Annotated in this window: 229 protein-coding genes, 3 tRNA genes and 1 riboswitch (1 of these 233 running past the window's edge); of the genes, 109 read left to right on the forward strand and 123 right to left on the reverse strand. The window is 57.8% G+C overall.

Going from position 1 to position 223,062, the window contains the following annotated elements; genetic code table 11:
* The 3 genes in view from rnr to dapE are tightly spaced (at most 47 nt apart) and all read right to left on the reverse strand, a layout consistent with a single transcriptional unit that may run on beyond the window.
* On the reverse strand, positions 1-453 hold the start of the coding sequence (gene rnr, locus ACXADZ_RS15875) for a ribonuclease R (RefSeq protein WP_475197791.1). Its footprint begins 1,806 nt before the window's first position; only the first 453 of its 2,259 coding nucleotides appear in the window; it begins with the start codon at positions 451-453; its stop codon lies off the left edge, out of view.
* A gap of 47 nt (positions 454-500) precedes the next feature.
* Positions 501-1,076, reverse strand: a complete 576-nt coding sequence (locus ACXADZ_RS15880; RefSeq protein ID WP_171670315.1) for a TIGR04282 family arsenosugar biosynthesis glycosyltransferase — start codon at positions 1,074-1,076, stop codon at positions 501-503.
* A 3-nt stretch (positions 1,077-1,079) separates the two neighbouring features.
* Positions 1,080-2,219 carry a succinyl-diaminopimelate desuccinylase gene (gene dapE / locus ACXADZ_RS15885; RefSeq protein WP_475197796.1) on the reverse strand — a complete coding sequence of 380 codons (1,140 nt, stop codon included), beginning with the start codon at positions 2,217-2,219 and terminating at the stop codon, positions 1,080-1,082.
* Between the two features lie 210 nt (positions 2,220-2,429).
* Here dapE and ACXADZ_RS15890 point away from each other — a divergent pair, with 210 nt between their 5' ends.
* Positions 2,430-3,488, forward strand: a complete 1,059-nt coding sequence (locus tag ACXADZ_RS15890) for a transporter substrate-binding domain-containing protein (RefSeq protein WP_171095742.1) — start codon at positions 2,430-2,432, stop codon at positions 3,486-3,488.
* Here ACXADZ_RS15890 and ACXADZ_RS15895 read toward each other — a convergent pair.
* A complete protein-coding gene (locus ACXADZ_RS15895; protein WP_253284805.1) occupies positions 3,485-3,841 on the reverse strand; it encodes a hypothetical protein in 357 nt (118 codons plus the stop codon). The two genes, ACXADZ_RS15890 and ACXADZ_RS15895, sit on opposite strands and share 4 nt — an antisense overlap.
* Before the next feature lie 104 nt (positions 3,842-3,945).
* On the opposite strand from ACXADZ_RS15895, the gene ACXADZ_RS15900 reads away from it, so the two are divergent.
* Positions 3,946-4,281 carry a cupin domain-containing protein gene (locus tag ACXADZ_RS15900; protein ID WP_171648341.1) on the forward strand — a complete coding sequence of 112 codons (336 nt, stop codon included), beginning with the start codon at positions 3,946-3,948 and terminating at the stop codon, positions 4,279-4,281.
* Positions 4,282-4,338: 57 nt separating this feature from the next.
* Here ACXADZ_RS15900 and dapD read toward each other — a convergent pair whose 3' ends face one another.
* From dapD to ACXADZ_RS15915, 3 genes are all read right to left on the reverse strand, one after another.
* On the reverse strand, positions 4,339-5,166 hold the full coding sequence (gene dapD, locus ACXADZ_RS15905) for a 2,3,4,5-tetrahydropyridine-2,6-dicarboxylate N-succinyltransferase (protein WP_171105853.1): 828 nt from the start codon (positions 5,164-5,166) through the stop codon (positions 4,339-4,341).
* A gap of 108 nt (positions 5,167-5,274) precedes the next feature.
* Positions 5,275-5,874 carry a GntR family transcriptional regulator gene (locus ACXADZ_RS15910; protein ID WP_171188556.1) on the reverse strand — a complete coding sequence of 200 codons (600 nt, stop codon included), beginning with the start codon at positions 5,872-5,874 and terminating at the stop codon, positions 5,275-5,277.
* A 44-nt stretch (positions 5,875-5,918) separates the two neighbouring features.
* On the reverse strand, positions 5,919-6,830 hold the full coding sequence (locus ACXADZ_RS15915) for a threonine/serine dehydratase (protein WP_475197802.1): 912 nt from the start codon (positions 6,828-6,830) through the stop codon (positions 5,919-5,921).
* A 79-nt stretch (positions 6,831-6,909) separates the two neighbouring features.
* On the opposite strand from ACXADZ_RS15915, the gene ACXADZ_RS15920 reads away from it, so the two are divergent.
* Entirely contained in the window at positions 6,910-7,752 is an 843-nt protein-coding gene (locus tag ACXADZ_RS15920; protein WP_171095729.1) for an LOG family protein, read from the forward strand.
* Between the two features lie 3 nt (positions 7,753-7,755).
* Entirely contained in the window at positions 7,756-8,853 is a 1,098-nt protein-coding gene (locus ACXADZ_RS15925; RefSeq protein ID WP_475197804.1) for a cystathionine gamma-lyase, read from the forward strand.
* On the opposite strand, the gene ACXADZ_RS15930 is transcribed toward ACXADZ_RS15925, so the two are convergent.
* A complete protein-coding gene (locus ACXADZ_RS15930; protein WP_171670300.1) occupies positions 8,854-9,237 on the reverse strand; it encodes a hypothetical protein in 384 nt (127 codons plus the stop codon).
* Between the two features lie 160 nt (positions 9,238-9,397).
* Between ACXADZ_RS15930 and ACXADZ_RS15935 the strand changes: the two genes are divergently transcribed.
* From ACXADZ_RS15935 to ACXADZ_RS15945, 3 genes are all read left to right on the forward strand, one after another.
* Positions 9,398-10,318 (forward strand): DnaJ C-terminal domain-containing protein, encoded by a 921-nt coding sequence (locus ACXADZ_RS15935; protein ID WP_475197806.1) that lies wholly within the window; start codon positions 9,398-9,400, stop codon positions 10,316-10,318.
* Complete coding sequence (locus ACXADZ_RS15940) at positions 10,315-10,653, forward strand: hypothetical protein (RefSeq protein ID WP_152459322.1); 339 nt, start codon at positions 10,315-10,317, stop codon at positions 10,651-10,653. Before ACXADZ_RS15935 ends, ACXADZ_RS15940 begins: the two co-directional genes overlap by 4 nt.
* Positions 10,654-10,716: 63 nt before the next feature.
* Positions 10,717-12,375 carry a U32 family peptidase gene (locus tag ACXADZ_RS15945; protein ID WP_475197808.1) on the forward strand — a complete coding sequence of 553 codons (1,659 nt, stop codon included), beginning with the start codon at positions 10,717-10,719 and terminating at the stop codon, positions 12,373-12,375.
* 6 nt (positions 12,376-12,381) lie between these two features.
* Here the strand turns inward: ACXADZ_RS15945 and ACXADZ_RS15950 are convergent, their stop codons facing one another.
* From ACXADZ_RS15950 to ACXADZ_RS15965, 4 genes are all read right to left on the reverse strand, one after another.
* Positions 12,382-12,999 (reverse strand): cytochrome P460 family protein, encoded by a 618-nt coding sequence (locus tag ACXADZ_RS15950; protein WP_475197810.1) that lies wholly within the window; start codon positions 12,997-12,999, stop codon positions 12,382-12,384.
* Between the two features lie 286 nt (positions 13,000-13,285).
* The gene (rlmN, locus tag ACXADZ_RS15955) at positions 13,286-14,473 is read right to left on the reverse strand and encodes a dual-specificity RNA methyltransferase RlmN (protein WP_171095715.1); all 1,188 of its coding nucleotides are present in this window, start codon (positions 14,471-14,473) and stop codon (positions 13,286-13,288) included.
* 175 nt (positions 14,474-14,648) lie between these two features.
* Positions 14,649-14,816: a hypothetical protein gene (locus tag ACXADZ_RS15960; RefSeq protein ID WP_475197813.1), complete on the reverse strand. Its 168-nt coding sequence runs from the start codon at positions 14,814-14,816 to the stop codon at positions 14,649-14,651.
* Positions 14,817-14,983: 167 nt separating this feature from the next.
* Positions 14,984-15,520: an invasion associated locus B family protein gene (locus ACXADZ_RS15965; RefSeq protein ID WP_171095712.1), complete on the reverse strand. Its 537-nt coding sequence runs from the start codon at positions 15,518-15,520 to the stop codon at positions 14,984-14,986.
* Positions 15,521-15,698: 178 nt separating this feature from the next.
* Between ACXADZ_RS15965 and ACXADZ_RS15970 the strand changes: the two genes are divergently transcribed.
* Positions 15,699-16,697: an asparaginase gene (locus tag ACXADZ_RS15970; protein WP_475197815.1), complete on the forward strand. Its 999-nt coding sequence runs from the start codon at positions 15,699-15,701 to the stop codon at positions 16,695-16,697.
* 5 nt (positions 16,698-16,702) lie between these two features.
* Here ACXADZ_RS15970 and ACXADZ_RS15975 read toward each other — a convergent pair whose 3' ends face one another.
* The 11 genes from ACXADZ_RS15975 to ACXADZ_RS16025 all read right to left on the reverse strand — a co-directional run bounded on the left by ACXADZ_RS15975 (position 16,703) and on the right by ACXADZ_RS16025 (position 28,533).
* Positions 16,703-17,023 (reverse strand): YciI family protein, encoded by a 321-nt coding sequence (locus ACXADZ_RS15975; RefSeq protein ID WP_171095708.1) that lies wholly within the window; start codon positions 17,021-17,023, stop codon positions 16,703-16,705.
* Between the two features lie 22 nt (positions 17,024-17,045).
* Entirely contained in the window at positions 17,046-17,474 is a 429-nt protein-coding gene (locus tag ACXADZ_RS15980) for an SRPBCC family protein (protein WP_475197817.1), read from the reverse strand.
* Positions 17,462-17,791, reverse strand: coding sequence for an ArsR/SmtB family transcription factor (locus tag ACXADZ_RS15985; RefSeq protein ID WP_475197819.1), 330 nt, complete (start codon positions 17,789-17,791; stop codon positions 17,462-17,464). Before ACXADZ_RS15985 ends, ACXADZ_RS15980 begins: the two co-directional genes overlap by 13 nt.
* A gap of 21 nt (positions 17,792-17,812) precedes the next feature.
* Complete coding sequence (serB, locus tag ACXADZ_RS15990) at positions 17,813-18,712, reverse strand: phosphoserine phosphatase SerB (protein ID WP_475197821.1); 900 nt, start codon at positions 18,710-18,712, stop codon at positions 17,813-17,815.
* Between the two features lie 35 nt (positions 18,713-18,747).
* Positions 18,748-19,476 (reverse strand): metallophosphoesterase family protein, encoded by a 729-nt coding sequence (locus ACXADZ_RS15995; protein ID WP_475197825.1) that lies wholly within the window; start codon positions 19,474-19,476, stop codon positions 18,748-18,750.
* 121 nt (positions 19,477-19,597) lie between these two features.
* Positions 19,598-21,193, reverse strand: a complete 1,596-nt coding sequence (serA, locus tag ACXADZ_RS16000) for a phosphoglycerate dehydrogenase (protein ID WP_171095699.1) — start codon at positions 21,191-21,193, stop codon at positions 19,598-19,600.
* Positions 21,194-21,251: 58 nt separating this feature from the next.
* A complete protein-coding gene (locus tag ACXADZ_RS16005) occupies positions 21,252-22,406 on the reverse strand; it encodes a phosphoserine transaminase (RefSeq protein ID WP_475197827.1) in 1,155 nt (384 codons plus the stop codon).
* A 198-nt stretch (positions 22,407-22,604) separates the two neighbouring features.
* The gene (gene gcvP / locus ACXADZ_RS16010) at positions 22,605-25,460 is read right to left on the reverse strand and encodes an aminomethyl-transferring glycine dehydrogenase (RefSeq protein ID WP_475197829.1); all 2,856 of its coding nucleotides are present in this window, start codon (positions 25,458-25,460) and stop codon (positions 22,605-22,607) included.
* A 114-nt stretch (positions 25,461-25,574) separates the two neighbouring features.
* The gene (gene gcvH, locus ACXADZ_RS16015) at positions 25,575-25,940 is read right to left on the reverse strand and encodes a glycine cleavage system protein GcvH (RefSeq protein WP_171096793.1); all 366 of its coding nucleotides are present in this window, start codon (positions 25,938-25,940) and stop codon (positions 25,575-25,577) included.
* 18 nt (positions 25,941-25,958) lie between these two features.
* On the reverse strand, positions 25,959-27,053 hold the full coding sequence (gcvT, locus tag ACXADZ_RS16020) for a glycine cleavage system aminomethyltransferase GcvT (RefSeq protein ID WP_475197831.1): 1,095 nt from the start codon (positions 27,051-27,053) through the stop codon (positions 25,959-25,961).
* Between the two features lie 292 nt (positions 27,054-27,345).
* The gene (locus ACXADZ_RS16025; RefSeq protein WP_475197835.1) at positions 27,346-28,533 is read right to left on the reverse strand and encodes a Zn-dependent hydrolase; all 1,188 of its coding nucleotides are present in this window, start codon (positions 28,531-28,533) and stop codon (positions 27,346-27,348) included.
* Positions 28,534-28,668: 135 nt separating this feature from the next.
* Here ACXADZ_RS16025 and ACXADZ_RS16030 point away from each other — a divergent pair, with 135 nt between their 5' ends.
* The 4 genes from ACXADZ_RS16030 to ACXADZ_RS16045 are packed head-to-tail and all read left to right on the forward strand — an operon-like array spanning position 28,669 to position 32,168.
* Positions 28,669-29,319 (forward strand): histidine phosphatase family protein, encoded by a 651-nt coding sequence (locus ACXADZ_RS16030; protein WP_475197837.1) that lies wholly within the window; start codon positions 28,669-28,671, stop codon positions 29,317-29,319.
* A gap of 18 nt (positions 29,320-29,337) precedes the next feature.
* Positions 29,338-29,952, forward strand: coding sequence for a glutathione S-transferase family protein (locus ACXADZ_RS16035; RefSeq protein WP_171670572.1), 615 nt, complete (start codon positions 29,338-29,340; stop codon positions 29,950-29,952).
* Positions 29,953-29,966: 14 nt separating this feature from the next.
* A complete protein-coding gene (locus ACXADZ_RS16040) occupies positions 29,967-31,022 on the forward strand; it encodes a saccharopine dehydrogenase (RefSeq protein ID WP_475197840.1) in 1,056 nt (351 codons plus the stop codon).
* Positions 31,023-31,025: 3 nt separating this feature from the next.
* The gene (locus tag ACXADZ_RS16045; protein WP_475197843.1) at positions 31,026-32,168 is read left to right on the forward strand and encodes a saccharopine dehydrogenase family protein; all 1,143 of its coding nucleotides are present in this window, start codon (positions 31,026-31,028) and stop codon (positions 32,166-32,168) included.
* 84 nt (positions 32,169-32,252) lie between these two features.
* Here ACXADZ_RS16045 and ACXADZ_RS16050 read toward each other — a convergent pair whose 3' ends face one another.
* The 4 genes from ACXADZ_RS16050 to ACXADZ_RS16065 form a co-directional block, all read right to left on the reverse strand.
* Positions 32,253-32,456, reverse strand: a complete 204-nt coding sequence (locus ACXADZ_RS16050; protein WP_171093325.1) for a DUF1127 domain-containing protein — start codon at positions 32,454-32,456, stop codon at positions 32,253-32,255.
* 57 nt (positions 32,457-32,513) lie between these two features.
* Entirely contained in the window at positions 32,514-32,741 is a 228-nt protein-coding gene (locus ACXADZ_RS16055) for a DUF1127 domain-containing protein (protein WP_171093323.1), read from the reverse strand.
* A 239-nt stretch (positions 32,742-32,980) separates the two neighbouring features.
* The gene (locus ACXADZ_RS16060) at positions 32,981-33,298 is read right to left on the reverse strand and encodes a DUF3775 domain-containing protein (RefSeq protein ID WP_171093320.1); all 318 of its coding nucleotides are present in this window, start codon (positions 33,296-33,298) and stop codon (positions 32,981-32,983) included.
* 85 nt (positions 33,299-33,383) lie between these two features.
* Entirely contained in the window at positions 33,384-34,157 is a 774-nt protein-coding gene (locus ACXADZ_RS16065) for a DUF1365 domain-containing protein (RefSeq protein ID WP_475197845.1), read from the reverse strand.
* A 146-nt stretch (positions 34,158-34,303) separates the two neighbouring features.
* Between ACXADZ_RS16065 and ACXADZ_RS16070 the strand changes: the two genes are divergently transcribed.
* From ACXADZ_RS16070 to ACXADZ_RS16080, 3 genes are read left to right on the forward strand one after another with little or no spacing between them, the layout of a single operon-like run.
* The gene (locus ACXADZ_RS16070; RefSeq protein ID WP_171670578.1) at positions 34,304-34,960 is read left to right on the forward strand and encodes a sigma-70 family RNA polymerase sigma factor; all 657 of its coding nucleotides are present in this window, start codon (positions 34,304-34,306) and stop codon (positions 34,958-34,960) included.
* 10 nt (positions 34,961-34,970) lie between these two features.
* The gene (locus ACXADZ_RS16075; RefSeq protein WP_475197846.1) at positions 34,971-35,621 is read left to right on the forward strand and encodes a ChrR family anti-sigma-E factor; all 651 of its coding nucleotides are present in this window, start codon (positions 34,971-34,973) and stop codon (positions 35,619-35,621) included.
* Positions 35,622-35,666: 45 nt separating this feature from the next.
* Positions 35,667-36,071: a hypothetical protein gene (locus tag ACXADZ_RS16080; RefSeq protein WP_475197848.1), complete on the forward strand. Its 405-nt coding sequence runs from the start codon at positions 35,667-35,669 to the stop codon at positions 36,069-36,071.
* Positions 36,072-36,074: 3 nt separating this feature from the next.
* On the opposite strand, the gene ACXADZ_RS16085 is transcribed toward ACXADZ_RS16080, so the two are convergent.
* The 6 genes from ACXADZ_RS16085 to ACXADZ_RS16110 all read right to left on the reverse strand — a co-directional run bounded on the left by ACXADZ_RS16085 (position 36,075) and on the right by ACXADZ_RS16110 (position 43,382).
* Entirely contained in the window at positions 36,075-37,304 is a 1,230-nt protein-coding gene (locus tag ACXADZ_RS16085; RefSeq protein ID WP_475197850.1) for a DNA recombination protein RmuC, read from the reverse strand.
* A gap of 57 nt (positions 37,305-37,361) precedes the next feature.
* Positions 37,362-39,224 (reverse strand): DNA mismatch repair endonuclease MutL, encoded by a 1,863-nt coding sequence (mutL, locus tag ACXADZ_RS16090; protein WP_475197852.1) that lies wholly within the window; start codon positions 39,222-39,224, stop codon positions 37,362-37,364.
* 262 nt (positions 39,225-39,486) lie between these two features.
* Positions 39,487-40,416: a metal ABC transporter permease gene (locus tag ACXADZ_RS16095; protein ID WP_475197854.1), complete on the reverse strand. Its 930-nt coding sequence runs from the start codon at positions 40,414-40,416 to the stop codon at positions 39,487-39,489.
* A complete protein-coding gene (locus ACXADZ_RS16100) occupies positions 40,413-41,618 on the reverse strand; it encodes a metal ABC transporter permease (protein ID WP_475197856.1) in 1,206 nt (401 codons plus the stop codon). Before ACXADZ_RS16100 ends, ACXADZ_RS16095 begins: the two co-directional genes overlap by 4 nt.
* 3 nt (positions 41,619-41,621) lie before the next feature.
* Positions 41,622-42,425 carry a metal ABC transporter ATP-binding protein gene (locus ACXADZ_RS16105; protein WP_475197858.1) on the reverse strand — a complete coding sequence of 268 codons (804 nt, stop codon included), beginning with the start codon at positions 42,423-42,425 and terminating at the stop codon, positions 41,622-41,624.
* Between the two features lie 3 nt (positions 42,426-42,428).
* Entirely contained in the window at positions 42,429-43,382 is a 954-nt protein-coding gene (locus ACXADZ_RS16110; RefSeq protein WP_475197860.1) for a metal ABC transporter solute-binding protein, Zn/Mn family, read from the reverse strand.
* Positions 43,383-43,582: 200 nt separating this feature from the next.
* On the opposite strand from ACXADZ_RS16110, the gene deoC reads away from it, so the two are divergent.
* Genes deoC through ACXADZ_RS16125 form a run of 3 tightly spaced genes read left to right on the forward strand, consistent with a single transcriptional unit; the run spans position 43,583 to position 47,796 of the window.
* Positions 43,583-44,581, forward strand: coding sequence for a deoxyribose-phosphate aldolase (deoC, locus tag ACXADZ_RS16115; protein ID WP_475197863.1), 999 nt, complete (start codon positions 43,583-43,585; stop codon positions 44,579-44,581).
* A gap of 47 nt (positions 44,582-44,628) precedes the next feature.
* The gene (locus tag ACXADZ_RS16120; protein ID WP_475197867.1) at positions 44,629-46,962 is read left to right on the forward strand and encodes an aldehyde dehydrogenase family protein; all 2,334 of its coding nucleotides are present in this window, start codon (positions 44,629-44,631) and stop codon (positions 46,960-46,962) included.
* Between the two features lie 24 nt (positions 46,963-46,986).
* Positions 46,987-47,796 carry an SDR family oxidoreductase gene (locus ACXADZ_RS16125; protein ID WP_475197870.1) on the forward strand — a complete coding sequence of 270 codons (810 nt, stop codon included), beginning with the start codon at positions 46,987-46,989 and terminating at the stop codon, positions 47,794-47,796.
* Positions 47,797-47,815: 19 nt separating this feature from the next.
* Here ACXADZ_RS16125 and ACXADZ_RS16130 read toward each other — a convergent pair whose 3' ends face one another.
* The 7 genes from ACXADZ_RS16130 to ACXADZ_RS16160 form a co-directional block, all read right to left on the reverse strand.
* Positions 47,816-49,126, reverse strand: a complete 1,311-nt coding sequence (locus ACXADZ_RS16130; RefSeq protein WP_475197872.1) for a M16 family metallopeptidase — start codon at positions 49,124-49,126, stop codon at positions 47,816-47,818.
* Entirely contained in the window at positions 49,123-50,463 is a 1,341-nt protein-coding gene (locus ACXADZ_RS16135; protein ID WP_475197874.1) for a M16 family metallopeptidase, read from the reverse strand. Before ACXADZ_RS16135 ends, ACXADZ_RS16130 begins: the two co-directional genes overlap by 4 nt.
* Before the next feature lie 81 nt (positions 50,464-50,544).
* Entirely contained in the window at positions 50,545-51,060 is a 516-nt protein-coding gene (locus tag ACXADZ_RS16140; protein ID WP_171093288.1) for a DUF3035 domain-containing protein, read from the reverse strand.
* Positions 51,061-51,110: 50 nt separating this feature from the next.
* Entirely contained in the window at positions 51,111-51,587 is a 477-nt protein-coding gene (gene lspA, locus ACXADZ_RS16145; RefSeq protein WP_475197879.1) for a signal peptidase II, read from the reverse strand.
* On the reverse strand, positions 51,587-53,176 hold the full coding sequence (purH, locus tag ACXADZ_RS16150; RefSeq protein ID WP_475197882.1) for a bifunctional phosphoribosylaminoimidazolecarboxamide formyltransferase/IMP cyclohydrolase: 1,590 nt from the start codon (positions 53,174-53,176) through the stop codon (positions 51,587-51,589). The genes lspA and purH overlap by 1 nt, the downstream gene beginning before the upstream one ends.
* A 22-nt stretch (positions 53,177-53,198) precedes the next feature.
* Positions 53,199-54,938, reverse strand: coding sequence for a heparinase II/III family protein (locus tag ACXADZ_RS16155; RefSeq protein ID WP_475197885.1), 1,740 nt, complete (start codon positions 54,936-54,938; stop codon positions 53,199-53,201).
* Positions 54,939-55,028: 90 nt separating this feature from the next.
* Entirely contained in the window at positions 55,029-56,288 is a 1,260-nt protein-coding gene (locus tag ACXADZ_RS16160; protein ID WP_475197887.1) for an RsmB/NOP family class I SAM-dependent RNA methyltransferase, read from the reverse strand.
* An 88-nt stretch (positions 56,289-56,376) separates the two neighbouring features.
* Here ACXADZ_RS16160 and ACXADZ_RS16165 point away from each other — a divergent pair, with 88 nt between their 5' ends.
* Positions 56,377-56,559: a DUF1674 domain-containing protein gene (locus ACXADZ_RS16165; RefSeq protein ID WP_171093279.1), complete on the forward strand. Its 183-nt coding sequence runs from the start codon at positions 56,377-56,379 to the stop codon at positions 56,557-56,559.
* Between the two features lie 4 nt (positions 56,560-56,563).
* Here ACXADZ_RS16165 and ACXADZ_RS16170 read toward each other — a convergent pair whose 3' ends face one another.
* Entirely contained in the window at positions 56,564-57,418 is an 855-nt protein-coding gene (locus ACXADZ_RS16170) for a LysR family transcriptional regulator (protein WP_475197890.1), read from the reverse strand.
* A gap of 100 nt (positions 57,419-57,518) precedes the next feature.
* Between ACXADZ_RS16170 and tmpA the strand changes: the two genes are divergently transcribed.
* The 3 genes from tmpA to ACXADZ_RS16185 are packed head-to-tail and all read left to right on the forward strand — an operon-like array spanning position 57,519 to position 59,907.
* The gene (tmpA, locus tag ACXADZ_RS16175; RefSeq protein WP_475197891.1) at positions 57,519-58,655 is read left to right on the forward strand and encodes a 2-trimethylaminoethylphosphonate dioxygenase; all 1,137 of its coding nucleotides are present in this window, start codon (positions 57,519-57,521) and stop codon (positions 58,653-58,655) included.
* Positions 58,652-59,242, forward strand: coding sequence for a (R)-1-hydroxy-2-trimethylaminoethylphosphonate oxygenase (gene tmpB / locus ACXADZ_RS16180; RefSeq protein WP_475197894.1), 591 nt, complete (start codon positions 58,652-58,654; stop codon positions 59,240-59,242). The genes tmpA and tmpB overlap by 4 nt, the downstream gene beginning before the upstream one ends.
* Positions 59,239-59,907, forward strand: coding sequence for an ureidoglycolate lyase (locus ACXADZ_RS16185; protein WP_475197895.1), 669 nt, complete (start codon positions 59,239-59,241; stop codon positions 59,905-59,907). Before tmpB ends, ACXADZ_RS16185 begins: the two co-directional genes overlap by 4 nt.
* Here the strand turns inward: ACXADZ_RS16185 and ACXADZ_RS16190 are convergent.
* Together ACXADZ_RS16190 and dapB are read right to left on the reverse strand one after the other, a co-directional pair.
* Positions 59,894-60,577, reverse strand: coding sequence for a DUF2306 domain-containing protein (locus tag ACXADZ_RS16190; protein ID WP_475197897.1), 684 nt, complete (start codon positions 60,575-60,577; stop codon positions 59,894-59,896). The two genes, ACXADZ_RS16185 and ACXADZ_RS16190, sit on opposite strands and share 14 nt — an antisense overlap.
* A gap of 39 nt (positions 60,578-60,616) precedes the next feature.
* A complete protein-coding gene (dapB, locus tag ACXADZ_RS16195; RefSeq protein ID WP_475197900.1) occupies positions 60,617-61,426 on the reverse strand; it encodes a 4-hydroxy-tetrahydrodipicolinate reductase in 810 nt (269 codons plus the stop codon).
* A gap of 91 nt (positions 61,427-61,517) precedes the next feature.
* Between dapB and rbfA the strand changes: the two genes are divergently transcribed.
* The 6 genes from rbfA (at position 61,518) to rpsO (ending at position 65,659) form a co-directional block, all read left to right on the forward strand.
* Positions 61,518-61,913 (forward strand): 30S ribosome-binding factor RbfA, encoded by a 396-nt coding sequence (gene rbfA, locus ACXADZ_RS16200; RefSeq protein ID WP_171093264.1) that lies wholly within the window; start codon positions 61,518-61,520, stop codon positions 61,911-61,913.
* Positions 61,910-62,653 carry a phosphodiester glycosidase family protein gene (locus ACXADZ_RS16205; RefSeq protein ID WP_475197904.1) on the forward strand — a complete coding sequence of 248 codons (744 nt, stop codon included), beginning with the start codon at positions 61,910-61,912 and terminating at the stop codon, positions 62,651-62,653. The genes rbfA and ACXADZ_RS16205 overlap by 4 nt, the downstream gene beginning before the upstream one ends.
* A 54-nt stretch (positions 62,654-62,707) precedes the next feature.
* The gene (gene truB, locus ACXADZ_RS16210) at positions 62,708-63,613 is read left to right on the forward strand and encodes a tRNA pseudouridine(55) synthase TruB (RefSeq protein WP_475197906.1); all 906 of its coding nucleotides are present in this window, start codon (positions 62,708-62,710) and stop codon (positions 63,611-63,613) included.
* A gap of 21 nt (positions 63,614-63,634) precedes the next feature.
* Positions 63,635-64,138 carry a DUF1643 domain-containing protein gene (locus tag ACXADZ_RS16215; protein ID WP_475197909.1) on the forward strand — a complete coding sequence of 168 codons (504 nt, stop codon included), beginning with the start codon at positions 63,635-63,637 and terminating at the stop codon, positions 64,136-64,138.
* A 94-nt stretch (positions 64,139-64,232) separates the two neighbouring features.
* Positions 64,233-65,246, forward strand: coding sequence for a calcium-binding protein (locus ACXADZ_RS16220; RefSeq protein ID WP_475197912.1), 1,014 nt, complete (start codon positions 64,233-64,235; stop codon positions 65,244-65,246).
* 143 nt (positions 65,247-65,389) lie between these two features.
* On the forward strand, positions 65,390-65,659 hold the full coding sequence (rpsO, locus tag ACXADZ_RS16225) for a 30S ribosomal protein S15 (RefSeq protein ID WP_170329634.1): 270 nt from the start codon (positions 65,390-65,392) through the stop codon (positions 65,657-65,659).
* Positions 65,660-65,749: 90 nt separating this feature from the next.
* On the opposite strand, the gene ACXADZ_RS16230 is transcribed toward rpsO, so the two are convergent.
* A complete protein-coding gene (locus tag ACXADZ_RS16230) occupies positions 65,750-66,127 on the reverse strand; it encodes a winged helix-turn-helix transcriptional regulator (RefSeq protein ID WP_171093255.1) in 378 nt (125 codons plus the stop codon).
* Positions 66,128-66,308: 181 nt separating this feature from the next.
* Here ACXADZ_RS16230 and ACXADZ_RS16235 point away from each other — a divergent pair, with 181 nt between their 5' ends.
* Positions 66,309-67,079 carry a nuclear transport factor 2 family protein gene (locus ACXADZ_RS16235; RefSeq protein WP_475197917.1) on the forward strand — a complete coding sequence of 257 codons (771 nt, stop codon included), beginning with the start codon at positions 66,309-66,311 and terminating at the stop codon, positions 67,077-67,079.
* Positions 67,080-67,139: 60 nt separating this feature from the next.
* On the opposite strand, the gene ACXADZ_RS16240 is transcribed toward ACXADZ_RS16235, so the two are convergent.
* Positions 67,140-68,741 carry a BCCT family transporter gene (locus ACXADZ_RS16240; RefSeq protein WP_475197918.1) on the reverse strand — a complete coding sequence of 534 codons (1,602 nt, stop codon included), beginning with the start codon at positions 68,739-68,741 and terminating at the stop codon, positions 67,140-67,142.
* A gap of 332 nt (positions 68,742-69,073) precedes the next feature.
* Here ACXADZ_RS16240 and ACXADZ_RS16245 point away from each other — a divergent pair, with 332 nt between their 5' ends.
* From ACXADZ_RS16245 to ACXADZ_RS16255, 3 genes are all read left to right on the forward strand, one after another.
* The gene (locus tag ACXADZ_RS16245; protein ID WP_171670636.1) at positions 69,074-69,958 is read left to right on the forward strand and encodes a hypothetical protein; all 885 of its coding nucleotides are present in this window, start codon (positions 69,074-69,076) and stop codon (positions 69,956-69,958) included.
* Positions 69,959-70,152: 194 nt separating this feature from the next.
* The gene (gene pnp / locus ACXADZ_RS16250; RefSeq protein WP_171093248.1) at positions 70,153-72,300 is read left to right on the forward strand and encodes a polyribonucleotide nucleotidyltransferase; all 2,148 of its coding nucleotides are present in this window, start codon (positions 70,153-70,155) and stop codon (positions 72,298-72,300) included.
* A gap of 177 nt (positions 72,301-72,477) precedes the next feature.
* Positions 72,478-73,482 (forward strand): Hint domain-containing protein, encoded by a 1,005-nt coding sequence (locus ACXADZ_RS16255; protein WP_171184323.1) that lies wholly within the window; start codon positions 72,478-72,480, stop codon positions 73,480-73,482.
* 6 nt (positions 73,483-73,488) lie between these two features.
* Here ACXADZ_RS16255 and ACXADZ_RS16260 read toward each other — a convergent pair whose 3' ends face one another.
* Positions 73,489-74,124, reverse strand: coding sequence for a DUF1326 domain-containing protein (locus ACXADZ_RS16260; RefSeq protein ID WP_171184325.1), 636 nt, complete (start codon positions 74,122-74,124; stop codon positions 73,489-73,491).
* 255 nt (positions 74,125-74,379) lie between these two features.
* Between ACXADZ_RS16260 and ACXADZ_RS16265 the strand changes: the two genes are divergently transcribed.
* Positions 74,380-75,069 carry an outer membrane protein gene (locus tag ACXADZ_RS16265; protein WP_475197926.1) on the forward strand — a complete coding sequence of 230 codons (690 nt, stop codon included), beginning with the start codon at positions 74,380-74,382 and terminating at the stop codon, positions 75,067-75,069.
* A gap of 221 nt (positions 75,070-75,290) precedes the next feature.
* On the opposite strand, the gene ACXADZ_RS16270 is transcribed toward ACXADZ_RS16265, so the two are convergent.
* Positions 75,291-75,941: a peroxiredoxin gene (locus tag ACXADZ_RS16270; protein ID WP_171093240.1), complete on the reverse strand. Its 651-nt coding sequence runs from the start codon at positions 75,939-75,941 to the stop codon at positions 75,291-75,293.
* A gap of 214 nt (positions 75,942-76,155) precedes the next feature.
* Between ACXADZ_RS16270 and ACXADZ_RS16275 the strand changes: the two genes are divergently transcribed.
* Complete coding sequence (locus ACXADZ_RS16275; RefSeq protein WP_475197928.1) at positions 76,156-77,595, forward strand: aldehyde dehydrogenase family protein; 1,440 nt, start codon at positions 76,156-76,158, stop codon at positions 77,593-77,595.
* A 59-nt stretch (positions 77,596-77,654) separates the two neighbouring features.
* Here the strand turns inward: ACXADZ_RS16275 and ACXADZ_RS16280 are convergent, their stop codons facing one another.
* Together ACXADZ_RS16280 and ACXADZ_RS16285 are read right to left on the reverse strand one after the other, a co-directional pair.
* A complete protein-coding gene (locus ACXADZ_RS16280) occupies positions 77,655-78,260 on the reverse strand; it encodes a glyoxalase superfamily protein (protein WP_475197929.1) in 606 nt (201 codons plus the stop codon).
* A 7-nt stretch (positions 78,261-78,267) separates the two neighbouring features.
* Positions 78,268-79,119, reverse strand: coding sequence for a bifunctional helix-turn-helix domain-containing protein/methylated-DNA--[protein]-cysteine S-methyltransferase (locus ACXADZ_RS16285; RefSeq protein WP_475197931.1), 852 nt, complete (start codon positions 79,117-79,119; stop codon positions 78,268-78,270).
* Between the two features lie 139 nt (positions 79,120-79,258).
* Here ACXADZ_RS16285 and ACXADZ_RS16290 point away from each other — a divergent pair, with 139 nt between their 5' ends.
* From ACXADZ_RS16290 to ACXADZ_RS16300, 3 genes are read left to right on the forward strand one after another with little or no spacing between them, the layout of a single operon-like run.
* Positions 79,259-80,146 carry a serine hydrolase domain-containing protein gene (locus ACXADZ_RS16290; RefSeq protein ID WP_475197933.1) on the forward strand — a complete coding sequence of 296 codons (888 nt, stop codon included), beginning with the start codon at positions 79,259-79,261 and terminating at the stop codon, positions 80,144-80,146.
* 57 nt (positions 80,147-80,203) lie between these two features.
* Complete coding sequence (nth, locus tag ACXADZ_RS16295) at positions 80,204-80,848, forward strand: endonuclease III (protein ID WP_171093231.1); 645 nt, start codon at positions 80,204-80,206, stop codon at positions 80,846-80,848.
* The gene (locus ACXADZ_RS16300) at positions 80,845-81,834 is read left to right on the forward strand and encodes an adenosine kinase (protein ID WP_171093229.1); all 990 of its coding nucleotides are present in this window, start codon (positions 80,845-80,847) and stop codon (positions 81,832-81,834) included. Before nth ends, ACXADZ_RS16300 begins: the two co-directional genes overlap by 4 nt.
* A gap of 62 nt (positions 81,835-81,896) precedes the next feature.
* Here the strand turns inward: ACXADZ_RS16300 and trhA are convergent, their stop codons facing one another.
* Both trhA and ACXADZ_RS16310 read right to left on the reverse strand, forming a co-directional pair.
* Positions 81,897-82,538 (reverse strand): PAQR family membrane homeostasis protein TrhA, encoded by a 642-nt coding sequence (trhA, locus tag ACXADZ_RS16305; RefSeq protein WP_475197936.1) that lies wholly within the window; start codon positions 82,536-82,538, stop codon positions 81,897-81,899.
* A 66-nt stretch (positions 82,539-82,604) separates the two neighbouring features.
* A complete protein-coding gene (locus ACXADZ_RS16310) occupies positions 82,605-83,099 on the reverse strand; it encodes an RNA pyrophosphohydrolase (RefSeq protein WP_475197937.1) in 495 nt (164 codons plus the stop codon).
* Positions 83,100-83,236: 137 nt separating this feature from the next.
* Between ACXADZ_RS16310 and ACXADZ_RS16315 the strand changes: the two genes are divergently transcribed.
* Positions 83,237-85,264 carry an FAD-dependent oxidoreductase gene (locus ACXADZ_RS16315; protein WP_475197939.1) on the forward strand — a complete coding sequence of 676 codons (2,028 nt, stop codon included), beginning with the start codon at positions 83,237-83,239 and terminating at the stop codon, positions 85,262-85,264.
* Between the two features lie 6 nt (positions 85,265-85,270).
* On the opposite strand, the gene ACXADZ_RS16320 is transcribed toward ACXADZ_RS16315, so the two are convergent.
* Entirely contained in the window at positions 85,271-85,879 is a 609-nt protein-coding gene (locus ACXADZ_RS16320) for a LysE family translocator (RefSeq protein ID WP_475197940.1), read from the reverse strand.
* Between the two features lie 67 nt (positions 85,880-85,946).
* Positions 85,947-86,387 (reverse strand): DUF4399 domain-containing protein, encoded by a 441-nt coding sequence (locus ACXADZ_RS16325; protein WP_171184345.1) that lies wholly within the window; start codon positions 86,385-86,387, stop codon positions 85,947-85,949.
* A 227-nt stretch (positions 86,388-86,614) separates the two neighbouring features.
* Between ACXADZ_RS16325 and ACXADZ_RS16330 the strand changes: the two genes are divergently transcribed.
* Entirely contained in the window at positions 86,615-87,520 is a 906-nt protein-coding gene (locus ACXADZ_RS16330; RefSeq protein ID WP_171178259.1) for a LysR family transcriptional regulator, read from the forward strand.
* Between the two features lie 78 nt (positions 87,521-87,598).
* Here the strand turns inward: ACXADZ_RS16330 and ACXADZ_RS16335 are convergent, their stop codons facing one another.
* From ACXADZ_RS16335 to ACXADZ_RS16350, 4 genes are read right to left on the reverse strand one after another with little or no spacing between them, the layout of a single operon-like run.
* Positions 87,599-88,501: an OmpA family protein gene (locus tag ACXADZ_RS16335; protein WP_171093215.1), complete on the reverse strand. Its 903-nt coding sequence runs from the start codon at positions 88,499-88,501 to the stop codon at positions 87,599-87,601.
* Positions 88,498-89,055: a peroxidase-related enzyme gene (locus tag ACXADZ_RS16340; protein WP_475198588.1), complete on the reverse strand. Its 558-nt coding sequence runs from the start codon at positions 89,053-89,055 to the stop codon at positions 88,498-88,500. The genes ACXADZ_RS16335 and ACXADZ_RS16340 overlap by 4 nt, the downstream gene beginning before the upstream one ends.
* Positions 89,056-89,085: 30 nt before the next feature.
* Positions 89,086-89,796, reverse strand: a complete 711-nt coding sequence (locus tag ACXADZ_RS16345; RefSeq protein ID WP_475197944.1) for a GNAT family N-acetyltransferase — start codon at positions 89,794-89,796, stop codon at positions 89,086-89,088.
* Entirely contained in the window at positions 89,793-90,515 is a 723-nt protein-coding gene (locus ACXADZ_RS16350) for a competence/damage-inducible protein A (RefSeq protein WP_475197948.1), read from the reverse strand. Before ACXADZ_RS16350 ends, ACXADZ_RS16345 begins: the two co-directional genes overlap by 4 nt.
* A 50-nt stretch (positions 90,516-90,565) precedes the next feature.
* On the opposite strand from ACXADZ_RS16350, the gene sfsA reads away from it, so the two are divergent.
* From sfsA to map, 4 genes are all read left to right on the forward strand, one after another.
* Positions 90,566-91,276 carry a DNA/RNA nuclease SfsA gene (sfsA, locus tag ACXADZ_RS16355; RefSeq protein WP_475197951.1) on the forward strand — a complete coding sequence of 237 codons (711 nt, stop codon included), beginning with the start codon at positions 90,566-90,568 and terminating at the stop codon, positions 91,274-91,276.
* Between the two features lie 112 nt (positions 91,277-91,388).
* Positions 91,389-91,682 (forward strand): putative quinol monooxygenase, encoded by a 294-nt coding sequence (locus ACXADZ_RS16360; RefSeq protein WP_475197953.1) that lies wholly within the window; start codon positions 91,389-91,391, stop codon positions 91,680-91,682.
* Positions 91,683-91,723: 41 nt separating this feature from the next.
* Positions 91,724-92,182 (forward strand): GFA family protein, encoded by a 459-nt coding sequence (locus ACXADZ_RS16365; protein ID WP_475197955.1) that lies wholly within the window; start codon positions 91,724-91,726, stop codon positions 92,180-92,182.
* A gap of 229 nt (positions 92,183-92,411) precedes the next feature.
* Positions 92,412-93,224 carry a type I methionyl aminopeptidase gene (map, locus tag ACXADZ_RS16370; protein WP_171093205.1) on the forward strand — a complete coding sequence of 271 codons (813 nt, stop codon included), beginning with the start codon at positions 92,412-92,414 and terminating at the stop codon, positions 93,222-93,224.
* Here the strand turns inward: map and ACXADZ_RS16375 are convergent.
* The 4 genes from ACXADZ_RS16375 to ACXADZ_RS16390 are packed head-to-tail and all read right to left on the reverse strand — an operon-like array spanning position 93,212 to position 95,816.
* Positions 93,212-93,391, reverse strand: coding sequence for a hypothetical protein (locus ACXADZ_RS16375; RefSeq protein WP_171670665.1), 180 nt, complete (start codon positions 93,389-93,391; stop codon positions 93,212-93,214). The genes map and ACXADZ_RS16375 overlap by 13 nt on opposite strands.
* 19 nt (positions 93,392-93,410) lie before the next feature.
* Positions 93,411-94,052 (reverse strand): HAD family hydrolase, encoded by a 642-nt coding sequence (locus tag ACXADZ_RS16380; protein ID WP_475197957.1) that lies wholly within the window; start codon positions 94,050-94,052, stop codon positions 93,411-93,413.
* Entirely contained in the window at positions 94,045-94,608 is a 564-nt protein-coding gene (gene rsmD / locus ACXADZ_RS16385; RefSeq protein WP_475197959.1) for a 16S rRNA (guanine(966)-N(2))-methyltransferase RsmD, read from the reverse strand. The genes ACXADZ_RS16380 and rsmD overlap by 8 nt, the downstream gene beginning before the upstream one ends.
* The gene (locus ACXADZ_RS16390; RefSeq protein ID WP_475197960.1) at positions 94,605-95,816 is read right to left on the reverse strand and encodes an NAD(P)/FAD-dependent oxidoreductase; all 1,212 of its coding nucleotides are present in this window, start codon (positions 95,814-95,816) and stop codon (positions 94,605-94,607) included. Before ACXADZ_RS16390 ends, rsmD begins: the two co-directional genes overlap by 4 nt.
* Positions 95,817-95,915: 99 nt before the next feature.
* Between ACXADZ_RS16390 and ACXADZ_RS16395 the strand changes: the two genes are divergently transcribed.
* The 4 genes from ACXADZ_RS16395 to ACXADZ_RS16410 all read left to right on the forward strand — a co-directional run bounded on the left by ACXADZ_RS16395 (position 95,916) and on the right by ACXADZ_RS16410 (position 97,439).
* Positions 95,916-96,401, forward strand: a complete 486-nt coding sequence (locus ACXADZ_RS16395; protein ID WP_171670676.1) for a peroxiredoxin — start codon at positions 95,916-95,918, stop codon at positions 96,399-96,401.
* Between the two features lie 101 nt (positions 96,402-96,502).
* Entirely contained in the window at positions 96,503-96,748 is a 246-nt protein-coding gene (locus ACXADZ_RS16400) for a glycine zipper 2TM domain-containing protein (RefSeq protein WP_171093193.1), read from the forward strand.
* 10 nt (positions 96,749-96,758) lie between these two features.
* Complete coding sequence (locus ACXADZ_RS16405) at positions 96,759-97,106, forward strand: EF-hand domain-containing protein (RefSeq protein WP_171093191.1); 348 nt, start codon at positions 96,759-96,761, stop codon at positions 97,104-97,106.
* A 24-nt stretch (positions 97,107-97,130) separates the two neighbouring features.
* Complete coding sequence (locus ACXADZ_RS16410; RefSeq protein WP_171093188.1) at positions 97,131-97,439, forward strand: hypothetical protein; 309 nt, start codon at positions 97,131-97,133, stop codon at positions 97,437-97,439.
* Here ACXADZ_RS16410 and ACXADZ_RS16415 read toward each other — a convergent pair.
* The 4 genes from ACXADZ_RS16415 to ACXADZ_RS16430 are packed head-to-tail and all read right to left on the reverse strand — an operon-like array spanning position 97,436 to position 100,181.
* Positions 97,436-97,729 carry a 4a-hydroxytetrahydrobiopterin dehydratase gene (locus ACXADZ_RS16415; protein ID WP_171093186.1) on the reverse strand — a complete coding sequence of 98 codons (294 nt, stop codon included), beginning with the start codon at positions 97,727-97,729 and terminating at the stop codon, positions 97,436-97,438. The genes ACXADZ_RS16410 and ACXADZ_RS16415 overlap by 4 nt on opposite strands.
* Positions 97,726-98,913, reverse strand: coding sequence for a GNAT family N-acetyltransferase (locus tag ACXADZ_RS16420; RefSeq protein ID WP_171093185.1), 1,188 nt, complete (start codon positions 98,911-98,913; stop codon positions 97,726-97,728). The genes ACXADZ_RS16415 and ACXADZ_RS16420 overlap by 4 nt, the downstream gene beginning before the upstream one ends.
* 45 nt (positions 98,914-98,958) lie before the next feature.
* The gene (locus ACXADZ_RS16425; protein ID WP_171670682.1) at positions 98,959-99,729 is read right to left on the reverse strand and encodes a glycerophosphodiester phosphodiesterase family protein; all 771 of its coding nucleotides are present in this window, start codon (positions 99,727-99,729) and stop codon (positions 98,959-98,961) included.
* Complete coding sequence (locus ACXADZ_RS16430; RefSeq protein WP_171093181.1) at positions 99,726-100,181, reverse strand: RidA family protein; 456 nt, start codon at positions 100,179-100,181, stop codon at positions 99,726-99,728. Before ACXADZ_RS16430 ends, ACXADZ_RS16425 begins: the two co-directional genes overlap by 4 nt.
* A 290-nt stretch (positions 100,182-100,471) precedes the next feature.
* Between ACXADZ_RS16430 and ACXADZ_RS16435 the strand changes: the two genes are divergently transcribed.
* Together ACXADZ_RS16435 and ACXADZ_RS16440 are read left to right on the forward strand one after the other, a co-directional pair.
* Positions 100,472-101,287 carry an MlaA family lipoprotein gene (locus ACXADZ_RS16435; RefSeq protein ID WP_475197970.1) on the forward strand — a complete coding sequence of 272 codons (816 nt, stop codon included), beginning with the start codon at positions 100,472-100,474 and terminating at the stop codon, positions 101,285-101,287.
* The gene (locus ACXADZ_RS16440) at positions 101,277-101,876 is read left to right on the forward strand and encodes an MlaC/ttg2D family ABC transporter substrate-binding protein (RefSeq protein WP_171184372.1); all 600 of its coding nucleotides are present in this window, start codon (positions 101,277-101,279) and stop codon (positions 101,874-101,876) included. Before ACXADZ_RS16435 ends, ACXADZ_RS16440 begins: the two co-directional genes overlap by 11 nt.
* 93 nt (positions 101,877-101,969) lie before the next feature.
* Here the strand turns inward: ACXADZ_RS16440 and fliP are convergent, their stop codons facing one another.
* Genes fliP through fliF form a run of 4 tightly spaced genes read right to left on the reverse strand, consistent with a single transcriptional unit; the run spans position 101,970 to position 105,157 of the window.
* On the reverse strand, positions 101,970-102,698 hold the full coding sequence (gene fliP, locus ACXADZ_RS16445; protein ID WP_475197972.1) for a flagellar type III secretion system pore protein FliP: 729 nt from the start codon (positions 102,696-102,698) through the stop codon (positions 101,970-101,972).
* The gene (locus ACXADZ_RS16450; protein ID WP_475197975.1) at positions 102,698-102,985 is read right to left on the reverse strand and encodes a FliM/FliN family flagellar motor switch protein; all 288 of its coding nucleotides are present in this window, start codon (positions 102,983-102,985) and stop codon (positions 102,698-102,700) included. Before ACXADZ_RS16450 ends, fliP begins: the two co-directional genes overlap by 1 nt.
* Positions 102,978-103,574 (reverse strand): ABC transporter ATP-binding protein, encoded by a 597-nt coding sequence (locus ACXADZ_RS16455; protein ID WP_475197978.1) that lies wholly within the window; start codon positions 103,572-103,574, stop codon positions 102,978-102,980. Before ACXADZ_RS16455 ends, ACXADZ_RS16450 begins: the two co-directional genes overlap by 8 nt.
* Positions 103,574-105,157: a flagellar basal-body MS-ring/collar protein FliF gene (fliF, locus tag ACXADZ_RS16460; protein WP_475197981.1), complete on the reverse strand. Its 1,584-nt coding sequence runs from the start codon at positions 105,155-105,157 to the stop codon at positions 103,574-103,576. The genes ACXADZ_RS16455 and fliF overlap by 1 nt, the downstream gene beginning before the upstream one ends.
* A 118-nt stretch (positions 105,158-105,275) precedes the next feature.
* On the opposite strand from fliF, the gene ACXADZ_RS16465 reads away from it, so the two are divergent.
* The 5 genes from ACXADZ_RS16465 to ACXADZ_RS16485 are packed head-to-tail and all read left to right on the forward strand — an operon-like array spanning position 105,276 to position 109,901.
* A complete protein-coding gene (locus ACXADZ_RS16465; protein WP_475197983.1) occupies positions 105,276-105,773 on the forward strand; it encodes a flagellar basal body-associated FliL family protein in 498 nt (165 codons plus the stop codon).
* 9 nt (positions 105,774-105,782) lie between these two features.
* Positions 105,783-106,268, forward strand: a complete 486-nt coding sequence (locus ACXADZ_RS16470; RefSeq protein WP_475197985.1) for a hypothetical protein — start codon at positions 105,783-105,785, stop codon at positions 106,266-106,268.
* Positions 106,265-106,849 carry a MotE family protein gene (locus tag ACXADZ_RS16475; RefSeq protein ID WP_475197988.1) on the forward strand — a complete coding sequence of 195 codons (585 nt, stop codon included), beginning with the start codon at positions 106,265-106,267 and terminating at the stop codon, positions 106,847-106,849. The genes ACXADZ_RS16470 and ACXADZ_RS16475 overlap by 4 nt, the downstream gene beginning before the upstream one ends.
* 47 nt (positions 106,850-106,896) lie before the next feature.
* Positions 106,897-107,766 carry a flagellar motor stator protein MotA gene (motA, locus tag ACXADZ_RS16480; RefSeq protein ID WP_171093164.1) on the forward strand — a complete coding sequence of 290 codons (870 nt, stop codon included), beginning with the start codon at positions 106,897-106,899 and terminating at the stop codon, positions 107,764-107,766.
* The gene (locus ACXADZ_RS16485) at positions 107,763-109,901 is read left to right on the forward strand and encodes a hypothetical protein (protein WP_475197991.1); all 2,139 of its coding nucleotides are present in this window, start codon (positions 107,763-107,765) and stop codon (positions 109,899-109,901) included. The genes motA and ACXADZ_RS16485 overlap by 4 nt, the downstream gene beginning before the upstream one ends.
* Positions 109,902-110,122: 221 nt before the next feature.
* Here the strand turns inward: ACXADZ_RS16485 and betB are convergent, their stop codons facing one another.
* Positions 110,123-111,577, reverse strand: coding sequence for a betaine-aldehyde dehydrogenase (gene betB, locus ACXADZ_RS16490; protein ID WP_475197993.1), 1,455 nt, complete (start codon positions 111,575-111,577; stop codon positions 110,123-110,125).
* Between the two features lie 186 nt (positions 111,578-111,763).
* On the opposite strand from betB, the gene ACXADZ_RS16495 reads away from it, so the two are divergent.
* Positions 111,764-112,093: a hypothetical protein gene (locus ACXADZ_RS16495; RefSeq protein ID WP_171093159.1), complete on the forward strand. Its 330-nt coding sequence runs from the start codon at positions 111,764-111,766 to the stop codon at positions 112,091-112,093.
* Positions 112,094-112,096: 3 nt separating this feature from the next.
* Here the strand turns inward: ACXADZ_RS16495 and ACXADZ_RS16500 are convergent, their stop codons facing one another.
* The gene (locus ACXADZ_RS16500; protein ID WP_171093157.1) at positions 112,097-112,609 is read right to left on the reverse strand and encodes a potassium channel family protein; all 513 of its coding nucleotides are present in this window, start codon (positions 112,607-112,609) and stop codon (positions 112,097-112,099) included.
* A gap of 65 nt (positions 112,610-112,674) precedes the next feature.
* Positions 112,675-113,580 carry an oxygen-dependent tRNA uridine(34) hydroxylase TrhO gene (trhO, locus tag ACXADZ_RS16505; protein WP_475197994.1) on the reverse strand — a complete coding sequence of 302 codons (906 nt, stop codon included), beginning with the start codon at positions 113,578-113,580 and terminating at the stop codon, positions 112,675-112,677.
* 96 nt (positions 113,581-113,676) lie between these two features.
* Between trhO and pncA the strand changes: the two genes are divergently transcribed.
* Positions 113,677-114,270 carry a bifunctional nicotinamidase/pyrazinamidase gene (gene pncA / locus ACXADZ_RS16510; protein ID WP_475197996.1) on the forward strand — a complete coding sequence of 198 codons (594 nt, stop codon included), beginning with the start codon at positions 113,677-113,679 and terminating at the stop codon, positions 114,268-114,270.
* Here pncA and ACXADZ_RS16515 read toward each other — a convergent pair.
* Positions 114,267-114,797: a hypothetical protein gene (locus tag ACXADZ_RS16515; RefSeq protein ID WP_171093151.1), complete on the reverse strand. Its 531-nt coding sequence runs from the start codon at positions 114,795-114,797 to the stop codon at positions 114,267-114,269. The genes pncA and ACXADZ_RS16515 overlap by 4 nt on opposite strands.
* A gap of 164 nt (positions 114,798-114,961) precedes the next feature.
* Between ACXADZ_RS16515 and pncB the strand changes: the two genes are divergently transcribed.
* Positions 114,962-116,254, forward strand: a complete 1,293-nt coding sequence (gene pncB, locus ACXADZ_RS16520) for a nicotinate phosphoribosyltransferase (protein WP_475198000.1) — start codon at positions 114,962-114,964, stop codon at positions 116,252-116,254.
* Here pncB and ACXADZ_RS16525 read toward each other — a convergent pair.
* From ACXADZ_RS16525 to ACXADZ_RS16550, 6 genes are all read right to left on the reverse strand, one after another.
* Positions 116,251-117,702, reverse strand: coding sequence for an aldehyde dehydrogenase family protein (locus tag ACXADZ_RS16525; protein ID WP_475198002.1), 1,452 nt, complete (start codon positions 117,700-117,702; stop codon positions 116,251-116,253). The two genes, pncB and ACXADZ_RS16525, sit on opposite strands and share 4 nt — an antisense overlap.
* 33 nt (positions 117,703-117,735) lie before the next feature.
* On the reverse strand, positions 117,736-119,334 hold the full coding sequence (locus ACXADZ_RS16530; protein ID WP_475198005.1) for an ABC transporter ATP-binding protein: 1,599 nt from the start codon (positions 119,332-119,334) through the stop codon (positions 117,736-117,738).
* Positions 119,331-120,146, reverse strand: coding sequence for an ABC transporter permease (locus ACXADZ_RS16535; RefSeq protein WP_475198007.1), 816 nt, complete (start codon positions 120,144-120,146; stop codon positions 119,331-119,333). Before ACXADZ_RS16535 ends, ACXADZ_RS16530 begins: the two co-directional genes overlap by 4 nt.
* Positions 120,143-121,090 (reverse strand): ABC transporter permease, encoded by a 948-nt coding sequence (locus ACXADZ_RS16540; protein ID WP_475198011.1) that lies wholly within the window; start codon positions 121,088-121,090, stop codon positions 120,143-120,145. Before ACXADZ_RS16540 ends, ACXADZ_RS16535 begins: the two co-directional genes overlap by 4 nt.
* A 40-nt stretch (positions 121,091-121,130) precedes the next feature.
* Positions 121,131-122,129: a ligand-gated ion channel gene (locus ACXADZ_RS16545; RefSeq protein WP_475198012.1), complete on the reverse strand. Its 999-nt coding sequence runs from the start codon at positions 122,127-122,129 to the stop codon at positions 121,131-121,133.
* Between the two features lie 134 nt (positions 122,130-122,263).
* A complete protein-coding gene (locus ACXADZ_RS16550) occupies positions 122,264-123,751 on the reverse strand; it encodes an ABC transporter substrate-binding protein (RefSeq protein WP_475198015.1) in 1,488 nt (495 codons plus the stop codon).
* Positions 123,752-123,921: 170 nt separating this feature from the next.
* On the opposite strand from ACXADZ_RS16550, the gene panB reads away from it, so the two are divergent.
* From panB to ACXADZ_RS16570, 4 genes are all read left to right on the forward strand, one after another.
* Entirely contained in the window at positions 123,922-124,761 is an 840-nt protein-coding gene (panB, locus tag ACXADZ_RS16555) for a 3-methyl-2-oxobutanoate hydroxymethyltransferase (protein WP_171184409.1), read from the forward strand.
* Entirely contained in the window at positions 124,758-125,609 is an 852-nt protein-coding gene (gene panC / locus ACXADZ_RS16560) for a pantoate--beta-alanine ligase (protein ID WP_475198016.1), read from the forward strand. The genes panB and panC overlap by 4 nt, the downstream gene beginning before the upstream one ends.
* 69 nt (positions 125,610-125,678) lie before the next feature.
* Positions 125,679-127,157: a glycerol kinase GlpK gene (gene glpK / locus ACXADZ_RS16565; protein ID WP_475198020.1), complete on the forward strand. Its 1,479-nt coding sequence runs from the start codon at positions 125,679-125,681 to the stop codon at positions 127,155-127,157.
* A gap of 78 nt (positions 127,158-127,235) precedes the next feature.
* On the forward strand, positions 127,236-127,805 hold the full coding sequence (locus ACXADZ_RS16570) for a carboxymuconolactone decarboxylase family protein (RefSeq protein WP_475198021.1): 570 nt from the start codon (positions 127,236-127,238) through the stop codon (positions 127,803-127,805).
* An 83-nt stretch (positions 127,806-127,888) separates the two neighbouring features.
* Here ACXADZ_RS16570 and smpB read toward each other — a convergent pair whose 3' ends face one another.
* From smpB to ACXADZ_RS16620, 10 genes are all read right to left on the reverse strand, one after another.
* Positions 127,889-128,365, reverse strand: coding sequence for an SsrA-binding protein SmpB (smpB, locus tag ACXADZ_RS16575; protein WP_171093124.1), 477 nt, complete (start codon positions 128,363-128,365; stop codon positions 127,889-127,891).
* Between the two features lie 58 nt (positions 128,366-128,423).
* Positions 128,424-128,966 carry an isopentenyl-diphosphate Delta-isomerase gene (gene idi, locus ACXADZ_RS16580; RefSeq protein WP_171093122.1) on the reverse strand — a complete coding sequence of 181 codons (543 nt, stop codon included), beginning with the start codon at positions 128,964-128,966 and terminating at the stop codon, positions 128,424-128,426.
* A 198-nt stretch (positions 128,967-129,164) separates the two neighbouring features.
* Positions 129,165-129,578, reverse strand: coding sequence for a c-type cytochrome (locus ACXADZ_RS16585; protein ID WP_171093120.1), 414 nt, complete (start codon positions 129,576-129,578; stop codon positions 129,165-129,167).
* 113 nt (positions 129,579-129,691) lie between these two features.
* Entirely contained in the window at positions 129,692-130,708 is a 1,017-nt protein-coding gene (locus ACXADZ_RS16590) for a P1 family peptidase (protein WP_475198026.1), read from the reverse strand.
* An 81-nt stretch (positions 130,709-130,789) separates the two neighbouring features.
* Entirely contained in the window at positions 130,790-131,536 is a 747-nt protein-coding gene (locus ACXADZ_RS16595; protein WP_475198028.1) for an SDR family oxidoreductase, read from the reverse strand.
* Positions 131,537-131,593: 57 nt separating this feature from the next.
* The gene (arfB, locus tag ACXADZ_RS16600; RefSeq protein ID WP_475198029.1) at positions 131,594-132,013 is read right to left on the reverse strand and encodes an alternative ribosome rescue aminoacyl-tRNA hydrolase ArfB; all 420 of its coding nucleotides are present in this window, start codon (positions 132,011-132,013) and stop codon (positions 131,594-131,596) included.
* 264 nt (positions 132,014-132,277) lie between these two features.
* Positions 132,278-132,925, reverse strand: a complete 648-nt coding sequence (locus ACXADZ_RS16605) for a queuosine precursor transporter (RefSeq protein ID WP_475198031.1) — start codon at positions 132,923-132,925, stop codon at positions 132,278-132,280.
* Between the two features lie 91 nt (positions 132,926-133,016).
* Positions 133,017-133,901: an esterase-like activity of phytase family protein gene (locus ACXADZ_RS16610; protein WP_475198033.1), complete on the reverse strand. Its 885-nt coding sequence runs from the start codon at positions 133,899-133,901 to the stop codon at positions 133,017-133,019.
* The gene (gene mepA, locus ACXADZ_RS16615) at positions 133,874-134,737 is read right to left on the reverse strand and encodes a penicillin-insensitive murein endopeptidase (protein WP_475198035.1); all 864 of its coding nucleotides are present in this window, start codon (positions 134,735-134,737) and stop codon (positions 133,874-133,876) included. The genes ACXADZ_RS16610 and mepA overlap by 28 nt, the downstream gene beginning before the upstream one ends.
* Positions 134,734-136,101 (reverse strand): MFS transporter, encoded by a 1,368-nt coding sequence (locus ACXADZ_RS16620; RefSeq protein ID WP_475198038.1) that lies wholly within the window; start codon positions 136,099-136,101, stop codon positions 134,734-134,736. Before ACXADZ_RS16620 ends, mepA begins: the two co-directional genes overlap by 4 nt.
* Before the next feature lie 129 nt (positions 136,102-136,230).
* Here ACXADZ_RS16620 and ACXADZ_RS16625 point away from each other — a divergent pair, with 129 nt between their 5' ends.
* From ACXADZ_RS16625 to yaaA, 3 genes are all read left to right on the forward strand, one after another.
* On the forward strand, positions 136,231-136,518 hold the full coding sequence (locus ACXADZ_RS16625; RefSeq protein WP_171093104.1) for a YggT family protein: 288 nt from the start codon (positions 136,231-136,233) through the stop codon (positions 136,516-136,518).
* Positions 136,519-136,596: 78 nt separating this feature from the next.
* On the forward strand, positions 136,597-138,636 hold the full coding sequence (gene recQ, locus ACXADZ_RS16630; protein ID WP_475198042.1) for a DNA helicase RecQ: 2,040 nt from the start codon (positions 136,597-136,599) through the stop codon (positions 138,634-138,636).
* Between the two features lie 133 nt (positions 138,637-138,769).
* Positions 138,770-139,540, forward strand: coding sequence for a peroxide stress protein YaaA (yaaA, locus tag ACXADZ_RS16635; RefSeq protein ID WP_171670750.1), 771 nt, complete (start codon positions 138,770-138,772; stop codon positions 139,538-139,540).
* Between the two features lie 84 nt (positions 139,541-139,624).
* On the opposite strand, the gene ACXADZ_RS16640 is transcribed toward yaaA, so the two are convergent.
* Positions 139,625-141,883, reverse strand: coding sequence for a response regulator (locus ACXADZ_RS16640; RefSeq protein WP_475198044.1), 2,259 nt, complete (start codon positions 141,881-141,883; stop codon positions 139,625-139,627).
* 116 nt (positions 141,884-141,999) lie between these two features.
* Here ACXADZ_RS16640 and ACXADZ_RS16645 point away from each other — a divergent pair, with 116 nt between their 5' ends.
* Both ACXADZ_RS16645 and pbpC read left to right on the forward strand, forming a co-directional pair.
* Positions 142,000-147,426, forward strand: a complete 5,427-nt coding sequence (locus ACXADZ_RS16645) for an alpha-2-macroglobulin family protein (protein WP_475198046.1) — start codon at positions 142,000-142,002, stop codon at positions 147,424-147,426.
* A gap of 36 nt (positions 147,427-147,462) precedes the next feature.
* Positions 147,463-149,499 carry a penicillin-binding protein 1C gene (gene pbpC / locus ACXADZ_RS16650; protein WP_475198047.1) on the forward strand — a complete coding sequence of 679 codons (2,037 nt, stop codon included), beginning with the start codon at positions 147,463-147,465 and terminating at the stop codon, positions 149,497-149,499.
* On the opposite strand, the gene ACXADZ_RS16655 is transcribed toward pbpC, so the two are convergent.
* Genes ACXADZ_RS16655 through ACXADZ_RS16670 form a run of 4 tightly spaced genes read right to left on the reverse strand, consistent with a single transcriptional unit; the run spans position 149,496 to position 156,173 of the window.
* Positions 149,496-151,538, reverse strand: coding sequence for a hypothetical protein (locus ACXADZ_RS16655; RefSeq protein ID WP_475198049.1), 2,043 nt, complete (start codon positions 151,536-151,538; stop codon positions 149,496-149,498). The two genes, pbpC and ACXADZ_RS16655, sit on opposite strands and share 4 nt — an antisense overlap.
* Positions 151,535-154,297 carry a DUF4159 domain-containing protein gene (locus ACXADZ_RS16660; protein ID WP_475198051.1) on the reverse strand — a complete coding sequence of 921 codons (2,763 nt, stop codon included), beginning with the start codon at positions 154,295-154,297 and terminating at the stop codon, positions 151,535-151,537. The genes ACXADZ_RS16655 and ACXADZ_RS16660 overlap by 4 nt, the downstream gene beginning before the upstream one ends.
* The gene (locus ACXADZ_RS16665) at positions 154,294-155,169 is read right to left on the reverse strand and encodes a DUF58 domain-containing protein (protein ID WP_475198052.1); all 876 of its coding nucleotides are present in this window, start codon (positions 155,167-155,169) and stop codon (positions 154,294-154,296) included. The genes ACXADZ_RS16660 and ACXADZ_RS16665 overlap by 4 nt, the downstream gene beginning before the upstream one ends.
* Positions 155,166-156,173, reverse strand: coding sequence for an AAA family ATPase (locus ACXADZ_RS16670; protein ID WP_475198054.1), 1,008 nt, complete (start codon positions 156,171-156,173; stop codon positions 155,166-155,168). The genes ACXADZ_RS16665 and ACXADZ_RS16670 overlap by 4 nt, the downstream gene beginning before the upstream one ends.
* Before the next feature lie 64 nt (positions 156,174-156,237).
* Here ACXADZ_RS16670 and ACXADZ_RS16675 point away from each other — a divergent pair, with 64 nt between their 5' ends.
* A complete protein-coding gene (locus tag ACXADZ_RS16675) occupies positions 156,238-156,813 on the forward strand; it encodes a DUF1285 domain-containing protein (protein ID WP_475198055.1) in 576 nt (191 codons plus the stop codon).
* Here the strand turns inward: ACXADZ_RS16675 and ACXADZ_RS16680 are convergent.
* Positions 156,796-157,752, reverse strand: coding sequence for a DMT family transporter (locus tag ACXADZ_RS16680; RefSeq protein WP_475198057.1), 957 nt, complete (start codon positions 157,750-157,752; stop codon positions 156,796-156,798). The genes ACXADZ_RS16675 and ACXADZ_RS16680 overlap by 18 nt on opposite strands.
* Before the next feature lie 178 nt (positions 157,753-157,930).
* Between ACXADZ_RS16680 and ACXADZ_RS16685 the strand changes: the two genes are divergently transcribed.
* Together ACXADZ_RS16685 and ACXADZ_RS16690 are read left to right on the forward strand one after the other, a co-directional pair.
* On the forward strand, positions 157,931-158,686 hold the full coding sequence (locus ACXADZ_RS16685) for a hydroxypyruvate isomerase family protein (RefSeq protein ID WP_475198060.1): 756 nt from the start codon (positions 157,931-157,933) through the stop codon (positions 158,684-158,686).
* A 62-nt stretch (positions 158,687-158,748) separates the two neighbouring features.
* The gene (locus ACXADZ_RS16690; protein WP_475198062.1) at positions 158,749-158,979 is read left to right on the forward strand and encodes a DUF2798 domain-containing protein; all 231 of its coding nucleotides are present in this window, start codon (positions 158,749-158,751) and stop codon (positions 158,977-158,979) included.
* Positions 158,980-159,021: 42 nt separating this feature from the next.
* Here the strand turns inward: ACXADZ_RS16690 and polA are convergent, their stop codons facing one another.
* The 3 genes from polA to ACXADZ_RS16705 form a co-directional block, all read right to left on the reverse strand.
* Complete coding sequence (polA, locus tag ACXADZ_RS16695) at positions 159,022-161,820, reverse strand: DNA polymerase I (protein WP_475198064.1); 2,799 nt, start codon at positions 161,818-161,820, stop codon at positions 159,022-159,024.
* A gap of 70 nt (positions 161,821-161,890) precedes the next feature.
* Positions 161,891-162,361 (reverse strand): hypothetical protein, encoded by a 471-nt coding sequence (locus ACXADZ_RS16700; RefSeq protein ID WP_475198066.1) that lies wholly within the window; start codon positions 162,359-162,361, stop codon positions 161,891-161,893.
* Positions 162,362-162,443: 82 nt separating this feature from the next.
* A complete protein-coding gene (locus ACXADZ_RS16705) occupies positions 162,444-162,620 on the reverse strand; it encodes a zinc-finger domain-containing protein (RefSeq protein ID WP_170533977.1) in 177 nt (58 codons plus the stop codon).
* 87 nt (positions 162,621-162,707) lie between these two features.
* Here ACXADZ_RS16705 and ACXADZ_RS16710 point away from each other — a divergent pair, with 87 nt between their 5' ends.
* Positions 162,708-163,697 (forward strand): ABC transporter ATP-binding protein, encoded by a 990-nt coding sequence (locus tag ACXADZ_RS16710; RefSeq protein WP_475198593.1) that lies wholly within the window; start codon positions 162,708-162,710, stop codon positions 163,695-163,697.
* Here ACXADZ_RS16710 and ACXADZ_RS16715 read toward each other — a convergent pair.
* Positions 163,694-164,158: a DUF1203 domain-containing protein gene (locus tag ACXADZ_RS16715; protein WP_171093074.1), complete on the reverse strand. Its 465-nt coding sequence runs from the start codon at positions 164,156-164,158 to the stop codon at positions 163,694-163,696. The two genes, ACXADZ_RS16710 and ACXADZ_RS16715, sit on opposite strands and share 4 nt — an antisense overlap.
* 109 nt (positions 164,159-164,267) lie before the next feature.
* On the opposite strand from ACXADZ_RS16715, the gene ACXADZ_RS16720 reads away from it, so the two are divergent.
* From ACXADZ_RS16720 to ACXADZ_RS16730, 3 genes are all read left to right on the forward strand, one after another.
* Positions 164,268-167,186: an error-prone DNA polymerase gene (locus ACXADZ_RS16720; protein ID WP_475198070.1), complete on the forward strand. Its 2,919-nt coding sequence runs from the start codon at positions 164,268-164,270 to the stop codon at positions 167,184-167,186.
* A 48-nt stretch (positions 167,187-167,234) separates the two neighbouring features.
* Positions 167,235-167,648, forward strand: a complete 414-nt coding sequence (locus ACXADZ_RS16725; RefSeq protein WP_475198075.1) for a group III truncated hemoglobin — start codon at positions 167,235-167,237, stop codon at positions 167,646-167,648.
* 143 nt (positions 167,649-167,791) lie between these two features.
* The gene (locus tag ACXADZ_RS16730) at positions 167,792-168,730 is read left to right on the forward strand and encodes a DMT family transporter (RefSeq protein WP_171093069.1); all 939 of its coding nucleotides are present in this window, start codon (positions 167,792-167,794) and stop codon (positions 168,728-168,730) included.
* Between the two features lie 39 nt (positions 168,731-168,769).
* Here the strand turns inward: ACXADZ_RS16730 and ACXADZ_RS16735 are convergent, their stop codons facing one another.
* A complete protein-coding gene (locus ACXADZ_RS16735) occupies positions 168,770-169,474 on the reverse strand; it encodes an NYN domain-containing protein (RefSeq protein WP_475198596.1) in 705 nt (234 codons plus the stop codon).
* A gap of 108 nt (positions 169,475-169,582) precedes the next feature.
* Positions 169,583-170,695 (reverse strand): S-(hydroxymethyl)glutathione dehydrogenase/class III alcohol dehydrogenase, encoded by a 1,113-nt coding sequence (locus tag ACXADZ_RS16740; RefSeq protein ID WP_475198077.1) that lies wholly within the window; start codon positions 170,693-170,695, stop codon positions 169,583-169,585.
* 129 nt (positions 170,696-170,824) lie between these two features.
* On the opposite strand from ACXADZ_RS16740, the gene ACXADZ_RS16745 reads away from it, so the two are divergent.
* Positions 170,825-171,112 (forward strand): I78 family peptidase inhibitor, encoded by a 288-nt coding sequence (locus ACXADZ_RS16745; protein WP_171093065.1) that lies wholly within the window; start codon positions 170,825-170,827, stop codon positions 171,110-171,112.
* 60 nt (positions 171,113-171,172) lie between these two features.
* A complete protein-coding gene (locus tag ACXADZ_RS16750; RefSeq protein ID WP_475198080.1) occupies positions 171,173-172,825 on the forward strand; it encodes a DUF6504 family protein in 1,653 nt (550 codons plus the stop codon).
* Positions 172,826-172,828: 3 nt separating this feature from the next.
* On the opposite strand, the gene ACXADZ_RS16755 is transcribed toward ACXADZ_RS16750, so the two are convergent.
* Positions 172,829-173,554, reverse strand: coding sequence for an SDR family NAD(P)-dependent oxidoreductase (locus ACXADZ_RS16755; protein ID WP_475198082.1), 726 nt, complete (start codon positions 173,552-173,554; stop codon positions 172,829-172,831).
* A 192-nt stretch (positions 173,555-173,746) separates the two neighbouring features.
* Between ACXADZ_RS16755 and ACXADZ_RS16760 the strand changes: the two genes are divergently transcribed.
* From ACXADZ_RS16760 to ACXADZ_RS16780, 5 genes are read left to right on the forward strand one after another with little or no spacing between them, the layout of a single operon-like run.
* Positions 173,747-175,078: an NAD(P)/FAD-dependent oxidoreductase gene (locus ACXADZ_RS16760; protein ID WP_475198085.1), complete on the forward strand. Its 1,332-nt coding sequence runs from the start codon at positions 173,747-173,749 to the stop codon at positions 175,076-175,078.
* Positions 175,032-175,577 (forward strand): hypothetical protein, encoded by a 546-nt coding sequence (locus ACXADZ_RS16765; protein WP_475198087.1) that lies wholly within the window; start codon positions 175,032-175,034, stop codon positions 175,575-175,577. The genes ACXADZ_RS16760 and ACXADZ_RS16765 overlap by 47 nt, the downstream gene beginning before the upstream one ends.
* A complete protein-coding gene (locus ACXADZ_RS16770) occupies positions 175,577-176,800 on the forward strand; it encodes an MFS transporter (protein WP_475198088.1) in 1,224 nt (407 codons plus the stop codon). The genes ACXADZ_RS16765 and ACXADZ_RS16770 overlap by 1 nt, the downstream gene beginning before the upstream one ends.
* Positions 176,797-177,414 (forward strand): DUF3833 domain-containing protein, encoded by a 618-nt coding sequence (locus tag ACXADZ_RS16775; RefSeq protein ID WP_475198090.1) that lies wholly within the window; start codon positions 176,797-176,799, stop codon positions 177,412-177,414. The genes ACXADZ_RS16770 and ACXADZ_RS16775 overlap by 4 nt, the downstream gene beginning before the upstream one ends.
* The gene (locus ACXADZ_RS16780; RefSeq protein ID WP_475198092.1) at positions 177,411-177,953 is read left to right on the forward strand and encodes a DUF3833 family protein; all 543 of its coding nucleotides are present in this window, start codon (positions 177,411-177,413) and stop codon (positions 177,951-177,953) included. Before ACXADZ_RS16775 ends, ACXADZ_RS16780 begins: the two co-directional genes overlap by 4 nt.
* 27 nt (positions 177,954-177,980) lie before the next feature.
* Here the strand turns inward: ACXADZ_RS16780 and ACXADZ_RS16785 are convergent, their stop codons facing one another.
* Positions 177,981-178,205 carry a hypothetical protein gene (locus ACXADZ_RS16785; protein WP_171093050.1) on the reverse strand — a complete coding sequence of 75 codons (225 nt, stop codon included), beginning with the start codon at positions 178,203-178,205 and terminating at the stop codon, positions 177,981-177,983.
* Between the two features lie 372 nt (positions 178,206-178,577).
* On the opposite strand from ACXADZ_RS16785, the gene ACXADZ_RS16790 reads away from it, so the two are divergent.
* Entirely contained in the window at positions 178,578-179,978 is a 1,401-nt protein-coding gene (locus tag ACXADZ_RS16790; protein ID WP_475198094.1) for a hypothetical protein, read from the forward strand.
* A 217-nt stretch (positions 179,979-180,195) separates the two neighbouring features.
* Here the strand turns inward: ACXADZ_RS16790 and ACXADZ_RS16795 are convergent.
* Positions 180,196-180,271, reverse strand: a tRNA-Lys gene (locus ACXADZ_RS16795).
* Between the two features lie 220 nt (positions 180,272-180,491).
* On the opposite strand from ACXADZ_RS16795, the gene dapF reads away from it, so the two are divergent.
* Both dapF and mtaB read left to right on the forward strand, forming a co-directional pair.
* Positions 180,492-181,325 carry a diaminopimelate epimerase gene (gene dapF, locus ACXADZ_RS16800; protein ID WP_475198096.1) on the forward strand — a complete coding sequence of 278 codons (834 nt, stop codon included), beginning with the start codon at positions 180,492-180,494 and terminating at the stop codon, positions 181,323-181,325.
* Positions 181,322-182,578 (forward strand): tRNA (N(6)-L-threonylcarbamoyladenosine(37)-C(2))-methylthiotransferase MtaB, encoded by a 1,257-nt coding sequence (mtaB, locus tag ACXADZ_RS16805; protein WP_475198098.1) that lies wholly within the window; start codon positions 181,322-181,324, stop codon positions 182,576-182,578. The genes dapF and mtaB overlap by 4 nt, the downstream gene beginning before the upstream one ends.
* Positions 182,579-182,722: 144 nt before the next feature.
* Here mtaB and ACXADZ_RS16810 read toward each other — a convergent pair whose 3' ends face one another.
* The 3 genes from ACXADZ_RS16810 to petA are packed head-to-tail and all read right to left on the reverse strand — an operon-like array spanning position 182,723 to position 185,463.
* Positions 182,723-183,514, reverse strand: coding sequence for a cytochrome c1 (locus ACXADZ_RS16810; protein WP_171093042.1), 792 nt, complete (start codon positions 183,512-183,514; stop codon positions 182,723-182,725).
* An 18-nt stretch (positions 183,515-183,532) separates the two neighbouring features.
* Positions 183,533-184,864 carry a cytochrome b gene (gene petB, locus ACXADZ_RS16815; protein WP_171093028.1) on the reverse strand — a complete coding sequence of 444 codons (1,332 nt, stop codon included), beginning with the start codon at positions 184,862-184,864 and terminating at the stop codon, positions 183,533-183,535.
* Between the two features lie 14 nt (positions 184,865-184,878).
* Positions 184,879-185,463, reverse strand: coding sequence for a ubiquinol-cytochrome c reductase iron-sulfur subunit (petA, locus tag ACXADZ_RS16820; RefSeq protein ID WP_171093027.1), 585 nt, complete (start codon positions 185,461-185,463; stop codon positions 184,879-184,881).
* Positions 185,464-185,927: 464 nt separating this feature from the next.
* Here petA and ACXADZ_RS16825 point away from each other — a divergent pair, with 464 nt between their 5' ends.
* Positions 185,928-186,371, forward strand: coding sequence for a c-type cytochrome (locus tag ACXADZ_RS16825; protein ID WP_171093025.1), 444 nt, complete (start codon positions 185,928-185,930; stop codon positions 186,369-186,371).
* Between the two features lie 22 nt (positions 186,372-186,393).
* Here the strand turns inward: ACXADZ_RS16825 and ACXADZ_RS16830 are convergent, their stop codons facing one another.
* Both ACXADZ_RS16830 and ACXADZ_RS16835 read right to left on the reverse strand, forming a co-directional pair.
* On the reverse strand, positions 186,394-187,002 hold the full coding sequence (locus tag ACXADZ_RS16830; protein ID WP_475198102.1) for a glutathione S-transferase: 609 nt from the start codon (positions 187,000-187,002) through the stop codon (positions 186,394-186,396).
* 70 nt (positions 187,003-187,072) lie between these two features.
* A complete protein-coding gene (locus ACXADZ_RS16835) occupies positions 187,073-187,687 on the reverse strand; it encodes an FMN-binding negative transcriptional regulator (protein WP_475198104.1) in 615 nt (204 codons plus the stop codon).
* A gap of 54 nt (positions 187,688-187,741) precedes the next feature.
* Positions 187,742-187,942: riboswitch (FMN riboswitch) on the forward strand.
* A 71-nt stretch (positions 187,943-188,013) separates the two neighbouring features.
* Between ACXADZ_RS16835 and ACXADZ_RS16840 the strand changes: the two genes are divergently transcribed.
* The 5 genes from ACXADZ_RS16840 (at position 188,014) to cobO (ending at position 191,963) form a co-directional block, all read left to right on the forward strand.
* On the forward strand, positions 188,014-188,454 hold the full coding sequence (locus ACXADZ_RS16840) for a 6,7-dimethyl-8-ribityllumazine synthase (RefSeq protein ID WP_475198107.1): 441 nt from the start codon (positions 188,014-188,016) through the stop codon (positions 188,452-188,454).
* 125 nt (positions 188,455-188,579) lie between these two features.
* Positions 188,580-189,680, forward strand: a complete 1,101-nt coding sequence (aroC, locus tag ACXADZ_RS16845) for a chorismate synthase (protein ID WP_475198109.1) — start codon at positions 188,580-188,582, stop codon at positions 189,678-189,680.
* A complete protein-coding gene (locus tag ACXADZ_RS16850) occupies positions 189,664-190,326 on the forward strand; it encodes an HD domain-containing protein (protein ID WP_475198110.1) in 663 nt (220 codons plus the stop codon). The genes aroC and ACXADZ_RS16850 overlap by 17 nt, the downstream gene beginning before the upstream one ends.
* A gap of 45 nt (positions 190,327-190,371) precedes the next feature.
* Complete coding sequence (locus ACXADZ_RS16855) at positions 190,372-191,307, forward strand: DMT family transporter (RefSeq protein WP_171093012.1); 936 nt, start codon at positions 190,372-190,374, stop codon at positions 191,305-191,307.
* A 56-nt stretch (positions 191,308-191,363) separates the two neighbouring features.
* Positions 191,364-191,963, forward strand: a complete 600-nt coding sequence (gene cobO / locus ACXADZ_RS16860; RefSeq protein ID WP_171670224.1) for a cob(I)yrinic acid a,c-diamide adenosyltransferase — start codon at positions 191,364-191,366, stop codon at positions 191,961-191,963.
* Positions 191,964-191,998: 35 nt separating this feature from the next.
* On the opposite strand, the gene ACXADZ_RS16865 is transcribed toward cobO, so the two are convergent.
* The 5 genes from ACXADZ_RS16865 to ACXADZ_RS16885 all read right to left on the reverse strand — a co-directional run bounded on the left by ACXADZ_RS16865 (position 191,999) and on the right by ACXADZ_RS16885 (position 196,534).
* Positions 191,999-192,217: a hypothetical protein gene (locus ACXADZ_RS16865; protein WP_171670221.1), complete on the reverse strand. Its 219-nt coding sequence runs from the start codon at positions 192,215-192,217 to the stop codon at positions 191,999-192,001.
* Positions 192,218-192,425: 208 nt separating this feature from the next.
* Complete coding sequence (locus ACXADZ_RS16870; protein ID WP_475198112.1) at positions 192,426-193,994, reverse strand: alkaline phosphatase D family protein; 1,569 nt, start codon at positions 193,992-193,994, stop codon at positions 192,426-192,428.
* A gap of 137 nt (positions 193,995-194,131) precedes the next feature.
* On the reverse strand, positions 194,132-194,497 hold the full coding sequence (locus tag ACXADZ_RS16875) for an SPW repeat domain-containing protein (RefSeq protein WP_475198115.1): 366 nt from the start codon (positions 194,495-194,497) through the stop codon (positions 194,132-194,134).
* Between the two features lie 111 nt (positions 194,498-194,608).
* The gene (locus ACXADZ_RS16880) at positions 194,609-195,559 is read right to left on the reverse strand and encodes an AraC family transcriptional regulator (protein WP_475198116.1); all 951 of its coding nucleotides are present in this window, start codon (positions 195,557-195,559) and stop codon (positions 194,609-194,611) included.
* 108 nt (positions 195,560-195,667) lie between these two features.
* Complete coding sequence (locus ACXADZ_RS16885) at positions 195,668-196,534, reverse strand: branched-chain amino acid aminotransferase (RefSeq protein ID WP_475198118.1); 867 nt, start codon at positions 196,532-196,534, stop codon at positions 195,668-195,670.
* A gap of 159 nt (positions 196,535-196,693) precedes the next feature.
* Between ACXADZ_RS16885 and ACXADZ_RS16890 the strand changes: the two genes are divergently transcribed.
* The 6 genes from ACXADZ_RS16890 to dxs all read left to right on the forward strand — a co-directional run bounded on the left by ACXADZ_RS16890 (position 196,694) and on the right by dxs (position 201,951).
* Positions 196,694-197,206, forward strand: a complete 513-nt coding sequence (locus ACXADZ_RS16890; protein WP_171670213.1) for a MarR family winged helix-turn-helix transcriptional regulator — start codon at positions 196,694-196,696, stop codon at positions 197,204-197,206.
* Complete coding sequence (locus ACXADZ_RS16895) at positions 197,203-197,904, forward strand: response regulator (RefSeq protein WP_475198122.1); 702 nt, start codon at positions 197,203-197,205, stop codon at positions 197,902-197,904. Before ACXADZ_RS16890 ends, ACXADZ_RS16895 begins: the two co-directional genes overlap by 4 nt.
* 69 nt (positions 197,905-197,973) lie before the next feature.
* On the forward strand, positions 197,974-198,900 hold the full coding sequence (locus ACXADZ_RS16900) for a histone deacetylase family protein (RefSeq protein WP_475198124.1): 927 nt from the start codon (positions 197,974-197,976) through the stop codon (positions 198,898-198,900).
* Positions 198,897-199,139 (forward strand): exodeoxyribonuclease VII small subunit, encoded by a 243-nt coding sequence (locus ACXADZ_RS16905; protein ID WP_171092993.1) that lies wholly within the window; start codon positions 198,897-198,899, stop codon positions 199,137-199,139. The genes ACXADZ_RS16900 and ACXADZ_RS16905 overlap by 4 nt, the downstream gene beginning before the upstream one ends.
* On the forward strand, positions 199,140-200,006 hold the full coding sequence (locus ACXADZ_RS16910) for a polyprenyl synthetase family protein (protein WP_475198126.1): 867 nt from the start codon (positions 199,140-199,142) through the stop codon (positions 200,004-200,006).
* 16 nt (positions 200,007-200,022) lie between these two features.
* Entirely contained in the window at positions 200,023-201,951 is a 1,929-nt protein-coding gene (gene dxs / locus ACXADZ_RS16915) for a 1-deoxy-D-xylulose-5-phosphate synthase (RefSeq protein ID WP_475198128.1), read from the forward strand.
* A 257-nt stretch (positions 201,952-202,208) separates the two neighbouring features.
* On the opposite strand, the gene ACXADZ_RS16920 is transcribed toward dxs, so the two are convergent.
* Entirely contained in the window at positions 202,209-203,024 is an 816-nt protein-coding gene (locus ACXADZ_RS16920; RefSeq protein ID WP_475198130.1) for a DUF2189 domain-containing protein, read from the reverse strand.
* A 569-nt stretch (positions 203,025-203,593) separates the two neighbouring features.
* On the opposite strand from ACXADZ_RS16920, the gene ACXADZ_RS16925 reads away from it, so the two are divergent.
* A complete protein-coding gene (locus ACXADZ_RS16925; RefSeq protein ID WP_475198131.1) occupies positions 203,594-203,779 on the forward strand; it encodes a hypothetical protein in 186 nt (61 codons plus the stop codon).
* 129 nt (positions 203,780-203,908) lie between these two features.
* Entirely contained in the window at positions 203,909-204,667 is a 759-nt protein-coding gene (locus ACXADZ_RS16930) for a sulfotransferase family 2 domain-containing protein (RefSeq protein WP_475198132.1), read from the forward strand.
* Positions 204,668-204,750: 83 nt separating this feature from the next.
* Here ACXADZ_RS16930 and ACXADZ_RS16935 read toward each other — a convergent pair whose 3' ends face one another.
* Together ACXADZ_RS16935 and ACXADZ_RS16940 are read right to left on the reverse strand one after the other, a co-directional pair.
* Positions 204,751-204,894, reverse strand: a complete 144-nt coding sequence (locus ACXADZ_RS16935) for a hypothetical protein (protein ID WP_475198134.1) — start codon at positions 204,892-204,894, stop codon at positions 204,751-204,753.
* Between the two features lie 341 nt (positions 204,895-205,235).
* Positions 205,236-205,311, reverse strand: a tRNA-Thr gene (locus ACXADZ_RS16940).
* 224 nt (positions 205,312-205,535) lie between these two features.
* Here ACXADZ_RS16940 and ACXADZ_RS16945 point away from each other — a divergent pair.
* The 3 genes from ACXADZ_RS16945 to arsJ are packed head-to-tail and all read left to right on the forward strand — an operon-like array spanning position 205,536 to position 208,626.
* Positions 205,536-206,369, forward strand: a complete 834-nt coding sequence (locus ACXADZ_RS16945) for an arsenate reductase/protein-tyrosine-phosphatase family protein (RefSeq protein ID WP_475198136.1) — start codon at positions 205,536-205,538, stop codon at positions 206,367-206,369.
* On the forward strand, positions 206,366-207,364 hold the full coding sequence (locus ACXADZ_RS16950) for an ArsJ-associated glyceraldehyde-3-phosphate dehydrogenase (protein ID WP_475198139.1): 999 nt from the start codon (positions 206,366-206,368) through the stop codon (positions 207,362-207,364). The genes ACXADZ_RS16945 and ACXADZ_RS16950 overlap by 4 nt, the downstream gene beginning before the upstream one ends.
* Positions 207,361-208,626 carry an organoarsenical effux MFS transporter ArsJ gene (gene arsJ / locus ACXADZ_RS16955; protein WP_475198141.1) on the forward strand — a complete coding sequence of 422 codons (1,266 nt, stop codon included), beginning with the start codon at positions 207,361-207,363 and terminating at the stop codon, positions 208,624-208,626. The genes ACXADZ_RS16950 and arsJ overlap by 4 nt, the downstream gene beginning before the upstream one ends.
* A gap of 189 nt (positions 208,627-208,815) precedes the next feature.
* Here arsJ and ACXADZ_RS16960 read toward each other — a convergent pair whose 3' ends face one another.
* Together ACXADZ_RS16960 and ACXADZ_RS16965 are read right to left on the reverse strand one after the other, a co-directional pair.
* Positions 208,816-209,703: a helix-turn-helix domain-containing protein gene (locus ACXADZ_RS16960; RefSeq protein WP_475198142.1), complete on the reverse strand. Its 888-nt coding sequence runs from the start codon at positions 209,701-209,703 to the stop codon at positions 208,816-208,818.
* Positions 209,704-209,835: 132 nt separating this feature from the next.
* Positions 209,836-209,912: transfer RNA gene (locus ACXADZ_RS16965), tRNA-Arg, on the reverse strand.
* A gap of 115 nt (positions 209,913-210,027) precedes the next feature.
* On the opposite strand from ACXADZ_RS16965, the gene ACXADZ_RS16970 reads away from it, so the two are divergent.
* Both ACXADZ_RS16970 and ACXADZ_RS16975 read left to right on the forward strand, forming a co-directional pair.
* A complete protein-coding gene (locus tag ACXADZ_RS16970; protein ID WP_171092978.1) occupies positions 210,028-211,053 on the forward strand; it encodes a LacI family DNA-binding transcriptional regulator in 1,026 nt (341 codons plus the stop codon).
* On the forward strand, positions 211,050-212,270 hold the full coding sequence (locus ACXADZ_RS16975) for a winged helix-turn-helix domain-containing protein (RefSeq protein ID WP_475198144.1): 1,221 nt from the start codon (positions 211,050-211,052) through the stop codon (positions 212,268-212,270). The genes ACXADZ_RS16970 and ACXADZ_RS16975 overlap by 4 nt, the downstream gene beginning before the upstream one ends.
* Before the next feature lie 3 nt (positions 212,271-212,273).
* On the opposite strand, the gene ACXADZ_RS16980 is transcribed toward ACXADZ_RS16975, so the two are convergent.
* Positions 212,274-212,972, reverse strand: coding sequence for a fumarylacetoacetate hydrolase family protein (locus ACXADZ_RS16980; RefSeq protein WP_475198147.1), 699 nt, complete (start codon positions 212,970-212,972; stop codon positions 212,274-212,276).
* Positions 212,973-213,552: 580 nt separating this feature from the next.
* Positions 213,553-213,987 (reverse strand): homoprotocatechuate degradation operon regulator HpaR, encoded by a 435-nt coding sequence (gene hpaR / locus ACXADZ_RS16985; protein ID WP_171184541.1) that lies wholly within the window; start codon positions 213,985-213,987, stop codon positions 213,553-213,555.
* 219 nt (positions 213,988-214,206) lie between these two features.
* Between hpaR and ACXADZ_RS16990 the strand changes: the two genes are divergently transcribed.
* Entirely contained in the window at positions 214,207-214,977 is a 771-nt protein-coding gene (locus ACXADZ_RS16990; RefSeq protein ID WP_475198151.1) for an HpcH/HpaI aldolase family protein, read from the forward strand.
* Positions 214,978-214,981: 4 nt separating this feature from the next.
* Here ACXADZ_RS16990 and ACXADZ_RS16995 read toward each other — a convergent pair whose 3' ends face one another.
* Positions 214,982-216,124 (reverse strand): DUF3095 domain-containing protein, encoded by a 1,143-nt coding sequence (locus tag ACXADZ_RS16995; RefSeq protein ID WP_171184545.1) that lies wholly within the window; start codon positions 216,122-216,124, stop codon positions 214,982-214,984.
* A gap of 139 nt (positions 216,125-216,263) precedes the next feature.
* Here ACXADZ_RS16995 and ACXADZ_RS17000 point away from each other — a divergent pair, with 139 nt between their 5' ends.
* The 3 genes from ACXADZ_RS17000 to ACXADZ_RS17010 all read left to right on the forward strand — a co-directional run bounded on the left by ACXADZ_RS17000 (position 216,264) and on the right by ACXADZ_RS17010 (position 219,615).
* Complete coding sequence (locus tag ACXADZ_RS17000; RefSeq protein ID WP_475198155.1) at positions 216,264-217,436, forward strand: MFS transporter; 1,173 nt, start codon at positions 216,264-216,266, stop codon at positions 217,434-217,436.
* A gap of 21 nt (positions 217,437-217,457) precedes the next feature.
* Positions 217,458-218,489: a glycosyltransferase family 4 protein gene (locus tag ACXADZ_RS17005; RefSeq protein WP_475198158.1), complete on the forward strand. Its 1,032-nt coding sequence runs from the start codon at positions 217,458-217,460 to the stop codon at positions 218,487-218,489.
* 103 nt (positions 218,490-218,592) lie between these two features.
* A complete protein-coding gene (locus ACXADZ_RS17010) occupies positions 218,593-219,615 on the forward strand; it encodes an aspartate-semialdehyde dehydrogenase (RefSeq protein WP_171184551.1) in 1,023 nt (340 codons plus the stop codon).
* 150 nt (positions 219,616-219,765) lie between these two features.
* On the opposite strand, the gene ACXADZ_RS17015 is transcribed toward ACXADZ_RS17010, so the two are convergent.
* Positions 219,766-220,644 carry a LysR substrate-binding domain-containing protein gene (locus ACXADZ_RS17015; protein WP_475198160.1) on the reverse strand — a complete coding sequence of 293 codons (879 nt, stop codon included), beginning with the start codon at positions 220,642-220,644 and terminating at the stop codon, positions 219,766-219,768.
* 117 nt (positions 220,645-220,761) lie between these two features.
* On the opposite strand from ACXADZ_RS17015, the gene ACXADZ_RS17020 reads away from it, so the two are divergent.
* From ACXADZ_RS17020 to ACXADZ_RS17030, 3 genes are all read left to right on the forward strand, one after another.
* The gene (locus tag ACXADZ_RS17020) at positions 220,762-221,511 is read left to right on the forward strand and encodes an SDR family oxidoreductase (protein WP_475198161.1); all 750 of its coding nucleotides are present in this window, start codon (positions 220,762-220,764) and stop codon (positions 221,509-221,511) included.
* A 17-nt stretch (positions 221,512-221,528) separates the two neighbouring features.
* Positions 221,529-221,933, forward strand: a complete 405-nt coding sequence (locus ACXADZ_RS17025; RefSeq protein WP_475198163.1) for an ectoine synthase — start codon at positions 221,529-221,531, stop codon at positions 221,931-221,933.
* Between the two features lie 178 nt (positions 221,934-222,111).
* Positions 222,112-223,029 carry an endonuclease/exonuclease/phosphatase family protein gene (locus ACXADZ_RS17030; RefSeq protein WP_475198165.1) on the forward strand — a complete coding sequence of 306 codons (918 nt, stop codon included), beginning with the start codon at positions 222,112-222,114 and terminating at the stop codon, positions 223,027-223,029.
* Positions 223,030-223,062: the final 33 nt, after the last annotated feature.

Genomic DNA, 223,062 nt, shown 5'->3' on the forward strand with positions numbered 1-223,062 from the left:
CTTGCGGAAGATACCGACGATCTTGCGCGGGTTGGTCCCGATGCGGCGGATCAGGCGGGCCTCGTAATTGTGATCTTCTTCATGCACCACAGTCAGGCGGGCCAGAATTCGGTCGCCTTCACCCAACGCCGGATCGCTGGCGCGGGTGATCAGCAGAACGATGGGCTCGACACCTTCGCCATGCCATTCCAGAGGACGCGCGAACAGGTCACCATCCTCATTCGGGGCCTTCACCTGCAACACACTGACCGGCGGCAGGCGATCCGGGTCACGATAGCTGCGCTTGCGCTTTTCCAGATGCCCTTCTGCCTCAAGCTCTTTGAGAATGCGCTTGAGATCGATCCGATCCGCGCCCTTGATGCCAAAGGCTTTGGCGATATCGCGTTTCGACGTCAGGGTTGGGTTCGCCGAGATCCAGTCAAGGACCTCCTGCTTGGTGGGGATGCGAGTCATATCTTCGGCCTATCACGCGTTTGCGACCGCGTCATGATCAAAAAACTTCAGGCTTTCAGATCGGCCACCGTATCCACGTCGCGCAGGTGATCCAGCAACGAGACCCGCGTGCCGGGAACCGTGGCCAACGTGTCCGACAAAGCGTGTTCCGTCGACCAGCGCACATTGCGAAACAAACCCGTCGGCAGAGCAGCGTAACGTTGCGCGCCGACCAGCCAGTAACCGCCATCCGGTGCAGGGCCAAACACCATTTGAGACCGCCCTAGCGCATCAAAAGCACCGGCAATATGCTTGCGCGTAATCCCCGGAATATCGGCACCGATCAGGCAAACCGGGCCTTTGGGCATGCCCCGCAGCATGCGACCCATTCGGTGTCCAAGATCACCACGCCCCTGTCCCGCGCGCGGCAGGTCAGCTGGCCAGATACGGCTGGTCAGACCCTCGGCATCTGGCGCCACGGCAAGGACGATTTGCCAACGCGGATCGCGCAGCCGACGGATCAAAGACCGGGTCTGATGCCGGAACCACCAGGCCGCACCAACCATGCCGATATCACGCCCCAGCCGCGTTTTCACACGACCCGGACGCGGCTCTTTCACCATGATCACCAACGTGCGCTGCATGGCTCAGGCAAAATAGTCCTTCAGGATACGCGTATAGATCGCCTTGAGCTGTTCGATCTGGGCCACTTCAACGCATTCATCCACCTGGTGCATGGTGCGCCCGACCAGCCCAAACTCGACAACGGGACAGTGGTTTTTGACGAAACGCGCATCCGATGTGCCCCCTGTTGTCGACAACTCGGGCGTGACACCGGTTTCCGCTTCGACCGCTTTGGCCACTAGATCAGACAGTGGCCCCGGCGGGGTCAGAAAGCTTTCGCCGGAAATCTTGATTTTCACGTCCACCTCAACGCCGTACTTGGCAGCCACCTGATCGGCCTCTGATCGCAACCAATCGCTTAGGTTTGCACCGGAATGCAGATCGTTGAAACGGATATTCACCGCGCCGCTGCACCGGGCTGGGATCACGTTGGTGGCAGCGTTCCCGGTGTCGATCGTAACAACTGCCAATGTAGAGGCGTCGAAGTGGTCCGTGCCCTGATCCAGCTCGTGACTTGCCAGCCGATCCATCAGCCGCGCAATCGCAGGTAAAGGGTTCTTGGCCCGATGCGGATAGGCCGAATGCCCCTGAACGCCGGTGATCTGAAACCATGCCGTCATCGAGCCGCGACGGCCGATCTTCATCATCTCGCCCATCGTGTTCGGGCATGTGGGCTCACCTACCAGACAGACCGACATGCGCTCATCCGCGCTGTTCATGTAGTCGAGCAAGGCGGTGGTGCCGTCCAGCGCATCACCTTCTTCATCACCCGTGATGGTCAGGATGATGGCCCCGTCCGGCGGCGTGTCGCGCACGAAATCCACCGCCGCAGCGGCAAAGGCCGCAACGGCTGATTTCATATCGGTAGTGCCGCGCCCGTACATCACACCATCCCGCACCTCGGCCCCGAAAGGCGGCATCGTCCAGGCCGCTTCGTCGCCTGTCGGAACAACATCGGTATGGCCGTTGAACCCAAAGCTGCGCGCATGGCCTTTCTGGCCCCACCGAGCGAACAGGTTACTGATGCCCCCACGGTCGACGCGCGTGCATTCAAAGCCCGCATCCGACAGAACCGACCCAAGCAATTCAAGCGCTCCACCCTCTTCAGGTGTGACCGATGGGCAACGGATCAGGTCGGCTGTCAATTGAACGGGGTCGGTCATGCAGGGGCCTCAGAAACTACGTCTTTTGCGGGTTCGCGCACAGATTCAACGAATTGGCCGGTTTTCCAACCCCAATCGACAAAAAAATCGATCACCTGAATGCAAAGGTGTCAAAGCGACACCCCAACCCCTTATGACAATTTACCCAGCGACCACCTTGCCGTGCGCCGCACAATCGCGTTACAGGGCCGCGAAACAGGTGAATTGAATATGAAGCGCGCTTTATACGCTCTGATCTGCCTGACTTTCGCCGTCATCGCACAGCAGAGCCTGGCACAGTCCCTTTCTGTCACAACCGTGACCCGCCCTCCGTTTTCCTATGTCGAAGACGGGGCCGAAACGGGTTTCTCGATGGACTTGCTGGCTGCACTGGCTGAGTCCCTGAATTGGGATTACACCGTCAACCGCGTGGATGCCTTTGCAGACATGCTGGGCGCTGTGCAGGATGGGTCTGCTGACCTTGCCATCGCCAATATCTCGATCACGGCGATGCGTGAAACGCAAATGGATTTCAGCCAGCCGATCTTTGAGGCCGGGCTGCAGATCATGGTGCCGTCAGACGCAGTGCGCCAGCCTTCCTTGGTACAGGCACTGCTGTCCAAAGAACTCTTCATCGCTATCGGTCTGGCCTTTGCCATTCTCCTTGGCGGCGGCATGTTGATGTGGAGCTTTGAGCGCCGCGCCCAACCCTATTTTGACCGCAAACTGAACGAAGCCTGGTTTCCATCGTTCTGGTGGGCGCTGAACCTGGTTGTGAATGGCGGCTTCGAGGAACGTATGCCCCGTACCCCGTTTGGGCGAATGTTGGGGGTTGTGCTGGTTGTATCGTCATTGTTCATCGTATCGGTCTTTACCGCACGCATCACGTCGGTCATGACGGTGGACGCGATTACCGGTAGTGTGAACTCGGTTAACGATCTCTACGGTAAAAATGTCGGCACCATTTCCAACTCGACCGCGGCAAGTTTTCTAAACCGGCGTGAGATCGAATTCACCGGCTATCCTGGACTGGAGCAGATGCTGGACGCTTTCAAGGCCGAGGAACTTGACGCCGTCGTGTTTGACGCGCCTGTCCTGTCCTATTTCGCCTCGCATGAGGGGCGGCGGATCGCGTCTATGACGGGTGGCATCTTCCTGCGCGAAAACTATGGCATCGCCTTTCCGACAGGCTCGCCGCTGGTCGAGGATGTCAATCAGGCCCTGCTGGCACTGCGCGAAGACGGAACCTATGACGAAATTTATCGCAAATGGTTCGGGATGCGGAACTAGGCTTCTGCCTCGTCTCCAAAAAACGGCGTCATCTGCGCAACGATTACAGCATTTTCGTCCAGCGCGCGCTGCATTAGGGCACGTTCGTCCGGTTCGATATCGTGACCCTGCGCCTCGCGTTCGGCTAGTGTGCCATACCCGGTGACGTCCAACGGTGCCGTGTCGGCCTGCTTCAGTATCGCTACAGTTTCGCGAACGGCCTCGGCCTCGTCTACGCCACTGGCATAGCAGATCAACGCCGCGCCGGTCGCCCCTTCGGGCAGCCCGTCACCATCCTTGCGGCCGATCTGGACCAGAAGAGTATAAACTTGCTGGCGCGAAGGTTTCTTTTGCTTTTCCATGCGCAGGGCCATAGCTGCGTGCCCGCCGACGGTCAAGAAGCCCGGAATTGCAGACGGGCAATCTGGCGTCCATAGTACCGGTAAACAGCCGAACCATGACAACACAGGACAATTTCATGACCTATCCCGATTTCATCACAGCCTTTCCCAGCCTTGATGTCCCGTTCCCGGAAGACGTAGTTCAAACCGCCGTGATACGGTCGGATGCAGGATTGGTCGCGTTTTTCACGTTTCTCAAGGACTTCGAACTGCCTGCACATTCCCACAAAGCCCAATGGGGAACGGTAATTGAAGGTGAAGTTGAACTGACTATCGGTGCAGAGACCAAAACATACCGTCCGGGCGACAGTTATTCGATCCCGTCGGGGGTCGAACATGGCGGTAAGATCAAGGCGGGTACTCGGGTGATCGACGTTTTTGAAGAACCGGACCGCTATCCGATCAAAGTCTGAATCACAAAAAAAGGGCTGCTGCAAAAGCGACAGCCCTTCATTGATGTTTTGGCGGTTTTAGTCGCGCAGCAGCTCGTTGATGCCTGTTTTTGAGCGGGTCTTTTCATCCACCCGCTTCACGATCACGGCGCAGTACAGGCTGATGTTATTCTTCGAAGGCATCGAACCGGCAACGACCACCGAATAGGGCGGCACTTCGCCATAGGTGACTTCACCAGTTTCACGGTCGACGATCTTGGTGGATTTGCCGATGAACACGCCCATGCCCAGAACCGAACCTTCGCGGACGATGCAACCTTCGACCACTTCCGAACGTGCACCGATAAAGCAGTTGTCCTCGATGATGGTCGGGCCAGCTTGCATCGGTTCCAGCACGCCGCCAATGCCGACACCACCGGACAGATGAACGTTTTTGCCGATCTGAGCGCAGGATCCGACCGTGGCCCATGTATCAACCATGGTGCCTTCGTCGACATAAGCGCCCAGGTTCACAAAAGACGGCATCAGAACAGCGCCAGGTGCGATATAAGCAGACTTGCGGACAACGCAGTTCGGAACGGCGCGGAACCCGGCTGCTTGCCATTGGCTTGCGTCCCAACCGGCGAACTTGCTGTCCACCTTGTCCCACCAGCCGCCAGCCTGCGGACCACCGGACTGAATTTCCATATCCTTAATGCGGAAGCCCAACAGAACCGCTTTCTTGGCCCACTGGTTCACATGCCAGTCGCCATTTTCAAGCTTTTCCGCAACGCGCAGCGACCCGCTGTCCAGCGCGTTCAGCGTATCCTCGATCGCTTCACGCTGTTCGCCGGTGGTGGCGGGCGTGATTGTGTCGCGCGCCTCCCAGGCGGCTTCGATGGCGGCTTCCAGTTGCGCGTTGGACATGGGGCGTCTCCCTACAGAATCTGTTCGTGTCGGTTTGGCCTATACGCAAGTGGAACCCATGGCGCAATGCGACGAACACGGGTCATTTTGCGTCTGAAAGGTCTGGAATCAGCTGGCGCGGCGGATATGGCGGGTCAGGATACCTTTTGCAGTGCTCAGGTCCTTGCGCTTGAGGGCCTGAACAAGTGCCGCGTGATCCTTGTCCACCTGTTGCACCCATTTTGACCGCCAATGCGCAAACAGATGACGGGCGCTTGCGATGTGCAGATCGTCGATGGCGTGTAAAAGCCGGGGCAAGCCGCACGGCGTCAAAATGGCGCGATGGAAGGCTCGGTTCAAGGCTTCCCATTGCGGCATCGTCTGCGCCTCATCACAGGCGATGCGTGCGTGATCGATCTTGTCCAACGCGACCGGAGACATGTTCTGCACCGATTGCTGCAACGCAAGGGTTTCCAGCGCCACGCGCATTTCGATCACCTCACGCACTTCTGCCGGGTCCAGCGCGGTGACACGCATCCCGCGGCGAGGCTCATGCCGGGCCAACCCATGCGCCTCAAGCCGCAACAGGGCTTCACGCACCGGGACATGGCTGGTGTCAAACTGGCGGGCAATGTGGTCCTGCCGCAGCTTTTCCCCGGCCTCAAGCTCTCCGGTGATGATTTGCTGGCTCAGGCTTTGATAGATCGTGTCGGAAATCGTAGCGGACATGGATTATAGATAAAATCCGCCCTACCCGTTCACAAGCCGATAATTCACCCTGCAAACGGGTCCGGTGCAATATTTGCGCCGCACAGCAGAACAGCAACACGCTCATCCGGTTCGGGCTGGTAGACACCCGACGTCAATGCTGCGAGGGCTGCTGCGCCTGCGGGCTCCACCAAAATGCGGTGGTTCCGCCAAAGCGCCTTTTGCGCATCCGCTATCGCGTCGTCCGACACCAGAACCGAGCTCATCCCCTGCGCCAGATCGAAACAGATCTGTCCGATCCGCCGCGCACCCAAAGCATTGGCTGCAATTCCCGAGACCGAGACATCCACCGGCTCACCCGCCTGTAAGGCAGCGTTCAAGGCGCAGGAGGTTTCAGGTTCAACCGCCACAACCTTGCGCGCGCCGTCAAACCACGCCAGCGCACCGGCAATAAGACCGCCGCCACCGACAGCAACCAGAACCGTATCGGCCTGCAACCCCTGAGCATCCCATTCGGCAAAACAAGTCCCTTGCCCTGCCACTGTGGCCGGTGCGTCATAGGCGTGAATTTGCATGGCACCGGTAGCGGCCTCATGTTCCTGCGCCGCGATCAGCGCGTTGGCATATTCGCCAGATACAACACTCAAGTCTGCGCCAGTTTGCCGGATCAAGGCGATTTTCGACGGGCCTGCCAGTTCCGGCACGAATATCTTGGCGGGATAGCCCAGCGTCTGCGCAGCATAAGCGGCCGCCGCACCATGGTTGCCCCCGGACGCGGCCACGACGCCTGCCTGTGGCACCTCCATGCTGAGCAGCGTGTTGAACGCCCCCCGCGCCTTGAAACTGCCGGTGTGCTGCATGTGCTCCAGCTTCAGCTCGATCGGATAGCCCGGAATGCGGCTTTCCATCACTGGGGTCACTTGTGCATATCCGGCGATACGGTCGCGGGCTTTTGAAATTTCACTGTTCCAATTCATTCTTGTCTTTCCGTGACTGGCGCTCTGATCGCGAACCCTATAGCTGTTTGTCAAACACGCAAGCAGGGATCGATCACCTATGAGAGAAGACCGCCACAACCCGTTCCGCGACGCGCAGACCGACCGCTCGACCGCGAGTGAGGTTCCGGACACGCCGCAGACGCGTTCACCTGCCTATCGCCTTGCCTTTGCCGATGACGAATTCCTGTGCCGGGACGAATTGCGCCCGGTGCGTCTGCAACTGGAATTGCTGAAGCCCGAGATGATCATGACCGAGCGCGAGATCACCTCGACCATTGTGATGTTCGGCGGCGCGCGCATTCCGGAACCGTCGCAGAAACACACAGCGCGAACAGAGACTTTGGCCGGGTTGTCACAATATTACGATGAGGCGCGTGAGTTCGCGCGGCTGATGACCGAAAAGTCAAACGAAACCGGATGCCGTGAGAACGTCATCGTCACCGGCGGTGGTCCCGGTGTGATGGAGGCCGGAAACCGTGGCGCGCAGGACGCAGGCGGATGCTCGATCGGCTTGAACATCGTATTGCCGCACGAACAAGCACCGAACCTCTATGTGACGCCGGACCTCAGTTTCAACTTCCATTACTTTGCTATTCGCAAGATGCATTTCCTGATGCGCGCCCGCGCCATCACCATCTTTCCCGGCGGTTTTGGCACGATGGATGAACTGTTCGAATCCCTGACCCTGATCCAAACCGGGCGGATGGACCGCGTGCCCTTCCTGCTTTTTGGCCGCGAATTCTGGGAAAAGGTCATCAATTGGGAAGCACTGGCCGATGCCGGCACCATCTCGGACGAAGACCTCGACCTGTTTCGCTTTGTCGACACTGCGCAAGAGGCGGTCGAGATCATCGAGAACTGGGAACCCGCCCCGCCCCGTGACGAAATTCCGGGGCGCTGAATCATGGCTTCTAAACCCGGAGAGATGCTGCACCTGCGCGGCAATGCGTTGAACGCCGGTGAGCCGGTAACCCTACCGCTGACCCAAAGCAGCATGTACCACCTGCCCGGCGTGACGGAAGGTTTGCGCACCTATGGCCGCGTCGACAACCCAACCTGGGAGCATCTGGAACATGTTCTGGCCCATCTGGAAGACGCGCCTTGCCTGACATTCCCTTCGGGGATGGCTGCGATCTCGGCAGCGTTGTTCGCGACCGTGAAGGCTGGGTCGCGGCTGTTGATCCCGTCGGACGGGTACTACGTGACACGCCTGCTGGCGGATCGTTTCCTTTCACGTCTGGGCGTAACCGTTGAAGAACGACCCACTACCGCCTTTACTAACGGCGGTTTTGACGGGTTCGATGTCGTCTTTGTAGAAAGCCCCTCGAACCCCGGTTTGGATATGATCGATCTGGCAGTGGTTGCCGAACAGGTGCGCGCCGCCGGGGGAATGACCGTTGCCGACAACACGACGATGACCCCGCTGGGTCAACGCCCACTGGAACTGGGCATTGATTTGGTTGTCTCGTCAGATACCAAGGCGATGGGCGGGCATTCCGACATGCTGATGGGCCATGTGGCCAGCCGCAACAACGATATCATGGAACGGGTCGAGGAATGGCGAAAAGTGTCCGGATCAATCCCCGGCCCACACGAGGCATGGCTGCTGCATCGCGGGCTGGAAACGCTGGATGTACGCTTCGACCGCATGTGTAGCTCGGCACAGGTATTAGCGGTACAATTGGCGGCACACCCCGCAGTGAAACAGGTCCGCTATCCAGGTCTGCCGGGCGATCCATCCCACAAGCTGGCGCAGGCACAGACGGCACGCTTCGGGTTTCTGCTGTCCCTGACACTGGAAAGTGAAGAGAAAGCCGAAGCCTTCATCAACGATTGCCCTCTTCTTCGCCCCGCCACTTCTTTCGGAGGGGTCCACAGTTCAGCCGAACGTCGCGCGCGCTGGGGCGACGATGTCGATCCCGCCTTCATCCGCCTGTCCGTCGGATGCGAACCTGTAGAAGAACTGTGGCAAGCCATCGAGGCCAGCCTGAACGCGCTGTGATTACTTCTTGGTTTCGCGCAGCTCTTTGAATACGTAGATCGGCAGCACAACGCTGGCGATCAGCGCCCCCAGCCAGACCAACAGCGTTGCTCCCAACAGGTTCGCAACCCCACCTACGGTCAGCCCAGCGGTTATCAGATCAGTCACCAACAGGCCCACAAAGGTCACTATCAAAGCAATCCCGCCTTTCAGCGCAGGCGCTTTCTTTTCACCCAGCTTCAGGATCAGGGGTTCGGCAATCAGCTGCACCACGGTGAAGACGATTACAACGACGATGAAAGAGATCGGCTTGATCGCAAATCCTGACAGTATCAGCGAGGCAAGCAACAACCCAATGGCATTCCCCGCCAGCAAGGCCAAAGCCGATTTTATTCTACGCGACATGTGACGATCTCCGTCAATCAACAATTAGAAGCATGCAGATGTTAACAGACCTGCAGGATTTTACGAGGCAATTCAATCGCCTCTTCCTTTTGACCCGTTGAAATCGCATGGTAGAAGACATTCATCAAGATCAGACCTGTCCCTGAGCCATGAGTGTGAGATGAGCGACGATCCCTATTCCGTTCTTGGCGTGGCCAAAGACGCCAGCGCCGCCGAGATCAAGAAAGCCTATCGGCGCATTGCCAAGGAATGCCATCCGGACCTAAAGCCCGGCGATTCCGAGGCTGAGGCCAAGTTCAAAGCCGCTGCAGCTGCATATGACTTGCTGAAAGACCCGGAAACCCGTGCCCGTTATGACAATGGCGAGATCGACGCATCGGGGCAGGAACGTCCGCAACAACAGTACTACCGTGAATATGCTGAAGCCGCTGGAAACCCCTATCGCGGACGTCAGGCAGACCCGGACGACATGTCCGACATCTTCGCCGAGTTCATGAGGGGCCGTGGTGGGTTTGGCGGCCAGCGCGGCCATGAGTTTCACGCGCCGGGGCACAACCTGAACTATTCGCTGCAGATCAGCTTTCTGGATGCCGTGTTCGGCGCCAGTCAGAAACTGACCCTGCCGGACGGCGACCGGATCCAAGTCAAAATCCCCGCAGGTATAACCGATGGCCAAACCATCCGCCTGCGGGGCAAAGGGGCACCGGGATATGGTGAAGGCCCTCCAGGCGATGCTCTGGTAACTGTTTCGGTGGCCAGTCATCCGGTGTTTGATCGTCAGGGCGACGACATTCACATCAAGCTGCCCATCACCATTGATGAGGCGATTCTGGGTGGCAAAGTACCGGCCCCTACGATTGATGGCGGCGTGAATGTCAGCGTCCCGGCAGGCACAAGCAGTGGTAAAACCCTGCGATTGCGGGGCAAGGGTGTCAAAAAACGCGGCTCGTCCGAGCGTGGGGATCAGTTGATCGAACTGACCGTCTCGATGCCCGACACAATCGATGACGATCTGAAACAGTTCATGGAGACCTGGCGCGAGACGCACAGCTACGACCCGCGGAAAGGAATGCCGTCATGACCTTGACCGAGAAGGAACTGATCGAAACCGTCGCCCGACTGACCTCGGACCGACTGACCGAGTATCTGGCGGCAGAGATTGTGATCCCCGAACAATCAGACCAAGGGCTGATCTATCACAGTATCGACGTCGCCCGTCTGGAACTGGCCTGCGAGTTGCACGAACAGTACGACATGGAGGCGGATGCGCTGTCGATGATGATCTCACTGATTGATCAGATGCACGGGCTGCGGGCCGAACTGCGCGAGGTTCTGAACGCGGTCGAGGCTCAACCCGAACCGGTGCGTCAGCAGCTGGTTGAAGTGATCGGCACAGCGCGGTTCCGTCGCAGATAACGGGGTTTTGGACTCGGCCTATTTGGCGTAGAAGGCCGCCTTGATCCTTTGCCAGGTGGCCAAATGACCCAGTCCCGATCCGAATTGCTGATGCCCGCGGGTAATCTGCGCAAGTTGAAACTCGCCATCCTTTACGGCGCAGACGCGGTGTATCTGGGCACACCCGATATGTCGTTGCGCACGAAATCCGAGTTCTCGCTGGAAGAGGTGATCGAAGGGGTTGAGTTCTGCCATAGCCATGGCCGACGCGCCTATCTGACGCTGAACCTGTTTTCGCATAACAAAGACATCCCGAAACTGGATGAATACATCGACACGGTGCGCAAGGTGCAGCCCGACGGGTTGATCATCGCCGATCCCGGTGTGTTCCAATATGTCCGTGAACGCGCACCCGAACTGCCGCTGCATATCTCGACCCAGGCCAATATCTGTTCCTGGCTGTCGGTGAAGTTCTGGCAGGATCAGGGTGCGGAACTGGTGGTTCTGGCGCGCGAAGTCTCGTACCCCGAACTTGTGGAAATCCGCGAGAAATGCCCTGACATCAAGCTTGAGGCTTTCGTGCATGGTGCCATGTGCATGACCTATTCCGGTCGTTGCCTGTTGTCCAACTTCATGGCCGAACGCGGTGCAAACCAGGGCAATTGCGCCAATTCCTGCCGCTGGAACTATGGCCTGAAACTGCGCCTGAAGGACGGCACACATCAGGAACTGCGCATCACCGACGAAAACTCGGACCTGTTTGAATTCCTGCTGGAAGAAGGCTGCCGCCCCGGTGACCTGATGCCCATCGAAGAGGATGACCGGGGGTCATACATCCTGAACTCGCGCGATCTGTGTATCATGCCGAAGCTGGATGAATACCTGAAGATCGGTGTCGACAGCCTCAAGGTCGAAGGGCGGGGCAAGTCGGAGTATTACGCCGCCATCGTTGCACGGGCGTATCGGATGGCCATCGATGACTACAACGCCGACCCCGAGAACTGGGACCCGAAGCCCTATATGCGCGAACTGGAAACCGTCGGAAACCGAGGCTACACGCTCGCCTTCCACGAGGGGCGCCTGACCAACTATGCGCATGACTACGAACACACCGCTTCGATCGCGCAATGGGAGTATGCGGGGATCGTCACCGAAGTGACCGAAGACGCCTTTCTGGTCGAGGTGAAGAACAAGCTGGAACCGGGCGACGTGTTGGATTTTGTCTCGCCCATCTCACGCGATACGGTTCTGCTGCGGGTCTACGATTTCGAGCGCGCGTCTGATGGCAAGCGGCTGGATGTCGTGCATGGCAGCACGAAAACTATTATCCGACTGCCTTTCACCCTGTTCGATCACGAAGACATTGACGATCTGCGCGCGCGCTTCCCGGTTTACTCGGTCCTGCGCAAGGAACGCGCCCTGACCGATGAACACTGGAGCCGCATTCGTTTTGACAAATTGGTGCAGGGGTTGGAAACCACGGGCCGCGACAACCCAACGGCTTATGCCCGTCGTCGTGACGAACTGGTTGAAAAGATCGGCGAAGATGGCAATGAACGCCGGTTCAAGACCAACCGTATCGGCACCGAAGGCTGCTGTGGCAAGGGGTGTAACGGATGTCTGATCTTCTGGCAGGATGAGAAATATGCGCTGGCTCGAGAAGTTCTGTCAAAACGCAAACAAGGCGAACAACTCAGCCGCCGCGAGGCAACGGAATTGAAGCTACCGGGCGAACTGGCCTGATCCGGTTCATTCGCTCTTGCGATATTCCTCCGGCACGTAAAACGTATAGTCGCGATCCGCCACCTGTTCGTGGCAGACATGGCAATAAGCGACTTCACCAGCGCGATCACCCAAGGTATCGCCAAAAACCGAGCCGTCCGGCAGGACCATGATATAACGCCAATCCGCTGTACCCGGGTTCGCCCCGTTTGCCAGTTTCTCCATTATGAACATAGCGCCGGGGTGAATGTGGCCTTCATCCGTCACCGTCATGCTGTCCTTGGCCAGAACCGAACCCATTGGCAGTTCCTCGCCCTCCTGCAAAGTCGCATAGTTATGAGCCATGCGGTTGGCATAACTGTTCACAAACCGCTGGCCATGAGTTGCCGAAATATATGGCGCATCGTTGAAAAGCGGCCAGCTTTGGTAGTTCAGGATTAGGTCCAGTTGCGCCGCTGCATAGCCTCGCGCCATTCGACGATTGAGCGACTTGTAATGCCTTACTGCCTCTTCCTTGCTCAGCTCAGCAGGGTTTTCGATCGCGATATGAGCGTTTTCACTGTCAGCAAAGGCCAGGCCAGAGCCTGTGGCCAATACAAGAAAAGCGACTCCGCTTCGGATAATTCTCAAAAAACTTTGGTTCATAATAGTGGCCCACCTGAAAATCAGTTCGCCTGTGCACCGCTTGACAGCGCATCCGTAAGTCTAGCGGCACCGCAATAACTTGCCAGCTTCGGCCCGGTCAGTTCACCGACTTGTGCATCGATTTGAAAAAGCACATGCCAGTGGCGGGCATGGGAAACATAGCAAATTATGCATGTGGTTTCAGCACCTGAAACATTAAGTTTACAGGCACACTTATGGCGTGCAGACCGCAGTTGAAATCACCTGTTACGTGATCTGATCAATCCGGGCCCGAGAAGGAAAAACCTTATTGGCTCAACCCTGTTTCGGCCTCGATCTGTTTGCGCGATTTGCGGGCGCGTTCGGTGGCCGATTTCAGTTGCCCACAGGCTGCCATGATATCCTCGCCACGCGTCTTGCGAATGGGCGATGCATAGCCCGCATGGTAGATAATATTCGCAAAAGCCCGGATACGGTTGTTCGAGCTGCGCTTATACGGCGCGCCGGGCCATTCGTTGAACGGGATCAGGTTGATCTTGGCCGGGATGTTGTGACGCTTGATGTGATCGATCAGGCGGTGTGCATCCTCATCGCTATCGTTCACCCCGTCCAGCATCACGTATTCAAAGGTGATCCGCTCGGAATTCGACGCATTGGGATAGCTGGCCAGCGCCTGCAGCAATTCTTCAATGTTCCAACGCTTGTTAATCGGCACCAGAACGTCGCGGGTTTCATCCGTGGTTGCGTGGAACGAGATCGCCAGCAAACAGCCGATTTCCTCGGCTGTGCGCGCGATCTCGGGCACCACACCAGAGGTCGACAGCGTGATACGGCGGCGTGACAGGGAAATCCCCTCTGGGTCCATCGCGATTTTCATCGCGTCGCGGACGTTTTCGAAATTGTAAAGCGGCTCGCCCATGCCCATCAGAACGATGTTCGACAGCAGGCGCGTTTCATCCTTGGGCGCGCCGGGGGTGGGCCATTCGTCAAGATCATCGCGGGCCATCATGACCTGACCGACGATCTCGGCCGCAGTCAGGTTGCGCACTAGTTTCTGCGTGCCCGTGTGGCAGAACGAACAAGTCAGCGTGCACCCGACCTGAGACGAGATACAGAGCGTGCCGCGATCTTCTTCGGGGATATAGACGACCTCAACCTCATGCCCGCCTGCGATACGGCACAGATACTTGCGGGTGCCATCCTCAGAAACCTGACGTGTTACGACTTCGGGAATTTCGATCACGAAATGCTCGGCCAGTTGCGCGCGGTAGGCTTTGGCCAGATTGGTCATCTCGGCAAAGTCACGCACACCCCATTGATAGATCCACTGCCAGATCTGACCGGTGCGCATCTTTGCCTGCTTTTCTGGCGTGCCATGTTCGATCAGAACGGCACGTAACTGGTCACGGGTCAGCCCGACAAGGTTAATCTTGCCCTCAGGCAGTTTGCGAGGGAGGGTCAGGACATCTTGAGTGATCGGCGCTTTGGGCGACATTTTGGGCTCTCTGAGGCGTATCTCGAAGGATTCTGGCTTGGGATGCGCCTCTATATAGGAACCTGCGCAAAGATCAAAAGGATTCGTGACAATTGGCGGACCTGCACAGAAAAGCCGCAGTAACGGTGTCACTGCGGCCTTCGGCTTGTTTCAATCCGTGCAGATCAAAGCCGGGTCAGACACCTGCCGGCGGAATGTAGCAATCTTCGGCATCCAGAGTCTTAACCGGGTCTTCTGGTCCGCATTGTTCACCAGTCACCGGATAGGTCTCACCTGTTTTGTCGCAAGCGCTCAGCAGCACAGCCGAGATTATCATCAGTGCGGCAAGAGATTTGTTCAGCATCAGCCCAACTCCTTCGTTACTTCTGAACTATATAGTTCAGAAACTAGGAGAGCTCACTTTGATACGGATCAAGTTCTGACGTGGACGTTGCGTAAAGCGTCTGCTGCAGATTTCTTTAAGACAAAAGCCCTGCCAAAAGACAGGGCCTTTCACCTGAAAACAACGGCTTATTTGGTGCAGCGTTGCTTCGCATCGTCAATTGCCGCAGTAAAGCCCAGCAACGAGAACGTGTCTTTCGTCTGCGTCCCGCGTTCCGAGCGAGCCGTCAGAACAGCCTCGTTCCCGCGCTTCATCGCTTCGATCACTTTGGGTTCCTGCCCTTGTGTCGAAGGCCAGGCCCATTCGCCATCGGTTATGAATTCGAATTCGGCGTCGTCGATCTTGACGTTGACGGTCGAACCCGCCGCAAAGGGATACCCACCGGTGAACGACACTGTTCCGTTCACGTCCTCACCGGGGCGGAACACCACGAACAGCAAAATGTCGCTGCGCCGCACGGACACTACGCGACCGCCGCGCGTATTGACGGTTTCATCCGGGGTTGCAACGCTCCAGCATTCTGTTGGGTCTTCTTCGACAAAGACGCTCCAATCCGTCTTCACGGCAACACGGTTGGTGCTGCTTGCCTGCTGAGCGATTGCAGTTGTCGTGACCGTCCCTGCCAAAGACAGGCCCGCAATCACACGAACGAGCATTGATCCCATTTGTCCAGCCTCCTAGCTCGACCCATACCTCAAACCCATCGGACATGGCTGCGAACCCTTCTGGTCCGTCTATTCCGTTGCGCATTCCGATGATTGCCGACATACACACACTAACGCAGATTTCGCCACAGGCGAAAGGGCGATTGGCAGAATTTTGCGCATAATTTCGGAGGTCCAGATGACGCAACCCGTACCAATGACAGAACTGTGGCGTGGGTCTTTGCTGGAAAGCCTGCATCTGGGTCACGCAGTCATTTGTGATGACACGGGTCAGATCGTGCGCAGCTGGGGCGATCCAAAGGCTGTGGTCTATCCACGGTCTTCGGCCAAGATGATCCAAGCGCTTCCTTTGGTGACATCGGGTGCTGCGGCGAAATACGGGTTGAACAGCGAACATCTTGCACTCGCATGCGCCTCACATAATGGTGCCGCGATCCACACAGATCGGGTAACAGCTTGGCTGGATCACCTGGGGCTGACCGAGCATGATCTGCGCTGCGGCCCACAGGAACCGGCGGACACCGCTGCGCGGGACCGGCTGATTCTGGCTGATGATACGCCTTGCCAGATCCACAACAATTGCTCGGGCAAACACTGCGGATTTCTGACACTGGCTCAGCACATGGGCGCAGGGCCGGAATATCTGGAAATTGACCACCCGGTGCAACAGGCGTGTCTGTCAGCCGTCGAAGAGACAACCGGTGAAACCAGCCCCGGCTACGGCATCGACGGGTGTTCTGCTCCGAATTTCGCGACCTCACTTGCGGGGTTGGCACGGTCGATGGCGTGGTTTGCCAGCGCGGCGGACCGCTCGGACCGGTCAAGCGATGCAGCGGCACAACTGGTTGCGGCCATGGTCAAGCACCCCGAGCTGGTGGCCGGTGAGACCCGCGCCTGCACCGAACTGATGCGCGCCATGAACGGCCGCGTCGCCATCAAGACCGGGGCCGAGGCCGTCTTTGTCGCCATAATCCCGGAAAAACGCATGGGCGTTGCGCTGAAGATCACCGACGGCACCACCCGCGCCAGCGAATGCGCGATTGCCGCCATTCTAGTCAGCCTTAGTGTGCTGGAGGCCGATCACCCGGACACCCGCAAATTCATGAACGCCACGCAATACAGCCGTCGCGGGCTGGAATGCGGTGTGATCAAACCTGCGCCGGGCTTCCCCGGCTAAGGTCCTCACATCTCGATCTCATGCACCTCGGCCACTTCGACCGAGCCTGAACCGTTGACGACCATCGGACAACCCTTAGCCATCGCGGTCGCTGCGTCGATGCTGTCGGCCTTGATCACCGTAAAGCCCGAGGCCGGGTTCGCACCGCCATTGTCGACGACCCCGCTGCTGCTGACGGTATAGGACTGGCCCACCGGGTTACCCGGGATCTCCAGCGCCTCACCCATGTCCTGAAACCAGGCACCCCAGGCGGCCATGGTCGCCTCAATCTCGGCGGGGTCGGTTGGGGTGTGACCCCCATGATAGACAAACAAAAATTGGGGCATGTCGCTCCTCCCTGATGAAAACCTATTTACAAAGTGCTTCGAGTTTGCGCAGCGAAGATGTCCAACCCTGATTGTGGTTGGCCGCCGCTTCGGCATCGGCCAGTTCCCGGTGATCCAGTGTCAGTCGTGATCCGGTGCTTGTCGCCGCAACCGACAAGGTCACGTGGCTTTCGTTGCCGCGCTGGTCCTGATCATCATGCCAGCCCCATGTGAAACCCACTGATTTAGGTGGATCGACATGGGTCACATGGCCTGAAACCTTGTATTGTTGGCCCTCTCCATTCTCCATCACCGAATACCATGGGCCTGTTCGCGAAAAATCCAGATTGTGCTCGGGCACGTGCATCCCTTCGGGACCCCACCACTGCAATAACCTGCTGCCGTCGCTGATCCATGCAAACAAATCTTCAGGGCTGACGGGGAAGTCCCGTTCCAATTTCAGGTCGGCCATGAATTCTCCCTTTCGATAATGTCACTCAGACGATCGAGGCTGCTTTCCCAGAATTGACGTTTGGATATGGTCCAATCGGCGATCATCCGCAGCCCTTCGGGACGGACAGAATACATCCGCTGTGTGCCCTGGACGCGCTGCTGCACCAAACCAGCTTCACGCAAGACCTTTAAATGGCGCGAGATCGCAGCCCCCGAGACACCTCGCCCTTCGATCAGGTCACCGGCAGGCAGTTCACCCTGTTCCATCAATTGTTCAACAATCGAGAATCGGGTGGCGTCAGACAGTGCTGAAAAGGCGGTCAGAAGCGTGCTCATGACCGCTATTTAACACAAATGTTAAATAAAAGATAGCCTCGGTTTTTCGTCTGCTAAGTCAGCGCGGCTGTAACCTTGCAGATAAAGCAGCGCCGTCAGGTCACCGTGATTCACGCGCACGTCGCATTGGGCGGCAACCGAAGGCTTGGCATGAAGGGCAACCCCGGTCCCCGCCCGGCCCAGCATTCCAAGGTCATTTGCCCCGTCGCCCACTGCCATCACGTCATTTTCAGACAGGCCAAGCCGAGTTGAGATCTGTTCCAGTGCTTCGATCTTGGCCTGACGTCCCAAAATCGGACGCGCCACATCGCCCGTCAGTTTCCCGTCTTCAGCCAACAGCGTATTGGCCCGGTTTTCATCAAAACCCAGCAACTCTGCCACCCGTGCCGTGAAGGCTGTGAATCCGCCCGATACCAACGCAGCATAGGCACCGTTCGACCGCATCGTGGCCAACAATGCCTTACCACCGGGCATGAGGGTGATCCGTTCGTTCAGAACTTTGCCAATGACGCTTTCATCCAAATCCTTGAGCAAACCGACCCGTTCGATCAGCGCCCCCTCAAAGTCCAGCTCTCCGTTCATGGCTCGGGCAGTGATGTCCTTGACCCTGTCTCCCACACCGGCTTCATCCGCCAGTTCATCGATGCATTCTTGCTGGATCATCGTGCTGTCCATATCGGCCAGCAGCATCTTTTTGCGCCGCCCTTCTGCAGATTGCACGATCAGGTCGACACCCATGCCCTGCAAGTCCGCCCAGACGTCCCAGCGATTGTCGGGCATGTCGCTTAGTTCAAACTCTACCGCCTCATCCGGGCTGAGCCAGACAACATCCCCACCACCCCACGCATTGCGCAACGACTCGGGCAGGGCGCGGTCCAGCGAAGGCGCTGCAGGATTGGTCAGCAAAGTTGCGACATACATATTCATTCTCCAATACCTTGCGCGTGTGCGTCGAATTAAGGGGTCAAAAGACTGCGTCCTTTTTCAGTCAGTTCCCAACAGGTCTGCCCCTCAAACACGGCCACACCCACCGGACGCCCATAGCCCGCGCCTGTATCCAGGTTGACGCGATTTCCATAATGCTTCGCCTGATCCACTGGCGTGTGACCATGCACGATCAGCTTGGGATGCGGACCTCGATGGTTGTGAAATTCCTGCCTGATCCAGACCAGATCACTTGCCCGTTGTTCGTTGAGCGGCATGCCCGGGCGAATGCCCGCATGAACAAAAGCAAGCTCGGGCGTTTGGTGCATCAACACCAGATCGCGCAGGAAGGTCAGGTGCGATTTCGGCACTGCCCCCTTTGCCATCCGGTGCAAGTCTTCCAGCCGGATTTGACCTTCAAACTCCACTCCGTAACTGCGCAATGTCTCGATTCCGCCCAACCGGTCATGTAGCCAGTGATACCCCACAAGTAGATGCGGATCGTGGCGCGGGATGTCTTCCATGAACCAGGCGAACATACGGTCGTGATTGCCCAGCAGGGTGATCCAGTTCCGACCCGCATCACGCCCGGTGATCAGGTGATCAATCAAGCCCCGACTATCGGGGCCGCGATCCACATAATCCCCTAAAAACACCACCTGAGCATCCGGGCCACCATCATGTTGGATCAGAGAAAGTGCGCGCTCTAGCTCGGCCACCTGCCCGTGCAAATCGCCGATTACATAGACAGGCTGTGTCATTGACATCCTCCGCCGGTAAGGTTCAGCTCGCTTGTGCCTCAGAACACGGTTTCAGCGAACAAAGGACCCGGATCTTTTCAAAACCGGGTCCTGAACTGTTTCTCAAACTCAACAGGCCACGTCAGGCGACATCAAACACCAATGGTTTGATCTGCGTGAACAAGCCCGTTTCCGCCAGCTTGGCGCGTGCCTCGGCCGGAACCGGTTCGTCCACGTAAAGCAGCGCAATGGCTTCACCGCCTGCCTCGGACCGACCAAGGGTAAAGTTCGCGATGTTAACGTTGTTCTCACCCATAGTCTGACCCAGCGCACCAATGATACCCGGAACGTCTTCGTTGGTCGTGTACAGCATATGAGCGCCGATCTCGGCATCGATATTGATGCCCTTGATCTGGATAAAGCGCGGCTTGCCGTCGCTGAACACGGTGCCCCCGATCGAACGTTCGCGCTTATCGGTTACAACGGTGACTTTGATGTAGCCCTCAAACGCGCCCGATTTGTCCTGATTGGTGGTCGAGATTTTGATCCCGCGTTCCTTGGCGACAACCGGGGCTGAAACCATATTCACCTCGGGGTTGAACTTCTTCATGATCCCCGCGACCACTGCGCAGTTCAGCGCAGCCAGGTTCATTTCAGCGGCCACACCGTCATAGAGGATGTTGATCGCCTTGACCGGCTCATCTGTCATCTGGCCGATAAAGCTGCCCAAATGCCCGGCCAGCTTGATCCAAGGCCCCATAACCTTTGCTTCTTCGGCAGTGACGCTGGGCATGTTCAGCGCATTTTCCACAGCACCGGTCAGCAGGTAGTTCGAGATCTGCTCGGCCACCTGCAACGCCACGTTTTCCTGCGCTTCGGTCGTAGCCGCACCAAGGTGGGGCGTGCAGACCACGTTGGGCAGATTGAACAGCGCGTTTTCCTTGGCGGGTTCCTCGCTGAACACGTCAAAAGCGGCACCGGCCACGTGACCGGATTGCAGCGCCTCGGCCAGAGCGTCTTCATCGACCAGACCGCCACGGGCGCAGTTGATGATGCGCACGCCTTTCTTGGTTTTGGCAAGGTTCTCACGGCTCAGGATGTTGCGGGTCTGGTCGGTCAACGGCACGTGCAGCGTGATGAAGTCCGCGCGCGACAGCAACTCGTCCAGCTCGACTTTTTCCACGCCCATTTGCGCGGCCTTCTCTTCGCCCAGATAGGGGTCATAGGCGACGACCTTCATCTTCAGGCCCAATGCGCGCTCGCAGACGATACCACCAATGTTGCCAGCACCAATTACGCCGAGCGTCTTGTTGGTCAGCTCGATCCCCATGAACTTGGATTTTTCCCACTTGCCCGCATGGGTCGAAGTGCTGGCCTCGGGGATTTGCCGCGCCACGGCAAACATCATCGCAATCGCATGTTCTGCGGTCGTGATCATGTTGCCGAACGGCGTGTTCATCACAATCACGCCTTTCTTCGAAGCGGCATCCTTGTCGATATTGTCCGTGCCGATACCAGCGCGGCCAATGACCTTCAGCTTGTCGGCTTTCTCCAGGATGGTCGGTGTGACCTTGGTGGCGGAACGAATGGCAAGACCGTCATACTGACCGATCACCTCGGCCAGCTTGTCTTTGTCCTTGCCCAGATCGGGCATGAAATCCACATCGATGCCGCGATCGCGGAAAATCTGCACGGCGGTTTCGCTGAGCTTGTCAGATACGAGTACTTTAGGGGCCATATCTCTGGTCCTTGAATTGTATGGAAGGTCCGGGCCTGAACCGGCCCGGCAAAAAAGGTCAGGCAGCTTCGGTTTGCGCTGCGATCTCGGCCTCGAAGGCCCAGGCCAACCAAGGCAACATCGCCTCGATATCCGAGGTCTCAACCGTACCGCCGCACCAGATACGCAGACCCGCAGGCGCGTCGCGGTAGGCCCCGATGTCCAGCGCGATATTCTGAACCTCAAGCCGTTTGGCCACAGCCTTGGCGAAGGCGGCTCCGTCCTGAATGCGCGCGTCGGTGAATTTCAGGCACACGGATGTGTTCGACTGCGTCGCCGCGTCTTCGGCCAGATTGGCAATCCAGTCATTTTGTGTACAGAACACATGAACCGCATTGGCATTTGCGTCCGCACGAGCAATCAAACCCTGCAAGCCACCGACCGAGCGCGCCCAGTCCAGCGCAAACAGGTAATCCTCGACCGCCAACATAGAAGGCGTGTTGATCGTGGCACCGGTAAAGATACCGTCGATCAGCTTTCCGCCTTTGGTCAGACGGAAAATCTTGGGCAGCGGCCATGCTGGGGTGTAGCTTTCCAGCCGTTCAACGGCACGAGGGCTCAGGATCAACATCCCATGCGCTGCTTCGCCGCCCAGAACCTTTTGCCAGCTAAAGGTGGTCACATCCAGCTTGTCCCAGGGCAGGTCCATTGCAAAGGCCGCCGAGGTGGCATCGCAGATTGTCAGACCCTGACGGTCTTCTGCGATCCAGTCGCCGTTGGGAACCCGCACGCCAGAGGTGGTGCCGTTCCACGTAAACACGACGTCATTGGCGAAATCGACCGAATCAAGATCGACGATATTCCCGTAATCGGCGGTTTTAACCTCGGCGTCGATCTTTAGCTGCTTAACCACATCCGTCACCCAGCCCGCACCAAAGCTCTCCCAAGCCAGCATCTCGACCTTGCGCTCACCTAGCAGCGACCACAGCGCCATCTCAACAGCGCCGGTGTCCGAGGCAGGAACGATGCCGATCTTGTAATCCGCAGGAATGCCCAGCACCTCACGCGTGCCTTCGATGGCAGCTTTCAGCTTATCCTTGCCAACAGCAGCGCGGTGCGAACGACCCAGCGCGGCATCGGCCAGCTTGGACAGCTCAAATGTGGGGGGTTTGGCACAAGGGCCCGAGGAAAAACGCGGATTTTCCGGCCGCGTTGCCGGTTGTTCAATCGTCATCTGTATTACCCTTCCAGATACACGCCCCTCGTTGGGGAGGGGTGTCCCACGGACAGAGCTATGGGGGCTTTGCAGCTGCAGCAAGCGGAAAAGACGCTTGGCCGGACAAAAACGACATTTGAAGAGGCATCACATCGGAACGCTTGTTTCCGATTGGCGAAAACCCCGCCATTGATTTGGCGGGGTTTTGTTTTGGGTTTACTCGGCTGCGTCGAGATATTCTTCCATTGGGGGGCATGTGCAGACGAGGTTTCTGTCGCCATATGCGTTGTCGACGCGGTTGACGGGGGACCAGTATTTGTCGACGCCCATGGAGCCCGGAGGGAAGCAGGCCTGTTCACGGGTGTAGGGGCGGTCCCAGTCGCCGACCAGATCGCGCACCGTGTGGGGGGCGTTTTTCAGCGGGTTGTTCTCCGCGTCGATCTTGCCGTCGATGATGTCCTGCGCTTCCGCCCGGATGGACAGCATAGCATCGCAGAAACGATCCAGTTCGGCCATGGGTTCCGATTCCGTGGGTTCCACCATCAGGGTGCCCGCCACCGGCCAGCTCATGGTCGGCGCGTGGAAGCCTGAATCGACCAGACGCTTGGCCACATCGTCGACGGTGACATGCGCCGCTTCGTCCAGCGGACGGGTGTCGAGGATGCATTCATGCGCCACACGCCCCGTTTCCGAGGTGTAGAGGATCGGATAAGCATCCTTGAGCCGCGCCGCGATGTAATTGGCGTTCAGGATCGCCACTTTGGTCGCCTGCGTCAGACCCGCGCCGCCCATCAGCAGCACATAAGCCCAGCTGACCGGCAGGATCGAGGGCGACCCGAAGGGCGCTGCCGAGACCGGACCCAAGGCGGTGCCGTATTCCGGGTGGCCGGGCAGGTGCTCTTCCAGATGCGCCTTGACGCCGATCGGACCCATGCCGGGGCCGCCCCCGCCATGCGGGATGCAGAAGGTCTTGTGCAGGTTCAGGTGGCTGACGTCACCGCCAATATCCCCCGGACGCGACAGACCCACCATGGCGTTCATGTTGGCGCCGTCGATATAGACCTGACCGCCGTGATCATGGGTGATCTGGCAGACCTCCTGCACGGTGGTCTCGAACACGCCATGGGTCGACGGGTAGGTGATCATGCAGGCGGCAAGGTTGTCCGAATGCTTTTCCGCCTTGGCGCGGAAGTCGGCCACATCGATATTGCCGTTCTCATCCGCCAGAACCGGCACAACCTGCCAGCCCACCATCTGGGCCGAAGCCGGGTTGGTGCCATGCGCCGAGGTTGGGATCAGGCAGACGTTCCGCTGACCTTCGCCGCGCGCGAAGTGGTAGTTGCGGATGGTCAGAAGGCCCGCATATTCGCCCTGCGCGCCCGAGTTGGGCTGCTGGGAGATCGCGTCATAGCCGGTGATCTGGCACAGCTTGTCGTTCAGGTCGGCGATCATCTCGTGATAGCCCTGCGCCTGATCTTCGGGGCAGAACGGGTGCAGATTGCCAAACTCGGGCCAGGTGACCGGGATCATCTCGATCGTGGCGTTCAGCTTCATGGTGCACGAGCCCAGCGGGATCATCGCCCGGTCCAGCGCCAGATCGCGGTCGGCCAGACGGCGCATATAACGCGTGATCTCGGCCTCGGCCCGGTTCTTGTGGAAGATCGGGTGGGTCAGGTATTCGCTTTCCCGCAGCGCATAGTCCGGCAGGCGGTACTGCTTGTTCGAGCTGTCATCGGTGCGGTCGATGCCAAAGGCACCCCAGACGGCCTCGATGGTCTCGGGGCGGGTCTGTTCGTCCAGGCTGATGCCGACCTTGGTCTCGCCGACCTTGCGCAGGTTGACACCGCGCGCCACGGCAGCTTCCATGACGGTCTTCTGCAGGTGGCCAACCTCAACCGTGATGGTGTCGAAGAACACCTCCGGCTCAACGGCAAAGCCCGCCTCTTCCAGACCAGCGGCCAGGCGCGAGGTCTTGCGGTGCACCGATTGCGCGATGGCCTTGATGCCGTCGGGGCCGTGATAGACCGCATACATCGAGGCAATGACCGCCAGCAGCGCCTGCGCGGTGCAGACGTTCGAGTTCGCCTTCTCACGGCGGATATGCTGCTCGCGGGTTTGCAGCGACAGGCGATAGGCCTTGTTGCCACGGCTGTCGATGCTGACACCGATGATCCGGCCCGGCATCGAGCGCTTCAGCTTGTCGGTGGTTGCCATATAGGCGGCGTGCGGGCCGCCATAACCCATCGGAACGCCAAAGCGCTGGGTCGAGCCGATGGCGATATCCGCGCCCATCTCGCCCGGTGACTTCAGCAGCGCCAGCGACAGGATGTCGGCGGCGACGATGGCAATGGCTTTATGTTCGTGCAGCGCGGCGATTTCTTTGGTGAAGTCGCGCACATGGCCGTGGGTACCCGGGTATTGGAAGATCGCACCAAAGACCGCGCCCGCATCCAGGCCGTCGGGATCACCCACCTGCACGTCGATGCCCAGAGGCTCGGCGCGTGTCTTAATGACCGCGATGGTCTGCGGGTGGCAGTTCTTGTCGACAAAGAAGGCCGCGTTGTTGGCTTTCGAACGCCCGCCACGCTTGGCCATCGCCATGGCTTCGGCAGCCGCTGTGGCTTCGTCCAGCAAGGAGGCGTTGGCCACGTCCAGCCCGGTCAGGTCAGAGACCATGGTCTGGAAGTTCAACAGCGCCTCAAGACGACCCTGGCTGATCTCGGGCTGGTACGGCGTGTAGGCGGTGTACCAGGCCGGGTTTTCCAGGATGTTGCGCAGGATCGGCGCGGGTGTGGTGGTGCCGTAATAGCCCTGACCGATCAGCGAGGTCAGAACCTTGTTCTTGCTCGCCACCTCTTTCATGTGGAACAGAGCATCACGTTCCGTCATCGCCGGACCCCAGTCCAGCGGCTCTTTCTGCCGGATCGCGGGCGGGACGGTGGCGTCGATCAGTTCGTCCAGCGTCTTGAAGCCGATCACCTTGAGCATGTCGCGCATCTCGGTTGGGCTTGGGCCAATGTGGCGGCGATTGGCGAAGTCATAGGCTTCGTAGTCGGTCAGTTTGAAGGCCATCTTTGCGCTCCTCACGGATAGGTCAGGGCCGGCGGAGACTGCGGGAGCCTCCGGCGGGAGTATTTGGAAAAAGATGAAGCGGGGGAGCCCCAAAGACGGGGCTCCGGGTTTGGGTCAGCCGATGAAGGCTTTGTATCCGGCCTCGTCCATCAGGTCTTCAAGCTGCGACGCGTCCGCAATCTTGACCTTGTAGATCCAGGCTTCGCCCTCGGGGTCGTCGTTCAGCGCGCCGGGGTTGTCGGCCAGCGCTTCGTTCACTTCAACGATCTCGCCATCGACCGGGGCGTAAAGTTCCGAGGCCGCTTTGACGGATTCGATCACGCCGATCTCGCCGTCTTTCTCGAACTCGTCGCCCACTTCCTGCTGCTCGACAAACACCACCTCACCCAGCTGTTCAGCCGCGTGTTTGGTGATGCCCAGCGTGGCGGTGTCGCCCTCAACGGTCAGCCATTCATGTTCTTCGGAATAATAGGTTGCCATCTTGTCTCTCTCCTGACTTCAACGCTTGTAATTCTGTGTGACGAAGGGCAGCGCCACGATCTCGGCCGGTTGCGCCTTGCCCCGGATGATCAGGTTCACCTTCTCACCCGGCGCGCCATGGCCTTTGCTCACATAGCCCATCGCAACCGGGCCACCCACCGTGGGGCCAAAGCTGCCCGAGGTGATCTGACCAATCGTGTTGCCCTCAAGGCATTGCACCTCGACGCCCTGACGCGCCGGTGCCCGGCCTTCGGGCTTGATGCCCACCAGCTTGCGCGCCGCGCCCTCGGCCAGTTCCTTTTGCACGCGATCCGCGCCCGGAAAGCCGCCTTCTTCCTTGCGGCGTTTCTGAATGGCCCAGCCCAGGCTGGCCTCGATCGGCGAGGTGCTCTGGTCGATGTCATTGCCGTAAAGGCACAGGCCCGCCTCGAGCCGAAGGCTGTCGCGCGCGCCCAGACCCGCAGGTTCGCAATCTTCATGCGCCAGGAACGCCTTGCAGATCTCGATCGCCTTGTCCTCGGGGATCGAGATCTCATACCCATCCTCGCCGGTATAGCCCAGACGCGAGATGCGGCATTCAACGCCGTTGATATCGGCCACAGTGGTTTCCATGAACTTCAGATCGCGGGCAGCGGGGCAGAGTTCCCCGACTACCTCTTCGGCCTTGGGGCCTTGCACGGCCACCAGCGCGCGGTCGAAGATCTCGGTCACTTCGACGCCGTCCAGATTGGCCTGCATATGCGGAATGTCCTGATGCCGCAGCGCCGCGTTCACCACCACAAAGTAATGATCGCCCGCATTCGACACGATCAGGTCATCCATGATCCCGCCATCTGCGTTGGTAAAGAACCCGTACCGCGCCTTGCCTTCCTTCAGCGTCGCATAAGCCTGAGGGCACAAAGCTTCCAGCTTCTCACCCACATTCTCACCGCGCAAAATCACCTGACCCATGTGAGACACATCAAACAACGCCGCCTTCTCACGACACTGCTTATGCTCCCCCATGATCCCCAGCGGATACTGGACAGGCATCTCCCAACCCGCAAAATCAACCATCTTACCACCCAACTCAACATGCAAATCGTACAAGGGCGTGCGTCTAATATCGGTCATGGCGGGTACTTTCCGTATCTAGCGTTTAGAGTGCCGCCTCGTCAGTCTGCCCCAAGCTGAAAAGATTGCAACGATTCCAGTCAGCTTGCGCCTTAAACACTGCCTTTGCGACACGTCTGCATACAGGCGTATGCACATTAATGTTCCTATAGGAAACTTTTTTCCCTTAGGCAACACTCCTTATCTGATCGTTTCCGCCTCGACACCTGATGTCGCTCATTCTCCGGCGCGGCTCTATTTGGTGGGAATTTAAAATATTGATAAATAAATACTTTTACTTCACCTTACATCGTCACCCACCAAGCGCCTGTACGGCGACATCCAACACATTGAGACCAGCAAGCAGATCACATTCTGCGGTATCTTCAGCGAAATCATGGCTGATTCCGTTGATCGAAGGCACAAACAGCATGGCAACAGGCATCAGGCGGGACACGTTCGTCGCGTCGTGCAATGCGCCCGACGGCATCTTGCGCCATTTCTCCGGCGCTACTTGCTGCGCACCACTTTCAAGCGCCTCCCGCAATGTCTGGTCCATGGCAACAGGCTCGAGCCCCAGCATCGGGCCATAATCCAATGCCATCCCTTGTTCTTCAGCGACTTCCTGAGCTGTTGCGCGAATGATCTTTTCCATCCGAACCAGCCGATCCGCGTCGCCATCGCGCCATTGCATCGAGAACCGAACCCGACCCGGAACGATAGACGAGGCATTGGGATGCACATCGACACGCCCGATGGTCCAGACAGTCTGTGGCGTTACCACATTGCGGAAGCGTTCATTGAGACGGGTATTGAACAGGGACAGCGCTTGAAACGCATCCCGGCGCAGGTGCATCGGTGTTGTGCCTGCATGGTTCTGCTGGCCCTCAAAAGTGATCGACATATCACGGATGCCAACAATATCGGTGACGACGCCAATCTGCTCGCCTGCCGCGTCCAGGGACGGGCCTTGTTCGATATGCATCTCGATAAAGCCGTTGAACCGGGACGGGTCCACAAAAGCACCAGACAATTCGGACATTGAGGACCGCGCAGCACCAAAACTGACGCCCGCGCCATCGGTCAAACCATCTGCCTGATCCAACGGCAGGCCGCCGGACCACACGGCAGAGCCTGTGGTCACACCAAACCGGCCTTCTTCGTCCTGAAAGCTGACAACCGAGATAGGCCGGTCGCTGGAACGCGCGATTTCCAGCGCGGCGATAACGCCCAGCGCGCCGTCCAGCCAACCGCCCTCGGGCTGGCTGTCGGAATGCGATCCCATCAGCAACGAGGAACCTTCGGCCAACCCGAACAGATTTCCGACCGGGTCGAAATGTGGTGTCAGCCCGGCGTCCACCATACGCTCAGCAAGCCAATTGCGCGCGTCGATGTCCGCTTGTGAATAGGCCGGCCGGACTACGCCCTTGCCGACACCCGACGCCCCAAATTCACGCAGCTTGTGCAAATCCGCCAAGAACCGTTCGTGATTGACTGGCATGACACCCTCCGAATTTTCCGTGGGCAGACCATAGCCACAAATGAAACCGCGGCGAGGATTTTTTCTTTGGCAGGTGAAACCCCTCTGGTCCCGGGGTGGAACCTGCCCTAAGACGTCTGCGCAAGAGGGACCAACATGTCACATATCACATTGGTGCGGCACGGGCAGGCCAATACCGCAGCGCGCGACGAAGTAAGTTACGACAAGCTCAGCGACTTGGGGCATCAGCAAGCCCGTTGGCTGGGCGCACATCTGCGCGACACGCGCAGCCACTATACCCGCGTTTATTGCGGCACTCTGACTCGCCATGCAGAAACCGCCCAAAGCATGGGGCTGACTGACCCGATCCGTGATGCACGATTGAATGAGATCGAGTATTTCACACTGGCGCAATTGCTCGAAGAACAACACGGCATTGCAATCCCAACGGATCGCGAGGGGTTTGTCGAACATCTGCCCAAGACCTTTGCCGCCTGGGCCAATGGCGACATCAAGAACACGCCCGAAACCTTCGAAGAGTTCGAGACCCGTGTTCGTGATGCGCTGAGTGAAATCGGAACCGAAGGCGGACCCGCCATTGTTGTCACCTCGGGCGGGCTGATCTCGATGGTGGTGCGGCAGGCGATGGGGTTGGATATTCCATCGATGGCGCGTGTAGCCCTTGCCATCATGAACACGTCGATGCATCGTCTGCACCCGATTGGCGCCCAGCTAAGTCCGGTTCTGTTCAATGCTGTCCCGCATCTTGAGGCACCCGACCGGCAATTCGCGCAGACCCACCTGTAGTCAGATCGGAGATACCCCATGCAGCTTTATTTTGCCCCTCACACAATCTCGGTCGCTGTTGCGATTGCTCTGGAAGAGGCAGGGTTGGAGTATGAAGCGATCCAACTGGATTTCGCCGGGGGCGAGCAGACCAAACCGGCTTACCGTCAGATCAACCCCAAAGGTCGGGTTCCGGCGCTGGTGGTTGACGGTGGCATCCTGACCGAAACCGGAGCGTTGCTGGAGTTTATCGCTGCCCAAGCGCCGTCGGCAGGTTTAGTCCCTGCTGATCCAGTGATGGCCGCGCGCATGCGTGAAGTGATGTTCTATCTTGCGTCGACCATGCATGTGAACCACGCGCACAAGATGCGCGGAGCGCGATGGGCGGACAAGAAGCCCAGCTGGAAAGACATGAAGGATAAAGTCCCACAGACCATGACAGCATCCTGTGAATACATCTGTTCAAACGGCCTGCGTGGGCCGTTTGTTCTGGGTGACGCATTCTCGCTGGCAGATGCCTATCTTTATGTGGTTTGCAGCTGGCTGGAAGGCGACGGCGTCGATGTCTCGGCCTTTCCCAAAATTCTTGCCTTCCGCGAGGCGATGGAGGCGCGGCCTTCGGTTCAGGCGGTCCGTGCCGCCGGAATGCTCTGACAAAAGGAATTACGATGACACATCTCTGGGTCCGGGCAGAACAGCGCCCGAACGAGGAACGGGTTGGGCTGACCCCCGAAGGGGCCGCAGCGCTGATCGCGGCTGGCATCCGCGTGACGGTCGAGGAAAGCCATGTCCGCGCCATTCCAATCGACGGCTACAAGGACGCAGGCTGCGAGATCGCACCTGAAAACACGTGGCCCGACGCCCCGGCGGACGCGATCATATTCGGCCTCAAGGAGTTGCCCGAAGATGGCACGCCCCTGCCCCACCGCCACATCATGTTCGGACATGCCTACAAGGGCCAGCATTCCGGCCGCGCTTTGCTGGATCGGTTCAAGGCCGGGGGCGGCACGCTGTATGATCTGGAATATCTGGTGGATGAAGATGGTCGCCGGGTTGCGGCCTTTGGCTATTGGGCCGGGTTTGCCGGTGCGGCAGTCACGCTGAAAACCTGGGCTGCGCAGCAACGGGGCGAGCAATGCCCTCCTGTTGGGATTTATGCCGGTAAGGACGCGCTGAATGCCGATTTGCTGGCAGAACTGGACGCCACAGGGGCCGAACGACCAACCGCCATTGTCATCGGCGCCTTGGGCCGCGTTGGCACCGGCGCTGCCGATCTGTGCGAAGCCATGGGTGTTGCCGTTACCAAGTGGGACATGGCCGAGACCGCCAGCGGCGGGCCGTTCCCTGAGATTCTGAACCACGATCTGTTTCTGAACTGCATTTTCGCGCGTCCCGGCACGCCGGTTTTTGTTCCGCGTGAGGCGTTGACCGCCCCACGCAAGCTAACCGCCATTGGCGACGTCGCCTGCGACCCGGACAGCGATTACAACCCAGTGCCGGTCTACGACCGCGCAACTACATGGGACGCGCCTGCCCTTCGCGTGGCGAATGATCCGGTGATGGATGTGATGGCCATCGACAACCTGCCGTCCATGCTGCCGGTCGAAAGCTCAGAAGACTATGCCGCGCAATTGCTGCCGTCCTTGTTGACTCTGACCGATCTGGACAGCGGCGTCTGGGGTCGGGCAGAAGCAACCTACAAAACGCATATTGAAGGGATCTGAACGATGACGATTCACTGGTGTGGCACCGGCCTGTCGGCCATCCCCGGCCTACGCCGCCTGATCGAAGGCGGGCACAAGGTCACCGTCTGGAACCGAACCATCAAAAAGGCCAAGGCTGAGGTCGGAGACCTGACCGACGACATCCGGGCGTTCGACATCGACGCCCTGGGAGAGGTGCTGGGCAAAGGCGATGTGATCGTCTCGATGCTGCCGGGCGACTGGCATGTTCCGCTGGCAGAGCTGGCGATCTCGAAACAGGCCAACTTCGTCTCATCTTCGTACATCGCGCCCGAGATGCGTGCGCTGGACGACAAGGCACGTGAGGCTGGTGTCGCGCTGATCAACGAGGTTGGGCTGGACCCGGGCATCGATCACCTGATGGCACATGCGCTGGTCGACGACTATCGCGCCTCGGATGCGTTTGACCCGGAAAACCATCTGAGCTTTATCTCGTATTGCGGCGGGATCCCGAAAACCCCCAACCCGTTCCGTTACAAATTCAGCTGGTCGCCTCTGGGTGTTCTGAAAGCGTTGCGCTCGCCCTCGAAGTCAATCCGCGACTATGCCCCGCTGGATGTTGCCCGCCCCTGGGACGCCATCAGCAGCTATATCGCGCCGCTGCCCACACCGGAAAGCTTCGAGGTTTACCCGAACCGCGACTCGATCCCGTTCATGGCGCAGTACCATTTCGAGGATCACTGGCCGGTCAAGGAATTCGTCCGCGGCACTCTGCGTCTGAACGGCTGGGCCGAAGCATGGTCGGACGTGTTCACCGAGATCGAAACTCTTTCCGGCCCCGAAGGCGACGCCCGCCTGAAAGAGATGTCGGACCAGTTCTGGGACGAAAACGCCTATGATGAGGGCGAACCAGACCGCGTTGTGCTGTGCGTTGGCCTGAAGGCCGAAAAAGACGGCATCGAGGTCTGGAACAAGACCTATGTAATGGATGCCTGGGGGGATGCACGCGGCACCGCGATGGCGCGTCTGGTGTCGATCCCGGTGTCTCTGGCCGTCGAAGCGGTTCTGAACCGCGCGATCCCGGCGGGCGTTCACGCCGCGCCCAGCGATCCGAAGCTTGTACAGGGTTGGATGGGAGAGATCGACACGCTGGCGCAGCATTTGCAGATCGTCGATCACTTGGCCTGATTGAAAGGTGAAAGCCATCCCAGTTTTGCTGGAATGGCTTTCATAGTTCTTGGCTAGGCATGACTTGCGTTCCCTTTCGGGCCTTCAGATGTACCGCTCAATCGTGTCTTCGATGTCGCTTCGATTGATGCCAAGCTCGGACAATTGATGATCGGTCAACGCATTGAGATGCTGTGCCGCACGAACAATGTCGGAGCTGATCGATCGGATACGCATGGCACGGTCGAACAGTAGCAATGCACTGGCAGCCGGTGCCGGTTGATTGGTGGGCGGGATAACGTCGAACATACGGATAACCTCACAAACATAGACCTGGGGATGTGTTAATTCAGGGCAAACGCACCATCACTGGCGGTAGGGTTTGTTGTGGTAAACACTCTCATACGCGCATCGATTGATTTGGTCCCGCTGAACACCGATATCGGCAAGTTGTTGATCATCCAGCGCCTCAAGATCACGCACAGTTTTTGCAAGAATTCGGCGACGGAAGTGCTCGACCTTTTTGTCGGCGTACTTCGAAAACAGACCATCAAGAAGGCCGTTCTGGGTGTTTACTGCTTGGGTATGTACCATGTCTTTGTCCTCCTAAACTTGATTTGCGTTGTCTTGGTGAAATCAAACTTGGGGACGCCGCCTTAACGTTACCAAAGCGCATCATTAAGGTTTGTTTAAGACTGGGCCGGAGAAGGCACGCGTCGGATGAGTTATGCCGAAGCGTGTCTGCAATTTACGCCAGCAAAGTGTATCTCAATCATAGATAAAGCCCAGATGGCGGCGAAACCGCCATCCTCGTATTTGGCTTGGAAAACGAACTACATCAGGTCGTTCTCAACATCCTCGGCCGAAATGCCCAAAGCATCCAACCCGTTCTCCAGGTGATCCGACAAGTGTGGGGTTCCAATCAGGTAGTCGGCGCAGGGAGTCGAGGCTTCGGACTTGGCGGTGGCGATGGCTTCGGCCAAATCCTCAGCGAAAAAGCTTTCGCGGCCAATCCACATGATAGCGACCAGTTCGGCCTGCTCGTCTTCACCCATGCGATCAATGAACGCCCGCAGCTCGCCCTCGGCCCGGTTCAGTTCGCGGCCCATCATGGCCACCTGGGCAACTTTCCTTGCCGAAATTTCCAACATGTCCTCAGCTCCTGTTGTTCGCGGTTGTCAAACCATCACAATCATCGACAGGGGCCTGAGTCTTTGATCTTACGCAAACTGCGGGTCAGTCCCGCACGCGCGACATTGGCTGGTCGGGGACAGGTTGGGAGCGGAACGGGCGGAAGGTTGCCTTTTTCAGCCACAGTTTGAACGCCTGCCAAACAATCAGCGCAAAGGTCCGCCGGGCCCCAAACGGACGCCGCAGCAACGACCACAGGATCACCCGATTGGTCAGCGGCTGGCGGGGGCCGGTCAAGGTGGCGATCAACCCTCCGTCGGGTCGAGTATAGTCGATCCAAACACCAACCCTGTCAGGGCGGAAATCAAACCGGAACGTATAGTTTCCTTCGATCTTCTGGAATGGCGAAACATGCATCAGCTTGTCCGCCACCACCCGATCCGATGGTTCGATGACCGCAAAGTCAGGCTTGTGGCACAGATAGCTGTGACGTGTCCCAAAGGTATTCGTCACCTCGGCCACCACCGCATAGAGTTGGTCGCTGTCGTCAAAGCAGAACCAAAAGCTGACAGGGTTGAAGACATGCCCCAGAACCCGTGGCTGGGTCAGCAACATGATCCGCGCCGGTTGCGGCACGGCCATCTCGTCAAGGCGGGTACGCACCCACGCGGCACCTTCGCCCTGACCGGGCGCGCCGCCATGATCGCGCATACGCCAATTGGCGAGGTTTGCGCGGTCACGCGAAAACAACAGGGGCGTTGTCAACTTGGCCTCGGGGTCGAACAGGATGTAATCGACCGAATACCGAAACGCGTTTTCTATCCCGCCCTTGCGCCCGTGATAGGTGTGGCCCGCGATATGATCTATTTCTTTTGCCATCGTGTGTTTTCAGACCTGCCCATAACCGCTTAAAACAGCATCGTTTTCCGCCGTATTTGTATAGTAGTGTTACGGAAAATAGCGCGAGTTGGATCATAATGTCCCGATAAAGTGATCCGGCTTGGGGCGCGGCCCGTAATGTGGTTATGTTTACCGAGATCAATACTGCGACCTTGGACGAACCTGCGGCTGACACAGCCGCCCCTCAACCTTGGCGCGGGAAGAAACGCATCAAGGGTAGACAGGTGAACGGAACGAAAGCCAGTTGCGACACCAGAACCGAGTGGGTGGAACACGTCAAACGCATCCGGGATGCGCAGGACCAGTCGGCCTTTGCCGAGCTGTTCCAACACTTCGCGCCACGCATCAAGGCGTTCCTGATGAAATCAGGGTCTGATGCCACCATGGCCGAAGAATGCGCACAAGAGGTGATGGCGACCTTGTGGCACAAGGCCCATCTGTTCGATCCAACACGGGCCACCGTAGCCACGTGGGTTTTCACGATTGCTCGGAACAAGCGCATCGACGTTCTGCGCAAGCAACGCCGCCCCGAACCCGAGGAACTGGGATGGGGACCCGAGGCCGAGCCTGACCAGGACGACGTAATCGCGCTGCAACAGGAAACCGCGCAGTTGCGCACCGCCATTTTGGCGTTGCCTGAGGCGCAGAGAGAGCTGATCGAGAAGGCGTATTTCGGCGACCTGAGTCACCGCGAAATTGCGTCTCAGACCGGGTTGCCCCTGGGAACGATCAAATCACGTATTAGGCTGGCGCTGGACCGCTTGCGCCACGCGATGAACTGAGATGAGTAAGATGAGCAAGTCGATTAAACATCACCTGACAGATGACCTGCTGATGGCGTATGCCGCAGGAAATCTGCCCGAGGCGTTCGATCTGATGGTCGCAACCCATCTTTCCCTGTGTGACCATTGCCGCGCACGGGCCGAGAGCTTTGACGCCGTTGGCGGGCAGGTTCTGGATGATCAGGCAGGCTCGGTCGCCATGTCTGATACCTCCCTCGCGGCGACCATGGCCTTAATTGCGCAGGGTGCCCCGACCCCCAAGCCCGCGCGACCGGGCTGCGCCGTTCTGCCAACCCCCTTGCAGGACTATGTGGGCGGCACAGTCGCTGACATCCGCTGGAAATCCATTGGAATGGGTGTGAAGCAGGCCATTCTGCCGACCACCAAAGAGGCCACGGCACGGTTGTTGTTCATCCCGGCCGGTGCTGCGGTCCCGGATCACGGTCATCAGGGCATGGAACTGACTATGGTTCTGCAGGGCGCGTTTTCGGACGAGGTGGATCACTTTGCCCGCGGCGACGTTGAAATCGCTGACGAGGATTTGGAACACACACCTGTCGCGGATATCTCGGAAGACTGCATTTGTCTTGCAGTCACAGATGCACCGTTGAAATTCAACAAGCTTATGCCGCGCTTATTCCAGCCCTTCCTGCGCATCTGACTGCTGGTGGGTTCCGGCCAAAGCGAAGCTTGAAGGGAAACAGATATGACAGGAAAACTTCTTTTGTCGGCCCTTCTGCTTTGTTTCGCGCCTGCGGCGTTTGCCCAGATGACCGCAGAGGTGCAATTTCAGTCCGGCAGTTATGGCACCATGGTCAACGGGGCTGTCACTGGCGACGAATACTTCGACTATGTGTTGGGTGCAAAAGCCGGTCAGGAGATGTTTGCCGACCTTCAGGTTAGTGACACCAATGGGAACGGCGTGGTCTATTTCAACATCCTGCCCCCGGGCAGTGATGGGGTCGCGATCTACAATGGATCGATTGACGGCAACACCGCCCGGATTAACCTGCCAGAGGACGGAGACTATACAATCCGTGTTTATCTGATGGGCAATGACCGAGATACCGGCAAAACCGTCGGGTACAACCTGGACTTGTCGATCCAGTAAGTCTCAACCTTCGTGACGCGCCAAAGGCACAACGTCTGACGCGGCATCAGGTGCGATTTCTTCGAAATCGAAATTGTCCAGACGCTGCGCCCGTCGGCCAGCTTTTTCCGCGCTGATCTTGATTTCCGAGATATCCTTGGCCGCCTGACCAAAATGACGATCCAGATTGGTCACACGATCACCCAGACGCTCCACATCCTTGTGCAGCAATCCCAATTCTTTGCGGATCGCACCTGCCTGTTCGCGCATCCGGGCATCTTTCAGGATCGCGCGCATCGTGTTCAGCGTCGCCATACAGGTGGTGGGTGAAACGATCCACACGCGCTTGCTGAAACTTTCCTGAACCAGCTCAGGGAACTTGGCGTGAAGCTCGGCATAAACAGCTTCGGACGGCAGAAACATCAGCGCACCATCGGCGGTTTCACCGTCCAGGATGTACTTCTCGGCAATGTCGTTGATATGTTTACGCACTGTGCTGCGGAACATCTGCAACGCCGCTTTCAGCTCAGCGTCATTGGTTGCGCCGATCAGCGCTTCATACGCCTCCAGCGGGAATTTGCTGTCGATCACGATGGGGCCGGGCGGGTTCGGCAGATGGATAAGGCAGTCCGCACGACGCCCATTCGACAGGGTAGCCTGCAACTGGAAACTGTCCCTTGGCAGTGCCTTTGAGACAATGTCCGTCAGCTGGATTTCGCCAAACGCTCCACGCGTCTGCTTGTTCGACAGGATATCCTGCAGGCTGAGAACGTCACCAGACAGTTTGGTGATATTGTCCTGCGCTTTGTCGATCGCGGCCAGACGCTCCTGCAATTGGGTCAGGGATGTCGCGGTCTGTTTCGATGACCCATGCAGCGATTCTTTCATCCGCTCCTGCATTTCGGCCAGCGCGCGTGCAGACTTCATCGCGTTGTCCGCCAGCCGGTCATTCATCTGCTGCTGAACCGAGGACAGGCGCGCTTCAACCGTTTGGATCACTTGCACCTGCGCATTGGCCTGCGTGTCCGAGACATGCTGAAGACCGCCGCGCAATTGTTCCTGCCCCTGCCCCAGTTGCTGCACATGCTGTCCCAGATGCGCCATCTGCCGCGCCAGAGGTTCGGCCATCCGGGCCGAGCGATTGGCCGCCCGCAGCGACAGGAACAAAAGCAGCAGGATCAGCAGGACAACCCCGCCACCGGTCAAAAAGACCGGGTCATCTACTGGGATTTGGGTGCCTGCAATCTGGATCATGTCAGTCTTTATGTTCTCGTTTTGTTTCGATCTTCATAATAGGTTCTGAACGACAGATCAACTGCGCCCGAACAACCGCTCGATATCGCTGAGCTTCAATTCCACGTAAGTCGGCCGCCCATGATTGCACTGACCGGAATGTGGCGTCGCCTCCATCTCGCGCAGCAGGGCGTTCATCTCTTCGGCACGCATCCGGCGGCCGGAGCGGACAGAACCGTGGCAGGCCACCCGGCTGAGGATTGCCTCGATCTTTGCCTGCACCATCTGGCTTTCGCCCTGATCAGCCAACTCATCAAGAATATCTAGGATCATCGCGCGGGCATCGACCTCGCCCAAAATGGCAGGAGTTTCACGCACAGCGATGGCCCCGCCACCGAAGGGTTCAATGGTCAGACCAAAGCGCGTCAAGTTATCAGCAACAGCCATCAGACGCGCACAATCGCCTTCAGACAACTCCACGATTTCCGGGATCAGAAGCGCCTGCGCCGCAACGCTGTTTTCCGCCATCTGGGTTTTCAGCTTTTCATAAACCAGCCGTTCATGTGCAGCGTGCTGATCCACGATCACCATACCGTCGGCGGTTTGCGCGATAATGTAATTCTCGTGCACCTGCCCCCGCGCAGCCCCCAATGGCAGGTCCTGCGGTTGAGGTTCTTCTGTCTCGGCAATCGGCGAAACCGGGGTGGGCTCGACAATGCTGCCGCTGTAATCCTGAGCCAGTTCAGCAAAGCCCGGAGATTGCGCCCAGTAGGCCGCCTGTCGCGCTGCTGGCGAAGGTCGATCCATCTGATACACACGGGCCGGGGCAGATTGCGCAGGTTCGGGCCGCATCGCCCCCAGGGTCGCATTGGCCACGGTCGAGGATGCCCGATGCCCGGCCTCGGCCAGAGCATGGCGCAGGCTGGACACAATCAGACCGCGCGCAACGCCGGGGTCGCGGAACCGTACCTCGGATTTGGCGGGATGAACGTTCACATCCACCAGCGTCGGGTCACAGTCGATGAACAAAGCCGCCGCCGGATGCCGATCCCGGCTAAGGAAATCGAAATAGGCGGCCCGCAAAGCGCCAGTCAGCATCTTGTCACGCACAGGGCGGCCATTAACAAAAAGATACTGCGCCACCGCAGCACCGCGCGAATAGGTCGGCAAGGCAGCATAGCCATAAAGCCGGATGCCTTCGCGCGTGGCGTCGATTTGCAGCGCATTCTCGGCAAACTCGCGCCCGATCACGCGGGCCAGGCGGGCGTGGAGCGCATCGAAGAGATCTCCGTTCTCGCGATCCGCGCGGAAGGTCACACGACCTTCACCGCCACCGGACACATCGCGCAGCGTGAAGGTTACGGATGGCTCGGCCATGGCCAGCCGTTTCACCGTATCGGTGATGGCTTGCGTCTCGGCCCGGTCGGTGCGCATAAACTTCAGCCGGGCGGGCGTGGCAAAGAACAGATCGCGCAGTTCGACGACTGCGCCCGCGCGCAGGGCGGCGGGTTTGACCGCGCCCACCTTGCCGCCCGCAACGTGGATCTGCGCCGCCTCGGCACCCGGTACGCGGCTGGAGATGGTCAGTCGCCCGACCGCACCCAAAGAAGGCAGCGCCTCTCCGCGAAACCCAAAGGTATGGATGTTCAGCAGGTCCGACCCATCAATCTTTGACGTGGCATGGCGGGACAACGCCAGCGGCAGATCATCCGCCGAAATACCACAGCCGTCATCCGTGACGCGGATCAGGGTCTTGCCCCCATCCGCAATATCGATGGCGATCCGCGTGGCCCCTGCGTCGATTGCGTTCTCGACCAGTTCCTTCACGGCAGAGGCCGGACGTTCCACCACCTCACCGGCTGCAATCCTGTTGATTGCAGCGTCATCCAGTTGCCGGATCACCGGGCGATTTTCGCTGATATTGGGGTTTGCCTGCGCCATACCCCTAGACCTAGCACAGCCGCGTACGATTCTGCCACTGGTTTACGCAGGTCTTTTGATCAGAGAGGGGGTGTCCGGATGGCCGTGAACGGCTTAGCGCTCAGGTCCACCCGGACGTACCAAGTGAGTGGTGTGATTCAGCTAATGAATGGACGGCGTGTAACATGTGACCAGATTAAAAGCTGCTTAAGATTCATCATTTGGGCATCTGGGCAGAGATTGGCCTATGACGTGCGGATAGGTGCGGCGGGAACATGCCCGATCACACAGATGTGTGCGCCCCGACCCGCGCGCGGCACGGTCCGAACATGGCGGCTGCGGCAAGTATCAGACCAGACATCGTGGCAATCATGCCAGCCGCGCTGACTGCATCCGACCCGCCCAACCACAAGGGGCCGTATCCTGCCAATACATAGCCCGACACTGCCGAGGCCGTGGCGAACACTATGCTCCAGACAATCTGCGCCTCGAGCCGGTTGGTCAGCAAACGCGCCGCCGCCGGAGGGCAGATGAACATGGCGATCACGATGATCGAGCCCACCGCGTCAAATGCCGCCACCGCCGCGATGGCCGCTACTATCACCAATGCCATGCTCAGAGCACCCGTGCGAATGCCGATCGTGCGCGCAAATCCTTCATCGAAGGTGGAAATCTTTAGCGGTCGCCAGAACAGCCAGGTGAACACAGACACGCCCACCAGAGTTAGAGCAATCCGAGGCAATTCAGGTGGCAAACCCGCAAGAGCTTCGACATCCAGCAAGGATCCCCAACCGGTTGCGTCCAGCCAGATCAGGCTTTCCAGATTGCCGTAAAGCGCATGTTCCACATCCAGATGCACGGTCGAGGTGTCAGTTTGCTCGAGCAGTAAAACGCCTGCCGCAAACATTGTGGTAAAGACAACACCCATGGCGGCACCGGGTTCGATCTGACCCAGCCGGCGAATGGCTTCGATCAGAACCACAGCCACAATCGCCGCCCCAGCAGCGCCCAGCATCATTGGCCAGGTCGATATCGCCCCGGTCACCAGGAACGCCACCACGATACCCGGCAGCACCACATGGCTGATCGCGTCGCCAATCAGCGCTTGTTTGCGCAGCACCAGAAAGTTGCCGGGCAAGGCGCAGGCAATGGCCGCAAATGTGCCAATCAGCAGCGGCGTCAACGACAGCGGGACAAATTCTTCACCACTCATACCGGCACTCCTTGCGGCCCACCGATTTGACGGTCGATTTCAGCGATCTGGTCACGGGTCAGGACTGTTTCGATATCCCGTAACCCGTCATAGAGCGCAGCCGTCGCCTCATGCGCCTGATCCGCGCGGACGATCTCCCAGCGTTTTTCGTCGCGCAGCGCCTTGGCCGCCCGCGCCTTGCCTGAGTCCGTGGCAACGCCGTCTGGCCGGACCATCCCTGCACGGCGCAACAAACGCAGCGTAAGAGGTTCATAAATTTTCTGCCCCTGCGCCAGCGCCAACAGACCCTGGCGGATATGCACCCGGCGCTGGAAGCGCAGATGCCGCAACACCGCCGCCAGAACCCCGCGCTTTGGGGCGCAGAACAGGGACAGGACGAAGAATGCAAAGCTGACCAGCACGATGATCGGTCCAGTCGGCAAGTTGGGGGCAGAAGCGGAAATAGCAGCACCGATGTACCCGGCCAGACCTCCGGCAAGCCCCGCAAGCAGGACGACGTGCTCGGAACGCTCGGACCAGAACCGCGCTGTGACTGCCGGAATGATCAGAAGTGCCACGATCAGGATCAAGCCCACAATTTTCAGGCCGATCACAGTGACCGCCATGACCAGCCCCATCATCGCAAGATCGATGCGATGGATTGGCAAGCCACGAGCGGCAGCATATTCCGGGTCAAACGCGACAAGGGTCATCGGGCGACGCAGGATCAGAACCAGAAGCAGCGTCGCCGCGCCACCGATGGCGATGATCATGGCATCTGCCCACAGCATTCCAGCGGTCGAGCCTAACAGGAAGCCCTCCAACCCTGCCTGACGCCCGACGCCCATGGTTTGAATGATCGTCAGTAGAACGATCCCAAAGCCAAAAAAGACAGACAGAACTGCACCGATTGCTGCGTCTTCGGCAAGTCGGGTGCGCCGTGTCAACCAGTTCATGCAAAGAAGCCCAACCCACGCTGAAATTGCAGACCCTGCCAGCAAGCCCAGCAGATTGCGCCCATCCCCGCCCAGCGCGACCAAGACCATAAAGGCCAGACAGACGCCCGGCAGAGTTGCATGACTGATGGCATCGCTGACCAGCGCACGTTTGCGTAGGAACAGGAATGTCCCTGTCACACCGGCCGATACACCCAGCAACGTCGCACCAACTGCGACCAGCGTGGCGTTATAGCCAAGCTGCAGGGTCAGAGCGTCCCAAATCATGTGTTATCCCAGCGCGCGCGATATCTGATCGATCTGCGCAGTTGCCAAACGCCCGCCATAGGCCGCTTGCAACGTTTCCGCAGTGAACGCCTCGGACACCGGCCCTTCGGCCACATTGCGGGTATTGATCAGGAAAACGTGGTCGAAGTAGTCGGTCACGGTCGCCAGATCGTGATGCACCACTACAACCGTTTTGCCGGCTTCTTTCAGAGATTTCAGCACCGCGATGATGGCCTTCTCGGTGGCGGCATCCACCCCGGCGAAAGGTTCATCCAGCAAGTACAGATCCGCGCCTTGCGCCAAAGCACGAGCCAGAAACACGCGCTGCTGCTGGCCGCCGGACAACTGGCCGATCTGACGGTCCGCGAAGTCCCGCATCCCGACACGGTTCAAACAGTCCATCGCACATGCCTTGTGGCGGGCACGTACGCGCCCCAGAAGCCCAAGCTCGCGCGACAGACCCATCAGCACAACATCAATCACGCGCGTTGGGAAATCCCAATCCACGCTGGCCCGTTGCGGAACATAGGTAATACGCGCGCGCTGCGCCTCCAGCGGCCGTCCAAATACCGTCACCTGACCGGATAAGGGGGTGACGATTCCCAGCGCCGCCTTGAGAAGCGTGGACTTGCCCGCACCGTTTGGGCCAATGATGGCAGTCATGGCACCGGGCTGGACGGTCATATCAACCGAAAACACAGCAGGCTTTTGTCCGTAGGAAACGGTCAGGCCTCGCACCGCAAGCGGGCTGTCGCCCAGCCCGCGATCCTCAAGCGTCACACCGTCATTGCTGACCAGACCCAGCATTATTCAAAACCCCGCAGACAGTTTGCCGTCCATGCCTCGACCGGGGGCGTCGCCGTTCAACGCACCGCCGATGACTGTGATGTTGTGATCCAGCATCCCGATATAGGTACCCTCATAGGTGCCTTCTGCGCCCATCGCATCCGAAAAAAGCTCACCACCGATGGTCACTTTGTGCCCCTTGGCCGCTGCCCCTTCGATCAATGCGCGAATTGAGCGATCCGAGACCGAGCTTTCAACAAAGACAGCCGTGATTTGGCGGTCAACCAGCAGGTCAACCAATTCGCTGATCCGGTTCAAACCCGCCTCGGACTGGGTCGAGATGCCCTGAATGCCCAGAACCTCGAACCCGTAGCTCTGACCGAAATAGCCAAATGCGTCATGGGCGGTAAGCAGGACTCTGCTGTTCTCGGGCACCGAAGACAGGACATCCTCGGCATAAGCCGCCAAACGGTCAATATCGGCCAGATGCGCCTGTGCATTGGCTGCAAACACGCCTGCCGCTTCGGGACGAACGTCGGTCAAGGCATCCTGAACCTCTAGCACAACTTCGCGCCAAAGCACGGGCGACATCCACACATGCGGGTCGTATTTATCTGCGTAATCGTCATGGGCACGCAGTTTGGATTTATCGACCCCTTCGGCCACTGCGACCACAGCGCGTTTGCGTTCGAGATCGTGGAAGAAATCTTCCATCTGTGCTTCCAGATACAAACCGTGCCAAAGGATCAGGTCAGCGCGGGTCATGGCAACGATGTCGCTGCGGGTCTGTCGATAGGCATGAGGGTCAACGCCCGGCCCCATCAGACCTGTGACCTCAACCTGATCACCGCCCACCTGGCGCGCTGCATCCGCGATCATGCCTGTTGTCGCGACCACTTTGAGTGGCGCTTCAGCCCAAGCGGCGATTGGCATCGAAAGGGCCAACGCCAACGCTGCAAGAAAACTCCGACGAATCATCTTCGACCTCAGTTTTGCGTCCTGTTGAGACTGAATATGAGAACCATTCGCAACTAAGTCAACGCTAATGCGAATTATTCGCAAGAAAGCACGTTCTTTTTGTCCAAATGGTCAAAAAATTGCCATTCAAATACATCCAACACCTTCCATTCCCCGGTCTGCCGTGCGAATTTGTCGCAAACCTCCCAAAGGACGTGACTATGGATACGCAGAGCTCAGAAAGCCCCGTGCGCACCGCGCATCTGCCGCAAGTAACCGAACCCCGAAATCCGGGAATGGATCTTGATCTTGACTGGGTCCGCGCCGTTCAGGCCAATACCTCGGCCATTGAGCGCCGGGCTGCGACCCTTCCCGGGCGGCGGTCGGTCAAGAAGGACTATCAGGCGGCGTGGCTGCTGAAGGCGGTTACGATGATCGACCTGACCACGCTGTCAGGTGATGACACAGTGGGCCGCGTGCGCCGCCTTTGCGCGAAGGCGCGGCAGCCGGTTGCGAGTTCCGTCTTGCAGGCGCTGGATATGCCGCAGATTACCACGGGTGCTGTTTGCGTCTATCACGACATGATAAAAACCGCGGTGGATGCCCTGAAAGGCACCGGCATTCCGGTCGCTGCGGTATCCACTGGCTTCCCGGCCGGCCTGTCGCCGTTCCACCTGCGCGTGGCCGAGATTGAGGAAAGCGTGAAAGCCGGTGCCGAAGAGATCGACATCGTCATTTCGCGCCGTCATGTGCTGTCAGGGGACTGGCAGGCGTTGTATGATGAGATGAAAGCCTTCCGCGTGGCCTGCGGCGATGCCCATGTCAAAGCCATTCTGGCGACCGGAGAGCTGGGCAGCCTGCGTAACGTCGCCCGCGCCTCGCTGGTCTGTATGATGGCGGGTGCCGATTTCATCAAGACCTCGACCGGCAAGGAGAGCGTCAACGCCACCCTGCCTGTCTCACTGGTGATGATCCGCGCCATCCGGGATTTCTATGATCGCACCGGGTATCGCGTTGGGTACAAGCCCGCCGGTGGTATTTCAAAAGCCAAGGACGCGCTGGTGTACCTGTCGCTGATCAAGGATGAGTTGGGCGATCGCTGGCTGGAACCAGACCTGTTCCGCTTCGGCGCCTCTTCCCTGCTGGGCGACATCGAGCGGCAGTTGGAACACTATGTGACTGGGGCTTACTCGGCTGGATACAGACATTCGATGGGCTGAGCCTGCTGAAATGTCTGGACAGTGAGTATTTGGGAAAAGATGAAGTTATGACAGTCAAAGAAATCTTCGAGACCATGGATTACGGCCCCGCCCCAGAAAGCGCTGCCGAAGCGCTGGCCTGGCTGGTCGATCAGGGTGACAAGTTCGGACACTATATCGATGGGGCATTCACCAAACCCGGCAAAGGGTTCGAAAGCCGCAACCCGGCGACCGGAGAGGTGCTGGCTAAACTGACGCAGGCGAAACAGGCCGATGTGGACGCCGCCGTGGCCGCTGCCCGCAAAGCGCAGCCGAAATGGGAGAAGCTAGGCGGTGCGGGTCGTGCGCGGTATCTCTATGCCATTGCACGGCTTTTGCAGAAACACGCACGCCTGTTTGCGGTGCTGGAAAGCATGGACAACGGCAAACCGATACGTGAATCGCGGGACATCGACATCCCTCTGGCGCAGCGGCATTTCTACTACCACGCAGGCATGGCGCAGTTGATGGAGGCCGAGTTGCCCGATGCGCAGGCTTTGGGCGTTTGTGGTCAGATCATCCCGTGGAATTTCCCACTGTTGATGCTGGCCTGGAAAATCGCACCTGCGCTGGCGATGGGGAATACGGTGGTTCTGAAACCGGCCGAGTACACCTCGCTGACTGCGTTGTTGTTTGCAGATATCTGCTCGCAAGCCGGGCTGCCGAAGGGTGTCGTCAACATCGTGACCGGCGACGGAGCGGTGGGCGAGATGATCGTGAACGCCGACGTAGACAAGATCGCCTTTACCGGCTCGACCGTCGTGGGTCGGCGCATCCGAGAGGCGACGGCTGGATCAGGCAAGGAACTGACATTGGAGCTGGGCGGCAAGTCCGCGTACATCGTGTTCGATGACGCCGATATCGACAGTGCTATCGAAGGTCTGGTCGATGCGATCTGGTTCAATCAGGGTCAGGTTTGCTGCGCTGGGTCCCGCCTGCTGGTGCAGGAAGGCATTGCAGATCGGTTCCACGAGAAGCTGCGCGCGCGGATGGATGGTTTGCGGGTGGGTGATCCGCTGGACAAATGCATCGACGTGGGCGCGGTTGTGGATCCGGTTCAGTTGCAGACCATCAAGGGCATGGTCGAAAGCAATACGGTGGGTCACGTGCATCAGGCCGCGTGCGAACTGCCAGCGAACGGCTGTTATTATCCACCAACGCTGATCTCTGGGCTTGAGACATCTGATCCGTTGATGCAGGAGGAGATATTTGGCCCGGTTCTGGTGTCCTCGACCTTCCGCACGCCGGAAGAGGCGGTCGAGCTGGCCAACAACACCCGTTACGGGCTGGCCGCGACAGTCTGGACTGAGAATGTGAACCTTGCGCTGGACATCGCGCCCAAGCTGGTTGCAGGCGTGGTTTGGGTGAATGCGACCAACTTGTTCGACGCCGCCGCAGGCTTCGGCGGCGTGCGCGAAAGTGGCTTTGGCCGCGAAGGCGGATGGGAAGGTCTGGCGGCCTATACCAAGCCAAAGGGCAAGGCCAAACCTCTGGCGAAGATTGAGGCGACGATGGGCGAAGGCGCTCCGGTCGACCCGATTGACCGCACCGCCAAGATGTATGTCGGCGGCAAGCAGGCGCGGCCCGATGGTGGGTATTCCAAACCCGTCTGGGGCAAGTCCGGCCTGCTAGGCCATGTGGGTCTGGCCAACCGCAAAGACGTGCGCAACGCGGTTGAGGCCGCAGCGGGTGCCAAAGGCTGGTCCAAGACCACCGGCCATCTGCGGGCCCAGATTCTGTATTACATCGGCGAAAACCTCTCGGCCCGTGCGAGTGAATTCGCCGCGCGCATCGACGCCATGACCGGCAAGAAGGATGGCGCGAAAGAGGTCGAAACCTCGATCCAACGCTTGTTCACCGCAGCTGCCTGGGCCGACAAATATGACGGTCAGGTGCATGGCGTCCCGATCCGGGGTGTGGCCATTGCCATGAAGGAACCTGTGGGTGTTATCGGCGCGCTTTGTGCCGATGAAGCGCCTCTGCTGGGTCTGGTCTCGGCGATGGCGCCTGCGATTGCGATGGGCAACCGGGTGGTTCTGGCGGCATCCGAGCCCTACCCGCTGGCAGCAACCGATTTCTACCAGATTCTTGAGACCTCGGACGTCCCCGCAGGCGTGGTCAACATACTGACCGGCAGCCACGCGGAACTGGCGAAACCTCTGGCCTCGCATCTGAACGTGGACGCGGTCTGGTCCTTCTCGTCCACTGACCTTTCGAAAGAGGTCGAAGCGGTCTCGGTCGGGAACCTGAAACGGACCTGGGTCAATAACGCAACGGCATTTGACTGGAGCATGGATCATTCCCGCCGCTTCCTTCAGGCTGCGACCGAGGTGAAAAACATCTGGGTGCCCTACGGCGAGTAGGGCCCCCCATCACGGGAGGCCCTTATGGACTTTGCAGGAAAAACCGTCATCGTCATTGGCGGAACCAGCGGTATCAATCGAGGCATTGCCGAGGCCTTTGCGGCCTCGGGTACCAAACTGGCCGTCGCCAGCCGTTCACAGGAAAAGGTGGACGACACTGTGGCCGCGCTGAAAGCCGCAGGCGCACTGGACACCATCGGGGCGGCCTTTGACGTGCGTGATCCGGATGCTGTCGCCGCTGGTCTGAAACAGTTTCACGACGCCTATGGCGATTTCGACGTGCTGGTGTCCGGCGCTGCGGGGAACTTCCCGGCGCTGGCATCCGAGATGTCGGTCAACGCGTTCAAGACCGTGATCGACATTGACCTGATGGGCACGATTCATGTGATGAAAGGGGCGTATCCTTTCTTGAAACGCCCCGGTGCCAGCATCATCAACATCTCGGCTCCGCAATCTTACCTGCCGTATGAGGGCCAAGCCCATGTCTGTGCCGCAAAGGCAGGTGTCGATCAGATTACCCGGACGCTGTCGATGGAATGGGGTGTCGAAGGGATCCGCGTGAACTCGGTCGTTCCGGGGTTCATCGAAGGCACCGAGGGCGCAAAACGTCTGGCCCCTACCCCGGATGCCGGTGAGGCGCTGCGCCGCGATGTACCGTTGGGCCGCTGGGGTCAGCCTCAGGACGTGGCCAATGCCTGCCTGTTCCTCAGCTCGGATCTGGCCAGCTATATCAGCGGCACGGTTCTGGCCGTGGATGGCGCGTTGTATCAACGCGGCTCGGGCAAGTTTGGACAGATGATGGGTGAGATGCTGCGCAGCATGAAAACGGGGTGAGGCACGCTCACCCCTGTTTTCAGTTTGTGGTCTCAAGACCGACAGGTTTTCCGACGATGGTAAAATGCAGCCCGTCCGGGTCCAGCAATTCGGACGCAACGCGGTTCACGTCTTCCAGCGTTACGGCATTCACCTTGTCGTTGCGGGTTGCGATATAGTCGATTGGCAGGTCTTCCATCTGCATCCCGACCATGATCCCGGCAATCCGCCCGTTGCCATCAAACCGAAGCGGATACGCACCGGTCAGATAAGTCTTGGCATCGTCCAGCTCTTTCTGGGTTACGCCTTCGGTCGCGGCCTTGGCCCATTCGTCACGGATCACCTCAACCGCCTCGGCAATGCGGTCATTGGCTGACGAGACCGACCCCAAATAGACAGATGCCAAATCCTTGGGCACCAGATAGGTTCCGATCCCATATGTCAGACCACGTTTTTCACGCACCTCCTGCATCAGACGGCTTTCAAACCCGCCCCCGCCAAGAATGTGATTCAAGACAAACGCAGCGAAGAAATCCGGGTCATCCCGATCAATCCCGGCATGACCAAACAGGGCCACCGATTGCGGCGTGTCGAACTCGACGACGCTGACGCCACCCGGAATGGTCACATCGGCTTTGTCAGGGATGGGTTTCCCGGTTTCCGGTAAATCGCCGAGTAATTTGTCCAGCAACGTGCCCAGTTCTTCCGCCGTAATGTCGCCCACCGCCCCGACATACAGGCGGTCCCTGGCAAAGACGCTGTCATACGCGGCCACCACATCATCCCGCGTCAAGGCCGAGACGCTTTCGATCGTGCCCTTCCCTTCAGACCCATAAGGATGATCGCCATAGGCCATCTGAGCAAAGTTCAGGCCAGCAATCTCATTCGGGTCGGTCTGGTCCGAGCGCAATCCTGAAAGGATTTGCGCGCGCACGCGCTCAATCGCATCCTGATCGAAACGCGGTTCGTGCAACGTGGTGTGCAAAAGGTCGACCACTTCGTCGCGGTTTTCGGTCAGAAATCGCGCCGAAATCGAAACGGTATCATCGCCCGCATCATACGAGAAAGACGCGGCCAGAGCTTCCAGTTCGCGGGCATAGGTCTGGGCGTCCATTTCGCCAGCGCCTTCTTCGATCAGGCCGCTCATTAAATAGACGGCCCCGCGCTTTTCCGGATCGTCCAGCGACGTCCCGCCACGGAACCGCAATTCCAACGCAGTGAAGGGGATTGCATGGTCTTCAACCAGCCAGGCTTTGATCCCGCCAGGTGAAGTCACCTCTTTGATCTCGATCTCGGCTAGGGCCGGCAAAGCAACTACGCAGGCGATCAGCGTTGTAAGAAACCTTTTCATTGCGTCACCTCATCATCACGCATCAGCCAGCCCGTGACAGATGTTTCAGGTTGCAGGACTTCGCGGGCAGCGGCGATGATCTCTTCTCCGGTCACGGCCTGAAGAATGTCGGGCCAAGCCTGCACATCCTCGACCGTCAAACCGCTGGTCAGGGCGCGGCCATACCGGTTGCCGATCCCATCAACATTGTCGCGGGCATAAATCTGGGACGCGCGCAGTTGCATCTTGATGCGGTTCAGATCGTCTTCTTTCACACCTTCAGCGATGAAATCAGCGACCGCCTGATCCATGGCATCTTCGGCCTCTTGCAGCGACACACCCTGCGCCGGAACAACCAGCAAATCAAAGGTCGTGTCATCCAGCGAGACACCGCGGTAGAATGCGCCTGCATAGACGACCATTTGTTGATCGAACTGAAGCTTTTCGTTCAGGTAAGACGTGGTGCTGCCGCCCAGCAATTCGGCCAACAGGAACAGAGCCGCCGCCTTTTCCTGTTCACCCGGATCACGTTCGGGGGCCAGATAACTGCGCTGCACATAAGGCTGCGCCACACGCGGATCTTTGTAAGTCAGTCGCCGTTCGGCCGTTTGAGGCGGTTCTTGCGCCCGCATCCGCTCGGGCAAGTCCGGGTTGGCCGGGATCACACCGTAATACTGTTCAGCAAGTGCGCGGACCTCATCAGGTACGACATCGCCTGTGACCACAAGGATGGCGTTGTTGGGCGCATAATGAGTCTGGTAGAATGACAACGCATCTTCCATGTCCAGCTCTTCCATCTCGTGCTTCCAGCCAATGATCGGCACGCCGTAGCTGTGGTTGAGATATTGCGCGGCGTTCATCTGTTCCCCAAACAAAGAGCGCGGGTTGTTCTCGGTCCTTTGGTTACGCTCTTCAAGGATCACATCACGCTCGGTCAGGATGTCCTCTTCGCTCAGGCGAAGGTTCCGCATCCGATCGGATTCCATTTGCATCATCAACTCAAGCCGATCAGCCGCGACGCGCTGGAAATACGCGGTGTAGTCGTATGAGGTGAACGCATTGTCATTGCCACCATTGGCCGCAACTGTGGCCGAAAACTCACCCGGAGCAAGCGTATCGGTGCCCTTGAACAGCAGGTGTTCCAGAAAATGCGCAATCCCGGATGTCCCCACCGGTTCATCCGCAGATCCGGCGCGATACCAGACCATGTGTTGCACAACTGGTGCACGGTGGTCTTCGACCACGACGACATCCATGCCGTTGTCCAAAGTGAATGTGGTAACCGCTTCTTTTCCGTCCTCGGCCAAGACCGGGGTGGCAGCGATAAGGGCAGCCGACAGGGCTAGGGCCCGAACCATGGGGCATCCTCCGTTTCGTTTCTTGTATTCAAACTACGGTGGTGCGGCCCGGGTTCAAGCCCGATGACGGAAAGTTAAGAATTATTCATTCGGAGGAGAGGACGGCGTTTCAATACCGGCACTACGGGCTGCATCGGTTTCCGCATAAGGATTGATCGATTGCCGTTCATAGACCTGACCGTAGCGATCCACCGGGAACAGGCGCAATCCGGTCCAACGACCACGACGTTTGCGGAACGCAGCATCTTCGGCTTCGACAACCTGGCGGGCATCAGGTGCGACGCCATACCGGCTGGAGGCTGTGACCAGTGCTGCGTCGGACGACGGTACCGCCGCATTCGGGTTCAACGCGGCCGGGTTTCCACCCAATGCAGCAACGGCCTCGGCATTGGGGTTCGGATCCGTCAGGTTGCCACCGCCCGGTGTGGGTGCAGGCAAAAACGCATAATCCTGAGGCTGCGTCAGCGGTTTGACCGGCAAGACCGAAAACTCATCCGGACCCTGCCCCGGAGGCGCCAGATCCCGCAGACCGGGATTCGAACATGCCGCAACCGCTGCGACAACAGTCAGAACAAATATGGCGCGCGGCATCCGCATTGGTGTCTCCAGCCTGTTTCTGGCGCTTTTATCTCATATAATTCCGCGCGTCACGAGGGCTTTTTGCTGTCGAACAGAACCAACCCCAAAGCGCCTGCAAATATGAACACATCTGCAAGGTTGAACACAAACGGGTTGTTGATGCCGCAACATGACATGTTCAGGAAATCCAGCACATAGCCGTATAACAGCCGGTCCACCACGTTTCCAAGCGCACCGCCTATCAACAGACCTGCGCAAAAGAGCATGAGTTTTGATGCGGCTGTACGGCTGAGCCAGATAAGAACGCCAACACAGATCGCAATCGAAATACCGATCAGCACCCAACGCGCGGCGTCGGAATTCCCCTGAAACAGACCGAAATTGATACCGCGATTCTCACCGTATTTAAAAACCAGCAGCGGGGGCATAACGTCGATACCACCGGGTTGTTCGGCCACGCGCATAACGTGAACGACCAGATACTTGCTGATCTGGTCGATCGCAAAGGCGGCAATCGCCGCCCAGAGAAGCAGGCCAGACCGCATCAGTGACGGAAATGCCGCATACCGGTGAAGACCATGGCCAGACCGGCCTCATCCGCAGCAGCAATCACCTCGTCGTCGCGCATGGAGCCACCGGGTTGGATGACGCAGGTTGCACCGGCCTCGGCGGCTTCCATCAGACCGTCAGGGAAAGGAAAGAAGGCGTCAGAGGCGACAGCAGATCCGATGGTCAGCGGCTGAGGCAGGTCCAGCACATCCGCCATCCGTTCGGCTTTCTTGGCGGCGATCAGGGCCGAATCCACCCGGCTCATCTGACCCGCACCCACGCCCACGGTTGCACCGTCTTTGACGTAGACAATGGCGTTGGACTTGACGTGTTTGGCCACTTTCCAAGCAAAAAGCAGATCGCGCATCTGTTCGTCCGTCGGGGCTTTCTTGGTGACGACTTTCAGATCATCCATGCCGACAAACCCGTTATCCTTGTCCTGAACCAGCAAACCACCAGCCACCTGACGAACGGTTTTACCACCGGCGGTCACGTCTGGCAGACCCTCGGTCGTCAGCAGGCGGAGGTTCTTTTTGGCCGCAAAGATTGCCTTGGCTTCGTCAGATGCTCCGGGGGCAATCACGACCTCGGTGAAAATCCCGGTGATCTCTTGCGCGGTTTCCGCATCCAGCGGCCGGTTCAATGCCACGATCCCACCAAAGGCCGAAGTGCGGTCGCAGTCGAACGCGGCCTTGTATGCCTCAAGCAACGTCGCGCCTGTGGCCACCCCACAAGGGTTGGCATGTTTGATAATAGCACAAGCCGCGTCCTGAGCAGGGTCGAATTCAGCAACCAGCTCAAACGCCGCATCGGTGTCATTGATGTTGTTGTAGCTAAGTTCCTTGCCCTGATGCTGCACGGCAGTGGCCACACCGGGGCGGTCGGTGCCGTCCGTATAGAAGGCAGCCTGTTGATGACTGTTCTCGCCATAGCGCAGGGTCTGCTTCAATTCGCCTGCAAAGGCACGGCGTTTAGGTGCTTCAAGTTCCAGCGCGTCAGCCAACCAGTTGGACACGGCGGTGTCGTAAGCAGCTGTACGGGCATAGGCTTTCTGCGCCAGCTTGCGGCGGAATTTCGGGCAGGTTGCACCGTTGTGCTGATCCATGTCGCCCAGCAATTTTTCGTAATCCTCGACGTCCACAACCACGTTCACAAAGGCATGGTTCTTGGCCGCCGCGCGGATCATTGCGGGGCCACCAATGTCGATGTTCTCGACACATTCATCATAATCGGCGCCTTTGGCGACGGTGGCCTCAAACGGATAAAGGTTCACAACAAGCAGATCGATCGCGCCGATCCCGTGCTCGGTCATCGCAGCGACATGAGTGTCGTTGTCGCGCAATGCCAGCAGCCCACCATGCACCATCGGGTGCAGAGTCTTGACCCGACCATCCATCATCTCAGGGAAGCCGGTGACTTCGCTTACGTCCTTCACCGCAAGCCCGGCATCGCGCAGCGCCTTGGCCGTGCCGCCGGTCGACAGCAGTTCGACCCCGCGCTCGGCCAGCGCCTTGCCCAGCTCGATCAGCCCGGTTTTGTCGGATACGGAAAGCAGCGCGCGGCGCACGGGGTGAAGATCGGTCATGGGTCCAAAGGTCCTTTTGGCGTCAGTCGAATTCTGGCTCGTCCCGGTGCGTATCGCGCACGGCATAGGCTGTGTCCTGCGCCTTGCTTAGCGTCCACCGGATGCGCGTCGCATACTCCATTGCGCGCCCGGATAGAACGATCTGTTTTGTCGCGCGTGGCTTCAATCGCCCTTTTTCAAGGTAAACGCTTGGCTCGACGGACAATTTTCCAATGCCATCATGGCGGAAAACCCAGATCTCACCGCTTTTGAGCGCCATGGACACCGCCGCCCCGCCCAAATCCAGCGCCGCATCCACGTCAGGATGCAGATGAAAACGGATATCGTACCCGATCCCCTTGAGCGCTGAGGCGTCCATCGCCTTGTCGAACTGGCGCTTCGCCTTGTCGGTCGCAGTCAGCAGAATATCCTCGACCGCAAGCTCGCGGCCATCGAAGCGCAACTCAAAAGTCCGGGCATGGGTCAGGCCGAACACTTTGGCATATCCGTCATGACCGGCCATGAAGCGGATGCCTTCAAACGCGTCCTCGAAATCAACTGGCACGTCCTGTGGCGCATCCACCAACGCCTGACTTTCGCGGCCCGGCAATGGATTGGCCAACCGCGCGCTGGAAAACCCATCCAGGCACAATGTCGAATGCGAGGGCGTTGCCCGCCCAGCGCGTCGCCATTCCAACCCGAAGCTGGCCCCCGACCCGCAATTCACGATCAACGGACGCCGCCCCGAGGTCAACTCGAACGCCAGCGTAGAGGCATGTGCATTGAACGAGGCCGCACCAGTGGGCGGCGCGCTGGAATCCACGATTACCGTGGTACGCGCGGCAGACAGGCGCGCATAGCCCATCGGCAATTCGGTCGCCGCCTTATGTTTGACGCCGCTTTGGGCAAGGGCCTGTTCCAGACGCCCTTCAATTCCGCGACCACCACCATGGAACCGCGCCAGCGCCCCATCCGCATGGCGCAGGCTACGCAGGGTCGGCGCGATCCGCTTGATTGCATTGACTTGCGCAACAGGCGCTCCGCGCCCCAGATCATTCAGTGCCGCCGTGGTCCAACTGAGCAACGTGAAAACTTCCAGCAACTCCTCTGGGTTGCGCGTCGGAATACCACCCTGCGCGTCCACCTGCCGATCACATTCGCTGGCAAGCGCCCGCAACGCCGGATCGGCCATATGCTCCAGCCCTTCCAACGCCAGCCCGGCCTGAACCAAACCCGCCAAAGCTTCAAACCGGGGCAAGCCGGGGGTCGCCGCCTGCCAGCGTTTGGACAAAAACCATGTCTGTTGCGCCAGCGAGCGGAAGAACAGCTTGCTTTGCCTTTCATCTGCACCGCGCAGCAGGAAAATCGCGTGGTTGATCCAGCGCATGACGCGCCGACCGGTCAGATCAGGCACCCAGCCGGGACCTTGGCCACGACCATGTGCTTCGATCCAACCAAAGACCCAGCGCTGCGCCTTTTCGCGTGCACGCATGTCTCCGACCGCAGCCAGATCGTCCAGCCAGGCAAAACCATGGCGTTCGTCGTCAAAGCCCGCGCTGGGGGCCGCGACGTCCCACAACCCGGTGTCTTCCGCCTCCACCAGGTACCCGGCGAACAAGAGGTTTCCGGCAACCAGTTGCCGACCACGCGCAAACGAGCCCACAGTGCGCGGATCCGGTTGCGCGACAAACCCCGTGACCGCCTTTTGCCGCTGGCTCAGGCGTGCGTAGAAACGGTTCTGAAACCGCATCCACCGACTGGTCATGGTGTCCGAGTTCGACATGACGTGTGTTACTCTGCCCCTTGCGCTCTGCTGGCGCTTGAGACCCAACGATAGACCGCGCCGATCGTCAAGTCATCGAAAAGCGTGCGCTTAGGCGGATTTGGTCAGACAGGCGATGTAGAACCCGTCCATGCCACCGCGATCCGGCCAGTAATCAGGCCGCAGACGCAGGCCGCCTTCTTCCGTTACCCAGCCCGTTTCAACACCTGATATGTTCACTGCGTCGCGATCCACGCTCATGTCGGGATACATCTCCAGCGCCTCTTCGATCTGTACTTCACCTTCGTCCGGCAGCAATGAGCAGGTGCAATAAACCAAACGCCCGCCGGGTTTCAGCAAACTCCATGCATGGGCCAGCATCTGCGTCTGAAGCTCGATCAAACCGCCAAATTCAGACCCATCCTTGGCGAAGGGCAAATCCGGATGCCGCCGTATCGTACCTGTAGCCGAACACGGCGCGTCCAGCAGGATCGCGTCATACTGACCTTCATGTTCCAGCGCATCCCCGACAATAACCTGCGCCGTCAGACCCGTCCGTGCAAGGTTTTCGCGTACCCGCTCCATCCGAGCTTCTGAAACATCCAGCGCGGTGACATCCGCCCCCGCCGCAGCCAGTTGCATCGTTTTGCCGCCGGGAGCAGCGCAAAGATCCAGCACGTTCTCACCTGCCTTCGGAGCCAGGACGTGAACAGGCAAGGCAGCCGCCGTATCCTGCACCCACCAGTCCCCGGTTTTGTATCCCGGCAGGGCCGAAACCTGACCGGCATCCTGCAGACGAATTGAGCCTGTCGGCAGCACATCGCCCGAGGGACCTGTCCCCCCCGGCTTCACGGTAAGATCAAGCGGTGCGCCAGTGAAATGCGCCTGTTCCATTCCAGCCACGGCACCCGCGCCCCAGGCCATAGTCAAGGGATCGCGAAGCCATTCCGGCAAACGCGGGACACGCATTTTGGGCCAGGCTTCAGGGCCTTCGGCGGCCACCTTGCGCAGAACCGCATTCACCAGGCCCTTCAGACGCCCATGCTTGCGCGAACGGCTGATGATCTCGACCATGGAATTCACCACACCATGCGCCGCTTCGCCGTTACACAGCTCGACTGCGCCCAGCCTGAGCGCGTTATGGACTGTCAGAGCAGGCGTGCGGTTCAAGTGATTGTCCAACAACCTGTCGGCGCGTTCCAACCCGCGCAAGGTCTCCAACGCCAACCGTTGAGCACGCGCGCGATCTTCGGGACCCAGCCGGTCCAATGCACCCGCTGCGAGACATTCGGACAACAGGCGGCCCTCACCCAGAACCTGATCGAGAAGATAGATTGCGCTGCGCCGTGCTGCTGTTGCGCTGTTTGCCATGGTACCGCCTTACTGTGACTTGCGCCCGCATTGCCAATGGCGGACGCGGGCGTATATCAAGACCCAGCACGGAAAGGAACCCGATGTCATGAGTGACGACCGCAAAGACCTGCCCCCAGCCGCCCAACGCGCACTGGCCGAAGCGGAAGAACGCCGACGCAAAGCCGAGGCTGAGGCCAAGGCGTTGCCCAAGGAACTGGGCGGGCGCGACGGACCGGACCCCGCGCGTTACGGCGATTGGGAAAAGAAGGGCATCGCCATCGATTTCTAAGCGCTCAGCCGCGCAGCGACTGTAAAAAGTCTTTGATCAATGCGCGTTGCTTTTTGGACTTCGCCCGATCTTCGGGCCAGGTTAGCCAATACCCGTCCTTGGTTTGCAACTCCGGCAGGCCCATCCTGCGCAACCGGCCCTCTTGAAGGTCGGCAAAAGCCAGAGGAACCGACCCCAGCGCCACTCCCAGCCCGCGCCGCGCTGCCGAGATCGCGTGTTCCATCGAATCAAAACTGATTTGGGACGGCGGTGCATCCTCCTGATTGCATTTCTGGGCCCATTCCCGCCATCCGGGGCGTTCTCCGCGCAAATCGATCAAAGGCGCGCCCCACTCGATTCCCGGTGCCGCCATAGGCACAAGAACCTCATGCGCGATCAAGGCCGCATCGCGCCCGGCCCACATGCCACGGCCATATCGGATTTGCAGCCAGGTCCGCTCTTCATCCAAGGTCGACCGGCGTGCCCCTGAATTGGTCAGCACCCGCACCTCGGGTCGCAGTTTTTGAAACGCTGGCAAGGCCGGCAGGACAAGCGCGTGAATGTTGGACGACAATCCGGCGACGCGCAGCTCTCGTGGGGACTTTCCGAACAGATCCTCGGTATTGCGCTCTAACGCCTGCAAGCTGTCTTGCACCAAAGGCAAATAGCTCTCGCCTTCCACCGTCAGCGACACGCCCCGCGCTTCGCGCACGAACAAAGACCGGCCCAGCCATGCCTCGAGATTACCGATCCTTTGGCTGACAGCGGCCTGCGTCAAACCAAACTCTTTGGCCGCAGCCGAGAATCCACCCAAACGCCCCGCAGCTTCGAACACGCGCAACCAGTCCAGCGGCGGCAGTCCGATCTTTTTCTTAGCCATAAGTTATTCCAAGTCTCAGCCGAAATAAGGATTAATTGTCGTAATGCCACGAACGGCGTATCTGCTCAACCAAAACTCGCGCCGAACAGGAGACCCCCCAATGCTGCGCACCGCCACTTGTGACGCTTCGGTCGTGACCGTCGCATTCGACACCGGAGCCGAAGCCCGCTTTCACGCGATCTGGTTGCGCGACAACGCGCTTGATCCTGAGACCCGCTCACCCGGAAACGGTCAGCGCCTGATCACGATCGGCGACATTCCGTCCGACGTCTCAATCAGCGCGGCCGAGGTTGTTTCTGGCGATCTGAAGATCACGTTCCAGCCCGAGGGAAAGACCGTCGTCTTCCCCGCCGAATGGTTGGCGGACCACATCTATGACCGCGATCAGGAAAACGCGTTTGGTCGCATCGCCCCGGGCATCACCACGTGGGAAAGCGGCATCAATGCACCCAGCGGCGACTGGAATGAAGTTCACGTCAGCCCGACCGCCAAGCGTGATTGGCTGGCAGCCGTCGCGGAATTCGGGTTTGCCAAGTTAACGGGTGGCCCGACCGAACCTGAATCGCTGCTGAAAGTGGCTGATTTGTTCGGCTATGTACGCGAGACGAACTATGGACCCTATTTCGAAGTGCGGACTGAGGTGAACCCGACCAACCTTGCCTATACCGGACTTGGCTTGCAGGCTCATACCGACAACCCGTATCGCGACCCTGTTCCAACGCTGCAAATCCTGTATTGCCTTGAGAATTCTGCCGAAGGCGGAGATTCGATCGTGGTCGATGGTTTCCGCGCGGCCGAAAAGCTGCGTGCGCAAAATCCCGAAGGCTTTGCCCTGCTGGCCGGCTACCCGGCACGGTTCGAATACAAGGGTTCCGACGGGGTTTGGCTGCAATCGCGCCGTCCGATGATCGAACTGTCTCCGGACGGAGAGTTGATCGGCGTCCGGTTCAACAACCGCTCAACTGCGCCGTTCGTCGATATCCCGTTCGACCAGATGGAGGCCTATTACGCCGCCTATCGCCAGTTGGGCGAGATAATCGATGACCCGGCCATGGGCGTGTCGTTCAAGCTGGAACCGGGCGAAAGCTTTATCGTCGACAACACCCGCGTGCTCCACGCGCGGCTGGGCTATTCCGGCGCGGGCTCACGCTGGTTGCAGGGATGCTATGCCGACAAGGATGGCTTGCTGTCCACACTGGCCGCGATGGAAATAACGCACCCGGAGGCGGCGGAATGAAACCCGATTTCTCGACGTTGAACCGTGACAATATCGTAGCCTTCATCGGTGATATTTTCGAGCGCCGCGGCGATGAGGAATATCTGGGCGAACCCGTCACCATGGCCCAACACATGCTGCAAGGGGCCACCATCGCCGAGCAGAACGGCCAGCCTGAAGAAATCATCGTCGGCGCGTTGCTGCACGACATTGGCCATTTCACCTCCGAGTTCGGAACCTACCATCCCGACGATACCGAAGACCGCCATCACGAGGATGCAGGGGCCGAGGTGCTGGAGCAGTTCTTCCCCTCGGTCATCACCGATTGCTGCCGCTATCACGTGGCTGCCAAGCGGTATCTCTGCGCCACCAAGCCCGAGTATTTCCAGCGCTTGTCTGCCGCCTCGGTTCATACGCTGGAACTGCAGGGCGGCCCGATGAGCGAAGTAGAGGTTACCGCATTCGAATCCAACCCTAACCTGAAAGAAATCATTCAGGTTCGCTATCTGGATGAGGCCGGTAAACGCGCGGATATGGAGACCCCCGATTTCGCCCATTTCGCACCCATGGTGCAGCGCATGGTCGACAAACATCTGGGCACGTCATGACTGCAGCTGAATACATCTTCGAGGCCAGTTCCAAGCCCTCGCTACCCTGGCACAAAGTTCCTCTGATCCGCGCAACGGAAGAGACGGTCAAAGGCTATGGCTGTCTGGTCGATGACCCCGAGACCTTTGAAATCGAGATCGTCCGCTGGCCGCAACAAGGTTGGCGCCCCATCGACGAAGGCACCGGCGACGAAGGCGGCTGGGTCGAAGGCACGTTCAAATGTGACTGGCGAGGCGACGTGCTGTATGGCGAGAACGAAGCCGTCAAAGGGCATTACGTTCTTGGCTGGTCCACGGATCCGCAAACCGCGCAGACGGATCGGCAAACCGCGCCTCGTGATCAGGTATTGCTCTGGCACATGAACTATCACCCCGATGGCGGACAGATGTTTTGGCCTCTGGACAACAAGCCTTTCATTGTCCCCGCCGCTCTGCCCGGTGACAACCTGACGCCCGACAAGGTGGTGGCGTTCTGGTGCGACGGCTCGCGTGGCCTCTATATCCATCCGGGCATCTGGCACGAGGGGATATTCCCGGTCGAAGATGACCAAAGATTCCTAGACCGACAGGGTGCGGTTCACGCACGAGTCAGCGCTGATATCGGGAAAGAGTTCGGTGTGTACCTGGCCTGCCCATTGCGCGAAGACAGGATCAAGGACCTGTAACCAAAGCCCCTTGATGCTCTGACCGTTTGCGCATGATCCAGATCTGCGCAGCCAGCAAATAGGGCACAAAGAACGCAAAGTTCTGAACCAGATCGAAAGGGCCCGAGAAGTCGGGCTCTGACCCCAATCCGCCGGTCAGCAGATACCACAGCGTGTAATGCACCCGGTAAAGCCATGATCCCAGCGCCAGCCAGAAAAGCCGCAGCCCCCAGGCCCAGTGCCCCGCGCGATCATTGCTGAGCGCCATGCGTACAACCATAAGCGCCGCAGCAAAGAGACAGAGGCCGTAAAGGAAAAACGCGGCAGACATCACCGGCCCACCAATCGTGCCTCGCAAAGGGATATAAGTCATCCCCGCCATCCCGGTCACAAGTGCCAGCGCAACCAGCACAGCACCCAAGGTGCGGTGAAACCAGTTGAAGCGCTGCCGAAGGGTGCGGACCAGTTGCAGCGGCACCAGTGTTACCAACACCGTTCCGGCAAAGATATGTAGAATCATCGCCGCGTTGCCGACGCTCTGACCGTCTGCAAACAAATAGCTTTGCGCAGGCGCATCATGCGACAGGCCGACGCCGATCATACCAAACCCGTGCGCCACAAACGGCAGCAGCGTCAGATAAAATAGTGCCAGCAGGACACCGGTTGCCAGACCGGAACGACGTAAACTCATAGATCAGAGCTTAGCGCCAACAATTCGGGCGTCTATGGCTTACAAACCCAGCACGTCCACCATGTCATACTGCCCGGGTGCCTTGCCTTGACCCCATAGTGCGGCCTTTAGGGCGCCACGGGCAAAGATTGCACGATCACTGGCCAAATGGCGCAGGACTATACGTTCTCCGGGGGCAGCGAACAGCACATCATGCTCGCCAACGATATCGCCGCCGCGAATGGCGTGGAAGCCGATATCACCCCGCTTGCGCGCGCCAGTGATGCCGTCGCGGCCTCGATCAGAGACATCCGCCAGATTGACGCCGCGCCCTTCTGCGGCCGCCTCACCCAGCATCAACGCTGTGCCCGAGGGCGCGTCGACCTTGTGGTGGTGATGGCCTTCGATGATCTCGATATCGAAGTCTTCATCCAATGCGGCAGCGACTTTCTTGGTCAGTTGCACCAGCAGGTTTACACCAAGGCTCATATTGCCCGCCCGCACGATCACGGCGTGGCGTGATGCCGGTTCAAGTGCCGCGATTTGTTCGTCGGACATGCCCGTAGTGCCGATGACATGAACACAACGCGCCTGCGCAGCCAGAGCGGCAAATTCCAAAGTCGCTTCGGGCGCGGTGAAATCGATCACCGCCTGCGCTTGCGCAAACGCCTCCAGCGGATCATCGGTGACGGTGACGCCCAGCGCCTGACCACCCATGGCCTCGCCCACATCCTTACCGATCCAGTCATGGCCCTTACGTTCCACCACACCAACCAGACGCGCCTGTTCGCTGTCGGTGACAGTCTTGATCAGCATCTGCCCCATACGGCCCGAAGCCCCTGTGATGACGATCCCCGGAATATGGGTCATTGCGCTGGTCCTTTTCGCTAAGTCGGCTCAAAGCCTCCTACCCCTTTCGCGCCCGCTTGGCAAAGCCCCGCTTTGGGCTTAGATCGGAGATATGGCAAAGAACAAATTCCACGATGGCCCCGGCCCTTCCCAACGACAGCTGCGTGTCGGCGAACTGATCCGTCGCACCCTGTCCGAAGTTCTGGCGCGCGGAGATGTCCACGACCCCGACCTGAACCGCATGTCGATCACCGTGGGTGAGGTCCGCACCTCACCCGATCTCAAAATCGCCACCGCCTATGTGCTGCCTCTGGGCGGCAAAGGGCAAGAGGACGTGATCGACCTGTTGGCCCGCAACAAAGGCGAATTACGACGCGTGATCGGCAAGAAACTGAACCTGAAGTTCTCGCCCGATCTGCGGTTCCGTCTGGACGACACGTTTGACCGTCTGGACGACACCCGCCGCATGTTCCAGCAGGACGCGGTGCGCCGCGATCTGGACGAGTGATCCGGGCACTGACCATTTTGGGCGCGGCTTTATGGGCTGCGCAAGCCTCTGCGGTGACCTGCGAAAAGGTGACTCATGAGGATCTGCGCTACACCGTCTGCGAGGTCGATGCGACTGCAGCAGATCTGCGCCTGTTTCTGAATGGTGAAGACGGCGAAGTGTTGGGGCATTTCTCATCGGTAAACGAGACGCTTGAACCCGAGGGCAAACGGCTGGCCTTTGCGATGAACGCCGGCATGTATCACGACGACCGCTCGCCCGTCGGCCATTATGTCGAGGATGGGCAGGAGCAGATGCGGGTGATCCCGAACCCCGGCCCCGGCAATTTCGGCCTGCTGCCCAATGGCGTTTTCTGCATCCGTGACGGGCGCGCCGATGTGTTCGAGACACTGGATTTCGTCGACCAGGCCCCCACCTGCCGCTTTGCCACCCAATCCGGCCCAATGCTGGTGATCGACGGCGGACTGCACCCGCGCTTTCTGCCTGATTCGACCTCGCGCTATATCCGCAACGGCGTTGGCACGAGCGCTGATGGCACGCGGGCGGTTTTCGCCATTTCTGAAGATTATGTCACCTTCCACGAATTCGGCAGCCTGTTTCGCGATGTTCTGAACACCCCAAACGCGCTATTTCTGGATGGCAATATCTCACGGATGTATGATCGGGCAGGCAATCGCTCGGATCTGGGATTCTCGTTGGGGCCCATCGTCGGCGTGGTCGAGGATACGCCTGCAAATTGACAGGGCGGGTGTGATCCGTTAACCCGCGCGCCTCAGCAAAAGGCAAGGTGCAAGATGGGACGCAAACGCAAGGGTCGCGACATTTCCGGTTGGCTGGTTGTGGACAAGCCTGCGGGCATGACCTCTACGTCGGTGGTCAACAAGGTGCGTTGGGCGATGGATGCCAAAAAGGCGGGCCATGCGGGCACACTGGACCCCGAAGCAACCGGCGTTCTGGCCGTGGCCTTGGGTGAGGCGACAAAGACCGTTCCCTACATAACCGATGCGCTGAAAGCTTACACGTTCACCGTGCGTTTGGGTCAAGCCACCAACACCGACGATGCCGAGGGCGAAGTGATCGCAAGCAGCGATGCGCGCCCATCGGATGAGGACATCAAACAGGCGCTGACCCCGTTTCTGGGCGACATCATGCAGGTTCCGCCAAAGTTCTCTGCGGTGAAGATCGACGGCCAGCGCGCTTATAAACTGGCGCGCGATGGCGAAGATGTGGATCTGGCCGCGCGCCCCCTTTGGGTCGAGGAACTGATCCTTGTCGACCGCCCCGATGAAGACCACGCGGTGTTGGAAATGACCTGCGGCAAAGGGGGCTATGTCCGCTCAATCGCGCGCGATCTGGGTGAGGCATTGGGATGCCACGGTCACGTCAAGGAACTGCGCCGCATCTGGTCCGGCCCGTTTGAGGCCGAAGATGGCCTGACCATCGAACAGATCGACGAGATGGCCAAGACCACTGCACTGGACGCGTATCTGCACCCGCTGGAAACCGGCCTGTCGGACCTGCCCGAATTGAAATGCACCCCTGAGGGTGCCACCCGCCTGCGCAACGGCAATCCCGGCATGGTGCTGGCATCAGACGTCGAATACGGCGAGGAAGCCTGGGCCTCGCTGGATGGTAAAGCGGTGGCTGTGGGCATCTACAAATCAGGCGAGCTGCATCCCAGCCGGGTGTTCGTTTCCTGAAACACGTGCTAGGCGGTTGGCATGATCACCCGAAGACATACCAAGGGCGATGCGCCCTCGACCGCCGTCTATTCCGATTGCGAGCACTATCGCTATAGCCTGACCCGTGTCTGGGATCCGACAGGCCGAAAAGCGCTGTTTGTTATGCTGAACCCCTCGACTGCGACCGAGGTGCAGAACGACCCCACGGTGGAGCGCTGCGAACGGCGTGCGCGGGCCTTAGGGTTTGGCGCGTTTCAGGTGACCAACATCTTTGCCTGGCGCGACACTGACCCGCGCAAGATGCGCGCCGCAACCGATCCGGTCGGGCCTGCGAATGACAAAGCTATTCTGGACGGCGTGGACTGGGCCGATCAGGTCGTCGCCGCCTGGGGCACCCATGGCGCACATCTGGACCGTGGTCCGGCAGTTGAACAGCTGTTGAGGGCGACCGGACAACCCCTGTTCCATCTGGGGCTGACCAAAGACGGGCACCCCAAACACCCCCTTTACATCGCCTACACCCAGCAGCCCGAGCGGTGGTGATAAAGTATTAACCATTTCAAAGACTTGCCTTTGACGCCGCTGTCCCCGGCATGAAACACTCATCCTCGGAGCATTCTGCTATCGGAGGAGTGTCATGTTTCTGGCCGGATTGATCGGACTGGCCGCCATTGGCGGTGCAGCCTACGCGATGAGCGACATGCTGATCGAAGACGAGGACACGTCAGAAGACATTCCCGAAGATGAGCCGCCGACTGAAGCCGAAACCGGGGAATTTCTGGAAATCGGCGAAAACGTCGAAGACTCCGTCGAAACCGAGGTCGAACCCCTGTCCACCTGTATCGTCCTTTCCGAATTCGAAGGCGATTTGGTGATTGCCGGAGAAGACGGCCCGGACATCATCACCGGAGGGGACGGCGTGGATCAGATCAACGGCTACGGCGGTGAAGATACGATCCACGGGGGCCAGGGGGACGACGTCCTGCATGGCGGCGACGGGATAGATACCATCTATGGCGGGCGGGACAACGATGTCCTGCATGGCGAAGCGGATGATGACCTGGTGTTTGGGGACACGGGCAATGACGCTCTGTTCGGACATTTCGGCGACGATACTCTGGACGGAGGCGAAAGCGAAGATGAGCTCTATGGTGGCCAGGGCAATGATACTTTGGCAGGCGGGGCCGATGATGACGCACTACAAGGCGGATTTGGGGATGATGTACTGACCGGAGACGCAGGCGAGGATGCGATCTTTGGCGGCGACGGGGACGATTTTGTATTCGGCATCGAAGAGGGTGCAGCCGAGCAGGATTTCCTGAATGGTGGTGCCGGCAATGACACCCTTGTTGCAGGCAGCGGCGACGTCGTGACGGGTGGTCAGGGGGCCGATGACATCGTCGTGGGCCAAGGTGAAGACGATATTACCGTCATGGGGTTCCAGCCGGGTGAGGATAAGTTGCTTATCACATGGGAGAACGAATCCGAGCCTGAAATAGCCGTGGAACCTGACGCTGAAGATTCAAATCTTACTCGGGTGATCATCGACGGTCAGGAAGTGGCTCAGGTTTATGGTGCCGAAGGGATGACGGCAGCCGATATCCAACTGATCACCGAAGCCCAACTGGAACAGTATGGGCAGATGGTCTGACCCCGCAGATTCCCTTTGCCATTTGATAAAAATCCGCTTATACGCGCCCATCCGCATCGGAATCGGTGCGGTTTTCTCCATGGGCCTGCGCTGGACGACATCCCGGCCTGCGCCATCAACTCTAACCTTTAAAGGAGACCCCGATGTCGATCACTGCCGCTGAAAAAGCACGCGTCATGCAAGAATTCGCAACCAAAGAAGGCGACACCGGTTCGCCTGAAGTACAGGTTGCCATCCTGACCTCGCGCATCAACACCCTGACCGAGCACTTCAAGACCCACAAAAAAGACAACCACGGTCGTCGTGGTCTGCTGAAAATGGTTGCTCAGCGCCGTAAGCTGCTGGACTACCTGAAGGGCAAAGAAGAAGCGCGTTATCAGGACCTGATCAAAAAGCTGGGCATCCGCCGCTAAGGTCGGATCGCATCGCTTGCAGATTTCAGACGCCCGTCACTTTGGCGGGCGTTTTTTTGTGCAGGTCAACCAGCTGGGAGTCAGGTGCCCTCAATCTGGGTGGGCCCGTTCATATTCCATGCGCGCGGACTTGACCTGATCCATTTGTTCGTGTGACCAATAGACAAGCGGCTTGAGCAGCTCCAACAGGTCGCGACCCAAAGGTGTCAGCGCATAAGAAACCGCAACAGGCGGGCCGGGATCGACAGTGCGAGTCAGATACCCATCCCGTTGCAACCCTCTCAGGTTTTCGGTCAACACACGTTGCGTCACGTCCCCAATACAGCGTTTGAGCTCTCCAAACCGTTTCGGCTCATCCTCAAGGGCCAAAATGATGATCATCCGCCATTTGCCGGTGACGTTGGACAGAACCGAACGGATCGAGCAGTTGGACGCTTCGGCCTTGCTGTTGACGCCAATGGGGAGCATGAGGACCTCTGGTGCGGTTTAGTAACTTATAACAACAATAGAACCTCCCGAAATAATCGCAAGGCTATGTTTTTTAACGGAGTATCCTAGGAGTAACCTCGTGACTTTTTAGTGCGTAATTGAAATGTGGTGCGTTTTTAATACTTACTATCAGCACAACTCGAATCATCAGGAATTGACCATGACCCCTAAAGAGCTTGTCCTCGCCCTGTTCTCAGCCGCTTTTATCGATCACGACCCAGAAGCCGCACGCCAGATGGTGAGCGCCGATTACATCCAGCACAATCCGCAGGTTCTGACCGGCGCTGAAGGGCTGATGGGGCTGATCCCATTGGTTGGACAATCCGGCATGACTGCCACAACCCACCGTGTGATTGCCGAAGGCGACATGGTTGTGCTGCACAACACTTATGACAATGCCGACGCGTTTGGAGCCTCGTCGCTTGCGGCCTTTGATATCTTCCGCGTGGAAGATGGAAAGGTTGTCGAACACTGGGACAATCTGCAACCCATCCCAGAAACCACCGCGTCAGGGCGTGGCATGACGGACGGGCCGGTTGAAATTACCGACCTCGATAAAACCCAAGAAAACAAGGCGCTGGTGCTGGGCTTTGTGCGTGATGTGCTGGGCGGTGCCGCGCCAGAGAACGTCACAACCTACATGGACCCAGAGGTCTATATGCAGCACAATCCTTCTATTGAGGACGGTCTGGCCGGATTTATGGCCGCGATCGACGCTTTCGCCGCGCAAGGCATGGTGATCACTAAGTTCGAGCCTCAGTTCGCCGTAGCTGAGGGCAATTTCGTCTTCGTGGCCACCGATGCCATCATGGGCGGTGAGCCATGGGCCTTCTTTGATCTGTGGCGCGTAGAGGACGGGAAAATTGTTGAGCATTGGGATGTTGTCTCACCCATCCCGTCTGAAATGGCGCATGACAACGGCAAGTTTTAATACCGAATCAAAAAACGCCCACCGTCTGGTGGGCGTTTTCAATTTTCATAGCGGTCGTATTTACATCTTCGCCTTTTCCGATTTCAGCGCCAGCCACAGGCAGTAGCACATCATCAGAACCACCAGCGTGAACGGTATCCCCGTTGACACCGCGGCGCCTTGCAGGGCGGATAACCCGCCTCCAAGCAGCAGTGCGATGGCCACCAGACCTTCCAACGTGCACCAGAATACGCGCTGTACAACTGGCGCATCCATCTTGCCGCCTGCCGTAATCGTGTCGATCACCAGCGAGCCCGAGTCGGACGAGGTGACAAAGAACACCACGATCAGGATCAAAGCGATGGGCGCGACGATGCCATAAAGCGGCAATTCCTTCAGGAAGCCGAACAGCGCGCCTTCGGGGGCGTAGCTGTCGATCACGGTGGCGCGGACGCCTTCGGCTCCGCCTGCGTTCAGCATGTCGATGGCCGCACCGCCAAAGGTCGACATCCACAGGGCACAGACTGCCGTTGGGGCCAGCAGCGCGCAGAGGATGAACTCACGCACCGTGCGACCCTTCGAGATGCGGGCGATAAACATACCCACAAACGGTGACCATGCGATCCACCAGGCCCAGTAGAACGTCGTCCAGCCGTGGAAATAGCTGGTGTCTTCTCGCCCGAACGGATTGGACAGCGCTGGAAGGTGCGTCACGTAATCCACCATCACGTTGAAATACCGCGCGATGGCTGTACCAACGCCAGTGACAACGATGACGAACAGGAACAAGCCCACAGCCATGATCATATTGATCTCGCTCAGCCGTTTCACGCCTGCATCCATGCCCATCAGGACTGATCCCAGCGCGATCATGGTGATGCCGATGATCAGCAGGACGGTCACGGTTGGGCTGGGTTCGATGCCGAACACCTCGTTCAGCCCTGCCGCAACCTGTTGCGCACCAAGACCCAAAGAGGTCGTCAGGCCGAACAACGTCGCAAACACCGCAAGCGTGTCGATGAGGTGGCCCCACCAGCCCCAGACGCGCTCACCCAGGATCGGATAAAAGGCCGACCGCAGGGTCAGCGGCAGATTCAGGTTATAGGCAAAGATTGCAAGACTCAGGCCCACAGCGGCATAGACTGCCCAGCCTTCCAGCCCCCAGTGATGGATTGTGCCGACGATGCCGATATATTCATTGCCTGGAACTGCAATATCAATGCCCAAGGGCCGCGCATTCCCGCCTTCGGCAAAGTTATAGTAGACCGGCTCCATCACGCCAAAGAACAGCAGACCGATACCAATACCGGCGGCGAACATCATCGCGATCCATCCAGCATAGGAATAGTCAGGCTTGGCGTCTTTGCCGCCGATCCGTACTTTACCAACGGGCAAAACAATCAACACCAGACAGAACAGGGTGATCGCGTCAACCGAAAGAACCAGGAACCAGTCAAAGGTGCTGGTCAGCCAGGGCCGGAGCCAGCCGAAGAACGAGGCCGCTGCCTCTTGGTTGGCCAATGCGATCAGAACGAACGCAAAGATCAAAATACTCGAGATCAGAAAAACCGGGTTGTGAATATCCAGACCAAATGGCCGGACGTTGTCCTGCCCCAGCTCATATTCCGTTTCGAAGTCGTAAATCCGGGGGTCCGGATCCAGCATCTTCTTTGTTTGTGCCATTCGATTGCCCTTCTGTTCGCTTTTTGCAAACGCCAAGGTATTCGGTCGGCGGACGGTTATGAGATAGTTACCCCCTTGGCGCGTTTCCGTCATCTCGACCGCGGGCTTATTCGTAAAAGCTTAAACTGCCTTCATATTTTTGCAAAATGCATTCAACTTTATCTATGTGATTACCCGGTCCGGATTTCAGATCGCACAACTGAACTGAACATCACTTGCGCATCTCTCTCCAATAAGTAGAACCTACTGAAACGATCTTTTCGACAAGTTCACGTTTCACACACCAAGTCACTATACCTGACCATTGCATACATAGTTTTCGGACCTGTTCTATGTTTCTCATCCTAAAAGCTGTCCCTATGTCATTCGGCGTTTTTTCGCGGATGATCGTTCCGGTAATCATTATCTTTTTCCTTTCATCGATTGTGTCGTCGCTTTTGGACATCATTACAGCCGGTTATGCAGATACACTGAGCGAACCAGTCAACTCTGCAATAATAACCCTGTTTGGCATACGGGCCGCCCTTGCAATCAAAGGGGACACGCGTCGCACTGACCTAAAGATACTCATTCTGAATGCTGTCAAATACGGAGTGTTTTTTCTGATCGTGCTTGGCGCTCTGAGTATAATGGTAAGTGTTGCCTCAACGATTTTTGCGCTCTGGAGGCTTGATCAACCAATCTCATTGACAGCGGTCAAAGATGCTGCGGAACCAGTTCAGACATCGTTAGTTCTGCTTACCTTCGGCAGCACAGCTATCGTTTTGTACGTCGTCTATGCAGCGGTCAGTGCCGTGATGGCCGTCCCTATGGCCAGCGCCGCGCAGGAAGCTGGCTACGGCGCACCAAGCCGCGGGTTTTTTTACGGCTTTGGCCGCAGTTTCATCCCATTGTTCTGCGTTTTTTTCTTCTCGATCGTGCTTCAGTTTTATTTCGGACTTTTGACAGCGCTATTTGCGCTTCTGCCTATCTTTATTTCCGTTATCTCGATCATTCTGACTCAGTCTCTGCCTGATTTCGACTTAGACCTTATTCTGAAGGGAATCGCAGCAAGTTCTGCCCTGCTTTGGCTGAACTCCTGGATCTGGTCGGTTAGCGCTCTGGCGTTTCTGAAACACAGCGGCGCGGCCCCTTTACAGGCAACCAGTCCGCAACCCGGTCCTGAAACAGCAACGGACATCCGCGCACTACGCAAGTCCCGCGAGCGATCTTTCTGAGTGGGGGAAACCGTCTCAGCGTTATGCGGTTTCTCTTTCCTTCCAACGCATTCTCATGTATGCGCGCGGTATCTGAGACGTTGTGCCCTGACCCCGGCACTCGAATGGAAGATAAAGTGGGGTCGGCGGCAATGGGGCCGCCATGCAAACCGGAGACCCGCAGGGGCGGGAGTGCTCCGTTCTAGGATACGCATATGTTTGATGTAACGAAGAAATCGATTCAGTGGGGCGAAGAGACGCTGACACTGGAAACCGGCAAGGTTGCCCGTCAGGCGGACGGCACTGTAATTGCCACGCTGGGCGAAACTAGCGTCATGGCAAACGTGACCTTTGCCAAGCAACAAAAGCCCGGTCAGGACTTTTTCCCGCTGACCGTACACTACCAAGAAAAATACTATGCCGCCGGTAAGGTTCCGGGTGGCTTCTTCAAGCGCGAGGCGCGCCCGACCGAGAAAGAGACGCTGACCGCGCGTCTGATCGACCGTCCGATCCGCCCGCTGTTCGTTGACGGCTTCAAGAACGAAGTTCTGGTGATGTGCACCGTGCTGTCCCACGATCTGGTCAATGATCCCGACATCGTTGCAATGATCGCTGCTTCGGCTGCCCTGACCATCTCGGGCGCGCCGTTCATGGGCCCGATCGCTGGTGCCCGTGTTGGTTTCGTGGATGGCGAATACGTCCTGAACCCGACCGTGGACGATATGCAGGACCTGCGCCTCAACCCCGAACAGCGTCTGGACCTGGTTGTGGCCGGTACCAAAGACGCCGTGATGATGGTGGAATCGGAAGCTTACGAGCTGTCCGAAGCCGAAATGCTGGGCGCCGTGACCTTTGCGCATGAGCAAATCCAGCCGGTCATCGACCTGATCATCTCGCTGGCCGAAGAAACCGCGAAAGAGCCGTTTGAGTTCGTCGCCCCCGATTACTCGGAGCTTTACGCCGCTGTTGCCGCAGCCGGTGAAGAGCAGATGCGCGCCGCTTTCGCGATCACCGACAAGCAAGAGCGCACCGCCGCTGTTGCCGCTGCCCGCGAAGCGATCAAAGAAGCGCTGACCGAGGAACAGCTGGAAGACGCCAATCTTGGATCGGCGATGAAAAAGCTGGAAGCCGGTATTCTGCGCGGCGACGTCGTCAAGGGCGGCAAGCGCATCGACGGTCGTTCGACCACCGATGTACGCGCCATCGAAGCCGAAACCTCGCTGCTGCCCCGCACCCACGGTTCCGCCCTGTTCACCCGTGGTGAAACACAGGCGCTGGCCGTGACCACGCTGGGCACCGGTGACGATGAGCAGTTCATCGACGCGCTGCACGGCAACTTCAAATCGAACTTCCTTCTGCACTACAACTTTCCTCCGTATTCGGTGGGTGAAGTGGGCCGCGTGGGTTCGCCCGGCCGTCGTGAGATCGGTCACGGCAAGCTGGCATGGCGCGCGCTGCAGGCGGTTCTGCCTGCACCGACCGACTTCCCATATACCGTACGCGTGGTTTCGGAGATCACGGAATCGAACGGCTCGTCCTCGATGGCCTCTGTCTGCGGCGGTTCGCTGTCGATGATGGACGCAGGTGTTCCGCTGAAAGCACCGGTTGCCGGTGTGGCCATGGGTCTGATCCTGGAAGATGATGGCGATTACGCTGTTCTGACCGATATCCTGGGTGACGAAGACCACCTGGGCGACATGGACTTCAAAGTGGCAGGTACCGAGAACGGCATCACCTCGCTGCAGATGGACATCAAAGTCGCAGGTATCACGCCGCAGATCATGGAAACCGCTCTGGCACAGGCCAAAGAAGGTCGGATGCACATTCTGGGCGAGATGGGCAAAGCCCTGTCCGAGACCAACGAATTCTCGGTCCACGCCCCGCGCATCGAGACCATGAACATCCCGACCGACAAGATCCGCGAAGTGATCGGCTCGGGCGGTAAGGTCATCCGTGAGATCGTTGAGGTTTCGGGTGCCAAGGTCGACATCAACGACGACGGTGTGATCAAGATCGCCTCGCCCGATGGTGAATCGATCCAGAAGGCTTATGACATGATCTACTCGATCGTGGCCGAACCGGAAGAAGGTCAGATCTACACCGGTAAAGTGGTCAAGATCGTCGATTTCGGCGCCTTCGTGAACTTCTTTGGCAAGCGCGACGGTCTGGTCCACGTGTCCCAGATCGAAAACCGCCGCCTGAACCATCCGTCAGACGTTCTGAAGGAAGGTCAGGAAGTGAAGGTCAAGCTGCTGGGCTTTGACGATCGCGGCAAGGTCCGCCTGTCGATGAAAGTCGTCGATCAGGAAACCGGCGAAGAGATCGTTCCCGAGAAGAAAGAAAAGAAAGAAGACGCAGAGTAATCTGTACCTATCTTCTGGCTCGAAAGGCCCCGGCACTGTCCGGGGCCTTTTTGGTTTAGGTGTGACTCCGACCACTCCCCAGTAATCTGGTCTAGGTAAATCAACCATTAACGATTCTTAAACAAATTAGCACAACCTTAAGGGTAGCTTTGTTGCTCTCAGGGATGTTGTGCGGCCGTGGCCACGATTACCGTCTATGAAATCAGTGCAGACCCGTTCAGCACACGCAACGTCGATATCACGGCCGCGTATTCTGTTGAAGTAACGGACAACGACGCGATCTTAGATGACCCAGACCCCGACAGCACCCAATTGGACCTGTCCGGGCTGCCGGGCTTTACCGCCTCGTCTCAGAATTTCAGTACGTTCGAGACGTATACCGGAACGATCAACGGCGCGCCTGTCAGTTTCACCCTGATCCAGTTCAGCAACCCGCGCTATATCATCGTCACTTCGGGGCAAGCTGCGCTGAATGACACCATCGAAGACACCAGCTTTGGCGGCACCGCATCTTCTACCCCGTATCAGAGCTTGCCGTCTTTCGTGTGCTTCACCACAGGGTCGCTGATCCTGACCCCCACCGGGCAGCGCCAGGTGGAAGAACTGGAACCTGGGGACCCTGTCCTGACCACAGGTGGACGCATCCGCCCGGTGCGCTGGATCGGTCGACGGCATCTGTCGACGCAAGAGCTGCGCTCCTCTCCGCATCTGTGCCCAGTGCGTTTCAAGGCGGGCTGTTTCGGTCCGAACTGCCCCACGCGCGACCTGCTGGTGTCGCCGCAACATCGGGTCGCTGTAACCTCAGCGATGATGGAACTGATGCATGGCGAGACCGTGATGTTGGCCCCGGCGAAGGCGTTGATAAATGGGCAAAGCATTGTGCAGGACCCGCCTGAGCAGGGGATCGAATATGTTCACATCCTTTTAGATCAGCATGAGCTGGTGAATGTCGAAGGAATCTGGTCCGAATCCTTTTATCCCGGCGACACGACCCTCAGTGCAATGGCACCTGCCACCCTGCGCAAGTTGTTCGACCTGTTCCCGGACCTGTCCCACGGCGCGACTGGTTACGGACCAACGGTGCTACCGGTCCTTAAACCTTTCGAAGCCGGAATGCTGAAATCAGACCTGAAGGTTCCAAATTGGCGGGTTTACCCAAATGCGCTTAAGAAGGCCGCCTAACTCGGTTTAGTGGGCAACACCACCCGGCCCGTGTTTCAAAACGTGCCATTGGCCATAGCTGTCGTTCAAATCCAGCTTGATCGCCGCGTCTGCGCGCGTTGTAGCGCTGCCGATCTCGGCCACAGAGAACTCGATACCGCCAGGAATATCGATTCGTACGCGATGCGGTCCCCCGCCATGAGGGGCTTCAATGGGGCGACCTGTCGAGCTCAGCACATCGCCGATGGACACACGGGCGGTCCGCTCTTCCATGTTCATTTCGAAATCAATCGGCAGGTAGAGCGTGTCGTGCACCTTTTCGCACATGGCACGGAACACGTACCAATGCGTCGCCATCTCCTCCGTTTCCTCACCGTGAAAGACCTTTTCCAGCGCCGCGCGCTGTGCTGGGGTCGCAGCAGGATCAATGACAACCTGCATTTCTCCGCCGCCCTCGAAAATAGGCCCCGGCCAGGCATAGATCAGCGCGGCCTTGGCACCACCCAGATCAGTGTCACCGAAATACCCTGTGCCAATCTCTAGCACTTCGAAGCCCCGGCAGTTTCCGTGGGTGGGTAGTTCTTCGAATTGGCAAGGGCAGGCATAACCGCAATTGCAGTTTCCGAAGCTTTCTCCTTCAACATACCAATCTGTAAACGCCATGGTTCTCTCCTGCAAAGTACAGTGAAATCCCGATGGCCTTCGCCTGTGGAACAGCCCCCTTGAGCCATACTAGCACGTCCCTGCGCAGATCAGAAATCGACGGCCTGCCATTCAGCGACAACAACTCGAATATGCGATTTATTCTATCACATGACGCCAAATTAGAGTGACCCGATGTGACCGCCGGAACCCTTTCCATGCACCACCAGACACATGATCTAAGCAGGGAAACGTTTTGGAACAAAGGACATGATCATGGTTAGTCGTTTCATCCTGACCTCCGCCGCCCTGATGCTGGGCACAACCGCAGCAACCGCACAAAGCCTGGGTGACGGCACCTATGTTCAGGGCTTTATCGGCTACAGCCAACTGCAAGACAGCGACTTTTCGGGCACAATCGGGGGCGCAACACAATCGGTCGATACAGACTTTGATGCAGGTTTCGGCCTGGGCGTGGCCATTGGTAAAGAGATCCCGCAGTGGTCCAATGACACGGTCGGGACACGGATCGAACTGGAGCTTTCCTATCGCGACAGCGACGTGGATGGTGTGAACTTTACCGGCAACGGACCAGCACCAGAAGGCAACATCTCTGGCGACGTTTCGCAAACCTCGCTCTTTGCCAACGTCTTGTTCGACTTCAAACAAGCCGGCGCGCTGACCCCGTTTGCAGGGTTTGGTCTTGGTGCCACCTACTCGGATCTGGATTTCGCTTACGGCCCCGGTGTGGCGCTGGATGACAGCGACACCGCTTTTGCGGCTCAGGTGATCGCAGGCGTGGCATATGACATCAACCCATCGACCGCCTTTACCGTAGACGCCCGCTATGCCCGCGCCTTTGACGTATCGTCGGAGCGGTTGGCCCCGAACGGCGCGTTGACGGGCACAGTTGAAGACGATCTGGACACATTCAGCGTCAATTTCGGGCTGCGCTACAAGTTCTGATCGCTTTGGGCGTCAGGTTTCTCTCCGGTTTTCTGCCGCCTTCTTGCCCTCGCACCTCAGGTGCGGGGGCATTCAAGCAACACAACTCACGCCGGATGTACTTTGGAGCGCCCTGCCCGTAACAACCGCCTGCTTCATCTGGCCAAAAATACCTTCGGGGGGAATCGTGCCGACAGGCGCGATGGGGGGCAGACAGCCCCCCCTCTGAACCGGCAACCGATTTAGGACGGCGCCTTGGTTTTGCGCAGATAGGGGAAGATCGTTTCAAACTCGCCGAACTTCTCTTTTGCTTCATCGTTCGACACTGCAGGCGGAATGATCACATCTTCGCCCGGCACCCAGTTAGCCGGGGTTGCAACGCCCTTAGCCGACATCTGCAGCCCGTCCAGAGCGCGCAGGATCTCGGCGAAGTTCCGACCCACGGTCATCGGATAGGTCATCGACAGTTTCAGCTGCTTGTCCGGGCCGATGATGAAAACCGAGCGCACAGTTGCGCTGTCAGCCGGAGTGCGACCGTCAGGCAGATAGGCTTCTGCGGGCAACATGTCGAAGGCTTTGGACACGGCCAAACCGTCATCGGCGATGATCGGGAAGCCGGGATTGGCCTTACCGTATTCTTCGATGTCCTTCTTCCACTTCTTGTGGTCTTCGACCCCATCGACCGATACGCCGATCACTTTGGTGTTGCGCGCGGCCCATTCGTCATTCAGCTGCGCAACAGCCGAAAACTCGGTGGTGCAAACAGGGGTGAAATCCTTTGGGTGCGAGAACAAAATAGCCCAGCTGTCGCCGATCCAGTCGTGAAACTGTACGGTGCCCTGATCCGTTTCTGCTGTAAAATTTGGGACGGTATCGTTGATGCGCAAACCCATGGGGCATCTCCTTTCCTGTTAAAAACCTGAGTCGGTTGCGTGGAACCTAATCACTTTGCGCGCAGGTTAAACCATCCCCGGCGCTCAGGGATACGGAATTCGACGGCGTTAAAGGAAAATAATTTGATCAAATTCGCTATTGCTCGATCTTGGTATGGCTGCCAGAGTATGCGCTGACAACTGGGTTAGTGCCGATCCATCAGGAGGATTCACGATGATCGAAAAGCGGGATTTTTACATCAACGGTCAGTGGGTCTCTCCTTCGTTGCCCAATGATTTTCAAGTGATCAACCCTTCAACCGAGGAACCCTGTGCAGTGATTTCACTGGGTGATGAAGCCGACACAAATGCGGCTGTTGCAGCGGCCAAAGCCGCGCTGCCCGGGTGGATGGCGACTCCGGTGGAAACCCGCATTGCGCTGGTGGAAAAACTAATCGAACTTTACGCGACGCGTTCCGAGGATCTGGCGCAAGCCATGTCACTTGAGATGGGTGCACCGATTGATCTGGCCCGTTCGGCGCAGGCCGGGGCGGGTATCTACCACCTGAAAAACTTCATCCGCGCCGCCAAGGCGTTTGAGTTCGAACGCCCTTTGGGCGACCACGCCCCCAATGATCGCATCATCTATGAGGCGGTCGGCGTCGCCGCCCTAATCACGCCGTGGAACTGGCCGATGAATCAGGTCACGCTCAAGGTCGGTGCGGCGGCAATTGCGGGCTGTACCATGGTGCTGAAACCATCAGAACAAAGCCCGCTGAACGCGATGATCTTTGCCGAGATGATGGATGAGGCAGGCTTTCCGCCCGGCGTGTTCAATCTGGTTAACGGTGACGGGGTGGGCGTTGGCTCGCAACTTTCCGGCCATCCAGATGTGGATATGGTCAGCTTTACCGGCTCGACCCGCGCTGGTACCGCGATTTCGAAGAACGCTGCAGAGACACTCAAGAAAGTGCATCTGGAATTGGGCGGAAAAGGCGCGAATGTGATCTTTGAGGATGCAGATGATAAGGCCGTCAAGCGCGGTGTGCTGCACATGATGCAAAACACCGGCCAAAGCTGTAATGCACCCAGCCGGATGCTGGTGCAGCGCCCGATTTACGACAAGGCGGTGGAAACGGCGACTGAAGTGGCCAACATGGTCAAGGTCGGTCCCGCAACCGAAGAAGGCCGCCACATTGGCCCGGTGGTGAACGAGGTCCAGTGGACCAAGATTCAGGACCTGATTCAGAAAGGCATCGACGAAGGTGCACGTTTGGTCGCTGGTGGCACCGGACGGCCAGAGGGGTTAAACAAAGGCTACTATGTCCGCCCTACAGTCTTTGCCGACGCCAACAATCAGATGACCATCGCACGCGAAGAGATCTTTGGTCCTGTTCTGACCATGATCCCCTTCGACACCGAAGAAGAAGCTATCGAGATCGCCAACGACACGCCGTATGGCCTGACCAACTATGTTCAGACGCAAGACGGCGCGCGGGCCAATCGTATGGCACGTGTCTTGCGGTCGGGCATGGTCGAGATGAACGGCCAATCACGCAGCGCGGGCTCTCCGTTCGGGGGCATGAAGCAATCAGGCAACGGGCGTGAAGGTGGTGTTTTCGGTTTGGAAGACTTCCTTGAAGTCAAAGCGGTCGGCGGATGGGCGGCTGAATAAGTTGTCCAATGAGTCAATCAAATTGGGCGGGGCAATACAGGTGCCCCGCCCTTAGTGTTTCAAACAGGCCGCACCACAAGCTGAGGCTCTCCGTCAGATGTGTGCCGTAGGGATTGACCATCCCAGCCAATCTCTCCGGTGACGCGCTGTCGATAGGCGGAAAAGCTATCGAACCGCACCACATCGACGGGCGTATCGAAATGCAGGGTAACACGACGGCGCGCGCCATCGCCCAGCATAGTTATGCCGCGAATTTCCCCCGTGTATGCCTGACCCAGGTATCGTCCCTCAACCCGGTCACCTACACGCAGGTGCATCCGATTTCCGGCCATTGCATGCAATGTGTTCCAGTCTCGTACGCCGTGCTGATGGGCCAGCAGTTCCAGTGTGGCGCTATGCGACAGGGATACGCCCGTCGCTTTCAGTTTTTCCCGCAGGCGTTTTGCCTGCTCTTTCAGCTCTTCAACCGGAGCAACGGTTTGGAGTCGTGTCATCATGTGCCTCGTGTCTTTGAACGGGTGCGAAGTCTGGACGGGGTTCGCATTACCATCCGCGCGCCGGAAAAAGGGCAACAGATGTCTTTCAAACCGGGTTTCACCAAAGCCAAAGGCCGCGAACGGCAGGGGACCCGAACCTGCGGTGCCTTTTGGCAGCGGTCGGGTCATCTGTCAATCAGGCGTCTGCCTGCGCTGCTTCATAGGCCAGCATGGCGCGCTTCACCGGCAGACCCCAGTGATAACCACCTAACCCACCTGATTTACGCAGCGCGCGGTGACAAGGGATCAACCAACTGACCGGATTGCGCCCAACTGCCGTTCCCACGGCGCGAACAGCTTGTGGTGAGCCTACGCGCTGCGCGATCTCGGAATAGGTTGTGACCTGCCCAGAAGGGATATGCATCAACGCTTCCCACACTTTGATCTGCAAAGGCGATCCAATCAGGTAAAGCGGCGTTGGTTCCAACCGGTCGCTGGCAGCCCCAAAGGCACTCAGCACCCAAGGACGCAAACGCATCGGATCCTCAACGAAATCCGCTTTGGGCCAGCGCGAGATCATGTCTTCCATCGCGGCTTCTTCCCCGGTCTCTGCCCCGAATGCCATGCCGCAGATGCCCTTGTCTGTGCCCATGACCAGCGCAGGGCCAAAGGGGCATTCGAACCAGCCCCAATAGATCGTCAATCCTGCGCCTTTCCGAGCGTATTCGCCGGGGCTCATGGATTCCCACTTCAGGAACAGATCGTGCAGGCGGCCGCTGCCGGACAGGCCAACGTTATGCGCGGTTTCCAATGTGGTGAACCGCTCGCGCAGCAGGGCCTTTGCGTGGCCCAGCGTGAGGTATTGTTGATACCGTTTCGGCGATACCCCGGTCCAGCGCGAGAACAAGCGTTGAAAATGGGCGGGGCTCATATCCATCTGACGGGCCAGCTCATCGAGGCTCAGGCCCTCGCCACCCTGATCGATCAGGTCAATTGCGCGGCGCATGACGTTGTAGTGGTATTCGCTTTCCGGGGTCTGGACATTCATGTCGCTTACCTCTTGCACTATTTCCCAGACTATACGTCGTCTGCCTATTGGTGAGCGACCCGAAACTTGCGCAACCGTATTTCTTTGAGAATTGATCTGACTTAGGGTCGAACCACATCCAATCAATTCCGGGCCGAACATGACCCTCTCCGCCGCCATGGACCAAACAGGCCGCGTTCTTCTGGACGAGTGCGGTGAATCCCTGTTTCCCTGGTGGAGCTTCACCAAAACTGCAATCGCAGTTCTTGTCATGCAGGCGTGGGAACGCCAGCAATGCGATCTTGATGCACCGTTCCGAGAGCATCCGTTTTCGCTGCGCCAATTGATGCAGCACCGCGCCGGGCTGAGAGATTATGGGGCGCTACCGGGCTATGGAGATGCCGTCGCGCAAGGTGCAGATCCCTGGTCTGTCGAGCAGTTGTTGGCAGAAGCAGATTTTCGCAACCTCGCCTACCCGCCCGGAACGAACTGGGTATATTCAAATGTGGGCTATCTGCTCTTGCGCCAATTTCTGGAAGAGGTGCACAACGCCAGTCTGGCCGAAATCATGCAGGCTCGTATTTGCCAGCCGCTGGGTCTGACCGCGCGTGTTGCTCGGACACGGGATGATTTCGAACAACTTTATTGGAACGCGCAAGGCTATCACCCGGACTGGGTCTACCACGGCTGCCTTATGGGCACTGCAACCGACGCCTTGCGCCTGTTACGCGCCGTCCTGAACGGCGATCTGTTATCTGCTGCAAGCAAAGACCAGTTGCTCAGCCCTTCCATGCAAGGCCCGGCTATTCCGGGACGGGTTTGGAGCGAAACCGGCTATGGGCTTGGTCTGATGATCGGTGCGGCCCAACCCGTTGGCCGCATTATCGGGCACACTGGATGCGGCCCGTTTTCGGCAAATTTGATCGCGCAGTTTCCAGACACCACTTCCGGGCTTTTGGTGGCCAGCTTTTGCCCAATGGGTGACGAGACCCCTGCAGAGTTTGAAGCTGTAAAGCTTGCAACCAAGCTAAACGAGCTTCGCGCATGACTACATCAAGCGTGTTTTCAATTGCAGCCCGCACAATCCCACGGCATTAAGGCCCGGATGGCAAAACAACTCGACTATCATACGATCCGCGAGATCTTTACGCGCTTTCAAGAGGCCGACCCCGAACCCAAGGGCGAGCTTGAGCATGTGAACGTCTATACCCTGGTCGTGGCCGTCGCGCTGTCGGCGCAGGCGACCGATGCGGGCGTCAACAAAGCCACGCGCGAATTGTTCAAGATCGCCGACACACCACAAAAGATGCTGGACCTGGGCGAAGAGGGTCTGATCGAACATATCAAGACCATCGGCCTGTTTCGTCAGAAAGCGAAAAACGTCATCAAGCTTAGCCGGATTCTGGTGGAAGATTACGGCGGCGAGGTTCCCAATTCCCGTGCTGCGTTGCAATCGCTGCCGGGTGTCGGGCGCAAGACGGCCAATGTGGTTCTGAACATGTGGTGGCGGCAACCTGCTCAGGCGGTTGATACGCATATCTTTCGCGTCGGCAACCGAACCGGCATTTGCCCCGGCAAGGACGTGGACGCAGTCGAACGCGCCATAGAAGACAACATACCTGCTGATTTCCAGCTTCATGCACATCACTGGCTGATCCTGCATGGCCGGTACCATTGCAAGGCACGCAAGCCGCAATGCCCGACCTGCATCATCCGTGATCTCTGTCGATTCGAGGACAAAACCCAATGAAAACTTACCAACTGACCGGCATCGGAAATGCCGTCGTAGACGTGATTTCCCAGGCCGACGACAGTTTCCTGGAACTGATGGGCATCGAGAAAGGCATCATGCAGCTGATAGAGCAGGAGCGCGGTGAAGTTCTCTATGCCTCGATGGAAGGTCGCGTGCAGACGCCTGGCGGTTCGGTCGCCAACACGATTGCAGGTGCGGGTGCCCTTGGACTGGACGCTGCCTTTATCGGGCGCGTGCATGACGACGCGCTGGGGCGGTTCTATGCGGATGCGATGAACGAAGACGGCGTTGACTTCGTGAACCCGCCGGTTCCGGGCGGAGAGCTGCCGACCTCGCGTTCGATGATCTTCGTCTCGCCCGATGGTGAGCGGTCGATGAACACCTATCTGGGGATTTCATCCGAGCTGTCCTCGCAGGACGTCTCGGATGACGTTGCAGGAAACAGCCAGATCATGTTCCTCGAAGGTTATCTGTTCGACAAGGAAAAGGGCAAAGCCGCGTTTCTTGAAGCCGCGCGCGCCTGTCACAAGGGCGGCGGAAAGGCCGGTATTGCCATTTCCGACCCGTTCTGCGTGGAACGTCACCGCGTCGATTTCCTGTTGCTGATCGAAAACGAACTGGATTTCGTGATCGGCAATGAGGCCGAGATCAAATCGCTGTTCGAAACCGACGATCTGGAGGAAGCGCTGGCCAAAACCGCCGCCATCTGTCCGTTGGTTGTCTGCACCCGGTCAGGCGACGGTGTGACAGTTCTGAATAGTGACAGCCGCATTGACGTGCCGGTTGAAAAGATTGTGCCCGTGGACGCAACAGGTGCGGGTGATCAGTTCGCTGCAGGCTTCCTGTTTGGCATGGCCACAGGTCGGGATTATGAGACTTGCGCAAAGATCGGCAATGTCTGTGCCCGAGAAGTCATCAGCCATATCGGCCCACGCCCGGAAGCAAACATGCAGGAATTGTTGCGCGCCGAAGGGTTGCTCTGACCTAGGATCGACACTTTTTCACAAAATGGATTGGGGCGCCCGCGCCCCGACCCTGCCGTATATTAAGAAAACAGCGCCAGCCAGATTCCGACGAACATCAGAACCCCACCCAGGTTCACCCAGATATGCCAAATCGCATAACGAAACGGCAGTGTCTTTTGAGCGTAAAACATCGTTCCAACAACATAGCTGACTGCACCGCCCGCAATGCACCAAAGGGTGGCTGTGGGAACGGTTGTCATGTCTGGGATTGCGCCCAAACCGATGCCACCCAAACCAAGGTAGGATGCTGTCGACCATCGTGATTTGACCGTCTCATTCGCGATCTTGTTCCAGACGGCCGCGATGGTCAGCCCCCAGCATACCAAAAGCAAGGTCATGGTCCATGTCGTTCCAGCCTGAACGAAGAAAGGCGTGAATGTCCCGCAGATACTGGGATAAATCGCGGCGTGGTCGATACGGCGCAACAGCTTACGGCGATCATGCCAAGGCGCGAAATGATAGGCGCAGGACGCAAGGTTCGACGCAAGCGCACAGAGAACATAAACGATGACCGCAAGAAGCAGCGTAGCATCCAGACGCTGATAGGCGTTCACGATCAGCAGGCTACCAGCCAAAAGGATCAGGGACAAACCGATCACATGGACAACCATGTCGGCGGTACGATGCGCACGCGCGGGGCTGGGATAGGTGGTTTTCATCATGACTGGCCAGTTAAAAACAGCTCTGCGCTAAAGTCCCGGCAAAAGGATGTCCAACTTTCCCATACGTCACTTATACGAGCCGAGGTGGTCTTCAAAAGCCGCCAGCACTTGCTCGTACACGTCCCGTTTGAACGGTACGATCTCGTCGATCAACCGATCAGACGCTTGCCATTTCCATTGTGAAAACTCGGGGTGATCGGTTTCGATGTTGATCTGATCATCCGTTCCAATAAAGCGTAGCAGGAACCATTTCTGCTCTTGCCCGCGATAGCGGCCTTTCCAGATCTTGGGCACGATGTCGTGCGGCAGATCGTAAGGCAGCCAACCGTCGGTTTCGGCCACGATCTCCACCAGGTCCGAGGTCACCCCGGTTTCCTCCCACAACTCGCGCAGGGCCGCATCGCGCGGGTCTTCGCCCTTGTCCACACCGCCCTGCGGCATCTGCCACGCGTCTTTGTGACGGTCGTTGCGTTGACCCACAAAGATCCTGCCATCCGCGTTTATCAGCATCAGCCCGACACAAGGACGATAGGGTAGCTTGGCGATGTCTTCGGGGGTCATACGGGGCCTCATCGGGTTGTTCCGCCAACCTCTAACAACCACAGGGGCAACAGCAAAGAGGGTGACGTGGGGTTTCGCGTGACAAAGTTGACGCGAAGGTCAATCTAACTCGCATATTCGGGAGGGAGAGTTTCGCCATGACTGCGTACCCAAACATGCTGGCCCCGCTGGATCTGGGCTTTACTACCTTGAAGAACCGCGTACTGATGGGCTCGATGCATACGGGGCTTGAGGAAACCGGTGACTGGAACCGGGTGGCTGAATTCTATGCGGACCGGGCGCGCGGTGGCGTGGCGCTTATGGTGACAGGTGGCATTGGTCCGAATCTTGAGGGCTCGGTTCTGCCCGGCGCGTCGATGATGACCAATGAAAAAGAGGTGGCGAACCATTCCATCGTGACCCAACGGGTGCACGAAGCAGGCGGCAAGATTGCGATGCAGATCCTGCATGCAGGCCGCTATGCTTATGGCCCGAAATGTGTGGCCCCAAGCCCGGTGAAATCTCCGATCTCACCCTTTCCGCCAAATGAACTGGATGAAGTGGGCATTGAGAAACAGATCAGCGACATCGTGAACGCCGCCGTTCTGGCCCAACAGGCGGGCTATGACGGGGTCGAGATCATGGGGTCTGAAGGGTATTTCCTGAACCAGTTCCTTGTGACCCATACCAACAAACGCACAGACCGCTGGGGCGGGTCCTACGAAAACAGGATGCGCTTGCCTATCGAGGTCGTGCGCCGCACGCGCGAGGCCGTTGGCCGCGATTTCATCATCATCTACCGCCTTTCGATGATTGATCTGGTCCCCAATGGTTCAACCCATGAAGAAGTGGTGCAACTGGCGCAAGAAGTAGAAAAGGCCGGTGCCACAATCATCAACACCGGCATTGGTTGGCACGAGGCGCGGATTCCGACCATCGCCACCAGCGTCCCGCGCGCTGCTTTCGCCTGGGTGACGAAAAAGCTGATGGGCAAGGTTTCGATTCCTGTAATCACCTCGAACCGGATCAACACGCCCGAGGTCGCCGAAGAGGTCTTGGCCACCGGCTGTGCCGATATGGTGTCGATGGCCCGCCCGATGCTGGCAGACGCCGATTTCGTCAACAAAGCCGTTGCAGGACAGTCTGCGCAAATCGCGCCTTGCATCGCCTGCAACCAGGCCTGTCTGGATCATACATTCAGCGGCAAGCTGACGTCTTGTTTGGTCAATCCCCGCGCCTGTCATGAGACTGAGCTGGTGATTGAGCCTGCCTCGAACCAGAAAAAAGTTGCCATTGTCGGTGCGGGGCCAGCCGGTTTGTCCACCGCGATGACCGCCGCCCAGCGCGGCCACGACGTGACTTTGTTTGACCGCGCCGCAGAGATCGGTGGGCAGCTGAACATGGCCAAACAGGTTCCGGGCAAGGAAGAGTTTTGGGGGCTGGTCGATTGGTATCGCACAATGATGGCCGATCTGGGCGTGAAGGTGGAATTGAATCGTGAGGTCAGCGCCGACGACCTCGCCGGCTTTGACGAGGTGATCATCGCAACCGGCGTCACCCCGCGCGATCCACAGATTCCGGGGCAGGATCGGGAAAATGTCCTTAGCTATATAGACGTACTGCGTGGCAAGGCCGAAACCGGCGAATCTGTCGCAGTGATCGGCGCAGGCGGCATCGGCTTTGATGTGTCGGAGTTTCTTTTGGAGGACGGGCACAGCGCAACCACCGACTTGCCGCTTTGGATGAAGGAATGGGGCGTAACAGACCCGGCCGAGCACCGCTCGGGCCTTGCGCCAGAAGGGCCTCAACCCAGCGCGCCAGCGCGTCAGGTCACATTGCTACAGCGCAAGAAACAGGCACACGGCAAGGGATTGGGTAAAACCACTGGCTGGATTCACCGCGCTGCACTGAAGATGAAAAACGTCAACTTCGTGGGCGGCGTGAACTATGAGCGCATCGACGATGACGGCTTGCATGTCAGCTTTGGCGAAGACCGTGCTGACCCGACTGTGATCTCGGCGGACACAATCGTTCTGTGTGCCGGGCAGGTTTCAGACCGGTCGCTGGCGGATGCGCTGATCGAACGCGGCGTTACCCCCCACGTAATCGGCGGTGCGGATGTAGCGGCCGAACTGGACGCCAAACGGGCGATCAATCAGGGAACGCGATTGGCGGCCGAGCTTTAAGCTCGGTCAGTCGGACAGCGCAAGTTTCACCCCCAGCGCGCCGAAGGCCGTCGCAAAACACCGTTTGATCCAGGCCATCACTGACGGGCGGTGGATGATGTAGTCCCGGGCCAATGCCGCGCAGGCCCCGTAGGCGATAAATACAACAAAGGTCATCGCCATAAACGCAAGCGCCAGTTGCACCAAAGCCAGCCCCGCATGGTTTGTGTCGGCGGGCAGAAATTGCGGCAGGAACGCGAGGAAGAACAACGACAGTTTGGGGTTCAACACGTTGATCAGCGTGCCGGTCGTCGCAATTCTAAGGTATCCTTTGGCTGATTTTTCCGCGCTGACCTCCATCGCACCGCCCTCGCGGACAATCCCCCACGCCATATAAAACAGGTAGAGCACCCCAAGGTATTTAAGCACCTGAAAGGCCAGCGCACTTGTATGCAGCAGAGCGGCCAAGCCGATAATGCTGGCCACAGCGGCGGGTACGATTCCAAGCGTGCAGCCTGCCGCCGCCGCAATGCTGGCGCGAAACCCGCGGCCAAGCCCAATGGCCAGCGTGTAGATCACGCCGGTGCCCGGCAACAGCACGACGATCAAAGATGTAATGAAAAACTCAAGCGACATAGAACCCTCCGACCACTTGCCGGAGAGTTCCCCACATCAAACCGAAAGTAAACAGGCGTGCGGCTACCTACTCAACGGTAATCGTAATCACCTCGGACACAATCGGCGGGTTATGTGGCACGTGACCCGCGTCGCCCAATACCAGCTGCAGCGTGTGCTGACCTGCGGGCAGGTCCAGTGTCACCTCGGTCTGGCCGCCGCCAAAATGCATATGGTTGTCATCGGCAGGAAGGCCATAAGCCAGCTCATCCGCTCCATCCTCGCCCTCACCAATCGGGGGGCGGTTGAGCAGCAGGTGGTGGTGGCCGGTGTTTTCCTTCTCGGTCCCGGCCGGGGCGACGCCCATTCCGCTGAGACCGAAGACAACCGTGACCGGTGATTGCACTGTGTCACCGTCAGATAGATTAACGAAATAAACCTTCGCGTCGGGGTTCGAAGGCGTTTCACCCCCGGCGTGTGCAAAGCCCGCAAAAAGGCAAAAGGCAGCGATGGTGAAAACGGTCTTCATGGTCTCCTCCCTTGTCACAAAAATGCCATCCTCAAGGTAACACATTAGGTCGCTGCGCCAAAAAACACAGCCGGACAGGGGCTCAGGCGCATTTGGAAACCACTGTTTCTGCGTTTCCCATACGCAAACGATCCGATTCAAATCCCTGATATTATCCCATGTCTGCCGCGTTTCCGCCCAGATTCAGCGCCATAGTCGGGTAGGAAATCAAGATCTGGGGAACGAGTATGGACCGACTGACCGAAATGGAAGCCTTCGCCAATGTGGTGGACCAAGGTGGCTTCACCGATGCGGCCAAAAAGATGGGCATCTCCAAATCCGCCGTGTCCAAACATGTCTCGAGCCTCGAAGCGCGTCTGGGGGCCCGGTTGCTGAACCGCACCACACGCCGGGTGTCGCCAACGGAAATCGGCCTTGCCTACTATGACCGCGCGCGGCGTGTTCTGAATGACGCGGGCGAAGCAGATTCGCTGGTTACGTCGATGCAATCGGCCCCATCGGGCCTGCTGCGCATCAGCGTTGCCACCGACTTCGGCGTGAATCACCTGTCCCCCGTTCTGTCCGAGTTCCTAGCCGCCTATCCCGACATCACCGTGAACATGGTTCTGAACAACCGTTATGTCGAACTGATTTCCGAAGGATTTGACGTGGCCGTCCGCATCGGCGAGCTGGAAGACAGCACGCTGCGCGCCCGTAAGCTAACTGAAACCGTGAAACGCATGGTGGTTGCACCCAGCTATATTGAACGCTTCGGTCGCCCGCAGAAGATCGATGATCTGAACGAACACAAGCTGCTGCACTATTCCAGCCAATCCTCGGGCAACGTCTGGAAACTGACCGCGCCATCGGGTGAAAAACGTCAGGTGCGCACCGCGGGCTGGCTGAGCGTGAATGACGGGCAATCGCTGCTGAACGCGGCCATCTCGGGGCTGGGGATCGCGTATCTGCCAAGCTATCTTTATGCCGACGCGCTGAAATCAGGGCAGGTTGTCGACGCCATGCCATCTCTGCCGGATGAGGTTCAGGGCATTTATGCCGTCTACCCGCCCGGCCGCTTCACACAACCCAAAGTTCGGGCCTTCATCGATTTCCTGGTCAATTCCTACCACGACAAAGGCCCGATGGACTGGTAATTCTCCCTGAAGACCAACCTTATGACCCGCATGTCAAAGTGCGGGTCTTTTTTTGCCTTTAGGCTTGACCGTACCTGTTCAGTTGACCAGCAAAACCGCTTCGACCCGGCGGTTCAGGTCGCGTCCCTCGGGCGTCGCGTTGGACGTTATCGGAGCCAGATAGCCCACGCCCTGCGCCTCGATCCGCTCAGGGGCCACGCCATGCGCCTCGATCAATCGGGTGCGTACGGCCTCGGCCCGGCTTTTGCTGACAGAGATATTGGCCGACAGCGCGCCTGTGTCATCGGTATGCCCGACTAACGCAAGTCGCGTGTCGGGGTTGTCAGACAAGTAACCGGCGACCAGAGTCAGCGACGCGAACGGCCCTTCACCCAATGCCACCTCGCCGGTGGGAAAATGCAAATCATCCAGGATCACATGCCCTGCGCTTGTCAGAGCCTCCAGCAATCCGCCCGAGCCTTCGACGGCCTGTTCGATCACAACCGGATCAGGGTCAGGCGCATCCTGCGGCGTTACGCGGATCAACTGTACGTAGCCATCTGGCGGGTTGCGGCTGACCAACAAGCTAAGCGCAACGGATCCCTTGGTCGCTGAAAGGAAACGGTAATCCTGAATGGCGACATACATGTCTGGTGTTGGCACAACTTCCGTCCCGAAACGGAAATCGAAGCCGCCGCAAGCTTGCGCCTCACACTCAAACAGGATCTTGTAGCCTTGCGCCTCAATCTGGTCACGCAGCGGGGCCAGTAGCTGCAGGGTCGTGCTGGAACCTGCCTGTAACCGCCACGTGAACCGCTCAACCCGACCTTCGATTGTGTCTGAGGGCACTGCACCGTTCTCATAAGGCCCCGTCGGCAGGTCATAACTGTCCAACGGCGAGGTTCGGTCACTGATCTGGCGCGCACTGGTGGGCAGGGTCAGGTCCTGCGCCAGAACCGGCCCCGTCAGTAGCATTGATAAAAGGACAGCCGTACGGATCATCGAAACTGTGCGTGATATTCTTCGTTGGGTACCATTGCTGTCGCGCTGGCCACCCGGTTGGACATGTTGAAGAAACCCGTAACATTGGCAATGTCCCAGATGTCCCGGTCGGTGAACCCAACATCGCGCAGCTTCTGCCGGTCGGGTTCTTCGATCTCGGCGCTGGAGGTGGTCATCTTGGCAGCAAAATCCAGCATCGCACGCTGACGTGGATCCAGCGGCGCAACGCGGTAGTTCATCACCAGCATTTCACCCAATTGCGGATCACCCGAGAGCTGCCGTACCGCCGCGCCATGAGCAACCAGACAATAAAAGCACTTGTTGATCGATGAAACGACCACCGCAATCATCTCGCGCTCCAGCTTGGACAGTCCGCTATCGGCCAGCATCAGGTCATTGTACATCGCGGTGAAGGCGTTCAGCTTGTCGATGTCGAATGCGTTTGCTTTCAACACGTTCGGCACCATGCCCAGCTTTTCGACACAGATGTCAAAGTATTTCTGCGTTTCCGGCGGCAGCGGATCGACCATGGGCAGGTTCAGCGCGGTGGGCATGTCTTTTTGTGTCACGGCGGCCTCTTCAGTTCACTCAAGGTGACGGTAATGGTATTCGCCTGCAAGCTCCATCCCGAGCGCGCGATAAAGACCGTTGGCCCCATTGTTGGCCTTGGTGCAGATCACGCTGAGGGTCTGCGCGCCATTATCCCGCGCCCAGATTGCCGCCGCGCGCATGGTCCAGTGGCCCAGACCTTGGCGGCGATGATCGGGCAGAATTTCAAGCGCGTGGACCATCGCAAAATCCCCGTGCATCGCGACAAATGCCACGCCGCTGGGTTTATCGTTATGGCGAAGCAACAGGCTGGTCTTGGGACCTTTTGCGCGCGCCATGACCGCTTGCCGTTCTGCGCCGATCCCGGCCGAAGACCAGATTTCGCGCATGATCTCAAGCGGCTCCCAGACCGAGAAGACCATGATCGGAGGGATCGGTTGATCTGTCAGCAGGTCGACCGGACAGGCATAGATGTTGACCGGGTCCAGAACGCTGTACCCCCGATCAGCCAGTTTTGTATCCAGCGCCTCATCACCCGGACGCAGGCAGAAAATGCGTTTCTGTCCCATGGCCAGCATTGCAGCCTCGGCGGCGTCAATATCCGCGTCTGTTGCAGGACCCAGCGCATTGGCCGCAGACACACGTGACCCGCCACCCCGCCCTTCGCGCAGTTGGAACGGGCCAAGCGCCTTGTAGCCTGCGGCAGGCCATGTGCCGTCGACAATATCCGCCCAGTTCAAGCTCAAAGTTGCAACTCTTTCGCCAGACGGGTCATCGCCGCATCAATCCGCCCTCCGTCAGTGCCTCGTATCACGACGTTGGCACCGAAGGCCCCGTTGATCTGGAACGGATAACAGCCGATGGACAGGTCGCTGAATTCTTCGGCCAAGGCGGACAGATTTGCGGCTATATCGCCCTCGCCCCGATCTACGCGCAGAGTTTGCGACAGCAAGGGACTGCCTCCGGTTAACGTTGGCAGAACACTGGCCACCATCGCCTGAAACACCGAAGGCACACCGGCCATCACATGCACGTTCGCAAGGATAAAGCCCGGTGCAGTCGAGACCGGATTGTCAATCAGCGCCGCACCATCGGGAATGCGGGCCATGCGCAGTCGGGCGGCGTTCAGTTCCAATCCGGATTTGTCGTAATGCGCCTGCAACAGCGCCCGCGCGTCATCCCGAACATCAATCGGCGTGTTGAAGGCCCGCGCAATGCAATCGGCCGTTATATCGTCATGGGTCGGACCGATGCCGCCACTGGTAAAGACGGTGTCATAGGCATCAGACAGTGCCTTAACCGCCGCTTCGATGACAGGGGCGTCATCGCTGACAATGCGCACTTCTTTCAGGTCGATGCCATGTTTCGTCAGCTCCTGCGCCAGAAAATGCATATTCGCATCACGGGTGCGGCCGGACAGGATTTCATCCCCGATCACCAGCATCGCTGCGGTTGGATTGGCCATGGCGCTCTCCCCTCTTGATCGTTCTCAGGGGCAGGTATAGGCCCTGAACCATGCGTTTTGAAACCCCTCTTATCCCCGCCCGCCTGATCCGTCGCTACAAACGCTTTCTGGCCGATTGCACGCTGGAAGACGGGCATGAGGTTACAGCCCATTGCGCCAATCCGGGATCGATGATGGGGCTTGCCAAACCGGGCGAGAAAATCTGGCTGGAACCCAATGACGACCCGAAGAAAAAGCTGAAATACGGCTGGCGTTTGGTGGATCACGAAAACGGGCATTTCACTGGCGTTGACACCTCGGTTCCCAATCGCGCCTTAAGGGCAGCGCTTGAAGCTGGTGAGATCGCAGAACTGGCCGCCTATGACAGCGTCCGGCCCGAAGTGAAATATGGCGAAAACAGCCGCATCGATTTTCTGTTAACCGGGCCGGGCCTGCCCGACGCTTATGTCGAGGTCAAAAGCGTAACCCTCTCGCGCCAGCCCGGCCTGGCCGAGTTCCCCGACAGCGTCACGGCGCGCGGCACAAAGCATCTGGGCGAACTGGCAGCAATGGCCGCGCAAGGACACCGCGCGATCATGCTGTATCTGGTGCAACGCACCGATTGCGACCGGTTTGCACTGGCGGCTGATATTGACCCGGCCTATGCGGCGGCGTTTGAAGCAGCACGGGCGCAGGGGGTGGAACGGTTGGTGTATGGGACAGAGATTTCACCAGAGGGGGTATGGGTGGATGTGAACGAAACCAAGTTCAGTGAAAGATAACACCGAATGACCGTATAGAGCCCAAAGCAGACACACCCGTAACAAAATGATATGTTAATAGAACCAGAGGCGTTCATACATTCAGGAACCGTACTTTACGGAGGTCGGACGAATGATCATGCGCATCTTTCAGGTCGTGACTCGGCCAGGCAAAGAGGAAGAGTTCAGCAAGTTCTTCCATGAAACAGCTATACCCTTGATGAGAGGTACTAAGGGCATCGTTCATGTGTTTCCTGGTGCCGCACGTGCTGACACACCACGAGAATTCAGCTTTGTCATGGTGTGGGAAAACCTAGAATCACTAAAGGCTTTTGTCGGCGAAAACTACCAGAGCCCGCATATCGATCCGGCAGAGGCCGAATTGGTCGAGTCGCGTTCTATCAAGCATTATGAGCTGGTCCAATAAGGGCCATGGCTTGAACGCTAGCAAACAACTCGGGGGAAATAATGATCAAAGGGAAATGCGGCTGCGGAGCCGTAACGTATCAGATGACATCACAACCCATGTTCGTGCATTGCTGCCACTGTAGCGAATGTCAGCGACAAACTGGAGCAGCCTACGTCTTGAACGCCATCATTGAGGCTGATCGCGTGACGTGCAAAGGGCCAATCACCGAAAATGAGCTCTCCACTCCAAGCGGGAAAGGTCAGATTATTACGCGCTGTGGGGATTGCGGCGTCGCCGTTTTTAGCAGCTACATGATCCGCCTTGGAAAGCTAAGGTACGTGCGCGTCGGAACACTGGACAACCCGGATCAATGTCCTCCGGATGTACAGATTTTCACGAGCAGCAAACAGGCATGGGTGCCACTCAGCGAGGACATTCCTATCTTCGAGGAATTCTACAACTTCGATGAGGTGTGGCCGCAGAATTCGTTGGAACGTTTGGAGACTGCTCTATCCTGACGGATCAGTCGCTGAGGCTGAATGGCAGCTTTGTCCGCAGACCGGAGCTTGCACAATTTCAGCCTCAACACAAAAACTGATGGCGACGCTCAAAACAACACTCAACTGGTTGACGCTTGAATTCGCCGCTTTTTGCACCATCTGACACCCGCAACCCTGCGCCCTCTGGTACTTTCTGCACAAGCAGCGTAAAAGGAATGCTGCGCGAAACATTTGGAGCTTAGCGTCGATGAAAGAACATCGTGGCCGCCTGACCAAAGACGGCATCCGCATCTATGAACAAAGCGACTTTGCCGGAATGCACGCGGCAGGGGCTTTGGCGGCACGCATTCTGGATGATATTGCAGAACACGTCTTTCCCGGCCAGACCACTGGCGCGATTGACGGGCTGATTACTCAGATGGTTGAAGACGCAGGCGCAACCTCGGCCACGATTGGGTACAAAGGCTATCAGCACGCCAGTTGCATCAGCGTCAATCACGTTGTTTGCCATGGTATTCCGGGTGAAAAAAAGCTGAAGGATGGCGACATCCTGAACATCGACGTGACTGTTATCGTCGATGGCTGGTTTGGCGACACCTCGCGCATGTACGTGGCCGGGAAACTGCCGCGCAAGGCGGAACGGCTGATCCAAGTGACCCATGACGCGCTGTTCAAGGGCATCGAGATGGTCAAGCCCGGCAACACTTTCGGTGACATCGGCCATGCCATTCAGGCCTATGTCGAAGCGCACCGGATGAGTGTTGTACGTGATTTCTGTGGCCACGGTCTGGGCCGCGTGTTCCACGCGCCGCCCAACGTTCTGCACTATGGCCGTCCGGGCACTGGCGCGGTTTTGGAAGAGGGTATGTTCTTTACCATCGAACCGATGGTCAACTTGGGCCGTCCGGAAACCAAGACGCTGGCCGACGACTGGACAGCTGTAACACGCGACAAGTCACTGTCGGCACAGTTCGAGCATTCGGTGGGTGTCACGGCGGATGGGGTCGAGATCTTTACGCTCTCGCCGGGCGACAAGTTCCACCCGACCTATTCCTCCTGATCGGCCGCCTGTTCGCGCATCACTTTCAGCAGCATCGTCTCTGCCCCCCACGGCGTCACCGCGTCTTGGATGAAAACAGGCGCGCGCATCGGCTTGCGCTCGGGCCCGGTTGAGGCTTCGGCGTCGCGGGAAAACGTCCAACTAAAGGGTGTCAGGGCGCGGTCCATGATCGCACGTTAGCACAAATCAGGCTCTGAGTCCCAAAAGCCGATGCACCTGTGCCATATCCGTGATGACTTCGGCACCCAGATCAGCCAAGCTGTCGCCGCCTCCGTGCGGGGCATAGGCCAAACAGCGCATACCTGCCCGCAAGGCCGCTGTGACACCGTTCTGGCTGTCTTCAATAACCACAGGGGTATTTGCTTCGAAGTGCTGAGCGGCCAGCTTGAACATCTTTGGGTCCGGTTTGCCAGTTCCCAGAACATGAGCCGAGAACATAACGTCCTTAAATCGGTCCCAAAGCCCATTCTGACCCAGGGTGATCTTCATCTTGTCCGGGCTGCCGTTTGACGCAACGCAGAACGGGATGCCGTTTTGATCCAGTGCCGCCAACAATTCGGAAACACCAGGCACCAAAGGAACCCCTTTGCGCAGGCGGTCATAGGTTTCAGCATAGATCTGATCCACCCAGTCGTCGGGTAGATCGGCCCCCATGCTGCGTGCCTTGTCGCGCACCCCGACCATCGTTCCGCCTACAAACAGCGACATGCATTCAGGCAATGTGAGGTGCAGGCCATAACCAGCCAGATTGCCCATCAGCACCTGGTTCGAGATCACTTCGCTGTCGACCAGAACACCATCGCAATCGAAAATCACCAGGTCATGCATCCGATTCGTCTTTCCACATCAGAGAGATATGCGTGTCGCCGTATTTCCGACTGTCGTGGAGCTTGAACCCTGCGGGTGCTTGCATCGGGGTGTTTTCTTCCCAAACCAGCAAGGCGTCATCAGCGACCCATCCACCAACGGTTATTGCGGTCACTGCCTTTTGGCCCAACGCTTTGCCGTAGGGCGGATCGAGAAAGATCAGATCATATGGGGCGTTCGGGTTGTCACCCAACCGGGTTGCATCACGGCGGACAAGATCGGTGCGCGCGGCGCTGCGTGTCAGGTCGATATTCTTGCGGATCAATCCCTGCGCCACACGTCCGTCATCAACAAAGGTGACATGGGACGCACCACGCGACAGCGCCTCGAGCCCCAGCGCCCCGGTTCCTGCAAACAGGTCGAGCACGCGCAGATCGTCAAAGTCAATCTGGTGGGTCAGGACGTTGAAAAGACTTTCGCGCACACGGTCAGTGGTGGGACGCAGATGTGCCCCCGCATCCCCTTTGCCGACCGAGGCCAAGGCGCGGCCCCGGAACTCTCCGGCGATGATCCTCACGCTTTGAGCAGCGGCTTCAAGTCCGCGTCCGGATCCGCCACGATGGCCGGATTGGCCGTCTTGCCTGCATCGATCAAGCGTTTGCCGACCATATACGCGCGGGGATCGTTCATTGCGTCCACAGCTATCAACTGATCGCCCTTGTAGTACCAGAAGGACACGGTCTGCCCTTCGCCCTTGCGGGTCACAACCCGGTCATACCCGGTGTTCAGACCGGCGATCTGCAATTTGACATCATACTGGTCCGACCAAAACCACGGGGTCGCCACATAATCCCGGGCCGCGCCCAGCATGTTCTGCGCGACGATCTCGGCCTGATCAATTGCGTTAGGCACACTCTCTAGCCTGATCCGGCCTTCGCCGTGCGGGAACGAAGCACAATCGCCTGCCGCCCAGATTGACGGATCCGAAGTGCGGCCATGGGCGTCGGTCTTGATACCATTGTCCAACTCAAGCCCCGCCATCTCGGCCAATTGGGTTGCGGGCGCGATGCCGACACCAACCACGACAAAGTCAACCTCAAGTTCGGTTCCATCGGTCAGCAGGGCACCTGTGACCTTGCCGTTTTCGCCAACCAACCGATCCAACCCAACGCCTTCGCGAATGTCAGCGCCGTAGTCACTGTGCAATGCGCGGAAATAGTCGCTGGTCTCGGGTGCTGCAACTCGTTGCAGGATACGGTCGGCCATCTCGACCAGAGTCACCTTAACGCCGCGCTTGGCGCAGACGGCTGCGGCCTCAAGCCCGATATAGCCGCCGCCGACGATCAGCGCACGGGCACCTTCGGCCACTTTGGGTTCCATATCGTCGATATGCGCCAGATCGCGCACCACATGCACACCATCCAGGTCGCCGCCAATCGCAGCAGGCAGACGACGCGGATCGGACCCGGTGGTCAGCGCCAGTTCGTCGTAGGAAATGACCTCGTCCCCCAACGTCACAGTCTTGGCTTGCGGATCGATGCCTGTGACGCGCTGGCCCAGACGCAGGGTGATGTTGTTCTCGGCATAGAAACTCTCGGGTCGCAGGAACAGGCGCTCCAGCTCCATCTCGCCCAGCAGGTATGCTTTGGACAAAGGCGGGCGCTGATAGGGCAAATGCGGTTCAGCCCCGATAAGAGTGATGTCACCGTCGAACCCATCCTTGCGCAACCGCGCCACCAAAGATGCCCCCGCCTGACCGGCACCGATCACGACAATATGGTTCATGTTTTGCCCACCCTGCAGTTTTCCCGTGGTCTCTGTGATTGGACCACCTATATTGCGGCTAAGCCCAATTCTGCAAATCCAAACAACAGGAGCTGAAAAATGATTTCAACAGGAGACGCCCTTCCCGAAGCGACACTGACCCAGATGGGCGCGGACGGGCCGGAAGAGGTTCGGATTTCAGAAAAGACCAAGGGCCGCAAAGTGGTGATCTTCGCCGTTCCGGGTGCGTTTACGCCGACTTGCCATTCGGCGCATGTGCCCAGCTTCATGCGGACGAAAGATCAGTTCGACGCCAAAGGCGTGGATGAAATCATCTGCATTTCAGTCAACGATCCGTTTGTCATGAAAGCCTGGGGCGAAGCGACAGGCGCGTCCGAGGCCGGATTGACCATGTTGGCCGATGCGACATCGGAATTCACCAAAGCCATTGGCATGGATTTTGACGCCCCGCCTGTCGGTCTGATTGCACGATCCAAGCGCTATGCCATGTTGGTTGAAGACGGCAAAGTCACAGCCTTGAATTTGGAAGAAAATCCAGGCGCTTGTGAGATCTCTGCCGGTGAGGGCCTGTTAGAGGCCATTTGAACAACATCGGCCCCGGGTATCCGGGGCCTTTGCACCCCAAATTAACTTGAAGACCTGCTCCATTGCGCAAATACTTGGCCTACGCATACGTGGAGTTCTTTATGAAACTTAAGACATTATCACTTATTCTGACCGGCGCAGCCCTGATCTCGGCCTGCGGACCGGCCCCTACCCCACAACAACAAGCCGCGCGCCAGCACGAGATCGCGTGCCTGGGCGGCACATTGGGCGGCGCGTTGATCGGCGGCGCCATCGGCAACCAGTTCGGCGGTGGGTCGGGCAAGACGATCCTGACCGCGGCAGGCGCTGCTGCTGGCGGATTTGAAGGTCAAAGATTTGCATGCTGAGGGGATGGACATGACACGAGCAATTTTCATAACCGCAGCCTTTATTCTGGCATCTGCAGCAACAGCGGAAACCGTTGCTGAATTGCATGAAAAAGAGCTGAACGCCATTGACGCGAACAATGATGGCTTCTTGTCCAAGGATGAGTTCAACGCATTCTCGGATTACGCATTCCAGACCATGGATGAAGACAAGAATGGCACTTTGGGGCTGGACGAGGCAAAGCCGTTTTTAGACATCAAGCAGTTTCAGGATGTTGACCGCAACAAGGACAGCTTTATCTCAAGAGCGGAATATGATGCTCAGATGGGTGAGGATTTCAACGCTGCGGACAAGGATGGCAATGGCCAGCTGGACTAGGCCTGCCACGGACAGGAGTTTGAGATGAACAAATGGATTGGTTTGGGTGTATTGGCGTTGGTCGCAGCGTGTGACGTTCCGCAGGCCCCGGTTGTGACGGGGCCGGACGGTCAGGCCCGCATTCAAATCAATCTATCCGGGCTGACCTGTTATGAAAACCGTTGTCTCGACATTAACCCCGCCGCGCGCAGCGTGCGCCAGATTGGAAACAAGACAACGGGTATCCCAAGATCCATTGACGTCAGCGACGGGACTGTGACACCTGCCGAGTTCCGACAGATGGGCACTGCCGCGTCCCTAGCCGGTGGCCAGGGCTCAGGCAACGATCGCTAGCAAAGACTGTCCATCTTGCGTGCCAGCTTGGCATCCAACGAGGACAGCCCGCCCACGTCATGGGTGGATAGAACGACTTCAACCGTGCGGTACACGTTTGACCATTCCGGGTGGTGGTTCCATTTCTCGGACCAAATCGCCACTTGGGTCATCCACCCAAAGGCAGAAACGAAATTGTCGAAGATGAACGTTTTGGTGATCGCATCTCGGCCTTCGACCATCGTCCAGCCGTTCTTGAACAGCGGATCCAGCAGCGGGCCACGGGTTTCGGTCGACAAGAGTTCGGTCATTGCTGTTCCTCCGGGTTCGATTTCCTGAACGGGCCGTAGTCCGTTAGAATCTCGATCTCTTCTCCCACTGCACGGCCTTCGGCGTCCAGATATTTTTTGACGGCATCAGCAAAACCCGGATCGCCGACCCAGTGCAAGCTATGCGTGCGCGTTGGCAAATAGCCTCGCGCCAGTTTGTGTTCGCCCTGAGCGCCCGCCTCGACCCGGGCCAGACCATGGGCAATGGCAAAGTCTATGGCCCTATAATAGCACAATTCGAAATGCAGGCAGGCATGGTGTTCAACGCAGCCCCAATACCGCCCAAAAAGCGTTTCACGACCTATGAAGTTCAACGCACCCGCGATGGCATAGCCATCCCGTTCCGCCAGCACCAAGGCCATGTCGTCTGCCATGGTTTCCTGCGCAATATCAAAGAATTGGCGCGTCAGATAGGGCGAGCCCCATTTGCGCGCACCGGTATCCTGATAGAACCGCCAAAATGCATCCCAATGTTCCGGGCGCAACGCGTCGCCGGTCAGGGTGCGGATGTCACCGCCAAAGTCATTGGCCTGCGCCCGTTCCTTGCGGATGTTCTTGCGTTTGCGTGATGACAGGGCAATCAGGAAAGCGTCGAAATCAGAATAGCCTTCATTTAACCAGTGAAACTGCTGCGAGATGCGCAACATCAGACCCATCTGTTCCCCGGCCAGCGCTTCGTCTTCAGTACAAAAGGTCGCGTGCACCGATGAGACCTGATTGTCTGCTGCCAGTTGCACTGCGCCTTGCACAAGGGCTGACATGCCGATCCTCTCGTAACCCGGGCGCACCAGGAAACGTCGCCCGGTTGCCGGGGTGAACGGCACCGAAATCTGCAGCTTGGGGTAATATCGCCCACCTGCGCTTTCATAGGCATGGGCCCAGCTGTGATCGAAGATATATTCGCCCTGACTGTGCGACTTGGCGTACATTGGGGCCGCTGCAATCAGCATCCCGTCAAGATAAGCCGTCAGATATTGGGGCTGCCAGCCTGTGCCGCGCCCGACCGACCCGCTTTCTTCCAACGCCAGAAGAAACCGATGAGTTGTAAAGGGATCAAGAGGCCGCCCGCCATCAGCGGCCTCGGGGCAGGCGCAGGCATCCCACTCTGCCGCAGAAATCTGCGACAAGGTGCCCAGTACCTGAATTTCGATCTGTGCCTGATCCATTTATCCTCCGCGCCTGTCCATTATCTGTGACAGGTCAGAGCAGGTTCAAGCTGAATGCGCAGCCAGATACCCTTCGAAAGTCACATTGTCGGCAACTTCACGGGCCTCTGCCTCTTGTTCAGGCGACCGGATGGTCCAGCACAGGATCGGCACGCCGCGCGCCTTCAACTCGGCCACGCGGGGGCGCGTCAGGTCGGCTGCCTCGTGACTGATGAAGCTGGCGTTGCTCCTCTCAAAATCCGGAATGTCGCGCAGGTGTTCGCGGACGGTTTGAGACAACGGCCAATCCTCCGACTCAAAGGCGCATGTTACGATCCCGCATGGCAAATGCGGGGCCAGGCGCGCCAGTTCAGCGGTCGAGTTCGGGTTGAACGACATCAGCGCCAGCGGGCCTTCATAGCCCGACAGAATACGCAGGGCCTCTTGCTCCAGCGGACCGATGCCGGTGCCCATGGCCCCGTCCTGATCTTTGAACTCAACAAGCAACGGCACCTGACCGGCGACAATATCCAGTACTTCTTTCAGCGACGGGATACCTTCACTGTCGGAATGCAGCAACGGAACCGCCGACGCCTCTGCCCCGGTGATCTGCTGAATCGCGCCGGTCTGCCCGGTCAGACGCTTGAGGTCATAGTCGTGAAAGACCATCACCTGACCATCTGCAGTCAGTTGCAGGTCAATCTCGATCCCATATCCGGCGTCAATTGCAGCCTGAATGGCGGCGCGGCTGTTTTCGGGGCGGTTGTCGGAAATGTCATGCAACGCCCGATGCGCAATCGGGCGTTGAAGAAACTCTGACGGCAATGTGGGTGTCATTGGACTTCGAATATCCCCTCGATCTCGACCGCGACGCCCAACGGCAGTGACGCGGCACTGACGGCTGAGCGCGAATGGCGACCGGCATCGCCCAGCGCCTCGACAAGGAAATCGGACGCGCCGTTGATCACTTGCGGTTGCTGCGTGAAATCCGCCGTCGAGTTAACAAACCCTGTTAGCTTCACCACACGCACCAGCTTTTCGATGTCGCCGCCACAGGCTGCTTTGACCTGCGCCAACAGATTGATCGCGCAAACCCGTGCCGCTGCGGCTCCGGCTTCGACATCCATGTCATCCCCCAGTTTACCGGTGATCAGTTCATCGGTTTTCGAAATCTGGCCCGACACATAAACGATGTTGCCCATGCGCACGAATGGCACATAGTTGGCAGCGGGTGCAGGCGCTTCATCCAGTGTAACACCCAGGGTTTCCAGTTTTGCGGCGATGCTCATTGAGAGGGTCCTTCCCTAAATTCGACTCTGCCGGACGCTAACCGGGAAGCTTGGTTTGGGAAAGTCGAAAACCGGCAATGTCCTGTCTGCCTGCGATCTGAGCGTTTCTTTACTTATTACGAGCTGTTGATCCTTGGTCACTTTACCCGCCCCCAAATGACAGGTTACACGCAAGGTGTTTCATTTAAGACCCGAAACGACTAGTGACAGAACTTGTGCCACCCCAGCACGTGGATTTTGATTGAACGTCCGGCGGACCATGTGTCGGACCATTTTGGGAGAAGCAAACCGTGCCAAGCAGATTGCGCCTGAAACATTTTATTGTCCTGTCATGCATGGCCATTCTGTCTGCTTGCGCTACAACTCCGCCCGAGGGGGCCTCGCGTAGCGACGTTTTTGATCCGTATGAGAACAACAACCGGGCGATCCACAAGTTCAACCTTGGTGTGGACCGATTCTTGTTCCGCCCTGCTTCGAAAGGCTATGTGAAGATCGTTCCTGACCCGATGGTGACCAGTTTCAGCACCTTCGCCGAAAATATTTCGCTGCCGGGGCAGGCCGTTGATTACCTGTTGCAGGGCAATCCGAAACAGATGGGCAACGCGTTGCTGCGCTTCGTGATCAACATGACTGTGGGTGGCTTTGGTCTTTCCGCACCGGCGGATGAATTGAACCTGCCACCAGTGGATACAGATTTCGGCGAGACGCTGCATGTTTGGGGTGTGGGCGAAGGCGCATATGTTGAGCTTCCCTTCTACGGCCCATCGACCCAACGGGATGCGATCGGGGTTGTGATCAATTTGTTCTCGAACCCAATCAATTTTTCTCCGGTGCGACCCGTCGACAACATTGGCGTTTACGCCGAGATCGTGCGCCGCATGGGAGATCGCGGCCGGTTCTCGGATACCGTCGATTCGATTCTTTATGAAAGTGCAGACAGTTACGCGCAAGCACGCCTGATCTTTCTGCAAAATCGGCGCTTTGAACTGGCAAGAGATGACGAAGACGCCTATCTGGAACTATATTCTGACCCCTATGCCGAAACCGGGACAGACCCGGTCAGGGACCCCTTTTTAGACCCCTACGAGGACCCCTATGCCGAATAACGAATTGAACCGCCGTCACTTCATCGCCTCGGGCCTTGCATTGGCCCTGCTGCCGATGCCAGCCTTGGCACAGACCGAAGCCGCAGCAAAAGCGCTGGTCAACAGCGTGGTTGCCGACATCAATCGGGTGATCGATTCAGGCAAGTCTGAAAAAGCAATGCTGCGCGACTTCGAAAAGATCTTTGTTCAATATGGCGATGTTCCCATTATGGCGCGTTACGCGCTGGGTGCTGATGCCCGTACGGCCAGCCCGGCCCAATTGAAAAAGTTCACCAAAGCGTTCCAGGGCTATATCTCGCGTAAATATGGCCGTCGATTCCGAGAGTTTATTGGCGGCGAGGTCGATGTGCGCAATGCCAGGAAAATCAAGGCCGGGTACGAAGTTCGGACGCTGGTCAAACTGCGCGGCTCGGCCCCCTTTGACGTGACCTTTCTGGTTTCCGACAAGTCGGGCCGGGACAAGTTCTATAATATGTTCATCGAAGGCGTGAACCTGCTGCTGACCGAACGCACCGAAATCGGCGCTATGCTGGATGCCCGGAAAGGCAATCTGGATCAACTGATCAGAGATCTGAACAAAACAGGCTGACCTTGCGGCCGGGCGTGGCAACGCGCCAGCTCGAAGCCATTTCAGGCACATAACAAAGGGTCAGGTTCTTCTGACCCTTTTTTTGTTTCGATTTCAGGGCGCATAGCTGCGTACCAAAGCGCCCGCAATCAAGGCCCAGCCGTCTGCGATGACAAAGAACGCCAGTTTGAATGGCAAGGATACGATTGCCGGAGGGACCATCATCATGCCCATCGACATCAACACCGCTGCAACAACTAGATCGATGATTAGAAACGGCAGGAAAATCAGAAAGCCAATCTGAAAAGCCCGCGCGATTTCGGACAGCATGAAAGACGGCATCAGGACGGATAGCGGCGCTTGCGCCGAGAGTTCCATCTCATCCCCACCGGGACGTAAGGCTGCCATGGCGTAAAAAGTATCCGCATCCAAGCGGGCTGCCATGAAAGTGCGGAAGGGGCCCAGCGCCCGTTCCAGCGCGGCCTCGACCCCGATCGTTTCCTCCATCATCGGGCGAATGCCACTTTCCCAGGCTTCGGTGAACACGGGGTCCATGATGAAATAGGTCAGAAACAACGCCAGACTGACAATCAGCATATTGGGCGGCGATTGCTGCAAGCCTATCCCCTGTCGCAGGATCGACAAGACTGTTACCAGAAACGGGAAACAGGTGATCATAACTGCCAGGCCCGGCGCTATGCTCAACACCGTGATCAAAAGGATCAACTGGATGGTACGGGCCGATATCGACCCGCCCTCGCCAAGGGACAAAGTCACATCCTGTGCTGCAGCGAGCGATGGCGTCAGCATAATAGCCAGAGCCAGCCAGATCGCAAAGCGCATCAACCGATCCCGTTTTGAAGGTCGGCAATCTCGGTCAGGCGCACAGCCAATTGTCCGGCCTGGTCGCCCTCCATCTCTTCCAGCAAACCACGCGCAACCAGCTGGTCCCCGACGTAAAGGTCGACCGGATCTTCGATCCGTTTGTCCAGCGTCAAAACCGCGTTCTCGCCCATGTTCAACAGATCCCTGATTAGCGGACGGGCACGACCAACCGAGACTGTCACCTCGATCGGGACAGAATCAAACGGGTTTGGTTTTTCTGTTTGCGGGATTTGAGTGTCATTCATTGGACAAAGCCTCTCTTGCCTCAAAGACATAAGCGTCAAAAATCTGTGCGACGGTGGTCAGCAAAGCGCTGCAATCCACTTCGCGCCGGTTGGTTCCGACCTGCAGGCGTGCTTGCCCGGCCTCGAGTGAAGGATCTTCGATGACATTCGGTTCGCGATGCGTGCCCGAGAGCAACAGCGCCTTAACATCTTCAGCGCATCCGGTCGGCACCATGATCTGCATCGGCTGCTCGATCTGCGACCGTGCCATCTCGGACAATTGTTCAACAAGACGTGCGGCCAGCCCTTGTTCAACCATCTGGGGCAAAACCTTTTGGACCAGACTTTCAAACATCGGCTCCAAAGACATGGTCATCCGCATCATTGCCTCGTGACAGGTGAAAGACATGTCCTCCAGCGACTGCGCAAGCTCGGCAGAAACCTTCCCACGGTTTTGCTCTTGAGCCTGAGAGGCGTCTTCCCAACCAGCCCCGTAGCCTTCTTCGAAAGATGCGAGCCTTTGTTCTTCCAGCGTTTCCTCATCCAGCAGCAGAACGTTGCCGGTGCTGGTCTGAGCGGTGAAATCCTCAAGCAGATGGGCAATAGACATCACACCCTCTCCTCGCCTTCTTCAAGCCAACTGCGCAGAATCTCGACTGTTTCTTCTTGCTTGTCGCCGATCATTGTCCGCAATCGCGCGACGGGATCTTCAGTGGCGCTATCGCTCAGAACAGGAACGCCCCCCTGTGGCGGCAAAGGTGCGAAATCAGCACCCTCGCCTGTTGCAATTTCACCAGTCAGAACCGAAGCGCCTTCACTGGCTTCATCAGCGGCGGGCAACAGCGCTGCCGTCATTGCGGGCTTCATAAGGATCGGTCGGATGACGAACAACGCAAGTACCAACGAGACAACCGCCAAGACCACCATCTGGATCAGGGACATGGCATCCAGATGAATCCTTTGCCACATTGAAGACGACGCCAATGTGCCTTGCGGCTCTACTATCGGTAAATCCAGAGACTTCAGAGTTATCACGTCCCCGCGCGCGGCATCGAAACCCACGGCCGAAGCCACCAGTTCCTGAAGCGCGTCCAGCTCTGCCTGTGGCAGCGGTGCAAATGATTCCACGCCCGAGGCATCCACAGTCCGGGTCCCGTTCACCAACACTGCAACCGTCAGTCGTTTGATCGCACCGGGCGCGGTGTGCACTTCAAGCTCTGTCTCAGAGACCTCATAGTTCACACGCTCACGTGTTTGGGTGGCGGTGGAGTTTGACTCATCCCCGCCAGCCCCATCTCCATCGGGCAAATTCGATGCCACGGTGACATCGGAAGACTGATTGCGAGCACTGTCCGAGCGTTCTTCGACATCCGTGCTGATCGCCACACGGCTCTTGGGATCAAATCGCCGCTCGCGGATGGATTCGGTCTTGGTCTCAGTGTCCACACTGACCTCGACCACCGCATTTCCGGTTCCAACGCGCGCTTCGACCAGACGCAGAACACGTTCACGCAGCTGGCGCGATTTGTCTTCCGCTGTATCAGCCGCCACAGCTGTGTCCTGACCACCGATCACGGCCCCGTTCGAGTCGATCACGGTCACGTTCTCGGGTGCAAGCCCGCTCACGGCTGAGGCAACCAGGAACCGGATGGCCTTAGCCTGGTCGCTGGTGATGTCGGCGCCTGAAGGCACCAGATAGACGGAAGCCGTCGGTGATACACTGCGCTGGAACGGGTTCGCCGAGCCGTTGGCGATGTGCACACGTGCCTGGCTGACATGCCGACTGCCGACTATTGTGCGCGCCAGCTCACCTTCTTTTGCGCGCCAGTATGCTGCATCGAACATCTGCGAGGTGGTGCCAAACCCACTCAGCGAATCCAGCAGTTCATACCCCCGGTTGCCATTCGCTGGCAGACCTTCGCTGGCCAGGGTCATCCGCAACTCATCCCGCTGCGCGCCGGGGACATAGATTGATCCACCGCGAATCTCATAGATGACACCGCGCTGATCCAAGGCACGCACGATATCCCCCGCCGCGCCACTTTCCAGGCCTGCATACAGCAGCGTCATGGACGGCGCCGTTACAAGGCGGGACATTCCGAGAATTCCCAAAAACACCAGCGCAACCGCACCAGCAACGATAATTTGTTTACGCCTGTCCAAACTTGCCCAGACAGTTCCGATCTGCTGCACGCTCACCTCCGACTCGCCGACATTCTGCCCGGCGCATCACTTGTTTGGACGATTGCCCTTAACAATCGGTTAGTCCCTGACCGGTTATGAAACGACAGAACGGATGAATGAGGACGTCATGACCGACGCAACGGCTGAACAGGCAGAAGCCCCTGACAAAAAGGGAAAAAAAGCAATACTCATCGGGGTGATTCTGGCGATTTCCGGGGCTGCTGGCGGGTATTTCCTGACCTCTTCAGGGCTGATTCCGTTCGGCGGTAAAGCCGCAAAAGAATCAAGTCAGGACGTCGAAAAGAACACGCCAGCCAGAGCATTGGCAGATGTCGGGTTCGTCGATCTGCCACCCGTGATCGTATCTGTGAATTCGGGCAGTTCTCGGCATCTGAAATTTCACGCGCAGCTCGAAGTGAACGCCCCGTATGTGGCTGACGTCGAAAAAATGCTGCCGCGGATCATGGATGTTCTGAACGGATATCTGCGGGCAGTGGAGTTGCACGATCTTAAAGATCCGCTGGCGCTGATGCGCATCCGTGGCCACTTGCTGCGGCGCGTTGAAATTGTTGTAGGCGAAGGTCGCGTTCGCGACGTGCTGGTCATGGAATTTGTACTGAATTAGGAGGCGAAATTGGAGCTGATTGCGGATATTTTGCTGGTCGCTGGCGCGCTGGGTGCGGGTCTGTACTGTTTTGTTCTATCGCGCCGCCTTAAGCGGTTTACCGACCTTGAGAAAGGCGTTGGTGGCGCCGTGGCCGTGCTATCAACACAAGCGGAAGAGCTGAAGAAATCTCTGGATAACGCACGTGACGCATCTGATCAGTCCGGTGAACAGCTTGGGGCGCTGACACAACGGGCTGAAACCGTCGCTCAGCGGCTGGAACTCATGATGGCGTCAATGCATGACATTGTCCCCGAAGAGGCACCTAAGCCGGATGCAACGGAAGAGCCGGTTTCTACTGAAGCCCAATCAAAAGAGCCAGGCGATATTGAGCAAGAAATCTCCGCAGACCCCGCCGAGTCCGCTGCGCCTGAAGGGAAGGAACAGCAAAACAAAGCCCTCGATGGGTTGATGTTTTTCCGCCATGACCGCAATCAGGACGGAGCCCAGGCATGAGCCGTCGCCGTACCACCCGACAAGACGGCCGCCCGCGAGCTGGCGTTCTAACCGTCATTGCCTTACTGATGCTCGGCTCTGCCGCTATTCGTATCGGGTTAGAGGCGGGACCAGCCCTTGCGAAGCCGTCAGGACCTGAGGTTGCAGAATCCAACCCCACAGCACCACAGGCACGCGATATTCAGGCGCTCTTGAATGAACTTCTAAAGCGAGAAGAACGGGTCAAGCAACGCGAAGACATACTTCGTGAACAGGAAAAAGCGCTGGAGATCGCCGGTCAGGCGATAGAGACGCGTCTGGTTGCGCTTGAAGAGGCAGAACAGTCTTTGCGCGCCACCTTGGCCGTTGCCGACAACGCCGCCGAGAAAGATCTGACCCGTCTGACAGATGTTTATCAGACCATGAAACCCAAAGATGCAGCAGCGTTATTTGAAACCATGGAACCAACTTTTGCAGCTGGATTCCTGTCGCGTATGCCGCCCGACTCTGCAGCTGGGATTCTGGCGGGTCTCAGTCCTGAGGCGGCCTATACGATCAGTGTGGTCATGGCCGGGCGCAACGCCTCAGCCCCACTGGAATAGTAACCTGTGTCACCCCGTCTAGCGCACCCCCTAACCGGAGATTTCAAATGATTGGAATTGTAGGAATTGTCGTCATTTTTGTGATGGTTTTCGGCGGCTACCTTGCTGCTGGCGGCAAGATGACCATCATTCTGAAATCGCTGCCGTTCGAAATGATGATGATCGGCGGTGCAGCAGTTGGCGCTTTTCTGATCAGCAATGACATGGGCGGTGTGAAACACACGGTCAAGGATATGGGCAAGGTCTTCAAAGGTCCGAAATGGAAACCCGAAGACTATCGCGACCTTCTCTGCCTTTTGTTTTCGCTGATCCGTATTGCGCGCGCCAATCCGGTTGAGGTTGAACAACATATCGAAGATCCGGAAAACTCCAGCCTGTTTTCTGCCTACCCCAAGATTCAAGCCGACAAGGAAGCGGTTGATCTGATCTGTGACACGATGCGGTCTGCCGCGATGAATTACGATGATCCCCACCAAGTGGAAGAGGTGCTGGAAAAGCGGATGGAGGCGAACTTTCATCACGCGATGCACTCGAGCCATGCCTTACAGACAGTGGCAGACGGCTTGCCCGCGCTTGGAATCGTGGCAGCGGTTTTGGGGGTCATCAAGACCATGGGCTCGATCGATCAACCACCCGAGGTGCTGGGCAAGCTGATCGGCGGTGCTTTGGTAGGCACGTTCCTTGGGGTTTTCCTGGCGTATGGTCTGGTGGGCCCCTTTGCCGGGAAATTGAAATCCGTGGTCGAGGAAGACAATCACTTCTATCAACTTATCAAGGAAGTTTTGGTCGCAAACCTGCACAACCACAATGCTGCCATGTGTATCGAGGTCGGACGTCAGAATACACCCACGCACAACCGCCCCGGCTTTACCGAACTTGAAGAAGCGTTGAAGGACCTAAAGCAGGCGGCCGCATGAAACATCTCGGACTGTTGATATCGGCTGTTGTCGCAGCGGCCACCTCAGCCACGGCGCAAGACGTGGCAGTTCGGTCAGGTGAGCATGACGGATATACGCGTTTGGTGTTTAACGTGCCGCCGAACACAGAATGGAGATTGGCCCAGCGCAGAGACGGCGCGCGATTGACGGTGGACTTGGACGGCGTGACCTTTCGAACAGGATCGGTTTTCAGCAGATTGACGACGAACCGTCTTGAATCGCTGTCACAGGCTCAACCCGGGGACGCTTTGGACCTTGAGTTCGGCTGCGAATGCGTGGCTTCGGCTTTTCTGTACCGAGGGTCGATGATCGTTCTCGACATCACGCCAGGAGAGTTCCTGCCGCCGTTGCTGGCTGATATTCCACCGCCGATGCAACAACGGCCCGTTAATGCAACAACTGCTTCGGATACAAACGCGCAAATGTCAGGGCTTGACCTGCCGCTTCTTGAGCGTGGGTTAAAAGACCAACTGTCGACCCGGTTTTTGCAGGGCGCTGACCGTAAGCTGCTTGATCTGCATCTGGCCCCGGTTGGACCGCGCAGTTCTATCACATCCAATGAAGATCCACTGTTGAGCGGCTTGAGTGCGAATATTCGCCTGACGACTGTGCTGGACGATCTGCAGGATGTGTTGAATTCCGAGGTTCTGCAACTCGACCTTCAAAAAGCCTGCATCTCGACGTCCGAATTGGGTTTCTCAAGTTGGTCCACAGCGGACCCATTCGCCACGCAGGTATCTGTTCTGCGTACAGCGCTTTATCATGAGTTTGACACGCTCGACGAAGACAGCGCTCTGAAACTGGCTAAGCTGTATGCATTCCACGGCTTTGGGGCCGAGGCTTTGGCCGTTTTAGAATTGACCGAGTTAGTGTCTGATGAAGCGGATCGCATCAAGGCGATTGCGCGGATCGTAGACGAAACGGCGGTGCAAAACACCAGTCCGTTCAGTGGTTTGCAACGTTGCGACAGCGATGCAGCGCTTTGGGCTGTCCTTTCTGACAATGCGTTAGCTGCCGATGCCGATGTCGAAGCAATCGAGCAAGCATATGCAGGATTGCCGGATCATCTCCGCCGCAGGTTTGGTATGCAGCTTTCACAAATTCTCGTCGAAGGAAACCAATTGGAAGCCGCGCGCAGAGTGATACGTTCAGTTGAGCGTATTGACGAAAGCGCGTCGCCCAGCATGACGCGCGCCAAGGCCATGATTGCCGCAGCCGAAGGCAACGGAGCCCGTGAAGAAAAGTTGCTGACCGAGGTTGTTACGGCAACCGAAGCAACGCCTGAAGCACCGGTGGCCTTGGCCCGTTTGGTTGAAAAGCGTTGGACCGATCGCAAAACTGTTTCCACGCAAGAGCTTGAGTTGGCTGCGTCTTATTCGGTTGAGTATCGGCGCTCGGATCTGGGCCCTATGATGGCCCGTACCCATGCGATTGCGCTGAGCCTTAGTCAGGATTTTGATCCTGCATTCGGCATCATTTTGGAACTGGAAAACGGGCAGGACAGGGACCGCGCGTTCAATCGGCATCTGCACCTATTGGCAGAGCGGTCCGATGACGTGACCTTCTTACAGCAAACATTTCACATCCTGCAGATGAAAAAAACGCCACCCCTGACCACAGGCGCTGCAATCGCATTGGCTGATCGGCTCGCCACACTCGGGTTCGCGGATCAGGCGTTTGCTCTGGCAAACAGAACCGAAGATCAAACCCGTCGGACTGAAAGGGCCCGTTTACGAGCCAGGGCAGCCATGCTTTCGGAACGCCCCCACCAAGCGCTGCTTGAATTGGCTAAGGACGACTCGGACAAAGCACTGGCGTTGCGAGCACAGGCCATGGAAATAGCGCAGGACTATTCGGGCGCAGCTGAGGTCATGCAGAGTTTGGAGCAAGACGAGGCTGCAAAAAGACTTTTATGGTTGGCGGGTTTGCCGGGAGACACGGTTGATCCTACGGATGGGAAATACGCGACTCTGCACCGGACCACTCAATCCTTGATTGCTCCCCCTGAAAGACATTTGGAAAAACCATTGAAAGACGCACAGGATCTGCTTGAAGACAGCGAAACGACGCGACAGAAGATCGCTGAGATGTTCAATTCGATCAATAGAGAGTGACACGCGCTTCTCGCGTGCCGCGGTCAACAGGTTTTCAAAATGCGGGAATACTACGACGTGGGATGAACCCCGCGATAGCCATTCAAGGCTTCGTCGTCGCCGATTTTGGTTTTGCAAGTATCAGCAACCCCAAAAGTCGGATAGCAATCCTGTTGATGTGCTCAGCGCCCGACATTTGTGCCGGGCGCAGAAAAATGGGTCTATAGCCGAGCCATCGCTTATCAGTATGGTGCCTCGACATCGTTCATTGAGACATAGACGGTTTTCATCTCGCTGAAGTGGTTGATCGCCAGTTTCGAGTTTTCGCGCCCCACGCCTGACATTTTCGATCCGCCAAACGGGGCTTCGACCGGGGCAAGGTTATAGGTGTTGATGTAACAGGTACCTGCCTCAAACCCGGCCACAACGCGGTGGGCGCGTGTCAGATCGCTGGTGAAGACACCAGCGGCCAGACCGAATTCAGTGTCGTTGGCGCGGGCCATGACCTCGGCTTCGGTGTCAAAATCCAGCACCGACATGACCGGACCAAAGATTTCTTCGCGCGCGATGGTCATGTCGTCGGTCACGTCTGCAAAGACTGTGGGTTGCATGTAGAACCCGTCGCCATCAAGCCGCGCTCCACCATAGACCAGACGCGCGCCCTCGGCCTTGCCTTTTTCGATATAGCCCAGCGCGATATTCATCTGATTTTCGCTGACCATCGGGCCAAAGCTGACATCCTCGTCCATCGGATCGCCGATTTTGGCGTTGGCCAAACGTTCGGAAAGACGTTTGAGGAAAGCTTCCTTGATACCCTTTTGTACAAACACGCGGGTACCGTTGGAGCAGACCTGACCTGAGGAATAGAAGTTGCCCAGGATTGCACCCGAAACCGCGTTTTCGATATCGGCGTCATCAAACACGATCATCGGGGATTTACCGCCCAATTCCATGGTGACGTGTTTCATGCCCTCGGCTGCTGCGGCATAGACCTTGCGGCCCGTCGGAACGGAGCCGGTCAGCGAAACCTTGGCCACGCGCGGATCAGTGACCAGCGAAGCGCCTACATCGCCATACCCCTGGATCACGTTGTAAACGCCTTTTGGCGCGCCGGCCTCGATGAGGATTTCTGCGACTTTCAACGCCGAAAGGGGCGTGGTCTCGGATGGCTTGAATACCATGGAATTGCCGCAGGCCAGCGCTGGGGCCCCTTTCCAGCAGGCGATTTGGGTCGGATAGTTCCATGCCCCAATCCCGACGCAAACGCCCAGAGCCTCGCGGATCGTATAGACAAAATCGCCGCCGCCCAGAGGAATGTGTTCGCCTGTCAGGCTGCCTGCCAGACCACCAAAATACTCAAGAGCATCCGCGCCCGAAGTGGCATCCGCCACGGTGGTTTCCTGGATCGGCTTCCCGGTGTCATGGGTTTCCAGAACGGAAAGGTCGTAATTGCGTTCGCGCATGATGTCAGCGGCACGGCGCAACACCCGGCCCCGCTCGGTTCCTGACATCGCCGCCCAGGCTGCTTGTGCGCTTTTGGCACTGTTCAGAGCCTGTTCAACAATCGCCGGTGTTGCCGAATGCAATCGTGCGATCACCTCTCCAGTGGCCGGGTAAATCACGTCGATGGCGGCACCATCTGTATCTTCGACATACGCGCCATCAATGAAATGGCTGGCTTTGGGCTGAAACTTCATACCAAGTCCTCTTCTATTCACCCGTCTGAACGGGACAATTGGTTCGTTGAAATCGGCCCTAAAGATTATTGATTGACCAGTCAATAAATTCATTCGGACGGCAGGATCATGCCAACCGAAGCCCCCAAACCTTGAAATTTTCGGTTAATGTTCTATTTATGTTCTACATAGTCAGAGGATAAACCGATGGCCCAGCACACGCGCCAATCTGCCCTGAACGGGCCCAGCAACGACTATCATCTGCTTCCGGTGACGGACCGACAGATGCGCTATGCCCGCGCAATTGCCGAAAAATCGGCATTGGAGATACCGGTCGAGGCACAACGTGACCGAAAGCTGCTTTCGGATTGGATTTCAACGCACAAACCGCGCAGCACGTCGCAATTCGACAACTACCCAACAGGCAAGCAAGTCGCCTTTGCCGAGCGGATTTCACGCAGCAAACGCCGCCCTATCCCGTCCGAGTGTTTTCGCGACAAGAAAATGATGTCGCGCTGGATCGATCACAACAAATAGAGCCTATTTAGGGTCTTCATGGCTGTGATTGCGCGCGTACAGTGAGACCGCTGCCGCAACGAACATACCCAGCAGGATGTATCCTGTCACAGCCTCGGACACGGCAAGCCCGCGACACAGGCCGGTTGGAGACATGTCGCCATATCCAACCGTTGTGAAGGTCACATAGGAAAAATACAGAATGTCACCCGGACCCTGCGCGCCGACGACACAATGATCGTTGTATCCAAACGCGCCATATACCGCAGCAAACAGGAACGGGACCACCTGTATGAAAGACACCCCCATCAGGAACAATAGCCTACGCGGTGATTTCACTTGAGTCATGTAGTACCAGGACTGCGACACCAGCCAGATCAACAGACCAACCGAAGCGATTGTGCCGATCGTGTCACCTGCGGTCGTTTCGCTCAGGCGTGAAAGGCCATACCAGGCAAGAAAGCTTGCCAGAACCAAACCCAACGCAGCCAAAAAGGTCGACTTCCACTCTTCCAGTGTTGTGGGTTTGCGGCGCATGAGTGCCCCTTCAAGCTGATTTCCAGGTGATCATCCGACCTAAAGCAATGGCCTGCAACCCGAATTCAATCCTGCCGCAAATGCGTCTCACCCCGTTCGCGCGCCAGCAGGATCTGCTTTTGCCGCTCGCGAAAGCGCATTTTATCGGCCTCGGACGTCTCATCGATGCATTGGTGGCAGGACACGCCATGTTCGTATTCCGCGAGTTTCATGTCCTCGGGCAAGATTGGTCGGCGGCAACCGTGGCAAAGCATGTGCGGCCCTTCAACAAGGCCGTGACCGACGGATACACGATTGTCGAACACAAAACACTCACCCTGCCAGGTGCTGTCTTCGACAGGCGTCTCTTCCAGATACCGCAGGATTCCCCCTTTAAGGTGATAGACATCCTCAACCCCTTGCCCCAACAAGTAGTTGGTGGACTTTTCGCAACGGATACCGCCGGTGCAGAACATGGCGACGCGTTTGTTGTGAAAGCGGTGCTTATTTTCTGCCCACCACGCTGGAAAATCGCGAAAACTGGCTGTTTCAGGGTCTATTGCGCCTTCAAACGTGCCAATCGCCACTTCGTAATCGTTGCGCGTATCAATCACCACAACATCGTCCGAGCGGATAAGGTCGTTCCACTCTTGAGGCTCAACATAGTTGCCAACGCGGGCGCGCGGGTCGACATCCGGCTGCCCCATGGTCACGATCTCTTTCTTCAGTCGCACCTTCATCTTGCCGAATGGCGGATGATCCGAGGTCGCCTCTTTCCACTCAAGATCCGCGCAACCGGGCAAGGCGCGAATATATTCCAGAACCGCATCAATCCCAGCACGCGGACCTGCGATAGTGCCGTTGACCCCTTCGTGCGCCAGCAGCAACGTGCCGGTGACTGATTGGGCGCGGCACAGGTCCAGCAGCGGGTCGCGCAACGCGGCGGGATCCGGGAAACGTGTGAAATGATACAGGGCAGCGATGGTATACATAGGCGCGATTTACCTTCGTAGACCCGAAGCCGCAAGGGAGTGCATTGACGCCTGACGCCCCGCCCCCTACCGATAAGACAATCAAAGGAGGCCGCAATGACCCATGCCCTGCTCGTCATCGATGTTCAGAACGATTTCTGCCCCGGCGGTGCTTTGGCGGTGGCAGGGGGGGATGAAATCGTGGCCCCCATCAACGCAATGATGGACGATTTTGACGCTGTGATCCTGACACAAGACTGGCATCCTGCAGGACATTCCTCATTCGCCAGCTCACATGAGGGCAAAAATCCGTTTGACCTGATCGAGATGCCCTACGGCCCTCAGGTTCTCTGGCCCGACCACTGTGTTCAAGGATCGCAGGGGGCCGCGTTTCACTCTGATCTCCGCGTCAATGGCGATCTGATCCTCCGTAAAGGGTTTCGCGGTGCCATCGACAGCTACTCTGCATTCTTTGAGAATGATCACAAAACGCCCACAGGGTTGAAAGGATATCTGGAAACACGAGGTATCGACCGCTTGACGCTGGTTGGTTTGGCCACTGATTTCTGCGTTCATTACTCGGCCGTGGATGCCGCGCGGTTGGGGTTTGATGTCTCAGTTCGCATGGACGCCTGCCGCGCCATTGACATGGAGGGGTCGCTGGCCGCAGCGGAACAGGCGATGCGCGACGCCGGAGTTACCCTGATTTAAGGGGTCGTCCCGGCGGCTGCCAGAAGCTTAAGAATCACAAACAAAACGACTGCCAACCCCAAAGCCAACCCGATGCGGCCAGGTACTGTTCGCCGGTCGTTGCTAGGCTGCACCGGTTTTGGCGGTGGCGTACGCACCTGACGCGCACGCACGATCCCTGCCATCGGCTGCGCAACACGCACGTAGGTCAGGAAATCCATCAGGTCGAATTCGCCGCAATATTCCCCGCGAACCCCATGCGTCTTTATATTGGCAAAAAGTGACCTCAGAACCCGCACCCGGTCGGCTTGATCCTCGGCAGGGAAAACACCCGGCACGATACCGCTGTTGCGCGACTCAAGACTGAACCCGGCGTCCAGGAACATCTTGCGGATCTTCGGCGAAGTTCCCCGCAAAGCATCCGCAGTTCTAATGTCGCGGAAAACTGCATGCACCTGACGGCCCCCATCCCTCTGAGCCCCTGGCTTTTCAGAGTCAAAATCGTCTAGTGCAGCTTTAACAATATCAAAATCGTACTCGAGACCCATTCACAAACTCAGTTCCGTATTTCCATCCCCTCTTCTCACTAACCGGTGAAAACAATGCACAATATGCCGGTAATGTGACGTCATACTGGCATTGTCACCAAATCAGCGACTCTTGCCATTCCCGTTGTCGATTGATCTAACTACGGAAATTGCAGGAGTTCCCCATGGTCGACATTGCGACCCGTGTATACAATCACAAATGGCAGATTGACCCTATTGTCCGGTCTTTGATCGATACGGACTTCTACAAACTGCTGATGTGTCAGTCAGTGTTTCGAAACAAGCCCCAAACAACGGTGGCTTTTTCACTGATAAATCGGTCGAATCACGTTCCTTTGGCGAAATTGATCGACGAAGGAGAACTGCGGGAACAGCTGGATCACATTTGCTCACTTAGCCTGAGCCGGGGCGAAAGCACCTGGCTTCGGGGAAATATGTTCTATGGAAAACGGCAGATGTTCCGCTCGGATTTCATGGAATGGTTCGAGAATATGCGCCTGCCGCCTTATCATCTGGAACGCAAGGGCGATCAGTATGAACTGACCTTCGAAGGCAAATGGCATGAGGTCATGCTGTGGGAAATCCCTGCACTGGCGGTGTTGATGGAACTGCGATCGCGCGCCGTTCTCAATGAAATGCGACGGTTCGAGTTGCAGGTGCTTTATGCCCGTGCGATGACCCGCGTGTGGGAAAAGATCGAAAAGCTGAGCTCGGTTGACGGTCTGAGCATTGCGGACTTCGGCACGCGGCGGCGGCATTCCTTCCTGTGGCAGGATTGGTGCGTGCAAGCCATGATCGAAGGATTGGGCGCGTCGTTTACCGGGACGTCAAATTGCCTGATCGCCATGCGGCGCGAAGTTGAGGCCATAGGCACCAACGCCCATGAATTACCCATGGTCTATTCAGCGCTGGCCGACACCGACGCAGAATTGGCGCAAGCCCCCTACGACGTCCTAAGCGACTGGCATGATGAGCATGACGGCAACCTGCGTATCATCTTGCCCGACACTTACGGAACCAAAGGTTTCCTGGACAACGCCCCCGACTGGTTGGCCGGATGGACCGGAATACGCATCGACAGCGGCGATCCGGCGGCAGGGGCCGAAGTGGCCATCGAGTGGTGGAAGTCGCGCGGTGAAGATCCGACCCAAAAGCGGATCATTTTCTCAGATGGTCTGGATGTCGAGAAAATTCAGGAGTTGCACACCCAATTCGCAGGTCGCGCCAATATTTCCTTCGGCTGGGGCACTTTGCTGACCAACGATTTTCGCGGACTTGTGCCCAATGACGCACTGGCCCCGTTCTCATTGGTCTGCAAAGCGGTTTCTGCCAACGGTCGCCCGACGGTGAAGCTGTCGGACAACCCTGAAAAGGCGATGGGACCACAAGACCAGATCGAGCGGTACAAGCGTGTTTTCGGGGTCGGCGCTCAAGAAGCGATCGAGGTTGTTGTCTAACCGTGATAGGCGGCAACCGTCTTCAGTTGTGAGAACCCGTACAACGCCTCGAACCCTTTTTCGCGACCGTGACCGGATTTGCCAACACCGCCAAAGGGCAATTCAACTCCGCCCCCAGCGCCGTAGTTGTTGATAAACACCTGCCCCGAATGTAGCCCTTTCGCCAGTCGCATCTGCCGGGCCCCGTCACGCGTCCAGATGCTGGCAACCAGGCCGTATTCTGTACTATTTGCGATTTTTATAGCCTGCTCTTCGGTGTCAAACGGGATTAGAACCTGAACCGGGCCAAAAATCTCATCCCGCGCCAGCACATGATCGGGCGATACATCAGCAAACAAAGTGGGCCGTATATAAGCACCAGTCTCAGGCGCCGCACTCACGATATGACCCTGCGCGGCAATGGTCAGATCCGCGCCTTTATCCAGAAAACCGCTAACGATCTGTTTCTGCCGGTCCGAGATCAGCGGCCCCACACGCAGATCCTGCATCGCAGGTCCGACGGTCAGCTGTTCATAAGCTTCAGACATGCGGGACTTGACCTGATCGTACACCCCACGTTGCACCAGAATGCGCGACGAGGCCGAACAGGTTTGCCCTGCATTCTGTATGCCAGCATTCACCAAAAACGGCAGCGCCGCGTCCAGATCGGCATCGTCAAAAACCAGTTGCGGGGATTTTCCGCCCAGTTCCAGAGTCACGGGCACCACATTGCGCCCTGCGGCCTGTTGCACCAATGCCCCGGTAGCGACAGAGCCCGTAAACGAGATATGGTTCACACTTGGATGCGCCGACAGCGCTGCGCCCGCCTCAGTCCCCAGGCCGGGTACGACGTTCAAAGCACCGGCAGGCAAGCCCGCCTGCTGCGCCAGATGAGCAAAAGCCAGTGCCGTTAAACAAGCTTCCTCTGCAGGTTTCAGAACGCAAGCATTGCCCATGGCCAGCGCCGCCCCGACCGAACGCCCAATGATCTGCATCGGGTAGTTCCACGGCACGATATGGCCCGTCACCCCATGCGGTTCTCGCAGCGTATAAACGGTGTAGCCATCAAGATAGGGGATGGTCTCTCCCATCACCTTGTCAGCTGCGCCGCCATAGAACTCGCAATACCGGGCCAGCGCAACAGCATCGGCACGGGCTTGCGTAAGCGGCTTGCCCACATCCATCGACTCAAGCTGCGCAAGATCCTCGACCCGTTCCAGCACCAGCTGACCCAACCTCGTAAGAATACGCCCCCGCTCCAACGCCGTTTTACGCCCCCAATCGCCCTGCAATGCGGCTTGAGTCGCTTGAACTGCGGCATCGACATCTGTCTCTGAACCACGTGCGATCCGGCAGATTTCGGTCCCGTCCGAGGGGTTAATGAGCGGCAGGGATTCACCCGAGGACGCGGGCACCCAGCGTCCATCAATCAGGCAAAGAGCGGGGTCGAACCATATCTTTTGCGTCAATTTTGCCTCCATTTCAGGCTCTAATCAGTAGTTTTAGGCCGATATCATCTCAATCTCTGGCAATCGCGGTGCGGCTGCGATCAGAGTTTGTGTGTAGGGGTGTTGTGGCGCTTCAAAGACCTGATTGGTCTCGCCCTGTTCAACGATCTGACCGGATTGCATCACCAACACGCGATCGGTGACGGTGCGCACAACGCTCAGGTCATGGCTGATGAATAGATAGGTCAGGTCGTAGGCGTCGCAAAGCTCGGCCAGCAGATCCAGGATTTGCGCTCGGACCGATACGTCCAACGCAGAGACAGCTTCGTCAAACAGGATCAATTCAGGTCGGATGATCAGCGCCCGCGCGATGGCAATCCGCTGACGCTGCCCCCCCGAGAATTCGTGAATGTACTTACCCGCGTCATCCGGGCTGAGGCCGACCGCTGTCAGCATCTCAGCGATCCGATCCTGGCGGTCTGATCCGGTCGGCGGGGTATCCAGCAGATGGAACGGTTCGGTGATCAGACGCGCAACACGGTGGCGCGGATTAAAACTGCCAAACGGGTCTTGGAAAACCACCTGCATCTTCCGGCGCACCGCAAGGTTTGGTTTGTGACCTGTGAACACAGGCTGCCCGTCCAGTCGAATCTGGCCCGATTGCACCTCTTCCAACCCCAAAATAGCCCGTGTTAGGGTCGATTTTCCACAGCCAGACTCGCCCACAAGCCCCAAACGCTCTCCTCGATTGAGGGTAAAGCTCACACCATCCACAGCCCTGTGATGAAGCGGCCTGTCAAACAAGCCCTTTCGGGGCAGGCGGTACGCGCGCACGACCTGGCTCACCTCCAGCAACGGCTGAGGCTGCGGTGGCTCTGGCAGCGTGACCTGATGGCCGGATGCCTCAAACAGCATACGGGTGTAGGGGTGCTGCATGTTGTGTAGCAGGTAACTTGTCGCGCCGGTTTCGACCACTTCCCCGTGACGCATGACGGTAATTTGGTCGGCCATGTCTGCGACCACAGCCAGATCATGGGTGATCATCAGCAGACCCATGTCATATTCGCGCACCAGCCCCTTGAGCAAATCAAGGATCTGCGCCTGCGTGGTGACATCCAGCGCCGTTGTCGGCTCATCCGCGATCAACAGCTTGGGGCGCAGTGCAATGGCCATGGCGATCACCACACGCTGGCGCTGCCCACCAGACAGCTCATGCGGGTAACGGGATAAAGGGAACCGATCGGCAGGCAAACCGACGCGGGTCAGAACCTCTTGAGCGCGCACCCGGGCTTGGGAATGAGGCATCGCCTTGTGGATCAGGATCGTTTCCATCACCTGATCGCCAATGGTTTTAACGGGGTTGAGCGCTGTCATCGGCTCTTGAAAAACCATCCCGATGGATGCGCCGCGCAAAGCACACATCTGGGCCTCGGACCGGGTCAGCAGATCTTTGCCCTCCAGTTGGAGCGAGCCGTCTACCTCTGCTCCGTTCGGAAGCAACTGCATCACAGCCAAGGCCGTCATGGATTTACCCGAACCGCTCTCGCCCGTGACGGCGACGATCTGACCGTGATCGATGGACAGGTCGACCTGTTTCAGGATCGATGTCCCATGGATCGACAGTGACAGGTTCTTGATGCGCAACAAACTCATGCCCGCGCCATCCTGATCCGGGGATCCAGCCAATCCCGCAACCCGTCGCCCAACAGGTTCAGGCCCAAGACGGTGACGATAATCGCCACGCCTGGAATCAGAGCCAAATGCGGGGCAAAACTGACCATTGTCTGCGCATCCGCCAGCATTCTGCCCCAACTTGGCGTGGGCGGCTGCGCCCCCAGACCGACGTAGGACAGACCGGCCTCAGCCAAAATTCCAAGACTGAACTGAATGGTGCCCTGCACGATCAGCAGGTTGGCGACATTGGGCAGGATATGCTCGACCGATATCCGCGTTGCCCCTTTTCCCGATACACGCGCGGCAAGGATGAACTCGCGCTCCCACAGCGACAAGGCTGCGCCTCGGGTGATACGGGCAAAAACGGGGATGTTGAAAATGCCAATGGCAATGATTGCGTTAATCGCTCCGGCACCAAACACGGCGGTGATGAGGATGGCGATAACCAGCGAGGGGAAGGCAAAAACCAGATCGTTGCCGCGCATGATGACCTCATCCAACCACGATCCTTTGCGGGCCGCGGCTGTCAGGCCAAGCGGGACCCCCATCGCCATACCGATCCCCACAGCCACCAAAGCCACCGCAATGGACGTGCGCGCACCAACCATGATCATCGAAAACATGTCCCGCCCGAAGTGATCCGTACCGAACCAGTGCTGCGCATTTGGGGGCTGAAGCTTCTCTGGAATGCTCAAGGCCGAGTAATCATAGGGGGTCCAGACAAACGAAATCAGCGCCGCTAAGACCACCAGAGAAGACAAACAAGCGCCCAGAAACAGGTTGCGGCTCATGTCCTGCTCCTCAGCCTTGGGTCGACGGCGGCATAAGCCAGATCGACCAGAAAATTCACGGTGATCACGGCAAAGACTAGCAACATAACCACCGATTCAACGACGATCAGGTCGCGGGCCGAAATCGCCTGAAACACCAGTCGCCCAAGGCCGGGCAGGTAGAATACCTGTTCGATGATGATCGATCCGGCCAGCAGAAAGGAAAACTGCAAGCCAATGATGGTCAGCACCGGAATCAGCGCATTTCGCACCCCGTGCCGCCACAGCGCCTGACGGCGGGTCAACCCCTTGGCCCGGGCGGTGCGCATGAAATCCTGGCCCAGAATGTCCAGGAGGGCCGACCGCATCACGCGAGCGAGGATAGCCGCCTGCGGCAGGGCCAGCGCGATTGCGGGCAGGGTCAGCGAATGTAGTCCGGCCCACAACCCGTTGCTCCAACCGACAAACCCGCCCGCATTGAACCAGCGCAGGTTGATGGCGAAGATCAGCACAAGCATCATCGCAAACCAGAAATTGGGGACGGCAATGCCCAACTGAGTGGCGCCCATTACCGCCAGGTCCCCGGGCTTGCCCCGGCGGGCGGCGGCGTAGATCCCGGCGGGAAACGCAATCAAGGTTGACAGAGTCAGCGCATAAAGTGCCAGCGGCAGTGACACCCAAAGCCGGTCTGCGATCATCTGGGACACCGGCGTGCGGTACGTGTAGGACGTGCCAAAATCCCCCACCAGCATTCCGCCGACCCAGTTGAGGTACCGTTGCACTTTTGACCCGTCCAGGCCCAGCTCAGTCCGCAACGCAGCCAGTGTATCCTCTTGCGCGTTCACACCCAGCATGAACGACGCCGGATCGCCCGGTGCGACCTCGATCACCGCGAAGATGACGACCGAGGCGACGGCCAGGCTGATCAACAGCGAAATCAGGCGTTTAAAGGCATAGCGGAGCATTGGCACCACGTTAGGGTCACATCAGGCGCGGGTCCAGCGTCTAAGGCACCAGAAGATAGGCGAAAACCGCGTAAGCCACGATTGCGGCATAGCCCAGAGGATAGATCCACTTGATCGCGTAATTGTCCAACGTCCGCGCTGTGCCTTCCCTTCCGGACACTTTGAGTTTCCGCAACGCCACATTGAACACAATCAAGGCCCCGGTCATCAGGAACATGCATTGCAGGACAAAATCCAGAAAGGTCAGATAGCCCAGCTTTGGCAAATCTGCCGAGATCGCCCAGTTGAATGCAACAAAGACCAGCAGATTGCCGCCCGCAATCTCGATCCTGCGGCGGTATTCATCCAGGAAAAACAGCGCCCAGCCGACCGAAATCAGAACCAGCATCGGCAAGAAAACCCGAATGACGTAGTAAGTCAGGTGCCGGTTACCTTCGAAAACAAGCGCGACCTGATCGCTTTCCCTGCCGGACAAACCTGTGACCTTGGTTGCTTCCAGACGTGCATTGCCCAAAATCCACTCTTCTTCCCCCAACAGATCGCCAAGTCCCGAGTATTCTTCAAGCGGGCGGTACTTCACGTAGTCAGATGGAAAGATTGATACGACCTCGAAGTGAAACTCCTGCGTGTCGAACGGGTACTTTCTGAAATCGAAATGCGGTGCCTGTAACGTCAGCGAAGATTTCTCGACATAAACCACGCGCCCGTCATACCGCAGGGACGCCGCAGATTCGTGTATCCACTTGTTGGATTGCTGGTTGTGGATGACAAAGGCGGGCAAAACGGTGCCGATATCGGCGGCATGATCCGCCAGATCCGGCGGGCTGAATACTCGGATCTCGCGCCCGATCTCGGCCTGATCAAAAGCCAGCGCAGGATCCGTCCACTCGACCCGCAAAACCACAACGGCGCCGTAGTTTTCGGCCTTTTGATCGACGCTGGTGATCTGGTCGATGCGGATACCTATGCCAACGTCAAGCGGGTTTTCAGGCGTGCCGGTCAATGCATCCAGACGCCCACCCAACACGTTTTGCGCCAAGCCCCTGTCCGGCGCAATCGACGAAAGGCAAAGGGCCAGTAAGAGAAAACAAAAACCGCGAAACAAGACCATTACGAGAGACACACGAAAAGAGAGTGAGACCGGGGCCCTACCAAAAAGCCCCGGTTCAGGTATTATTCAGACCAGCTGATCTGTGTCAGGTCGATCGCTGCTGTGGGGGCGTTTGCCCACAACCCCTGCACACCGGCCTTTGCGACGCCCAGCTTGGCCAATTGGAACAGATAGCCATTCACATAATCGGTTGAGATCAGACGCTGGGCCTCACCCAACAAACGGCTGCGTTCATCAGGATCGGTGGTGGCGTTCAGCGTATCCATCAGCGCCTGAAAATCGGAACTTTCATATTGGAAGTAGTAATCTGGCCGCGCATAGATTCCGATATCCATGGGTTCGGTATGGCTGACAATCGTCAGCCCAAAGTCCTTGCCCCTGAACACCGATTCCAGCCATTGCGCCCATTCGACATTGATGATCTCGGCCGTGATGCCGACCTCGGCCAGTTGCGCGGCAACGATTTCACCGCCCCGGCGTGCATAAGACGGTGGCGGCAGGTGTAGTGTAGTTTCGAACCCGTTCTCAAAACCGGCCTCGGCAAGCAGCGCCTTGGCCTGTTCCGGGTCATATGCGGACTCGCCGGTCAAATCGACATAGGCCGGATGATGCGGTGCAAAATGGGTTCCAATCGGCGTGCCATAGCCAAACATCGCTCCATCGATAATCGCCTGCCGGTCGATGGCATGAGCCATGGCTTGCCGGACAAGAATGTCGTCAAACGGCGGCTGTTTGTTGTTGGTGGACAGGATGGTCTCGCCCTCGGTTGTGCCAACCAGCACCTGAAAGCGCGGATCTGCATCAAACTGCGGCAGGTTTTCCGGCGCAGGGAAGTTGTCAAATACGTCCACATCCTCGGCCATCATCGCGGCAAAAGCGGCGGTTGGATCCGAGATAAACTTGAAGGTTGCAGTCTCTAACGCGGGCTGATCGCCCCAATACTCGGGGTTGCGGTTCAGCGTGATGCTGTCGCCCTGCACCCAGTTGCCAAAGGTGTAGGCCCCGGTGCCGACCGGGTTGGTCTTGATGTTTTCGATGCTGTCGGGCGCGACAATGACCGCATCCCCCCAAGCCAGGTTGAACAGGAAATTGCCGTTTGGTTCCGAAAGAGTGACTTTGACAGTCAGTGGATCGACAACCTCAACGCTTTCAATCCCGGCAAACAGCGCCTTCTGGGCGTTCGCGCTGTCTTCGGCTGTGGCGCGATCAAGGGTGAACTTGACGTCCTCGGCATCCATGGTTGTGCCGTCATGGAAGGTCACACCATCGCGCAGCTTGAAGGTATAAACCGTACCATCGTCAGAAATCTCCCAGCTTTCAGCCAGGCCAGGCACGACCGAGCCATCGCCCATGAACCGGGTCAGACCTTCGAAAATGTTTGTATAGACCACCGAGTCGATGGCCTGTGCCGCGGCGCTGGTCGGGTCCAGATGCGGGGGTTCAAGCTGCATCGCGATGGTGATGTCCGATTTTGCAAAAGCCTGCGAGGCAAACAGGCTGACGCCTACCGCCAAGGTCGACGCAAATGTCCGAAACATGAATTTTGTCATGTGAACTCTCCCTACTGAAACTGGTGTCACCCTTGTTTTCAGGGCCATTTTGAAACCAGTTTTCCTGTAAACCTGAGGTCAATCAAGGGAATGTTCGCGCAACCGGGGTTTCTTTGGCCCTGTTCGGTCTGCTATGCCGCACTGCAACATAATACCTGCAGGAGCGACACATGAGCGCCACCGCCCGCAAGAAAGCCCCGAATGCCGAGGATATTCGCGCCCAAAAAGGCGGCGCGCCTTTGGTCTCGCTAACCGCCTACACCACGCCCATGGCACGTCTGATGGATGCGCATTGCGACTTTGTTCTGGTGGGCGACAGCGTCGGCATGGTGCTGCACGGGCTTGAATCCACGCTGGGCGTTACGATGGAGATGATGATCCTGCACGGTCAGGCTGTATCGCGCGGATTGGACAAGGCGATGATGGTCGTCGACATGCCGTTTGGCAGCTACGAACATTCTCCGGCCGATGCCTTCCGGAATGCCGCGCGCCTTATGGCGGAAACAGGTGCTGGGGCCGTGAAACTGGAAGGTGGCGTCGAGATGGCTGAAACCATCCGCTTTCTGGTCAAGCGCGGCATCCCCGTGATGGCGCATATCGGGCTGACGCCACAGTCGATCAACACGCTGGGTGGCTACAAGGTGCAGGGTCGTGCCGAGCAGGCAGAAGCCGTTATGGCAGATGCCCGCGCCGTGGCCGAGGCCGGTGCGTTTTCAGTCGTTCTGGAAAAAGTTCCCCAAGGACTGGCAGACCAGATCACCGAAGAGGTTGCGATCCCAACTATCGGAATCGGCGCATCCGCAGGCTGTGACGGGCAAATTCTGGTCGTGGACGACATGGTCGGCTTTTTCACCGCCTTCAAACCCAAGTTTGTCAAACGCTATGCCGAGCTGGGCCCACTGGCCGAGGCTGCCATCGCGGAATACGCCGCCGAGGTGCGCTCACGGGCCTTCCCGGCAGACGAACATGTCTTTGCAGATCAGGCTCCGACCAAAGGGGCCAAAGCATGACCGCGCCGATTTTGCGGTCTCTGGCAGAGCTGCGCGCCAAAACCACTGAATGGCACCGCAATGGCGATGCGATCGGCGTGGTTCCGACCATGGGTGCGCTGCACGAAGGGCATTTGTCGCTGGCGCAGGCCGCAAAGGAAGGGTGTGACCGGGTCATCGTGACGATCTTTGTGAACCCCAAACAGTTCAACAACCCCGAAGATCTGGCCAATTACCCCCGTACCGAACATGAAGACGCCAAAAAACTGGCCCCTTACGGCGTGGACGCGATCTATGTGCCTGATCCGCAGGAAGTCTATCCTGACGGCTTTTCAACCACAGTTACGGTTGCTGGCCTGACCGATATGATGGAAGGCCCTTTCCGCCCAGGCCATTTCGAGGGCGTAGCCACCGTTGTCGCCAAGCTGTTTCTCCAAACGCAAGCAGATCGAGCCTATTTCGGGGAAAAAGACTACCAACAGCTGCTGGTTGTCCGCCGTATGGCCCGCGATTTGGACATTCCAATCGAGGTGATCGGCTGCCCGACTGTGCGCGAGCCTTCTGGGCTGGCGATGTCGTCCCGCAACCTTCTGCTTTCCCCTGATGGGCTAAAGATCGCAGAACATATGAACAAGGTCATGCAGCAGGTCGCACAAAATCTGGCCGAGGGCAGTGATTTCGCAACTTTGGCGCAAAATGCCAAAGCGCGCTTGCTGGCCGCCGGGTTTTCAGAGGTCGAATACGTGGACCTGCGCTGCGCCGAGACGCTGGAAAGCCTGCCCAGTGCCAACAGGCCAGCCCGCCTGTTCGTAACCGCATGGGCCGATGGCGTTCGTCTGATCGATAATATCCCGGTTGATCCAGCCTGATTTCTGCTCTGGCCCCTGCGCCATTGTTTGCGCTAAAGTCCCGCGAAACGAGACCGGGGGAGAGCGGACATGACCTATATTCTGGCAATCGATCAGGGCACCACGTCCTCGCGCGCCATACTTTTTGATGCGCAAATGCAGCCAGTTGGCACCGCACAGCAAGAGTTTCCCCAGCACTTCCCTCAGGAAGGTTGGGTTGAACATGACCCCGAAGATATCTGGTCCAGTGTTTTGCACGTGTGCCGCGAGGTGATGGAGACCACCGGCATTTCCGCCAATCAGATCGCCGGGATCGGGATCACCAACCAGCGTGAGACAACCGTCGTCTGGGACAAACACACCGGCAAAGCGATCCACAACGCCATCGTCTGGCAGGACCGCCGCACCGCCGAAATCTGCGCCCGCTACAAACAGGCCGGGTGCGAGGATGACGTCACCGCCCAAACCGGACTGCTGCTGGATCCATATTTTTCGGGCACCAAAGTGAAATGGCTGTTGGATACCGTTTCGGGCGCGCGTGAGAGGGCCGATGCCGGAGAGTTGCTGTTTGGCACGATCGACAGTTTCCTGATCTGGCGACTGACCGAAGGCCGTGTCCATGCCACAGATGCCACCAATGCCGCCCGCACCCTTTTGTTTGACATCCACAAAGGCACATGGAGCGCCGAGATTTGCGACCTGCTGGATGTACCCCTGACCATCTTGCCTGACGTGCTTGATTGCGCTGCGGATTTCGGCTCCACCACTTTATTCGGGGGCGACATTCCTATTTTGGGCGTTGCAGGAGACCAGCAGGCCGCCACAATCGGGCAGGCCTGTTTCCAGCCGGGCATGATGAAATCCACCTATGGCACGGGCTGCTTTGCGTTGCTGAACACGGGCGCGCAGCCGGTTCAGTCGAAAAACCGCCTGTTGACGACCGTTGCCTATCAGTTGGATGGACAGCGCACCTATGCGCTGGAAGGATCGATCTTTATCGCCGGGGCAGCCGTGCAATGGCTGCGCGACGCACTGCAGATCATCGACTCGGCACCTCAAAGCGGTGATCTTGCCGCTCAGGCAGATCCGAACCAACATGTCATTCTTGTGCCTGCCTTTACCGGATTAGGCGCACCTTATTGGAAACCCGATTGCCGTGGCGCGATGTTCGGGTTGACCCGTGGCTCGGGCCGGGCTGAGATCGCGCGCGCCACGCTGGAAAGCATCGCATTCCAAACCCGCGACCTGTGGCATGCCATGCAGGGCGACTGGGGGGCAGACACCGATGTCATCCTGCGCGTCGATGGCGGGATGAGTGCGTCTGACTGGACCATGCAGGGTCTGTCGAACTGTCTGGGCGCGCCGGTGGATCGTCCGGTGATGCAGGAAACAACTGCATTGGGGGCCGCATGGCTGGCTGGCATGAAGGCCGGGGTTTATCCAGACCAGGATGGGTTCGCAGAAACTTGGCGGCTGGACACGCGGTTTGAGCCAAAAATGGCGCAGGACGACCGCGATGCGGCCTATGCCCGCTGGCAACGCGCAGTACAGGCCGCAATGGCGTTTTGATCCATAGAATTGTTTTCCGAAACATGTCTGCGCCGCTGGCGTGGGCTGACGTGCAACGCAATCCCTGCAGGAAGCGCTATGACATCTTTTGAAGTCCTCACTCCCGACAACGCACCCGAAGACGCGAAGCCATTCCTGGACAAGGCCAAAGCAGACTACGGGGTGATTCCGAATTTGCAGGGCGTTATGGCGCTGTCCCCACAATTGCTTCAGACCCACCTGGATTGTCTGGACGAGTTTGCCAAAACAACACTGACGGCGGCAGAGCAGCAAGTGGTGTATCTAACCGTGAATTTCGAGAACAACTGCGAGTATTGCGTTCCCTGGCACACAAAATTGGCGCGAATGGCCGGGTTGACGCCTGATGCAGTGGAAAGCCTGCGCTCGGGCGACACACTGCCCGACGAAAAGCTCAATGCGCTGAATGAATTCACCAAATCCATGGTACGCACCCGGGGCAGCATCGCGCCAGCCGACCTGAAAAAATTTCTGGCCGCCGGATACACTCCGCAAAACGCGCTAGAGGTTGTTTTGGGCATCGCCAACAAGGTCGTCAGCAACTACACGGCCGCATTGACGGAAGTGCCGCTGGACAGCGCTGTGGAACGGTTCGAATGGCGAAAGCCATCTTTAAGGGCAAAGCCATAGGGCATCACGGGCCGCTTGCCGACCTTTTCCGCAAGTGTAGGCAACGCAGCAGATTACACCCGGTCACACCAAGCCAACGCGATCTAACTGTGATCTTTCAAAAGCCGCTGCTTCTGACGTGACCAATCGCGCTTGGCCTGCGTCTCGCGCTTGTCGTGGATCTTTTTACCTTTGGCGATGCCGATTTTAATCTTCGCCCGACCCTTGTGGTTGAAATACAGGACCAGCGGCACCAGCGTCATCCCCTTGCGCTGGGTCGCATTCCACAGGTTCGACAGTTCCTTGCGTGACACCAACAGCTTACGACGACGACGTTCTTCGTGCTTGAACACCTTGGCCTGCTCGTAAGGCGCGATATAGCTGTTGATCAGCCACAGTTCCCCGTCGTCTACCGAAGCATAGCTTTCCGCAATGTTCGACCCGCCAGCGCGCAGGGACTTGACCTCGGACCCTTCCAGGACAATGCCGCACTCGATATCCTCTTCAATCGCGTAATCGAAGCGGGCGCGCCGGTTTTCGGCGATTACCTTGTAATTCGGGTCTGTCTTCTGCTTGGCCATGACGCGTTGATTTAGGCGGCTTGCGCCGACCTTGCAAGGCAGGGTTTGCCCAACTGCATCAGGATTTGGCAGAAATGATCAGATCAGGGCCAAAAATCGTGTCAGCATATTTGTGCAGATAGATCTTGAGCCATGGCGTGAAACGATCCGGGTGACGGGTCACTTCGGCCAGAAGATCATGATAGTCGATCCAGCGGATATCCATGACTTCGTCAGGGTTAGGCTCGATCTTTAGCTGCCCGCGAACATGGGCTAGAAAGACGTCGACAACTTCGTTTTCAACCATGTTGTTGCCGACATCCGCGTGGTACTCAAGACGGTGCCGGTATTCTGGATAGAGACCGGTTATCCCAAGCTCTTCACGCAAACGGCGCACCGCACAGGTCGACGAGCTTTCATCCCAATCCGGATGCGTGCAACAGGTATTCGCCCACAGGCCGGGCGTGTGGTATTTGCCCATTGCGCGACGTTGCAGCAGAATTTCCGTTCCGCGCACAACAAACACGGACACAGCCTTGTGCTTGAGCCCTTTTTCATGCGCTTCGAGCTTGTCCACAGGGGTCAATTCGCCATCGACCCAGGCCGGGATCATAATTCCCATCTGTCCTCTCCTGCTGCCAGTCCATTTACCGGGCGGTTGTTGTGAGTTTAGCTGCCGCCGGATCGGTCTGGCTGTGCGACGGGTGGAAACCACCTGTCTGATACCAAAGTGGCTGTGATTTGCCCCGGCATCAATCGCACGAAAGGCCGCAGGGGCTGCGGCCTTTGGTCCTTGTGCTGTTGCATCTTGCGTTAAGGCTTATTCGCCCGAAACGCTGACGATATAGGCATAGACGTCTTCAGCGCCTTTTTTCAGCTTGAAGGTCATTTTCGACTTGGCCGCAGTGTCATCCAGATAGGATTTCAGGAAAGCTTTGGGATCTTGCGAGTATTCGACAAAGGTTGTCTCGTCCCAAACCAGGCCTTTTTCGCCTGCGGCAACGATGCTGTCACCGTATTTGAAGCCCTCATATGTGCCAGCGGTGCGGCCAGCGATGCCATACAGGTTCGGGCCAGTCTTACCGCCTTTGACAATCACTTCGCCTTCCGGGTCAGCGATCAGGTGGCAGGACTTGCATTTGTTGAAGGCTTTCTTACCGGCTTCGGCATCGCCTTCAGCATAGGCGGGCAGGGCCAGAAGGCCGACAATTGCGGTAGCGAGGATGCGATTCATAGCTATTGCTCCGATACAAATTTGCTGCACCGAATGGACCTTCGGCGCAAAAAAGAGTCAACGCGCAGATTGCCGCGCAGGCTTACTGTGCCACTGCGACAAATGGGATGTCCTTAACTTATGTCATGTACCCTGGACCAGCAGGGCAAAAGGTCGCCTGCGGCCGGTGTCGCCAGATACACCGCCCGCGTAATGGCCCGTGCCAGACAAATCGAAGCAGCGTGACCAATCAGCCCCAGCTCCGCTTCGGTTGATAAGGGTCGCACGCCGGTGCTGGCGGCAAACACCAGATCGCCGTCGCCCGGTGTATGGGCGGGCACAATCGCACGCGCAATGCCGTCATGGGCGGCAACGGCCATCCTCTGACATTGGGGCTTGGTCAAGGCTGCATCGGTTGCGACGATGGCAATGGTCGTATTTGTCTTGGCCGGGTCTGCAGATTTCATCGCCTGCGCCTTGCGGCTTTCTTGCGGAGTACCAAGAGCGGCATTGGTATCAGGCCCTAAACCGCCAAATTCGTTGCCGATTTCAAAAGGTGCCGCCCAGAAATGTTGATCACCCGGTGTGGTCACACTGCCCAACGGATTGGCTGCAACCAGCGCGCCAACAGTGGTGCCACTGTCCAGAACACACGAAGCAGAGCCCAGCCCGCCTTTTTGCATCGCAGCCAAGGCTCCGGTGCCTGCGCCTGCTGAGCCGAGATCGAATTGATCCGACGCTGCCTCGTACGCTGCGCGACCCAAGGCACGATAGGGGTTTTCAACCCAGTTTTTGTCACCACCGTTGAGCAAATCAAACAGGATCGCCCCGGGGACTATCGGCACAGTGACGTCGCCGACCGGAAACCCGCGCCCCCTTTTGCGCAGCCCGTCTGAGACGCCGGAACAGGCATCCAAGCCAAAGGCAGAGCCGCCAGACAATACAATCGCATCCACATGTGTCACGGCTTTGTCTGGTGCAAGAAGATCGGTTTCGCGCGTCCCGGGTGCGCCCCCCATCACATGGACCGAAGCCACAAAAGGAGCCTGCGCCGTCAAGACTGTCGCGCCGGATTTCAGCGTGTCGTCCTGCGCGTTGCCGACCATCAGGCCGGGGATATCGGTGATCAGGTTTTTGGGTCCGGGGGTCATTTTTTGCTTCGATGTTCAGGCCGAAAAGCGCGCAAGCGCGCTGCCTCCGGCGGAGGTATTTTTGGCCAGATGAAGAGCGGATCAGATGCAGCGGCCACCGTCAACCTCAAGCGCTGTACCCGTGATCATACTGGCCTCGTCCGAGCAGAGGAAACAGGCGGCATTGGCCATGTCTTCTGGTGTGGAGAAACGGCCCAGCGGGATGGTCGACAGGAATTTGGCGCGAATCTCGGGCGTGTCTTCGCCCATGAAGGATTTCAGCAGCGGTGTTTCTCCGGCCACAGGACAGATCGCGTTCACACGCACACCGGTCGGGGCGAGTTCCACGGCCATGGTCTTGGTTGCCGTGATCATCCAGCCTTTTGAGGCGTTATACCAGTTCAGGTTGGGACGCGGGGATAACCCAGCCGTTGAGGCCACGTTCAGGATCGCACCTGCCCCGCGTGCTTTCATCGCCGGGACAAACGCGCGGGCGGTCAGATAGACCGATTTCATGTTTACATTGAACACGCGGTCGAAATCGTCTTCGGCGACATCTTCGAGCGGGGTCGGCAAATGCGTGACACCTGCGTTGTTCACCAGAATGTCCAGATTTTCGAACTGACGCTTTGCGACATCTGCCATGGCTTGAACCGAAGCCCCGTCTGCAACGTCAACCTGGTGTCCGATTGCCCGTTCTCCGAGTGTGTTCGCAAGATCCAGCGCCGCTTCGCCATTGATATCCGCAATCATGACGCGCGCGCCTTCGTCCAGGAACTTCTGCACGATCCCTGCGCCGAACCCGGATGCGCCACCGGTTACGATTACGGTTTTTCCCTCCAGCCTCATGGCGTTACACTCCTGCCTGTCAGGGGCAGAGTAACAACGCATCGAAAAGATGCCAGATCATTCTTCTGAGACCTTGCCCCGCAGCGCTTTGACGTCGCCGCGCGCCTTCTTGGCCGCCAACCTGCGCTTGACCGACCCATAGGTCGGCTTGGTTGCGATGCGCCGTTTGGGTTTAACGAGCGCGCGGGTGATCAGTTCGGCCAGCCGTGCCCGGGCAATTTCACGGTTACGCGCCTGAGAACGGGTTTCTTCACATTGGATGATGATTGCGCCCTCTTTGGTCCAGCGCCGCCCGGCCAGCCGTTTCAATCGGTTCTTGACCGGATCCGGCAAAGAGGGGGACCGTGCCGCTTCAAACCGCAGTTCAACAGCCGTGGAAACCTTGTTGACGTTCTGCCCACCGGGACCGGAAGAACGGACAAAGCTCTCGGTCATTTCCCAGTCTTGCAGGATGATATCGTCGGTGATGCGCAACATGGGCCGGACCTTACAGGGCACGGGTGGAAACAGAAAGGGCCGCCCCTTTTGGGACGGCCCTTCGAAAGTTCAGGAGGTCGGGTCGGTTAGATCAATCGACCAGCCGGAGCGAGCGCTCCGCCAAGGGCTGCCCTAGCAGGCTTTCCCCCCGGTTGTTCCGACACCTCTCTCCAATCTCTTTCTTGACACTGGATCACCTCCTTTTCTATCTGTTGCGGTTAACCTTGAGCCTGACACAAGATGCGCCATTCTCAAAGCACTTTTTTACGCAGGCTGTGCGGCAGTCAGCCGGGCAACAATGACTTTGAACGGGATCAAAGCAATCAGCGCCAGTGACAGTTTCACCAGCCAGTCTGCAAAAGCCAGCGTCACCCACAGCGGGGCCATCGGGCCGGACAGCATAAACGGCACAGGCTCCCACGCCCAGTTGATCGCGGCGTCGGCGTTGGCACCGAAGAACGTGACCGAGGCCGAGAAGGCGATGGTGAAGAAGATGGCGGTATCGAGCGCTGATCCAACCAGCGTCGAGACCAGGGGTGCGCGCCACCAACGGCCGCCGCGCATGGCATTGAACACAGTAACATCAGTCAGTTGCGCGATCAGGAATGCTGTGCCCGAGGCGACTGCGATCCGCAGCGGTACGGCGGCGTATTCAAACCCGTCGCCTTGCAGCATGATCTGACTGCCGATCAGCGAACAGATGATGCCGGTGACAAACCCGGCGAAAACGACCTTGCGGGCCGGACCCAAGCCATAAACGCGGTTCATGATGTCAGTGACCAGGAAGGCCAACGGATAAGTGAAAGCACCCCAGGTCAACAGCCCGTCAAGGATCAGGAACTGGACCAGGATGTTTGAGGCCACAACAATGGCGGCCATGGCAATGATGCCGGGAATGTAAGCGCGTTGCATGTTTTGATGCCCGTTTTGACAAGGTAGCGGCGACTTGGCCAAGGGACCGTCCCAAGGCAAGCCGAGCGTTTAGACCTTTGCCGTGGCTCTGTCAATCGGGTAGCAGATATTCCACCAATTCGGTTCGCTGCAGAGCCAGAAAGTTGTCATCCGAGATCATCGTGGCCCGCAAACGGCCCTGACCGTCGCGCCAGACAGACAGCCCTTCGAGGTTGTCATGCGCGCCCTTTGCTGTTTCGAGCAGGACCTCTTCGGCGCTGGGTGCGTCATCGGCCACATCCCATCGACGCAGCCGCGAGCGAAAGCCGACAAAACCCAGCTTACGCTCGAGCACATAAAACTTTCCGTCCGGGCCGAAGTCGGCACCGACAGGTTTGAAGCCATCGCGTTGCGGCAAAACAAAGGGAATTGACCACGCGTCGCCATCCCAACGAAAAACCGGAATGTCCCCGCCTTTGGTGCGATTCTTTTCCGGCAATGTGTAAAGCTGGCCGCGCGCATCGATTGCAAGACCTTCGAAAGACCCATTGTCAGCGAGGTCGTTAAAGCCCGGGGGTCGCGGCAAAACTCGCGCCTTGGCACCTGGCTCTGGATAATTGGCGATCCGGTGCACCCCTTCGAACGAGATATAGAGCCCACCATCTGGTGCCAGCGCAAGCCCTTCGGAGTCGCCGACACCACCTTTCATAATGCGCCCCTGACTGGACAAGACCCGCCATTGATCCAAGACATGAATGCTGGTGATCTGGTCTCCGTCCCGCTCGACGCGGGCCGTGGCTATTCTGGCCCGATCGCTCAGCACCAGTATCTGTTGACCGTCGCCCAGAACGTGCAGCGCCGAAAACCCACCAAACCAATCCGCCGGATTATTCCATTCAAAACTGTGCAGATGGGTGGCGGACTTGATTTCGACCGCCACAGCTGCCGTGGCCGCAAACAGAAAGACGCTTAGTTGGATTGCAAAACGGCGGCGCATTGTTGTGGCAAATCAGCCAGAACATATTCCCGGCGTTTCTTGGGGGCTGGGGCGTTCGGGTCAGGTGGCGGCGGATTGAGGATGTTGTTCACCCATTCCTGCGCCTGAGCGCAGCCATCGCCCTTGGGGGGCGGGTCCTGATTGACGCAACCTTTCGACCCTCGGGGGCATTTCAGACGGACGTGAAAATGATAGTGATGCCCCCACCATGGTCTGATCTTGCGCAGATAGGCGCGGTTACCCTTCTCATCCTTGCACATTTGCACTTTAGCACCGGGAAAGACGAAAATACGCGCGACACGCTTGTCTTTGGCGGCTTCGCGCAGAACAGCATGGTGCTGCTTCGTCCAGTTCCCGTTGACAAAAGCCCCATTTGCGCGACGCAGAGAAATAGACGAGATATTCTCGCGCGCTTTGCGGCTGAGACGCATGTTGTCCCCGGGCAGCATCCAGATGTCGATATCCAGACCCAACTGATGGGACCGATGGCCCGACGTCATCGGGCCGCCCCGTGGTTGGCTGATATCCCCGATATAGAGACCGTTCCAGCCCGGCTGTTTCGCGGCAAACTTACTGAGGTCCTTCACGTAATCGATCGCCTCGGGGTGTCCCCAGTTGCGGTTGCGTGACAGACGCATAGCTTGCCAAGTGGCCCCGGTTTCGGGCAATTGCATTGATCCGGCGGCGCATCCGCGCGAATAACTGCCGAACGCGGCCGGTTTTTGTTGCGAATTGACCCTTTGCGCCCCGAACAACTGCTTTGCCAACGGCTCTGCCGTCGCTGTACCCGCCAAAGCAAGTGCAGCCACGATTATCAAAAAACGCTTTAAAATCATCTGCTCTGATCCCCTTCCGGTCTGACCCAGCGCATCAGGAATAGTCCCAGAATAAACAACCCAACGATGGGTGACACCCCCAACCGGGCACTGCCGGTCACGGTTGTTGCAATTCCGATCAAAAGCGGTGCCGCAAATGCGGTCGCGCGCCCCGACAGACCATAAAGGCCAAAGCTTTCCACCGGAGCTTCGGGATCAGTATGGCGCACCATCATCGAGCGGCTGGCCGATTGAAGAATGCCGCCCATACCACCGATCAACACACCGCAGCCGAAGAAAACGATATCCGGCAAATTGGATCCTTCGGCCAATTGAATGCCATAGATTTGCGTCCGGTCCATCATGACCACGGTGGCGCAGACAAATATCAGAACCCAGATCGCAACGATGATCACGGGTTTGGGGCCGTATTTCTTGTCCAGCTTGCCGCCGACCCAGGAAAATGCCGCCGCTGCTAACACGCTCACAATCCCGAAGATACCGATCTTGATCAGGTCCCACTCTAGCACCAACCGCGCATAGACACCGCCAAAGCTGTAAAGCCCGTTCAGCGCATCGCGGTAGAACATTGACGAGCCGAGGTAGCTGGCAAGACTGACGCGATGGCGCAGGTTAGACACTGATTTTGCAAGCAGACGCAGCGCTTCGCCCACGCTGCCCGTTTTGTCACTTGGTGCGTCATCGCGCACCCACAGGAAGTAGGGCACCATAAACAGAATGAACCAAGCAGCCGTAAACGGGCCGACAAAACGTGTGCCTTCCCGGGTCGCCGCATCTAGACCCAAGGCAGGCTCCATCCCGATCAGTGTTTTGCCGTTCGCCTGTTCCACAAACAGCGCCAACATGATCGCCAGTGAGATCAGGCCGCCGAAATAGCCAAACGCAAAGCCCGAGCCCGAAATCTCACCCACTTCACTGTCGTCGCCCAGATCAGGTAGCTGAGAATTGATAAATATCAGCGCATATTCCGCGCCCACGAAACCCAGCCCAAAGGCCGACAGCATCAGCCACATGTTCGAGCCATCGGGCATCGTGTACCACAACGCACCGGATCCAACCGCGTACATGACCGAAAACGCAAAAATCCACGGAATGCGCCGCCCTGACACATCCGCCATTGCCCCCAGCAAAGGCGCGCCAAAGGCAATGATCAGCCCCGTGATCGTCAAACAGTTCGCCCAGACCGTTTGCGCCTGTGCGGCTGCGGCTTCGGCATCCAGCCCACTGTCCGCGTAATACCCGGCTGCCACCCCGGCAAAATATGGGCCAAAGACAAAGGTGACCAACAGCGTGTGATATGGCTGGCTGGCCCAGTCAAAAAACCACCAGCCCCAGATGCGCCTGCGTTTGGAAATCTCTGCCATCACTGCCTCTGTTATCGTTATGTTTATAAGACGGGGGTTTGGTTCAATTCGCAAGCTTTGAGTTGGCGCAGACTTGCTCTTTGCAACGAGGGCGCTTAGGTCTCTTTTCGGTGAAAGAACGGAGTGCCCATGCAATCTCTATACGAAATCTTGCAAATGTTGCTGAGCGTTGTCTGGTTCATCGTCATCGCCCACGTCATCATGAGTTGGCTGATCAACTTTCAGGTGCTCAACCTTCACCAGCAACTTGTCGCGCAAATTTGGTACGGCCTGAACCGCTTGTTAGAGCCGATCTACGGTCCAATTCGGCGCTTTTTGCCCCCTATGGGCGGATTGGATCTGGCACCGCTGATTGTGCTTCTCGGTGTGTTTTCGCTTCGCATTATCCTCGCCAACAATGCCGCGTTCTTCTACTGACCTCTTGTTCACCGAATCTTAGTATGTGATTGTCCTGTCTTAAGAGCAGATAAACCTTAAAACAGGGCAACCCCGCAGATGTTCGACTCCGCACCCTTGCTGCGAGATGTCTTTGGATTCGATGACTTCCGCCCCGGACAGGAAGAGATTGTCGATGCCGTGACCGCTGGCGAAAACGTGCTTGCGATCATGCCGACCGGGGGCGGTAAATCTCTGTGTTTTCAGCTGCCCGCCCTGCTGCGAGATGGCGTGACCGTAGTGATATCGCCACTGATCGCCCTGATGCGTGATCAGGTGCGTGGGTTGCAGGAGGCCGGGGTCGAGGCCGGGGCGCTGACCTCGGGCAACACACCTGAAGAAACCGACGCGGTTTGGGAAGCTTTGGAGGCCGGACGGCTCAAGCTACTTTACATGGCACCGGAACGTCTGGCGGCCGGGTCGGCGTTAGGCATGCTGCGCCGGATCAATGTCAGCCTGATTGCCGTGGACGAGGCGCATTGCGTCAGCCAGTGGGGCCACGATTTCCGCCCGGATTATCTGCGGATCGGTGAACTTCGGCGCGCGCTGGACGTCCCTCTTGCTGCCTTCACCGCCACGGCGGATGCAGAGACGCAGGATGAGATTGTCGAAAAACTGTTTGACGGCATCGAACCACACAAGTTTCTGCGTGGGTTTGACCGGCCCAACATCCATCTGGCTTTTGCTGCCAAGGACGGGCCGCGTAAACAGATCCTCGATTTCGCCGCTGCCCGTAAGGGTCAATCCGGCATTGTCTATTGCGGCACCCGCAACAAGACCGAAGTGCTGGCCAAGGCTTTGCGCGACGAAGGCCACACCGCCTGCCACTATCACGGCGGTATGGATCCCGAGGACCGGCGCATCGTCGAGGCGCGCTTCGCCCGCGAGGATGGTCTGATCGTCGTTGCCACGGTTGCCTTTGGCATGGGCATCGACAAACCCGATATCCGCTGGGTCGCCCATGCGGACCTGCCCAAATCCATCGAGGCTTACTATCAGGAGATTGGCCGCGCTGGGCGCGATGGCGGCCCCGCCGAGACGCTGACCCTGTTCGGCCCCGACGATATCCGCCTGCGACGGTCGCAGATAGACGAAGGGTTGGCCCCGCCCGAGCGCCGCATGGCCGACCACGCCCGGCTGAACGCTTTGCTGGGTCTGGCCGAAGCGCTGGTGTGCCGTCGTCAAACTCTGCTGGGCTATTTCGACGAACAGGCCGAACCTTGCGGGAAATGCGATCTGTGCGATACGCCGCCCGAGGTCTTCGACGGCACCACCCCCGTCCGCATGGCCCTTTCCTGTACCCTGCGCACCGAAGAATGGTTCGGCGCGGGCCATCTGATCGATATTCTGCTGGGGAACGAGACCGACAAAATACGCGCGCGTCGTCACAACGATCTGTCCACTTGGGGCATCGGCAAAGACTGGTCGCGCCCTCAATGGCAAGCGATTTTCCGGCAGATGATGGGGCATGATCTGGTCCGCCCTGATCCAGAACGCCATGGCGCGTTACGCATGACCGAAGCTGCCAAGCCGATCCTGAAAGGCGAGGCGCAGATCAACCTGCGCAAGGACACGATCAGAAAGGCCACGCGCCGCCCCGCAGTGAAAGCCATGGTGTCCGAGGAGGACGCACCGTTGCTGTCGGCACTTAAGGCCAAACGCCGCGCTTTGGCAGAAACCGCACGTGTGCCAGCCTATGTGATCTTCCCTGATCGCACTTTGATCGAAATGGCTGAAAAACGCCCCGCTACACTGGATGACATGGCGCGTGTTGGCGGTGTTGGTGCCAAAAAGCTGGAACGCTATGGCGACACCTTCCTTGAAGTCATCGCAGGCGCGGTTGAGGCCGTGCACCCAGCCCGCCGCAAACTGGCGGGGCGGGACCAAGGTGAGATTTACGATCGTTTGCTCGAAGTACAGTCTCAGTTATCGCGCGGCCCCGATGGGATAGATAAGCCGCTGACCTGCTCGGCCTCGCAACTGGCGAAGGTGGCGCAGATGCGGCCGGATGATCCGCGCGGGATCGAGACAGTGCTGGGTGATCGACGTCACGAAAGGTTTGGCGCTGCCTTTCTGGACGTGCTGCGTGAGGCGGGCTAGTTCGTTTTGCGCCCCAATCGTGTCAAAAGACGCTGCCTCTCCCAACGTTCGACCGCGCCTTTCGACAAATGTTCTTTTGGTAAAACGCAAAACGACCTAGATACACCAAATCAGGCAAGGAAAGAGGGCGGATATGCTGGTAGTGATTTCCCCGGCCAAGCGGCTGGATTGGGCAGAGCGGGACGTCGCGGTCACACAGCCCGACTTTCAGGATGACGCGATCCGGCTGTCAAAGACCGCACGGAACCTGACACTTGGCGACCTGAAAAAGCTGATGAGCCTGAGCGACGATCTGGCACGCCTGAACCGCGACCGCTATCGCGCCTTTGTGGACGCGCCCGAGGCCGAGGCCACGCGCCCTGCAGCGCTGGCCTTTGCTGGCGATACTTATCAAGGTTTAGAGGCTGCATCGCTGGATGCGGAAGAAATGGCATGGGCCCAGGATCACCTTCGCATCCTCTCGGGACTTTACGGCATGCTGCGACCGCTGGATGCGATTCAGCCTTATCGGCTGGAGATGGGCAGCAAACTGAAAACCCGGCGCGGCAAGAATCTTTATGACTACTGGGGCGACCAGCTCAGCAAAGCGCTGAATGCACAAGGCACGGAAATTGGCAGCGATGTTCTGATCAACTGCGCCAGCCAGGAATATTTTGGCGCGGTTGACCCAAATGCGCTGAAACTGCGTGTCGTCACGCCGGTGTTCATGGAAGATAAGAACGGCACCCCGAAAATCGTCAGTTTCTTTGCTAAAAAAGCACGCGGCGCGATGGCGCGGTACATCATCCAACATCGCCTGACTGATCCCAAAGCATTGTTAGAGTTTGACACCGGCGGTTACTCTTACCGTGCGGACCTGTCAGAAGAGGACAAACCAGTCTTTGTTAGACCCTATGCGGCCTGAAAACATCTGTAAAACAACAAAGATCAACGATTGCGTGGCCGGAAGGAAGCGAGGGGCCAGCCCCTCGCGCTCCCCGAGGTATTTTTAGCCAGATGAAGCAGGATCCTGTTTGTTGTCACTACAACCTCTGCTGATCTCTTCAGGATTGGTTTCATCAACGCGGGTCACGTCGTCTGGTTGATGTTGCAGGATCATTTGATGGATGAGTGTCTTGTGCAGAGGTTTGGTCAGGTAATGGTCGAGCCCGGCAGATAGGATCCCCTCATCGTCCCCTGCCATCGCGTGAGCGGTCAAGGCAACAATGGGGACGTGTCGGCCGGTTTCAACCTCGAGCCTTCGGATTTCCGTGGTGGCCTGTTTCCCGTCCATTTTTGGCATAGAGATATCCATGAATATCAGATCGGGTTCGAACTCCTGATAGATCTCAACCGCTTCGAGGCCATGCGATGCAAAGCGCAGGTCGATATTCAAATCCTTTACCATCTTTTTCAGGATCAGTTGATTGGTACGGTTGTCTTCCGCCGCGAGAATTTTCATGTGACGGGTATTGGTTTCTTTGGTTTTGTCCTTATTAGACTCATAAATTTTCGGTTTGGCCAAGCAATCAGCCGTAGAAGACGCTTTGAGAGCCATCAGCCTGCCATAGAGTTCAGACCGGGGGATTGGTTTCTGCAAAACGCCGCTCACCAGGTCGCGCGCCGGATGGGCGTGTATCAAAGCGGGATTTGCGGACATCACGATCACAGGCAGATCCCCCCAGCCCCGGTCTTTGAGCGAGGTTGCAAGGTCCAACCCGTCCATGTCCGGCAGGTCGTGATCGCACAAGACCAGCTCAACCCGATCAGTTATTTTGGCCAGAGCTTCGCCCCCCGAAGTACAAACGGTGACTTCCGCACCCAGGCGGCCGAGCTGCTTCGCAAGGATGGCCCGGTTTACGGCCAGATCTTCGACCACCATGACGTGTTTCACACAATCTTTCAGATCTGGAGGTTCGGGTTGCGGACCTTCGGCGGTGGGTAGCGATAAGCGAAACCCAAAACAGGACCCCTGCCCCATCTCACTTTCGACCCAGACAGCACCGCCCATCATGGAAATCAGGCGTTTGGTGATGGCCAACCCTAGCCCCGTACCTTCGAACTGGCGGTTGCGTTCGTCTTCAACTTGATTGAACTCGCCAAATATTTGGCCGATTTTTTCAGGTTCGATTCCGATGCCTGTGTCTTCGATGGCTACGTGAATATCGCAGGTTTGTGCATCTGGATGAGGCACGCCAGTAACACGGATCAAAACGTGCCCTTCGGACGTGAACTTGACCGCATTGCCAACCAAGTTGGTTAAAACTTGCCGAATCCGGCCCGGATCACCGACGAACAAAGTGGGTAGGAATAGATCATAATCTACCAGCAATGTCAGACCCTTGTCGCGTACGCTGGGCTGCAACAGCATCGCAACCTCTAGAATACAGCGCTCTAGGTCGAAGTGTTCTGGGTGCAGGACAAGTTTGTCAGCTTCGATTTTCGAATAATCCAGAACGTCATTGATAATCACAAGCAGGGCTTCACCTGAGTTTCTGATCGTATTGACGTACAAGCGTTGTTCTTCATTCAAAGGGGTTTCGTCCAGCAACTCGCTCATCCCGACGATGCCGTTCATCGGAGTGCGGATTTCGTGGCTCATGTTAGCCAAGAACGCAGATTTGGCACGGTTGGCCGCCTCCGCCCGTTCACGCGCTGCTGTCAGTTCAGTCTCATGTCGCACCGAAGCCGTGATGTTAAGCGCAAGGCTGACAACGTCGCCGCCGCTTCCCCGTTGGTCGATCAGACGAATGTATTGCCCATTCCACAGTTGCAACACGATCGGTAGCGGATTGGCACGGTTCCAACGCATTTGCATCTTGGCGCGCCACGCGTCAGCGGTTTCATCCCCAATGTCAACAATGCCTTCGGTTGTCAGCAATTCAAGAATTCGAGGATAGGTTATCCCGGGCACCACCTCATCCAAACCATCGAAAACACTTAGATAGGCGGTGTTGGCCCCGATCAGGCGACCATCGCAGTCAAAAAAAGCGAAACCGTCCTGGATGGTCTGAATTGAGTGCCACAGACGACGTTCTGCCACCTCGATCTTGGCATGAGCTACGGTCAGATCGGATTTGACCTTTTCATTCTCATCCCGGACGGTTTCGACCTCGGCCTGTGTTTCACCGATACGTTTGGTCAAAGCCATGGCATGCTGGCCGAGTTTCCGGTTGGCCGCCGAAAGCTCGGCCTGTTTCAGCGATAACATACGCTCGGCGGCCAGCCGCGCGCGCCGCTCCTGTGCCAATTTTTGTGCAAGACTCATCGTGATCTTTTCCGGGATGTACAGATTTCAGCATCGCGGCAGAGAATGAAAAACTGTTTAAGCCGTTGCGCAACCGGCGCGCGCCATGCAAGGCTGAGCACAAAGAGGAGGGCAGCATGCACCGCTTTGTTTTTATTTCAATAACTTATATCTTTTCACTCTTGATCCTGCCCGTCACCGCTCTGGCGCAGAACGCCGTGCCTGACTTCCGCTATATCACCACTCGGGATACGGATTTTTATGGGTCAGATCTGGATGCGCTGTTTGACACAGATCTGAAATCATGCATTCGGGCTTGCTCGGCCAATGATCGCTGCACAGCTTTCACCTATAACACGCGATCCGATGCCTGCTTTCCCAAGGACGGGGTGACCCGGCAAGAGGCGTATCAAGGGGCGCTTTCCGCGCAAAAGTTAACGACCTCAGAACAGGCTCTGATATTGGGCAAAACCCGTGCAGCGGCGTTGAGCGTGCTGGGTTCTGCTGATTTGAATCGGGCGACAGATCAGGCGCGCAACCTGGGATTCCTACATCCTGCCGGCGGTTACGACCTGCAAGCTGTGTTGGACGCGGCGAATAGCGCGAGCAGTGCGACACAAGCGATGCAATGGACCGGTGTTGCCGTGTCTCTCAGCGATGCACCGGATCTTTGGGTGGAATACGCGCGCCTGTTGCTGACCATTAATCCCTCAGGCTGGAACGAGCGGCGCGATCTTCGAAACCGTGCACTGAATGCCGCGATCAATGGTTATTTGCGGTCCGAGGCCACGGGATCACAAATCACGGCCTTGATGACTTTGGCCAACGCTCTGGAAGCCGTGGACCGTGGCCGCGACATGATCCCCGCTCTTCGGCTGGCCGAACAGCTTCAGCCGCGTGAGGACGTACTGGCCGCGCTTGATGATGCAATCGGGAAATACGGGTTTCGAGTGGTCGATACCTCGGTCGAGAGCGACGCGGTCGCGCCCCGGATCTGTGTTGAGTTTTCGGAACCTCTGGTCAAGGCCGGTGTTGACTACGATCCCTTTGTGCAGCGCAATGACACCGGCTTGGTTGTTCAGGTCGACGAAAAGCAGCTTTGCGTAGATGGGGTCGCGCATGGCCAGCGCTATCGCCTGACTTTACGCCAAGGTTTGCCTGCCGCATCGGGTGAGGCATTGAATCGCAACGTTGAGCTGACCCACTATGTACGCGACCGCACACCGTCGGTTCGGTTTCCCGGACGCAGCTATGTTCTTCCGAAATCTGCGGATGCGGCTTTGCCGGTCGAAACGGTCAACGTTACTGAGCTGGAGCTGATCCTGCGGCGGGTCAGCGACCGGAACCTGTTGCGCGCGGTGCAACAGGACTTCTTTGGCCGTCCGCTCAGTGAATGGCAGGAAGAGGAATTCTCGGACCAGATTGCCGAGGATATCTGGGCCGGCACTGCCGAGGTATCCAATCAGTTGAACCAAACCATGACAGCGCGCCTTCCCATGGCAGAGGCCATCGCTGGCCAACCTGCAGGCATCTATGCGCTGACGGCCCGTGTTCCGGGGGCCGATCCTTATGACGACCCCGGCGCGACGCAGTGGTTTGTGTTGTCCGATCTGGGGATCAGCACCGCGCTTGGCACCGATGGGCTGCACGTAACGGTGCGCGGCCTCAGCGATGCGGCACCGCGTCAGGACGTCGAGGTTTCGCTGGTCACAAATGCGAACGCGGTCATTGCAACCGCGCGGACCGATGAAACCGGCTATGCCAGATTCGATCCAGGCCTGATCCGCGGCAAAGGGGCCAGTGCACCCGCCTTGGTGATGGCCTCTGCCGGGGACAGCGATTTCAGCTTTTTGTCCCTCACCGATCCCGCCTTTGACCTGTCGGATCGTGGCGTCGAAGGCCGCGCGCCTGCGGGGCCGGTTGATGTCTTCCTGACCACGGACCGGGGTGCCTATCGTGCCGGAGAGGTCATCCATGTCACAGCGCTGTCCCGAGATGGTGAAGCACAGGCGAGCGAAGGGCTGCCCCTCACCGCGATCCTGTATCGCCCGGACGGGGTTGAATACCGTCGATCTGTCTCGGACGGGGGCGTTGCCGGGGGGCATGTCTTTGCTCTGCCTGTCGCCGTCGACGTACCGCGCGGGGCATGGAAGATTGAGATTAAATCTGATCCCAAAGGCGATGCGCTGGCGCGTCAGACGGTACTGGTCGAGGACTTTCTGCCTGAACGTATCGATTTCGATCTGTCCCTACCCGACGCGCCCTTGCGGCCCGGCGACAGCCCACCGCTTTCCATAGATGCGCGCTATCTTTTTGGTGCGCCGGGATCTGACCTGAGCATTGACGGACAGGTCATCGCGCGCGCCGCGGATACCGTTCCGGGGTACGAAGGTTACCGCTTTGGCCGCTACGATGCTGAGGCCGTGATCAAAAGCACGTATTTCGGAAACACGCGCACGGATGCGGCGGGACAGGCCACCGTAGCCGTCGAAATTCCAGTGTTAGAGACTGAAGGAAAGCCCATTGAGGCTGAAATCATCGCACGATTGACCGATGGCTCTGGCCGTCCGGTTGAACGTCGCCTGTCTACCCCGGTCCTGCCACCGCAACCGGTGATCGGTGTCAAAACTTTGTTCGAAGAGGTTGTTCCCGAAGGTACCGAAGCTGCGTTTCAGATCGTCGCCCTCGCTCCTGATCTAACGCCCAGCCCTATGCGCCTGCGCTGGACTCTGAACCGGGTCGAGACGCGGTATCAGTGGTATCAGCTGTACGGCAACTGGAATTGGGAACCGACAACCCGCCGCACGCGCATTGCCACCGGCGAAGTGGACATCTCTACCGATCCTTTGACTCTGGCGCAGCCCGTGGATTGGGGCCGTTATGAACTGGTCGTCCAGCGCGTCGACGGCACATATACCGAAACCGCCGTCGATTTCTATGCAGGCTGGTATCAGGCCGCGGATGCGTCAACTACACCGGACCGGCTTGAGATGTCGCTGGACCGTGACACCTATCGCGCAGGTGATACTGCGCAGTTGCGGATCGTCCCACGCATGGCGGGCGTTGCCCAGATCGAAATCCTGTCGAACCGGCTGATCCATCGCCAGATGGTGGACGTGCCGGAAGGTGAAACCGTGATCCCGATCGAAGTGACCGAAGATTGGGGCGCGGGGGCGTATGTCACCGCCACGGTCATCCGTCCGATGAACGTCGCAGCAGGTCAAAACCCGGCGCGTGCGATGGGTGTAGCACATGCCACCATCGATCCAGCAGATCGCAAGCTGGACGTCGCAATTGATGTGCCCGAGGTCACATCTCCACGGCAAACGCAAAAGGCCCGTGTTAGGGTCGAGAACGCCTCGATGAATGACCCTGTCTGGCTGACACTGGCTGCAGTAGATGTGGGCATTCTGAACCTGACTGGATTCGAAAGCCCGGATCCGCAGGAATATTACTATGGGCAACGCCGTCTTGGCGTGGATCTACGCGACGTTTATGGGCGCCTGATCGACGGCATGACCGGAGCGATGGGCACCGTCCGTTCCGGCGGTGACGCCGACAACGGCTTGCGTCGCCAATCCCCGCCTCCGACGCAAGACTTGATGGCCGTGTTCAGCGGCCCGGTTCAGGTCGGCCCGGACGGAGAGGTTGAGGTGGACATCCCCCTGCCCGCCTTTAATGGCACTGTCCGATTGATGGCTGTCGCGTGGTCACCCAAAGCGGTCGGGCAGGCCGAAACCGATATGATCGTCCGCGATCCGGTGGTCGTCACCGCCAGCCTGCCGCGCTTCCTTGCCCCCGGAGATCAAAGCCGAATGCGGCTTGAGATCGTTCAGGCCGATGGCACACCCGGAGAGATGGCACTTGGTCTGACGGCTTCCGGTGGATTGGAGCTGGGCGCGGCACCGACCAGCTTTGTGTTGGAAAACGGTGGCAAGGCGATCTTTGACATCCCCGTCACAGCCAGCGTTGTTGGCGATCCCGAAATCAGTGTTTCGATCACCACACCGGACGGTCGCGACCTGTCGCAAACCCTGCGCATGCCCATACGTGCCAACGATCCGGTGATTGCACAGACACGACGTTTCGCGTTGGGGGCCGACGACAGTTTCCTGTTTTCGCAGGACGTATTTGACGGGTTCCAGCCCGGTTCGGCCAAGGCCATCCTATCTGCCGGAGCTTTGGCAAAGTTCGACACGCCCGGTCTGTTGGATCAGTTGAACCGTTACCCCTATGGCTGCACGGAACAGATCACCAGCAAAGCCCTGCCGCTGCTTTATCTGTCATCCGTCGCGCAAGCCTCGGGGCTGGGGGACGGTCCGGTGGTGGATCGGCGCATCACAGAGTCCATTCGCAGCGTCCTGACCCGTCAGGCTGCCAATGGTGCCTTTGGCCTGTGGCGCGCGGACAGCGGAGATTTCTGGTTGGACGCTTACGTGACAGACTTCCTGTCCCGTGCGCGCGCTCAGGGATACCCAGTGCCGGATCGCGCCTTTGCCCAGGCCATGGATAACCTTCGAAACAGGGTCAACTATGCGCCCGACTTCGACGAAGGCGGTCAGGATATTGCCTATACCCTGATGGTTCTGGCACGAGAAGGCGCAGCCTCGATGGGTGATCTGCGTTACTATGCAGATGTCAAAGGGGATGCGTTCGACACCCCATTGGCAGCTGCACAATTGGGCGCAGCGCTGGCATCTTATGGCGATCAGACCCGGGCGGATGCGATGTTCAACCGTGCCGCTCGCATGTTGGAACAGGTCCCCGATGAGCAGGAAAATTACTGGCGCGCGGATTATGGCACGCACCTGCGGGATGCGGCGGGTCTGTTGACCCTTGCCGTGGGCGCGGGCAGCGAGGCCGTCAATCGCGACGCACTGATCCAACGAGTCAGCGCCGGTCGCGCCCCATTGTCCACGCAAGAGGCAACGTGGTCGCTGTTGGCCGCCCATGCGCTGGTGTCTGATCCGACTGGATCGGGCTTGACCGTCAACGGCTCTCAGGTGTCTGGTCCGTTTGTGCAAGTTCTGCAATCTGGTCAGGCGGATGAGGTCAACATCACGGCAAGTGACGGCCAAGCCACGGACATCACCCTGACAGTCACCGGGATCCCTGAGGTTCCGCCAGAGGCGGGCGGCACCGGTTATTCGATCGAACGACAGTATTACTCGATGGATGGCGATCCGATTGACGCCAACAGCTTTGAAACCGGCGAAAGGTTTGTCACGGTTCTTACTGTGACCCCGTTCGAAAGCGGCGGGGCGCGGCTGATGGTCGATGATCCACTTGCCGCCGGGATCGAAATCGACAACCCCAGCCTGTTGCGTTCAGGCGATGTGCGGTCGCTTGACTGGCTGGATCTGTCAGATGCCACCCATACCGAGTTCCGCTCGGACCGTTTCCTGGCCGCTGTTGATCTGTCCGGGCGAGAAACAGTCACGCTGGCCTACGTCGCGCGCGCGGTTACGCCTGGCATCTTCCATCATCCTGCGGCTTCGGTCGAGGATATGTACCGCCCGCAAAACCGCGCGCGTACAGCGACTGGTCGGGTCGAGGTACAGTGATTTACGCCGCGCTATATCGCTGCCCGGACGACCGTCATGCGTAGGCCGTCGCGGTTTTTGTTTGCCCTGGCCGGTGCCCTCTATCTGACGGCTCTGGCTCGGGACGGTGTCCACCGCTGGGTCGATGCCACAGTTCTTCCCCCTGTTCTGGCCGAAACATCAGTTGAGATGCGGGACCGGAACGGCGACCTTTTGCGTGCGTTTCCGGTTGAAGATGGGATTTGGAGATTGCAACCCGGTGCGGTCGATCCGAATTTCACCGCAATGCTCGTCCGGTACGAAGACAAACGGTTCTGGACACATGCCGGAGTGGACCCGGTTGCGATGCTTCGCGCTGTGGGGCAAAGCCTTTGGAATGGACGCACGGTGTCCGGTGGGTCAACCTTGACCATGCAGGTCGCGCGGCTGATCGAAGATGGCTCGACCGGGCGCTGGAGCGGTAAAATTCGCCAAATTAGAGTCGCATTGGCCCTGGAGCAGCAGTTAAGCAAACGGCAAATCCTGACCCTCTATCTGACCCACGCACCCTATGGAGGCAATCTGGAAGGTATCCGAGCCGGTACCCGTGCATGGTTTGGAAAAGACGCAACACGGTTGACCGCAGCACAGGCGGCCCTGTTAATCGCATTGCCGCAATCCCCGGAATCTCGACGACCAGATCGTGAACCACGGATAGCACGAGAAGCCCGTGACCGGGTTCTGCGCAGGCTCGCGCGGTATGGCACCCTGACTGCGGCTGAAACCAGCGCGGCGATGGCGGAGATCATTCCAGATCATATGAGACCTTTCCCACGTCTGGCGCCGCACCTGACCGACCGGATGAAACGCCTGACCCAGGCAACCGGCGCGGTCGATTTGACGTTGAACGCCCGGTTGCAGGCCCGGTTAGAGGGTTTGGTGGCCCAAGCCGCCACCCGTGTCGGGCCGCGCGTATCCGGGGCCCTGATCGTCGCGGATCACCGCAGTGGTGAGGTTCTGGCCTCGGTCGGGTCCGCCGGGTATCAGGATGCCCGTCAGGGCTTTGTGGATATGACCCAAGCGCTGCGGTCGCCTGGATCAACTTTGAAACCACTGGTCTATGGGCTGGCCTTCGATCAGGGACTGGCCCACCCCGAGACCCTGATCAGCGACAGCCCCGTAATGTTCGGTCGATACGCCCCGCGCAATTTTGATGGCGCATTTCGGGGCGATGTGAGGGTTCGGGACGCTCTGCAATTGTCGCTGAACATCCCAGTCGTACGTTTGACGAATGAATTGGGACCTGCGCGCGTGCTGACAGCACTGCGCTTGGCTGGATCGGAACCGCGTCTGAGCGGCGGCACGCCCGGATTGGCGATCTCATTGGGCGGTGTGGGGTTGAACCTGCGCGATTTGGTACAGATTTACGCCACTCTTGCAGCCGGTGGGCAAGGCCCGATCCTGCATCATGACGCTCTGGCGGATACGCGGCAAACTCCGCGCGTTTTGTCAAAAACTTCTGCCTGGCAGGTTGCCGACATTCTGGCCGGGCTTTCACCCCCAGCAGGCGGTGTGTCAGGCGCGCTGGCCTACAAAACCGGCACATCTTATGGCCACCGCGATGCCTGGGCCATCGGCTTTGACGGGCAGCATGTCATTGGGGTCTGGCTGGGTCGTGCGGATGGAACGCCAGTTCCCGGCGCGTTCGGAGGCGACCTCGCCGCACCGCTTCTGGCCGAAGCCTTCAGCCTGCTGAAACCCGCGCTTACCCCGCTGCGCCCGCCGCCGCCCTCGACCTTGTTGGTGGGCGCTGCACAATTGCCCCAACCCTTGCAACGTTTCCGCCCCCGCACAGCGGCTTTCGAAAATGATCCTTCCGCGCCGGACCTGCTGTTCCCGCCTGAAAACGCCGTGTTAGAGACATTTGGAGCACCCCTAACGGTCAAACTGCGCGGGGGTGTCGGGCCGTTTTCAGTGCTTGCAGATGGGGTGCCCGTGCTGACCGGACAGCGGCAGCGAGAGTTCGAGATCCCCAACCCGGGGGCCGGTTTCACCTCGCTTGTTGTGGTGGATTCGCAGGGCCAATCGGACCGTGCCGCAATCAGGATTGATTAGCGCCGCCCCTCGCGAAGCCAACCGCCCAGCAGGAACCCTCCTGCCAGTAGCAAAACCAGCCAGGGCGGCAACAGACCCGCCTGCGTAACATCCCGTGTTTCATACGCATTTCGTGCGGTCAGACCGATCCAACCCCGGCCAGCCGCAGGACGCCCTGCGCGCACTTCGCGGATGGATGGCAAACCGTCTTCCAAACGGATCACGCCACCCCGCATACTGGCCAAGATCGGTTCCAGAACATCGCCAATGGCGATGGTACGCTCAAACTCCTTCGGTGCAGCAGGGCCAAGGCCAATCACGGCCATATGGTCGCCTTCCTGCAACCGGTACAGACCGATCTCTGGCCCATAGTATTGTGCTTCGAACCGACCGGGAGAAACTTCTTCCAAGGTGATTTCCAAAGTCTCGCCATTCGGGCGCGTCACCGTCACTGGCCCAACCTCGTCTTCAAGCGTCTGGCGAATGATGCGCATCGATTGCCCGTTGGCTTCAGCCCACAGCGCTTCTTCTTCCAGTTCGGGTTCTTTCATCATCCAATGGGCGAGCCTGCGCAGCAGCTCCAACTGCGGGCCGCCGCCTTCAAAACCGCGGCTCCACAGCCAAGCGTGGTCGGAGGCCAGCATCGCAACGCGACCCTCTCCAACGCGATCCAGAACCAGCAGCGGGCGTTCTTCAATACCTGTCATCAAAACCTCGCCCGATCGGTGATTCACGTCGATCTGACGCAACCACGCTCCCCAATCCTCGGAATCGCCCAGATTGGTTGTTACCGGATGCCGTTGTCCCAAGTCGCTGACCATTGGCACATACCGTTCTTCGAACACTCGTGCCGAAGGCTGCGCCGGCAAGATCGGTGCCAGGGGAGATCGGAAGATACTGTCGGCACTGGCGAAATCGGGACCTGCCGCAATTAGAACCGCGCCCCCGTCATTGATGTAACTGGTAACGTTGTCCAGATAGATCGCTGGCAGGATGCCGCGCCGCTTGTAACGGTCAAAGATAATCAGATCGAAATCGTTGATCTTTTCCAGAAACAGCTCACGCGTGGGAAAGGCGATCAAGGACAGCTCATCAACAGGCACGCCATCCTGTTTCTCAGGCGGGCGCAGAATTGTGAAATGCACCAAATCGACCGAGCTGTCGGATTTCAACAGGTTGCGCCATGTGCGCCCACCGGGATGCGGCTCCCCCGAGACCAGTAGAACGCGCAGACGATCCCGAACGCCATTCATCTGGATCAGGGCAGTGTTGTTTCGGTCGGTCAATTCGCCGTCGGCCTGCGGCACAGAAAATTGGATCACGTTGCGACCGCCATGGGGCAGCGTGATGGGCAGTTCTACATCACGACCAATGGGAACACTGAACTGCTCGGGTGCGCCGCCATCGACCGAAATCTCTAGTGGCGCAGTCGCCGCGCCCGCAGGTGCAGCACCACTGTCTTCCACCCGAAGGGTCAATGTGACCGGCTCGCCAATAATGGCAAAGGCCGGCGCATTGCGGACGATAAGCCTGCGATCCCAGTCACTTTCACGCCCGGTTTGCAGAAGGTGCATCGGTGCGGGCAGATCCGGGGCCTGATCGACATCGTGCACAATCCCGTCCGACACCACCAGGATACCAGCGATCCGGGCACGGGGTTCTTCGGCCAACGCCTCATTCAGGGCGGCCATAACCTGCGTGCCTTCATCCCCGTCCCCGTCGCCAACCTGAATGCGGCGCAGTTCCGTGTTGTTGCGCCCCTCAATCTCGGCGGCGAGTTCCTCGGCAGCCTGTGCGGTTTGTTCCGCCCTGTCCGAAAGCGTCTGGCTGGCGCTTTCATCCTCGACCATCAGGACAATATCTGTCAGCGGTGCGCGATCTTCGATCTGATAAACCGGACCGGACAGAGCCGCCAGAACCACCAGAGCCGCCAACCCACGTAGCGCCCAGCCCGACAGGCCACGCCACAGGGCCAACACAACCCCCGCCACGGCGATCGCACCCACAGCGGCCAGAATGGGCCATGGGATCAGTGGGTCGAATATGACGGTTCCGGTCATTGTCCTAGCCTGTCCAGAAGGGCGGGCACGTGGACCTGATCGGATTTGTAATTCCCGGTCAGCACGTGCATCACCAGATTGACGCCAAAACGATTGGCCAGTTCTCGCTGCCGTTCTCCGGCGTAACCGCGCCCGACAGGCAGCAGAGCCTGCCCGTTGCGATCCACTGCCCAGGCCCCGGCCCAGTCATTCCCACCGATGACGACCGGGGTCACGTTGTCATTGAGGTTGCGGAACGGCATCCCTTCGATCTGTTCCGCATCCAGTGGCGCAGCTTCCACCCAGACTTCTGTGCCAGAGTAACGGCCCGGGAAATCCTGCAACAGATAGAACGTTCTGGTCAGAACGTGATCACGTGGAATCGGCTCTAATGCAGGGATATTCAGCGGTGCAGCCAGTTGCTGCAGCTTGCGGCCATTCGGGCTGGACGCGCCGAAACCAGCGATGTCCGCATCACGCGTGTCAAACAGGATCATCCCACCCGAGCGCAGATAGGCGTTCAGTTTCGCATAAGCTTCAGCAGAAGGTTGAGGCTGGCTAGGGGAAATCGGCCAGTACAGCAGCGGAAAGAATGCCAGCTCATCGCGTTCCAGATCGACGCCGATTGGTTCAGCGGGTTCCACCGAAGTGCGATAGAACAAGGTTTGTGCCAATCCCCGCAACCCTGCCTGCGCAATATCGTCCACCTGTGCGTCGCCGGTCAGCACATGTGCCAGAACCAATTCATGCGTCGCCGCCAAGGCGAACTCGGTGTCTTCCGGCGTCTGCGCCTGAACCTCGGGCACCAGCAGAAACGCCGCCAGAACCCCGGCAGCCACGCGCGTCATTCCCAACCGGCCGGACAGGGCCAAAGAGGCGATCACGTCGATTGTAAGCAAGATCAGGGCAAGGCTAAGCAGCAGACCTGACAGCGGCGTTTCGGTGCTGGCCTCTTGCCCTTTGATCGGCACATTGGCTGGCCAGACCAACGGGCGAAGTTCAGTATCCTCGGAAACAACATTCAGCGCCAGTTTCTGCTTGCCGCTTTCATACAGGCCCGGACGTAAATCCGGCCCGATCTGACCTGAAATCAACTGCACCCCGTCCACACCAACCAGCGTGCCTGCGTCAGACAATGCTCCAAAACCGTCCATGATCTGCACCGGCTCCCACGTGGTGCCCTGCAGCTGCGCCTCTTGCCTGGATTTCGCAGCCGAAGCCACGGCCAGACGATCCAGCATTTCGACAAAAAGACCCGACAGCGGCAGGCTGGACCATTCCGCATCTGCGGTCACGTGGAACAGCACCACCTGCCCCAATCCCAACGCCTTGCGCGTTACCAATGGCGTTCCATCAGAGAGAGACGCAATCACGCGATCCGCCAGATTAGGGTCTGGTTGAGCCATGACCTGGGTCGAGACGACCACATCATCTGGGATGTCCAAACCATAGAATGGTGAATTTTCGGGGAACGGGGCCAGGGTCTTGGCCTCACCCCAGCTCATCGCGCCACCGACAGATCGTCCTCCGCTGCGCAGACGTGCGGGCAGCAATGTGTCTTCGGTGTCCCGCCCCAAATCGCTGGCTGCCATGCGCGGACCGGCAAACCGCAGCAGCAGGCCACCCTGTTCGACCCATTCGATCAGACCGGCCCCTTCGGTATCCGACATTTGCGCGACATCCGACAGGACAATCACGTCCGGGTTCGCAGGCAGAACCTCAAGCAGACCCCCATCGACAAAATCTGCCGTGGGGATCAAAACCTGTGTCAGGTAATGCAGGGGCGACAGCAACTCCAGCCCTTCGCGGTTCAGGGTGCCGGCAATCAGCGCAACCTCACGCCGACGCAAGCTGTCATCTGTCAGGGTCACGGCCCCGGCTGATCTTTGGCCCTGAATTTCAAAGCGCGTGATCCGAGCGCGCAATTCCGACGGCAGTGCCAGTTCGATCTGCGCCGTGGTTTCCCCGGCTTCAAAGGTCAGGTCGACCGAATGCAGCACCCGCGCCGTGCCTGCCGGATCGCGCCCCTGTGCCAGAACCGTCACCCGCTCTTCCGGGCCGGGACCCGCGCGTTGAACCGTCAATTGGATCAGCCCGTCCTGATAGGCTGCCGGCAGGATCGCAATGGGCCTGGATGCCCCCTGATAGACCGTCACATCACCACGCGCCTGAAGGGCAGAAACCAACCCGGCATGTTGGGCATAGTCCAACCTGTCGCTGAACCAATGCGTTTCAAAGCCGCCTTCAAACTCGTCCAGTGCCGCGATGGTTTGCGAAAGCTGATCTGCGGTCGGTTGCCAAGGGTTTGGGGCCAGCCCCGGAAGGCGCCCGCGCCATGCCTCGGCCGCTTGAAAAACGGGTTCTTCCGGCTCTGTCAGGCGCAGAATCGCAACAGTTCGTCCTGCACGTCCGGCTTCGGACAGTTGAGTGTCTATCTGGTCCAGAGTGGCTGACCAGCGCGTTGCACCGGCCCAACTGGCATCCAGCACCAGCAACAGCGGACCGGTGCCGGTCTCATCCCGCGATGGGTTCAGAACCGGTCCGGCCAGACCGATGATAATGACCGCAGCCGCCAACATCCGCAGCAGCAACAACCACCATGGGGTCCGATCCGAAACGCTTTCGTCATCCTTCAGCCCCAACAACAGCGTAACAGCCGGGAACATCCGGCGGATCGGTGCGGGCGGTACAGCGCGCAGGATCAGCCACAGGATCGGCAGGGTCAAAAGACCCAGCAAAACCCATGGCGCGGTAAAGCCTATGCCCGCAAGAACCGTCATCGCGTGCCCCCATCCAAGGCCCGATAAAGCCATAACAGAGCCGCTTGTGCGCTATCGCCCGTATGGTGCAAGCCCAGTTGCCAGCCGGTTGCACGGCACAACTGCGTCAGGGCATCCTTGCGGCGTGCAAGACGTTCCAAATAGCGGTCCCGCAACTCAGCCGCCTTGAGGGTTTCGTGTCGGACAGATCCTCCGACGCTTTCGAATATCGTCCGGCCCCGATACGGAAATGTCTCTTCGCCTGGATCAAGCACTTGCAACACCACACCGCGCACGCCACGGTCGGCCGCTTTGGTCAGGGCCAATTCAACCTCGTCCATGGGACCAAGGAAATCCGAGATGAACACGGCGCGGGCATGGGGGATCATGGCACGGTGTTCAGGGGGGGCGTAATCCGTTTGATCATCTTCAGACCAGGCTTGCGCCAAACGGATGATCTGCGCGTTGCCGCGCCGGGGCGGCAGGGTTGTTCCGGTCAGGCCGACACGTTCTCCGCCGCGTACCAGCAGGATCGAAGTTGCCAGGCCCAACAACCGGGCGCGATCCACCTTTGTTGGCAGCGATTTGTCAGACGAAAACCGCATAGACGCACCTTGATCGACCCAGAGCATCACCGATTGCGCGATCTGCCATTCGCGCTCGCGCACAAACTGCTGATCCCCCCGCGCCGAACGGCGGTGGTCGATCATCCGGCGACTGTCCCCGATTTGCGCGGGGCGGTATTGCCAGAAATCATCGCCCATACCCGAGCGCCGCCGCCCGTGATCGCCCAACAGGACGGTTCCGGCCAAATGTTCGGCCCGCGCCAAAAGCGGCGGCAGCCGGGACGCCTCGGCCTCGGATCTTTCGCGAAGGGTCAGCGCCGCAATCACGCCGCGGCCTCGGTGCGGATCAGACCGGCAGCCGTCGAGTCAATCAGCTCGGCAAGACTGTCACCGCGCGCCCGCGCCGCAAAGTTCAACGCCATCCGGTGGCTGAGCACCGGGCGCGCCATGTCCAGAACATCCTCGGCATTCGGAGCCAACCGCCCTTGCAACATCGCACGAGCCCGCACTGTCATCATAAGCGCTTGCGCCGCGCGGGGACCGGGGCCCCAGGCCACGGTTTCTGCAACGCGTTCGGACACGCCTGCTTCCTCAGGGCGGAACGCGCGGACCAGATCAAGGATCAGTTCGACCACCGATTCACCAACTGGCATCCGGCGCAGCAGAACTTGGGCCGCCAACAGGTCTTCTTTGGTGAAAATCTGATGCGCCTCTTCCTCTTCCACACCGGTTGTGGCCAGCAGAATATCGCGCTCGGTCTGCCGATCCGGGTATTCGACGTCGATTTGAACCAGAAAACGGTCCAGCTGCGCCTCGGGCAGCGGATAGGTGCCTTCCTGTTCGATCGGGTTTTGCGTGGCCAATACGTGGAAGGGCGTTCCCAGCGAACGATCTTCACCCGCCACTGTCACCGTGCGTTCCTGCATCGCTTGCAGCAAAGCCGACTGCGTTCGCGGGCTGGCGCGGTTGATCTCATCCGCCATCAACAACTGGCAGAAGATTGGGCCAGAGATAAAGCGGAAATGTCGTGACCCGTCATCGGCGGTATCCAGAACCTCGGACCCAAGAATATCTGCGGGCATCAGGTCGGGCGTGAACTGGATGCGGTTGCCGTTCAAGCCCATCACGGTCGACAGCGTTTCGACCAAACGCGTTTTTCCCAGCCCCGGCAAACCGATCAGCAGGGCATGACCACCGCACAACAGCGCGGTCAGGGTCAGATCCACAACCCTTTCCTGCCCGATGAAGCGACGGGTGATCGAGGACTTGGCCTCTTGCAGCTTGTTTTCCAGCGCTTCGATCTCGGCTACGAGGTCGGCAGGTTCGGTCATGACTTTCCCTTCCGTGGACTAATATGATTGAAGTGTATCGCGCTAAGAGGAAATGGCAAAAGCAATGAGCGGACAAAAACCTGTGAAACCGTCGCCGGATGGTCTGGCTGCATCAGTCAAAGCGGCCAAAACCAAGGGTTTACCGCCCGTTCACCTATGGAATCCCCCGTTTTGCGGCGATCTGGACATCCATATCGCAAAAGATGGCACCTGGAGTTATTTAGGCTCACCCATCAACCGTTTCGAGCTGGTGAAGCTATTTTCCTCAATTCTTAAGAAAGAAGATGGGAAATACTTCCTCGTCACCCCGGTCGAGAAGGTGGGAATCACTGTCGAAGACGCGCCGTTTGTCGCCGTAGATTTTGATCGTGAGGGCGAAGGCGAGCAGCAAATCCTGACCTTTACCACTCATGTAGGCGATCACGCTGTTGCAGGGTCAGATCATCCGATCCGGATCGTTATCGACCCGGTGACAAACGAACCTTCACCCTACATCATGATCCGTTCCGATCTTGAAGCACGAATAGATCGCAAAAGTTTCTATCGCCTGGTTGAGATTGGCACCCATCACGACGGCTGGTTTGGCGTCTGGTCTGGCCAAAAGTTCTTTGGGCTGATCCCGTCAACCGAGCTTGGCTGATCCTCGGGACTGCCGCGGCGCGCGGTCCTGCGCCAAGACAACGGCCAAAGCGACGACACCCGCGCCCAGCGCGCGGGTCCAGTTCCAGTCATCCCCCAGCATCAGCATGATCAGCATCACGTAAAACGGTGCGATGTTGATATGGAACGACGCCAAGGCAACCCCCAGTTTACCGACTGACGCGATGAACAGAACCTGGCTCAGCCCCATGGCAATCAGCGCATAGATCACAAGCATCCCAACCTGCTGCGCATCCACTGCTGCGCGCGGCATCACATCCATACCCATTTGCGCGGACCCAAAACAAAGAACCCCGGCCATCAGCAACCCACCTGTAAAGGTGATCGTGGTGCGCCCGGTTTGGCTGAGCTCGGGAAAGTCGCGAACCGTCGCCATACTGGCCCAGCAGAAAAGTCCGGTTGACGCAATTGCACAGACAGCGCCCAGCCCCAGTTGCGCCGGGGCATTGGCGCTGGTGGCAATCAATCCGCCCACAATCGACACCAACACGCCAATGGCAAAGTTCCACTTTAATCGCCGGGTGCCAGCGGCAAGTTCAAGCAACGTTGCTGCCAGCGGCGCGCAGGATGCAATAATTGCAACGGTCACTGGGTCCGTCAGCTTCTGAGCCAGAATCAGAAGGAACATACCGACCCCGTAGCCGAAACTGCCAACAACCATTGCCCGGCCCCATTTCGCCCTCAATACGTGGCTTGGTCCGTCAAGAATGAACCAAAGTGGCAACATCACAACGACAGCCAGCGCCAGACGCGCAGCCAGCAGCGCCACTGGTGGCCAGCTTTGCAAAAGGACCTCGGCCGCAGGAAACCCGGCCGCCCATGCCATCATCGACGCCACGGCCAGCCCGTTGCCCGACAGGGCCGAACTGCGCGCAGATGAGAACGATGCCGCGTTCCCGCTTGCGGGTTCAGGGCTCATGGCCATGGGATCAGACCTTTTTTGTTGTTTCAGCCTGGAAATGATTCGCTGATATGGCGTCACTGTCCCTGATCCTGCGGTCATGATCTGGCCGGTTTTCGACAACTTGTCGTTTTCAGTCTCTTCCCCGGAAAAGGCGTGACGGTTAGGGTCGGACTACCACAACCAAAGACCGCACATGCCCAGATTTGCCGCCAACCTGTCCCTGCTCTTTACTGAATTGTCCTATCTCGACCGGTTTCAGGCCGCCGCTGATGCTGGTTTCACTGCCGTTGAGATCCTGTTCCCCTATGACATGGCCGCAAAAGAAACCCGCCGTGCCCTATTGGCCAACGGGTTAGAGCTGGTACTGATCAACGCGCCGCCGCCCAATTACACGGGCGGCCAACCCGGATACGCAGCGGTTCCTGGCGGCGAGGCCCGGTTTCAGTCGGATATCCGCCGTGTCCTGCGCTATGCTGATGTTCTGCGCCCAGGACTCATCCACATTATGTCAGGATATGCCTCGGGGTCGGATGCGCTGAATAGCTTTGTCCAGAACCTGCAATGGGCTGCCGATAGCGCCCCGCAGCAGAAATTTACTATTGAGCCGCTCAATCCAGTGTCACAGCCTGACTACTTCCTGAACAGCTACGATCTGGCAGCCGAGGTGCTGGATCGTGTGAATCGCCCGAATGTTGGTCTGCAATATGACAGCTTTCACGCCCACATGATCCACGGTGATGCACAAGCCGTTTGGGAACAATTTCACCCGAGGGTCATCCACGCGCAGATCGGCGCGGCCCCGGACCGATCGGAACCGGGGCGCGGACCAACCGATTTCCAGAACTTGTTCTCGGCCATGGACGCGTCCGGTTACACCGGTTGGGTCAGTGCCGAATACACACCTTCGACTTCACGAACATCCCAAAGCCTTGATTGGATGCAGCCCTAGCACTGGTATTTTACAGGCAAATGTTGCAGATCAAAGGCAATACGACCTTCAGGATACCCGCCATGATACCAGCCCGCTATGCCCGCGCCGTATTCAGCCTGATCATGTCCGGCCTCATGTCCTTTATCGTGACAGGGATCGCAACAGTGAAAGCCATCGGGTTCGGCCCAAGCACATTCGAAGATTGGATGGCATCCTGGGCCTTCTGCTGGCCCATCGCCTTTACCGTCATTCTGCTGTTCGGCCCTTCCGTGCAACGTATGGTGAACCGCATGGTCAGGCCGCAGGACTGACCCGCGACGAAGAGGGCCCGCCGGGCCGGATGAGGCGCGTCGCTAGTGCGCCTCGGCCCAATTTGCGCCTTGCCCGGCATCCACACTCAGCTTGACGTCCAGCTTGACCGCGGGGTCCGAGGTCCCTTCCATCACTTCGCGCGCCACACCGATCACCTGATCCACTGAATCCTCGGCCACTTCGAACAGCAATTCGTCATGCACCTGCAACAGCATCTTGGCCGGCAGGCCATTGATCGCCCCAGGCATCCGCACCATGGCCCGTCGGATCACATCCGCTGCAGTGCCCTGAATGGGCGCATTGATTGCTGCTCGTTTTGAGAACCCGGCGTGAGGTCCCTTGGCGTTGATCTCGGGCGTATGAATCTTGCGCCCGAACAGCGTCTGGACATAGCCATGTTCTTTGGCAAAGGCGACGGTGTCGTCCATATAGGCTCTAATGCCCGGGAAACGTTCGAAGTAGCGGTCGATGAAGCCCTGGGCTTCGGCCCGCGGAATGCGCAGGTTCCGCGCCAGACCAAAACCCGAGATGCCGTATATCACACCAAAGTTGATCGCCTTGGCCTGACGGCGAATGTCGGGCGTCATCTCGTCCAGCGGCACATCGAACATCTCGGATGCCGTCATGGCGTGAATGTCCAACCCGTCCGAGAATGCCTGTTTCAAAGCCGGAATATCCGCAATATGCGCCAGAATCCGCAGTTCGATCTGACTGTAGTCGAGGCTAACCAGCACATTGCCCGGCTCAGCGATAAACGCCTCACGAATGCGTCGCCCTTCCTCGGTCCGCACCGGGATGTTCTGAAGGTTCGGATCGGTCGAGGCCAAACGTCCCGTATTCGCCCCGGTGATGGAATAAGACGTGTGCACCCGCCCGGTATCGGGGTTGATATGGGTCTGCAGCGCATCTGTGTAGGTCGATTTCAGCTTGGACAGCTGCCGCCAATCCAGCACCCGGCGCGGCAGTTCATGCTCGGTCGCAAGATCTCCCAAAATGTCCGCCCCGGTCGAATATTTCCCGGTCTTCCCCTTCTTGCCACCCTCAAGACCCATCTTGTCGAACAGAATCTCACCCAACTGCGCGGGCGATCCAACATTGAAAGTCTCACCGGCCAGCTCGTGAATTTCAGCCTCTAATCCGGCCATTTTCTGCGCAAATGCGTTGGACATACGGCTCAGCACATCGCGGTCCACCTTGATGCCATGCATCTCCATCTCGGCCAAGACGGGCACCAGGGGGCGTTCCAACGTCTCGTACACCGTCGTCACTTGGACCTGATGCAGTTGAGGCTTGAACAGTTGCCAAAGACGCAAGGTGATATCCGCATCCTCAGCGGCGTAGGCCGTGGCCTCATCAATTGGAACCTTGTCGAATGTGATTGCGGATTTACCCGATCCCAGCAGCGGCTTGATCGGGATTGGCGTATGGCTCAGATACCGCTCGGACAATGTGTCCATTCCATGCCCATGCTCGCCGCCATGCATCGCATAAGACATCAACATCGTGTCGTCGATTGGGTCAACGTTGATGCCATGGCGCGCAAAGATCTTGGCATCGTATTTCATGTTCTGCCCGATCTTTAGGATCGACGGATCCTCGAGCATCGGTTTCAGCAAGGTTAGAGCCTCATCCAACGGCATCTGACCCTCAGCCAATGCATCCGAGCCGAACAGATCATCGGCGGCCCCATCGCGGTGGGTCAGCGGGATATAGCAAGCCTCACCAGCTTCAACACAAAGCGAGACGCCGACCAGATCGGCGATCATCTCATTCAGACCGGTGGTTTCGGTATCGACAGCGACCCAACCGCGTTCATAAGCCTGATCGATCCACTTTTGCAGGGCCTTGGCGTCACGAACACACTCGTATTTCGACGCATCAAACGGAGTAAGCGTTGCCTCTGGTTCTTCAGCCGCAGGCGCAGGCGCGTCAGCAATCACCGGAGCTTCGGCCCCCAGTTTATCTGCGATGCGCTTGGTGAGAGTGCGAAACTCCATCTCGGCCAGGAACCCCAGAAGGGTTTCGGCATCCGGGTCTTTGACCTCAAGATCGTCCAGAGTGAAATCCAGCGGCGTGTTTTCGTCCAATTGCACCAGCTTCTTGGACAGCTCGATCTGGTCTCGTTTTTCCATCAGCGTCTGGCGGCGCTTAGGCTGTTTGATCTCTTCCGCGCGATCCAGCAGCGTTTCCAGATCGCCATATTCATTGATCAGCAGAGCTGCGATTTTCACGCCAATCCCAGGGGCACCCGGCACATTGTCCACCGAATCCCCGGCCAAAGCCTGCACATCGACCACCCGTTCGGGCCCAACACCGAATTTCTCGATAACCCCGTCCCGGTCGATGCGCTTGTTCTTCATCGCATCCAGCATCTCAACGCCGTCGCCGACCAACTGCATCAGGTCCTTGTCGGAACTGACGATGGTCACACGGCCCCCGGCCTCACGCGCCTGAACGGCCAACGTGGCGATGATGTCGTCGGCCTCGTACCCTTCCAATTCCTTGCAGGCGATGTTGAAGGCTTTCGTCGCCTCGCGCGTCAGGGGCATCTGCGGGCGCAGGTCCTCGGGCATCGCCTCGCGGTTGGCCTTATACAGATCGTAGAGATCGTTCCGGAACGTGTGCGAACCCTTGTCGAAGATCACCGCGACATGAGTTGGCGCATCCGGTCCGGCGTTTCCCTCGACATATTTCTGCAGCATGTTGCAGAAGCCCGAGACCGCCCCGATCGGTAATCCGTCGGATTTTCGAGTCAGCGGAGGCAGCGCGTGATAAGCCCTGAAAATAAAGGCCGATCCGTCGATCAGATGCAGGTGACACCCTTTTCCAAAATTGCTCATGCGCGCTCTCCCTGTCGGTCAGGGATGGTTCTGCCACAGGGGCAGGCGGGTGACCAGTCAGGAACGTGTGTTAGCCACCAAAGAGGCCGCCGAAAACGTCCGAGAAACTGTTCAGAAGCGCCATGATCACCAGAACGCCGAGGAAAGCGAAGAAAGCGAAGGCGAAGAACTGGAACAGGATCGCGCCAGTTCCAATGGCCATTCCGGCGATGGCCGGGCGTCGTTTTTCGTGACGAAGAATGCCAATCACCGAGACAACAATTGCCAGCCCACCCAGCATAGCCACACCAATTTGCAAGTAATCGTCCAGGTCGCGGGTTTGGGCCACGGGTGCAGGCTGCTCAAGCCCGGCTGCGGCCCGCAGGGTGGACTTGCCAAGCTCAGCCGCCAGTTCACCCAATGAAACGCCGGTGGAGTGTTGCAGCGCAAAAGGACCGGCCCAAAACACAAACAACGCAGCGAATAAAGCCAATGCAGCAAGGAAAAACCCGATCCAACCAAAAACCGGGTTGGCCGTGTCAGTGGCAGTCATGTCGGTCATCACACTCACCTACGATGGTTGTACCAACGCACTACCACGAAAATCGCGGCGAGATTTGGGCGAAACCCGGTTAGGCGGGCAATCAGCCCTGTTCTGTGCCCTTCAGAACATATTTGCAGTCGCAATAGGGGCACTCGACCCAGCCGGTGTCTTCGGGGATTTGCAGCCACACGCGCGGATGCCCCAACGCACCTTCACCGCCATCACAGGCAACACGGGTGGTTTCGACGATCTTGGTTTCCGGCGCTTCGATGGTCACGGCTGGCGATCCTTCTTCGGTTGTCGGCCTCGCGGGCATGTACTAGGTGCGTTTATGAGCGATGAGCAAACCGGGGGCAAGAGCCACATGAGCGATGCGGCAATCAGGATCGAAGGGCTGCGCAAAACCTATCGCGGCGGCAAGGGCCAGCCCGAGAAACACGCGCTGAAAGGCATATACCTGACCGTTCCGCGCGGGTCGGTGTTTGGGCTGTTGGGGCCAAACGGGGCTGGGAAATCGACCCTAATCAACATTCTCGCTGGGCTGGTTGTGAAATCGTCCGGCAAAGTTTCAATTTGGGGATTCGATCAGGATCAGAACCCGCGCCAGTCGCGTGCCGCCATTGGCGTGATGCCGCAAGAGCTGAACCTGGACCCGTTCTTTTCCCCACGTGGCGCGTTGGAGGTTCAGGCCGGTCTGTACGGCGTGCCAAAGGCGCAGCGCCGCAGCGATGAGATTCTGGAACTTGTGGGTCTCAGCGACAAGGCCGAGGCGTATGCCCGCACGCTGTCGGGCGGGATGCGGCGGCGGCTTTTGCTGGCCAAGGCGCTGGTGCATCACCCGAAGATTCTGGTGTTGGACGAACCTACGGCAGGTGTGGATATCGAACTGCGTCAAATGCTGTGGACCAATGTGCGCAAACTGAATGAACAGGGCATGACCATCATCCTGACCACGCATTATCTCGAAGAAGCGCAAGAGATGTGTGACGAGATCGCCATCATCAACCATGGCGAAAAGATCGCTCAGGACAGCACCGCCAACCTGCTGGGTCGGATGGACAGCCGGACGATGGTGATCGTCCCGGACAGTCCCGTGGTGAATCTGCCGGTAACGGAAGGGGTCGAAGCCGCGCTGCGCGGCGATGGCAGCCTTGTGCTGCAATATCAGGGCAATCAAACCAGCGCCGAGCAGGTTCTGGAAGCCGTTCGTGCCGTGGGTATTCGCATTCGCGACGTGCGTACCGAGGAAGCCGATCTTGAGGATGTGTTCCTTGCACTGACATCGTCGCGCGCCGAGGAACCTGCTGACGATCAGGATCAGCCGCGCCGGGGAATGCACCGCGTTAAGCTTTAGGCGCGGTCGATCCGCGCCTGATAGCAGTTGTTTCTGGCCGAGCGGACATGGATATAAGCGATATCCGGTCGAGCAAAGATGCCCTTCACCGCTGCGCCGATCTGCTCCATGGGCGTGATCGCCCCGGTGCCATAGACGATCCTGTCATCCGCACCATAGCCCTTGATCAGGTAGTCAGGAGAGGTGGTCAGAATCTCGGGCATCTCTTCCCCCTCATACCGCTCGCACGGTGCGGCACACAGAAAGATCGGGCCGGTTTCCGCATACGGATGTGTCTCTAAAAAAGGACGATGGGCCAATATCAGCATCTCTTCGCCTTCGGGAATGTTCTGTAGGCAGTGGCGGCAAGGGTTGCCTGTACCCGTCGAAACGGTGCGCTCGGGCGTAGCGCCATAAGCGTCCGGCGCTCCAGCTTGAAGGGCGCGAACTTCGGATGTGGGCAGTGCGGTTATCTTGAACATATCGGGTCTCCTTTTTGCCGACCCTGCCGATCTGATCGATCTCAAGCGACCCGTTTTCTGCGCAAAGGACTCGAAAAAGAACAAAACGTGAATATAATAGTGACTCGCCATGTATGCCGAGCTGTCGATAACATCGAATTTCACCTTCCTCACCGGGGCCTCGCACCCCGAGGAATACATGGAGCGCGCCGTCACCCTGGGCCTGCCCGCCATTGCGATTGCCGATGACAACTCGGTCGCCGGGATTGTCCGCGCCCACACCCAGGCGCGCGAGATTACCCGCAAGGTCCGCGAACGGCTGGAGTGGGAAGAGCAGAACACCTCCATCGGCCCACCCTGCCCTGACCACATCCCCAAACCGCCCTCGTATCCGATTCACGCAGTGCCGCGCCTGATCCCAGCCGCGCGGCTGATCTTTACCGATGCACCCACCGTCACCGCCTTGCCGCTGAACCGACAGGGTTGGGGCAACCTATGCCGCATCCTGTCCACTGGTCGCCTGCGTGCCGAGAAAGGCGACTGCATCCTGCACCTGTCCGACCTATTGAAGTTTTCCGACGGCCTCCACCTGCTGCTCTGGCCACAAGTGGACAGATCCCAAGGCGGCGCGAGCGCGTGGAGGACACAACCGCAACAGCTGACGCGCCGCTTTGCCGGTCGGATAAACCTGTTGATGCACCCTCGATACGATGGTGCAGACAGCGCATATTTCTCTTTGTTAGAGATTGAATCAAAGCAATTGGGCATCCCCACCCTCGCCAGTGCCACACCGATGATGCACCACGGCGCGCGTCGTAAGCTGGCCGACGTTCTGACCGCCATCCGCCTGCGCCGTAAGGTGGATGATCTGGGCCGCGAAGCGCTTGCCAATGGGGAACAGCGCCTGCGATCCGAGACCGAGATGTTGCGCATCTTCAAAGGTCACGAGGGCGCTGTTGCCCGCGCCCATGAACTCAGCATGCAACTCACATTCTCGCTCGACGAGCTGCGCTATGAATATCCCAGCGAAGGCAGCGAACTGGAAACTCCGACCCAACGCCTGCATCGTCTGGCGCATGAGGGGCTGAAATGGCGCTATCCTGCGGGCGCGTCGGATAAGGCTCAGAAGATGTTGGCCCATGAGCTCACGCTGATCGGCAAACTGAAATATGAACCCTACTTCCTGACCGTCCGCGACATCGTCCATTTCGCCCGATCTCGGGGCATCCTGTGCCAGGGGCGTGGTTCGGCAGCCAATTCGGTGGTCTGTTTCTGCCTCGGCATCACCGAAGTCAGCCCCGAAATGGGTACGATGGTGTTCGAACGCTTTGTCTCTGAGGCGCGTGACGAACCGCCCGACATTGACGTGGATTTTGAACACGAACGCCGCGAAGAGGTGATCCAGCACATCTATGACCGCTATGGCCGCGAACGCGCGGGGCTCTGCGCCACGGTCGTGCATTACCGCGGCAAGCGGGCCATTCGCGAGGTCGGCCGTGCTATGGGGCTGACCGAGGACACGATCTCGGCGCTGTCCTCGCAGCTTTGGGGCTTCTTTTCGACCGTCGGGCTTGAGGCGCACCGGATGCGCGAGATCGGCCTCGATCCCGAGGACCGTCGCCTGAAACAGACTCTAATGCTGGTGTATGAGATTGACGGTTTCCCCCGTCATCTATCCCAGCACGTCGGCGGTTTTATCATAACAGAGGGGCGTTTGGACGAGCTTGTTCCCATCGAGAACGCCACGATGGAAGACCGCACGATCATCTGCTGGGACAAGGATGACATCGACTCGCTTGGCATCCTCAAGGTCGATGTCCTCAGCCTTGGGATGCTCACCTGCATCCGCAAGGCGTTCGATCTGATTGGTCAGCACCACCAGACCAGCTATACACTAGCAACCCTGCCGCCCGAGGATCCGGTGGTCTATGACATGCTGTGCAAAGCAGACAGTATCGGTGTGTTTCAGGTTGAATCACGTGCACAGATGAACTTCCTTCCCCGGATGCGGCCGCGCAATTTCTATGATCTGGTGATCGAGGTCGCCATCATCCGCCCCGGCCCCATTCAGGGCGACATGGTTCACCCCTATATCCGCCGCCGGAACGGAGAGGAGGAGGTCAGCTTCCCCTCGGACGAACTGGGTGAGGTGCTGGGTAAAACGCTGGGCGTGCCGCTGTTTCAGGAACAGGCGATGCAGATCGCCATTGTGGGTGCGGGGTTCACCCCGGAACAGGCCGATCGGCTGCGACGGTCGCTTGCAACCTTCAAAAAGCATGGCAATGTCAGCGAATTTCGCGCGCTGTTCCTGCGCGGAATGAAGCGCAACGGGTATGATGACGACTTTGCCGAGCGCTGCTTTTCACAGATCGAAGGCTTCGGGTCCTATGGCTTCCCTGAAAGCCACGCGGCCAGCTTTGCGCTACTGGTCTATGCCAGCGCCTGGATCAAATGCCACCATCCCGGGATTTTCGCCTGCGCCCTGCTGAATTCACAGCCGATGGGGTTCTATGCCCCTGCCCAGATCGTGCGCGATGCGCGGGAACATGGGGTGCAGGTGCGTCCGGTCTGCATCAATGCCAGCTTCTGGGACAACGTGATGGAGCCCGACGGCCATGGCGGGCTGGCCCTGCGGCTGGGGTTCCGCCAGATCAAGGGCCTCAGCGAGGAAGACGCCAGCTGGCTGACCGCCGCGCGCGGCAACGGCTACCATCAGGTCGACGATGTGTGGCGTCGCGCGGGTCTGGGGCCGTCGGTGATCGAACGCCTGGCCGAGGCCGATGCCTTCGCCGCCTGCGACCTGACCCGGCGCGAGGCATTGTGGCAGGCTAAGGCGATTGCAACCGCCAAGCCCTTGCCCCTGTTCTCGCAAGATATGGAAGGTGAGGCGCTGGACGAGCCCGAAGCCTATCTGCCGCAAATGACATTGGGTGAGCAGGTGGTCGAAGATTATGTCGCCACCCGCCTCAGCCTGCGGGCGCATCCGGTGGCCTTGCTACGGCATCTGCTGACGCCCGAGCCGCGCGACAAAACCACGCCTGTTGCATGACGGCTGAAGGGGATACTTCCCCGGGACAGAGTCGAATTTGGTGACCTCATGACCAGACCCATCCTGCCGCCGCGCTTTCCGGCGACACCCGATCAGATCAATGCGCAGGTCCACGCCTTCTATGCCCGCGTACGTGAAGACGCTGTGCTAGGTCCGGTCTTTGCCAACCATGTCACCGACTGGCCCGCGCATGAGGAAAAGATCGCCGCGTTCTGGCGCAACGCCATCTTGTTTGAACGCAGCTATGACGGCAATCCACAGCGGGTCCATATCGAACGGCCCGATGTAAAACCCGCGATGTTTGCCCACTGGTTGGACCTGTTCGAAGAAGTAGCCACCCAGACGCTGCCACACGAAACCGCAACCCCATGGGTCGCGCTGGCCCGGCGTATCGGCGTGGGGATGAAGGCAGGCGTGCAATCGGCCCGTCAACCCAAAGACGCGCCACCGATCCTGCGTTGATCCCTCTGCATGGCGGCTTTGCCATGTTAGCGGTAAAATAGGGGCTATGCGGACCGCAAAAATGGGGTTACTCAAGGGCAAGACAGCCCCTTTGCGCTGCCACGGCACAGTGCCACCACACCGACATCACCCGAGGCCGATCCATGAGCACTCAAAACACCACCCTCAGGGGCCTTGGTTTCGCGTTTGCGGGATTCGCGGTCTTTGCCAGCCACGACGCGCTGATCAAGGTGTTGGGCGGGACCTATTCGGTGATGCAGATCATCTTTTTCGCCACGCTGTTTTCCTTTGTGCCAATGGCCGTATCCATGCTGGCCGACCGGACACCCAGCAACTTCCGTCCGCATCATCCCTGGCTGGTGCTGTTGCGCTCGGGCCTTGTGGTCACATCCATGGTCTGCGCCTTTTACGCCTTTTCGGTGCTACCACTGGCCGAGGTCTATTCGCTGCTGTTTTCCTTCCCGCTGATTGTGACCGTCCTGTCGATCCCCATTCTGGGAGAAGTTGTGCGCGTCCAACGCTGGGCCGCGGTCGGTGTTGGTCTGATCGGCGTTCTGATCGTTCTGCGCCCGGGCGCGACAGACATCACACTCGGCCACCTCGCCGCCCTGACAGCCGCATTTTGCAGCGCGTTTGGCTCTGTTCTGGTGCGCAAGATCGGGAACGAGGAACGATCCGCCGTGCTGATCCTCTATCCTATGCTGCTGGCCATTCTGGTCATGAGCCTTGCGCAGCCGGCTGTATATCAGCCTCCATCCCTGCTGCATCTGGCGATGATGGCGCTGGTCGGCGTGTTTTCGGTCATCGCGCAGCACCTGATCATCCTCGCCTACCGCGCGGCACCCGCCGGGGTCGTCGCGCCCAGCCAATACAGTCAGATCATCTGGGCCACGATTTTCGGCATGGTCTTCTTTGGGGAACACCCGGACGGCTGGGTCGCCGTCGGGGCCAGTATCATCATTGCGTCCGGTGTCTTTGTGGTCTGGAGGGAGAGTCGCTCTAACACCACGTCTGTGAACACCCCGGTTCTGCGGGTACGGTCTCCACGATCAGATACAGGGGCGTCGCGACCGGGTGAGTGAAATCGATGCAGACTAGGCGCTACATTTTCCGAGAACAGCTCACTTTCCAGCTTTCAATCTGACTTTGTAGTCACCGTTTGCCCCTTGCTCATCAAACTTTCCTGTCGCACGAACCAAATCGCTTAGCTTGGAAAAGCCATAGCTTCTGGGGTCAAAATCAGTATAGATTTTGTTAAGCTGGCTACCCACAAATCCTAGTTTTAACCAACCTTCAGGCTCGTCAGAATTGCGCATCACGTTTCTGATCAATTGAAACGCATGGTTCAACTCGCGTTTCGGAACCTGACTATCAGATTGCTTTCCGTTCGATGCGCCGGCTTCAATATTTTCAATATAAATAAATCTATTACACGCCGCCACAAACGCCTTGGGCGCTTTACTTTTACCAATTCCAAAAACATCCAGCCCTTGCTCTCGAACGCGACTGGCCAGACGAGTGAAATCGCTGTCCGACGACACCAGTACAAACCCGCCAAATCGACCGGAATGCAGGATGTCCATCGCATCTATGACCAGCGCGATGTCACTGGAGTTTTTTCCGGACGTATTTGCAAATTGCTGTTGGGGAACGATTGCGTATTCCGCCAATGATCCAGAATTCCAACCCTGCGGCGACCCGTTCGAAAAATCTCCGTAGATCCGCCTTAGGCTGGCCTCGCCCAAGGTGGCGATTTCTTCAAAAATCTCCGGCGCGTGTTTTGCGGGTACATTCTCTGCATCAATAAGGACCGCCAAGCGATCCATGCCTGCTGTTGTCACTGAAATTCCTCAAACAAAAGTAATTCGTATTGCGGAATGTAGTAACGAAAAAGGGCGAGCAAAAGCCCGCCCTTCGAGATTACTTCAGTTTTCTCAATACACTACGACCGAACGGATACTCTCGCCCTTATGCATCAGGTCGAAGCCGTGGTTAATGTCATCCAGACCCATGGTGTGGGTGATCATCGGGTCAATCTCGATTTTGCCTTCCATGTACCAGTCGACGATCTTGGGCACGTCGGTCCGGCCGCGCGCGCCGCCAAAGGCTGTGCCGCGCCATGACCGGCCGGTGACCAACTGGAACGGGCGGGTCGAGATCTCGGCACCTGCAGGGGCAACCCCGATGATAATCGATTCACCCCAGCCTTTATGCGCCGATTCTAGCGCGTCGCGCATCACGCCGACATTGCCGGTCGCGTCAAAGGTATAATCCGCGCCGCCCTTGGTCAGGTTGACCAGATAGGGAACCAGGTCGCCTTCGACCTCTTTGGGGTTCACAAAATCGGTCATGCCGAACTTCGTGGCCATCTCGACCTTCGACGGGTTCAGGTCAACGCCCACGATCTGATCTGCCCCGGCCAGACGCAGGCCCTGAATGACGTTCAGGCCGATGCCGCCCAGACCAAACACGATGGCGCGGCTGCCGATCTCGACCTTGGCGGTGTTGATGACGGCTCCGATACCGGTGGTCACGCCGCAGCCGATGTAGCAAATCTTGTCGAAAGGCGCGTCTTCACGCACCTTGGCCAGCGCGATCTCCGGCAGAACAGTGTGGTTCGAGAAGGTCGAACAGCCCATGTAGTGCAGGATCGGGTCGCCATCCAATGTCGAGAATCGCGAGGTCCCGTCCGGCATAAGACCCTTGCCTTGGGTTTCGCGGATTGCCTGACACAGGTTGGTCTTCGGGTGCAGACAGTATTCGCATTCACGGCATTCAGGGGTGTAGAGCGGGATCACATGATCGCCCGGCCTCAGGCTGGTGACGCCGGGGCCGACCTCAACCACGATGCCTGCGCCTTCATGGCCCAGAATGGCCGGAAACAGGCCCTCGGGGTCGGCACCCGACAGGGTGAATTCGTCTGTATGACAAATGCCGGTGGCCTTGATTTCCACCAGTACCTCGCCCGCCTTGGGACCTTCGAGGTTCACATCCATCACTTCCAAAGGTTTGCCCGCCTGAACGGCGACGGCGGCACGGGTGCGCATATCACTGTCTCCCTGTCTTCTTTGACCCGACCCTGCGTCAATTGCAGGGTGTTTTCAACTGTGCTTTCATGACAGACTTGCTAATTGTTTGATATTGCAGAAACGACATTGCCGGAATGAGGAACGCCAATGCACCGATTTTTACCGATTCTGATCCTTCTGGCCGCCTGCGCCGAGACCCCGACCCCCGAAGAAGCGCGACTTGCGCCCGAGGCCGCGCCGGTTGATCTGGCCTTTTGTCAGGGCGAAGCATTTGCCGACTCGGTGGGCCAGCCGGTTTCGACCATTCAGGCCGATTTGCCGGAACGCACCCGTGTGCTGGGACCTGATGACATTGCAACGCAGGATTACCGGATCGACAGGCTGAACGTCTTTGTAAATGGTGCCGGTGTAATTCAGCGCCTGACCTGCGGGTAAGCGTGGACTCGGGCGTTGATTCTCGGATAAGAACAAAATGGGAATATTTAATGTCTGCCGATGCCAAAACGCCGAATACTTTCACTGTGGTTTCCCCGTCTTGGGGCTGAACGGCTGATCCGCGCCGCGCGGGGGCTGCATTCCGGGCCGTTGGCTGTGGTCACTGAGCAGTCGAACATGCAGGTCATTACCTCGCTAAATATCGAGGCGCAGGCCGCCGGGCTGCGTGTGGGCCAGCCCGTGCGCGATGCCCATGCCATGTGCGCCAGCCTGATCACACGGCACCGCAACGCCCCGGCCGAGGCCGCGTTTCTAACCGCGCTGCGCCGCTGGGCGGGCAAGTTCAGCCCTTGGGTGGCCGAAGAAGCTCCGGATGGGCTGATCGTTGATCTGTCGGGTTGTGCGCATCTGTTTGGCGGGGAAGAGACGCTGCTGAGCGTGCTTGAAACGGACTGCGCTGATATGGGCCTCAGCGTACAAATGGGCATTGCCGACACGCTGGGCGCAGCCTGGGCTTTGGCGCGCTATGCAGGGCAAGAGGCCACATCCGACCGCAATGGCGACGCCATCAGCCAAGAGGCCCGCGCCACCCGCGCCCGGGCAGGCAAACGGCGGCACTGGACCAAAGGCGGGGCCGCACCGCAGGTGATGGCCTTGGGTGGTGGCGCGCGTATTGCAGCGCCGGGGCAATCCTATGGCGCGCTCAGCCCCCTGCCCATCGCGGCGCTGCGACTGGACGACCCGGTTGTGACGCAGTTGAACCGTCTGGGCCTGCGCCGGATCGGTGACTTGCTGGGCCAGCCGCGCGCGTCGCTGGCGCGGCGGTTCGGGCGGGGGTTGGTATTGCGGCTGGATCAGGCCATGGGCAGCGCGCCCGAGCCGGTTTCTCCGGCCCGCCCGCCGCATCATTTTGCGGTGCGGATGACTTTGCCCAACCCAATCGGCCTGATTGAGGATGTGATGGCCGCTGTTGATCGGGTGCTGCCCACGCTCTGCGCCAAGCTGGAAGAGAAAGATCGTGGTGTCCGCACCCTTCGGCTGGAGGCGCATCGCGCCGATCAGGCGGCCGAGGTCGTCGAGATTGGACTAGCCCGTCCGACTTATGACAAACATCGTATTCGCCCTTTGTTAGAGATGAAGATTGACAAGATCGATGCGGGCTATGGCATCGACATGCTACGGCTTGAGGCGATCCAGACCGAGACCATCCATGCCCGCACCATCGCCGGTCACGCCGAGGCACGCCGCGTGGCCCGTAACCGGCTTGAGGGTAATACAGCCGTGGATGACCTGATCGGCAAGCTGGGTGCGCGGGTGGGGCTGGAGGCGATCACAAGACGGCATCCGGCCGCCTCTCATATCCCCGAGAAAACGGCACAGACGCTGGCGGCTGCATGGTCGGAACCCGCGCGCGACTGGCCTGCACCGCCGCGCCCACGCCCCTTGCAGATGTGGCAGCCCGAGCCGGTTATGGCGCCGGAAACCCCGGATGTCCCAACCGCCTTCCGGTGGCGTGGGCGCGACTGGCAACTGGCTCAGGCCACCGGCCCGGAACGGATCGCACCGGAATGGTGGTTGGATGATCCCAACTGGCGCAGTGGCGTGCGGGATTACTGGGTGGTGGTGACGGAACAAGGAGAGCGTCTATGGCTGTTCTACGGGCATGGAGGCACCATGTCGGCAGGCTGGTTCTGTCAGGGGCAGTTTTGTTAGAGTCTATTTTCCGCGATACACCAGCAGATCCGGCAGGTAGTCGATCAGACGAATAAACCACGAGAATGGTGCCGGGAAATCGGTACGGAACCGGCGGCGCGACATCGCTTTAACCACGCGCTCTGCGGCGTCCTCTGCCGTCATCAACATCGGCATCTTAAAACTGTTCTTGTCGGTCAGGCGGGTCTTGATGAAGCCGGGATTGATAATGCGCACCGTCACACCGGTGCCCGCCAGATCATGCCGCATCGTTTCGGCCAGCGAGATCAGCGCCGCCTTGCTGGCCCCATATCCGATAGCGGCAGGCAAACCGCGATACCCGGCCAGCGACCCGATCAAAGTGATCTCTCCCTGACCTGTCTGAACAAAGCCAGGAACCGTTTCACCTAACACCCGCAACGCCCCCGAATAGTTCACATCGCTGATCCTGAGCGATGCTTCGGTATCCCAATCGCCCGAGCGCATGGGCTCGTAAGCGCCTGCATTGTAAACCAGCCCGTCGATCTGACTGGCCTCGGCCACGGCACTACGCACAGAGTCTAAATCGGTCACATCACAAGGAATCGCGCGTGCATTTGGAAGCTTGGAACAGATTTCATTCAAACGCGCGGCGTTGCGTGCAGACAAGATCAGATGCGCGCCCTTATGGCTCAACGCCTCGGCCAAGGCACGGCCCAAGCCTTCGCTTGCGCCGATGATCCAATAGGTTTTTCCGTCAAAGCTGCTCATACCCGCGCCGTTTTGTTGAAGTTATCCTTTTTACGGCCCTGCATCCGCGGTGGATCATAGGGTGACGCAAGGAAGCGGGCGCTGAAACCCGAAGTCACAAGATAGTGCATCTGTTAAAAACTTCTATCCGGATTGATCCAACACGCCATACCCTGCGTATCTCATTGTAAAATGTCACATAACGAGGCTGGAATGTTCGACGAAACCCGGGGTGTACGAAAGAAAATTGCGATTGTAGGTGCAGGCATTTCGGGTCTCTCTGCCGCGTATTACCTTTCAGAAAACAACGACGTGACGGTGTATGAAGCCGAACCCAGGCTGGGTGGACATGCCCGTACGGTGATGGCTGGCAAAAACGGCGACCAGCCGGTCGACACCGGCTTTATCGTTTTCAACTACGCGACCTACCCTTACCTGACGCAGCTTTTTGATGAGCTGAACGTACCTGTAATCAAAAGCGAAATGAGCTTTGGAGCGACCATCGACAATGGCCGCATCGAATACGGGTTGAACAATCTGCGCACCCTGACCGCACAGAAACGCAATCTGGCGCGCCCCGCCTATTACAAGATGATCGCAGACATTCTGCGGTTCGGCAAAGAAGCGCCCGAGGCGGCCAAGGACGACGACACAACGATTGGTGAACTGGTCGATCAACTGCGTCTGGGTCACTGGTTCCGCCACAACTATCTGATGCCGATGTGTGGCGCGATCTGGTCCACCCCTGTTGAGTTCGTAGATCAGTTCCCGGCCCGTTCTCTCGTGCAGTTCTTCCGCAACCATGCCCTGCTGGCCAGTGGACGCGCCAACCAGCATCAATGGTACACGGTCAAAGGTGGCAGCATCGAATATGTCCGCCGTATAGACGCCGCTCTGCGCGCCCGTGGCTGTGACATCAGGTTGGCCGCCCCGGTTCAACACGTTCATCGCGACGACATGGGCGTCAGCGTCACAAGCCAGGGGCAAACGGATCAATTCGACGAGATCATCCTGGCAACGCACTCGGACCAGTCTCTTGCCATTCTGGGCGAAGGCGCAACACCGGCCGAGGCCGCAGCTTTGGGTGCGATCCGCTACCAACCCAATACGGCAATTCTGCATTGTGATCCACGTCAGATGCCCAAGCGGCGCGCGTGCTGGTCCAGCTGGACGTATCGCTCGCAAGCCGGAGATGTGGGCGTGACCTATTGGATGAACCGGCTTCAGAACATCCCGGACAGCGATCCGCTGTTTGTGACACTGAACGCCTCATCAGAAATTCCCGCGGACAAAATCTATGATCAGGTCGAATTTGCCCATCCGGTGTTCGACAAAGCCGCCCTGAAAGCACAAGGGCAAATCCGCGAGATGCAGGGACAGAACCGAACTTGGTTTGCCGGCGCTTATAACCGGCACGGATTTCACGAAGACGGGATTGCCAGCGCTATGCATGTCGTTGCGCAAATAAACGGCACCCCGCAAACCATCGGAGCTGACAATGGCATTTCTGGGAACGACCCGGCCATCCCTGTGGCGGCCGAATAAGGGAATTTTGCACGCAGCGCTACTGGCAGCGGCGTTGTTGGCCCCGTCAGGGGTAATGGCATCGCCCGTAACGGACGAGTTGAAGGACGCGCAACTGCTTGGCTCAGCAACCTTTCGGTATCTGGGTCTGCCAATTTATGACGCCAAACTTTATACCCCCGGCGGCGCGCCGTTCAGTTGGAGCGAAGATATCGGCCTGCAACTGACCTACCGCAAGAACTTCAAGAAAAAAGCGCTGGTCAACTCGACTCTGGACGAGATGGACCGGATCGGACGTTCCGCCCCGGTGCGCAATCAGCTGGACCAGTGCTTCAAAGCCGTGACCAAGGGCGACAGCTTTCTCGCGGTGTCCGATGGGCCGGATAAGGTGAGCTTCTGGCTGAACGGGCAAAAGACCTGCACCATGTCCTATCCGGGCATCAAACGCAGTTTCATGTCTGTATTTCTGGGCGACAACACGCGGTCCGCCTCGTTTACACAGAAACTTCAGGGGCGCTGATGCTTTATCCTCGGGTCAGCCTGTATGCGCTGATGCTCGCTGCGGCGGGCATCCCGCTTTACATTCACCTGCCGCGCTTTGCGGCGGTGAATCTGGGTATTGGCCTGGGGGTTATTGGAACCGTTCTGCTGGTGATCCGCCTTGTTGATCTGGTTCAGGACCCGTTGATTGGCTGGGCAATCGACAAGTGGCCAAAGGGCCAGCTTGTATTTGCTTCTCTGGCGGCGTTGGGGCTGGCGGTCGGGTTCCCTTTGCTCTTTAGCTTGCCGCAGGGTGCCAGTGTCACCGCGCTGATCGCGATTCTGATCCTGCTGTTCTCGGCTTACAGCCTGGGCACCATCCTTTTGTACGGGCGCAGCGCAACTTTGGCAAAACGTCCAGACCCGCAAGAGCTTATGACCTTGGCCGCCTATCGTGAAGGCGGGCAGCTGACCGGTGTGGTCATTGCTGCCAGCGCCCCGGCGCTTTTGGTTGCATTTGGCGCGCAAGCCCAAGGCTATCCCGCGTTTGGAGTATTTCTGGGGCTGCTGTCCGTTCTGACTCTGTTGCTGACTATTCCGATCTGGAGGCGTACGCCGATCACCGGCACCGGTCTGTCTTTTGCAGGGCTGGGTCAGGCCGGAGGGCTTCGCCTGCTGGCGCTTGCGCTGGTTAACAGCCTTCCCGTGGCCATCACCTCGACCCTGTTTTTGTTTTTTGTTGAAGATCGGTTGCAACTGCCGGGCAAAGCAGGCCCGCTGTTGATCCTGTTCTTCCTCAGCGCGGGTGCAAGCGTGCCGCTTTGGGCCAAGCTCAGCAACCGGATTGGCCCGAAACAGACTCTGATGATTGCCATGCCCCTCTCAATCGCGGGGTTTATCGGTGCCGCCACCCTGAGTGCTGGGAATCTAGCCGGGTTTGCCGTGATCTGCCTTGCCTCGGGCGCAGCCTTAGGTGCGGATATGGTCGTGCTGCCCGCTATGTTTTCTGTCGTCCTGACTCGGGCCGGGCTGAACGCCTCTGCGGCGTTTGGCATCTGGTCTTTCGCAGGCAAGCTGGGCCTCGCCCTGGCTGCCTTTTTCACCTTGCCTCTGCTGGAACGCAGCGGCTTCAACCCCGGTCAGACCAATTCTGCTGACGCGCTAGAGACACTCAACCTTGCTTATGCGGTGCTGCCCTGCATCCTCAAGCTCGGCGCGTTTGGAATGGTCTTGACCCTGCCCACCGAGGTCACAAGCAAATGAACGCTATCGCCATCATCCTGCTGGTCCTTCTGATCGCAGTTTTTATCCGCGCCCGCCTGCTGAGCTTTCGCGCACAATCTCCGTCAGATTACACAGGAACCGGACCTGCCTTTTCACTGAAAGAGCATCTGAACGGAGAAATCCTGTCCGAAGGGCTGATCTATGGCCCCAATGGGAAGATGTCGAACAGCTTTGTCGCGCGCATGGTCGGCGAATGGAACGGAAATTCGGGCACGCTGTCGGAATACTTCACCTATTCCAATGGCAAACAGATGAACCGAAAGTGGTATCTGACACTGGGCACCGGCAACACGTTCACCGCAACGGCGGACGATATCGTCGGTGAGGGTCAGGGCGTCATCTCAGGCTCAACCGTCAAACTGACCTATCGGATCATCCTGCCCGAAGATGCGGGGGGCCACACTTTGGACGTCACAGACTGGATGTATCTGACGGAACACGGCGTCATCATGAACCGATCCGAGATGCGCAAGTTCGGCCTCAAGGTTGCTGAACTGGTCGCTACAATGCGCCCTGCTCCCGATTTGAAAACCACGCACGTGCCAGGCGCAAACGGGTATGATGCGACATCCGAAGGGAAACCACTGCAATGAGTGTTTTCCGTTCCCTTCTCACCTTTCTTGCCATAGCAAGCCTTGCGCTTCTGACGGCCTGTTCCAGCAAGCCGAAAGTGCCCAAAACCTTCTTGTCCGACCGGCAACTGAATCTCGAAGAGTTCTTCGAAGGCAAAACAGTGGCCTATGGTCAGTTTCAGGACATTCTGGGCAATATCCCCCGCAGATTTACGGTGGATATCGACGGGACATGGGATGGTGAAACCCTGACGCTGGTCGAAGATTTCGTTTATGACGATGGCGCCACCGAACAGCGCATCTGGACGCTGACGAAAACCAGTGAAGATACGTGGACAGGGACTGCCCCTGGCGTTTTGGGCACGGCCAGCGGGATTGAACGCGGCGATACGTTCAACTGGAAGTACAAGATCGACCTGCCGATCAAGGAAGGCACGATGCGTGTCAAATTCGACGACTGGATGTGGTTGTTGGATGATGATCGACTGCTGAACCGCGCCTACGTATCACGTTTTGGCGTTCGCCTGGGCGAAGTGATCCTGTTTTTTGAAAAGAAATAGGCGACGTGGGCTGACCTTTTCATTTCATCAATAAAAGATGAATTCGTCGGTCGGAACCGGCGATGATCCCTTGGTCGAGCCTGCCCTCTTCGCTCTTGTTCCATCCGATGCGGCCGCCTCGGGCGCAAGCGCGCTTTCCGCTTTGAGGCGCGCGCGCTCGATCTCGCCCCAAAGGAAAAACAGACCGTCCCTTTTGCCCATCATACGCGCAGGCACCCTGGCCCGCAAAACACGTGTTTTTGCTTGTGGCATCTGCTCTCTCACTGCCTCCGGTGTTGTCCACCTTTTTGGAAAGGCTACCGGTTTAGTTGCAAAAAATCAATTTTGCATAGGCAAAAACGCGCCCGCAACCAAGCGTTGTCAAGATAAAAATAGTATCTCGTATAGCGTGCCTTATACCAACGCATAAAATTGCTGAAAGCGAAGTCTTATCGTGTTTCCTTGATCGGTCGCCGAAACAGATCAAACCGCGTTTTGACTCGTTCAACCGGGACAACACAGCTTCCGATTGGACCATTGATGAAACGGAGGTGCCGGGCCAGCGCTGTGAAATGTCGCGCGTTTTGCCAAGCTGTGCCGGTTAAAGCGACTAGAGCGCCCATTCTCGACGGATAAACGAAAAAAGTGTACAATGAGGCAGGTGAATTTTTGACACCTGAATATTCCAAAAGCCCTTTTTTGTATTGGATTAAGCAAATGTTAGTACAAACCACGGCGACGCTATACGCACGCCTTGCAATCCCGTTCCTGTCCCTTCTTGCGCTGCCTGTTGTGTTGTTGGCCGACGTAGAAAAACCAGAGAATTTTGGCAAACTATCGGTCAAGTTTGAATACGAAGGCAAACCAGCAAACGGCAGCCTCATCGTGTCCAACGGGACATCGCGTCAAGAATGGGTCGATGTCTCTGAAATATTCGCAGAAGTGCCATCATCTGCGACATATATCTTCGACCTGAAGCCCCCCGACGACGATCAAACGATACCCATAACGTTCCGTGACGTTATCCCAATCCTGGAGATCCCTGATTCAGGCTCTCTCGATCTGATCGTCTCTGTGCTTCCATCTGATCTTCCCAAGCCATTTGACCCAGTTATTTTCATTCGCGAAGCAGGCGTCGATGTCACGGTATCCAACCGGGCGGAGGAAGTGTCTTCCAAACCCAACCGTCTCAAACTTACGTCTCGCATTGAAAAGTCCAAGCCGTCACTTGTTCTTTTGGATGGGATCTATTCGACCGAAGAAACAGATCCAGACGACGAACGCGACTTCACATGTGGAGACAATTGCCCACACCTCTTTCAGGACCTTAACTGCGACCCAATGTGTTACACATGTTCATCAACTTGTGTGTCCCGTGGCTACTGGAAAGCCAATTACAACATGTGCGAAGGCATCCTCACATCGGAACCGCCAGAGTCTGAGTGGGAGGAACTGCCGCCAGGTATCGGCGGTTTGCAGTTGGCCGTGGCGACAATAAATGACGGCGCGATTTACCCAAACAAGATGGAACTCAGCGGTGCAGGATACTCAGAAGTGACGGAACCGCCTTTCAAAACAAGGAGTTTCCCAGATTTCACGGCCCCTGAAGGTGACTACCTGTATTCTCTATCGTTCGATAACGCAGGGATCGACGAGACGGCTGGAACATCGAATGTCACACTTCCGCTTTCCATTCGGGACGGTCGAATTGGCAATCTCATTGTTCGCCTGCCAGTCTCACGCGATGAACTACAAGCTCCGTTCCCCATTGCAGACAATCGAATTGGTGCTGTACTCAGGGCGTATGAATTCAGCCCAGATGGCAGAAGCATCTCGCTGGATGTAACCAGCCCCGACCCCGATCCCGGCGCAATCTGGTATGCGCTTGCCCTACCGCAAGGTCTGGCAGAGGACGAAGTGAAAGTTACCAGCAATGGATACCCGGTTGAGCACAAAAGCAGATACGTTTTTGGGGTCGTAACGGACCAGCCGGTATTAATTGTTAGAAGTGAAGGTCAGCGTGATGAGATAAGAATTACGTGGTAGTACCGCGGCCTTTGTCATCAAGACGACCATCGACATATCTGTGAAACCTGCGTTGATACGCTCTTTATTCAAATGGTTTCATCGATCGAAACCAGTGTTACAGGAACACTGGACACCACCAATGATCGAGAATTTTGTACGTGCAAGACAGTCGCAAGCTGATCAAATTGCAGCGCCACATTTTGCGGCCGGAAGCGATTGATACAGTATGAAAAAGTGGTGAGCCGTGCAGGATTCGAACCTGCGACCCACTGATTAAAAGTCAGTTGCTCTACCAACTGAGCTAACGGCCCACTCTTTTTGTGGATCTCTTCGATCCGTGGCGCTCTTTAAGGCAATTCCCTGATCAGGTTCAAGCCCTTATTTTGCGCCTCGTTTCACCATCACATCTTGTGTTTCCGGCGACCCGATAGGCGGCCTAATTAGGCAGGTGTCGCAGGGGGGTCAACCCCTTTTTTCACGATTCTGCGCAACAGGGTGGATTCATGTTCTGACCAGGGTTATATCGCCGCTATGCAACAGAGACTCGATACCGGTTTGCCCTTCATGAAGATGCACGGGCTGGGAAATGACTTTGTCATTGTGGATGCGCGCGCCCGCGATTCCCGGATCACCCCGGCGCTTGCAAAGGGAATCGGCCATCGACAGTTTGGCGTGGGATTCGACCAACTGGCCGTGATTGAAAACGGACAGGCAGACGCGCATCTGATCTTCTACAATTCCGATGGATCAACCTCGGCCGCATGTGGCAATGCCACCCGCTGCATCGCGCGGTTTCTGATGGATGAGACCGGAAAACCCGAACTGTCCCTGACAACGGAACGCGGTGCCCTCTTTGCGAAAGATGTCGGCGATGGTCTGACCTCGGTAAACATGGGACAGCCTCAACTGGACTGGCAGGACATACCGCTGGCAGAAGAGATGGACACGCTGGAGTTGCCAATCGAAGGCGCGCCTACGGCAACCGGTATGGGCAATCCGCATTGCACCTTCTTTGTCGACGACGCCGAGGCAATTCCATTGACCGAGTTTGGCGCGCGTTACGAACACCACCCACTCTACCCTGAGCGCACCAATGTTCAGGTCGCACAGGTGATTGGCCCGGACAATATCCGTATGCGCGTCTGGGAGCGTGGTGTGGGGATCACACTGGCGTCTGGCTCATCCTCTTGTGCGACAGCAGTTGCAGCCGCACGGCGCGGTCTAACGGGGCGCAAAGTTCAGATCGAGCTGGATGGCGGCACGATCTGGATCGACTGGCGCGAGGATGGAGTCTGGATGACCGGCCCCACAGCCCATGTCTTCTCAGGCACCCTCACCCCTGAGTTCTTGGGGTCTTTGGGATGAACCCGCCCAAATTCACCACTTTGGGCTGCCGCCTGAACGCCTATGAGACCGAGGCGATGAAAGAGCTGTCACAGCAGGCAGGTTTGACAGATGCCGTGGTGTTAAACACATGCGCGGTAACGGCTGAAGCTGTCCGCAAAGCCCGGCAAGAGATCCGCAAGCTGCGGCGCGAAAACCCAAGTGCCCGCCTGATCGTCACCGGCTGCGCGGCGCAAACGGAACCAGAAACGTTCTCCGCCATGGCTGAAGTCGACGCAGTCATCGGCAACACCGAGAAGATGCAGCCAGACACCTGGAACGGCTTGGCCGCCGATTTCATCGGTGAGACCGAAGCCGTTCAGGTCGACGACATCATGTCCGTGACCGAAACGGCGGGCCACCTGATCGATGGTTTCGGCACCCGCTCGCGTGCCTATGTGCAGGTGCAGAACGGCTGCGATCATCGCTGTACCTTCTGCATCATCCCCTACGGCCGCGGCAACTCGCGCAGCGTACCTGCAGGCGTTGTGGTGGACCAGATCAAACGCTTGGTGGACAAGGGCTATAACGAAGTGGTTCTGACAGGGGTCGATCTCACTTCGTGGGGGGCCGACCTGCCCGCAGAACCCCGGCTTGGCGATCTGGTGATGCGCATCCTCAAACTGGTGCCAGACCTGCCGCGCCTTCGGATCAGTTCAATCGATTCGATCGAGGTCGACGAGAACCTGATGCAGGCCATCGCGACCGAGCCACGCTTGATGCCGCACCTGCACCTGTCGCTTCAGCACGGGGACGACCTGATTCTGAAACGGATGAAACGCCGCCACCTGCGTGACGACGCGATCCGATTTACCGAAGACGCCCGTAAGCTGCGTCCTGACATGACGTTTGGTGCCGATATTATCGCGGGGTTCCCTACGGAATCCGAAGAGCATTTCAAAAACTCGCTCAGGCTGGTCAAAGACTGCGATCTCACCTGGTTGCACGTCTTCCCATACTCCAAGCGTGACGGCACGCCCGCTGCGCGGATCCCACAGCAAGTCAATGGAACAGTGATCAAAAGCCGCGCGGCGCGACTGCGCGCAGCCGGGGACGCTCAGGTCGCAAAGCACCTATCGGAACAGATCGGCAAAACCCATCATATCCTGATGGAAAACCCCCATATGGGCCGGACCGAGCAATTCACCGAAGTGTCCTTCGCCACGCCTCAGCCCGAAGGTCAGATCGTGACGGCTGCGATCACCGGGCAGACTGCAGACCAACTCACCGTCTGATCCGCGCTTCATCTGGTCCAAAATACCTCGGGGTTGAATTGGCCAAAGGCCAAGAAGGGGCTGGCCCCTTGCAAGCAACCTCGCAAATAAAAACCCCCGCAACCGGGTGGCGCGGGGGTTTCGATTTCTAACTCCGAAAAAGGATCAATCCTCAGGACGGAGTTTGCCTTTGTGCGGCGCCCACAGGCGCTTGTTCACCAGATACAGCAGGACTGACAGAACAGACAGAAAGATGACACCAACGAAGCCTGCATTCTTGCGGTCCATCATCTTGGGCTCAGCCGCCCACATCAGGAACGCAGAAACATCTTCGGACATCGCTTCGACACTGGCGGGATGACCATCGGCAAACTCGACCTGATCTTCTGCCAGCGGCGGGGCCATCGAAATCCAGCCACCCGGGAAGGCGGTGTTTTCGTACAGGATGGTGCCTGCCTCTTCCTTTTCCTTGCCGGTGTAGCCGTCCAGCAGCGAGGCGATGTATTCCGCGCCACCCATGCCTTTGACCAGCTGATTGATGCCCAACCCGTAAGGACCGTGGAAACCCGCGCGGGCTTTGGCCATCAGGCTCAGGTCAGGTGCGCCAACGGCTGTATTGGCCGGGAAGTGGTCGGTCGGGATCGCCGGGCGGAAGTCGTCCAATTCAGGGTCAAAAACCTCAAAATTGTCCGCGGCATAGGTGATGACCTGCTCTTCGTTGTAACCCAGCGCTTCCAGATCGCGCAGAGGAACATATTGCAGGCCGTGGCAGGCTGCGCAAACCTCGGTATAGATTTGCAGACCGCGTTGCAGCTGGTTTTGATCCCAGGTGCCAAACGGACCTTCGAACGAAAAGGCGAAATCTTCGATATGCTGATCGCCACCACCTGCCGCAAAAGATGCAGCAGGGGTCAGGGCCAGAGCAAACGCAGCGCCGATTGCAAGTTTCTTGAACATGGTATCCGGTCCCTCTTCTTACTCGGCCGGCGTGGCTTCGGCGTCAGCCTTGCCATAATGCGCGTTGAAGTCTTCTTCGATGGTCTCCGGTGGGGTCAGCGGTTTTTCGATGACACCCAGGATCGGGAGGATCACGAAGAAATAGGCGAACCAGTAGGCGGACGCGATCAGAGAGAAGGTCGCATAAGGCTCTTCCGCGGGCATCGCACCCAGCCACATCAGGGCAAAGAAGTCGATGATCAGCAGGTAGAACCACCATTTGAACATCGGACGGTATTTACCCGAACGCACGCTCGATGTGTCCAGCCAAGGCGCCAGCGCCATGGCCAGGATCGCACCAAACATCGCAATCACACCGAAGAACTTGGCGTCGATGATGCCACCGGTGATGAAGCTTGCGAATTGTACAACCCAAACCTCGCCAGTGAAGGCCCTCAGGATCGCGTAGAAGGGCAGGAAGTACCATTCCGGAACGATGTGTGCAGGTGTGACCAGCGGGTTGGCTTCGATGTAGTTGTCCGGGTGGCCCAGGTAGTTCGGCATAAAGCCGACGATTGCCCAGAACACGACCAGAATAACGGCCAGCGCAAACAGGTCCTTGATCACGAAGTAGGGCCAGAACGGCAATGTGTCTTTCTCGGCCTCGGCTTTTGAACCACGGCGCACTTCAACGCCCGTGGGGTTGTTGTTGCCGGTGGTGTGGAAAGCCCAGATATGCACGATAACCAGCGCCGCAATGATAAACGGCAGCAGGTAGTGCAGCGAGAAGAAGCGGTTCAGCGTGGCGTTGTCCACAGCGGGTCCGCCCAACAGCCAGGTCTGGATTGCTTCACCCACAAACGGGATCGCACCAAACAGTCCGGTGATCACGGTCGCGCCCCAGAAGGACATCTGGCCCCAAGGCAGAACGTAACCCATGAACGCGGTACCCATCATCATCAGGTAGATAAGCATCCCGATGATCCACGTGATTTCACGCGGGGCTTTGTACGAGCCGTAATACAGGCCGCGGAACATGTGAATGTAGACCGCAACAAAGAACAGAGAAGCACCGTTCATGTGCAGATAACGGATGAAGTAACCGCCATTCACGTTACGCATGATGTGCTCGACGCTGGCAAAGGCCAGATCGACATGCGGCGTATAGTGCATCACCAGAATGATGCCGGTAACGATTTGCAGCGCCAAGCAGAACGCCAGGACGATGCCCCAGATCCACCACCAGTTCAGGTTCTTGGGGGTTGGGATCATCAGGGTGTCATACAGCAGGCCGACGATGGGAAGGCGGCTGTTCAGCCACTTTTCGCCGTCAGACTTCGGCTCGTAATGATCGTGGGGAATTCCGGACATAAACTGGGTCTCCCTTAGCCGAGTTTGATGGTTGTTGCGTCGACCCACTCTGCGGGCGGAACGGGCAGGTTTTCAGGCGCGGGACCTTTACGGATCCGGCCTGCCAGATCGTAGTGCGAGCCGTGGCATGGGCAGAACCAACCGCCAAAGTCGCCAGCATCACCCAACGGCACACATCCAAGGTGCGTACAAACGCCCATCTGAACGATCCAGGCACCCTCGGCTTCGCCTTCGGGCGACGGCATGACGCGGTTGGCGTCTGTTGCAGGTGCATCTGCGTTCAGGTTGAAGTTACGCGCCAGCGGATCAGGCAAGTTGCCAACGGCTTCTTCGTCCTGTTGCTGGGCTTCGGCAATCTCGGCACCGGTGCGGTGACGGATAAACACGGGTTTACCCAGCCATTTAACTGTCAGCTGTGTGCCCGGCTCAACCCCGCTCACATCCGTGCGGATCGACGAAAGCGCCTGCACGTCTGCGGACGGGTTCATTTGGTTGATCAGGGGCCATACGGCTGCACCCGTTGCAACGACACCTGCGCCGCCAGCGACGTAATACAGGAAATCTCTGCGGGTGCCTTCGTGGTCTTCTGCGTGGGACACGAGGTTATCTCCGATTGTCTGGCGCCCGCGGACGGGCAAAAAGCTCGCGCACCGCGTGAAAGCGGCGTCTTAAACGCGCTTACTATCGGGGAGAATAGTGTTCGTCCAGCGTTCATAAACGCGCAATACGCCGCATGTGCCGCTTCATTTGGGGAACGAGGCCGTTTTTTTGGTGAATCTCGCGCTCAACTTTGTTGGTCGGGTCGAATCAGGCCGTTTTGATTCGATAGCCAGCCAACACCACCGATGCCCCCGGGCAGGCGCGAAGCGTTCCAGCCATTTACCGCAGAATTGCGCCTTGAATGCTCACAATCCAATTGGCGGGAACGGGATTGTTTTCTACAAAATCATATTCCCCAAATAGATGATTTAAATTGCAAATTGTGCAGGTTTACCCCGTTGCACTTTTTGCGCGAATACAGGACAGCGGGCAAAACGCGCGAACTCCTGTCAGGAGACCCCCTATGTCAAAAACCCTGTTGACCACAGCTTTACTTACATTGGTGCTGTCCACTCAGACCCTTGCCGCAGGTGACCCCGAAAAGGGAAAGGCGATGTATAACCGCTGCTCGTCATGCCACGCGATCATCAAAGACGGAAAAGTTCTGGTCAAAGGCGGAATCACCGGGCCGAATCTCTATGGCGTCATCGGACGGGTTGCCGGATCCGAGAATGACTACCGTTATGGCAGCGAACGCCTGCCCATCGGTATGTTCACCGACGACATGATCCGCGCCGGTGAAGAAGGTCTGGTCTGGACCGAAGAAAACATCGCCGCCTATTCCAAAGACCCCATCGGGTTCATCAAGGATTATCTCGACGATGACACCGCCCGCCCGAACATGAGCGTCAAGCTCAAGAAAGGTGCGGAAGATATCGCTGCGTATCTGGCGACGTTCAGCCAGTAACGCAGACGCGGCTGCGGATGCTTTAGCCCTGAGGGCGGGTGGCCACCATGCTGGGTCGCTCGCCAAACTCCGCAAACCACTTGGCAAGCGCGTCATTGCCCTTGCGCCACCCCCGGGCGTCATGGCGCAGATCCAGATAACCCAGCGCACAGCCGACGGCGACCTGCCCCACATCCAACGGGCCGGACAAATGTGCCATCCACCGTTGGTTCAGTACAGCACAGGCCCGGTCAATCTTGACCCACTGCGATTCAATCCAGGCATCCCACTTTTTGTCATCGGGACGCAGGCGGTCTTCGTAAGTCATCAAAAGGGCTGCATCCAGAATGCCGTCAGCAAGCGCTTCGAGTGTCAGAACATCCCAGCGACCTGCGCCCTCGGGATAAAGCTTTCCACCAGCACGGGCATCCAGAAACGCACAGATTACCCGGCTGTCGAACAAGGTAGGCCCGTCCGGGCGCTCCAGCGCTGGAACTTTTGTCAACGGTGCTTTGCTAACCAGTGGCTCAGCCGGTGAGATCGGTGTTCCGGCCACTGTCTCCAGCTCAACATCTTCAAGCTGATCTGTTTCATGCAGCAATACCATGACTTTGCGAACATAGGGCGAGGTCAGACTGTGGTAGAGTTTCATCGGCAGGCTCCCTGTTTGTGCCGACCTTACAGGAGGTCCACAAAAACGAAAGCCCACACTTCGCCGACGGCTAGGCGTTGCGCATCAACTCTTGCAGAACACTCAATTCGGACCCGATCCCCGACGACGCAACCTGTTCAGACGCCCGCAAGCGCACATCATCAGGCTTGTTTTGGCTCAACTTCCAAGTGCCCTGAACATCCTCGACCTGAATTCGGCACGGCACTATCATCCGCATCATTTTGGTCAAAGCCTCATCTGACATCTTGCCCGTTCCCCATGGCGGTTTAGGTTGCAGGCGCTCTTCATAGAAGGCCGATTGCCGGTTCAACAGATCCAATAGCTCCTCCTGCGGGCGCAGCTCTAGCTGCCCAGTCAAATGCACGGCCACATAATTCCAGGTTGGAACCTGATCCTCCACTTCGTACCAGTCCGGCGAGATATACCCATCCGGCCCCTGCACCGCGATCTTCACCGCTTTCGGTGCACCCAAGGCGCGCACGATGGGATTTGAGCGGACAAGATGCAGTTCAGCCACCAGACCATCTTCGGACAGAAGAAACGGCACATGGCTCAACAGCGGGGCGCCATCTGTCGACAAGGTCAAAACACCGAATCCTCGTTCACGGGCGAACTCAATATGGCGCGCGCGGTCTTCGGCGCGAAAGGCGGGGTTGGGGTGCATGGTGATCCTCCTGCCAAATCTCTTGCAGACCAGACCCAAGATATGCAAGGTCCGTCTTGTTCTCAGGGCGGGGCGGAATTCCCCACCGGCGGTATGCGGGCGACGACCCGTAAGCCCGCGAGCGGCCCAGACGTGTCCACGATCCGAAGAGCGGCAACCGGTTTTCGGACAAAGTGTGGAAGCGCCAAAGGGTGTCAAGCAGATCTGGTGAGAGGCCAGAGCCGACGGTTACAGTCCGGATGAAAGAGAACGTGCAACACGCCGGCAATCGGCGTGCTTGCTCGTGATCGCCTTGGGTGACGTGTCTGTTGCGAAAGGAGATCATAATGACACACACCCGCTATGCTTTTGTCAAAGCCAAATGGCACTCCGATATCGTCGACCGCGCGCTTGACGGCTTCCTCGAACTCATCCCCGCCGATCAGGTCGATGTCTTCGACGTTCCCGGCGCGTTCGAAATGCCTCTGTTGGCCCGCGACTTGGCCCAAACCTGCAAATACGCCGCCGTAGCGTGCGCCGCCTTTGTTGTGGATGGCGGCATCTACCGCCACGATTTCGTCGCGCAGGCCGTGGTTGATGGCCTGATGCGCGCCGGACTGGACACGGGCGTTCCTGTCCTGTCGGTCTCGCTGACACCGCATCAATATCAGGAAACCGACCACCACAACGCTATCTACCGCGACCATTTCGTTCAGAAAGGGCGCGAAGCGGCTCAGGCCGCACTGATGATCACGGATACCCGCGAGAAAGTCGCGCAGACCGCCTAAGCTTCATCTTTTCAAAAATACTCAAATGCGCCGCCCACCGGGCGGCGTTCACGGCATCTAAGACCAAATCCGCTTGAGGCCGTGGGCCTTGCCCGCTAATCACAACCCGCAAAGGAGCACGCCCCATGTCGATGAACAGCTTTGGACACCTCTTCCGCGTCACCACCTGGGGCGAAAGCCATGGTCCCGCATTAGGCGCGACGGTCGACGGCTGCCCTCCGGGCGTTCAAATCGAAGAAGCCATGATTCAGCACTGGCTGGACAAGCGCAAACCGGGGCAGAACAAGTTCACCACCCAACGGCGCGAACCCGATCAGGTGAAAATCCTGTCCGGCGTGTTCGAAGGCCAGACCACCGGCACACCGGTGCAGTTGATGATCGAGAATACCGATCAGCGGTCAAAAGACTACGGCGATATCATGGACAAGTTCCGTCCCGGCCACGCCGATATCACCTATTGGCAGAAATACGGCATCCGCGACTATCGCGGTGGCGGGCGCAGCTCGGCGCGGGAAACCGCATCTCGTGTTGCTGCCGGAGGGCTGGCGCGAGAGGCGATCAAACAGATCGCGCCGAATGTACAAATCACCGGTTATATGACGCAAATCGGACCGCACAAAATCAACCGTGCGAACTTTGACTGGTCTCAGATCGAAAAGAACCCGTTCTGGACACCTGATGCACAAGCCGCCGAGGACTGGGCCGCGTATTTGGACGATCTGCGCAAGTCCGGTAACTCGGTCGGCGCTGTGGTCGAGGTCGTGGCACGCGGTGTTCCAGCAGGAATCGGAGCGCCCGTATACGCCAAGTTAGACACTGATCTGGCCGCTTCGATGATGTCCATCAACGCCGTCAAAGGTGTCGAAATTGGCGAAGGCATGGCGGCCGCTGAACTGACCGGCGAAGCCAACGCGGATGAGATCTTCATGGGCCAGAACGGCCCGCAATACAGCTCGAATCACGCCGGTGGCATTCTGGGTGGTATCTCGAACGGGCAGGACATCGTGGTACGCTTTGCCGTGAAGCCTACGTCGTCGATCCTGACCACACGCAAGACGATCACCAAGTCAGGCGAAGAAACCGAGATCATCACCAAAGGCCGCCATGACCCCTGCGTCGGCATCCGCGCGGTTCCGGTGGGTGAGGCGATGATGGCCTGCGTGATCCTCGACCACCTGCTTCTGCATCGCGGTCAGATCGGAGAGAATCGTGGACGGATCGGCTGATCTGCGTACGCGCCTGCGTGCGGTGGTCGCGCATCGCATGGAAACGGATCCAGCCCATGATCTGGCCCATCTGGATCGGGTCTGGACCAATGCTCAGGCCATCGCAGATGATCAAACCGATATGTCCGTGCTGCTGGCCGCAAGTTATCTGCATGATTTGGTAAATCTGGCCAAGGATGATCCAGACCGGCATCTGGCATCTCGCAAATCCGCAGTGGAATCAGAGCCTATTCTGAAGGATTTGGGGTATAACTCGAACCAGGTTCGAGCCATCCAGCACGCAATAGAAGCCCATAGTTTCTCGGCCAATATTGCTCCAAAAACGGCCGAGGCACGCATCCTGCGCGATGCGGATCGGCTTGATGCTTTGGGCGCCATAGGCATCGCCCGAAACTTTTCCGTTTCCGGTGCTCTCGGGCGCACTTTGTATGACGCGGCAGATCCCTTTGCCCAAAACCGGCCTTTGGACGACCTGCATTTCTCGCTCGACCATTGGAAAGTCAAACTGCTGGGGTTGACGGGCGACATGCTGACCCAGACCGGCAGACAGATTGCGGAACAACGCACCACGCGTATGATCCGCTTTCTTGAAGAATTCGCCGAGGAAATCGGCAATTCTCTGCCTCAATCCTGGGTGAATGACTAAACCCACCCGTTGATCTTTGTCCGCCAAAGGCGCAGGTTCGCGCCGATGACAAAACCCTTAACATCGCATCGACCTCTGCTGGCTGTGACGCTGAAACTGGGCGCGCTGTTCCTGTTCACGTCGATGTCCGCCTTGGTCAAAGCTTTATCGGATGAATTCCCACCGGGCCAATTGGTGTTCTTTCGGTCCCTGTTCGCGATTCCCGTCATCATTCTTTGGCTCATCGCGCGCGGGGAATTATCCAAGGGGTTTGTGGTCAAAAAACCCATGGGCCATTTCTGGCGCGGCGTTCTGGGCACCAGCGCCATGGGTCTTACCTTTACCGGCCTAAGCCTGCTGCCCCTGCCCGAGGTGACAGCAATAGGCTACGCCACACCGATCTTCACTCTGATTCTGGCTGCAGTGATGCTAGGCGAACGCATCCGTCTGATCCGTATCGGCGCGGTGGCTCTTGGTCTGCTGGGGGTCCTGATCATGATTTGGCCGCGCCTGGGCACCACTGAAATGGAGGTTGCAGCCACCATTGGTGCGCTATGCGTTTTGGGAGCCACCATCGCGCGCGCCTTTGTGCAGATTCATATCCGGCAGCTTGTCAAAGTCGATCACCCGGCTGCGATCGTCTTCTATTTCTCGATGACCGCAACCTTACTGTCGGCGCTGACCGCGTTCTGGGGATGGTCGATGCCAACACTGAATCAGGCTCTAATACTGATCATGATGGGCCTGATTGGTGGTGTTGCACAGATTTTGGTGACGTCCTCTTATCGCTTTGGTCAGGCTTCGATGCTGGCACCTTATGATTATGCGACCATGCTGTTTGCGATTGTGATCGGCTATGTCTGGTTCGACGAACTGCCAACACTTGCAATCCTGATTGGGGCCGCTTTGGTCATCGCAGGCAATGTCGTTGTAATCTGGCGCGAACACCAGTTGGGGCTCGAGCGGGGCAAGGCCCGGTCGGTTACAGACCCCAAAGCTTGACTTTACCTTTTGTAATCTTCCCCTAGGTTGGGCCGGACAATCAAAGAGGTTCCCCCATGAGCGACGCGCAGGATCACAAGGAAAAGATGCAGCAGGTGCAGGCCAAGCACCGCAAGAAAGTGTCCGAGGCAGTGGACCCTGGCCGCGGTCTGGTTCTGATCAACACCGGTAAGGGCAAAGGCAAGTCATCCGCCGCTTTTGGCGTGGTCATCCGCGCCCTGGGCTGGGGCCAGAAAGTCGCCGTGGTGCAGTTCATCAAGGGCAAGTGGAAAACAGGCGAGCGCCGCTTCTTCGAAGAACGCGATCTGGTGACATGGCACACGATGGGCGAAGGTTTCACCTGGGACACGCAAGATCGCGAACGCGACATCGCTGCCGCTAACGCCGCCTTCGACAAGGCGCGCGCCCTAATGTCCAGCGGCGAATACGATCTGGTCGTTCTGGACGAGATCAACATCGCACTGCGGTACGAGTACCTCTCTGCAGATCAGGTCATCGACGGCCTGAACGCTCGTTCGGACAAGACCAGCGTTTTCTTGACGGGCCGCGACGCGCCCCAAGCCCTGCGAGATTACGCCGACCTGGTTACTGAGATGACTGAGGAAAAGCACCCGTTCCAAGCGGGGATCAAGGCCCAGCGCGGCGTAGATTTTTGATATGTAAATGACGTGGGCCTGTTGGCCTGCGTCACTCAGCCAAAACGGCTCAGAGTCATTTCAACAATCTCTCGAAGCGAGGCGCGTGGGGTAAGATCGTTAGGTTTTGATCTTACAGGTGGCATCGCTTCGGTTTGTTTGCGGCGCGGCTTTCGACAGTCGACATAGGCGCAATAGTCACTGTCGCAACAGGTGCATCCACATGCAGCCAACGCATCATGGCGTGCCATAATTTCATCTAGCGACTCGCTCATTTCGGCCTCGTTCTGTTTAGGCAGATTCGTTTCCGGAGCGGCGGCAAGCTATCACCAAAGTCATGCTAAACCTGCAAACCGCCCCGAAACCATAAGCTTGATGGTACACCATCTGGCGTTGAACATAATCTGACTATTTAAGTCGGGATTTTCAAGCCCTAAAACACCCCGAGGATTTCTCGGGGTGCAAACATGTCCTTACAAGAATTCAGAGCGCGCGATTCTGCGGGTCCAATGTTACTGACCAGAGTTCGGTATCTGCCCGGTCCATCAATCGAACCGTCATCTGTTCGGTCGCTCCGTCAATGTCCACCAGACCAAAGAACTGCAGACCTTCGCTGGGCGGAAGGTTTACCCCCTGCCCTTCGGCGGGCGCTTTGACATATTTGACCTCGGGTCCGAACGTGCTGTCCAGGGCGTTTGGGCCAAATGTCCCTGCGTGCAGCGGACCCGAAACAAACTCCCAAAACGGTTCAAAATCCTGAAATTGTGCTTTGTTAGGGTCATAGTAGTGCGCAGCGGTGTAGTGAACATCAGCCGTGAACCAGACCGTGTTGTTGATGCCAGCCGTTTTGATGAAACGCAGCAGATCGGCGATCTCCAACTCGCGCCCCTTAGCTGGTCCGCTATCGCCGTTCGAGATCGCCTCTGCTCCGGCCTGTTCCTTCCAGTTGTCCCAGACGATCAATCCGATTGGCATGTCCGAGGCAATCACCTTCCAAGTCGCTTGAGATCCTGCCAACTCTTGCTTGAGCCATGCCAGTTGTTCCGCACCCAGAATGCGGGACTGATCCGTAATTTCATCCTCCATCGACGGGCCGTTCGGACCACGATAGCTGCGCAAGTCCAAAAAGAAGACGTCCAGCATCGGACCATAAGAGATCTTGCGATACACACGCCCTGGCTCTGCAGGCGTAATGCGCAACGGTGTCATCTCATGGAAAGCACGTCCGGCGCGGGACTGAAGAATATGCACCGACTTCTCGGTATATCGGTCGTCTGAAATCAGGTCTTTCGCATCGGACCAGTTGTTCACAACCTCATGGTCATCCCACTGGAAAAAGGTCGGACAAACGGCGTTCATGGCCCGCACATGCTCGTCCATCATGTTGTATTTCCACTGGGCGCGGAACTCGTCCAGTGTTTCGGCCACCTTGCGTTTCTCGTCGATTAGGGTTGTGTTCTTCCAGATCAGTTGGCCGTCTTTCTCGACCTCATCCTGCATAGGACCGTCGGCATAGACGGTGTCACCAGAATGTATGAAGAAGTCCGGCTTGTGCTGCGCCATAGTCGCGTAGGTGCGCATACCTTCGTCATCAATACCCCATCCCTGACCGGCGGTGTCACCCGACCAGGCAAAGCGAATGTTGCGGCGCGAGGTCGGTGCAGTGCGGAATTGACCTATAATAGGCTCTGATATTGTGTTGATGTCACTCAGATCGGCGGCAAAAAACCGGTAGAAAATATCCTGATCCGATGGCAGCCCCTCGACCAGGCGTTTGACAGCAAAATCGCTGTTGGGGATGGCATCCATCGCCGGGAGTGTGCGGGCATCTGCGAAGCTTTCTGTGGTCGATACTTCCATCATCACGCGAGAGGGGCGATCCGTGCGGGTCCAGATCATGCCCGATGTCGTATCGACGTCACCGGACTGAACGCCGTGTGTGAACACAGGGCGCGATCCGGCGCGGCTAATGGCTGGCATGGCCAGTGAAGCGGCAAAGGCGGTGCTGCCCGCCAAAAACGAACGACGATTTGGGCGTAAGATCTTTGTCATAGTGAGGCTCTCCTGTCTGGTGATCGATTCTCCGACCACGCGATTGGTGCGCCGATATGAGCCGCCAGTTTGTAAAACCCGCGGCTCAGTTTCTTGACAGTATCATGATGATACCATGACAGATGTGGATAACGTCGTCAGGCAGCGACGTCCTGCTCGGGCGCACTGAGCGAGATGACAAGCACCACAGCCGCACCGTTCAACCAGTAAAACGCCGCATCCATACCCGTGAAACCAAAGATACTGGGTGCAAACAGAAAGGTGACGCCAACCAGCAAGTCCACCGCCAGATGAAACCTGTAGGGCAGAACGCGCCAGATCCCCAGATGGTGATCGGTCAGAACCGTCAGAACAAAGGCGGCCACCCCAGTTGCAACAGACAACCACAGGGCCAGCGGATTGGACTGACCCAGCCCCAGAAGGAACGGCAAGGTCATCAGGGCAACGGCGACCGGGTAATCCAGATACGCGTGGACAAAGCGTGTAACAAAACGCAGGGACATAAGATTTTCCTTTCCTCAATCAGTGATGAAAGGAAGCTAGTCTGGCGATCCCGAACGCTGAATTCCTAATCGTTTCTGATTTCATGCAGATCGTTCAGAAATACCGGTGTATCAGTGCATCGCCCTGTATGCAGCCGGTGAAAGACCAACCTGCTTTTTGAATACGCGCGAGAACGCGGCTTCCGAGGCGTATCCGACTTCTGCTGCCGCGTCCGCCACGTTCCAACGCGCCTCGGTCAGACCATGGCAGGCGATCTGCATCCTCCAGTCTGTGAGGTATTGCATCGGCGTCGTTCCCATTTTCTCGGCAAAAAGCTGAGCAAAGGCAGTGCGTGACATACCGGACTCTCGCGCCAAAGATGCGACGCTCCAATCCTCAGCCGGGGCTTGATGGAACGCGGTCAACGCCCGCGAGATGCGCAGATCGGCAAACCCGGCCAAAGCTGAATCCTGCGGACTCTGACGTTCCAGATAGACCCGAATTGCCTGCGCGAACAGCACCTCGGACAATTTCATCGCGATCAGGTCGCTGCCAATTTTCGCGCCAGAAACCTCGGAACCGATCATACGCAGGGTCGATTCCATCCAGGCCCCGGACTCCTCTCCGTAGTTTTCGATCAGGATGTAGGGCGGCAGACGGTCGATCAGCATATGCCCAGTGCCCTTCCGCCCGGCGGGACCTGTGAAGGAAAAGTGACCGCAGATCAACTGCGTATCGCGTTCGTCGTCAGGACCACCGTAAACCAGCACACCGTCGCCTGTGTAGCCTGCCACCTCGAGCACCTGTTCCAAAGGCAACGCGTCCAATGGCTTGACCTCGGCACAGAGCAACGCGTGCGGCGCACCGTGAGGGATCAGGATCAAGTCACCCTGCCGCAGCCTCAGTGTCTCACCAGTCGTAGAGACATGCACTTTAAGCTCACCGCGCTGTACGAAATGAAACCGCGCCACGTTTTCGTAGCCCGGCACCTGAATGCCGAAGGGCGGTGTGAACGATGTGCGGAAGTAAAACGTGCCACGCAGGGACAAGCGCGTGAGAATATCGCTGAGAAGATCTAACATGCGCCAAAGATACGCTTTCCATACAAGCCGTCCAGATTGCTGGACGCATTGCATGGATATTTGCACTTTCTGCAATGAAAAACCCCCGCCGGAGCGGGGGGCTGAAGCTTACGAGCGGACCAGCTTTTCGTAGTCTTCCGCAATCTCGCGGGTCAGGTCGCCCACCTCAAAAGTGTACTCACCAATCTGCCCGACCGGAGTAACCTCAGCTGCGGTACCGGTCAGCCAGCATTGTTCGAAATCGGCCATTTCCTCGGGCTTAATGCGGCGTTCATGCACGGTGATGCCTTTGTCTTTCAACATCTGGATCACCGTCTGGCGCGTGATGCCGTTCAAAAAGCAATCGGCCAGCGGCGTGTGAACCTCTCCATCTTTGACGAAAAAGACATTCGCGCCGGTCGCTTCGGCCACATACCCGCGCCAGTCCATGAACAAGGCATCCGAGCATCCCTTGGCTTCGGCTTTGTGCTTCGAGATGGTGCAGATCATGTAAAGACCTGCGGCCTTGGCGTGAACCGGAATTGTTTCAGGGCTGGGGCGTTTCCATTCGGCAATGTCCAGCTTTGCGCCCTGCATCTTGGCATCGCCGTAATAAGCGCCCCAAGGCCAAACCGCGACAGCCATGCGCACCGGGTTCTTGGCCGATGCCACGCCCATATCTTCGCCCGAGCCGCGCCAGACCAGAGCACGCACATAGGCGTCTTTCAGACCGCTGGCTTTCAGCGCTTCTTCCTTCGCAGCTTCGATTTCATCGACCGAATAGGGCATAGGCATATCCAGCGCTTCGGCTGAAGCGATCAGACGTTCGGAATGTTCGCGGCTTTTGAATATCTTGCCGTTATAGGCGCGCTCGCCTTCGAATACGGACGACGCATAGTGCATAGCGTGGCTCAGAATATGGACATTGGCCTCACGCCAGGGCACCAGCTTGCCATCCAACCAAATGGTGCCATCACGATCATCATACCCCGCCATGCGAAACCTCCTGAACCGGGTTGAATTTGCGATTGTTGCGCCGCTTAGGTCCGATGTGGACATAATGTTGCGCAAAAACTGCGATTCGATACCGCTCTACCCTTGGAATGTCAATAAGGCTGACATAAACTCGGCCCAGAGTAACGAATGAGGCGTACCATGTCCGACATCCGCCCTGCCCCGCGTTACGGGGGCGAGAGCCTGTTGTTTTTGACCGATGAGCAATTGAGGCAGGGGATTGAGGCCATGTTCTTCGCCTATCGCGGATTTACCGCAGATCCTGACCGCATCCTGACCGAAATGGCCTATGGCCGCGCTCATCACAGGGCGATCCATTTCATCAACCGCGCGCCGGGCACGACGGTCAACAACTTGTTAGCGATCCTTGGAGTCACAAAGCAGTCTCTAAACAGGGTTTTGCGGACCTTGATCGATGATGGGCTGGTGGAAAGCCGCGTTGGCACAGTGGACAAACGTGAACGCCACCTATTTCTGACAGAGAAGGGACAGGCGCTGGAAACCACTCTGTCCGATGCGCAGCGTGCCAGGATGCGCGCTGCTTACAAGGATGCCGGTCCCGAAGCCGTGGCCGGATTTCGCAAAGTGCTTGAAGCAATGATGGATGCTGATATGCGTCATGCCTATACGAAACTTCGGGATACGACCTCATGAGCGATATGGACGCACATCTGCTGATTGTTGACGACGACGAGCGCATTCGCGATCTGCTCAAGAAATTCCTGATGCGAAACGGGTTTTTGGTCACGGCGGCACGGGACGCGGCCCATGCGCAGCGGGTCTTGTCCGGTCTGGATTTCGACATGATCATCTTGGACGTAATGATGCCGGGCGAAGATGGTGTCAGCCTGACAAAATCGCTGCGAGAGACACATAGCACCCCCATCCTGCTTCTGACTGCCAAAGGGGAAACCGAACACCGGATTGCGGGGCTTGAGGCCGGGGCGGATGACTATCTGGCGAAGCCGTTCGAGCCAAAGGAACTGCTGCTGCGGATCAACGCCATTCTGCGCCGGATGCCAGAAACACCTGCCGAGGAAACAGCGGCAAAGATCCTCAACCTTGGCCCGATCCGCTACGACATTGAACGGGGCGAGATGTGGCAGGGTGAAGAGCCGGTACGGCTGACTGCAACGGAAAGCCAGTTGATGAAGATCTTCTCGGCCCAGCCCGGCGAGCCGATCAGCCGCGCGAAGCTGGTCGAGGATCTGGGGCGCGACAAGGGTCAGGCGCAGGAACGCGCAGTTGACGTGCAGATCACGCGCTTGCGGCGCAAGATCGAGCAGGATCCGAAGCAGCCCAGATACCTGCAAACCGTCCGCGGTGCGGGCTATATGCTGGCACCAGATTAAGCGTGCCGCTGCGCGGCGGTTTTGTGCCTTCGGCGAAGGTATTTTTAGCCAGATGAACAGGGAACCCCGATGACAACTGCCCTTTTGACCCATGCCGATTGTCTGGGCCATGTGACACCCCAGGGCCACCCCGAACGGGTGGCGCGGCTAGAACATATCCTGCACGCCTTGGAAAGGTTGGACCTTAAACGGGTAACAGCGCCATTGGCGGCAGATGACGATCTGCTGCGAGTGCATCCGGAAGGTTACATTCGCGATATTCGATCCACGCGCCCGTCTGAGGGGTTTGCGCAGATTGACGGGGATACGTTCATGTCGCCGGGCTCGGTGGACGCCGCCTATCGTGCTGCGGGTGCTGTTGTCCGGGCCGTTGATCTGGTGCTGAGCGGAGATGTGTCGAACGCGTTCTGCGCCATTCGCCCGCCGGGCCACCATGCTGAAACAGACACTGCAATGGGGTTTTGCCTCTTCGGCAATGCAGCGCTGGCCGCGAAACATGCGCTGGACCACCACGGGCTGAACCGTGTCGCCGTTGTCGATTTCGATGTCCATCACGGCAATGGAACACAGGACCTGCTGTGGGATGAAGCGCGCGCGTTGGTGATCACCAGCCAGCAGATGCCCCTTTGGCCCGGATCGGGTCGCCCGGATGAGACGGGGGTTCACGACACGGTTCTGAATATTCCACTGGCTCCGGGCAGCGGTGGGGCCGAGATGCGCGCCGCGTACGAGTCCCAGGCGTTTCCGCGCTTGCGAGCGTTCAACCCCGATCTGATTATCATTTCCGCAGGGTTTGACGCCCATCAGGACGACCCGCTGGCCAATCTGAACTGGTCCACCGGCGACTTCGCGTGGATCACAGCCGAGCTGTGCAAGATCGCTGACGAGGTTTGTGACGGTCGTATCGTCTCGACTCTGGAAGGCGGGTATGATCTGAACGCATTGGCCGCGGCCACACGCGCCCATGTGGAAGAATTGATGAAGGCAGCACGATGACCGATACCCCAGTTGAGCAGATGACATTCGAGCAGGCCATGAAAGAGCTTGAGGCCGTTGTGGGCCAGCTTGAACGCGGCGATGTGGCGTTGGATCAGTCGATCGCGCTGTATGAACGCGGTGCGGCCCTGAAGAAACGGTGCGAGGACGAGTTGAAGCGGGCTGAAGAGAAAGTGGCCGCCATCACTCTGGATGCCACGGGGCAGCCCACCGGGACCACGCCTGTCGACGGTCAGTAAATGTTTCGCGAAAGACTGGCGCAGGATGCAGCGCGCATTCAGGCTCACTTTGACCTGATTCTGGGCGCGCTGGACGATATCGACGTCACGCGGGCCATGGCCTATGCAACGCAAGGCGGAAAACGGTTGCGCGGTTTTTTGGTGCAGGAAAGCGCGCGCTTGCATGATGTGGATGTGGGCAGTTCGATCTGGCCCGCAACGGGGATCGAAGCGCTACACGCTTATTCTTTGGTCCATGATGACCTGCCCTGCATGGATGATGATGATCTGCGTCGGGGGAGGCCCACTGTTCACGTGAAATGGAACGAAGGAACCGGGGTGTTGGCCGGCGATGCGTTGCAGACCCTGGCGTTTGAGCTGTGCACTCGACCCGAAGTCGGCGATGCGCAAATTCGTGCAGAATTGGCTCTGAGTCTGGCCCAAGCCAGCGGGGCGCAAGGCATGGTTCTGGGTCAGGCGCTGGATATCGCAGCCGAAACAGCGGCTACACCTTTAACACTGGAGCAAATCACCCATCTGCAGGCAGGCAAGACAGGTGCGTTGATCGAATGGTCCGCCTGCGCAGGAGCGCGGTTGGCACAAGCCGATCCGACCCCTCTGCGTGATTATGCCCAAGCTCTTGGACTTGCCTTTCAGATTGCTGACGACATTTTGGATGTTGAAGGTGATGTCGAAAAGGCCGGAAAACGGCTGCAAAAGGACGCCGATGCAGGCAAAGCGACCTTTGTTTCGCTTTTGGGTCTTGAGGCTGCCAAATCCCGCGCGACAGAGTTGGTTGAAACGGCCTGTGCTGCGTTGGATGGGTACGGTGCGTCAGCAGAAACCTTGAAGGACGCCGCCCGCTTCGTTATTGCCCGGGACAGCTAAGCCAGGAACGCGCCATATGTCTGACCGACCCAATACGCCCTTGCTGGACCTTGTGAACCGCCCTGCGGATCTCAAGCAGTTTTCGGACGCGCAGTTGCATCAGGTGGCGCAGGAATTGCGGGCCGAGACAATCTCGGCCGTGTCCGTGACGGGCGGGCACCTTGGGGCTGGTCTTGGCGTGGTCGAACTGACAACAGCGCTGCACGCAGTGTTCGATACGCCGCGCGACAAGATCATTTGGGACGTGGGCCATCAGTGCTATCCCCACAAAATCCTGACCGAGCGGCGCGATCGTATTCGCACACTGCGGATGAAGGATGGGTTGAGCGGGTTCACCAAGCGCAGCGAAAGCCCTTATGACCCGTTCGGCGCAGCACATTCCAGCACTTCGATCAGTGCAGCACTTGGTTTTGCTGTGGCGCGCGATCTGGGAGGTGTCACACCCGAAGGTCTGGGCGATGCGATTGCTGTGATCGGCGATGGCTCGATGTCTGCAGGCATGGCGTTTGAAGCGATGAACAACGCAGGCCATCTGAGCAAGCGACTGATCGTCATTCTGAACGACAACGAGATGAGCATTGCGCCACCTGTGGGCGCCTTGTCCAATTATCTGTCCCGTATCTATGCGGAAGAGCCGTTCCATGACCTGAAAGCCGCTGCAAAAGGCGCGGTTTCCCTGCTGCCCGAGCCCTTCCGCGAAGGCGCCAAACGTGCCAAGGAAATGCTGAAAGGCATGGCTGTCGGCGGCACGTTGTTCGAAGAGCTTGGTTTTTCTTACCTAGGCCCCATCGACGGACATGATCTGGACCAGTTGCTGCCTGTGCTGCGTACCGTCAAGGCGCGGGCGACCGGTCCGATCCTGATCCATGTTCTGACCAAGAAGGGCAAAGGATACGGCCCGGCCGAGCAAGCCCGTGACAAGGGGCACGCAACGGCCAAATTCGATGTGGTGACAGGTGAGCAGAAAAAGGCACCGTCCAACGCGCCCTCTTACACGTCCGTCTTTGGCAAAACCTTGGTGGATGAAGCTGCGCGAGACGACAAGATCGTTGCCGTGACCGCCGCCATGCCAGACGGTACCGGTCTGAACCTGTTTGCCGAACGCTACCCGTCGCGCTGTTTCGATGTTGCGATTGCCGAGCAGCATGGGGTGACATTCTCGGCTGCACTGGCTGCTGGTGGGATGAAACCATTCTGCGCCATGTATTCGACCTTCCTTCAGCGCGGTTATGATCAGGTGGTGCACGATGTTGCGATTCAGCGTCTGCCCGTCCGCTTCGCCATTGACCGCGCAGGTCTGGTGGGTGCCGACGGAGCCACGCATGCCGGATCGTTCGATATTGCGTATTTGTCCAACCTACCGGGTATGGTCGTCATGGCAGCTGCCGACGAAGCCGAGTTGATGCATATGGTGGCCACCGCTGTTGCGCACAACGATGGGCCGATTGCGTTCCGCTACCCGCGTGGTGAAGGCGTTGGCGTCGACCTTCCAGAGCGCGGTGAAGTGCTTGAGATCGGCAAAGGCCGCGTGATCCAGAAAGGCGCGCGCGTGGCACTGCTTTCGTTCGGTACCCGATTGTCTGAGGTGCAGAAAGCCGCCGAATCCCTTGCGGGCAAGGGCATCACCCCAACCATCGCCGACGCCCGCTTTGCCAAACCTCTGGACCGCGACCTGATCCTGGATCTGGCCGCCAACCACGAGGCTCTGATCACCATCGAAGAAGGCGCGATTGGCGGCTTTGGCAGCCATGTCGCACAGCTTTTGGCGGAGGAAGGCGTTTTTGATCAAGGGCTGAAATACCGCTCGATGGTCTTGCCCGACACCTTCATCGATCAGGCCAGCCCAGCGGACATGTATGCCGTGGCCGGCATGAACGCCGAACAGATCGAAGCCAAGGTTCTGGACGTTTTGGGCGTTGCATCAATCGGGGAAAAGCGCGCCTGAGCTGCGCGCATTAGTCTGGTGACTTCCTCCGGCGCAAGTGGGATGCGTGCTATGAGGATTGTGCCGATTGAAGTGTTCTTAGTGGAAGGAGTATCGGCGCTCCCGGTTCGTCGGTCGAAATTGCTTCACTGCAAATAAACAAACTTTAGCCGCTCCGTTGAATATAGGCGCTGAAAAAGCAGCTTAAACCTCTTCGTTGTCAGCATAAAAAAATGTGTCTGCCCCCGTTCAACTATCGGAGACGCCTTACCGTTAGATCACACGTCGTCGGGCGGCACGGCCCGCTGGTACAGGTGCCACGTGGTGTGGCCAAGGATCGGCAGAGTAAAGATCAGGCCCAAAAATGCGGGAACCAGCGATATCAGCATGGTAAACGAGATGATTGCCGCCCACGTGAGCATGACCACAGGGCTTTCCCTGACAACGCGGACAGAGGTGAGCATCGCAGAAACGAAATTGGTTTCCCGGTCCAGCAACATCGGCATGGCGACAACGGTCACCGTGAACAGGGCTGCTGACAGAAACGCGCCGACGCAGGTGCCAATGGCCAAGAAGGTCCAGCCTTGCGGCGTGAATAACACAGTATTCAAAAACCCGTCGAAATCGGAAAAGGACGCGTTCTGCAGGATGATCGCCAGCCAAAGCCGAACCTGATAAACCCACACCCAGAATATGAACAAGGTCACAAAGGCCATCCAGCCCATTTCGCGCTTGCGTTGATCTGCCATGACCGTGAGGATTTCGGACCACCCGAAACTTTCCCCATTTTGCAAGCGGCGCGACATTTCATAAAGTCCGGCAGCGGCGAACGGCGCGACCAGCGGAAATCCTACAATTGCAGGAATGATCATCCAGATCTTGCCCAGCCAAACCAAGGCCCAAACCAACAGAAGCCCGAAAACCGCATAGAACAGGCCGAAAAAGCCGCTCATGACGGGGCGCGCCAGAAAATCGGAAAACCCGGCTTTTAGCGCGGCGGTGATGTCATCCGCTGTCACTTTGTTGACCGTGGGCATGGATTGCTGCGGTGTCAGGTCGTCTGGTGGTGTGGAACCTGCGGTCTTGGATGTCATGACACATTCCTCCCAAAGCATAGCGCCGCGCTGATCCGTTGACCGACAAACCCAGCGGTGAACAGATACCAATCCTCCTAAGACAAGCATGCCTTACGCAAGGTATTGGGGCAAGGTCGGGATACGGTCGACACCCGCGTGCAGGCCGCCTGCGGACATAGGGAAATGGACCTTTTCACAAAGAACCTTAGGTCGACGTCTTTGCAACCGACGCTCCTCAAACGTGAAAGCTCGCATAGGCCCGTCAAATCTGGGACGGTCCAGTGTAGTTTCAACATTTACGGCATGGGCTGGCATTTCTAGTTAGTGGTCTTGGTTTTGGTTCTACAATTGCGCGCTTATGCTTCTCGCGTTGCACAATTATTGTGCTTCATCAAACTTGAGACTCATTAAGATGTTGTTTTGAATATGTATTTTATAACACCCCATGCAAGAAGTCACTGAATGGTGCACATCTATGCTCAATTTGCTCCTCTGAAATGCCAGTAAGTACACATTCGGTTCGTGGTGTGTAATTAAATTGGGCCCGTGCCGGCCACGTTGGCAAGCCATCTCCGATGTGCTGAACCATGTCCACCAAGCTGTGGGAAACGCTGTTGCAGATTGACGCGTCACTGGACATGCCGGACCATACAAAATCAATTAGCCACAACAACGGCGGCGTTCCAATTAACGTGGACGCGAACCAGACATCGCACATAGTTCGTGAAATCGTCGGAGGGTTTGCACCCTACGCTATTGGTGAATTCCGTTAAGCGTGTATTTGATTGGAGAGAGAGCTCACGTTAACGTGAACACATCCTCTGGCGTATTTACGTGCAGCAAAGACCTTCAGCTGCTCGCCTTCGGCTTACTAGAGCAAGGAGTTTCAGGTAGGGCAGAAAATGTTCTCATTAAAAAAATCAAGAAAGCTAAGGCCGGCAATCTTTCCGCACATTCAAAAGACGGCGGGAACATCCGTCCAACAAATTGCGCGGCGCCAGTATGGCAAAGATCAAGTGTGCAGCCATGCTGATTATCTGACACTCGAACTAAATGAATGCTCAAAATTTCCTTTTATTTCAGGCCACTTTGGAATGGCGTTTGCAGAACCACTGCTAGAGGATCGCTACCTTTTCACATTCCTGCGTGAGCCGACAGAAAGAGTGGTTTCTCTTTACAAGTATTTGTCGAAACAACCAGATGAGCAAGGTGAGGTTGCAGCGTCTGCGCGTTCTCAAAGTCTGAAGGGTTTTTTGTTACAGGCCAACAAACTGGAATATGCACAGCAGTTATATAACACCCAAACTTGGCAACTTCATTCCGGATGGGCTTCTCGCGAGATACTCGATCAGGCAGACGTAGGCATTTCACACGACCCACGGCAAATCGATCAAAACGCCCTGTTGGACCGTGCACGGCAGAACCTCCGCCGGTTTGATTATATCGGGTTTGTCGATAACTTTGAGAGCGACATTCGCAAGATTTTCGCTGATTTGGGGGCACCTAAAATCAAGGTCTTGCACAGCAACGCGTCCAAGGTCGAACTTGATCAGCCTGATGAAGAGACGTTGGCACTTATTGAAGAACTAACCGTTTTGGATCGTTTGATTTTTGAAGAGGCCAAAAAACTAATGTCACTCCGATCCTGCGGCACACGTTGAATCTACCCCCCACGCAACTCCACTTTTTGGCCGGTAGAAGATCTTCTGGTCGTGAAGCCGCCCCGACAGGTCGTGAATTCTGATTAACGCTTCTTCACGCTCCCGCTTTCCTGCTCGCTCTCATCCCGCTCTGCATGGGAAAGTGCCGTCTGAGCGCGGCGAAGTGAGCTTTCGATTATGTCGGTATCCTCAACCGAAAGTTCGAACATATCGTTGTATTGCGGCATAGCGACCCTCCGACGGATGTTGACACGAGAGATGGTGGTTGACGGCGAACGGCAGGCAGTCGCTGGGCACAAGCATGGCAATGTCCTGAACGTCTTCTATACGGAGCACCATCTCCAAGATCTTAAAAAGTAGTCGACGAGACGGATTTCTAGCTGATGACTAGCAAAAACTACCGCTATGGTTTCCCAATTATCCTAGCTTACTACCTCGCCGAAGGGTCTATACTGGAAATTGAAGTAATCCTTGGTGAAAGCATTAGTAAGAACTCGGGGGCAAGCCAGGAGATAATTGTCAATTTTCTCTTTTAAACTTATAAATATCAATTTGTTATGATGATAATTGGTGCCTCAAGAGGGACTCGAACCCCCGACCTTGTCCTTACGAAGGACCTGCTCTACCAGCTGAGCTATTGAGGCAACCTTTTGCAGCCGAAACTGGTTCTGTCCGGGTGCGATGGGTCATTTAAACCGTCACTCTGATGCCTGCAAGTCCAGATACACCCGCTTTCAACTTACCGCATCTAAATGCTGATTGGAGATGAGAGGGGCGACAAATGTGGTGAATACCGCGTTCTGTGAAATTTTTGTAACGGAAGTGAATTCAAATTGACTCACTGTTTTATTTCAATAATTCATGGAATATGATAGAACAAATTACCGATCAACTGGCTATTCTTGGCCACCCGCAGCGTATCACCGTGTTTCGCATGTTAATGCGACGGTTTCCTGACACAGTGCCCGCAGGTGAACTGGCGTCTGAACTGGGGATCAAGCCCAGCACCATGTCAAATTATCTGAACGCGCTGCAACGATCGGGCCTTGTGACACAAGAGCGCCTCGGAACATCCCTGCGCTATTCGATAGATATGGCTAACGTGCAGAAAATGTTTGATTTTCTGATTGTGGACTGCTGCCGTGGCCGACCTGATCTTTGTATGCCTTCAACCAAGGGAAGTGAGACGATGACTGACCGGAAGTTCAACGTGCTGTTCATTTGCGTGGGCAATTCCGCCCGCTCGATCTTTGCCGAATCTCTGTTGCGGGAAATTGGTGGTGACCGGTTCAATGTCTTTTCCGCCGGAACACAGCCTTTTTCCCAGTTGAACCCGTTTGCGGTTCAGGTCCTGCAAGACAAGGGTCACGATACGTCGGTTCTGCGGTCAAAAAATGTATCCGAGTTTTCAGGGCCGGACGCGCCTGATCTGGATTTTGTTTTCACGGTCTGCAACCAGGCCGCAAATGAGGAATGCCCTGCTTGGGAAGGTCAACCGATCAGCGGTCACTGGGGCATGGTCGATCCGGTCAAGGCCGGCGGCACTGACGCCGAAAAAAGCCTGGCTTTTCAAAACGCTTACGGTGCGCTGAAGCGTCGGATTCAAGCCTTTACATCGCTGCCGGTCGAAAGCCTCGATCGGATCGCACTGCAATCCGCTGTCGACGACATCGGACGAACATCCTTTGAGGACATGAAATGACAACCTACGCACTAAACGGCCTTGGCCGGATGGGAAAGCTTGCGCTGAAGCCTTTGCTGGAACGGGGCGCAAAAATCGCGTGGATCAACGATGCTGTTGGTGATCCCGAAATGCATGCGCATCTGTTGGAATTCGACACTGTGCATGGGCGTTGGGATGCAGAATTCAGCCATGATGCCGATAGCATCACTGTGAACGGAACGCGTCTGCCATATATCGGCACTAAAGACTTAGCTGCCCTGCCCTTGGATGGCGTCGATGTGGTGATCGATTGCACCGGTGTGTTCAAAACCGAGGCGAAGCTATCCCCTTACTTCGACGCTGGCGTGAAGAAAGTGGTGGTTTCCGCCCCGGTCAAGGACGGCCCGACGGCGAATATTGTCGTGGGTGTGAACGACGACACCTATGATCCTGCCACACATAAGATCGTGACCGCCGCATCCTGCACAACCAACTGTTTGGCACCGGCCGTCAAAGTCATTCACGAAAACCTTGGCATCCGCCATGGGTCGATGACGACGATCCACGATGTAACCAACACGCAAACCATCGTAGACCGGCCTGCCAAAGATCTGCGCCGCGCACGGTCTGCCCTGAATTCACTGATCCCGACCACCACCGGCTCGGCCACCGCGATCACGCTGATCTATCCCGAACTCAAAGGGCGTCTGAACGGTCATGCGGTGCGGGTGCCTTTGCTGAACGCATCGCTGACCGACTGCGTATTCGAAGTAGAGCGGGAAACGACAGCCGAAGAAGTCAACGCCTTCTTCAAAGCAGCCGCCGAAGGTGAGTTGAACGGTATTCTGGGCTATGAGACGCGCCCGCTGGTTTCGACCGACTACACCAATGATGAACGATCATCGATTGTGGATGCGCCCTCGACAATGGTGGTGAACGGGACGCAGGTGAAAATCTACGCCTGGTATGACAACGAAATGGGCTATGCGCATCGTCTGGTGGATGTGGCCTTGATGGTCGGGGCATCGCTGTGACCCAACGGCCCGATGGCATGTCGGCCTATATCGCGGTCACGGCGGCCTATTGGGCCTTTATGCTGACCGACGGGGCGCTCAGGATGTTGGTGTTGTTGCACTTTCATACTTTGGGCTTCTCGCCGGTTCAGTTGGCTTATCTGTTTGTTCTTTATGAGATTGCTGGGATTGTGACCAACCTGTCCGCCGGCTGGATTGCCGCTCGGTTCGGATTGACCTCAACCCTTTACGCCGGGCTGGGCCTGCAAGTGGTGGCGCTGCTCGCCATGACGCAGCTTGATCCGAACTGGACCGTCGCCGCTTCGGTCTCCTTCGTGATGGTGGTGCAAGGGGCAAGCGGGGTGGCCAAGGATCTTGCCAAAATGTCCTCGAAATCCGCAGTGAAACTACTGGCACCGGCTGAGGGTGGAGGCTTGTTTCGTTGGGTGGCCGTTCTTACCGGGTCAAAGAACGCTGTAAAGGGCCTGGGATTTCTGCTGGGCGCGGCGATGTTGGCGACACTTGGATTCATGACTGCAATCATTGTGATGGCGGCGATCTTGGCGCTGATCCTGTTGGCGGTCTTCCTTTTCATGCCACCGGGTCTGCCCAAAGGGCGCAAGGGCGCGAAATTCTCAGAAGTGTTTTCGAAATCCGCCAACGTCAACTGGCTGTCCGCCGCCCGCGTCTTTCTGTTTGGCGCGCGGGATGTCTGGTTTGTGGTTGGAATTCCGATCTATTTCTACGCTGTCCTGTCTGACGGCACAGAAGACGGCAATCGGGCCGCGTTTTTCATGATCGGCACTTTCATGGCCCTGTGGATCATTCTGTATGGCACCGTGCAGGCCAACGCGCCAAGGATATTGCGCGCCGCAGACCGCAGCGAAGGCGATCTGATAGGTGCCGCACGCAGTTGGGCCATTGCGCTCTTTTTTGTTCCGGCGGCTCTAACCTTGGCAGTTTTGCTGTCAGATGGGCCTGAGGTCTGGTTAACCGTGACGCTTGTGGTCGGCCTTTTGGTTTTTGGCGCGATCTTCGCCGTCAACTCGTCACTGCATTCCTATCTGATCCTGGCTTTCACCAGATCCGAGCGTGTGACGATGGATGTGGGGTTTTACTATATGGCCAATGCCACAGGCCGTCTGGTCGGCACCGTTTTGTCCGGTCTGACCTACCAGATCGGGGGGTTGGCCTTGGTACTGGGCACGGCTGCCGTGATGGTTGCCCTGGCCTCGCTGACCTCGGGCAAGCTCACGGATCAGACGTCAGAGGCTCTGTCCTGAGCCTTCTGCTGCCACGGACCTGAAATTATTTGGACCGGCGCGGCATTCGAAGCCATCAGCGCTGCGTCGGTATTCAGGGCGGTATCTTCCGAAACCTATCTGGTTCGGCGCAAGCCCGATGACATGAAATGTCCGAAGACAGGGGCCACATCACTTGCACCGGTCCGTCTGCCTTTCAAAGATCCCGCTTTAACCGTTCAGCGCAGCCCGAAAGGCACGCGGGGTCTGACCCGTCACTTGCTTGAAACTGCGGGTGAAGTGCGCCTGATCCGAAAACCCGCAAGCCAGAGCAATGTCTCCAAAAGGACGGCCGGGATCCTCGATCATCTTCATCGCCTGCTCAATCCGGAACGACATGACATATTGCATAGGTGTTGACCCAAGCGTTCCCTTGAAGACCCGGGCAAAATGCGAAGTGCTCATTCCAACCTCGGACGCCAGTTGGTCAACGGTGATCGTGCGATCCAGATGCTTCTGCACATAGGAAAGAACCCGTTGATAGTGCTGGGATGTGAACCGCGACGACAGTTCAACATCTTCGGCGCGGCGTTTTCCGTATTTCTGCAAAAGTTTTACCAGAAACACCCGGCTCATGGCCTCGAACATAACCGCCGAGGACATATCATCCGTCTTCAGCGCATCCCGCAACAGAACACCTGCAACGCAAAGGTCAGCGTCGGAAAATTGCGGCAGATCCCGGAACTGCTGCGGATCAAGAAGCATCCCAAGCTCAGATTGCGCAAAACGGTCCACCTTGGCCGGGCCCAGTGTGACAACTATGACATCCGACGGCCCGAACCACCGCCAGCCTGACCGCACGCCTGCGGGCGTAACAATGACCTCATCTTTGCAAAAGGTGAAATCCCGCAGCGTGCCATCACGCCAGTTCTGCACGCGGTGGGGGCTGTCCTGCAAGTTCAACAAAACATGGTGTTCTGCAAACACTTCTTCGGGCATCTGGTCCGGTTCTGCCTGAAAGTATCGCACAGACATCAGCGCCGCTGCTGAAGGACGATCCATCGCATCACTGTTGAGCAGCGGTTCAGACGGATAAATATCTGCGTATCTCAGCGGCACTTTTGTGTTCCCAAAACAAGCTTGCGCAATTTACGCAGCTATCCGCCGTGCAGACAACGCATTTGATGCACCCGCAAAGCCCGGGGGCATCGTGTTCCATCACCCGCCAATATCCGAAAGACTTGAAGAAAATGGCGACCCCGGCAGGATTCGAACCTGCAACCTGCCCCTTAGGAGGGGGCTGCTCTATCCAGTTGAGCCACGGGGCCGCGCTGGGCTTTCTGTAACCGGGATTTTCCGGGTTGTCATCGCCTTTGCACAATTGATGTACACACCGACTTGTTCACGCTACCATCGGGCAAAACAACAACACAGGTGCCTCCCGTGAACAGTGAATCCAAACGCCCGCTTACCCTTCGCGATGTGTCCGAGGCTTCTGGAGTATCCGAGATGACGGTAAGCCGGGTGCTTCGGAACCGGGGGGACGTGTCAGACGCCACCCGCACCCGCGTTCTGGCCGCCGCAAAAGAGCTTGGCTATGTGCCCAACAAGATCGCGGGCGCTCTGGCGTCCAGCCGGGTCAATCTGGTCGCGGTCATTATCCCGTCGCTGTCGAACATGGTTTTTCCTGAGGTTCTGACAGGTATCAATCAGGTGCTGGAAGACACCGAATTGCAGCCTGTTGTGGGCGTGACCGACTACCTGCCCGAAAAAGAAGAAAAGGTGCTGTACGAGATGCTCTCGTGGCGGCCTTCCGGCGTGATCATTGCAGGGCTGGAACATACTGAAGCCGCACGCGCCATGCTGGATTCTGCGGGCATTCCTGTGGTCGAGATCATGGATACCGACGGCAAGCCAGTGGATGCGATGGTCGGCATCTCGCACCGTCGCGCCGGGCGCGAGATGGCGCAGGCGATCCTCAAGGCCGGGTATCAGCATATCGGCTTCATGGGCACCAAGATGCCTCTGGATCACCGCGCCCGGAAGCGATTCGAAGGCTTCACCGAGGTATTGGGGAAGCACGGGATCGAAATCGAAGACCGCGAGTTTTATTCCGGCGGGTCGGCCCTTGCGAAGGGGCGCGAGATGACACAGGCGATGCTGGAACGTTCTCCCGATCTGGATTTTCTGTATTACTCCAATGACATGATCGGTGCGGGTGGCTTGTTGTACCTGCTGGAGCAAGGCATCGACATTCCGGGACAGATCGGTTTGGCCGGATTTAACAATGTCGAGTTGTTGCAGGGTCTGCCGCGCAAGCTTGCAACGATGGATGCCTGCCGGCTTGAGATTGGTCGTCACGCCGCCCAAATCATCGCCGAACGCCTGAAAGACCCCGATTCTGAGATTGAAACACGCGCGACACTGACCCCCAAGATCAGCTTTGGCGACACCCTCAAACGGCGATGACGGCACCCCTCAAACGGCTCGATAACCGAACGGCTCGGGCCGTTTTCATGGATCGCCACGCGCTGGCAGAACAGCCATCGGGAGAGGCCAAGGGCGGTGCGCTTCTGGATCTAATCCAGAGGCTGGGTTTTGTGCAGCTTGACAGTATCAATACGGTTGCTCGCGCCCATGACTTGATCCTGTTCTCTCGCAGACCCAGCTATCGTAACACGCATCTGAAAAGACTCTATGAAAAGGAAAAAGGGCTGTTCGAGCATTGGACACATGATGCGGCTGTGATCCCGATGGAGTTCTACCCCCACTGGCATCTGCGCTTTCAGCGCGACGCAGATTTGCTGAAGGCACGGTGGAAGAACTGGCGGCGGGATGGGTTCGAACAGCAGTTTGAAACGGTGTTGCGGCACATCCGAGACCATGGGCCGGTGTCGTCCTCGGACGTGGGCAAGGACGAAAAGAAAGGCTCGGGCGGATGGTGGGATTGGCACCCGTCAAAAACCGCCTTGGAGTTTTTGTGGCGGTCTGGAGCACTTACAGTTGTTGGTCGTGACGGGTTTCAGAAACGCTATGACCTGACAGAGCGGGTTATTGAAACCCAACTCTGTCCGGGCAACATGCATTGCGATGCAGAAGCAACTGTGGATTGGCTGTGCAACGCGGCACTTGACCGGCTTGGATTTGCGACATCAGGCGAGTTGGCTGCATTCTGGGACACGGTCAGCGCAGCAGAAGCCAAAAGCTGGTGCGCAAGGGCGCTGACCAAAGGCGATATAGAAGAGATCGAGATCACCTGCGCTGATGGGCGGCACCGTAAGGTCTTTGCCCGCCCAAACCTGGCGGACCAGAGTTTGGACATGCCCCAGCCAACCGGGCGCATCCGCGTGCTCAGCCCGTTTGACCCAATGCTGCGTGACCGCAATCGCGCAGAACGGTTGTTTGGCTTTCACTATCGGATCGAGGTCTTCGTGCCGGAACCCAAGCGCAGCTATGGTTACTACGTGTTTCCACTGCTGGAAGGTAACCGTTTAGTTGGCCGGATTGACATGAAAGCGCATCGCGATTGCGACATGTTGCACGTCAAAGCCCTATGGCCCGAGCGCGGATTACGCTGGTCCGACGCCCGTACCCGACGCCTGAACGCCGAACTGGACCGGGTACGCCGGTTGGCGGGTGTGACGCATGTCGAGTTTGCCAACAACTGGCTAAAAGACCCTAAATAGCGTCTATTCTGCATCCGTCAGGGTCAATTCGATCGGCGCGAGCCCGTCAATCTCACCGTTCAGAACATCCCCTGCCACGACCGGTCCAACACCCGCCGGTGTGCCCGTCAGGATTAGATCGCCAGGACGTAGGTGATAATAGCCGGACAGATGGCAGATGATTTCATCAATCTTCCAGATCAGTTCCTCAAGCGTCGCATCCTGACATATCTCACCATTCACACGAAGCCGGATGTGCTTGTCCGCGTCCGGAGACCAATCTTCGGCTAATGTCAGAGGGGCAAATACAGCGCCGTTTTCGACATCTTTGCCCAGATCCCAGGGGCGCTGCTTGTTCCGCTCTCGTATCTGCAGGTCACGCCGGGTCATATCGAGGGCGCATCCATAAGCGTATACAGCGTTCCAAGCTTGCGAACTGTTCGCGCGGAACACCGGTTTCCCGATGGCCAACGCCAGTTCCATTTCGTGGTGATAATTCTCGGTGCCCGCAGGGTACGGAACCTTTGCCCCGGACAAAACTGCGTTTGCGGCTGACTTAGTGAAGTAAAACGGCGCTTCGCGATCGACCTCGTTTCCCATTTCAGCCGCGTGGGCAGCATAATTTCGACCAACGCAGAATATGCGCCCAACGGGATACGCAGCCGTTTTGCCAATAACAGGGATAGTGACCGGGTCAGGAAGAGAAAAAAGGCTGTTTGACATGGTGCTCTCTGACAATTGCGCTGCTTCATCTTACGAGCGTCGGGCCGGTCAGCAATACAGAAAAACACGCCGGAACTCGCCAAGGCTATTGCGATGTTTCAGCGCGAAGTCGCTCAATTCAGGTGGCCAACACAAAGCCCGTTTCCAAGCCAGTTCACTTCCGCCTTTATGGCATCGTCTGGGGAAGAACACATACGACTTGGCTCAGGCATAAGTTGAACTATCTCCTTACTTGAAAGTTGTGAAGCCGACCTAACGAACGCCCGAAGTCCAAACTTGCTTCTATGGCGAACCGACCTGCCTGGGCACCATTTCGGAATCACTTATCAGTCGGCATTTGGCAACACTTATTTCGGAGAGCAAAGGCATACACCCACCCCTTGGGAAAAATGCCTTGATTAGAGCCTTTCTTGGCTCGGCACACACTCCGAAGCGCAGGCCGGACCGTCAGGCTACACGTGACGCAACCGGCCTCGGGCCAGGCACATAATATCCAGTCCGAGTCTGGCCGCCCCGTCGGAGAACCCCCCCTACATTCTCCGGCGGGGTCCCTGACAAAGTTCCTTAAAGTAGACCTTGGTCAGGGGTCGAGATCCTTCAAGTCGTTCAGAAGGTCCAGCAAAAGCTCATGCTTTTCAGCCCCAAGCTGAGATCGAATGCGTTCCGCCTGTGCGATACTTACAGAGAGATTGGCGCGAATGACCTGAACGCCGCTTGCGCTGATTTTAACAATCTGCCGACGGCGATCTGCGGGATGGGACCGCCTTGAGATCAATCCGCGCTGCTCAAGTTTCTGCAAAATCCGCGTGAGGCTGGGCAACAAAAGGCAAGCGCGGTCAGCCAGATGCGTTGGTTCCTGCGGACCCTCTTCGTTTAAGACACGCAACACACGCCATTGCTGTTCGGTGACACCAGCGTCAGCCAGCATGGCACGGATGGGTCCCATAACCTTTTCCCGCGCGCGCAAAAGCGCAATAGGTAAAGATCGCGACGTCAGAGGCAGATCGTCGGTCATGCTAAAATTATCGCCGAAATTCAGCTTTTTCGCAAGCAAACCGCACGTTCCCGTGAATACGCCAGGCCCAATCAAGACAACAAACGGACCTGTCAAATTCAACAACGCCCCTGACAGTTTCACATTCCCGCTGGACAATTCAAAACCATCAGAGAAGATGCACAAAGGGCCCAACCGGAGTCCTTTGAAAACCTTGGATATGTGACAAAGAGAGACCCAATGGCTGCCCCCGAAAACGCGTTTAAAGAGGCTCTAAATCAGGGAAAAACCCAGATTGGATGTTGGATGAGTTTTGCCGAACCCGTCACAGCTGAGATCATGGGGACCGCAGGCTTCGATTGGTTGGTGATTGACGGAGAGCACGCTCCAAATGACATCCGCTCGATACGGGATCAGCTGATGGCATTGGCGGCCAGCCCGTCACATCCAGTGGTCCGCATTCCAATCGGCGAGACGTGGTTGATCAAGATGGTTCTGGATGCCGGGGCGCAGACCGTTTTGGTGCCGATCGTCGAAAGCGCCGAACAGGCCCGTGAACTGGTTCGTGCGTGTCGCTATCCTCCAACCGGTATACGCGGCGTAGGCGCGATGGCGTCACGCGCGACGATGTACGGATCTGTTTCGGACTATATCCAGACGGCAGACCAAGAGATCTGTTTGTTGCTGCAGGTTGAAACCCGCGCCGGATTGGCCGCATTGGATGACATTCTGCAAGTTGACGGCGTGGATGGTGTGTTCATCGGCCCCGCCGACCTGTCCACCGACATGGGGTATCAGGGCAACAGCGCTGCGCCCGAGATGCGCAAAGTCATCAGTGATGCTTTGGCGCAGATCAAGGCCGCCGGCAAAGCACCGGGCATCCTTGCAACCAATGACGAAGCACGGCAAGCCTACAAAGATATGGGGGCACAGTTCCTGGCCGTTGGCATTGACGTGATGCTGCTGGCGCAGGCGGCCCGTTCACTGTCGGAGCAGTGGAAGGAAAAGTGAGCTGTCAGGCACGCATGGCTGCAGCGGCCTGAGCGTACCCACCGGACGCGCCATCAACAAAATGCATGTGGTCGTCGCGCGTGGCCGAGGGCACAATGCATGTCATCATCGCTTCGTCTTGTGCGTGCAGCCCATACATGATTTTACCACGCGCCCGCGCCTCTTCGAGCATCTGTTCGATACGCTTCAGCGTGGACGGGTCGCAATCCAGCGTCATTTTCAAACCGTCGTCAAACTTGCGAAAGTCCGCATTGCTGCTGACCATGTGCTTGTAGTGGTCCGGCTCGAACTGGCCCATGCGTTTTCCCGATTTAAACAAGATCGCAATAAGCAAATTCTGAAACAGCAAAACGATTTTTTGCAGCATAATATTTCGTCCGTTGCGCGACACATGGGCATCAATCTCTAAGCCTGGCGGCGGCCATTTCATGGGCGGGCCGCTCTCGGGCACAGGGTGACCCGCGCGCTCCAGTTGCTCCGACATGGACAGCACAGATTGGGCAAGATCGGCAAAGTCACGTTCTGTGGCCGACGCCGTGGGCTCCACAACCAGCGAGACGATCTGACCATGCCGTGCCGTACTGTTGGACCACCTGCAGGACAGGCCGGTCAAATCCGGCTGTACCCCCGGCTCGGCACGCTCAACCATATTGCGGCCTGCTTTCATCTCAGCCTCAGCCCAGGCCAAGCCGCCGCCTGAAAACATTGCATAATCCACACCGGTTGATGGCGCATAGCGGGTCACGCGCAAGTCTCGGCCGGCGGCTCGGATATCTGCCACCGATACCAATGCAGCGCGCAGCGGCATGGAAAACTCTTCCTCCGCCCAGCGCCGCAACGCGGCCAAAGCATCGCGTGCCGCGTCGACCTGACTGGGTGGCACGGCGAAACCAGCGCCGTCACCGCCAAAGACATAAGGAAACAGCTTACCGTCCATGGCGTTGATCATCGCTGAAATCACGGCGGCTCCGACCGTGTTGACCGTTTTGTACCGGCCCCGCGCGATTTCACCGGTTGAATCGACGATGTCTGCAACACCCAATACCCAATCGTCCGGGACAGCCGAAAACCGTGCCGGATCCGCAACCAAGGTAAAATCCCGCAAGAGGGGAAGGTTTTCATAAAACTCGGAATGGAGGTCTTTCATGGTCCCCCTCAAATCAATGTTGAGCATAAATTAGGTGGACGTTGGTCCAAGTCGCGTTTCTGAAACATACTACACACGCTTGTGCGTTGCATCATGGCATGCCAAGCCTTTGCCTAAAGTGCGCAAAAAGGGGCAAGTTATGCAGGCAGGTTTGGTGGTTTTATGCCTGGGCTATGTGCTCAGCCAATTTTTCCGCGCGTTTCTGGCTGTTCTCAGCCTCGATCTGGAACGGGACATCGGCGCAACGCCCGAAGATCTGGCATTTGCCTCGGGTCTTTGGTTTCTGGTTTTTGCCGCGATGCAAATCCCGGTCGGCTGGGCGCTGGATCGGGTTGGCCCACGGCTGACCGCAGCGGTACTGCTGTTGATTGGTGGCGCAGGAGGTGCCGGAGTTTTTGCGGCTGCTTCATCGCCACTGCACATCAGCATTGCCATGGGGCTGATCGGTGTTGGGTGCTCTCCTGTTCTTATGGCCTCATATTTCATCTTCGCACGTGAATACCCTCCTGCTCGGTTTGCCACATTGGCTGCTGTGATGCTGGGTGTGGGGTCGGTCGGTAATCTTGTAGCATCATACCCGACAGCCCTTGCTGTAGAGTGGATGGGGTGGCGTGCCACAATGGTGGGTCTGGCCGGTATGTCCGCTGCTATTGCGGTTGGTATTTGGCTGACCGTACACGACCCAGAGAAGGCGGAAACGGATCACAAGGGATCTTTGCTGGACCTGTTGAAAGAACCCACGCTTTGGCTGATCCTGCCGCTGATGTTGGTCGCATACGCACCCTCTGCCGCTTTGCGTGGCCTCTGGGCCGGGCCATATCTGAACGATGTCTTCGGTTTAAGCACAACGCAAATCGGCACCGCGACCCTGATCATGGGGGCCGCAATGATTGCTGGCACATTTGTCTATGGGCCGTTGGATCGCATATTTGGCACTCGAAAATGGGTAATTTTTGCAGGCAATGCGCTGGGGGCAGTGGCGCTGACCTTGCTGTGCCTGTGGATTGACAACGCAATCTGGCTGTCTGTGCTGCTGCTGGCCGTCATCGGCTTTGCCGGGGCCAGCTTTCCGGTCATCATGGCCCATGGGCGGGCTTTCGTTCCGCCGCATCTGGTCGGCCGCGGCGTAACTCTTCTGAACTTGTTCGGGATCGGCGGTGTGGGCGTCGCCCAGTTCGTCACCGGCCGGATTCATGCAGCCACCGTTCAGACTGGGTCAACCGCGCCCTACACAGCGATATTCGGGTTTTTTGCCATATCGCTTGCCATTGGTTGCGTGATCTATCTATTCAGCCGGGATAGTGTCGACTGAAGCAGCCATCAGGAGAGCCCGGTGAAAGACCCCGTCGTCATAGCCCCAAATCTGAAACGCAGGCTTTCGGGCGTGACCGCAACCATCGCAAGGCTGGTTCCGCTGCAGGCACACTCCATCGACGTCGCCGCAACGGGTCCGGGCCTGCCTGCTGACATCCCGCATATCCCGCTGGGTCGCCTGCCCTTTCTGTCACGCCGTCCAACACGCGTTTGGCACGCCCGCCGCAACACCGAGATGCTTCTGGGCCTGATCCTGCGGAACGTATTCCGCCTGAAACTCAAACTGCTGTTCACCAGCGCATCCCAACGCCCCCACACGGGATATACCAAATGGCTGATCGGCAAGATGGACGCGATTGTAGCGACATCGCAAAAAACCGCCGGGTATCTTGAGCGCGACGCGCAGGTTGTCATGCATGGCATCAACCTTGAGGACTTTACGCCCCCACAAGACAAGGCCGCCGTTCGGACGAAACTGGGGCTGCCGGACGGGCTGCTGTTGGGATGCTACGGTCGCATCCGGCACCAAAAAGGTACAGATGCCTTTGTTGACGCGATGATCGATCTGTGTGGGCGGTTCGACGACGTGTCGGGCATCGTTATGGGCCGGGCCACCGAAAAGCACACCGCATTTCTGGCCGAGCTGAAAGACAAGGTTGCAAAAGCGGGCTTGTCTGATCGCATCCTGTTCATGCCTGAGGTCACGGTAGATCAGATTGCCGAATGGTATCAGGTTCTGGACCTGTTCATCGCGCCGCAGCGGTGGGAGGGGTTCGGGCTTACCCCCCTTGAAGCCATGGCCTGCGGCGTACCGGTTGTGGCCACCGATGTTGGCGCGTTTTCCGAGATCGTGACCGACCCCTCGCTGGGCCGGGTCGTAGCCCCCGACGACATTCCAGCGCTGGCCGATGCAGCGGCGGAGATGCTGGAAAACCGTGATTCCCTGTCGAAGGCCAGTCAGGCCGCCCGCGCCCATGTCGAACAGAATTTCGATATTCACGGTGAGGCAGAGACGTTGGTTGCGCTCTACCAGCGACTTCTGAGCGCCTGATGCGCTTCAATTCGACGTCAAACGTTCGATTCCACGCCAAAAGCCCTTTTTTCTTCGCCGCAACGCAGCTATGAACGCGCGTCCTTAACTTTGGAGACATGAAATGGGCTATCGCGTCGTTGTCGCCGGCGCCACGGGTAACGTGGGCCGCGAAATGCTGAACATCCTGGCGGAACGCCAGTTCCCGGTCGATGAACTTGCCGCTCTGGCAAGCCGTCGTTCCTTGGGCACAGAGGTGAGCTTTGGCGACAAGACACTGACGACCCAGGACATCGACACGTTCGACTTCACCGGCTGGGACATGGCGTTGTTCGCCATCGGCTCGGACGCCACCAAAACCTATGCCCCCAAGGCCGCAGCTGCGGGCTGCGTAGTGATCGATAACTCGTCGCTTTATCGCTATGACCCTGACATTCCGCTGATCGTGCCGGAATGTAACCCCGAGGCGATCCACGACTATAAAAACAAGAACATCATTGCCAACCCCAACTGCTCGACCGCGCAGATGGTTGTCGCGCTGAAGCCGCTGCATGACCGCGCCAAAATCAAGCGCGTGGTTGTCTCGACCTATCAGTCGGTTTCGGGTGCCGGTAAGGACGGCATGGATGAGCTTTGGGATCAGACCAAAGCCATCTACAACCCAACCACCGAGGTTGAGCCGAAGAAGTTCCAGAAGCAGATCGCGTTCAACGTCATTCCCCAAATCGACGTCTTCATGGAAGACGGCTCGACCAAGGAAGAGTGGAAGATGGTGGTCGAGACCAAAAAGATCGTCGATCCCTCGATCAAAGTCACAGCCACCTGTGTCCGCGTTCCGGTCTTTGTCGGCCATTCCGAAGCCGTGAATATCGAGTTCGAAGAATTCCTGGACGAAGACGAAGCCCGCGACATCCTGCGCGAGGCTCCGGGTATCATGGTGATCGACAAGCGCGAAGCCGGTGGCTACGTCTCGCCCATCGAATGCGCGGGCGACTTCGCCACATTCATCAGCCGCATCCGTCAGGATTCGACCGTGGAAAACGGCATCAACCTGTGGTGCGTCTCGGACAACCTGCGCAAGGGCGCGGCTTTGAACGCCGTACAAATCGCCGAGTTGCTGGGCCGTGAAGTTCTGAAAAAGGGCTGACGGTTCAATCCTTTCAAAGTCCAAAGAAAACCCGCTGTTTGATCAGCGGGTTTTTTTGTTTTTGCCAGCCAGACAGGTTCAAGAAACAGCCCGATGTTCTGCAAACGGAGACGGAAAAGACTTGCCTACAGTCTCGACTTGAAAACGGGATCAAATCGACATGAGCCATTTCTTGAAAATTCTCACTGTGACCCGTTCCTGATCGCCGGGTCGGCAGACAAAGTACAACCCACGATCCAATGGTACACTGCTGTCGTCAAGACGGATCAACCGGCCAAGCTTCAAGTCTCGTTCCGCCAAAAGATGCCGAGCCAATGCAACGCCTTGGCCGTCGATTGCTGCCTCAAGCAATACGGCACTATCTACGTATTTTATGTTTTGCGATTTGATCTGATCAGTGCTCAGCCCGACTTGCGACGCCCAGCTCTCCCACCCGACATTGAACGCATCGTGCAATAATGGAAGTTCCGCGACGTCCTTAGCGCGCATAGGGTGCCGTGACGTTCCAACAAGGGACGGCGCAGCTACGACAACCAGTTCCTCTCGTCTGATTTGTTCGTGATGCAAGCCTTCCCAATCAGGTTTTCCAAACCGCAGGGCGACATCGACCTCGGACGTGTCGAAATCCGCAAAGCCATCATTTGTATCTAACAACAATGCAATACCCGGATGTTCCTGTTGAAACGAAGTGAGCAGCGGTACAAGCCATTTGAGCGCCAGTGAGGTGGACAAGGATACTGTAATTGACTGGCGATGATGTAACCGCTTCACCTCTGTTACGCCCAACTGCAATGCCGAAAACGCGCCACGCGTTGATTGATACAGGCGTTCTCCGGCATTGGTGAGTTCGACACCATTGGGACGGCGATGAAAAAGCGTCGCGCCAAGATGCAGTTCCAACAACTTGATTTGCCGACTGATCGCCCCGTGGGTGACATTCAGAACATCTGCGGCCTTGGTCAGGCTGGAATGAGTTGCGGTTTCGTCGAATGCCTGCAGGGCACGAAGGTGTCTAAGGTTTTCAGGCATGTGAGAAAACCTAATACCAATCTTCAAAAAACTCGATAGGCGATAACCAATCTTAGGAATTAAATTGCCTGGTATTCAGAAAAACTCACATACTGCAATAGAATGAATGAGGACACCATGCCCAATACCAAAGTCGCCCTGATGACAGGCACAGGACAAGGCATTGGCCGGGGTTGCGCCATTGAAATGGCAAAGGCAGGTTACAAGGTTTCGCTGATGTCGCCGTCCAACCGCTCGGTCCAACTGGCAGAAGAGCTTGGAGGCATCGGCCGCCGCGGTTCAGTACTGGATGTCGATGACTTGCAAGCGATGATCAACGACACCATGAGCAAATATGGGCGGATTGATGCAATCGTCAGCAATATGGGTCATGGCGGATCGGTGCCCGAAGCCATCAAGACCGTAGGTTTTGATCCTGATTTTGATGGGCCTTTGTTAGAGCTCAGCGACGCTTTGTGGCACGAAAGCCTGGACATGTATGTGCTTAACGTTGTGAAGATCGCCCGTATTGTCACACCGATCCTGATCGAACAAGGCGGGGGCGCTTTCGTGAATATTTCGTCCATGAATGCCGTCGAACCGCGCGCTGCCTATCCCATGAGCATGTTGCGCGGCGCCCTGCACAGTTTCTCAAAGCTGTACGGGGATCGGTATGCACGACACAACATTCGTATGAACAACCTGTTGCCGGGATTCTGCGAAAACGTGAACCTGTCCGACCGGGCCCGTCGGGAAATCCCGGCTCAACGGCCAGCGACATTCGAAGAAATCGGACAAGCTTGTGTATTTCTCGCGAGCGATGCGGCACGCTATATTAATGGACAGAATATTCTGTCCGATGGCGGGATGAACCGCGCGGTACGATAACAACAAGGCGGTGAAAAATGGTTGTCAAAACACTCAAGGATGTTCTTGGTTCAGACCACGACGTTTCCGGACCAGGCTGGAACAGCAGAAGGTTATTGATTGCCAAGGATGGTATGGGGTTTTCACTGACGGACACGATCATCAAAAAGGGTGCGGCACTTGAGCTGGAATACACGCATCATTTTGAGGCGTGTTACTGCATCTCAGGAAAGGGCCAAATCCGTGCTGCCGATGATGAAACCTGGCACGCGCTGGAACCATTTACCCTCTACGCACTGGATCACAATGACCGCCACGTGGTGCGCGCCACTGAAACTGATTTGCGGCTTGTATGTGTTTTCAATCCACCGCTTAGTGGGCGTGAAGTGCACCGCGAAGATGGAAGCTATGCAGCGCCTGAAACAGAATCCTCGGTATCGTGAACCGCGCCAGTCACGGCTCTAAATTGAACCAGCGCGTCGGCACGACCGCGAACCCAACAATTCCCAACCAGTTGACAAAGATGGGCGGGCTTGCCACCTAAATACCAAGCTTTGATTGCGGCAGATGTGACAAACCAAGTCACAAGACATGCCGCGCGCAAGGTGGTTGAGGCAGAGCATGCAGGTTCCGACCGTACGCAGAATTGGCAGAACTCTGACCATCGGGTGCGCGAGTATTCTGATGGCGCTTGTCGTTGTTGGCTTTACCGGACAGATTTTTGCGGTGGGGGACTCGGTTGCCCTGCTGCGCCCTCAGGCGGGGGTTTTGCTTTTGCCTTGTGCCGTGTTGCTGCTCTACTTGCGCGCAAGATACATGGCTCTGACAACCTTGGCTGTTGCTGTGATGGCTCTCAGCTCCATTGCCGCCAGCTATGCCGCGCCCTCTAATGAATGCGACGGAACTTGCTTGACGCTGTATCAAAAGAACCTGATGAGCAAGGCTTGGCCTCGCTATCCTTTGGCGGACGATATCATCGCCTCCAACGCCCAGATCGTGACTTTGCAGGAGGTATCCAGTCACAACCAAAAATACATGAACAACCTCTTCGAACACTATCCATCCAAGGCCGTATGCAGCTTTCGCCCCGAGCAGAGCGTTGCCATCCTGACGACACTGCCTATCGTCGAAAACTCAGAGTTTTGCCTTAAGGGCAGTGGATTGGTCGGCGTACAGGTCGAGGCACCCGATGAGACTGCGGTTTGGATCGTTTCGGTGCACCTGAAATGGCCGTTTCCATACGATCAGGCACAACAAAGCCAGGTTATCGCGGATCGCATCGCGGATCTGGACGGACCTGTCCTGATCGCGGGGGATTTCAATATGGTGCCTTGGGGGGCCAGCGTCCAAAGGATTGCGGCGGCGGCAGACAATCAAAGTTTCGGAACTGCGCTGAACACGCATAACCTCGGCAGTTGGAAGGTGCCGTTACCGATAGACAACCTGCTGTTTCCCAAAGGCACAACCGGAACTGTCGAACTGCGCCCGTTCATGGGATCGGATCATCTTGGGAAACTTGCCCGATTTCGCATTGAATAGTGTCTAAACACCGCTGTTCAGGGCAAGTTTAAT

It is taken from the genome of Ruegeria sp. ABM4_193, from assembly GCF_056158705.1.

Excerpts from the sequence above, each read along its gene's own strand:
- ACXADZ_RS15880 (WP_171670315.1), bottom strand. The coding sequence starts at position 1,076 with ATGCAGCGCACGTTGGTGATCATGGTGAAAGAGCCGCGTCCGGGTCGT.
- dapE (WP_475197796.1), bottom strand. The coding sequence starts at position 2,219 with ATGACCGACCCCGTTCAATTGACAGCCGACCTGATCCGTTGCCCATCG.
- ACXADZ_RS15890 (WP_171095742.1), top strand. The coding sequence starts at position 2,430 with ATGAAGCGCGCTTTATACGCTCTGATCTGCCTGACTTTCGCCGTCATC.
- ACXADZ_RS15895 (WP_253284805.1), bottom strand. The coding sequence starts at position 3,841 with ATGGCCCTGCGCATGGAAAAGCAAAAGAAACCTTCGCGCCAGCAAGTT.
- ACXADZ_RS15900 (WP_171648341.1), top strand. The coding sequence starts at position 3,946 with ATGACCTATCCCGATTTCATCACAGCCTTTCCCAGCCTTGATGTCCCG.
- dapD (WP_171105853.1), bottom strand. The coding sequence starts at position 5,166 with ATGTCCAACGCGCAACTGGAAGCCGCCATCGAAGCCGCCTGGGAGGCG.
- ACXADZ_RS15910 (WP_171188556.1), bottom strand. The coding sequence starts at position 5,874 with ATGTCCGCTACGATTTCCGACACGATCTATCAAAGCCTGAGCCAGCAA.
- ACXADZ_RS15915 (WP_475197802.1), bottom strand. The coding sequence starts at position 6,830 with ATGAATTGGAACAGTGAAATTTCAAAAGCCCGCGACCGTATCGCCGGA.
- ACXADZ_RS15920 (WP_171095729.1), top strand. The coding sequence starts at position 6,910 with ATGAGAGAAGACCGCCACAACCCGTTCCGCGACGCGCAGACCGACCGC.
- ACXADZ_RS15925 (WP_475197804.1), top strand. The coding sequence starts at position 7,756 with ATGGCTTCTAAACCCGGAGAGATGCTGCACCTGCGCGGCAATGCGTTG.
- ACXADZ_RS15930 (WP_171670300.1), bottom strand. The coding sequence starts at position 9,237 with ATGTCGCGTAGAATAAAATCGGCTTTGGCCTTGCTGGCGGGGAATGCC.
- ACXADZ_RS15935 (WP_475197806.1), top strand. The coding sequence starts at position 9,398 with ATGAGCGACGATCCCTATTCCGTTCTTGGCGTGGCCAAAGACGCCAGC.
- ACXADZ_RS15940 (WP_152459322.1), top strand. The coding sequence starts at position 10,315 with ATGACCTTGACCGAGAAGGAACTGATCGAAACCGTCGCCCGACTGACC.
- ACXADZ_RS15945 (WP_475197808.1), top strand. The coding sequence starts at position 10,717 with ATGACCCAGTCCCGATCCGAATTGCTGATGCCCGCGGGTAATCTGCGC.
- ACXADZ_RS15950 (WP_475197810.1), bottom strand. The coding sequence starts at position 12,999 with ATGAACCAAAGTTTTTTGAGAATTATCCGAAGCGGAGTCGCTTTTCTT.
- rlmN (WP_171095715.1), bottom strand. The coding sequence starts at position 14,473 with ATGTCGCCCAAAGCGCCGATCACTCAAGATGTCCTGACCCTCCCTCGC.
- ACXADZ_RS15960 (WP_475197813.1), bottom strand. The coding sequence starts at position 14,816 with ATGCTGAACAAATCTCTTGCCGCACTGATGATAATCTCGGCTGTGCTG.
- ACXADZ_RS15965 (WP_171095712.1), bottom strand. The coding sequence starts at position 15,520 with ATGGGATCAATGCTCGTTCGTGTGATTGCGGGCCTGTCTTTGGCAGGG.
- ACXADZ_RS15970 (WP_475197815.1), top strand. The coding sequence starts at position 15,699 with ATGACGCAACCCGTACCAATGACAGAACTGTGGCGTGGGTCTTTGCTG.
- ACXADZ_RS15975 (WP_171095708.1), bottom strand. The coding sequence starts at position 17,023 with ATGCCCCAATTTTTGTTTGTCTATCATGGGGGTCACACCCCAACCGAC.
- ACXADZ_RS15980 (WP_475197817.1), bottom strand. The coding sequence starts at position 17,474 with ATGGCCGACCTGAAATTGGAACGGGACTTCCCCGTCAGCCCTGAAGAT.
- ACXADZ_RS15985 (WP_475197819.1), bottom strand. The coding sequence starts at position 17,791 with ATGAGCACGCTTCTGACCGCCTTTTCAGCACTGTCTGACGCCACCCGA.
- serB (WP_475197821.1), bottom strand. The coding sequence starts at position 18,712 with ATGTATGTCGCAACTTTGCTGACCAATCCTGCAGCGCCTTCGCTGGAC.
- ACXADZ_RS15995 (WP_475197825.1), bottom strand. The coding sequence starts at position 19,476 with ATGACACAGCCTGTCTATGTAATCGGCGATTTGCACGGGCAGGTGGCC.
- serA (WP_171095699.1), bottom strand. The coding sequence starts at position 21,193 with ATGGCCCCTAAAGTACTCGTATCTGACAAGCTCAGCGAAACCGCCGTG.
- ACXADZ_RS16005 (WP_475197827.1), bottom strand. The coding sequence starts at position 22,406 with ATGACGATTGAACAACCGGCAACGCGGCCGGAAAATCCGCGTTTTTCC.
- gcvP (WP_475197829.1), bottom strand. The coding sequence starts at position 25,460 with ATGGCCTTCAAACTGACCGACTACGAAGCCTATGACTTCGCCAATCGC.
- gcvH (WP_171096793.1), bottom strand. The coding sequence starts at position 25,940 with ATGGCAACCTATTATTCCGAAGAACATGAATGGCTGACCGTTGAGGGC.
- gcvT (WP_475197831.1), bottom strand. The coding sequence starts at position 27,053 with ATGACCGATATTAGACGCACGCCCTTGTACGATTTGCATGTTGAGTTG.
- ACXADZ_RS16025 (WP_475197835.1), bottom strand. The coding sequence starts at position 28,533 with ATGCCAGTCAATCACGAACGGTTCTTGGCGGATTTGCACAAGCTGCGT.
- ACXADZ_RS16030 (WP_475197837.1), top strand. The coding sequence starts at position 28,669 with ATGTCACATATCACATTGGTGCGGCACGGGCAGGCCAATACCGCAGCG.
- ACXADZ_RS16035 (WP_171670572.1), top strand. The coding sequence starts at position 29,338 with ATGCAGCTTTATTTTGCCCCTCACACAATCTCGGTCGCTGTTGCGATT.
- ACXADZ_RS16040 (WP_475197840.1), top strand. The coding sequence starts at position 29,967 with ATGACACATCTCTGGGTCCGGGCAGAACAGCGCCCGAACGAGGAACGG.
- ACXADZ_RS16045 (WP_475197843.1), top strand. The coding sequence starts at position 31,026 with ATGACGATTCACTGGTGTGGCACCGGCCTGTCGGCCATCCCCGGCCTA.
- ACXADZ_RS16050 (WP_171093325.1), bottom strand. The coding sequence starts at position 32,456 with ATGTTCGACGTTATCCCGCCCACCAATCAACCGGCACCGGCTGCCAGT.
- ACXADZ_RS16055 (WP_171093323.1), bottom strand. The coding sequence starts at position 32,741 with ATGGTACATACCCAAGCAGTAAACACCCAGAACGGCCTTCTTGATGGT.
- ACXADZ_RS16060 (WP_171093320.1), bottom strand. The coding sequence starts at position 33,298 with ATGTTGGAAATTTCGGCAAGGAAAGTTGCCCAGGTGGCCATGATGGGC.
- ACXADZ_RS16065 (WP_475197845.1), bottom strand. The coding sequence starts at position 34,157 with ATGGCAAAAGAAATAGATCATATCGCGGGCCACACCTATCACGGGCGC.
- ACXADZ_RS16070 (WP_171670578.1), top strand. The coding sequence starts at position 34,304 with ATGTTTACCGAGATCAATACTGCGACCTTGGACGAACCTGCGGCTGAC.
- ACXADZ_RS16075 (WP_475197846.1), top strand. The coding sequence starts at position 34,971 with ATGAGCAAGTCGATTAAACATCACCTGACAGATGACCTGCTGATGGCG.
- ACXADZ_RS16080 (WP_475197848.1), top strand. The coding sequence starts at position 35,667 with ATGACAGGAAAACTTCTTTTGTCGGCCCTTCTGCTTTGTTTCGCGCCT.
- ACXADZ_RS16085 (WP_475197850.1), bottom strand. The coding sequence starts at position 37,304 with ATGATCCAGATTGCAGGCACCCAAATCCCAGTAGATGACCCGGTCTTT.
- mutL (WP_475197852.1), bottom strand. The coding sequence starts at position 39,224 with ATGGCGCAGGCAAACCCCAATATCAGCGAAAATCGCCCGGTGATCCGG.
- ACXADZ_RS16095 (WP_475197854.1), bottom strand. The coding sequence starts at position 40,416 with ATGAGTGGTGAAGAATTTGTCCCGCTGTCGTTGACGCCGCTGCTGATT.
- ACXADZ_RS16100 (WP_475197856.1), bottom strand. The coding sequence starts at position 41,618 with ATGATTTGGGACGCTCTGACCCTGCAGCTTGGCTATAACGCCACGCTG.
- ACXADZ_RS16105 (WP_475197858.1), bottom strand. The coding sequence starts at position 42,425 with ATGCTGGGTCTGGTCAGCAATGACGGTGTGACGCTTGAGGATCGCGGG.
- ACXADZ_RS16110 (WP_475197860.1), bottom strand. The coding sequence starts at position 43,382 with ATGATTCGTCGGAGTTTTCTTGCAGCGTTGGCGTTGGCCCTTTCGATG.
- deoC (WP_475197863.1), top strand. The coding sequence starts at position 43,583 with ATGGATACGCAGAGCTCAGAAAGCCCCGTGCGCACCGCGCATCTGCCG.
- ACXADZ_RS16120 (WP_475197867.1), top strand. The coding sequence starts at position 44,629 with ATGACAGTCAAAGAAATCTTCGAGACCATGGATTACGGCCCCGCCCCA.
- ACXADZ_RS16125 (WP_475197870.1), top strand. The coding sequence starts at position 46,987 with ATGGACTTTGCAGGAAAAACCGTCATCGTCATTGGCGGAACCAGCGGT.
- ACXADZ_RS16130 (WP_475197872.1), bottom strand. The coding sequence starts at position 49,126 with ATGAAAAGGTTTCTTACAACGCTGATCGCCTGCGTAGTTGCTTTGCCG.
- ACXADZ_RS16135 (WP_475197874.1), bottom strand. The coding sequence starts at position 50,463 with ATGGTTCGGGCCCTAGCCCTGTCGGCTGCCCTTATCGCTGCCACCCCG.
- ACXADZ_RS16140 (WP_171093288.1), bottom strand. The coding sequence starts at position 51,060 with ATGCGGATGCCGCGCGCCATATTTGTTCTGACTGTTGTCGCAGCGGTT.
- lspA (WP_475197879.1), bottom strand. The coding sequence starts at position 51,587 with ATGCGGTCTGGCCTGCTTCTCTGGGCGGCGATTGCCGCCTTTGCGATC.
- purH (WP_475197882.1), bottom strand. The coding sequence starts at position 53,176 with ATGACCGATCTTCACCCCGTGCGCCGCGCGCTGCTTTCCGTATCCGAC.
- ACXADZ_RS16155 (WP_475197885.1), bottom strand. The coding sequence starts at position 54,938 with ATGTCGAACTCGGACACCATGACCAGTCGGTGGATGCGGTTTCAGAAC.
- ACXADZ_RS16160 (WP_475197887.1), bottom strand. The coding sequence starts at position 56,288 with ATGGCAAACAGCGCAACAGCAGCACGGCGCAGCGCAATCTATCTTCTC.
- ACXADZ_RS16165 (WP_171093279.1), top strand. The coding sequence starts at position 56,377 with ATGAGTGACGACCGCAAAGACCTGCCCCCAGCCGCCCAACGCGCACTG.
- ACXADZ_RS16170 (WP_475197890.1), bottom strand. The coding sequence starts at position 57,418 with ATGGCTAAGAAAAAGATCGGACTGCCGCCGCTGGACTGGTTGCGCGTG.
- tmpA (WP_475197891.1), top strand. The coding sequence starts at position 57,519 with ATGCTGCGCACCGCCACTTGTGACGCTTCGGTCGTGACCGTCGCATTC.
- tmpB (WP_475197894.1), top strand. The coding sequence starts at position 58,652 with ATGAAACCCGATTTCTCGACGTTGAACCGTGACAATATCGTAGCCTTC.
- ACXADZ_RS16185 (WP_475197895.1), top strand. The coding sequence starts at position 59,239 with ATGACTGCAGCTGAATACATCTTCGAGGCCAGTTCCAAGCCCTCGCTA.
- ACXADZ_RS16190 (WP_475197897.1), bottom strand. The coding sequence starts at position 60,577 with ATGAGTTTACGTCGTTCCGGTCTGGCAACCGGTGTCCTGCTGGCACTA.
- dapB (WP_475197900.1), bottom strand. The coding sequence starts at position 61,426 with ATGACCCATATTCCGGGGATCGTCATCACAGGGGCTTCGGGCCGTATG.
- rbfA (WP_171093264.1), top strand. The coding sequence starts at position 61,518 with ATGGCAAAGAACAAATTCCACGATGGCCCCGGCCCTTCCCAACGACAG.
- truB (WP_475197906.1), top strand. The coding sequence starts at position 62,708 with ATGGGACGCAAACGCAAGGGTCGCGACATTTCCGGTTGGCTGGTTGTG.
- ACXADZ_RS16215 (WP_475197909.1), top strand. The coding sequence starts at position 63,635 with ATGATCACCCGAAGACATACCAAGGGCGATGCGCCCTCGACCGCCGTC.
- ACXADZ_RS16220 (WP_475197912.1), top strand. The coding sequence starts at position 64,233 with ATGTTTCTGGCCGGATTGATCGGACTGGCCGCCATTGGCGGTGCAGCC.
- rpsO (WP_170329634.1), top strand. The coding sequence starts at position 65,390 with ATGTCGATCACTGCCGCTGAAAAAGCACGCGTCATGCAAGAATTCGCA.
- ACXADZ_RS16230 (WP_171093255.1), bottom strand. The coding sequence starts at position 66,127 with ATGCTCCCCATTGGCGTCAACAGCAAGGCCGAAGCGTCCAACTGCTCG.
- ACXADZ_RS16235 (WP_475197917.1), top strand. The coding sequence starts at position 66,309 with ATGACCCCTAAAGAGCTTGTCCTCGCCCTGTTCTCAGCCGCTTTTATC.
- ACXADZ_RS16240 (WP_475197918.1), bottom strand. The coding sequence starts at position 68,741 with ATGGCACAAACAAAGAAGATGCTGGATCCGGACCCCCGGATTTACGAC.
- ACXADZ_RS16245 (WP_171670636.1), top strand. The coding sequence starts at position 69,074 with ATGTTTCTCATCCTAAAAGCTGTCCCTATGTCATTCGGCGTTTTTTCG.
- pnp (WP_171093248.1), top strand. The coding sequence starts at position 70,153 with ATGTTTGATGTAACGAAGAAATCGATTCAGTGGGGCGAAGAGACGCTG.
- ACXADZ_RS16260 (WP_171184325.1), bottom strand. The coding sequence starts at position 74,124 with ATGGCGTTTACAGATTGGTATGTTGAAGGAGAAAGCTTCGGAAACTGC.
- ACXADZ_RS16265 (WP_475197926.1), top strand. The coding sequence starts at position 74,380 with ATGGTTAGTCGTTTCATCCTGACCTCCGCCGCCCTGATGCTGGGCACA.
- ACXADZ_RS16270 (WP_171093240.1), bottom strand. The coding sequence starts at position 75,941 with ATGGGTTTGCGCATCAACGATACCGTCCCAAATTTTACAGCAGAAACG.
- ACXADZ_RS16275 (WP_475197928.1), top strand. The coding sequence starts at position 76,156 with ATGATCGAAAAGCGGGATTTTTACATCAACGGTCAGTGGGTCTCTCCT.
- ACXADZ_RS16280 (WP_475197929.1), bottom strand. The coding sequence starts at position 78,260 with ATGACCCGACCGCTGCCAAAAGGCACCGCAGGTTCGGGTCCCCTGCCG.
- ACXADZ_RS16285 (WP_475197931.1), bottom strand. The coding sequence starts at position 79,119 with ATGAATGTCCAGACCCCGGAAAGCGAATACCACTACAACGTCATGCGC.
- ACXADZ_RS16290 (WP_475197933.1), top strand. The coding sequence starts at position 79,259 with ATGACCCTCTCCGCCGCCATGGACCAAACAGGCCGCGTTCTTCTGGAC.
- nth (WP_171093231.1), top strand. The coding sequence starts at position 80,204 with ATGGCAAAACAACTCGACTATCATACGATCCGCGAGATCTTTACGCGC.
- ACXADZ_RS16300 (WP_171093229.1), top strand. The coding sequence starts at position 80,845 with ATGAAAACTTACCAACTGACCGGCATCGGAAATGCCGTCGTAGACGTG.
- trhA (WP_475197936.1), bottom strand. The coding sequence starts at position 82,538 with ATGATGAAAACCACCTATCCCAGCCCCGCGCGTGCGCATCGTACCGCC.
- ACXADZ_RS16310 (WP_475197937.1), bottom strand. The coding sequence starts at position 83,099 with ATGACCCCCGAAGACATCGCCAAGCTACCCTATCGTCCTTGTGTCGGG.
- ACXADZ_RS16315 (WP_475197939.1), top strand. The coding sequence starts at position 83,237 with ATGACTGCGTACCCAAACATGCTGGCCCCGCTGGATCTGGGCTTTACT.
- ACXADZ_RS16320 (WP_475197940.1), bottom strand. The coding sequence starts at position 85,879 with ATGTCGCTTGAGTTTTTCATTACATCTTTGATCGTCGTGCTGTTGCCG.
- ACXADZ_RS16325 (WP_171184345.1), bottom strand. The coding sequence starts at position 86,387 with ATGAAGACCGTTTTCACCATCGCTGCCTTTTGCCTTTTTGCGGGCTTT.
- ACXADZ_RS16330 (WP_171178259.1), top strand. The coding sequence starts at position 86,615 with ATGGACCGACTGACCGAAATGGAAGCCTTCGCCAATGTGGTGGACCAA.
- ACXADZ_RS16335 (WP_171093215.1), bottom strand. The coding sequence starts at position 88,501 with ATGATCCGTACGGCTGTCCTTTTATCAATGCTACTGACGGGGCCGGTT.
- ACXADZ_RS16340 (WP_475198588.1), bottom strand. The coding sequence starts at position 89,055 with ATGCCCACCGCGCTGAACCTGCCCATGGTCGATCCGCTGCCGCCGGAA.
- ACXADZ_RS16350 (WP_475197948.1), bottom strand. The coding sequence starts at position 90,515 with ATGGCCAATCCAACCGCAGCGATGCTGGTGATCGGGGATGAAATCCTG.
- sfsA (WP_475197951.1), top strand. The coding sequence starts at position 90,566 with ATGCGTTTTGAAACCCCTCTTATCCCCGCCCGCCTGATCCGTCGCTAC.
- ACXADZ_RS16360 (WP_475197953.1), top strand. The coding sequence starts at position 91,389 with ATGATCATGCGCATCTTTCAGGTCGTGACTCGGCCAGGCAAAGAGGAA.
- ACXADZ_RS16365 (WP_475197955.1), top strand. The coding sequence starts at position 91,724 with ATGATCAAAGGGAAATGCGGCTGCGGAGCCGTAACGTATCAGATGACA.
- map (WP_171093205.1), top strand. The coding sequence starts at position 92,412 with ATGAAAGAACATCGTGGCCGCCTGACCAAAGACGGCATCCGCATCTAT.
- ACXADZ_RS16375 (WP_171670665.1), bottom strand. The coding sequence starts at position 93,391 with ATGGACCGCGCCCTGACACCCTTTAGTTGGACGTTTTCCCGCGACGCC.
- ACXADZ_RS16380 (WP_475197957.1), bottom strand. The coding sequence starts at position 94,052 with ATGCATGACCTGGTGATTTTCGATTGCGATGGTGTTCTGGTCGACAGC.
- ACXADZ_RS16390 (WP_475197960.1), bottom strand. The coding sequence starts at position 95,816 with ATGAACCATATTGTCGTGATCGGTGCCGGTCAGGCGGGGGCATCTTTG.
- ACXADZ_RS16395 (WP_171670676.1), top strand. The coding sequence starts at position 95,916 with ATGATTTCAACAGGAGACGCCCTTCCCGAAGCGACACTGACCCAGATG.
- ACXADZ_RS16400 (WP_171093193.1), top strand. The coding sequence starts at position 96,503 with ATGAAACTTAAGACATTATCACTTATTCTGACCGGCGCAGCCCTGATC.
- ACXADZ_RS16405 (WP_171093191.1), top strand. The coding sequence starts at position 96,759 with ATGACACGAGCAATTTTCATAACCGCAGCCTTTATTCTGGCATCTGCA.
- ACXADZ_RS16410 (WP_171093188.1), top strand. The coding sequence starts at position 97,131 with ATGAACAAATGGATTGGTTTGGGTGTATTGGCGTTGGTCGCAGCGTGT.
- ACXADZ_RS16415 (WP_171093186.1), bottom strand. The coding sequence starts at position 97,729 with ATGACCGAACTCTTGTCGACCGAAACCCGTGGCCCGCTGCTGGATCCG.
- ACXADZ_RS16420 (WP_171093185.1), bottom strand. The coding sequence starts at position 98,913 with ATGGATCAGGCACAGATCGAAATTCAGGTACTGGGCACCTTGTCGCAG.
- ACXADZ_RS16425 (WP_171670682.1), bottom strand. The coding sequence starts at position 99,729 with ATGACACCCACATTGCCGTCAGAGTTTCTTCAACGCCCGATTGCGCAT.
- ACXADZ_RS16430 (WP_171093181.1), bottom strand. The coding sequence starts at position 100,181 with ATGAGCATCGCCGCAAAACTGGAAACCCTGGGTGTTACACTGGATGAA.
- ACXADZ_RS16440 (WP_171184372.1), top strand. The coding sequence starts at position 101,277 with ATGCCGAATAACGAATTGAACCGCCGTCACTTCATCGCCTCGGGCCTT.
- fliP (WP_475197972.1), bottom strand. The coding sequence starts at position 102,698 with ATGCGCTTTGCGATCTGGCTGGCTCTGGCTATTATGCTGACGCCATCG.
- ACXADZ_RS16450 (WP_475197975.1), bottom strand. The coding sequence starts at position 102,985 with ATGAATGACACTCAAATCCCGCAAACAGAAAAACCAAACCCGTTTGAT.
- ACXADZ_RS16455 (WP_475197978.1), bottom strand. The coding sequence starts at position 103,574 with ATGTCTATTGCCCATCTGCTTGAGGATTTCACCGCTCAGACCAGCACC.
- ACXADZ_RS16465 (WP_475197983.1), top strand. The coding sequence starts at position 105,276 with ATGACCGACGCAACGGCTGAACAGGCAGAAGCCCCTGACAAAAAGGGA.
- ACXADZ_RS16475 (WP_475197988.1), top strand. The coding sequence starts at position 106,265 with ATGAGCCGTCGCCGTACCACCCGACAAGACGGCCGCCCGCGAGCTGGC.
- motA (WP_171093164.1), top strand. The coding sequence starts at position 106,897 with ATGATTGGAATTGTAGGAATTGTCGTCATTTTTGTGATGGTTTTCGGC.
- ACXADZ_RS16485 (WP_475197991.1), top strand. The coding sequence starts at position 107,763 with ATGAAACATCTCGGACTGTTGATATCGGCTGTTGTCGCAGCGGCCACC.
- betB (WP_475197993.1), bottom strand. The coding sequence starts at position 111,577 with ATGAAGTTTCAGCCCAAAGCCAGCCATTTCATTGATGGCGCGTATGTC.
- ACXADZ_RS16495 (WP_171093159.1), top strand. The coding sequence starts at position 111,764 with ATGGCCCAGCACACGCGCCAATCTGCCCTGAACGGGCCCAGCAACGAC.
- ACXADZ_RS16500 (WP_171093157.1), bottom strand. The coding sequence starts at position 112,609 with ATGCGCCGCAAACCCACAACACTGGAAGAGTGGAAGTCGACCTTTTTG.
- trhO (WP_475197994.1), bottom strand. The coding sequence starts at position 113,580 with ATGTATACCATCGCTGCCCTGTATCATTTCACACGTTTCCCGGATCCC.
- pncA (WP_475197996.1), top strand. The coding sequence starts at position 113,677 with ATGACCCATGCCCTGCTCGTCATCGATGTTCAGAACGATTTCTGCCCC.
- ACXADZ_RS16515 (WP_171093151.1), bottom strand. The coding sequence starts at position 114,797 with ATGGGTCTCGAGTACGATTTTGATATTGTTAAAGCTGCACTAGACGAT.
- pncB (WP_475198000.1), top strand. The coding sequence starts at position 114,962 with ATGGTCGACATTGCGACCCGTGTATACAATCACAAATGGCAGATTGAC.
- ACXADZ_RS16530 (WP_475198005.1), bottom strand. The coding sequence starts at position 119,334 with ATGAGTTTGTTGCGCATCAAGAACCTGTCACTGTCGATCCATGGGACA.
- ACXADZ_RS16535 (WP_475198007.1), bottom strand. The coding sequence starts at position 120,146 with ATGAGCCGCAACCTGTTTCTGGGCGCTTGTTTGTCTTCTCTGGTGGTC.
- ACXADZ_RS16540 (WP_475198011.1), bottom strand. The coding sequence starts at position 121,090 with ATGCTCCGCTATGCCTTTAAACGCCTGATTTCGCTGTTGATCAGCCTG.
- ACXADZ_RS16550 (WP_475198015.1), bottom strand. The coding sequence starts at position 123,751 with ATGACAAAATTCATGTTTCGGACATTTGCGTCGACCTTGGCGGTAGGC.
- panB (WP_171184409.1), top strand. The coding sequence starts at position 123,922 with ATGAGCGCCACCGCCCGCAAGAAAGCCCCGAATGCCGAGGATATTCGC.
- panC (WP_475198016.1), top strand. The coding sequence starts at position 124,758 with ATGACCGCGCCGATTTTGCGGTCTCTGGCAGAGCTGCGCGCCAAAACC.
- glpK (WP_475198020.1), top strand. The coding sequence starts at position 125,679 with ATGACCTATATTCTGGCAATCGATCAGGGCACCACGTCCTCGCGCGCC.
- ACXADZ_RS16570 (WP_475198021.1), top strand. The coding sequence starts at position 127,236 with ATGACATCTTTTGAAGTCCTCACTCCCGACAACGCACCCGAAGACGCG.
- smpB (WP_171093124.1), bottom strand. The coding sequence starts at position 128,365 with ATGGCCAAGCAGAAGACAGACCCGAATTACAAGGTAATCGCCGAAAAC.
- idi (WP_171093122.1), bottom strand. The coding sequence starts at position 128,966 with ATGGGAATTATGATCCCGGCCTGGGTCGATGGCGAATTGACCCCTGTG.
- ACXADZ_RS16585 (WP_171093120.1), bottom strand. The coding sequence starts at position 129,578 with ATGAATCGCATCCTCGCTACCGCAATTGTCGGCCTTCTGGCCCTGCCC.
- ACXADZ_RS16590 (WP_475198026.1), bottom strand. The coding sequence starts at position 130,708 with ATGACCCCCGGACCCAAAAACCTGATCACCGATATCCCCGGCCTGATG.
- ACXADZ_RS16595 (WP_475198028.1), bottom strand. The coding sequence starts at position 131,536 with ATGAGGCTGGAGGGAAAAACCGTAATCGTAACCGGTGGCGCATCCGGG.
- arfB (WP_475198029.1), bottom strand. The coding sequence starts at position 132,013 with ATGTTGCGCATCACCGACGATATCATCCTGCAAGACTGGGAAATGACC.
- ACXADZ_RS16605 (WP_475198031.1), bottom strand. The coding sequence starts at position 132,925 with ATGCAACGCGCTTACATTCCCGGCATCATTGCCATGGCCGCCATTGTT.
- ACXADZ_RS16610 (WP_475198033.1), bottom strand. The coding sequence starts at position 133,901 with ATGCGCCGCCGTTTTGCAATCCAACTAAGCGTCTTTCTGTTTGCGGCC.
- mepA (WP_475198035.1), bottom strand. The coding sequence starts at position 134,737 with ATGATTTTAAAGCGTTTTTTGATAATCGTGGCTGCACTTGCTTTGGCG.
- ACXADZ_RS16620 (WP_475198038.1), bottom strand. The coding sequence starts at position 136,101 with ATGGCAGAGATTTCCAAACGCAGGCGCATCTGGGGCTGGTGGTTTTTT.
- ACXADZ_RS16625 (WP_171093104.1), top strand. The coding sequence starts at position 136,231 with ATGCAATCTCTATACGAAATCTTGCAAATGTTGCTGAGCGTTGTCTGG.
- recQ (WP_475198042.1), top strand. The coding sequence starts at position 136,597 with ATGTTCGACTCCGCACCCTTGCTGCGAGATGTCTTTGGATTCGATGAC.
- yaaA (WP_171670750.1), top strand. The coding sequence starts at position 138,770 with ATGCTGGTAGTGATTTCCCCGGCCAAGCGGCTGGATTGGGCAGAGCGG.
- ACXADZ_RS16640 (WP_475198044.1), bottom strand. The coding sequence starts at position 141,883 with ATGAGTCTTGCACAAAAATTGGCACAGGAGCGGCGCGCGCGGCTGGCC.
- ACXADZ_RS16645 (WP_475198046.1), top strand. The coding sequence starts at position 142,000 with ATGCACCGCTTTGTTTTTATTTCAATAACTTATATCTTTTCACTCTTG.
- pbpC (WP_475198047.1), top strand. The coding sequence starts at position 147,463 with ATGCGTAGGCCGTCGCGGTTTTTGTTTGCCCTGGCCGGTGCCCTCTAT.
- ACXADZ_RS16655 (WP_475198049.1), bottom strand. The coding sequence starts at position 151,538 with ATGACCGGAACCGTCATATTCGACCCACTGATCCCATGGCCCATTCTG.
- ACXADZ_RS16660 (WP_475198051.1), bottom strand. The coding sequence starts at position 154,297 with ATGACGGTTCTTGCGGGCATAGGCTTTACCGCGCCATGGGTTTTGCTG.
- ACXADZ_RS16670 (WP_475198054.1), bottom strand. The coding sequence starts at position 156,173 with ATGACCGAACCTGCCGACCTCGTAGCCGAGATCGAAGCGCTGGAAAAC.
- ACXADZ_RS16675 (WP_475198055.1), top strand. The coding sequence starts at position 156,238 with ATGAGCGGACAAAAACCTGTGAAACCGTCGCCGGATGGTCTGGCTGCA.
- ACXADZ_RS16680 (WP_475198057.1), bottom strand. The coding sequence starts at position 157,752 with ATGAGCCCTGAACCCGCAAGCGGGAACGCGGCATCGTTCTCATCTGCG.
- ACXADZ_RS16685 (WP_475198060.1), top strand. The coding sequence starts at position 157,931 with ATGCCCAGATTTGCCGCCAACCTGTCCCTGCTCTTTACTGAATTGTCC.
- ACXADZ_RS16690 (WP_475198062.1), top strand. The coding sequence starts at position 158,749 with ATGATACCAGCCCGCTATGCCCGCGCCGTATTCAGCCTGATCATGTCC.
- polA (WP_475198064.1), bottom strand. The coding sequence starts at position 161,820 with ATGAGCAATTTTGGAAAAGGGTGTCACCTGCATCTGATCGACGGATCG.
- ACXADZ_RS16700 (WP_475198066.1), bottom strand. The coding sequence starts at position 162,361 with ATGACCGACATGACTGCCACTGACACGGCCAACCCGGTTTTTGGTTGG.
- ACXADZ_RS16710 (WP_475198593.1), top strand. The coding sequence starts at position 162,708 with ATGAGCGATGCGGCAATCAGGATCGAAGGGCTGCGCAAAACCTATCGC.
- ACXADZ_RS16715 (WP_171093074.1), bottom strand. The coding sequence starts at position 164,158 with ATGTTCAAGATAACCGCACTGCCCACATCCGAAGTTCGCGCCCTTCAA.
- ACXADZ_RS16720 (WP_475198070.1), top strand. The coding sequence starts at position 164,268 with ATGTATGCCGAGCTGTCGATAACATCGAATTTCACCTTCCTCACCGGG.
- ACXADZ_RS16725 (WP_475198075.1), top strand. The coding sequence starts at position 167,235 with ATGACCAGACCCATCCTGCCGCCGCGCTTTCCGGCGACACCCGATCAG.
- ACXADZ_RS16730 (WP_171093069.1), top strand. The coding sequence starts at position 167,792 with ATGAGCACTCAAAACACCACCCTCAGGGGCCTTGGTTTCGCGTTTGCG.
- ACXADZ_RS16735 (WP_475198596.1), bottom strand. The coding sequence starts at position 169,474 with ATGGATCGCTTGGCGGTCCTTATTGATGCAGAGAATGTACCCGCAAAA.
- ACXADZ_RS16740 (WP_475198077.1), bottom strand. The coding sequence starts at position 170,695 with ATGCGCACCCGTGCCGCCGTCGCCGTTCAGGCGGGCAAACCTTTGGAA.
- ACXADZ_RS16745 (WP_171093065.1), top strand. The coding sequence starts at position 170,825 with ATGCACCGATTTTTACCGATTCTGATCCTTCTGGCCGCCTGCGCCGAG.
- ACXADZ_RS16750 (WP_475198080.1), top strand. The coding sequence starts at position 171,173 with ATGCCAAAACGCCGAATACTTTCACTGTGGTTTCCCCGTCTTGGGGCT.
- ACXADZ_RS16755 (WP_475198082.1), bottom strand. The coding sequence starts at position 173,554 with ATGAGCAGCTTTGACGGAAAAACCTATTGGATCATCGGCGCAAGCGAA.
- ACXADZ_RS16760 (WP_475198085.1), top strand. The coding sequence starts at position 173,747 with ATGTTCGACGAAACCCGGGGTGTACGAAAGAAAATTGCGATTGTAGGT.
- ACXADZ_RS16765 (WP_475198087.1), top strand. The coding sequence starts at position 175,032 with ATGGCATTTCTGGGAACGACCCGGCCATCCCTGTGGCGGCCGAATAAG.
- ACXADZ_RS16770 (WP_475198088.1), top strand. The coding sequence starts at position 175,577 with ATGCTTTATCCTCGGGTCAGCCTGTATGCGCTGATGCTCGCTGCGGCG.
- ACXADZ_RS16775 (WP_475198090.1), top strand. The coding sequence starts at position 176,797 with ATGAACGCTATCGCCATCATCCTGCTGGTCCTTCTGATCGCAGTTTTT.
- ACXADZ_RS16780 (WP_475198092.1), top strand. The coding sequence starts at position 177,411 with ATGAGTGTTTTCCGTTCCCTTCTCACCTTTCTTGCCATAGCAAGCCTT.
- ACXADZ_RS16785 (WP_171093050.1), bottom strand. The coding sequence starts at position 178,205 with ATGCCACAAGCAAAAACACGTGTTTTGCGGGCCAGGGTGCCTGCGCGT.
- dapF (WP_475198096.1), top strand. The coding sequence starts at position 180,492 with ATGCAACAGAGACTCGATACCGGTTTGCCCTTCATGAAGATGCACGGG.
- mtaB (WP_475198098.1), top strand. The coding sequence starts at position 181,322 with ATGAACCCGCCCAAATTCACCACTTTGGGCTGCCGCCTGAACGCCTAT.
- ACXADZ_RS16810 (WP_171093042.1), bottom strand. The coding sequence starts at position 183,514 with ATGTTCAAGAAACTTGCAATCGGCGCTGCGTTTGCTCTGGCCCTGACC.
- petB (WP_171093028.1), bottom strand. The coding sequence starts at position 184,864 with ATGTCCGGAATTCCCCACGATCATTACGAGCCGAAGTCTGACGGCGAA.
- ACXADZ_RS16825 (WP_171093025.1), top strand. The coding sequence starts at position 185,928 with ATGTCAAAAACCCTGTTGACCACAGCTTTACTTACATTGGTGCTGTCC.
- ACXADZ_RS16830 (WP_475198102.1), bottom strand. The coding sequence starts at position 187,002 with ATGAAACTCTACCACAGTCTGACCTCGCCCTATGTTCGCAAAGTCATG.
- ACXADZ_RS16835 (WP_475198104.1), bottom strand. The coding sequence starts at position 187,687 with ATGCACCCCAACCCCGCCTTTCGCGCCGAAGACCGCGCGCGCCATATT.
- ACXADZ_RS16840 (WP_475198107.1), top strand. The coding sequence starts at position 188,014 with ATGACACACACCCGCTATGCTTTTGTCAAAGCCAAATGGCACTCCGAT.
- aroC (WP_475198109.1), top strand. The coding sequence starts at position 188,580 with ATGTCGATGAACAGCTTTGGACACCTCTTCCGCGTCACCACCTGGGGC.
- ACXADZ_RS16855 (WP_171093012.1), top strand. The coding sequence starts at position 190,372 with ATGACAAAACCCTTAACATCGCATCGACCTCTGCTGGCTGTGACGCTG.
- cobO (WP_171670224.1), top strand. The coding sequence starts at position 191,364 with ATGAGCGACGCGCAGGATCACAAGGAAAAGATGCAGCAGGTGCAGGCC.
- ACXADZ_RS16865 (WP_171670221.1), bottom strand. The coding sequence starts at position 192,217 with ATGAGCGAGTCGCTAGATGAAATTATGGCACGCCATGATGCGTTGGCT.
- ACXADZ_RS16870 (WP_475198112.1), bottom strand. The coding sequence starts at position 193,994 with ATGACAAAGATCTTACGCCCAAATCGTCGTTCGTTTTTGGCGGGCAGC.
- ACXADZ_RS16875 (WP_475198115.1), bottom strand. The coding sequence starts at position 194,497 with ATGTCCCTGCGTTTTGTTACACGCTTTGTCCACGCGTATCTGGATTAC.
- ACXADZ_RS16880 (WP_475198116.1), bottom strand. The coding sequence starts at position 195,559 with ATGTTAGATCTTCTCAGCGATATTCTCACGCGCTTGTCCCTGCGTGGC.
- ACXADZ_RS16885 (WP_475198118.1), bottom strand. The coding sequence starts at position 196,534 with ATGGCGGGGTATGATGATCGTGATGGCACCATTTGGTTGGATGGCAAG.
- ACXADZ_RS16890 (WP_171670213.1), top strand. The coding sequence starts at position 196,694 with ATGTCCGACATCCGCCCTGCCCCGCGTTACGGGGGCGAGAGCCTGTTG.
- ACXADZ_RS16895 (WP_475198122.1), top strand. The coding sequence starts at position 197,203 with ATGAGCGATATGGACGCACATCTGCTGATTGTTGACGACGACGAGCGC.
- ACXADZ_RS16900 (WP_475198124.1), top strand. The coding sequence starts at position 197,974 with ATGACAACTGCCCTTTTGACCCATGCCGATTGTCTGGGCCATGTGACA.
- ACXADZ_RS16905 (WP_171092993.1), top strand. The coding sequence starts at position 198,897 with ATGACCGATACCCCAGTTGAGCAGATGACATTCGAGCAGGCCATGAAA.
- ACXADZ_RS16910 (WP_475198126.1), top strand. The coding sequence starts at position 199,140 with ATGTTTCGCGAAAGACTGGCGCAGGATGCAGCGCGCATTCAGGCTCAC.
- dxs (WP_475198128.1), top strand. The coding sequence starts at position 200,023 with ATGTCTGACCGACCCAATACGCCCTTGCTGGACCTTGTGAACCGCCCT.
- ACXADZ_RS16920 (WP_475198130.1), bottom strand. The coding sequence starts at position 203,024 with ATGACATCCAAGACCGCAGGTTCCACACCACCAGACGACCTGACACCG.
- ACXADZ_RS16925 (WP_475198131.1), top strand. The coding sequence starts at position 203,594 with ATGTCCACCAAGCTGTGGGAAACGCTGTTGCAGATTGACGCGTCACTG.
- ACXADZ_RS16930 (WP_475198132.1), top strand. The coding sequence starts at position 203,909 with ATGTTCTCATTAAAAAAATCAAGAAAGCTAAGGCCGGCAATCTTTCCG.
- ACXADZ_RS16935 (WP_475198134.1), bottom strand. The coding sequence starts at position 204,894 with ATGCCGCAATACAACGATATGTTCGAACTTTCGGTTGAGGATACCGAC.
- ACXADZ_RS16945 (WP_475198136.1), top strand. The coding sequence starts at position 205,536 with ATGATAGAACAAATTACCGATCAACTGGCTATTCTTGGCCACCCGCAG.
- ACXADZ_RS16950 (WP_475198139.1), top strand. The coding sequence starts at position 206,366 with ATGACAACCTACGCACTAAACGGCCTTGGCCGGATGGGAAAGCTTGCG.
- ACXADZ_RS16975 (WP_475198144.1), top strand. The coding sequence starts at position 211,050 with ATGACGGCACCCCTCAAACGGCTCGATAACCGAACGGCTCGGGCCGTT.
- ACXADZ_RS16980 (WP_475198147.1), bottom strand. The coding sequence starts at position 212,972 with ATGTCAAACAGCCTTTTTTCTCTTCCTGACCCGGTCACTATCCCTGTT.
- hpaR (WP_171184541.1), bottom strand. The coding sequence starts at position 213,987 with ATGACCGACGATCTGCCTCTGACGTCGCGATCTTTACCTATTGCGCTT.
- ACXADZ_RS16990 (WP_475198151.1), top strand. The coding sequence starts at position 214,207 with ATGGCTGCCCCCGAAAACGCGTTTAAAGAGGCTCTAAATCAGGGAAAA.
- ACXADZ_RS16995 (WP_171184545.1), bottom strand. The coding sequence starts at position 216,124 with ATGAAAGACCTCCATTCCGAGTTTTATGAAAACCTTCCCCTCTTGCGG.
- ACXADZ_RS17000 (WP_475198155.1), top strand. The coding sequence starts at position 216,264 with ATGCAGGCAGGTTTGGTGGTTTTATGCCTGGGCTATGTGCTCAGCCAA.
- ACXADZ_RS17010 (WP_171184551.1), top strand. The coding sequence starts at position 218,593 with ATGGGCTATCGCGTCGTTGTCGCCGGCGCCACGGGTAACGTGGGCCGC.
- ACXADZ_RS17015 (WP_475198160.1), bottom strand. The coding sequence starts at position 220,644 with ATGCCTGAAAACCTTAGACACCTTCGTGCCCTGCAGGCATTCGACGAA.
- ACXADZ_RS17020 (WP_475198161.1), top strand. The coding sequence starts at position 220,762 with ATGCCCAATACCAAAGTCGCCCTGATGACAGGCACAGGACAAGGCATT.
- ACXADZ_RS17025 (WP_475198163.1), top strand. The coding sequence starts at position 221,529 with ATGGTTGTCAAAACACTCAAGGATGTTCTTGGTTCAGACCACGACGTT.
- ACXADZ_RS17030 (WP_475198165.1), top strand. The coding sequence starts at position 222,112 with ATGCAGGTTCCGACCGTACGCAGAATTGGCAGAACTCTGACCATCGGG.